This is a genomic window from Pseudomonas migulae NBRC 103157, assembly GCF_002091715.1.
Lineage (GTDB): Bacteria > Pseudomonadota > Gammaproteobacteria > Pseudomonadales > Pseudomonadaceae > Aquipseudomonas > Aquipseudomonas migulae_A.
Genome location: NZ_BDAG01000005.1, coordinates 1 through 203676 on the forward strand (window position 1 = coordinate 1; position 203676 = coordinate 203676).

The window sequence follows — 203676 nt, forward strand, 5'->3', positions numbered from 1 at the left end:
AGGCAGAACCCTCGATTGAACTGAGCCTGGACGATGTTCAACACCACGCCCCTGCCTCGAGCCAATCGGCATTCGCAGATCCCGAATCTCCTTATGCACCGCCACGGGCTACTGTTGGCGAAAACCTGCCACAGTTTGGCACGCTCAAGCCTTTTGGCGTTGAAGGTCGCATCGGCCGTTTGCGTTACCTGGCCTGGACCATGGTCCTGACGCTGGTCATGCTCGGCATCGGGTCGGTAGTGGCAATTTTCGCCATCGCCCTGATCAGCAGCGATTCGACCGCAGGCCTGATTGTCGGAGGGCTGTTGGTATTTTTCCTGTGCATTGCCATCGCGGTCGTCAGCATTCAGATCAGCGTTCAGCGCCTGCACGACATTGGCTGGTCCGGCTGGCTCTGGTTACTGAATCTCGTGCCGTTCGTGGGCAGTTTCTTTCCGTTCGTGATCATGTGCGTGCCGGGCACCAACATCGCCAATCGCTATGGCCCTCCACCACCGCCGAACACTACGGCGGTCAAAGTGCTGTCTTCGCTGTGGGTCGTGGTGATAGCCCTCGGTTTCGTTGGTCTGCTGGCGGGTGGCTTCAGTGCGATCCAGCAAGAGTACGAAAGCGCGGCCGAAACCAGCTATGACAGCGGTGCGGTAATCACGGAGGAAGTGGAAGTCGAGCCTGCTGCAGAGGCAGAAGCAGCACCCGATTCCGCAGACGAGGAAGCCGAAGAAGCCTCGGCCCCTGTAGACTCTGCGAAAGAATGAACAGCGCTCCCCGCCCGTGACACCTGCGTCGCCGGCGCGGAGCTGTTGCGATGGAGAACTGCATGACCCGTTACGCTCTGATCACTGGCGCCTCCAGTGGCATCGGCCTGGCGATGGCCGAAGCGCTGGCTCGCCGTGGCCGTAGCCTGATTCTGGTGGCCCGACAGCGTGATCAGCTGGAAAGTATTGCGATTGAACTGACCCAACGCTTTGGCGTGGAAGTATTGTTTCGCGCCTGCGACCTCGGCGAGCCACTGCGCTTGTCCGGGTTTCTGCTGGAGCTGGAAGAAGGCGACCGGCAGATCGACCTGCTGGTGAACTGCGCCGGCATCGGCACCTGCGGTCCGTTTCTGGCGCAGGACTGGATGACCGAACAAGACCTGATCGAAGTGAACATTCTGGCCCTCACTCGCCTGTGCCATGCCATCGGCAACAGCATGGCCTTGCAGGGGGGCGGGCAGATCTTGAATGTCGCCTCGGTTGCAGCGTTCCATCCCGGCCCGTGGATGAGCACTTACTACGCCAGCAAAGCCTATGTACTGCACTTTTCCGAAGGGTTGCGCGTTGAATTGAAGAAATGCGCGGTCAAGGTCTCGGTGCTGTGCCCCGGTCCGACCCGCACGGCGTTTTTCCGAACCGCACAACTGGACACCGACAAACTGGTCGACAGCAAACTGCTGATGAGTCCCGAGGAAGTCGCGCTCTATACCGTGCGGGCGCTGGATAAAAATCGCGCCATTATCATTCCGGGTCGTCTGAACCGCTGGTTCGCTTTCCTGCCACGGCTTGGCTCGCGCTGGCTGACCCGGACAATCGTGGGCATGGTCAACAAGGCCTACTGTCCGCGCTGATCAACCTTCAAGGCAAAAGGCTGGGCTCGGCGATATCCGATGAGTACACTCAGGCCAGCCAAATAACGGAGAAACAGCTGTGGATACTCTGTTCACCAAAATCATCAACCGGGAAATCCCGGCGAAGATCATTTACGAGGATGACCAGGTACTGGCCTTCCACGACATCGCCCCACAGGCACCGGTGCATTTTCTGGTGATCCCGAAGAAGCCGGTGCGCACCTTGAACGACCTCACTGAGGACGATAAGGCATTGGCCGGGCATATTCTGTTCACTGCCCAGCGCCTGGCACTGGAACTGGGTTGCGAAAAAGGTTTTCGCGTTGTCATGAACTGCAATGAGGAAGGTGGGCAGACTGTCTACCACATTCATATGCATGTGCTGGGTCAGCGTCAGATGCACTGGCCGCCGGGTTGATTCATACCCCGCCCTTGTAGGAGCCCGGCTTGCCGGCGATGGCGTCATCGAGACCGCCATCGCCGGCAAGCCGGGCTCCTACAGTTGCAGCCTGCGTCGCAATGACCCAGCGCAAACCTTCCCCGGCCGATTGGGTTAAACTGGCCGCCGAGATTCTTCCCGGAGGTCAGCATGACTACCCAACGTCACTACTCGCCAATTGACCGTCTTCTGCTGCAAGCCGATGCCGCGATGCGTACCCTGCTGCCCTTCAGTGGCCAGCCGTACCGCCCGTCCCCCGCGATCTTGCAGCCGGAAACGCAAATGAGCGACGAAGACACCCGGCACGTTGCCGGTTTGATGCGCATCAACCACACCGGCGAAGTCTGCGCCCAGGCGCTGTATCAGGGCCAGGCCCTGACCGCCAAGCTGCCGCAGGTCCGCGCGGCCATGGAACATGCTGCCGAAGAAGAAATCGACCACCTGGTCTGGTGCGAGCAACGCATCAAGCAACTGGGCAGTCACACCAGCATTCTCAATCCACTGTTCTACGGCATGTCGTTCGGGATTGGCGCAGTGGCCGGGCTGATCAGCGATAAAGTCAGCCTGGGGTTCGTGGCTGCAACCGAGCATCAAGTGTGCAAACACCTGAACGAACACCTTGAGCAGTTGCCGACCGAGGACGAAAAGTCCCGGGCGATTCTTGAGCAGATGCGGATAGATGAAGAGCACCATGCCGAAAGTGCGCTGGAGGCAGGGGGCTTTCGGTTTCCGGCGCCGGTGAAATTCGGGATGAGCTTGATGGCCAAGGTGATGACCAAGAGTACGTACCGGATCTGATTTTCTTGTATGAGCAAGCTTGCTCACGATAAACCTGAGGGCAACGCGTTTATCCAGAAAACACGCGTTATCGTTAACGTCCATCGCGAGCAAGCTTGCTCCTACGAGGGCAAGACATAAAAAAGGCGACTGCCGTGAGGTAGTCGCCTTTTCTGTGATCGAAATCTTAGGTCGGCATGTTGCGCGCGTAGAAGATTTCGAGCATTTCGTGTTTCACACGGTCGGTCACTTGAGCGCGCTGCTCAGAGGACAAGTTGTTGGTCGCATCGCCGAACAGGTAGTTATCCAGTTCGAAGTTCTTCAACAGCATTTTGGTGTGGAACAGGTTTTCCTGGTACACGTTCACGTCGGTCATCTGGTACGCGTCGCGGGTGTCGTCGGAGAGATAGTTCTGAATCGAGTTGATCTCGTGATCGATGAAGTGCTTGTTGCCTTCGACGTCACGGGTGAAACCGCGCACACGATAATCCACGGTCACGATGTCCGAATCGAACTGGTGGATCAGGAAGTTGAGCGCTTTCAGCGGTGAAATGACGCCACAGGTCGACACGTCAATGTCCACACGGAAGGTCGCAATGCCGTCGTCCGGATGGATTTCCGGGTAGGTGTGCACCGTGATGTGGCTCTTGTCGAGGTGGGCCAGGATAATCTCGGGCAACGGGCCCGGGGATTCTTCGATCTGGCTGTCGGTCGGCGTTACCGGCTCTTCAGAGATCAGAATCGTGACGCTGGCGCCCTGTGGGTCGTAGTCCTGACTGGCGATGTTCAGGATGTTGGCACCAATGATATCGACAACTTCTGTGAGGATCTGCGTCAGGCGTTTCGCGTTGTACTCTTCATTGATGTACTCGACGTAAGCCTGCTGGTCTTGCGGGGTCTCCGCGTAGCAGATGTCATAGATATTGAAGCTCAAGGTCTTTGTCAGGTTATTGAACCCGTGGAGCTTGAGTTTGCTTTTCACCGTTAAAAACTCTCTATGTATTGCGGCCCGGGCCGCGTGATCAAGCATGCCCGTCAGATGCGAACGACGCACCTGCGTAGGACGGTTAACACCTCTTCGCGATGGCGATTTTGGTTGTCTGTTCGGGCGAGCGGCTGGCTGGTTGACGGACCACTACCCTGAAAAAAGTGGCGCATTATGCAGACGTCAGCTTGGGATCGCCAGAGTCTGCACTGCTTTTATGATAGTTGAATGTCGATTCAACCGAGTTCGATGATTTCGTAGTCGTGGGTAATCGCGACGCCCGCCGCGCCGAGCATGATCGAGGCCGAGCAATACTTCTCGGCAGACAACTCGATGGCGCGCTTGACCTGGGCTTCTTTCAGCCCGCGACCCTTGACCACGAAGTGCATGTGGATCTTGGTGAAAACCTTCGGGTCCTCGGTCGCGCGCTCAGCCTCGAGGAAGGCTTCGCAGCTCTCGACGGCCTGACGGGATTTCTTGAGGATGCTGACCACATCGAAATTGCTGCAACCGCCGACACCCAGCAGGAGCATTTCCATCGGCCGGACACCCAGGTTACGACCACCGGCATCGGGCGGACCGTCCATGACCACGACATGACCGCTGCCGGATTCACCGAGGAACATGGCTTCGCCAGCCCATTGGATGCGTGCCTTCATCGCCAAGACTCCACTGTATAAAAAAAGGGTCGCCAGCTTAGCACAGGGCCCTGGATTGATAGCGTTCGCCGTCCTAGGACATAACGTTCCGGCTTGTAGGTAAAATCTCGAATATTGCGGGAAGTGTCTGTTAAGCTGGCGCCAATTCGCTGGCGCATAGCCATCTTTGAAGCAACCTCAGCGCCTCATAAAAAAACCAAACATACCGTGCAGTCTTTTTCGGGATACAACCATGGTTGCTATTGCCCCTACACCCAAAGTCAAAAACCTCGACAAGCTGTTGATGCATTGCCAGCGCCGTCGTTATGCGGCCAAGAGCAACATCATCTGCGCCGGCGACCGCTCGGAGACGTTGTTTTTCATCATCAAAGGCTCGGTCACCATCCTGATCGAGGATGACGACGGTCGGGAAATGATCATTGCCTACCTGAACTCCGGAGACTTTTTCGGTGAGCTGGGTCTGTTTGAACAGGCCGGCCTGGAACAGGAACGCAGCGCCTGGGTACGCGCCAAGATCGAGTGCGAAGTCGCGGAAATCAGCTACGCCAAATTCCGCGAGTTATCCCAGCAGGATCCAGACATTCTTTACGTACTCAGCGGACAAATCGCACAGCGCCTGCGCAACACCACCCGCAAGGTCGGTGACCTGGCGTTCTTCGACGTCACCGGCCGAGTCGCTCGTTGCTTGCTGGAACTGTGCAAACAGCCAGACGCCATGACCCACCCCGATGGCATGCAGATCAAGGTGACCCGTCAGGAAATCGGGCGGATTGTAGGGTGTTCCCGGGAGATGGTCGGTCGCGTGCTCAAGGATCTGGAGGAACGCAACCTGGTCGACGTCAAAGGCAAGACCATGGTGGTCTTCGGTACGCGCTAAACCTTGAACATGTCTGCCAGCAACTGGCGATAGAGCGCGTCGAGCCGCTCCAGTGCATCGGGCGCCGCAAACTTTTCATGCAAGGCGATGTGGCTCTCGGCGCGAACCCGCTGTTCCAGACCGCACGCCTCGTTGAAGCGATTGACTGCGGCGACCATCGATTCGCGCTCGTCATCCAGCAACAAAGCACCGTGCACCAAGCCGACCGGACGCGAACCGCCCTTGCTCTGGCGCCAGCGCTGAGCGGTGCCGACCATCTTGCGTCCATCCAGATTGACGTTGAAACGGCCGTCGCAGAAGGCGCCATCGACTTCGCCCAAGGACGAAACGCCACCCAATTCATCCAGCAACTGACAGATCGGGTCACAGAGCCTGCGATAGGCGGTTTCGATGCGATTCTGGTCGCCCTCGCTGCGGGGCGGCGCGTAGACCAGTGCGATGTTGATGGTTGATGCTGATTGCGGCACGGGTTCGCCGCCGGTTTCACGCAACAGTACCGGCCAGCCGGCGGCGGCCAATACTTCGCAGGCGGCTTCGAAGCCAGGCAGGCGATTCAAGCGGCGTGGCATGACCAATGCTTTGTCACTTGGCTGCCAGAACAGCAGACCGAATTCCGAGTCGCCGGTGCAGACTGAGGCCAGCAAATCCTGTTCGGCTTGCAGGCCCGCTTCAACGGTTAGATGTGTCGACTGGGTCATGGACTGCTCCACAAAGCATGAGTTTTTTGGGGAATTGTAGGGCCTCTTCGCGAGCAAGCCCGCTCCCACATTGGTTCGCATCCGTCCAGACAACGGCGATCCAATGTGGGAGCGGGCTTGCTCGCGAAGGCAGCACCACGGGTTCCGGCATGTCGTCAGTCGAGTGTAGAACAACTCACCGCCGTACCACGCTCCGGGAAGAACAGACGCTGCAGCTCGGTGCCCGGGCTTTCGGCGCGCATGAACGCTTCACCAACCAGGAACGCATACACGTCGCTGATTTCCATCAGCTCGACATCGGCCCGATTGAGAATGCCGCTTTCAGTGATGACTAGACGATCACGCGGAATACGCGGCAACAGATCGAGGGTAGTTTCCAGACTGACTTCGAACGTGTGCAGGTTGCGATTGTTAACGCCGACCAGCGGAGTATCGAGGGTTTTCAAGGCGCGCTCCAACTCGTCGCCATCATGGACTTCCACCAGCACATCGAGGCCGACGCCTTTGGCCACTGCCGCCAGCTCGGCCATTTTCACGTCATCCAATGCGGAGACGATCAACAGCACGCAGTCAGCGCCCAATGCACGGGCTTCGACGATCTGGTACGGGTCGATCATGAAATCCTTGCGGATCACCGGCAGTTTGGACGCCGCCCGGGCCTGTTGCAGATACGCATCGGCGCCCTGGAAGTAATCGATATCGGTGAGCACCGAGAGGCAGGTTGCGCCGCCCTTCTCGTAACTCCTGGCAATGTCCGCCGGAACGAAGTTCTCGCGAATCACGCCTTTGCTGGGTGAAGCTTTCTTGATTTCCGCAATGACCGCCGGGTGTTTCAGCTTGGCCTGTGCGATCAATGCCTTGGCAAAACCACGGGGTGCATCGGCCGCCTTGGCCAGACTTTCCAGCTCCGCCAGGCTCACACGAGCGCTACGCTCGGCGACTTCCTGGACTTTGCGCGCCAGAATATTTTCCAGAACCGTCGGTACACTCATCCCTCATTCTCCACTTTGAATACCGCGGTAAATGCACCCAACTCCTCAAGTTTTTCCCGGGCAAGGCCTGTGTGCAGCGCATCGTGCGCCAGGGCAACGCCTTCTTTCAAACTGGTCGCCAGGTCGGCGGCGTAAAGCGCAGCACCGGCATTGAGCACGATCATCTCGGCGGCTTTCTGACCGCTCTCGGTTTTGCGCTTGCCCAGGGCATCGCGAATCAGCTCGAGCGAAGCGGCCGGGCTTTCCACCGCCAGGCCGTGCAGGCTCTGGCTCTTCATGCCCAAATCCTCCGGTTCGACCCAATACTCGGTGATCTGGTCATTTTTCAGTTCCGCCACGTAAGTCGGCGCGGCCAGACTGAACTCGTCCAGACCGTCCTTCGAGTGCACCACCAGCACGTGCTTGCTGCCCAAACGCTGCAAGACTTCGGCCAACGGCCGGCAGAGCGCCTGGCTGAAAACGCCCACCACCTGATGTTTCACGCCGGCCGGATTCGTAAGCGGGCCGAGCATATTGAACAGGGTACGCAGACCAAGATCCTTGCGCGGGCCCGCGGCGTATTTCATGGCTCTGTGATGAGTCTGGGCAAACATGAAACCGATGCCGACGTTGTCGATGCAACGCGCCACCTGAACCGCAGTCAGGTTCAGGTAGATGCCCGCCGCCTCCAGCAGATCGGCGCTGCCGCTTTTACCCGAGACCGCACGGTTACCGTGTTTGGCCACGGTGCAACCGGCCGCTGCCACCACAAAGGAAGAAGCCGTCGAGACGTTGAAAATGTTCGCACCATCGCCGCCGGTTCCGACCACATCGACCACGCCGTCGAGGGTCTTCAATTCGACCTTGTCCGCCAGCTCGCGCATGACCGACACGGCGCCGACGATCTCGTCGATGCTTTCGCTCTTCATGCGCATGGCCATCATGAACGCGCCGATCTGCGCATCCGTGCATTGACCGGTCATGATTTCGCGCATTACATCGCGCATTTCATCGGTGCTGAGGTCGAGGTGGTCGACGATACGGCTCAGGGCTGTCTTGATATTCATGGGAAGTCCTTAGCGCGTGCCGCCGGTTTGTTTGAGGAAGTTGGCGAACAGCTCGTGCCCCTGTTCGGTCAGGATAGACTCGGGGTGAAATTGCACACCTTCGATGTTCAACGTCTTGTGGCGCAGGCCCATGATCTCGTCGACCGAACCGTCTTCAAGCTGAGTCCAGGCGGTCAGCTCCAGGCAGTCTGGCAAGGTTTCGCGCTTGACGATCAACGAGTGATAACGCGTGACGGTCAGCGGATGGTTCAGGCCTTCGAAGACACCTTTGTCTTCGTGGAACACCGGGCTGGTCTTGCCGTGCATCACCTGGCGAGCACGAACCACATCGCCGCCGAAGGCCTGGCCGATGGATTGATGGCCCAGGCACACGCCGAGAATCGGCAGTTTGCCGGCGAAATGCTTGATGACGTCAATCGAGACGCCCGCCTCGGTCGGCGTGCAAGGACCGGGCGACACAACGATACGCTCAGGGTTGAGGGCTTCGATTTCGGCAACGGTCAGTTCATCGTTGCGCACAACTTTGACCTGGGAGCCGAGCTCACCGAGGTATTGCACAACGTTGTAAGTAAAAGAGTCGTAGTTATCGATCATCAGCAACATGGCTTGAGAACCTCTTGAATTCACGGACTATAAAGGCTGCCTTCGAATGAGCGACCCGTAGCGCTTTGTCAGCCAAAGCTGACATGGCATACGGATCACGTTCATCGATCAGCTTTCCGGGGTTTGTTCAGCCAGGGCGACTGCGCGGAACATGGCACGACGCTTGTTCAGGGTTTCTTCCCATTCCAACGCCGGCACCGAGTCGGCAACGATGCCGCCACCGGCCTGCACGTGCAGTTCGCCGTTCTTGATCACGGCGGTGCGGATCGCAATCGCAGTGTCCATGTTGCCATTCCAGGCGAAGTAACCGACCGCGCCGCCATAGACGCCACGTTTGACCGGCTCCAGTTCGTCGATGATTTCCATCGCGCGAATCTTCGGTGCGCCGGACAAGGTGCCCGCCGGCAGGATCGCCCGCAATGCGTCCATTGCCGTCAGCCCGGCTTTCAGTTGCCCGGTGACGTTGGAAACAATGTGCATCACGTTGGAATAACGCTCGATGACCATCTTCTCTGTGAGTTTCACCGAACCGATTTCCGATACGCGACCGGTGTCGTTACGACCCAGATCGATCAGCATCAGGTGTTCGGCGATTTCCTTGTCGTCGGACAGCAGGTCTTTCTCCAGCGCCAGGTCCGCCTCTTCGTTGGCCCCACGCGGACGGGTGCCGGCAATCGGGCGGACGGTGATCAGATTGTCTTCGACCCGCACCAGCACTTCCGGTGAACTGCCGACGACGTGGAAGTCGCCGAAGTTGAAGAAGTACATATAAGGCGTTGGGTTGAAACAACGCAACGCCCGGTACAGATCAATGGGCGCCGCCTTGAAGTCGATCGACATGCGCTGGGACGGCACGACCTGCATGCAGTCACCGGCCAGGATGTATTCCTTGATGGTGTCGACGGCTTTTTCGTAATCGTCCTGGGTGAAACTGGAGCGGAACACCGGGTCAACCGATTGTTGCTTGCTGAAATCCAGACCCCGGCGCGGGGTGATTGGCTGACGGAGTTTTTCCAGCAGCTCTTGCAGGCGCGCCTGACCTTGTTCGAAGGCAGCTTCCTGCGAAGGGTCGGCCAGGACAATCGCGTGCATTTTGCCGGCGAGGTTGTCGAACACCACCACCGCATCGGACACCATCAGCAGAATATCCGGCACGCCCAGTGGATCCGGGTTCGGGCACTTGCCCAGACGCTTTTCCACATAGCGCACGCAGTCGTAACCGAAATAGCCCACCAGGCCGCCGTTGAAACGCGGCAGGCCGGGGATGGTCGGTACGTTGTAGCGGGCTTTGAAGGCTTCGACGAACGCCAGCGGGTCTTCCGCTTCATGACTTTCGATCTCGACGCCGTCATGGGTCACGCTGACGTGATGGTCATGAACCCGCAGCACGGTGCGGCACGGCAGGCCGATGATCGAGTAACGGCCCCACTTCTCCCCGCCCTGCACGGATTCGAGCAGGTAGGAATTGGGTTCGTCAGCCAGTTTCAGGTAGATCGACAACGGCGTGTCGAAGTCGGCCAGGGTTTCGCAGGCAAGCGGGATACGGTTATAGCCGGCAGCGGCCAAACGCAGGAATTCTTCGCGGATCATGGAGTAGCCTCGTGGCTTGAGGTGCTAACAGTCAGGTATGCAAACGCGCCGGTAGACCGGCCAGGAACAAGTCAGGCGCGCCAACGCCAGCGGGCCAGGGCCTTGATGACTTTCATCCAGAGTTTGCGAGTGACCACCACGATGGCGTTTCCAGAAGGGGGTTGAACAGCGTCGGCCAACGTTATCTCAGCGGCCGGATCCAGGCAACCGGGAATTAGCTTGCGCAGGTCGTCGATCACCAGCGCCGGCGACTCTTCGGCAATCGGCCGGCCATGGTTATAGCCGTAACTGAGCGCCACACATTTGACCCCCGCCGCTTTTGCCGCCAGCACATCGCTGCGCGAGTCACCGACGAACAATGACTGGGACGCCGGAATGTTGGCCATTTTCATCACGAAAAACAGCGCGGCCGGGTCGGGTTTCTTCTGCGGCAGGGTGTCGCCGCCGATGATCCATTTGAAATAGCGGCCGATCTTCATCTGATCCAGCAACGGCGCGACGAAGCGCTCCGGCTTGTTGGTGATCAGCGCCATTTCGACGCCTTGCTTGTTCAGCCACTTGAGGGTGTCACGCACGCCGGGGTAAACCACCGTCAGGTCGTGACCGTCCTCGTAAAACCCGTTAAACAATTCCAGGGCATGTTCAGCCTCGACATCATCGACACCTTCGGCGTCGATGTGATTGGCCAGGGCCCGGCGCACCAGCATGTGCACGCCGTTACCGACCCAGTCACGCACCGATTCGATGCCGACAGGCTGGCGCCCGAGTTTGAGCAGCATGTTATCCACCGCCGCGGCGAGATCAGGGACCGAATCGACCAGCGTGCCGTCCAGATCGAACATCACCAGCCGTGGCAGACGTCCCGGGAACAGCTGCTCAAAGCCGCTCATGGGCGGGCCAGCGCCAGTTCGGAACGCATCTTCTCGATGACTTCCTGGTAGTTCGGCGCATTGAAGATCGCCGAGCCGGCCACGAAGGTGTCAGCGCCAGCCGCCGCGATTTCACGAATGTTGTTCACATTGACGCCGCCGTCGATTTCCAGGCGAATGTCACGACCCGAGGCATCGATCAATGCGCGAGCTTCACGCAGTTTGTCGAGGGTGCCAGGGATGAACTTTTGCCCGCCGAAGCCCGGGTTGACGCTCATCAGCAGGATCATGTCGACCTTGTCCATCACGTACTTGAGCACGTCCAGCGGGGTCGCGGGGTTGAACACCAGGCCCGACTTGCAGCCGCCCTCGCGGATCAGTTGCAGGGAACGGTCGACGTGCTGCGTGGCTTCCGGGTGGAAAGTGATGTAAGTCGCACCGGCCTCGATGAAGTCGCCAACGATGCGGTCCACCGGGCTGACCATCAGGTGCGCATCGATCGGCGCGGTCACGCCGTACTTGCGCAGCGCGGCGCAGACCATCGGGCCGATAGTCAGGTTCGGCACGTAGTGGTTGTCCATGACATCGAAGTGCACGAAGTCGGCGCCAGCGGCCAGAACGTTGTCCACTTCCTCACCTAGGCGGGCGAAGTCGGCGGAGAGAATCGACGGAGCAATTACGAAGGGCTGCATGACGCACCTTTTCTGAGCAGAATCACGATGGCGCGCATTGTATACCTCATGCTTTGGCGCGCGCACCGTGACTGCGATGATCAGTACGCCGCGCGGTAGATCTTCTCGATATCAATCGCGCTCAATTTGCGCGGATTGTTGCGCATCAGTCGCTCGATCCCCGCGGCTTCCACGGCCATGGCCGGGATCGCATCCTCGGGAACGCCGAAACTGCGCAGGCCCGGCGGGATTTCCACGGCGGCGCACAACGCGGTCATCGCCTCGACGGCTTTGCCCGCGGCGTCATTGGCGCTCAGATGAGCGGTCTTCACCCCCATGGCTTCGGCAATATCCTGCATGCGCTCGACGCAGGCCATCTTGTTCCATGTCATGACATACGGCAGCAACAAGGCGTTGCTGACGCCGTGGGCGATGTTGAAACGACCACCCAGCGGATACGCCAGCGCATGCACCGCGCCGACGCCGGCATTGCCGAATGCCATCCCCGCCATCAGGCTGGCGGTGGCCATGTCTTCGCGCGCCTGCAGGTTGGAAGGATTGGCGTAGGCCTTGGGTAACGCGTTGGTGATCAACTTGATCGCGCCGATGGCCAGCGCGTCGGTAATCGCTGAAGCATTGAGGGACAAATAAGACTCGATAGCGTGCACCAGTGCATCAACGCCACTGGCGGCAGTGACACTGCGCGGGCACGTCAGGGTCATTTGCGGGCTGATCAGCGCCACGTCCGGCAACAGATAATCGCTGACGATGCCCTTTTTCAGTTGCGCGACCTTGTCGGAGAGGATCGCGACGTTGGTCACTTCCGAGCCGGTGCCGGCGGTGGTCGGGATGGCAATCAGCGGCGGGCCCTTGCGCGGCACTTGGTCGATACCGAACAGATCCTCCAGCGCGCCGTGATAACCGGCATAGGCGGCAACACTTTTGGCGATGTCGATCGCGCTGCCGCCGCCCAGGCCGATCAGCCCGTCATGCCCGCCTTCGCGGTAAACGCGCATGCAGTCTTCGACGATGGCGATTTCCGGGTCTGGCAGTACACGGTCAAAAATCTCGTAGCTACGGCCCCCCAACTGCGCGAGTGCCAGCTCGACCGTGCCGGACTTGACCAGCGCGGCATCGGTGACGATCAGCGGGTTGTCGATGTCCAGGCGCGTGAGTTCGGCGGCCAGTTGCTCGATGGCCCCTGCGCCGGTGATCAGTTTGTGAGCGATTTTGAAAGAGGAAAGACTCATCGTGCGCAGCCTCTTATAGATAGGGGAGCTGGGCACAATAGTAGCTGGGGATTGGGGTTTGTCTGCTATTCAGGGTGTGAATGACCCTCAATCCCGAAAAACACACAAAACAACTGTAGGAGCCGGCTTGCTGGCGAATGCGGTGTGTCATTTAACTGATACATCAGCTGACAGTTCGCTTTCGCCAGTAAGCCGGCTCCTACAGGGATCGGTGTCAGACCTGGGCAGTGCGTAATTTCTCGCTGCGCCCACGCAGCCATTCCAGGGTCAGCAGCAGAATCACCGAGAAGGCAATCAGCAGCGTTGCCGCGGCGGCAATGGTCGGGCTGAGGTTTTCGCGGATGCCGCTGAACATCTGCCGTGGCAAGGTCGCTTGCTCGGGACCGGCGAGGAACAGCGTTACCACTACTTCATCGAACGAGGTCGCGAAGGCAAACAGCGCACCGGAGATCACACCTGGCGCAATCAGCGGCAAGGTCACCCGGCGGAACGCGGTCAACGGCGAAGCACCAAGGCTGGCAGCGGCGCGCACCAGATTGTGGTTAAACCCCTGCAACGTCGCCGACACCGTGATGATCACAAACGGCACACCCAACACCGCGTGCACCACGATCAGCGAAAAGAAACTGTTGCCCAGGCCCAGAGGTGCAAAGAACAGATAACTCGCGACACCGATGATCACCACCGGCACCACCATCGGCGAAATCACCAACGCCATTACCAGCGCCTTGCCCGGGAAGTCGCCCCGAGTCAGGCCAATCGCCGCCAGCGTACCGAACACCATCGCCAGCACGGTCGCCGCCGGGGCGACGATGATGCTGTTCTTCAGTGCGCGCATCCATTCCGCCGAGGCGAAGAAGTCCTGATACCAGTGCAGCGAAAAACCTTGCAGCGGGTACACCAGGAAACTGCCCGAGTTGAACGACAACGGAATGATCACCAGCACCGGCAGAATCAGGAACAACAGAATCAAGCCACAGAGAATCCGCAAACTGTAGAACCACACCCGCTCGACGGGCGACATATAAGGACTCAGCATTTCATTCTCCCCTTAGCTCAGGCGCAGGCGACTGGCGCCCACCAGCCAGCTGTAAATCAGATAAAGCACCACGGTCGCCAACAGCAGCAGCCCACCGAGTGCGGTCGCCATGCCCCAGTTGATGCTGGTGTTGGTGTAGAACGCGACGAAGTAGCTGACCATCTGATCGTTCGGGCTGCCCAGCAACGCCGGGGTGATGTAGTAGCCGATGGCGAGGATGAACACCAACAGGCAACCGGCGCCGACACCGGCATAGGTCTGCGGGAAGTACACCCGCCAGAAGCTGGCGAACGGGTGGCAGCCGAGGGAAATCGCGGCGCGCATGTAGGTCGGCGAGATGCCTTTCATGACGCTGTAGATCGGCAGAATCATGAACGGCAGCAGGATGTGCACCATCGAGATGTAGACGCCGGTGCGGTTGAACACCAGTTCCAGCGGTTTATCGATGATGCCCATGGCCATCAGGCCACTGTTGATCAGACCGCCGGATTGCAGCAACACGATCCACGCGGCGACCCGGACCAGGATCGACGTCCAAAACGGCAGCAGCACCAGTATCATCAACAGATTGCTTTGACGCGAGGGCAAGTTCGCCAGCAGGTAGGCCAACGGATAGGCCAGCACCAGGCAAATGGCGGTGATGATCAGGCCCATCCAGAAGGTGCGGGCGAAGATGTCGAGGTAGATCGCCTGATCGGGCGTGGCCGGGGCGATTTCGCCGAGGTCGTCGATACGATGATCGACCGCCGCCAGCAAGTAGTAAGGCGTGATGTTGCTGACGTTGCGGCGCACCACTTGCCAATAGGCCGGATCACCCCAGCGTTCATCGAGCCCTTCCAGCGCTTCTTTATAAGAGGCCGGTTCGGTAGCGAACGGCAAGGCGCGGGCGGTTTTTGTCAGCAGGCTGCGGTAGCCGGCCAACTCCATGTTCAAGCGTTTGGACAGGTCGCCCAAGGTCTGATTCTTGCGCGCTTCAGCGAGGTCTTCGCTGGCCGCTTTGTACACCGGCTCAGCAGGCAGGCCGCGACCGTCCCAGCTGGCGATGGCTGCCACGGTGCGCGGCATGCCGCCGACCACTTCCGGGTTACCAACGCTTTTGTAGAGCAGCGCCACGATGGGCACCAGGAACACCAGCAACAGAAACAGCACCAGTGGCGCGATCAAGGCCTGGGCCTTCCAGCGGTTGATCCGCTCGGCGTGCTTGAGCCGCTGCTTCAAGGTGGGGTCAGTGCCCGCGTTCAGGGGAATGGCGGTGGCCATGGCGTACTCCGGAAATCTTTGATCGTTACAGAGGAGGGAATGCCACCTCGATCGTTTAGGTAGGAGCGGGCTTGCTCACGAAAGCGGAGTGTCAGTCAGCAAAGATGCTGAATGTGCTGACGTCTTCGCGAGCAAGCCCGCTCCCACAGGTGGGTAAACCCACCATTACAGGGTGATGCTTACTTCGCAGCCCAGGAATTGAAGCGCTGTTCCAGTTGCTCGCCGTTGTCAGCCCAGAAGCTGACGTCGATCTGCACCTGGTTGGCGATGTTTTCCGGGGTGGTCGGCATGTCTTTCAGGACATCCTTGGCCAGCAACGGTACGGCCTGGGTGTTGGCCGGGCCGTAGGCGATGTTTTCCGAATAGGTCTTCTGCTGCTGCGGTGCCACCGAGAACGCGATGAATTTCTTCGCCGCTTCAGCACGCGCCTTGTCGAGACCTTTTGGGATCGCCCAAGCGTCGAAGTCGTAGATACCGCCGTTCCACACGACTTTCAGGTTGCTTTCTTTCTGCACGGCAGCGATCCGGCCGTTGTAGGCCGAGCTCATGACCACGTCACCGGAAGCGAGGTACTGCGGCGGTTGCGCGCCGGCTTCCCACCACTGGATGCTTGGCTTCAGCTCATCGAGCTTCTTGAATGCGCGGTCCTGACCGTCCTTGCCGGCCAGCACTTTGTAGACGTCTTTCGGCGCAACGCCGTCGGCCATCAGTGCGAATTCCAGGGTGTACTTCGCGCCTTTACGCAGGCCGCGCTTGCCCGGGAATTTCTTGGTGTCCCAGAAATCCACCCAACTGGTCGGTGCGCTTTTCAGCTTGTCGGCGTTGTAGGCCAATACGGTCGACCACACGAAGAAACCCACGCCGCAAGGCTGAATAGCGCCTTTGACGTAGTCTTCGGTCTTGCCGAACAGCGCCGGGTCGAGTTGCTCGAACATGTCTTCGTCGCAACCACGGGACAATTCTGGCGATTCAACTTCCACCAGGTCCCAGGACACGCTCTTGGTGTCGACCATGGCTTTGACCTTGGCCATTTCACCGTTGTATTCGCCGGCGACGATCTTGCCGTTACCCGCCGCTTCCCACGGTGCGTAGAAGGCTTTGACCTGCGCAGCCTTGTTCGCACCGCCAAAGGACACCACGGTCAGGTCCGGGCCCGCCGCCATCGCGTGTGCCGCACCGATCATGCCCATGACCAGGGCGGTGAATTTCAGGGATCTCAACATTTATTGTTCTCTCCACGTGCAGGGTTGGTTGAAGCAGGGGGCGATCAGTTCGCCTCTAGAAGTGGGTCGAGCGCGCGAACGTGTTCGACCTGCCAGCCAAGCGGTACCACGTCGCCGACAGCGAGCGCGGGATCGAGCTCGGCAATCGGTTGTTTCACGAAGAAGTCGGTCTTGCCGCAGACTTCCAGGCGAACCCGGACGTGGTCGCCCAGATAGATGAATTCCGCCACCCTCCCTGAGAAGCGGTTGACGCAGGACTCGCTCGAACCGTTGAGGCTCACGCGCTCTGGACGAATCGACAGCGTGACCGGCTCGCCGGTCTTGCCGACGTTGACCGCCAGGGCTTCAACCTTTTCACCGCGACCGAGTTCGACGATGCAACGGTCGCCGGTGTGGCTGTGCAAACGGCCGTTGAGACGGTTGTTCTCGCCGATGAAGTTGGCGACGAAGGTGTTCTTCGGTTCTTCGTAGAGGCTGCGCGGCGGCGCGATCTGCTGGATTTCGCCTTGATGGAACACGGCCACGCGGTCGGACATGGTCAAGGCTTCGCCCTGATCGTGGGTCACGTAGACCACGGTCACGCCGAGGCGCTGGTGCAGGTGTTTGATTTCCATCTGCATGTGTTCACGCAGTTGTTTGTCGAGTGCACCCAGAGGCTCGTCCATCAATACCAGTTGCGGTTCGAACACCAGCGCGCGGGCCAAAGCCACACGCTGTTGCTGACCGCCGGACAGTTGCGCCGGATAGCGCTGGGCGAAAGTGTCGAGCTGAACCATGCTCAGGACACGTTTGACCCGGTCACTGACATCGCTCTTGTTCAAGCCGCGCACGGTCAGCGGAAACGCGAGGTTCTCGGCGACGGTCATGTGCGGGAACAGTGCGTAGTTCTGGAACACCATGCCGATGTCACGCTTGTGCGGCGGCACGTTGTTGATGGCACGCCCGGCCAGGAGGATTTCGCCGGCGGTTGGCGTTTCAAAACCGGCGAGCATCATCAGGCTGGTGGTCTTGCCCGAGCCGGACGGCCCGAGCAAGGTGAGGAATTCGCCTTTGCGAATGTCCAGGTTGAGGTCTTTGACGATCAGGTTCTCGCCGTCGTAGCTCTTCTGCACTCCACGAAAGCTGACCAGAATGTCGCTGGCCCCTGCGTTTGAATCAACCTGGCTCATACCCACACCTTTGTTATTGATGACTGCTGTGGGACTAAGCCTAGTGGACGCTGCTGACCACGCAAATCGGGGCGCAGGAGAGAATCGCCTCAGCCGGATGGAAGGTTGGGGGTAGGGATTGCCCTACAAGGATGGCGGGATTGGATAGGGTCAGCGGCAGGTTTCAAGCGGCAAACCACAAGAACGGGCAAAAGCGGGTTTTAAGGATGTCGCAAATGGACATGGCGTTGCGCGTTTCTGTAGGAGCCGGCTTGCTGGCGACGGCGTCATTGAGATCGCCATCGCCAGCAAGCCGGCTTCTACAGGGGGGATTCGGTGTTTTCAGAGGAGTTTATGTTCCATCGCGTACTTCACCAGTTCAGCCAGCGAAGTGATGTTGAGTTTCTGCATCAGCCGCGCCTTGTGGGTGCTGATGGTCTTGCTGCTCAGGGCCAGTTGCTGGGCGATGTCATTGACGTTGGCGCCCTGGGCCAGGCGCTCAAACACCGAGAACTCACGTTCTGACAACAGTGAATGCAGCGGCCGCGAATCGGTCAGGCCAACTTCGAAGACCATGCGGTCGGCCAGCTCCGGGTCAATGTAACGCCCGCCCGCCGCGACTTTGCGGATCGCCGTAAGCAGCAGCGCCGGGTCGCTGTCCTTGGTCGCGTAGCCTGCGGCACCGACCTTCAAGGCCCGTGCAGCCATTTGCGCTTCGTCATGCATCGACAACACCAGGATGGCGGGCGGATTGTTCAACGCGCGGATCCGCGGAATCGCTTCCAGGCCATTGACGCCGGGCATGGAGATATCCAGCAACACCACTTCGCAGGGAACATGACGCAAGGTCTCGAGTAACTGCTCGCCATTGCTCGCCTCGCCCACCACCAGCAAGTCCTTGGCCAGGCCGATCAGTTGCTTGATACCTTCGCGAACGATGGTGTGGTCTTCGGCTACCAGTACACGGATCACGTTCTTCTCCAGATTCAAGATCATTCGCGGGCAAGCCCGCTCCCACAATGGATCGGGGTTGTTTGTGCGAACTAGTGTGGGAGCGGGCTTGCTCGCGAAAGCGTCAGTAAAACCAACAAAAATTCTTCAGGCCTCATCCAACGGCACACGCACACTCAGGGTCGTGCCCTCCCCCGGCTCACTTTCAAGCGACAACTGTCCTCCCATGATCAACACCCGCTCGCGCATGCCGACAACCCCAAAGGATGTCGGCCTTCCGGTAGCGGGGACAAATCCTACGCCATCATCGCTGACCGTCAGACACAACTCGTCACCTTCAAGCGCCAACGTCAGTTCCACAGTATGCGCCTGAGCATGCCGCATGACATTGGTCAGCGCCTCCTGAAGGATCCGGAACAGGCCAATCGCCTTGGCATCACTGAGCACCGGCAAATTATCCGGCACTTGCACGAGGCACGGAATCTGCGTGCGCGCCTCGAAGCGCCGGGCCTGCCATTCGATGGCCGAGGCGATGCCGGCATCCAGAATCGGTGGGCGTAGCGCCGTGGCAACATCTCGCACCAGTTGGAACAACTGAGCGATCAAGCGCTTCATGCTGTTCAATCGTTCATTCAGACCAGGATCGAGCTGGGCGTAGGCCAATTCGCACATCGACGTCTCCAGCTTCAACACAGTCAACATCTGACCCAGCTCGTCGTGAACTTCCCGGGCGATGCGGGCCTTTTCCTCTTCCCGCACGCTCTCAAGGTGCGCCGACAACTCACGCAGTTGCTCGCGGGAGCTGGCCAGTTCCAGTTCGATACGCTTGCTCTCGCTGATGTCCCAGACGATGCCATCCCAGACATAGGCGCCGTCTTCGAGGCGTCGAGTGATGGCTTTGATCTCGGCCCAGCGCTGCTCGCCCTGACGCGTGAGAATCCGCCCCTGCCACGACCAGTCGCTGTCGGTGTCCAGCGCGTGGTCCTGCGTCCGGTGGTAGCTGGCCTTGTCGTCCGGATGCACCAGGCTGCGCAGGCCTTTGTCGCGATGGGCCAGGGTCGCCGGCGAATAACCCACCAGGCTCTCGCTGCCTTCGCTAATGTAGGCAAAGTCGATTTGCCCCGTCACCGGCGCCCGTTCCAGGCGAAAGACCAATCCCGGCACGTTGGCGGCGATCCCTTGCAGGCGCGCCTCGCTTTCCTGCAACGCGGCCAGGGCGCGACGGCGCTCGGTGACGTCATTGAGGTAGACCACCAGGTATTCGCCATCGCGGAAACGCAGGAAGCTCAATGAAACATCCGTCGGCAAAAGACTGCCATCGGCCCGCAGACAGTTGGTTTCGAAACTTTGCGGACCTTCTTCGCTGGCGCGGGCGCGTTTCCACAGGTTCAGCCAGCGGTCCATGTGCAGACCGGGCTCGAAGTCAATCAGCGGCCGGTCGATGATGCCGCCCGCCGGATAGCCGAGCATGGTTTCGGCGGCCCGGTTGGCGTAGCGCACATGGCTGTCCCAGTTGACCCAGAGAATGCCGACGGTGCTCTGGTCGATGGAAAACTGCGTGAGGCGCAATGCTTCTTCACTGGCGGCTCGCAAGGCAATGTCTTCCCGCGCGGCTAACAGACGATGCTCCAGGCTGTGTTGCTGCCGACGCTGCCAGAACACGATCGCCATGCAGCTCAGCATCAGCACCGCCAACAGCAGGCTGAGGTTCTGCCAGAAACCCGGGGACTCCGTCAGTCGCGGGTACTTGGGTTGCAGCCATTGATTGTGCAGTTGCTCCAGATCCTTGGCCGGGATCGCTCGCAGCGCACTTTCGACAATGCCGGCGAGTTCCGGCCAGTCCCGCCGCGTGGCCACGCGCAGCAACTGCGGCAGACCGATGTCGCCGACGACCACCAGCCCGGCAAACTCCGGTTCGACAGACAGACGCCCCAACTGTGCTTCGTCGACCACGGCGTAGCTGGCCTGCTGACTCAGCAACAGTTGCAAGGCCTGGCGCTCCATCGGTACGCCCTGGAGGTTCAGGTGCGAATAATTACTGCGCAGGTAATCGGCGGTGGCGCTGGGCATGCGCACGGCAACGCGGGTCTGGCTGTCGAGTTTTTCCAGCTCCACCCCGCCGGCAGCCTTCTGGTCGCTGACCACCAGCTGCGGCACCCGCATGTACGGGTCGGAAAACTGCCACAGGCGCAGGCCACCGGGGGTTTGCACCAGCCCTGGCGCGATGTCGATTTCACCTTCGCGGGCGGCGGCCTCCAGCTGCGCGAGGTCGGGAAAATTGCGCCAGCTGAGCTCGACCTTCAGCGACCTGGCCAGCCACTTCATCAACTCGACATTGACCCCGGACAGCCGCTGCAAGCGGCGATCGTATTGCGCATAGGGCACTTGCAACACCAGCCCGACGCGCAATTCATCATGCTGCGCCAGCCATTGCTGCTGGCGTGCGGACAATTGTGCGACGTGCGCGGGTGGCGCAGGCGCCGCCCACCCCATCAAGGGAAACCACAAACAGCCGATAACCCACAGGCAGCGAAAACGCTTCATCGAAGTCTCACACACTGACAAATACTGACCAACCCATTAGGCTGCCGGAATAACTTCTGGCCTGGAATATCCGATGCCCCCTGTCTACCGCCTGGCACTGCCAGCATTGTGCCTGTCGCTGATCCTGCCTTGCGCCTTTTCCGTCCAGGCCGCTGATCCCGCACCCGCTGCCGCGGAAAAACCCGCAGACGAAAAACCGGTCGAACGTCAGCCGCTGCTTGAGCGTAGCCAGGAAGAAGCGACAGCACTTGAGCGAAAAATCCCTGCTCAGGAACAGCAACAGTTGCAAGCGGGCAGCGATACCTTTCTGGCCTTGTGGAAACCGGCCAATACGGCGGACCCCAAAGGCGCGGTGATTATCATCCCAGGCGCCGGTGAAACCGTTGACTGGCCGCAAGCAATCGGCCCCCTGCGACGCAAACTGCCGGACGCCGAGTGGAGCAGCCTGAGTATCACCCTGCCCGACCTGCAAAGCGATGCCATCGCGCCACGTACCGTCGAAGTCGCGCCAACGCCCAAGGCCCCTGACGTCGGCAGCAAGGACTCGACCACCGCTGCCCCCATCGAGCAGGCGGCTGGCGGTGAAGCGGAAGTCGTCGACAAGGCCATCGCCGAAACCAGTGACGAGCAGGCCAAAGCCGACGCCGAGCGAATCTTCGCACGCATCGATGCGGCCATCGCCTACGCCGAACAGCAGAGCGCTCGCCGCATTGTGGTGCTCGGTCATGGCACCGGCGCGTACTGGGCCGCCCGTTACCTGAGTGAGAAGCAGCCTTCGCAAGTCGAGAAATTCGCGATGGTCGCCGCCCAGACGCCCGTTGCGGCGAAACCGGAACTGGCTGAATTGACACCGACCCTTAAATTGCCGACGGCCGACATCTTCTACATGGATAAGCCGCTGGACCGCAACGCGGCATTGGAACGCTTGCAGGCCAGCAAGCGTTTGAAGGCTTCGGCGTTCAGTCAGGTATCGCTCAAGGCATTGCCGGGGGATAGCAAGGCCGAGCAGGAGCAGTTGGTGCGCCGGGTGCGGGGTTGGTTGAACCCGCAGCCTGCGGACTGACAGACCGAGTTGCTCCCTTCGCGAGCAAGTCGAATCGTCGCACCGTCGCTCCCACATTTGATCTTCAGCGGACATAGAATTTGTGTCCAACCGAAATCAAATGTGGGAGCGACGATTCGACTTGCTCGCGAAGGGGGCATCACCGGCAACACAAACCTTCCCGGCTAGCGAAAATCCCGCCGCTGACGAATCAACGTATAGGCGCTATGCAATTCGCGCGTCTTTTCCGTCGCTTCACGCACCTGCAACGCCGTCGCCCCGCTGCCGGCAATCTTGTCCGGATGATGGCGACTCAGCAGGCGTCGATAAGCGCGCTTGATCTGCGCCGGCTCAGTGGTGGCGGACACGCCCAGCAGCATCATCGCTTCCTGATAAGTGACCGCACTGTTGACGACCGATGGCCTGGACGGCTCGTAGTCCGCCGCCAGCCCCTGAACCTGATACGACGTCCAGCCGAGCCATTTGCCCCATTGGACAATCAGCTCGCGCTCGGCATGACCGGCGCGGCCATCGGCCCAGACCATTCGCCAGCAGGCGCGCAACACGCCCTCCGCCGCATGGGGTTGAGCACTCAAGCGTCGCAGATAGCCGCGCAACCGGTCATGTCCCGACTTGCCGCGATTGAACGCCGCGATCGCCCGGCGCTTTGCCGACTCGCTCATTTCCAGCGCCTGCATTTCCTGACGCGCCTGTTGGATGTGGCCATCCACCACCCGCCCGTCACACTTGGCCAGCCGCCCCAGCAACACGAACAGCAGTTCATCGTTGCGCAGCACCGGACGACCTCCGAGCGCTTCACGCAAATGCCCCCAGCTCTGCAGTTTCAAGTGCCGATCCAGCGCCTGCCCCAACAACGCGCCGAGCATGGCCCCCGGGATGCTGGCGATGGCATAGCCCGCTCCGGCTCCAATCAGAGTCCCTGGCCACAGCATGTCAGCGACTCGCTTCTATCAGCGTTTCGACTTCAGCCAGACGCTCGTGAGTGCCGACATCCACCCAACGACCGTGCAAGCGCTCACCCGTCACCTGCCCGTCAGCCATGGCTTTGCGCAACAGCGGTGCAAGCTTGAAAGCGGCGGCCGAACAGCCGTCGAACAACTGTGGATGCAACACCGCGATGCCGCTGTAGGTCAGGGTCGGCGCATCAGGCTGGCCATCGTGCACTTGCCCGTCGACCAACGTGAAATCGCCCGCTGGATGGTGGTTCGGGTTATCCGCCAGCACCAGATGAGCAAGACCGTTGATGGGCTGATGCAACACGCTGAAGTCGTAGTCGGTCCAGATGTCGCCGTTGACCACCACAAACGCCTCATCGCCCAACAACGGTAACGCACGGAAAATCCCGCCACCGGTTTCCAGTGGCTCACCTTCCGGCGAGTACTGAATGCTCACGCCATAACGCGAACCATCACCCAGATAGTCTTCGATCTGCTGACCCAGCCACGCATGGTTGATCACGATCTCGGTAAACCCGGCGGCGGCCAGCGCACGCAAGTGGTACTCGATCAATGGCACGCCGCCGGCACGAACCAGCGGTTTGGGCGTCGTCAGGGTCAGCGGGCGCATGCGTTCGCCCTTGCCCGCTGCCAGAATCATTGCCTTCATGCAGTCGCTCCAGCACGCAGACTGAGGAGTAACACATCCAGCTCGGCCAGTTCAGGGCGGCGGGCGATCACGGCATCTATATAAGCAAAGAAACGCGGCACGTCGGCCAGATAACGCGGCTTGCCGTCGCGATGGCAAATGCGCGCGAAGATACCGATGACTTTCAGGTGGCGCTGTACGCCCATCAGGTCGCTGGCGCGCAGGAAGTCTTCGAAGTCCGGCTGAACCGGAATGTCCAGGGCGCCCGCTTGCTGCCAGTAATCTTCCAGCCAGCCGCGCACACGCTCCTCGGGCCAGCTCAGGAAAGCGTCCTTGAACAGGCAAGTCACGTCGTAGGTCACCGGGCCGTAGACCGCGTCCTGGAAATCCAGCACGCCGGGATTCGGCTCGCTGAGCATCAGGTTGCGCGGCATGTAGTCGCGATGCACCAGCACTTTGGGCTGCGCCAGCGCGCTGTCGATCAACAGCTCCGTCACGTTCTGCCAGAGCATTTGTTGCGCAGCGTCGAACTCGATGCCCAACTCACGTTTCACGTACCACTCAGGGAACAATTCCAGCTCGCGACGCAACAGTGCCACGTCATAACTCGGCAGCGGCGCAACCATCGGCAGCTGCTGAAAAGCGAGCAGTGCCTGTAGGGCATCCTTGAACAAATCGTCGGCATTTTTGCTGTCGATGACGTCCAGATACGTCTTGTTGCCCAGGTCATTGAGCAAAAGAAAACCGCGTTCGAGGTCCTCCGCATAAATTTTCGGAACATTTATTCCGGATTTCGCCAGCAAAAAAGCGATGTCCACGAAGGGTTTGCAGTTTTCCTGGGGCGGTGGTGCATCCATTACGACGAAACTTCTGCCTGCGCCTTCCCAGCGGAAATAGCGCCGAAAACTCGCATCACTACTGGCCGCGGTCAACGTGGCCGGGGGTACGGCGCCCCAACCTTGTTCTGCAAAGAGGGTCGCCAACTGCTCATCGAGCCAAACTTTCAGGTGTTGCAAACGTACATCTTGGTCAGGCATTGCAAGGGTCTCCGACGGCGCTAGCCGTCAAGCGGGTCATGCTTTATTATCCAGCATCTTTTTCAGACCATCGAGAGGCGTGCGGCCCACACCGCGGGCAGATGGCACGCAGGAAGCCCGGACTAATAAGATGGCATTGAAATCCCCCGCGTTTCGTAAAAAATTTCCGTTGTTGGTTACCGGCAGTCTGCTGGCCCTGCAACCTCTAGCCACTTCGTTCGTGGTCGCCGCGGAACAGTATGACTGCTCAGTCTCTGCTTCGGGTGCCTGGGACTGTGCACCAAAGACGCCGGCGGCTGCATTGCCACCGCGTCCCGTCCATGACGGCAGCGCTGTTTCCGCGACCGGTGAAGCCCCGGCCGAGAGCGCCAGCGGTGAAGACACTGGCGCCAAGACTACGCTGGTCACCGAATCCAAAGGCCGCGGTCTCAAGTCACGTAGCGAAGACTACAGTCACCTCGACTGGGTTCCGCGCGAGAAGCTCACTGCGGCGCAATTGGCCGAAACCGGTCCTTATTGCTCTGGTTCCTATATCGAACCGATTCGTCCTGGCATGAATGACAAGACGAATAAAAGTGACGCTCCGACCTTTGTCGGCGCCAAGGCCTCCCGCTATAAGCAGGATGAGCAGATCGCGACCCTGGCGGGCGACGTGGTCTTGCGTCAGGGCAGCATGCAGGCTGAAGCCGACGAAGCGAACCTCTATCAGGCCGAGAGCCGTGGCGAGCTGGACGGCAACGTGCGCATTCGCGACAACGGCGCGCTGATTGTCGGCGACCACGCCGAAGTGCAGCTGGACACCGGGGAAGCCAAGGTCGACAACGCCGAATACGTGATGCACAAATCCCGTATCCGCGGTAACGCGCTGTACGCCAAGCGCGCCGAGAACGCGATCATCCGCCTCAAGGATGGTACGTACACCACGTGCGAACCGAACAGCAATGCCTGGCAGCTCAAGGGCAACAACATCACCTTGAACCCGGCCACCGGTTTCGGTACTGCGACCAACGTGACGCTGCGGGTCAAGGACATTCCTGTCCTGTACACGCCGTATATCTATTTCCCGATCGACGACCGTCGTCAGTCCGGTTTCCTGCCGCCGACCATTGGCACCGGCAGCGATACCGGCTTCCTGCTGGTCACTCCGTATTACTTCAACCTGGCGCCGAACTACGACGCCACGTTGTACCCGCGCTATATGAGCAAGCGCGGCCTGTTGATGGAAGGCGAATTCCGTTACCTGACCAAGTCCAGCGAAGGTCAGTTCGGCGCCGCGTACCTCAACGATGACAACACCGATCGTAGCCAGCAGACCGACTACGAAAAAACCCGCTACATGTACAACTGGCAGCACAAGGGTGGTCTTGACTCTCGCGTCTTCACTCAAGTCGATTACACCAAGATCAGCGATCCGTATTACTTCCAGGATCTGCAGACCGATCAGATTGGCGTGAAAAGCAACGATTACGTCAATCAGCAGGGCTCCGTCACCTACCGTGGCGACAGCTACACCGCTCGTTTGAACGCCCAGGCCTATCAGCTCGCAACCGTTTCAAACATCACGCCGTATGATCGCCTGCCGCAACTCACCTTCAACGGTCAGTTGCCTGTGCATCCGAATGGCTTGAATTTCGACTACGAAACAGAAGTCGTTCGGTTTGAGCGGGACCTGGAAACAGGTCAGTTTTCCGATGAAAACGGCGTCCTGTCGCCTCGCCTGGACACCAACGTGACGGGCCTGGCTCGTGCCAACGGTAATCGTCTGAACCTTAAGCCAGGCGTGAGCCTGCCTTTGGATTGGACGTATGGTTTCGTGAAGCCGTCGCTCAAGTATCAATACACTCAGTACGACCTTGATCTTGATAGCACCGGCAAGAATGATCTCCTGACGAATCGCAATAGAGCTTCGGCCCTCGGCGAGTCGTTCAGCAGTTCGCAAAACCGTGGCGTCCCGATCGCAAGTATCGACAGCGGCCTGTATTTCGACCGCAACACCACCTGGTTCGGCAAGAACTATCGCCAGACCCTGGAACCACGTCTGTTCTACCTGTATGTGCCTGAAGAAGACCAGAAAGACATCCCGGTCTTCGACACTGGCGAATACACCTTCAACTATGCGTCTCTGTTCCGTGACAACCGCTTCTCGGGCTCCGACCGTGTCGGCGACGAGAACAAACTGTCGCTGGGCGTGACCAACCGCTGGATCGAAGAAGACGGCTTCGAACGTCAACGCATCAGCGTCGGCCAGGCCTTGTACTTCAAGGATCGCGAAGTCCAGTTGCCGGGTATCGATGCGAAAACCCGCGAAGATGCCCAGGCCAACGTTTCTCCGTACGCGCTGGAATACGAATACCGCTGGAACCGCGATTGGCGCACGACCGCCGATTACAACTGGGACCCGGACAGCCACAGCCCTCGCTCGGGCAGCGCGATGTTCCACTACCAGCCTGAAGACAACCCGAACAAGGTCATCAACGCCGGCTATCGCTATCGTAATGACCAGGTTCGTTACGACCAGAACACCGGTCAATGGTCGGTGGGCGGCGGTGACTACGGCACTCCGGGCACCCCGGGTTACGTGAAGGATTACTACAAGATCCAGCAGCACGACTTCTCGGTGATCTGGCCGATCGTGCCGCAATGGAACGCCATCAGCCGCTGGCAATATGACTACAACCGCAACCGTACCCTGGAAGCCTTCGGTGGTTTCGAGTACGACAACTGCTGCTGGAAACTGCGCCTGATCAACCGTTACTGGGTGTCGTATGACGAGTTCAGTCAGAACGCCCCTGAAAACGAGAAAGGCGACCATGGCATCTTCCTACAGATCGTTCTGAAAGGTCTCGGCGGCCTCACCGGCGCCAAAGTAGAGAGCTTCCTCGACAAAGGCATCCAAGGTTATCGTGAACGTGAAGACCAAGCTTTCTGATTGTCTGCGCCCGCTAGTGCTGGGCGCGCTGTTCCTGGGTACTGCGGCGAATGCCGCGGTACAGTCCATCGACAGAGTGGTGGCCATTGTCGATAACGATGTGGTCATGCAGAGCCAACTGGACCAGCGTGTTCACGAAGTTCAGCAAACCATCGCCAAACGCGGCGCTTCCGCGCCGCCGGCCAGCGTGCTGGACCAGCAGGTGCTGGAGCGCCTGATCATCGAGAACCTGCAACTGCAGATCGGCGAACGCTCCGGCATCCGCATTACCGATGAAGAGCTGAACCAGGCGGTCGGCACTATTGCCCAGCGCAATAACATGTCGATTGAACAATTCCGCGCCGCACTGACTCGCGACGGTCTGTCTTACGACGACGCCCGTGAACAGATTCGCCGCGAAATGGTCATCAGCCGTGTGCGTCAACGCCGTGTGGCCGAACGCATCCAGGTGTCCGAACAGGAAGTGAAGAACTTCCTCGCCTCCGACCTTGGCAAAATGCAGTTGTCCGAAGAATTCCGTCTGGCCAACATCCTGATTCCTACGCCGGAAAGCGCTAACTCCGACGCGATTCAGAATGCAGCCAAACAGGCAGACGCGGTTTACCAGCAGCTCAAGCAAGGCGCTGACTTCGGTCAGTTGGCAATCGCCAAATCCGCCAGCGAAACCGCACTGGAAGGCGGCGACATGGGCTGGCGTAAAGCCGCTCAATTGCCACCTCCGTTCGATCGCATGCTGAGCACCATGGCGGTTGGCGACGTTACCCAGCCAATGCGCACGCCGGGGGGCTTCATCATCCTGAAGATCCTCGACAAGCGTGGCGGCGAGACCCAGACGCGTGATGAAGTGCACGTGCGTCATATCCTGGTCAAACCTAGCCCGATCCGCGACGAAGCTAAAACCAAGGCTTTGGCTGAATCGCTCTATAGCCGCATCGAATCGGGCGAAGATTTCGGCGAACTGGCGAAAAGTTTCTCGGAAGATCCGGGTTCCGCCCTCAACGGTGGCGACCTGAACTGGATCGACCCGAATGCATTGGTGCCTGAATTCCGCGAAGTGATGGCCAAGACCCCACAAGGTCAGCTGTCCAAGCCATTCCAGACTCAATATGGCTGGCACGTTCTGGAAGTCCTTGGCCGTCGCGCCACTGACAGCACCACCCAGGCCCGTGAGCAGCAAGCCATGACCGTACTGCGTAACCGCAAATACGACGAAGAGCTGCAAACCTGGCTGCGTCAGATCCGTGACGAAGCGTACGTAGAGATCAAACTCCCTGGTGCAGACCAGGCAGCGCAGTGAAACCCAAGCGTTTCGCGCTGACACCCGGTGAACCGGCCGGCATAGGTCCTGACCTGTGCCTGCTGCTCGCCTCGCAAGCCCAGCCACACCCCCTGATTGCCATTACCAGTCGCGACCTGCTCATAGAGCGGGCCGCGCAACTGGGTGTGGTTGTCGATTTGCTGCCAGTCACGCCTGATGCCTGGCCGGATGTACCCGCGCCAGCCAACAGTCTGTATGTCTGGGATACACCGCTTAGTGCGCCGGTGATTGCCGGGCAGCTCGATAAAGCCAATGCGGCCTTCGTTCTGGAAACCCTTACCCGCGCGGGTCAGGGCTGCCTCGACGGGCATTTCGACGGGATGATTACCGCCCCTGTGCACAAGGGTGTGATCAATGAATCAGGCATCGCCTTTTCCGGTCATACGGAATTTCTCGCGGACCTGACGCATACCGCGCAAGTGGTGATGATGCTCGCGACTCGCGGATTGCGTGTGGCGCTGGTAACCACTCACCTGCCCCTTCGCGAGATTGCCGATGCAATCACGCCGGAGCGTCTGGAACGGGTCACGCGGATATTGCACGCGGACCTGCAGGAAAAATTCGGCATCGCCCGGCCACGCATCCTGGTCTGCGGGCTCAACCCGCACGCCGGTGAAGGCGGACACCTGGGCCATGAAGAAATCGACATCATTGAACCTACATTAGAGCGCCTGCGCGGCGAGGGCATGGACCTTCGCGGCCCCCTCCCCGCCGACACTCTGTTTACCCCCAAATATCTGGAGCACTGCGACGCGGTGCTGGCGATGTACCACGACCAGGGCCTGCCCGTGCTGAAATACAAAGGCTTCGGCGCGGCAGTCAACGTGACCCTCGGCTTGCCGATCATCCGCACTTCGGTCGACCACGGCACTGCCCTGGACCTGGCCGGCAGCGGCAAAATCGACACCGGCAGCCTGCAAGTCGCCCTGGAAACCGCCTACCAGATGGCCGAGACCCGTTTATGACCGAGCATTACCAACACCGTGCGCGCAAGCGTTTCGGCCAGAACTTCCTGCACGATGCCGGCGTTATCGACCGCATCCTGCGCTCCATCCATGCCAAACCCGAAGACCGCCTGCTGGAAATCGGCCCGGGCCAGGGCGCGCTGACTCAAGGCCTGCTGAACAGCGGCGCCCAGCTGGACGTGGTGGAGCTGGACAAAGACCTGATCCCGATCCTCAACCAACAGTTCGCCGGCAAGAGCAACTTCAACCTGCATCAGGGTGACGCGCTGAAGTTCGACTTCAACAGCCTGAACGCTGCGCCGAACAGCCTGCGAGTGGTCGGCAATCTGCCGTACAACATCTCTACGCCGCTGATATTTCACCTGCTGAACAACGCGGGCATCATTCGCGACATGCACTTCATGCTGCAAAAGGAAGTGGTCGAGCGTCTGGCTGCCGGCCCTGGCGGCGGCGACTGGGGTCGCCTGTCGATCATGGTTCAGTACCACTGCCGCGTGGAGCACCTGTTCAACGTTGGCCCAGGCGCGTTCAACCCACCGCCGAAAGTCGACTCGGCCATCGTGCGTCTGGTGCCACACGCCGTACTGCCGCACCCGGCCAAGGATCACCGCTTGCTGGAGCGCGTCGTGCGCGAAGCCTTCAACCAGCGCCGCAAGACCCTGCGCAACACCCTCAAACTGCTGCTGAGCAACGACGAAATCACCGCCGCCGGTGTCGACGGCAGCTTGCGTCCCGAACAGCTCGATCTGGCCGCCTTCGTGCGCCTGGCCGACAAGCTCAGCGAACAAGTCCTACAGAAGCCCGCCGCCGACTGACAGGCAACAAGCGTTATCGGGTAGGACACCAGCTCCCATGTCTGGTTTACTACCCGATACTTGGCCTAGACTGAGTTGCATCAGCTACGCCCCGCGTCCCGCTTCGTTTTTAAGGCCTCTTGCATGTCCGATCCTCGTTATCAGGTCGACGTCAGCGTCGTCACCCGCTATCTGGCAGAACAATCGCAACCCGAGCAAAACCGCTTTGCCTTCGCTTACACCATCACCGTGCACAACAATGGCGAATTACCGGCCAAACTGTTGTCGAGGCATTGGGTGATCACCGATGGCGACGGACATGTCGAAGAGGTTCGCGGTGCCGGCGTTGTTGGTCAGCAACCGTTGATCGATGTGGGCAAAAGCCACACCTACAGCAGCGGTACCGTCATGACCTCCAAGGTCGGCACCATGCAAGGCACCTATCAAATGATCGCCGATGACGGTAAGCACTTCGACGCCATCATCGCCCCATTCCGCCTGGCGGTGCCTGGAGCCCTGCACTGATGGCAACGTATGCCGTCGGTGACTTGCAAGGTTGCCTCGAACCGCTCAAATGCCTGCTCGAACAAGTCGCCTTCGACCCCGCCCGGGACAAACTGTGGCTGGTCGGCGATCTGGTCAACCGTGGCCCGCAGTCGCTGGAAACCTTGCGCTTCCTCTATAGCTTGCGCGATTCGTTGGTGTGCGTGCTGGGTAACCACGACCTGCACTTGCTGGCCGCCGGTCATAACATCGAACGCTTGAAGAAAGCCGACACCCTGCGCGAGATTCTCGAAGCACCGGATCGCGTGGAACTGCTGGAATGGGTGCGCCAGCAAAAACTCATGCATTACGACGAACAGCGCAACATTGCCCTGGTCCACGCCGGCATACCGCCACAATGGTCGCTGCGCAAAGCCTTGAAGTGCGCCGCCGAGGTCGAAGAGGCCCTGCGCGACGACAACCGTTTGGCTCCTTACCTCGACGGCATGTATGGCAACGAACCATTGAAGTGGGACAGTGGCCTCAAAGGCGTGACCCGCCTGCGTGTGATCACCAACTATTTCACCCGCATGCGTTTCTGCACCAGCGAAGGCAAGCTGGACCTCAAGGGCAAGGAAGGTGTCGACACCGCACCGCCAGGTTACGCCCCGTGGTTCAAGTACAAGGAACGCAAGACCAAGGGGGTGAAAATCATCTTCGGTCACTGGGCGGCACTTGAGGGCCAATGCAATGAGCCGGGCATCTTCGCCCTCGACACCGGATGCGTCTGGGGTGGTTCGATGACCCTGATGAACGTCGACACCTTTGAACGCCTGCAGTGCAAATGCGACGAGCATGGCCATACCCTGCCGCCAGTCGCCTCCCCTATTCCCGAACAAACGTCAGCCAGCGCCCAGCGCTAGACTGCGCTTTCAGCCGAGCCACAGGAGCCCGCCATGAGCGAATTCAAACGCATCCCCCCAGAACAGGCCCAGGCCCTGCGCGAACAAGGCGCAGTGGTGGTCGATGTTCGAGACCCTGCAACATTTGCCGCGCTGCATATCGCCGGCTCGAAGCATCTGGACAACGTGTCCATTTCGGATTTCATCCGCGCCGCCGATCTTGACGCCCCGACGGTCGTGGTCTGCTATCACGGCAATTCCAGCCAGAGTGCGGCGGCCTACCTGATCAGTCAGGGCTTCTCCGACGTCTACAGCATGGATGGCGGATTTGAGCTGTGGCGTACGACTTATCCTTCGGAAACAGCGCAAGGCTCTTCCGAATAATTTTTTTGTAACGCGCAAGCCCCCGGCTCCCGCGGGCTAGCGCGGTGGCGGACGAACGGTCAGCCATAACTAATTACGTATCCACCCTTTACCTCCCGAATTCCCAACTATCCTTAAGCGCAGGCCATCCAAAACAGGGGAGAGCCGGTACACCGGCGCGCGGATCATCGGGAGTAGCTTTCGGAGTCGTCAGTTCCGAAAGAGTTCTGGGGGGTAAACAGCGACTGCATATCCGGTTGCTGCCAGCATCGACTGAATGATCCGGCGTCGGCTCCACGTATCGAGCGAGGTGACGTCATGAGTATCTTTAGCCACTTCCAACAACGATTCGAGTCCACACGCCAGGAAGAACTCACGCTGCAAGAGTATCTTGAACTGTGCAAACAGGACCGCAGCGCCTACGCCTCCGCCGCCGAGCGCCTATTGCTGGCCATCGGAGAACCGGAGCTGCTCGACACCTCGACCAACTCGAGACTGTCGCGAATCTTCTCCAACAAGGTGATCCGCCGCTATCCGGCCTTTGAAGACTTCCACGGGATGGAAGAATGCATAGACCAGATCGTGTCGTATTTCCGCCATGCCGCTCAAGGCCTGGAAGAGAAGAAACAAATCCTTTATCTGCTCGGCCCCGTAGGTGGCGGCAAATCGTCCCTGGCCGAGAAGCTCAAGCAACTGATCGAAAAAGTGCCTTTCTACGCCATCAAGGGCTCGCCGGTATTCGAGTCGCCTCTGGGTCTGTTCAACGCCACGGAAGATGGCGCGATCCTCGAAGAAGATTTCGGCATTCCACGGCGCTACCTAAATACCATCATGTCGCCATGGGCCACCAAGCGCCTGGCCGAGTTCGGCGGTGACATCAGCCAGTTCCGCGTAGTGAAACTCTATCCGTCGATCCTCAATCAGATCGCGGTGGCCAAAACCGAACCGGGTGATGAAAACAACCAGGACATTTCGGCACTGGTGGGCAAGGTCGATATCCGCAAGCTGGAGGAATACCCACAGAACGACGCCGACGCCTACAGCTATTCGGGCGCGCTGTGCCGGGCCAACCAGGGGTTGATGGAATTCGTCGAAATGTTCAAGGCACCGATCAAGGTGCTGCACCCATTGCTGACCGCCACCCAGGAAGGTAACTACAACAGCACCGAAGGTCTCGGGGCGATTCCGTTTACCGGGATCCTGCTGGCTCACTCCAACGAATCGGAATGGCACACCTTCCGCAACAACAAGAACAACGAAGCTTTCATCGACCGGATCTACATCGTCAAAGTGCCGTACTGCCTGCGGGTCAGTGATGAGGTGAAGATCTACGACAAGCTCCTGTTCAACAGCTCCCTGGCCAAGGCCCATTGCGCGCCCGACACCCTGAAAATGCTCGCCCAGTTCACCGTGCTCTCACGCCTCAAGGAGCCGGAAAACTCCAACATCTACTCCAAGATGCGCGTGTATGACGGCGAAAACCTCAAGGACACCGATCCGAAAGCCAAGTCGATCCAGGAATACCGCGACAACGCCGGAGTAGATGAAGGCATGAACGGCCTGTCGACCCGGTTCGCGTTCAAGATCCTGTCCAAGGTCTTCAACTTCGATCCGCACGAAATCGCCGCCAACCCGGTGCACTTGCTCTATGTGCTCGAACAACAGATCGAACAGGAACAATTCCAGGCCGAAACCCGTGAACGCTATCTGCGGTTCCTCAAGGAGTACCTGGCACCCCGTTATATCGAGTTCATCGGCAAGGAAATCCAGACGGCCTACCTCGAGTCTTACAGCGAGTACGGCCAGAACATCTTCGATCGCTACGTGCTGTACGCCGACTTCTGGATCCAGGACCAGGAATACCGCGACCCGGAAACCGGCGAGATTCTCAACCGCGTAGCACTGAACGAAGAACTGGAGAAAATCGAAAAACCGGCCGGCATCAGCAATCCGAAGGATTTCCGCAACGAAATCGTCAACTTCGTGCTGCGCGCCCGGGCCAACAACAACGGCAAGAACCCGACCTGGCTCAGCTACGAAAAACTGCGGGTGGTCATCGAGAAGAAAATGTTCTCCAACACCGAGGACCTTCTGCCGGTCATCAGCTTCAACGCCAAGGCCAGCAAAGAGGACCAGCAGAAGCACAACGACTTCGTCACACGGATGGTAGAGCGGGGTTACACCGACAAACAGGTACGACTGCTCTCCGAGTGGTATCTGCGGGTCAGAAAATCACAATAACCCGCTGCCGGTCAGACCGGTTGTCGTCAGCCAGAGGCCTGTGTATGCATTTTCTGCTACACAGACCTCTGGAAGGTGTTCGAAAGTCGGTAGCGAGGTTCAATCAGCGTCAAAAGCGCTTGGGGGAGCGTGAACATCCCTTTGCACATTCGATGCTGCATAACCGCTCGCCCCTTTCAGGACAGCTTCTAAGGAGCAGTCATGAGCTATGTGATCGACCGACGTCTCAATGGCAAGAACAAGAGCACGGTGAACCGTCAGCGGTTTCTGCGGCGTTACCGTGATCACATCAAAAAGGCTGTCGAAGAGGCGGTCAGTCGGCGTTCCATTACCGATATGGAACACGGCGAACAGATCAGCATTCCCGGCCGCGACATCGACGAGCCGGTGCTTCACCACGGTCGCGGCGGCAAGCAGACCGTCGTGCATCCGGGCAACAAGGAATTCACCAGCGGCGAGCACATTGCCCGTCCGCCCGGAGGTGGCGGCGGCAGAGGTCCGGGCAAGGCCGGCAACTCGGGTGAAGGAATGGACGAATTCGTCTTCCAGATCACCCAGGAAGAATTCCTCGAGTTCATGTTCGAGGACCTTGAGCTGCCGAACCTGGTCAAGCGCAACCTGACCGGCACCGACACCTTCAAGACTGTACGTGCAGGGATCAGCAACGAAGGCAACCCGTCGCGGATCAACATCATCCGCACCTTGCGCTCCGCTCATGCACGGCGCATCGCCCTGTCCGGCAGCAGCCGGGCGAAACTGCGCGAAGCCAAAGAAGAACTGCTGCGACTCAAGCGGGATGAACCAGACAACTTCGGCGATATTCAGGAAATCGAGGCCGAAATCGAAAAACTCAGTGCGCGCATCCACCGCGTTCCGTTCCTCGACACCTTCGACCTCAAGTACAACCTGCTGATCAAACAACCCAACCCCAGCTCCAAGGCTGTGATGTTCTGCCTGATGGACGTGTCCGGTTCCATGACCCAGGCGACCAAGGACATCGCCAAGCGTTTCTTTATCCTGCTGTACCTGTTCCTCAAGCGTAACTATGAAAAGATCGACGTCGTGTTCATCCGTCACCACACCAGCGCCCGGGAAGTGGATGAGGAAGAGTTTTTCTACTCCCGCGAAACCGGTGGCACCATCGTTTCCAGCGCCTTGAAACTGATGCAGGAGATCATGGCCGAACGCTATCCAAGCAACGAGTGGAACATCTATGCCGCACAGGCCTCCGACGGCGACAACTGGAATGACGACTCGCCGATCTGCCGCGACATCCTGATCAACCAGATCATGCCGTTTGTGCAGTACTACACTTACGTTGAGATCACCCCGCGCGAACATCAGGCCTTGTGGTTCGAATATGAACGCATCGCCGAAGCCTTTTCTGACACTTTTGCCCAGCAGCAACTGGTCTCGGCCGGGGATATCTATCCGGTCTTCCGTGAACTCTTCCAGCGCAGGTTAGTGACATGACCGCCAAAGAGCAGAAGCGCCAACCCATTTCCACCGGCTCCGAATGGACATTCGAGCTGATCCAGGCCTACGACCGCGAAATCAGCCGTATCGCGGCTCGCTATGCACTCGATACCTACCCCAACCAGATCGAAGTGATCACCGCCGAGCAGATGATGGACGCCTACGCCTCTGTCGGCATGCCGCTGGGGTATCACCATTGGTCCTACGGCAAACACTTCCTCAGCACCGAAAAATCCTACTCTCGCGGCCAGATGGGGCTGGCCTACGAGATCGTGATCAATTCGGACCCCTGCATTGCCTATCTGATGGAAGAAAACACCATCTGCATGCAGGCACTGGTGGTGGCTCACGCCTGCTATGGACACAACAGCTTCTTCAAAGGCAACTACCTGTTCCGCACCTGGACTGACGCGAGTTCGATCATCGATTATCTGGTGTTCGCCAAGCAGTACATCATGCAGTGCGAAGAGCGCCACGGCATCGATGCGGTCGAGGACCTGCTGGATTCCTGCCACGCGCTGATGAACTACGGGGTCGACCGCTACAAACGCCCTTACCCGATTTCCGCGGAAGAGGAACGTCGTCGGCAAAAGGATCGGGAAGAGCATCTGCAGAAGCAGATCAACGATCTGTGGCGCACCATCCCAAAAGGCGCGGACAAGTACAGCGACAAGGACAACGCACGCTTCCCCGCCGAACCTCAGGAAAACATCCTGTATTTCATCGAAAAACATGCGCCGCTACTGGAACCGTGGCAGCGCGAGATCGTGCGCATCGTGCGCAAGATTGCGCAGTACTTCTACCCGCAACGCCAGACGCAAGTGATGAACGAAGGCTGGGCCACGTTCTGGCATTACACCCTGATGAACGACCTGTACGACGAAGGCCTGGTCACCGACGGCTTCATGATGGAATTCCTGACGTCCCACACCAGCGTGGTTTTTCAACCAGGCTTCGACAGCCCGTACTACAACGGAATCAACCCCTACACCCTGGGGTTTGCCATGTACCGGGATATCCGGCGCATGTGTGAAAGCCCCACCGAGGAGGATTACCGCTGGTTCCCGGACATCGCGGGCACCGACTGGCTGTCGACCATCAAGTTCGCCATGAGCAGCTTCAAGGATGAGAGCTTCATCCTGCAGTACCTCTCGCCGAAGGTCATCCGCGACCTGAAGTTGTTCAGCATTCTTGATGACGACCAGAAGGACGATCTGCTGGTGCCGGCCATTCACGATGAAGACGGCTACCGCACCATCCGTGAAACCCTGGCAGCCCAGTACAACCTGGGCAATCGCGAACCCAACATCCAGATCTACAGCATCGACCGCCGTGGCGACCGCTCCCTGACTCTTCGTCACCAGCAGCACGACCGCAAACCGCTGGGAGAATCCACCGAGGAAGTGCTCAAGCACTTGCACCGTCTCTGGGGCTTCGACATTCACCTGGAAACCCTGCAAGGGGACCAAGTGATGAAAACCCACCACGTTCCGCCCAGAAGCGAGCACAACGAAGGCGATTACGGGCGACTGGACCTGGCCGTCATCCATCTTTGATCCTGTTTTTGCCTCCGAAAGTTCGACGCAACGGTTATTCTGTCGAGCTAACGGAGGTTTTTATGCAGATTTATAAAGTCGGCGGCGCAGTTCGTGATCGCCTGCTGGGCAAACCTGTTACCGATATCGACTGGGTTGTGGTCGGAGCCACCACCGAAGAAATGCTCGCCAAGGGCTTTCGCCCGGTAGGTGCGGACTTCCCGGTCTTCCTTCACCCGAAAAGCGGTGAGGAATACGCCCTCGCCCGGACCGAACGCAAAAGCGGACGCGGCTATGGCGGCTTCACCTTTCACGCCAGCCCTGAAGTGACGCTCGAAGAAGACCTGATCCGTCGTGACCTGACGATCAACGCCATGGCAGAAGACGACCAGCAGAATCTGACCGACCCCTATCATGGCCAACGTGATCTCGAGGCTCGCTTGCTTCGTCACGTTTCCCCCGCGTTCGCCGAAGATCCACTCCGTGTTTTGCGTGTTGCGCGCTTTGCCGCGCGATATGCCGAGCTCGGTTTTACCGTTGCACCTGAAACGCTGGAGTTGATGCGTGAGCTCAGCGAGTCAGGAGAACTCGAAGCGCTGACGGCGGAACGCAGCTGGAAGGAAATTTCCCGCGCACTGATGGAAGATCAGCCACAAGTGTTCATCCAGGTGCTGCGCGACTGTGCCGCGCTGAAGGTATTGATGCCGGAAGTCGACGCACTGTTCGGTGTCCCGCAACCCGAAGCCCATCACCCTGAAATCGACACGGGCGCCCACACCCTGAGCGTGCTCGAACAAGCGGCACTGCACAAACAGCCGCTGACGGTGCGCTGGGCCTGCCTGCTGCATGACCTGGGCAAAGGATTGACACCGGAAGAAGAATGGCCGCGGCACATTGCCCACGAACACAAGGGGCTGAAGCTGATCAAAGCAGTCAATGAACGCTTCAAGGCGCCGAAGGACTGCCAGGAGTTGGCGCTGTTGGTGGGCCAATATCACACCCATGGTCATCGCGCTCTGGAACTGAAGCCTTCGACCTTGCTGGAGTTGCTGCAGAGCTTCGATGTCTACCGTCGGCCGCAGCGGTTTGAAGAGTTTATTGCGGCGTGTGAAATGGATGCGCGTGGACGCAAAGGGCTGGAGCAGAGAAGTTATCCACAGGCTGATTATTTGCGTGGGGCGGCGAATGCTGCGCGAAGCGTGGCGGTTCAGCCATTGCTGGAGAAGGGATTCAAGGGGCCGGAGCTGGGTGAGGCGATCAAGCGCGAGCGGCTCAAGGCTTTGAAGGCTTACAAAGAAGCGGCGTCTGCCTGAAAGCTTCGTCGGATCGCCGCCCGGAGCAAGCCCGCTCCCACAGGATTTTCACCGTACCTGTGGGAGCGGGCTTGCCCGCGATGACGTCATCCGCTTTACAACAAATTTGAAGGGGTCAACTGTTCGCCACGCCACTCAAACGCCACCGGCGCCAACACCTGGTCAATCTGCGCTTCGCGCCACAACGTCGCAAAGCTTTTGCCCACACCCGGATGCACGCGATCCGGCGCAATCAGCGACAACGGCCACAGCACAAAGGCATTTTTCAGAATCTCAGCCCTTGGCAAAATCAGGCCATCGAAGTTGCCCACCAGATCACCGAACAGCAACACGTCGATATCCAGCGGCAAACCCTTGCGGTCCGGCGCATAGCGGCCATTGTCCGCCTCAATGAATTTCAACCGGCGGTCCAACTCCATCAGCGGCAGATCGGTGTAAGCCGACACCACGAAATTGAAGAACGGCCCGCTCTTGATCCCCACAGGCTGGCTTTCGAACACCGCCGAGCAGCGTATATCCACCAGAAAACCCGCCAGGGCTTCCAGGCCAGCCTGCAAATGGGTTTCGCGCTCGATATTGCTACCGAGCCCGAGATACACCTGAGTCAGCGACATCCGCGCTCGATCTCCACGCCCACACCACCAGTGGCCGCCGGGACGGCGCCTGGCTTGGTCAGTTTGAGGCGCATCCAGGTGATATTGAATTCGCTCATCAGCACTTCCACCAGACGTTCGGCAAAAGTCTCGACCAGTTGGAACTGCGCCTGCTCGGCAAAGGCCTGGATGCGCGACGAAACGCTCGCGTAATCGAGCGCCAGGGTCAGGTCGTCACCGGCAGCGGCCGGGCGATTATCCCAGGCGAAGCTCAGATCAAGACGCAGGCATTGCCGGATGCCTCGCTCCCAGTCGTAGGCACCAATCACGGTGTCGACTTCCAGGCCCTCGATAAACACTCTGTCCAAGCACTCTTCTCCGCTGCACGACAAGGGCGCAATGCGCCGTTAGAATCAGGGCGTCCTCGCCCGGAATAGTTAGCATGTTTTGGTTACTGGCGACCTTCGCCTACCTGCTCGGCTCTCTGTCCTTCGCCATTTTGCTCAGCCGCCTGACCGGTAACCCCGATCCGCGAATGAGTGGCTCGGGCAATGCCGGCGCCACCAACATGCTGCGCCTGGCCGGCAAGAAACTCGCCATCCTGACCTTGATCGGCGACCTCTGCAAAGGCCTGCTGCCGGTGCTGATCGCAGGCATTGCGGGCCTTTCGCTGCAAGAACAAGCCTGGATCGGCGTTTGCGCCGTCATCGGTCACCTGTTCCCCCTGTACTTTCGCTTTCGCGGCGGCAAGGGTGTCGCCACTGCCGCCGGCATGTTGCTGGGCCTTTATCCGCCTGCAGCCCTGTTGGCGGTCTGCGCATGGCTGCTGACGTTCTTCCTGACCCGCACCAGCTCACTCGCCGCCCTGATCGCCACACCGCTGACCCTGCCGCTGCTGGCCTGGCAAGAACCAGCGGCGTTGCTGCCCATGAGTGCGCTCACAGGGCTGATCGTCTGGCGTCATCGCGGCAATCTACGCGACCTGTTTGCCGGGCGCGAACGGCATTTCTAAATACCGGACATGAGCGCCGCTCATCACAGCCCCGACAATTGCTCCATCGGCCAGCGCGCCTGAACGCTGATCGCCAGGCTTTCATGCTGACCGGCTTGCAAACGCTGACACCCGGCAAACGCGATCATCGCGCCATTGTCGGTACAGAACTCCGGACGGGCGTAAAACACATCGCCCTTCAGGTCGCCGAGCATTTTCTCCAAGGACGCACGTAACGCCTTGTTCGCGCTGACGCCGCCAGCGATCACCAGACGCTTCATGCCCGCCTGTTTCAGGGCACGCTTGCACTTGATGGTCAAAGTCTCTACCACGGCCTGCTGGAACGCCAGCGCGATGTCGCAACGGGCTTGCTCGCTGTCGTCCCCGGCGTTGACGCTCTGCTGCCAGGTGTTCAGGGCAAATGTCTTCAGGCCGCTGAAGCTGAACGCCAGTCCCGGGCGGTCGCACATCGGACGCGGAAAGGTAAAACGTCCTGCAACGCCCTGCTCCGCGAGACGAGCGATTTCCGGACCGCCCGGATAATTCAGTCCCATCATCTTTGCCGTCTTGTCGAACGCTTCACCGGCGGCATCGTCAAGGGTCTCGCCCAAGAGCGTGTATTGACCGATCCCGTCGACCTGAACCAGCTGCGTATGACCGCCGGACACCAACAAAGCGACGAACGGGAATTCGGGCGGTTTCGACTCCAGCATCGGCGCCAGCAAGTGGCCTTCCATATGGTGCACGCCGAGAGCTGGAATGCCCCAGGCAAAGGCCAGCGCCTGAGCGCAGGAAGCGCCCACGAGCAGCGCACCCACAAGCCCCGGACCCGCGGTGTAGGCGATGGCATCAATCTCGGTCGGCACGCAGTCAGCTTCAGCCAACACCTGACGAATCAGGGGTAGCATGCGTTTGACGTGATCGCGCGAGGCCAGCTCCGGCACCACACCGCCATAGGCGCGGTGCAGGTCGATCTGGCTGAACAACGCGTCGGCCAGCAGGCCGCGTTCACTGTCATATAATGCGACACCGGTTTCGTCGCAGGAGGTTTCTAATCCCAGTACTAGCATGGGTTTGCGCCTTGTTTAGGCTGAATTCGAAGGCGCGCATAATAGTCGCCATGCGATGCCCCGACTAGCGGTTTTCGATCAGAGGCTTTGCATTCCGAGCGATGAGGGGTTAACATCCGCAACCCTTAAAAACCGACGTCTTCAAGTGCTCTTTTGCCGCGAGGATGTTGACCCCGGTAATGAATGAAGGTAGCTCTGGATGCCAGCCGTCAAAGTAAAAGAGAACGAACCCTTCGACGTAGCTCTGCGTCGTTTCAAGCGCTCCTGCGAAAAAGCCGGTGTACTGGCTGAAGTTCGTAGCCGCGAATTTTACGAGAAGCCAACTTCTGAGCGTAAGCGCAAAGCAGCAGCCGCTGTTAAGCGTCACGCCAAGAAAGTTCAGCGCGAACAGCGCCGCGCCGTTCGTCTGTACTAATACACAGACGATCGTAGCAAGCTTCTGCCAAGCCCGGCCCTCAGCCGGGCTAATGGCATTTGCGGAAAACGCTTGATGCTTCACCGTCAAAGCCGCACACGCGACCGAGACAAACCTGCTTCACAGCGTCAGACCTGGCTCTTTTGCCAGCGGTGCACGTCTTTTCTGACGAGCCTTCCAAGGCTACTGACGAGCACACCCACTGATTCCTCTCACGACGATCAGCCCAAGGCACCTTCTTGCGTGCCCGCTTATGAGCTATCCGGGGCCATCGACTGGTCGCAGCGGATTCAGCGAAACACTTTCAAATAGTCGAATACTGATTGGTATTAACGTCAGTGGATTTTCGGCAGATACACTTCCCGACAGCGATTACGCAGACGACACTGGTCGAGCCGCACATTTTGCGCGCCTCAAACAACGACCCGCGTTCGGTCGCACTTCGTTTCGGGTCCATTTCAGCGCAGATGACGAGAACGCCATGGCCGGGCTAATTCCCCAGAGCTTCATTGACGACCTTCTGAACCGCACCGACATCGTCGATGTGGTCAGCTCGCGCCTGCAACTGAAAAAGGCCGGCAAGAATTACACCGCCTGCTGCCCGTTTCACAAAGAAAAAACCCCTTCCTTCAGCGTCAGCCCAGACAAACAGTTCTATTACTGCTTCGGCTGTGGCGCTGGCGGTAATGCCCTCGGCTTCATGATGGACCACGACAACCTGGACTTCATCCAGGCTGTCGAAGAACTGGCCAAAGCCGCCGGCATGGAAATCCCCCGCGAAGAAAGCGGCCGGCCGCACAAACCGCGGCAGCCGACCGATTCGCCGCTATACCCGCTGCTCACCGCTGCCGCCGACTTCTACCGCCAGGCGCTGAAAAGCCATCCGTCGCGCAAAGCCGCTGTGGATTACCTCAAGGGTCGCGGACTGACCGGCGAGATCGCCCGGGACTTCGGCCTCGGTTTCGCTCCGCCGGGCTGGGACAATCTGTTCAAGCATTTGAGCAGCGACACCCTGCAACAAAAAGCCATGGTCGATGCCGGCCTGCTGATCGAGAACGCTGAAACCGGCAAGCGCTATGACCGCTTCCGCGATCGCGTGATGTTTCCAATCCGCGACAGCCGCGGGCGCATCATCGCTTTCGGCGGCCGAGTACTGGGCGATGACAAACCGAAATACCTGAACTCACCGGAAACACCGGTATTCCATAAAGGCCAGGAACTCTACGGCCTTTATGAAGCACGCAAAAATAATCGCAACCTCGACGAAATCATCGTCGTCGAAGGCTACATGGACGTCATCGCCCTCGCCCAGCAAGGCCTGCGCAATGCCGTTGCCACACTGGGCACAGCCACTAGCGAAGAGCACTTGAAGCGGCTGTTTCGCGTCGTGCCCAACGTGCTGTTCTGCTTTGACGGTGACCAGGCGGGCCGTAATGCCGCATGGCGAGCGCTGGAAGCCACACTGCCCTGCCTGCAAGACGGGCGACGGGCGCGCTTCCTGTTCCTGCCGGAGGGCGAGGACCCGGATACGCTGGTCCGCTCCGAAGGCACTGACGCATTCCGCGCGCGAATCAATCAGCACGCACAGCCACTGGCAGATTATTTCTTTCAGCAGCTGACCGAAGAATCCGATCCGCGCTCGCTCGAAGGCAAGGCCCACATGGCCACCCTCGCGGCACCGCTGATCGACAAGGTCCCGGGTGCGAACCTGCGCATCCTGATGCGTAAGCGCCTGACTGAAATCACCGGACTGAGCGGTGAAGCCGTGAGCCAACTGGTGCAAAGCGCGCCTCAGGACGCGCCACCCGCCTATGATCCAGGCATCGATTACGACGCCATGCCGGACTACAGCGACTACCATCAGCCGCAGGCACAAGAGATGCATGTGCCGCAGCAGGAATGGACGCCGAAGAAACCCGGCGCCGGCGGCAAGAAATGGGACAAGAAGCCCTGGGACAAGAATGGCAAACGTGGCGGTGATCGCGATCAACCGAGCGCTCCGCGCACACCGATTGCCGTGGAAGCTCCGACACTGATTGCACTTCGCACGCTCATTCATCACCCGGAACTGGCCGGCAAGGTAGAAACCGCCGATCACTTCGCCAATGAGAGCAACACCTACGCACAACTGCTGGTGGCCCTTATCGAGGCAGTGCAAAAAAATCCTAAGCTAAACTCAATTCAGTTAATGGCCCGCTGGCACGGGACGGAACAGGGACGCCTTCTCAAAGCATTGGCGGAAAAGGAATGGCTGATTAAAGGCGATAACCTTGAACAACAGTTTTTAGACACCATTACTAGGCTATCAGCCGGTCAACACACCGATAGCCTTGAAGCACTTATCAGAAAAGCAAGGCAGCCAGGATTGACCGCAGAGGAAGCAAATCAGATCGCAAATCAGATGCGCGACCTATTAAAACGCAATATGGCCACATCAAACCCGACCTCAACTGGCGCGTGAGGTCATAGCTCAGGTATAATCCTCGGCTTGTTTTTTGCCCGCCAAGACCTTCAGTGGATAGGGTGTTATGTCCGGAAAAGCGCAACAGCAGTCTCGTATCAAAGAGTTGATCACACTTGGTCGTGAGCAGGGCTACCTGACTTACGCGGAGGTCAACGACCACCTGCCGGAGGATATTTCAGATCCGGAACAGGTGGAAGACATCATCCGCATGATCAATGACATGGGGATCAACGTATTCGAGGTTGCGCCAGATAAGGATTCCCTTATGCTGGCCGACGCCGATACCGACGAAGCCGCGGCCGAAGAGGCAGCAGCAGCGTTGGCAGCGGTCGAGACCGACATTGGTCGCACCACCGACCCAGTGCGCATGTACATGCGTGAAATGGGTACGGTAGAGCTCCTCACACGTGAAGGCGAAATCGAAATCGCCAAACGTATTGAAGAGGGCATCCGCGAAGTGATGGGCGCAATCGCGCACTTCCCTGGCACGGTTGACCATATTCTCTCCGAGTACACTCGCGTCACCACCGAAGGTGGCCGCCTGTCCGACGTCCTGAGCGGTTATATCGACCCGGACGACGGCATTGCGCCGCCTGCTGCAGAAGTGCCGCCGCCAGTCGATCCGAAAGCCGTGAAAGCGGACGACGACACCGACGACGATGATGCCGAAGCAACGGATGACGAAGAAGAAGCCGAAAGCGGTCCGGATCCGATTATCGCGGCACAGCGTTTTGGCGCTGTCTCCGATCAGATGGAAATCACCCGCAAGGCGCTGAAAAAGCACGGTCGTGGCAACAAGCTGGCAATCGCCGAACTGTTGGCCCTGGCTGAGCTGTTCATGCCGATCAAACTGGTGCCGAAGCAATTCGAAGGCCTGGTCGAGCGTGTTCGCAGTGCCCTGGATCGTCTGCGTCAGCAAGAGCGCGCGATCATGCAACTGTGCGTTCGTGATGCTCGCATGCCGCGTGCCGATTTCCTGCGCCAGTTCCCGGGCAATGAAGTCGACGAAAGCTGGACCGACGCGCTGGCCAAAGGCAAAAGCAAATACGCTGAAGCCATTGGTCGCCTGCAGCCGGACATTATTCGTTGCCAGCAGAAGCTGACCGCGCTGGAAACCGAAACCGGTTTGACGATCGCCGAGATCAAGGACATCAACCGTCGCATGTCGATCGGTGAGGCCAAGGCCCGCCGCGCGAAGAAAGAGATGGTTGAAGCGAACTTGCGTCTGGTGATCTCCATCGCCAAGAAGTACACCAACCGTGGCTTGCAATTCCTCGATCTGATCCAGGAAGGCAACATCGGCCTGATGAAAGCGGTAGACAAGTTCGAATACCGCCGCGGCTACAAATTCTCGACTTATGCCACCTGGTGGATCCGTCAGGCGATCACTCGCTCGATCGCCGACCAGGCCCGCACCATCCGTATTCCGGTGCACATGATCGAGACGATCAACAAGCTCAACCGTATTTCCCGGCAGATGTTGCAGGAAATGGGTCGCGAACCGACCCCGGAAGAGCTGGGCGAACGCATGGAAATGCCTGAGGACAAGATCCGCAAGGTATTGAAGATCGCTAAAGAGCCGATCTCCATGGAAACCCCGATCGGTGATGACGAAGACTCCCATCTGGGTGACTTCATCGAAGACTCGACGATGCAGTCGCCAATCGATGTTGCTACCGTTGAGAGCCTTAAAGAAGCGACTCGCGAAGTCCTGTCCGGCCTCACTGCCCGTGAAGCCAAGGTTCTGCGCATGCGCTTCGGTATCGACATGAATACCGACCACACCCTTGAGGAGGTTGGTAAGCAGTTCGACGTGACCCGTGAACGGATTCGTCAGATCGAAGCCAAGGCGCTGCGCAAGCTGCGCCACCCGACGAGAAGCGAGCATTTGCGCTCCTTCCTCGACGAGTGATCACAAAACCCCCGGCCCAGGCCGGGGGTTTTGCTTTGTGCAGATAAAATCCCCCGCACTTCCCCTCCCCCCGCTGAATAGCCCGTCTACACTCGAAGCATTCCCCGAGCCATAACGAGACCGTTATGCCCAGACTGCCGACCGTGGTTTTTTTGCTGTCGCTGATGACCTGGACCGCAACGGCTGGCGCGCTGACTCTGACCGACGAAGAACGTAGCTGGCTGGCGGCCCACCCGGACTTGCGCCTGGGTGTCGATGCGTCATGGCCTCCCTTCGAGTTTCGCGATGATCAGGGCCGCTATCAGGGCCTTGCCGCGGACTACATCGACCTGATCCGCCAACGCCTGGCCATCAAGCTCACGCCCATCGAACCCGTAAGCTGGACGGCTGTTCTCGAACAGGCCAAACAAGCCAAACTGGACCTGTTACCGGGCATCATGTCGACCCCGGAACGCCAGACATATCTATCATTTACGCGTCCCTACCTGGACTTTCCAATTGTCATTCTTGCCCACATCGGCGGCGCTCAACCGCGCAAACTCGAAGACCTGTACGGCCTGAAAATCGCCGTAGTGGAAAACTACGCCCCCCATGAACTGCTGCGCACCCATCACCCCGACCTGAATCTGGTGGCGTTGCCCAATGTCAGCTCAGCCTTGCAGGCACTGGCGACCGATGAAGTGGACGCGGTGGTCGGCGATCTCGCTTCCAGCGTCTGGAGCCTGCGTCAGCTCAAACTGGACGGGCTGTATGTCAGCGGTGAGACGCCCTATCGCTATCAGCTGGCCATGGGCGTGCCCCGGGACAACAAGATGCTGGTCAGCATTCTGGACAAAGTCCTGGCGGACATGACACCGGACGAAATCAACACCATCCAGGAGCATTGGGTCGGCAACGTTCTCGATCATCGAACGTTCTGGTCCGACCTGCTGGTGTACGGCTTGCCAGGTTTGTTGCTGCTGATGACGGTGCTGGCGGTAGTCATCCGGATCAACCGCCGCCTGAGCTCGGAAATCGCCCGTCGCGTCGACCTGGAACAGGAACTGCGCAGCAGTGAATACCATTACCGCGGGCTGGTGGAGAGTCTTTCGGCCATTGCCTGGGAAGCGCGGATCTCCGACTTCACCTACAGCTACGTGTCGCCCCACGCCGAAGAATTGCTTGGCTATCCCTTGGCCCATTGGCTGATACCGGGCTTCTGGCGCAACATCATCCACCCCGCCGACCTGACCCGCGCCCAGACATTCTGCGATCACGAAGTCCTCGCCGGGCGCGATCACAGCCTCGATTACCGAGTCATCACTGCCGATGGACGCTGCATATGGGTACGCGACATCGTCAGCCTGATCGAACACGGGCATGAACCGGTGATGCGTGGCCTGATGATCGACATCAGCGAAGCCAAGCGCACCGAAGAGGCGTTGCGCCTGTCGGAACAAAAGTTCGCCTCGGTATTCCAGCAATGCCCGGACATCCTGGTCATCGCGCGACTCTCCGACGGCTGCCTGCTGGAGGTGAACGAAGCGTTTGAAGAACAGATCGGCCTCAAGGCAGAAGACGTCATCGGCCAGACCGCCACTGACCTCAACATCTGGGGCATCCCCGGCGTCGGGCCGGGCTTGCTGCAGCGCCTGCAGGCCGGCAGCATCCGCAACCTGGAAATGCCCTTTCGCCGTAACAATGGCCAGGTATTTACCGGCCTGATCTCTGCCGAACCTTTCGACCTCGACACCACCCCGGCGCTGGTGGTGGTCGTCCGGGATATCAGCAAACTCAAGGAAACCCAGCAACAGCTGCAAACCTCCGAAGAAAAATTCGCCAAGGCCTTCCACGCCTCACCCGACGGTTTATTGCTGTCCCGGCAGAGCGACGGTTTGCTACTGGAGGTCAACGAGGGTTTCAGCCGCATTACCGGTTTCAACAGCGCGATGTCCGTTGATCGCTCGGCGCTGGAGTTGGGGATCTGGGTCAATCTCAACGAACGCAAACAGATGCTGGACCTGCTGCATCGGGATGGTTTCGTCCGCGACTTCAGTTGCCATATCCGCCGCAGCGACGGGAAGATCCGCCTCTGCGAAGTGTCGAGCCGTCCACTGCCGATCGGCGACGAAGATTGCATGCTGACCATCGCAAGGGACATCACCGAGCGCCACCTGATGCAGGAAAAACTGCAACAGGCCGCGACCGTGTTCGAGAGTACTGCCGAGGGCGTGTTGATCACCGACACCCAGCAGCACATCAGCGCGGTCAACCGCGCGTTTACCGAAATCACCGGCTACAGCGAAAGCGAAGCACTGGGCCACACCCCTCGCCTGCTCGCTTCGGGCCTGCATGACAGCGCTTTCTACGCGGCCATGTGGCATCAACTGACGGCCGAAGGGCATTGGCAGGGCGAGATTTCCAACCGGCGCAAGAACGGAGAACTTTATCCGAGCTGGCTGACCATCAGCGCCGTGCGCAACCGCGACAAGTTCATCACCCACTTTGTCGCCGTATTCGCGGACATTTCCAGCCTCAAGCACGCGCAGGCCAAACTCGATTACCAGGCGCATCACGACCCGCTGACGGGCTTGCCGAACCGCACGCTGTTCGAGAGCCGACTGCTGACCGCACTCAACAACCAGCAGGAAAACGGCGGCCAGGGCGCCGTGTTGTTCCTCGATCTCGACCGCTTCAAACACATCAACGACAGCCTCGGCCACCCGGTCGGCGACCTGCTGCTCAAGGGCATCGCCGTGCGCCTCAAGGAGCAGTTGCGCGACATCGATACCGTGGCGCGCCTCGGCGGTGACGAATTCATCATCCTGCTGCCCGGCCTGCAACAGTCGAGCGACGCCGACAACATTGCCACCAAACTGCTCAACTGCTTCTCTGCGCCATTCCAGGCTGGCGAGCACGAGTTCTTCATCAGTGCCAGCATTGGCACCAGCCTCTACCCCAAGGACGGCTGCGACGTCGCCACGCTGGTCAAGAACGCCGACGCGGCGATGTACCGCTCCAAGGCCAAGGGCCGCAACCGGGTCGAAAGCTATACCCGCGACCTGACCGCCCAGGCCAGCGAGCGCGTCGCACTGGAACATGAACTGCGCCGGGCCATCGAGCGTAATGAACTGTTGCTGCACTACCAGCCGAAAATCAGCCTGGACGACAATCGCCTGGTGGGGGCCGAAGCCCTCATCCGCTGGCATCACCCGACCTTCGGTGCCGTGCCGCCGGAGCACTTCATTCCCTTGGCCGAAGAGAACGGGATGATCCTGCAGATCGGCGACTGGGTGCTCGAGACCGCGTGCCGGCAGATGTACGAATGGAACCTGACTTATGAATGCCTCGGCCCATTGTCAGTCAACCTCGCCGGCGCGCAACTGCGCCAGCCCAACCTGCTCGGCCGAATTGAACAACTGCTCAAGGACAACGGTCTTCAGCCCGGATTATTGCAACTGGAAATTACCGAAAACTTCATCATGAGCCAGGCCGAGGAAGCGCTGGCGGTGCTGCATCAGCTCAAACACCTGGGCGTGCAACTGGCCATCGATGACTTCGGCACCGGCTATTCATCCCTGAGTTACCTCAAGCGCCTGCCGCTGGACATCCTCAAGATAGACCAGTCGTTCGTCCGCGGCCTGCCGGATGACCCCCATGACGCGGCCATTGTTCGCGCGATCATCGCGCTGGGCCGCAGCATGCAATTCACCGTCATTGCCGGGGGGGTCGAGACTTTTGCGCAGCAACTATTCCTCGCGGAGGAAGGCTGCGAACAGATTCAGGGCTACATCGTCAGCCTGCCCTTGCCGCCGGACGAATTCGCCGCGACGTTTCTTCGTATAGCCGTATCGGATTTTTCGGATAGCACAGCCGAGAAACCGTCGCTATAATCCGCGGCCTACTGAGGGCCTATAGCTCAGTTGGTTAGAGCAGAGGACTCATAATCCTTTGGTCCACGGTTCAAGTCCGTGTGGGCCCACCAAACAAAAAAGCCGCGCTGAATGCGCGGCTTTTTCGTGTCTGAGTGATTGGTTTTTTAGCGCTGATTTTTGAGTCGCTCAGTTTGCAAAGTTTTCGATCTTTACCTGCCCCTCAGGAAAGGTCGCGATGATCTCCAGCTCGCCACCCATTGCGCGTATGTAGTTGCGCAACGTGCTGATGTACATGTCGGTGCGTCGCTCCATCCTGGAAATCGCCGCCTGATTGACATGCAGCGTCTTGGCCAGTGTTTCCTGGCTCAGCTCCCGGGCCTTACGCAGTTCATGCAGGGGCATTTCTTTCAAGTGCTGCTGGAACAACCGCTCTGCGTTAGCGCGAGACTCTGGCGTCATACGAGCTTGAAGTTCAGCAAATTTTTTAGCCATCGTTGCGGCCCTCTTTACGCAATGTTTCCAAATGGTCGTCATACAGTTTTTCAGCATGCGGGACATGTTCGTCATACCAACGGTTTCGACCGGTTTTATCCCCTCCGATTAAAAGTTACGCGCATCGGCGTGGATCAAACGCATAAAGCACGCGAATGGGACGACCGGCATGCTGGACCCGCCACTCTCGCAGGTTGCCCAGTCGTGAGCCTTTAATGTCACTGCTATGCGGGAAACGCAGGCCCGGTCCGAGCAGCCCAAGCAGATCGACACTGGCTGACACCGAGGCCTGCTCTTTCGCGTCCAAATTCTCCCACCAGCCTTCAAATTCATCGGTGTATTCAACTTCCCAACCCAAACCAATATGCCACCCAAGGAATATGACCTCAAGGGAATAACTCTAGGCGTTAGCGGTCGCACGACCACTTGGGTTGCCAATGAGATTGTTAACGGTGGTTGCTCGCTGGAGCTGGGTGTTCGCGTCTGGCGTTTGGTTTTGTTTACTTAAGGTGGCGCAATATCGGATGACGTCCTCAGACCTTGTAGGCAAACTCCGAATCGTCCTTTTTGGGCACTTTGATGCCTTGTTGCGCTTTTCTTCGACGGGATAGTCTCCGGACGTCGCTGACCATTCAGCGATCGGGCTTGGAAACCCGTCGAGCGTATGACAACAACGTGCCCAACATGACCGCAGACGTTTACGCCTGTAATCCTGTGTCATGGCGGCTGTGCGTGGGACGTCTTCGGACGTGCCGGTTTCCTAGGCTCCCGGTTTCCAACCTGCGCACGGCCGCCACCCATTCGCTTGGAAACGAACATGGCGGCTCCTCAAGCTTAGGAGATAAACCATGAACAAATCAGATTCACCCTCAGAACTGAAAACCATCGGCCTCACCCCCTTCATCTACTGCTCAAACCAACCGCTGTTCCATGTCACTCGAGACGTTCCCCTCGGTGATGCGCTAGCCATGGCCTCAGATTTTCTATTCCTTTCCAAGGAACTGACCAGAGATGCCGCCTTTAACCGCGACACCGACCGCCATATCTGGGCTGCGCATTACCTGACGGCGATGAGCAAGGCCGTGGTCGATGATGTGGTGAAGGTGCTGGAAGGCGGGCTTGATCGAGCCGATACGAAACCAAAAAAATAGCGGCGATTGGTCGTGAGCCCCGAGTATTCGGGGCTTTCACATCATGATCGGGAGTGCCGCTTCAATGCCTTACTTTACTGCGTCCGGCGGCGAGCTACATGCAATGGAATGACCTGACGATTGGCGGACGCCACTACAGCATGGAGCACCTCCAGCCGTTCGAACTGGTATTTGAGGTCGCCGGTGAACAGCTCAATGTCAAATTCGAATTCGGATTTCATTGCTTCACTGATGACAAAGGTAATGGACAGTCGATAACGCACCGAGGCGAAAACCGATACTTCTGTGCTGAACGGCACCATTGCAGCAGCCAGATCGCGGAATACCTTCACAAACGGTTTTTCAAAGGGCTAGCTGTCCCCTTTTACGTAGGAAACAGTCAGCGCTACTTCTGCCTCGACCTGCATGACTACGCGATTTTCTTCTCGATCAGTAAACCGCCCAATACGACGAACCTGCTCAAGCTCAGAGTGATTTCAGCCTATGAGGTCGCGGAGTGGGGTCGGGCGAAGCTGCCCAAGGGCAAGCCGCACAACGTGCGTTACATTCTCGAAATGCGTAACGCTGGAAAATCTGTTTGATAGACAGCAAAAAGCCCCGATGCTTTCGCACCAGGGCTTTTTGTGAATCTCAATATCGGCCTCTCCTTTCACGGTTTCCCGCTTATCCCGCTCACTGGCTAGGAGTGGCTTGCGCCACCGAAATCAACACCCCTTGCTTCCAAGGTTCCGGTCTGTGCTGACGTGGCAATAGTATCGTCTTGATCAAATGGGAGCAACCAGCTCGTTTTTTGGCGGATAAGTGGTGTGCAAAATGGCTATTTACGCGATAACACTCAGCACTGGAATGGCCCGCACTGGCCCCAACCGCTCAAGCATTTCACGGGTAAAAACGACCTCGTATGTATCCGCCGCCCTGCCCCACTGCTCCACGATGACCATGCCCTCGACCAGCACATGTCCTAAACCAGTGATCGTATCGGCCAGTTCCTCGACGATTTCTTGAGTCCGACTCCATACACGATCAGTCATCGCTTTAAGCTCAGCCGCAATACGCTCAGATGACGCAGGGTCCGTATCGGGACAGGTAATGTTGCGCAGCAAATGCTGCAACTCTTTTACTTTGGCGTAATCCTGTTCCGCCCCCTGCGCGCCTTTGAGGATGGCTACCGCTTTCGACTTGTCGACGCGTTTCCCGGATGAAGACAATGTCTGCCCCATAGCGCCAGCCAACAGGACCATCATCCGCGCTTCCAAATGCGCTTTCATTGCTTCAATCGACGAAATCGGGCGCGCCAGGGTAATGGCGGCGCCCCCTTGATGCCGCAAGTCCATGGTCACCGACAGGGTCACGCCGCCCGTTGCAAACCCCAATGCGCGGGCCACGACGTAGTGGCCCATTTCGTGATGGGCAATCTGTATTGCGTGATTCCGCACAGCTGCAGGCATGTTCCTGGTCATTTCATCGCCTCGCACCCCCAGATTCCGCATTCGACTACGATTGACGATAGCTGTCCATCCTGTCCGCTCAGCCAAAAAAGCCGCGCATCTGCGCGGCTTTTTCGTACCTGCGATTCAGCCCTTACTCAGGCAAGGCGTATGCAATCACGTAGTCCCCACGATCTGTCGACTGACGCGCGCCACCCACCGTCAGCAGGATGTACTGCTTACCGGTTTTCGGCGAAACGTAAGTCATAGGCCCAGACTGACTGCCGACAGGCAAACGCGCCTTCCAGATCTCATTCCCGTTGCCGGTATCGAAAGCACGCAGGTAGAAATCCTGAGTACCCGCGAAGAACAACAGGCCGGACTGAGTGGCCAAAGACGCACCGAGGGTCGGCATGCCGATCGGAATCGGCAGGTGCATGCGGATGCCCAGCGGACCGGTGTCTTGCACAGTGCCGACTGGAACCTGCCACATCAGCTTGTGGGTTTTGAGGTCGATGGCGGACATTGTGCCGAACGGCGGTTTCTGGCACGGAATGCCAGCCGCCGAGAGGAAGCGTTCGCGCATCGCCCCGAACGGGGTGCCTTCCTGTGGCACGACGCCCATTTCAATCCCGCTGGCCCCGGCGGCGATCTTGTTTCGCGGGATCATGTAGTTCGCGAGGCCCAGGCGCATGTCGTTGACGAACATGTAGTTCGTGTTCGGATCAACCGAGACACTGCCCCAGTTCATACCACCCAACGAGCCCGGGAATTGCAGCGCGCGGTCCATGCCCGGTGGGGTGTAGACGCCTTCGTGGCGCATGCCTTTGAACTGGATGCGGCACATCAACTGGTCAAACGGTGTAGCGCCCCACATGTCCGCTTCGGTCAGGGTCTTGTTGCCAATGGACGGCATGTCCACCGAGAACGGCTGTGTGGGCGAATAGCGTTCGCCGGGCACATTGCCTTGCGGCACCGGGCGCTCTTCGACACGGGCGATCGGCACGCCGGTTTCACGGTTGAGCAGGAAGATCTCGCCTTGTTTGGTGACTTGCGCCAAGGCTGGCTGCAGGCCGCCCTTGTCGTCCGGCACGTCGTACAGCAGCGGTTGCGCAGGCAGGTCAAAGTCCCACAAGTCATGGTGAGTTGTCTGGAAGTGCCAGCGCACCCGACCGGTCTTCACGTCGAGGGCGACGATGGACGAGCTCCATTTGTCATCGAATGCTGTGCGCTGGCCGCCGAAGAAGTCTGGCGTGGCGTTGCCGGTTGGCAGGTAAACCAGACCGAGCCTGGCGTCGTAGGACATCGCCGACCAGACGTTAGGTGTGCCACGGGTATAGGTCTCACCGGCCGGTGGACGCTTGGTGATGTCCGGATTGCCCGGATCCCACGCCCACACCAATTCACCGCTGCGCACGTCATAGGCGCGGACCACGCCTGGCGGTTCGCCAGTGGAATAGTTGTCGGCCACACGGCCACCGACGATCACCACGTCACCTGCGACCAGTGGCGTCGAGGTTTGCTGGTAATAACCCGGTTTTACTTCGCCCATGTCGGTGGTCAAATCGACCGTGCCTTTGTTGCCGAACGCTTCACAGGGTTTGCCGGTGTCGGCATTGATCGCGATCAAACGCGCATCACCGGTCGGCAGAAACAGACGTTTCGTACAGGCTGCAGGCTGATTGCCCGAAGACGCAGGGGCTTCGGAATAACCCAGGCCACGGCAACGCTGCCAGTTCGGCGCGGTGCCTTGCGGGTCGAACTTCCAGCGCTGGGCGCCAGTGTCGGCGTCGAGGGCGAAGACTTTGCCGTAGGCGGTGCAGGTGTAGACCGTGTCGCCGATCTGCAGCGGGGTGTTCTGGTCTTCAGCGCCAGCGCCGGTGCTTTGCGGGATGTCGCCGGTGCGGAAGGTCCACGCCACCTGCAACTGGTCGATGTTGCCCTTGTTGATCTGGTCCAGCGCGGCAAAGCGGTTGCCGGCAGTGGTGTTGCCCCAGTGGGCCCAGTCTTTCTGTTCGGTGCCCGGTGCGACCGGCGTAACAGCCGGTTCGGTGCCGGCCTTAACCACATGGGTCGGCACGAACATGTAGGCCATTGTTGCAACAACGCCGACGCCCAGCATACCGGCCAGGCCATAAGCACCACGGCCCGCATTCTTGCCCGAAGCGCGCACGAGCGTCGGGTAGACAAGCGCGACGACCAGCCCGATCACGGCAAACGTCAGCACGCGCGAGACCAGCGGCCAGTATTCAAAACCGGTGTCCCACACGGCCCAAATCGCCGTAAGAATCAGCGCGACACCATACAGCCGCGCGCCTTGTGGATTACGACGAGCAATCATCAGCCCGGACACCAGCATCGCCAGGCCCATCAGCAGGAAGTACCCGCTGCCACCCAGCGAAACGAGGTAGCCACCGCCACCCGCCAGGCCAAGCCCGATCAATGCAATCAGGACACCCAGCCCGCGCAGCAACCATTTGCTGCCGCCAGCAGCCCCAGAAGTATTCATGTCGGAAAATTTCCCCATTTTTGACAAGCGCGGAATAATGTACGAACTGGTTACTTATGGCAAATTGTCGCAGACAAAAAGGGCATGAACGGTACGGCGCCAGGATCAGGCATCCACAGTGGGAGATGTGCCTGTAACATGCTGAACCATTGATCTGTATCGCTGGAGACCACCCTTGCCCGACATCCGCCCACCCGTTCTTGACGAAATCGACCGCCAATTGATCGCCGCCCTGCAGATCAATGCCCGCGAAAGCGTGGCCATGCTCGCCCGCCAACTGGGCATCGCTCGTACCACGGTGACATCGCGGCTGGCGCGGCTGGAAAAGGCCAAGGTCATCACCGGTTACGGCGTGCGATTGGGTCAACGGGTGGTGGATGGCGGTTTGCAGGCGTATGTCGGGATCACGGTGCAACCGCGCTCGGGCAAGGAAGTGTTACGGCGGTTGAGTGCAATGGCACAGGTGCAGCAGTTGTGTGCGGTCAGTGGCGAATTTGATTATGTGGCGTGGTTAAGAACCGATTCGCCGGAGCAGCTGGATCAGTTGCTGGATCAGATCGGGAGTGTGGATGGGGTGGAGAAGACGACCACGTCGATCATTCTCAGCAGCAAGATTGATCGCGGGCAGCCGGTTTAAACGCGATTCCCTGTGGGAGCGGGCTTGTTCGCGAAGGGGCCGTTTCAGCCGGCATTAGTGTTGGCTGGTCCACCGCATTCGCGAGCAAGCCCGCTCCCACATTAAGCAGTGTGCAGTCACGGATCGTCGTTTTGATCAAGTAATTAGCAAAACGACGACACATTGCGTCTTATTAACGTGTTCTACGCTCTCTAGAATGGCTGCCATCTTTTCCTATACTCAGACGCGCACCCCGCGTCCGGTCGCCAGCAAGGTCAGCCATGAACAAGAACAATCGCCATCCTGCAGACGGTAAGAAACCAGTCACCATTTTCGGCCCGGACTTTCCATTCGCCTTTGACGACTGGATCGAGCACCCGGCCGGCCTCGGCAGCATTCCTGCGCATAACCACGGCGCCGAAGTGGCGATTGTCGGCGCCGGTATCGCCGGTTTGGTCGCGGCCTACGAACTGATGAAACTGGGCCTCAAGCCCGTCGTCTACGAAGCCTCGAAGATGGGCGGCCGCCTGCGCTCCCAGGCGTTCAACGGGACCGACGGCATCGTCGCCGAACTGGGCGGCATGCGCTTCCCGGTGTCGTCCACGGCGTTTTACCACTATGTCGACAAGCTGGGTCTCGAGACCAAACCCTTCCCCAACCCGCTGACGCCTGCTTCTGGCAGCACCGTGATCGACCTGGAAGGCAAAACCCATTACGCACAGAAGCTGGCCGACCTTCCTGCATTGTTCCAGGAAGTGGCTGACGCCTGGGCCGACGCCCTGGAGGCCGGCTCGCAGTTCTCCGATATCCAGCAAGCGATCCGCGACCGTGACGTGCCGCGCCTCAAAGAGTTGTGGAACACCCTGGTTCCGCTGTGGGACGACCGCACCTTCTACGACTTTGTCGCCACCTCCGAAGCCTTCGCCAAGCTCTCGTTCCATCACCGCGAAGTATTCGGCCAGGTCGGTTTCGGCACCGGCGGCTGGGACTCGGACTTCCCGAACTCGATGCTGGAAATCTTCCGCGTCGTGATGACCAACTGCGACGATCACCAACATCTGGTCGTCGGTGGCGTCGAACAAGTGCCGCAAGGCATCTGGCGTCATGTGCCGGAACGTTGCGTGCACTGGCCCGAAGGCACCAGCCTCAAGTCGCTGCACAGAGGCGCGCCACGCTCCGGGGTCAAGAAAATCGCTCACGCCCCGGACGGCCGTTTTGCGGTCACCGATAACAACGGCGACACCCGCGAGTACGCGGCAGTGCTGACCACTTGTCAGAGCTGGCTGCTGACCACCCAGATCGAATGCGACGAAACCCTGTTCTCGCAAAAAATGTGGATGGCCCTCGACCGCACGCGCTACATGCAATCCTCGAAAACCTTCGTGATGGTCGACCGGCCGTTCTGGAAGGACAAGGACCCGGAAACCGGCCGCGACCTGATGAGCATGACCCTCACCGATCGCCTGACCCGCGGCACCTATCTGTTCGACAACGGCGACGACAAGCCAGGCGTGATTTGCCTGTCGTACTCGTGGATGAGCGATGCGTTGAAAATGCTTCCGCACCCGGTGGAAAAACGCGTCGAACTGGCGTTGAACGCGCTGAAAAAAATCTACCCGAAAGTCGACATCGCCGCGCGAATCATCGGCGATCCGATCACCGTGTCGTGGGAAGCCGACCCGCATTTCCTTGGCGCATTCAAAGGCGCATTGCCCGGTCACTACCGTTACAACCAGCGCATGTATGCGCACTTCATGCAGGCGGATATGCCGGCCGAACAACGCGGGATTTTCATCGCCGGCGACGATGTATCGTGGACCCCGGCGTGGGTCGAAGGCGCGGTGCAGACGTCGCTCAATGCGGTGTGGGGCATCATGAAACACTTCGGCGGTGAAACTCACGCCGAGAACCCGGGTCCAGGAGATGTGTTCAACGAGATCGGTCCGATCGCCCTGCCCGAGTAAAAGGAGTTCCAAATGCGCGTAGCCCTTTACCAATGTCCGCCGCTGCCCCTGGACGTCGCCGGCAATCTGCAACGCCTGCACCAACTGGCGCAGGAAGCGAAAGGTGCCGATTTGCTGGTGCTGCCGGAGATGTTCCTGACCGGCTACAACATCGGCAGCGATGCCGTCAGCGTACTGGCGGAGGTGCACAACGGTGAATCGGCGCAACAGATTGCGCGCATTGCCAAGACCGCGGGGATCGCCATTTTGTATGGTTACCCCGAGCGCACCGAGGACGGGCAGATCTACAACGCCGTGCAACTGATCGATGCCAATGGCGAACGCCTGTGCAACTACCGCAAGACTCACCTGTACGGCGACCTCGATCACTCGATGTTCAGCGCCGGGCAGGGTGATTTTCCGTTGGTGGAACTCAACGGCTGGACGCTGGGTTTCCTGATCTGCTACGACGTTGAGTTTCCGGAAAATGCGCGACGTCTGGCACTGGCCGGCGCCGAGCTGATTCTGGTGCCGACAGCGAACATGATTCCTTACGACTTCGTCGCCGACGTCACCGTCCGCGCCCGAGCCTTCGAAAACCAGTGCTACGTCGCTTATGCCAACTATTGCGGCAATGAAGGCGAAATCCATTACTGCGGCCAAAGCAGCATCGCCGCACCGGATGGCAGCCGCATTGCTCAGGCCGGCCTCGATGAAGCGCTGATTGTCGGTGAGCTGGATCGCCAGCTCATGGTCGACTCCCGCGCCGTCAATCGCTACTTCCTCGATCGCCGTCCCGAGCTTTACGGCGAGCTGAACAAGCGCTGATCACCCGTTATCCGCTAGCATTAGCGCTTCTCTGTTCTGGAAGTGCTCATGCCTGCGTTGAATCACCCTCGCCCCCACACTGAAACCCTGGCCAATGGCCTGCGGGTGACGCTGCGTCATGCCCCGAATTTGAAGCGCTGTGCGGCGGCGTTGCGGGTCGCTGCGGGCAGTCATGACGTGCCATTGGCATGGCCCGGCCTGGCGCATTTTCTTGAGCATCTGTTGTTTCTCGGTACCGAGCGTTTTCCTGCGGAACAAGGGCTGATGGCCTACGTGCAAGGTCATGGCGGGCAGGTGAATGCACGGACCAGCGAGCGCACCACGGACTTCTTTTTCGAACTGTCGCCACAGGCGTTCAACGGTGGGCTGGAACGTCTGTCAGACATGCTCGCTCATCCGCGTATGAATCCGGACGATCAGCAGCGGGAACGGGAAGTGTTGCAGGCAGAGTTTGTTGCCTGGTCGCAGGATGCGACGGCGCAACAGCGACTGGCGCTGTTCGATGGACTTTCGCCGACCCATCCGTTGCGCGGCTTTCATGCCGGCAACCGCGACAGCCTGCCGCTGCCGCAGCCAGACTTTCAGAATGCGTTGAAGGATTTCCATCAACGGTTTTATCAGACCGGGCAGATGACGCTGAGCCTGGCCGGCCCGCAAAGTATCGAAGAGCTGCAGCAAATGGCACTGAGTTTCGGCGCGGCGATCCCCATCGGCGAAAACGTCCCGCAACAGGCGCTTGTGCCGCTGATGGAATCTTCAGACGCAAGTTATCAACAGGTGAATGAGCGCAGGCTTGATCTGCTGTTTACCTTCGAATCGCTGCCCGCTTCATCGACTGAAGCATTGGCGTTTCTGTGCCATTGTTTGAACGCTGCGAAACCCGGCGGGCTGCTGGCTGATTTGCGCACGCGCGGTCTGGCTGAGCATTTGAACGCCGAGTCGCTGTACCAATTTGCCGGACAAGCCGTGCTGCACGTCGAATTTACAACGTCCGCACCGGCGAGCGTCCTGCGCGAGAAGCTGCTGGATTGGTTGGGCTTTTTTGCCGCGCAGCAAGACTGGGCCACTCTGCGAGAAGCGTACGCGGCCCTGCTTCAGCGCCAGCAACAAGTCAGCGGTGCGCTGCAACTAGCCCGACTCGACAGCGAACAGCTTGAAACCGGCTTATCCGAACAAGGCGTTGCAGCGCTCAAAGGCATCCTGAAGAAAATCGGCGCTGTGGATAACTTCAGCGGTGAATGGCAACTGCCGGCACCGAATCCGTTCTTGCACGCCGAGGCGCCGCCCCAAAACGCCGGACTGATTCGCGGGCAAACCAGCAAGCACCGCGGCCTGCGCACATTTGCCCAGGATCGTTCGCGCAGCCGTCGCGAAAATTCGCCGATGCAATTCAGCCAGACCTTGCCGGATAACACCGCTGAAGGCGCGATTTATTTGCGCTGGCGACTCGAGGCCCAGCCTCATCCCCGCCTTCAACAGCGTCTGGAAAACAGCCTGCAGCCACTGCGCGAGGATGCGCGTCAGGCGGGCGTCGACTTTTCCTTCAGCGCATCGGGCAATGAATGGCTGCTGAAGGTGACGGGACTGCAGGAGCCGATGCCGACCGTTCTCGAACATGCACTGAAAGAGCTGACAAAACCTGCCAGCGGCTTCCCACAGGAAGAACCGAAAAACACGGCGCTGATCCCGATTAAACACCTGCTCAAGGCACTGCCCGATCATTGCCTCGAGCACACTGGCGTCTCTGAAGACCTGCAGCTGCTATGGTCGAGTGCGCGCTGGGAAGGCCTGGCCACTGGCCTGTCGGCACAGACTCAAGCAGCGATGGGGCTGGCGCTGAGCCGAGTGCCCGGCGTAGCGGACACTCAAAAGTCCTCGCCGCCCTCGATCAACTCACAGCGCCTGTGGACAACGTTCGACACCGAATCCAGCGAGCACGCGTTGTTGCTGTTTTGTCCGACGGCAACCCAGGACATCTGCGACGAAGCCGCCTGGCGTTTGTTGGCGCTTGTCTGTCAGACGCCGTTGTATCAGCGCCTGCGCGTGGAACTGCAATTGGGTTACGCGGTGTTCAGCGCACTGCGTCAGATCCATGGGCAGACAGGAATCCTGCTTGGCGTTCAGTCTCCGGGCACCGCGCCATTGAAACTGCTGGAACACATGGAATGCTTCCTGAGCGACCTGCCCGGATTGGTCGAGGGGATCGACGAGGCGGCTTTCATTGCCCAGCGCCAGGCGTTGGCCGATCAATTCGACATTGCTGCCATTCCCTTGACCCAGGCTGCCGAACTGCTCTGGCAAGGCAAACTGGCTGGCCGCTCGTCGGATTACCTGACGCAGCTGACCTTGTCGATTCTGGCCGTCGATCGCAGCGCCCTGATCGCCGCCGCCCATCGACTGAACAACGCCGAAGGCGGCTGGCGTTGCCTGGCCAGCAGTTCGCAACCGCAAGCACCTTGGCAAGTGACAAAATGATCATTACCGCTGGTGCAATTAGCTTTTTCCGAGAATGCAGGCCTTTCGCTCTGTAATTTTGAGTAACATAGCCACCTAACTATCTGAACATCTCCGGCTGGAGGTGGACTATATGTATAGATCTCAACTGTCCCATCACCTGAAGGAGCGCTCCCATGTCCTGGTCCAAACCTGCTTACACCGACCTGCGTATCGGCTTTGAAGTCACCATGTACTTCGCAAGCCGCTAAGTTTGTCCTGCCGTTCAGCGCCTCGGTTTGCCGAGGCGTTTTTATTTTCAGCGTTGAAATGATGGAGCACCCATGTTTGTCCAGATTCTAGGTTCCGCCGCTGGCGGCGGTTTCCCCCAGTGGAACTGCAACTGCGTGAACTGCGCGGGTTTTCGCGACGGGAGCCTGAACGCCAAGGCGCGGACCCAGTCGTCCATCGCGATTTCCGATGACGGCGTGAACTGGGTGCTGTGCAACGCCTCGCCGGACATTCGTGCCCAACTCCAGAGTTTTGCCCCGATGCAACCGGGCCGAGCGCTGCGAGATACCGGCATCAGCGCGATCATCCTGATGGACAGCCAGATCGACCACACCACCGGCCTGCTCAGCCTGCGCGAAGGTTGCCCGCATAATGTCTGGTGCACCGACATGGTCCATGAAGACCTGAGCACCGGTTTCCCGTTGTTCACCATGCTGACTCACTGGAACGGCGGTTTGAACTGGAACCGCATCGAACTCGACCGCAGCTTCACCATCCCGACGTGCCCGAGCCTGCGCTTCACGCCGTTGCCGCTGCGCAGCGCAGCGCCGCCATACTCGCCGCACCGCTTCGACCCGCATCCGGGCGACAATATCGGACTGATCGTCGAAGACCTGAACACTGGCGGCAAGCTGTTCTACGCGCCGGGCCTGGGCAAGGTCGACGCGCCGCTGCTGGAAATCATGGCCGGCAGCGACTGCCTGCTGGTGGACGGCACGATGTGGGACGACGACGAAATGCAGCGCCGTGGTGTCGGCACCCGCACCGGTCGGGAGATGGGTCACCTGGCGCAGAATGGCCCCGGCGGTATGCTGGAAGTGCTGGAGAAGCTGCCCCGGCAGCGCAAGGTGCTTATCCACATCAACAACACCAACCCGATCCTCGATGAGGATTCGCCGGAGCGTGCCGAGCTGGTTCGGCGTGATGTTGAAGTGGCGTACGACGGCATGAGTATTGTGCTGTAGCGGATGGCCCCATCGCGGGCAAGCCACGCTCCCACAGGGTTACGCGACCACTGTGGGAGCTGGCTTGCCAGCGATGACGCCAGACCAGACACCACAGAATCCAATGGTTGTTCCCGGAGAACAGACATGACAGACACCCCGCTGTCCGCCGCCGAATTCGAAGCGGCCCTGCGCGCCAAGGGCGCCTACTACCACATCCATCACCCTTACCACGTGGCGATGTATGAAGGCCGGGCGACCCGCGAGCAGATCCAGGGCTGGGTTGCCAACCGGTTTTACTATCAGGTGAACATTCCCCTGAAGGACGCCGCCATCCTGGCTAATTGCCCGGACCGCGAGATCCGTCGCGAGTGGATTCAACGTCTGCTCGACCATGACGGCGCCCCCGGTGAAGACGGCGGCATCGAAGCCTGGCTGCGTCTGGGGCAGGCCGTCGGCCTCGATCCGGACCAACTGCGCTCCCAGGAACTGGTGCTGCCCGGCGTACGTTTCGCCGTGGACGCCTATGTCAACTTCGCCCGTCGGGCCAGTTGGCAGGAAGCCGCCAGCAGCTCGCTCACCGAGCTGTTCGCGCCGCAGATCCACCAGTCGCGCCTCGACAGCTGGCCGCAGCATTACCCGTGGATCGACCCGGCCGGTTACGAATATTTCCGCACCCGTCTGGGCCAGGCGCGCCGCGATGTCGAACACGGTCTGGCCATCACGTTGCAGCACTACACGACGCGGGAAGGCCAGGAACGCATGCTGGAAATTCTCCAGTTCAAACTGGACATTCTTTGGAGCATGCTCGATGCCATGAGCATGGCCTACGAACTGAAACGCCCGCCGTATCACAGCGTGACCGAGCAACGGGTCTGGCACAAAGGAATCACCTTATGAGTTTCGATCGCAGCAAGACCCCAACCTGGCGTCCCGGCTACCGCTTTCAGTACGAACCGGCGCAGAAAGGCCATGTGCTGCTGTACCCGGAAGGCATGATCAAACTGAATGAAAGTGCTGCGCTCATCGGCGGTTTAATCGACGGCGAGCGTGATGTCGCAGCGATCATCGCCGAACTCGATGCGCAGTTCCCCGGCGTGCCGGAGCTCGGTGATGACATCGAGCAATTCATGGAGGTCGCCCGTGCTCAGCACTGGATCGAACTTGCCTGATTCCGTGTCGGACAAGTTACCGCCCAAACCGGAAATCGGCCTGCCGCTGTGGTTGCTGGCCGAGCTGACCTATCGCTGTCCGCTGCAATGCCCGTACTGCTCCAATCCGCTGGATTTCGCCGAGCAAGGCAAAGAGTTGAGCACCGAGCAGTGGATCAAGGTGTTCCGCGAAGCGCGGGAAATGGGTGCCGCGCAACTGGGCTTTTCCGGCGGTGAACCGCTGGTGCGCCAGGACCTCGCCGAACTGATTGCCGAGGCGCGCAAGTTGGGTTTCTACACCAACCTGATCACCTCCGGCATCGGCCTCACCGAGCAGAAAATCAGCGATTTCAAGAAAGCCGGCCTGGACCACATCCAGATCAGCTTCCAGGCCAGCGACGAGCAAGTGAACAACTTGCTGGCCGGCTCGAAAAAGGCCTTCGCGCAGAAGCTGGAAATGGCTCGCGCGGTAAAGGCCCATGGCTATCCGATGGTGCTGAATTTCGTCACCCACCGGCACAACATCGACAAGATCGACCGGATCATCGAGCTGTGCATCGCCCTTGAGGCGGACTTCGTCGAGCTCGCCACGTGCCAGTTCTACGGTTGGGCGCAGCTCAATCGGGTCGGTCTGCTGCCGACCAGGGAACAGCTGGTCCGCGCCGAACGCATCACCAACGAATACCGCGCCAAACTGGAAGCTGAAGGGCATCCGTGCAAGCTGATTTTCGTCACGCCGGACTACTACGAAGAACGCCCGAAAGCCTGCATGAATGGCTGGGGCAGTATTTTTCTGACAGTGACACCGGACGGAACCGCCCTGCCCTGTCATGGTGCCCGACAGTTGCCGGTACAGTTTCCCAACGTGCGCGACCACAGCATGCAGCACATCTGGTACGACTCGTTCGGCTTCAACCGCTTTCGCGGTTACGACTGGATGCCCGAGCCGTGCCGCTCCTGCGACGAGAAAGAAAAGGATTTCGGCGGTTGCCGCTGCCAGGCGTTCATGCTCACGGGTGACGCGAGCAATGCCGACCCGGTGTGCAGCAAATCGGAACATCACGGTGTGATTCTCAAGGCCCGCGAAGAAGCCGAGCACGCAACCCAGACCATTGAGCAACTGGCCTTTCGCAATGAACGAAACTCACGACTCATCGCCAAAAGCTGAACCTTTCAGCGCTGCTAAAGCAGTCGCTGCCGGTATCGACTTTGCCGAATTACAGGTGGGCCGACATGGCCTGTTCTGGAATGAATACCGCCCCGAGGACGCCGCTTGCCGCCTCTGGCATTGGCGGGACGGCCAGGCACATTGCCTGACGCCAGCCGGTTTCAGTGTGCGCAGTCGAGTGTACGAATATGGCGGTGGAGCGTTTTGCCTGACAGATGACGGGGTGGTTTTCGTCAACGAGGCGGATCAGCAGCTGTATCGCCAATCGCTGAAGGACGAAACGCCCGAGACGCTGACATCCGGCGAATGCCGCTATGGCGACCTGCAGTTTGCGCATGGGCAGGTTTTGGCGGTTGAAGAGCATCGAGACCGTCATCGTCTGGTGACCATCGATCTGGCGGACGGCGCGCGTCACCTGCTGGTCGAAGGTGCAGACTTTTATGCCGCGCCGACGTTGAGCCCTGACGCTCAACGGTTGGCCTGGATCGAGTGGAGTCGCCCGGACCAGCCATGGACCGCGACTCGCCTGATGGTTGCCGACCGCCAGGGCGACGGCCGTTTCACTCAAGCCCGTTGTGTGGCGGGCGACGCTGTTCAGGAGTCGCTGCAGCAGCCTCGATTCGACGGCAGTGGTCGTCTGTATTGTCTGACGGACCGTGGCGGCTACTGGCAGCCGTGGGTCGAGTCTTCCTATGCTTGGCGCCCGTTGCCCAGCGCTGCGGCTGATCATGGGCCAGCGCCCTGGCAGTTGGGTGGTTGCACTTGGCTGCCCCTCAACGAAAACGCCTATCTGGCCAGCTGGACCGAGGGCGGATTCGGCCGGCTGGGACTTTGCGGTGAAAACCCTGAAGACTTCACCGGGGACTACAGCCGTTTCCGCCATCTCGCACTGGATGACCAATTCATCTACTGCATCGCTGCCTCGCCAGTCAGTTCGTCCGCCGTGATCGCCATCGACCGCAAAACCCGACAGGTCAAGGTGTTGGCCGGGGGAATGGCACCGTTGCCCGCCGAGCAAATCAGCGTCCCGCAAACCTTGCGTTACCCGAGCAGTTCAGGCGAGGCTCACGGTTTCTTCTACCCGGCGATGACGGGCGACACGAAGCCGCCGCTGGTGGTGTTCATCCACGGAGGCCCGACATCGGCGTGCTACCCGATGCTCGATCCGCGCATCCAGTACTGGGCGCAACGCGGTTTCGCCGTGGCCGACCTCAACTACCGTGGCAGCAGCGGCTATGGCCGAGCCTATCGCCAGGCGTTGCATTTGAGTTGGGGAGACGTGGATGTGGAAGATGCCTGCGCGGTGGTCACCCACCTCACCCAGCGCGGCTTGATCGATGGCGACAAGGCGTTTATTCGTGGTGGCAGCGCCGGCGGGTACACCACGCTGTGCGCGTTGGCGTTCAAAAAGGTCTTCCGCGCCGGCGCCAGCCTTTACGGTGTCAGCGATCCCGTTGCCCTCGGCCGTGCGACGCACAAGTTCGAAGGCGATTATCTGGATTGGCTGATCGGCGATCCTGTCACAGACGCCGAGCGCTACGACGCACGAACACCCCTGCTGCATGCGAGCAACATCAGCGTGCCGGTGATTTTCTTTCAGGGTGAACTCGACGCCGTGGTCGTGCCGCAGCAAACCCGCGACATGGTCGAAGCGCTGCAGAAAAACGGCATTCTGGTTGAAGCGCATTACTACGCGGACGAACGTCACGGCTTTCGCAAGGCTGGGAATCAGGCCCATGCGCTGGAGCAGGAGTGGTTGTTTTATCGGCGGGTGATGGATCAGATGGACTGAATCCTGCGCCTTGAGCAGAAATAGCGGCGCCTCATTCGCGAGCAAGCCCGCTCCCACATTTGACCGGGTTCTATCAGAGGAACGCGTTTCCATGTGGGAGCGAGCCGGCTCCGGGCGGCGTTCCGACGAAAGCGATCTAACTTGCGCCGCGAAACTCAGCGCTTGGCGATGATGTACACCGCATGCACGATCCCCGGGATGTAACCGCACAGCGTCAGCAGAATATTCAACCAGAATGCGCCGGCGAAACCGACTTGCAGAAACACACCCAGTGGCGGCAACAGAATGGCGATGATGATGCGAATGAAGTCCATGGGTCAGCTCCTGAGGTGAAGTGAACTCGTGTGAGTCACACCCAATCGACCTGCGCTGTTCGTCAGGGTTCAGTGCGGTTCTTCAGGCGAGTATCTCCAGACCGTGCTTCTGCACGATGCTCAACAACTTCAGGGCCATGCCACTGGGATGTTTGTCCCCAGCTTCCCACTGTTTGACCGTCGACGCGCTGGTGTTCAGATAACGCGCGAATACCGGCTGGCTGACGTTGTTGCGCTCACGCAGCGCTTTGATTTGCGCCGCCGGCATCGCGTCCGGAACGGTGGCAAGACAGGATTCGTCGAATTCGCGCATGGTTGCCTTGCTGATGGCACCGATGGCATACAAGGCGCTAGCGGACTCGTGAATCGACTCAAATACTTCACTTTTGTATTTCTTACTCATGGGGTATCTCCACAAACTCCTTGGTCTCCAGCAAGTACTGGATTTGCATATCTGTCATTGCGCCATAAACCTTGGCTAAAACACGCAATTCAGCCAGCTCTGCAAGGCTGATATTGCTCCGATCTTTCTTGGCAAACAGCAACTGATAGATCCAATACCGACCACCTTTTGCAAAAACAATCGAGCGGTGTCGATTGGCCTTCAGACGCTTTTTCCAGACTCCACCCCCCAGGCTTTCAGCCTGGCCATTGAGCATTTCGGTGAACGCCTCACGAAGCTCATCATCACAAATCCAGGCCTTACCAGCCTGTACCGCAAAACGCTTGGTCTTGAATAACCTGGGTAACATCGGCTTCCCTTCCGCAAAAACATACCACTCAGTGGTATAGAAATCAAAACCATCCCCACGACAACGTCGGGCACCGGCACTCCCTGCCGGCGCCCTCTAAAAGGCCATTGATCCCGCTATTGCTCAAGCCCCGATTGGCATCTGGCAAAACGCAGAGACAAAAAAACACCCCACGTTAAAAGAATCAAACGTGGGGCGATGCGTAATACCGCAAGACGGTTCGGGAATTTGCGTAGGGCGGATCTGATTACACGGCGATCCCTTTCCGGCATTGCAACTGTGCGGTGCGTACGCGGGAAAAGGCACGGGCCAGGCGCAGGAGCATTTCGTCGATGTTGGCCTTGCTCACGGTGAGCGCCGGGGTAAAGCGCAGGCAATCGGCTTGCGGGGCGTCGAGCAGCAACCCTTCGTACATCGCCGCTTTAACGACGGCGTCAGCCGAATCCTCGGACAGCGTAAGCCCCCAGAGCAGCCCTTGTCCGCGTAACTCACCGTGCCCATAGCGATGAGTCAGGCGGGCCAGGCCTTCACGCAGGTGCTGGCCGGTTTCCCGGACATGCTCGAGAACCCCCTTGTCCTGCACGTTATCGAGTACCGCAAGGCCGGCGGCGGTCATCAGTGCATTGCCATGATGGGTGCCCGTCAGCTCGCCAATATCGAAACAGCAAGCCTTGCCCCGCGCCAATAATGCTGCCAGAGGCACGCCACCGCCCAACCCTTTGCCGAGGACAACGATATCTGCACGCACGCCGTAGGATTGTTCCGCGAGCAATGTCCCGAGGCGACCGATACCGGTCTGCACTTCGTCGAAGATCAGCAGAATGCCGAGCTCACGACACAGGCGTTCGACACCTTTGAGGTAAAGCTCGGTGGCGGGGATCACCCCGGCTTCGTTCTGGATCGGTTCGAGCATGATGGCAACGGTCCGGGCATCAACCGCTGCATGCAACGCTGCAAGATCGTTGAACGGCACGTGGCTGAAACCCGGGAGCTGTGGCTCGAAGCGATTGGTCAGAGTGGAACTGTCCGACGCGGGAATCGTCCCGAGACTACGGCCATGACACCCCTTCTTGGCCACGATGATCCGCGAAGCACCGCCGCGATGCCGCTGCCCCCACTTGCGCGCCAGTTTGATCGCCGCTTCACAGGCCTCGCTGCCACTGTTGAGCAAGTATGCCTGATCACTGCCGGTGCTGACGCAGAGCCGCTCGGCGAGGTTGAGCATGCCGCGGTTATGCAGGCCGAAACCGGGGTTGATCAGCGACTGAGCCTGCGCCGTGATCGCATTGACCAGTACAGAAGGGCTATGTCCGAGGCTATTGGCCCCGCTACCCTGGGAAAAATCCAGATAGGCACGGTCGTCGCTGTCCCACAACCAGGAGCCCTGGCCGCGCACAAAAATCTGTTTCGGCCGCTCGACACTGGGCATCAGGCACTCGCTGGAAAGATTGTCACCTCTGGACGGCAGGAAATTGTCCGCAGTCAGGTCATCAAGACTGGGAGCGCTACGCCGTAAATTGAACAGATTCATCCAGAAAAACCTCGCTTGAGGTTTTTTGCCTGACCTATGTAAACAACCTCGGCGTAAACGGTATTCATCGCGCTCTATGGCCCTGTAAGCCTTGTGAATGCGGTTAGACTAGGCTCAGAGCAGGCTTCGGGCCATTTCGATTTTTCAGCATTTTCAATAAGCAAAACTTATGGATTTCAAACAACTGCGTTATTTCGTCGCGGTCTACGAAGAGGGCCATGTCGGCCGGGCCGCCGAGCGACTTTCAATCTCTCAGCCGGCACTGTCCCAACAGATCCGCCACCTCGAACAAAACCTTGATGTCAGCCTGTTCGAGCGCAGCAGCAAACGCCTGCTGCCTACCCTGGCCGCCCATACGTTGTACAACCACGCCCTGCCCTTGCTGGATGGTTTGCAACGGGCCCGTGAAGCGCTGGGCAATTTCAAGGGACAAGCGCTGCGCACGTTGGCCATTGGCGTGTTGCAGACGGTCCACACCAGTCTTGTGCCGCAAATGCTCGAGCGCGTGCGCAAGGCGCAACCGCACTTGGTGGTGCAGATCTATGAACTGACCGGGTTGGAGATCGAGCGGCGGTTGCTTAACGGTGCTCTGGACATCGGCATCAGTTACCTGCCGCCCCGACAGCCTGGGCTGCACGGCGTGATGCTGTACGAAGATGAACTGACGCTCGTCATCCCGGCGGATCACCCGTTGCGCGAATTCAAGAAAGTCTCCATGAGTCAGGCTGCCGAGTTGCCGATGTTGCTGCTGGGTGAAGAATTTCAGGTGCGGCAGATCTGGCAAACGCAACTGGCCAACCTGGGGCGGCGCCCGCAAGTGCAGGCGGAACTGAACAATATGGCGGGGATTCTCGACAGTCTGCCCCACACCCGACTGGCGACAGTGCTTCCTGGCCGCTCGCAGAAAGCGCTCGGCAACCATGAACTGCTCTGGAAACCGCTGACCGAACCACGGGTGCCGCTGAAAGTCGGGCTGGTGTGTCGGGATGTGCAGCGGCAACAAGCCTCGCTGGCCTTGTTGCGAACCTTGCTGGAAGAAGTGATGAACGCACCGGATGAACGCTCGGCAACCCTGGATGGGCTGAGCTGACTACTTTTCTGCGGGCAAAAGAAAACCCCGCCGAAGCGGGGCTTTGCAGACTGTTTCCCTGACATCCATTTCACTCCGCCGTCCTGGCAGAATCCTACGTGTCCGTGTTGTTACTTTGCGCTTCCTGCGCGACGTCCATGAGAAGTAGATTAGCTGTGGATCCAATCTCCATCTATGGGAGAAAAGCAGCACGTCATGTAAGCGAATGCTTACATGACGTTACATCCTCAGAACTGCGCTGCGTCCAGCAGGAATAGCGATTCGCTACCGGCCTTCACCGACGCGCTCAACGAGTGAATACGCGGCAGCAGGCGTGCAAAATAGAACCGCGCGGTGCCCAGTTTGCTCGCGTAGAAATCGTCCTGCGCTTCTTTGCCCAAGGCCGCCTTGGCCATGAGTGCCCACATGTAGGCGTAGGCCACATAACCGAAGGTTTGCAGATACTCGACCGAGGCCGCGCCGATTTCGTTCGGGTTGTTTTTTGCTCGGTCCAGCAACCATGCGGTCAATTCGTCGAGGGTGGTCACGGCATCGTTCAGCGGCTGGGTGAACTCGGCCAGGTCAGCGCTGGCAGTCGCGGTGAAATGACGAATCTCGTCGGCGAACAGATTGTAGAACGCTCCGCCGCTGCCGACGATCTTGCGCCCTACAAGGTCCAGCGCCTGAATGCCGTTGGTGCCTTCGTAAATCTGGGTGATGCGCACGTCGCGAACCAGTTGTTCCTGGCCCCACTCACGAATGTAACCGTGGCCGCCGAAAACCTGCTGGCCGTGAATGGTGGTTTCCAGGCCGAGGTCCGTCAGGAACGCCTTGGCTACCGGGGTCAACAACGCCACCAGGTCTTCCGCGCGCTTGCGGGTGGTCGCGTCTTCGCTGAACTTGGCGGTGTCCAGTTGCATGGCCACGTACGTCGAAAACGCACGGCCGCCTTCGTTCGAGGCTTTCATGGTCAGCAGCATGCGACGCACGTCCGGGTGGACGATGATCGGGTCAGCCACTTTGTCTTTGTTCTGCGCGCCAGTCGGCGAACGGCTTTGCAGACGGTCGCGGGCGTATTCGATGGCGTTCTGGTAAGAGCGCTCGCCAGAGGCCAGGCCCTGGATGCCGACGCCCAGACGTTCGTAGTTCATCATGGTGAACATCGCCGCCAGGCCTTTGTTCGGCTCGCCGACCAGATAGCCCACGGCTTCATCGAAGTTCATCACGCAGGTCGCGGACGCCTGAATACCCATCTTGTGTTCGATCGAACCGCAAGTCGCCGGGTTGCGCGCGCCCAGGCTGCCATCGGCATTGACCATGAACTTCGGCACCAGGAACAACGAAATGCCTTTCGGCCCCGCCGGCGCGTCCGGCAGTTTGGCCAACACCAGGTGGATGATGTTCTCGGTCAGGTCGTGTTCGCCGCCAGTGATGAAAATCTTGGTGCCGCTGACTTTGTAGGAACCGTCGGCCTGAGGTTCGGCCTTGGTGCGGATGATCCCCAGGTCTGTGCCGGCGTGCGGCTCGGTCAGGCACATCGAGCCGGCCCAGACGCCGGCGTACATGTTCGGCAGGTAGGCCGCTTTCAGCTCGTCGCTGGCGTGAGCGTTGATCGACAGGCAAGCACCGGCAGTCAACATCGGGTACAGACCGAACGACAGGCTCGCGGAGTTGACCATTTCTTCGACCTGAGCCGAAACCGCCTTGGGCATGCCCATGCCGCCGTAGGTCGGATCGCCACCAACGCCAACCCAACCGCCTTCGGCGTAAGTCTGATAAGCCTGTGGGAAACCTGCCGGCGTGGTGACAGCACCGTCCGCCCAATGGCAACCTTCTTCGTCAGCGGCACGGCTCAGAGGCGCGATGCTTTTGCTGGTGACCTTGCCGGCTTCTTCAAGAATGGCTTCAACGGTTTCCGCATCGACGGTCTCGGCCAGCGCAGGCAACTCGGCCCAGAGTTTGGCGACCTCGAATACTTCATTGAGGACGAAGCGCATATCGCGCAGGGGCGCTTTGTAGTCAGCCATGGCAAACCTCGCAGGATCTTTACAGGTGATTCGTAGGAAGAGTTTTCGTTGGGTCCGAGTGTAACCCAACAACTTTTGCGACACATAGGGTCAGGCTATGACCGTTTTGTAATTTTTGGTCATTGCATTTTTGTGTCTGCCAGAACGCCTTCGCGGGCAAGCCTCGCTCCTACAGGGTTTGCGCCATTTCGATTGGGTGCATGACCTGTAGGAGCGAGGCTTGCCCGCGAAGCTTTTAAACGTAACCGTTACAGCGCAAACAACTCAGCCGGCAGCTTCATCAGGCAATCGCTGCCCGCTTCGATGGCTGCGCGATGAGCGGCAGTGCGTGGCAGCAAGCGCTTGAAGTAAAACTCGCTGGTCGCCAGTTTGGCCCGGCAGTAATCGGCATCGCCGTTGTCCGCATCCAGTTGTGACTGAGCCACCAGCGCCATGCGCAGCCACAAGTAACCAAGGATGATGTAACCGCTGTACATCAGGTAATCCACCGACGCGGCGCCCACTTCGTCCGGATTCTTCATCGCGGCCATGCCGATCTGGGTCGTCAACTCGCCCCACTGCTGATTCAACCCATTGAGTTGCGCCACATAACTGGCGAGTTGCGGATGCCCGGCGTTCGCCGCGCAAAACTTATGAACGATTTTGGTAAAGCCGCGCAGCAGTTTTCCTTGGCTGCCAAGCACCTTGCGCCCCAGCAAATCCAGCGCCTGGATGCCGTTGGTGCCTTCGTAGATCGGTGCGATCCGGCAATCGCGAACCAGTTGCTCCATGCCCCACTCACGAATGAAACCGTGACCGCCAAACACCTGCATGCCGAGGTTGGTCACCTCCAGCCCGGTGTCGGTCATGAAGGCTTTGCAGATCGGCGTCAGGAAAGCCAACAGGTCTTCGGCGTCCTGCCGCGCGGTTTCATCCGGGCTCAGGTGCGCAGCGTCCAGCAATTGCGCGGTGAAGTATGTCAGTGCGCGATTGCCTTCGTTGAAGGCTTTCATGGTCAGCAACATCCGCCGCACATCGGGGTGAACGATGATCGGGTCGGCAACTTTTTCCGGCGCTTTCGGGCCGGTCAGCGAGCGCATCTGCAGACGGTCGTTGGCGTACTTGATTGCGCCCTGGAAGCTCGCTTCACCCAGACACAACCCCTGCATCCCGGTGCCGAGGCGCGCATGGTTCATCATGGTGAACATGCAGTTCAGGCCCTTGTTCGGCTCGCCGATCAGGAAGCCCTTGGCCTCGTCGAAGTTCAGCACACAGGTGGCCGAAGCCTTGATGCCCATCTTGTGCTCGATCGAGCCGCAGGAAACGCCGTTGCGCTCTCCTGCTTCGCCTTCTGCATTGGGCAGGAACTTGGGAACGATGAACAACGAAATGCCCTTGGTTCCTGCAGGCGCATCCGGCAGTTTCGCCAGCACCAGATGAATGATGTTGTCGCTCATGTCGTGTTCGCCGGCGGAGATGAAGATCTTGCTGCCGGAAATGGCGTAACTGCCGTCCGCCGCAGGCACTGCACGGGTCTTGATGATGCCCAGATCGGTGCCGCAATGGGCTTCGGTCAGGCACATGGTGCCGGTCCACTGACCCGCGGTGAGTTTGCTCAGGTAGGTGTTTTTCTGTTCGTCGGTGCCATGGGCGTGAATGGCCGACATCGCACCGTGGGTCAGGCCGGGGTACATGCCCCAGGAAGTGTTGCTGGAACCGACCATCTCGCTGATGACCAGCCCCAGTGAACTCGGCAAGCCTTGGCCGCCGTAAGCGGGATCAGCCGCCAGACCATGCCAGCCACCTTCCACGTATTGTGCGAAGGCTTGCTTGAAGCCTGCAGGCGTTGTCACCACGCCATTGTCGAAATGACAGCCTTCTTCATCGCCGCTGCGATTGAGCGGTGCCAGCACGTTCTCGCAGAATTTCGCACCTTCTTCGAGGATCGCATTGACCATGTCCGGGCTGGCCTCGGTGGCCCCCAGCGCCGCGTAGTTGCTGTGAAAGTCGAAGACGTGGTCGATCAGAAAGCGCATGTCGCGCAGGGGAGCTTTGTACTCGGGCATGGTCATTTCTCCGGCAGCAGATGCCTTAAACCTACTGCCGCCGACCACGCCTCACAATCACAGTCCAGACGCTGAATGCGCCGTCATCACTCAACCCGGAGCCGCCTCGCGCACAGCGCCACGACGATTCTGACCGTAAGCCACCACACAGTTTCGCCCGGCACCTTTGGCAGCGTAGAGCGCCTCATCGGCAGACTTGAGCACTTTTTCAGGATTACGTTGGTCCACCCGTTCGGCAACGCCGATGCTGACGGTGACCGAGACACTCGTGGCCGCAGAACCGGAACGACGCTGACGCCCCTGCTGGTCGTCCTGAGGACGGTTGTCCTGATTACGCAGATGGATGTTGTAGGTCGCAATGGATTCACGGATTACTTCCAGGTGCGGCATGCACTCCTCAAGCGTCTTGCCCGCGAACACCAGTGCAAACTCCTCTCCGCCATAGCGATAAGCCCTACCGCCACCGCCGATTTTCGACAGTTTGCTGGCAACCAGGCGCAGCACCTGATCGCCGACGTCGTGACCATGGGTGTCGTTGAATTTCTTGAAGTGGTCGACGTCGCTCATGGCCAATACGTAATTGCGCCCCAGGCGCTGCATGCGTTCGTTCAAGGCGCGACGCCCCGGCAGACCGGTCAGCTCGTCACGGAAGGCCATTTGATAGGCTTCATGGGCGACCGCCGCCGCAATCATCAGCATCACCTGGCTGCACATGATGTTGAGGGTAAACGGCAGGATGAAGGTTTTCGGCAGCGCCCAGAACAACCCGAGCAAACCCACCAACTGTGCGGCATGCAACGGTCTCGGATTACGCCAGTATTGCCAGCTCAGCAGCAGGAACGAAGCGATGAACACCGGATAGGACAGCTGGATCAGGCTCATCCAGGCGCCATGCAGGGCAGGCCAGCGGATTTCCGACAGCCACATCAGCAATGCCTGTGGGTAACTTTGCTCCAGCCCCAATGCCACACTCCCGACCGCCAGCAACACCGCGAAACGGGCGATCATGTCCTGGAACAGATGGGTGCGTTCCTGCCACGCTGCGAACACACCAAACATCAGCGGAAGCAGCAGACAGCACAGGTGAAACACCACAGCGGCGTCTTCGCGCACCTTGCCGTTGTCGCGGTAATAGTCGGTCTGGGTGTCGAGCAGGTAGTAGGCGATGTACACCGTGACCATCAGAAACAGCTCGCGCTGACGTCGGTAAACCGCGCAGTAAGCACCGCCGAGCAACAAAACGAGGGTGGGCAACACGTTGAACAGTGACGTGAAGAAGACGTTCAGGTCCTTGACGTAGGCAGCCGCCAGCCCCGCAATCAACAGCAGAAGTGACGGTAGGAAATGACTGAAACGTACAGCGGAAGAACGCGGCAAGGGTAAAGCTCCGACCCGGCAAACTGAGATGGCATTGTGCCCACTCATCGAACGACATGTCACATCGCCATCCTCTTTAACGGCAGCAAAGTCGTTCTTCTTAGCGTTTTAGTCAGGAATATTTACGCGCGTAAATCGCCCACAAAAAAGCCGCTGTCCCCGAAGGAAACAGCGGCTTCATGAAGCGACAGCCCGGGACTTAGTAGCCCAGTGCGAAGTCTTCTTCTTTCATGTCCATCAGGTTGTTGGCGCCCGACAGCATGGTTGCAACGTGAGTGCGAGTACGCGGCAGGATGCGCTGGAAGTAGAAGCGCGCGGTCTGCAGCTTGGCGGTGTAGAACGCCGCTTCGGTGGTGCCGGCCGCCAGTTTCTCGGCTGCCAGGCGCGCCATGTCAGCCCAGAAGTAGGCCAGGCAGGCATAACCGGAGTACATCAGGTAATCCACGGAGGCCGCGCCGACTTCTTCGCGATCTTTCATGGCGGCCATACCGACCTTCATGGTCAGCTCGCCCCATTCCTTGTTCAGTGCAGCCAGTGGCGCGACGAACTCTTGAACGGCTTCGTTGCCTTCGTTGGTCTGGCAGAACTTGTGGACGATCTTGGTGAAGCCTTTCAGAGCCTCGCCTTGGGTCATCAGCACTTTACGGCCCAGCAGGTCGAGTGCCTGGATACCGGTGGTGCCTTCGTACAGCATCGAAATGCGGCTATCGCGAACGTTCTGCTCCATGCCCCACTCGGCGATGAAGCCGTGGCCGCCGTAGATTTGCACGCCGTGGTTGGCGGATTCGAAACCGACTTCGGTCATGAAGGCTTTGGCGATTGGCGTCATGAACGCCAGCAGTGCGTCGGCTTTCTTCTTCTCTTCTTCGTCCACGCCGTACTTGACGATGTCGACTTGCTTGGCAGTGAAGTAAACCATCGCGCGGTTGCCTTCGGCGAACGCTTTCATGGTCAACAGCATGCGACGAACATCAGGGTGCACGATGATCGGGTCAGCGGCTTTTTCCGGCGCTTTCGGGCCAGTCAGGGAACGCATTTGCAGACGATCGCGAGCGTATTTCAGGCCGCCCTGGAAGCCGATCTCGGCGTGGGCCAGACCTTGCAGCGCGGTGCCCAGACGTGCGGTGTTCATGAAGGTGAACATGCAGTTCAGGCCTTTGTTCGCCGGGCCGATCAGGAAACCGGTGGCCGCGTCGAAGTTCATCACGCAGGTGGCGTTACCGTGGATGCCCATTTTGTGTTCCAGGGAACCACAGGACACGGCGTTTCGCGCACCGATCGAACCGTCTTCGTTCGGCAGGAACTTCGGAACGATGAACAGCGAGATGCCTTTGGTGCCAGCCGGTGCATCCGGCAGGCGGGCCAGCACGATGTGGACGATGTTGTCGGCCATGTCGTGTTCGCCGGCCGAGATGAAGATCTTGGTGCCGGAGACTTTGTAGGAACCGTCGGCCTGAGGTTCAGCCTTGGTGCGCAGCATGCCCAGGTCGGTGCCGCAGTGCGGTTCGGTCAGGCACATGGTGCCGGTCCATTCGCCGGACACCAGCTTGGTCAGGTAAGCCTCTTGCTGCTCAGGCGTGCCGTGCTCGGAAATGGTGTTCATCGCGCCATGGGACAAGCCTGGGTACATGCCCCACGACCAGTTGGCCTCGCCGACCATTTCGCTGACTGCCAGGCCCAGAGACTCTGGCAGGCCTTGGCCGCCGTGCTCTACGTCGTGCGCCAGGCTTGGCCAGCCGCCTTCAACGAATTGCTTGTAGGCTTCTTTGAAACCGGTCGGGGTTTTAACGCCGGACTCGCTCCAGGTGCAGCCTTCGGTGTCACCCACGCGGTTCAGCGGAGCCAGCACCTGCTCACAAAACTTGGCGCCTTCTTCGAGAATGGCGTCAACCATGTCCGGAGTTGCGTCTGCACAAGCCGGAAGGCTCTGATAGTGCGCTTCGTAGCCGAGCAGTTCGTCACGAACGAAGCGAATATCACGCAAGGGGGCCTTGTAGTCAGGCATAGCGATAAACCTCTGCTGATGTAACCGGGAATGAACGACCGTGGTGATTTGTTGTAACGGTCAAACAGTTGTTTGAAACATACGTTTACGCCCAAATCTTGTCAAGCGTCGATCTTTTGCCGTTCGTCATCGCTCGACGCAAATCCCGGACGTACGACCACACTGCGCCGTTGCCCAGGCAACACGCCGTACAAGAAAGTTTAGTTTGGGGAGAAGGACTTACACACGAAAACGCCGCGAGAGGTCGCGGCGTTGGATGTACTGATTCAGCGGATGATCAGGCGAACGTATCGATCAACGTACCAAGCATTTCATCGGAAGCCTTGGCGACTTTGACGCCTGCCTCGACCTGAAACCTGCCCTGCTCCATCTCGACCATGTTGCTGGCCAGGTCCGACTGCTGGCTACGATCGACCGAACGCAGGCGATCGACCTGAACCTCGGAAGACTGACTGGTCACCGAGCGCTCGATTGTAGTGTTGGCGATCTGCCCGGAAGCCTGATCGACACGGTTCTGCCCTGTCTGAATAGTGCTCAGACCGGCATAAAAAGCGGTACTTCCTGAGATTTCCATGGGAGAACTCGTCCTGGAAAGGATCAACAGCGGGCATTGAAACAGACGCACGCGCAAAACACCCGACAAAAACACTAATGGCACAGTGCCTTGTCATAGGTAAAACCATTGCTTGAATGATCAGTCCAGCAAATCCAGCTGAAGGTGTTCCGCCACCGCCTCCGCTGTCACCAGCTTTAGTTTCGGCACTCGCCCCAGACATGGCGCAGGAATCCGCTCGGCAAGCGTGGCAAGGTTTTCTTCAAGGCGCGCCGTCTTGGCATCGATGATGTTGGCCACCCAACCCGCCAGTTGCAAACCGTCCTGCGCAATTGCCTCGGCTGTCAGCAACGCATGGTTAATGCAACCCAACCGCACGCCGACCACCAGAATCACCGGCAGATTCAGCGCCATGGCCAGGTCCGACAGGTTGTCCTGATCCGCCAGCGGCACGCGCCAGCCACCGGCGCCTTCGATCAGGGTGAAATCCGCCTGCATCTCCAGAATCTTCTGCATCGGTGCCAACAAGGATTGCACCGTCAACGCCACGCCCGCCTCGCGTGCCGCCAGATGCGGTGCGATTGCCGGTTCGAACGCCACCGGATTGACCTGTGCATACGTCAGCGGCACCGAGCATTCCGCCAGCAACGCCAACGCATCGGCGTTGCGCAAACCCTTGGGCGTCACGTCGCAACCTGAAGCAACCGGTTTCCCCGCCGCCGTACTCAGGCCCGCCGACCGTGCGGCATGCAGCAAGCCCGCCGCCACAGTGGTCTTGCCGACATCGGTGTCAGTGCCGGTGATGAAATACGCTGCGCTCATAAGGGTTTCTCCAAAACGGCATACACCACTTGATAAGTCGCCGGCAGGCCTTCGGCCTGACGAAACTGTTCGTAAGCCTCGACCAGGCCGAGAATCCGCGCCCGGCCGGTCAAACCGCCCGGCCGTCCGGGATTCAGGTTGTGCGCACCCAGCGCCTTGAGTTCGTGAGTCAGGCTGCGCACATCCGGGTAATGCAGCACGTGAGGACGGGTTTGCAGACTTGCGACCTTCAAGCCGCTGGCCGCGCACAGCTGTTGATAAACCCCGAACTCGCGGAAGCGGTTGACGTGCACCATGCCATCCACCTGCCGCCAACTGTCACGCAGCTCAAACAGCGTGCCCACGCACAGACTAGCAAATGCAAACTTTCCGCCAGGTTTCAGCACACGATGGGCTTCACTGAGCACCGAAGCGAAGTCCGCGCACCACTGCACCGCCAGACTGGAGAAGATCAGGTCGCACGTCGAATCCTGCAAGGGCAGTCGTTCTGCATCGCCGGCGATGAAATATGTGGCCCCACCCAACGGGCGCGCGTGATTGAGCATGCCTTCGGCGATGTCCAGCGCCACGCCGTGACCGACAGGAAAACGCTCACCCAGCACACGACTGAAATGCCCGGTGCCACAGCCCAGGTCCAGCCAGCGACCCGGCACGAAATCACCCGGCAAACGGCTTAACAACTGGCTGCCGACATCACGCTGCAATTCGGCGACGCTGTCATAGCTGGCCGCCGCGCGGGAAAAGGACGCAGCCACCTGGCGCTTGTCCGGCAAGCCGCCGGACTGCTTTGGATGGGGAAGCGGGAGAGATAAGTCAGTCATCACCGCACTCATGCAAAAAGGCCTGGATCGCCCCCGCCACACCGTGAGGGTCTTCCAGAAGAAACGCGTGGCCGGCCTGTTCAATCAGGCCGATTTCGACGTCCGGCAGCAACGCCAGCAAATCCCCCGCCGCTTCGGCCGGCACCAGCCCGTCGAGACCGGCGAACAAATGCAGTTGCGGGCCGCGGAATGCTTGCAACGCCTGACGGGTATCCAGTTGCGCAAGCAGCTCCAGGCCGCTCATCAATACCGAAGCAGAGGTGTGGGGCGCGCCACCAAGCAGTAACCGAGACAACCCGCGCGGGTCTTCAGCGCCTTGAGCGCAGAGCAGCGAAAAGCGCTTCAGCGTCATGCGCGGATCGGCACTGCATCCGGCCAGAAACGCGTCGAACGTCTCGCCGGGCATCGCGCTCGGCCATTGCTCATGGGCGACAAACGAAGGATTGCTCGCCAACGTCAGCAAGCCGCAGCACCGATCGCCGCGTCGGGCCGCCAACTCGGAAGCGAGCATGCCGCCGAGGGACCAGCCGCCGAGCCAGGCGTCCTGAGGCACGGTGGAGTCGAGTTCGTCGAGCCATTCTTCAAGGTCGCCGGATTCCAGCTCCGGCAGCGGCTCGATCTCGACACGCAGGTGTTCGTCCAGCCCTTGCAATGCGGCCGCCAGAGGCTCCAGAGGCGAAATCCCGAGGCCCCAGCCAGGTAGCAGAATCAGACGATCACGCATGGCTTGGCTCCGGTCCCAGTTGTGCAAAACAATCGGCCAGTCCATTTAACAATAGCTGCACCTGCGCCTCGCTGTGCGCGGCGGTCAGGGTCACACGAAGTCGGGCGCTGCCGGCGGGCACGGTCGGTGGGCGGATCGCGGTCACCATCAATCCACGTTCGCGCAGCATTTGCGACAGGCGCACCGCACGCCCGGCATCGCCGATCATGATCGGCTGGATCGGCGTGAAGCTGTCCATCAACTCCAGGCCGATCTGCTCGGCGCCTTGCCGGAACTGACTAATCAGGATGTTCAGATGTTCACGACGCCAGTGCTCGGTGCGCAGCAGTTCCAGGCTTTTCAGCGTCGCGCAGGCCAGGGCAGGCGGTTGGCTGGTGGTGTAAATGTACGGACGAGCGAACTGGATCAAACTCTCGATCAGTTCTTCGCTGCCGGCAACAAAGGCGCCAGCAGTGCCGAAAGCTTTGCCGAGGGTGCCCACCAGCACCGGCACGTCTTCCTGGCTCAGGCCGAAATGCTCGACGATCCCGCCACCGTTGGCGCCCAGCGGACCAAAACCGTGCGCATCATCGACCATCAGCCACGCGCCTTTGGCCTTCGCTTCCCGGGCCAATGCCGGCAGGTCGGCGATGTCGCCGTCCATGCTGAACACGCCGTCGGTGACCACCAGCGTATTGCCGGTGGCCTTCTCGAGACGATTGGCCAGACTCGCCGCGTCGTTGTGCAGATAACGATTGAAACGCGCACCTGACAACAGACCGGCATCGAGCAACGAGGCGTGATTGAGGCGGTCTTCGAGCACCGTATCGCCCTGCCCCACCAACGCGGTCACCGCGCCAAGGTTGGCCATGTAACCAGTGGTAAACAGCAGCGCACGAGGGCGGCCAGTCAAGTCAGCCAACGCCTCTTCCAGCTCATGATGTGGCGTGCTGTGGCCAATGACCAAATGCGAAGCGCCGCCACCGACGCCCCAACGGGACGCTCCGGCGCGCCAGGCCTCGATCACTTGCGGATGATTGGCCAGGCCCAGGTAGTCATTGTTGCAGAACGCCAGCAACGGCTGGCCATCGACCACCACTTCCGGGCCTTGAGGGCTTTCGAGCAATGGACGTTGGCGGTAGAGATTTTCGGCACGACGGGCAGCAAGGCGTGCGGCGAGATCGAAAGACATGCAGGCCTCAAAGGTCAGATTTGTAGGAGCCGGCTTGCTGGCGATGGCATCACCGCGGTCTGTCTGAACAACCGAGGAGATGCCATCGCCAGCAAGCCGGCTCCTACAGGTGTTGATCAAACAGCAGCGTTGTAAAACTGCTCGCTGCTCTTCTGCTCCACCAGCGCCTGTTCGATAGCCGCCTGATGCACTTCATCGGCGTGCTCTTCACGCGCTTCCGGCAGGATCCCCAGGCGTGAGAACAGTTGCATGTCCTTGTCAGCCTGCGGGTTGGCGGTGGTCAGCAGTTTTTCGCCGTAGAAAATCGAGTTCGCGCCGGCAAAGAACGCCAGGGCCTGCATCTGCTCATTCATCGCTTCGCGGCCGGCGGACAGGCGCACGTGGGATTGCGGCATCAGGATGCGCGCGACGGCGAGCATGCGGATGAAATCGAACGGGTCGATGTCTTCGGCGTTTTCCAGCGGCGTACCGGCGACTTTCACCAGCATGTTGATCGGCACCGATTCCGGGTGCTCCGGCAGGTTGGCGAGCTGGATCAGCAGGTTGGCACGGTCATCGAGGGACTCGCCCATGCCGAGGATGCCGCCGGAGCAGATCTTCATCCCCGAATCACGCACGTAGGCCAGGGTCTGCAGGCGCTCGCTGTAGGTGCGGGTAGTGATGATGCTGCCGTAGAACTCGGGCGAGGTGTCGAGGTTGTGGTTGTAGTAATCGAGCCCGGCCTTGGCCAGCGCTTCGGTCTGGTCCTGATCCAGACGGCCGAGGGTCATGCAGGTTTCCAGGCCCATGGCTTTCACGCCCTTGACCATCTCCAGCACGTACGGCATGTCTTTGGCAGACGGGTGTTTCCACGCCGCGCCCATGCAGAAACGGGTCGAACCGATGGCCTTGGCGCGGGCAGCCTCTTCGAGGACCTTCTGCACTTCCATCAGTTTTTCTTTTTCCAGGCCGGTGTTGTAGTGACCGGACTGCGGACAATATTTGCAATCTTCCGGGCAGGCGCCGGTCTTGATCGAAAGCAGCGTGGAAACCTGGACGCGGTTGGCGTCGAAATGGGCGCGGTGCACGGTCTGCGCCTGGAACAGCAGGTCGTTGAATGGCTGAACGAAGAGTGCTTTGACTTCGGCCAAAGACCAGTCATGACGCAGAGTTGCAGAGGTGCTGGCGCTCATGGGTGTTTCCTTGATTATGCTTGGCAAGCGACTGGGGAATGGAATACCCACAGACGCGACACGGATGTTCGGCATATTTAAGGAAGAGCGATGCGCTGTCAACCACGATACAAAGGACCGGTTTACATCTGGTTAAAAAACAAACAATCCTGCCTGCTTTGCGACGAGATGGCGGATGAAGCGACGCCGATCTGCACGGCGTGTGAAACCGACCTGCCCTGGCTCGGCGATCACTGCCTGACCTGCGCCCTGCCCTTGCCCGCGGCGGACATGACCTGTGGCCAATGTTTGATGGCACCGCCCGCCTTCGAACACGTGATCGCCCCGTGGACCTACAGCTTTCCGGTCGACAGCCTGATCACCCGTTTCAAACACAGCGCCAAGTGGCCATTTGGCAACCTGCTTGGCGAACTTCTCGCTCATTTCCTGCAACATCGCTTCGATGAAGCGCTGGATCGGCCAGATGCGCTGGTCCCGGTTCCGCTCGCCACCAGACGTCTGCGTCAACGGGGTTTCAATCAGGCCGCAATGCTGGCTCGCTGGTTGAGCGCGAGCCTGAATATCCCCTGCGACGAACAGCTACTCAAGAGAATTCAAGACACCAGTGCGCAACAAGACCTGAAGGCCGAAGCCCGCAAAAAGAACCTGCGCAACGCCTTCGCCCTGATGCCTGATGCGGTGATCAAGGGGCGTCACCTGGCACTGGTCGACGACGTGCTGACCACCGGCGCAACCGCCCAGGCTCTGGCGCGCCTGTTGATCGAGGCGGGCGCCTCGCGGGTCGATGTCTATTGCCTGGCGCGCACGCCCAAACCCGGCGACATCGCCTGACTTGAGCCAGACACAAAACCTGTGGGAGCGGGCTTGCTCGCGATGGCGGTTTATCAGCCACATCAATGTTGAATGTGGCGACCTCATCGCGAGCAAGCCCGCTCCCACAGAGATTGCACCTGACTTGACTCCCGCAGCCCGAGCCGCCAACGTCCTCACCATCGTCACCAGCCAAAGCGCCTGCCATGTCATTGCCCACATTGTTGTCCCAACACATTGTCCGTCGCCCGCAGCGCATCGCATTGCTGCAACACATCGCCGAACAGGGCTCGATCACCCGCGCCGCGAAAAGTGCGGGGCTGAGTTACAAAGCCGCGTGGGATGCCATCGACGAGTTGAACAACCTGGCGCAGAAACCGCTGGTGGAGCGCAGTGTCGGCGGCAAGGGCGGTGGGGGCGCGAAGCTGTCCAGCGAGGGCGAACGCGTATTGCGCCTGTATCAAAAACTGCAAACGCTGCAGGCTCAGGTGCTGGAAGCGGCCGAAGACGCCAGCGACCTGGACCTGCTCGGCCGCCTGATGCTCAGAACCAGCGCGCGCAATCAATTGCACGGCAAGGTCGTGGCGATTGAAGCTCAGGGGCGCAATGACCTGATTCGCCTTGAACTGGCCGAAGGCCTGGCCCTCGATGCACAGATCACCCACGACAGCACCTTGCGCCTGGATCTGGAGCCCGGCACCGAAGTCGTCGCCCTCATCAAGGCGGGTTGGCTCGAGCTGCTGGCCATCGAAGACACTGCAACACCCGGACACAATGACCTGACCGGCATCATCGAAGAAATCCTCGACGCCGAAGACGGTCCCAGCGAAGTGCGCATCGGCCTGCCCAATGGCCAGACGTTGTGCGCACTGGCCGAGCCGCTGCACCTGAAAACCCTCGGCCTCGCCACCCATAAACCGGTACGGGTGCAATTTGCGCCATCAAACGTTTTGCTCGGTACACCGCTCTGAAACACAAGCGTCATTAACGCTCTTTAAGGTGACTGCAAAAACCCGCAGGGAGCCTGATGTGAGCCTATTAGAAGACAACCAAAACACCGACCTCGAAAACATGGTCGGCCTCAGCCGTCGTGGCTTCATCAGCGCGGGCGCCCTGTGCGGTGCAGCCATGTTCCTGGGCGGCAACCTGCTGAGCCGCAGCGTGCTCGCGGCCAGTGTCAGCGCAGGCACCAGCAAACTGCTGGGCTTTGACAGCATCCCCGCCGCTACCAGCGACGCCATTACCCTGCCGCCTGGCTACAAGTCTTCGGTGCTGATCAGCTGGGGCCAGCCGTTGCAAAAGAACGGTCCGGCGTTCGACCCTAGCGGTAACGGCAGCGCAGAACAGCAGGAAGTGCAGTTCGGCGACAACAATGACGGCATGAGCCTGTTCGAGTTTCCGGGTGAGAAAGACCGGGCGCTGATGGCGATCAACAACGAATACACTAACTACCGCTACCTCTACCCACACGGCGGCATGCCGCAATCGAAGGAAGAAGTGCGCAAGGCGCTGGCCTGCGAAGGTGTGTCGGTCATCGAAGTGCAGCGCAAGAACGGCCAATGGCAATTCGTTCAAGGTTCGCGCTACAACCGCCGCATTCACGGTAACGCGCCGATCAGCCTCAGCGGCCCTGCTGCCGGCCATGACCTGTTGAAAACCAGCGCCGACCCGCATGGCAAGAACGTGCTCGGCACCTTCCAGAACTGCGCCAACGGCAAGACGCCGTGGGGCACTTACCTGACGTGCGAAGAGAACTTCACCGACTGCTTCGGCAGCAGCAATGCCGAGCAGAAGTTCGACGCCGCGCAGAAACGCTACGGCGTAGTGGCCGCCAGCAAAGAGATCAACTGGCACCCGCATGACGAGCGTTTCGACCTGGCAAAAAACCCCAACGAACTCAACCGTCACGGCTGGGTGGTGGAAATCGACCCGTTCGATCCGCAGTCGACCCCCGTCAAGCGCACCGCACTGGGCCGCTTCAAACATGAAAACGCTGCCCTGGCCGAAACCCATGACGGCCACGCCGTGGTGTACATGGGCGACGATGAGCGCGGAGAGTTCATCTACAAGTTCGTCAGCCGCGACAAGATCAACCACAAAAACCCGAAGGCCAATCGTGACCTGCTGGACCACGGCACCTTGTACGTGGCGCGCTTCGATGCGGGCGACGGCAATGCCGATCACCCGAAAGGCAAGGGCGAGTGGATCGAACTGACCCACGGCAAAAACGGTATCGACGCCAGCAGCGGTTTTGCCAATCAGGCCGAAGTGCTGATTCACGCGCGCCTCGCAGCTACCGTGGTGAAAGCCACGCGCATGGACCGTCCGGAGTGGATCGTTGTCAGCCCCAAGGATGGCCAGGTCTATTGCACGCTGACCAACAACGCCAAGCGCGGTGAAGACGGTCAACCGGTGGGCGGGCCCAATCCGCGCGAGAAGAACGTTTACGGGCAGATTCTGCGCTGGCGCACCGACCGTGATGATCACGGTTCGAAAAGCTTTGCCTGGGATCTGTTTGTGGTCGCTGGCAACCCTGGCGTCCACGCTGGCACGCCGAAAGGCGGTTCGTCGAACATCACGCCACAGAATATGTTCAACAGCCCGGATGGCCTGGGTTTCGACAAGGCTGGGCGCTTGTGGATCCTGACCGATGGCGACTCGAGCAACGCCGGTGATTTTGCCGGCATGGGCAATAACCAGATGCTCTGCGCCGACCCGGTCACCGGGGAGATCCGCCGCTTCATGGTCGGGCCGATTGGCTGCGAGGTGACGGGGATCAGCTTCTCGCCGGATCAGAAGACGCTGTTTGTCGGGATTCAGCATCCGGGGGAAAACGGTGGATCGACGTTCCCTGAGCATTTGCCGAATGGCAAGCCGCGGTCTTCGGTGATGGCGATTTCCCGTGAGGATGGCGGGATCGTCGGCGCCTGATTAGCCGCCTTCGCGAGCAAGCCCGCTCCCACATTGACCGACATTGCCCAGAAGAATGCGGTCAAATGTGAGAGCGGGCTTGCTCGCGAAAGCGTCAGCCCGAACAACACTCATCTCAACCTCAAACACTAAAGACAGCCCGTCTGCGCTACCATGCTTGGCCGGACGCGGCAGCCTGCTGCGCGCAGGAGTCAGCATGGCCCACCCGTTTGCAACCCTCACCCCAGACCTCGTGCTCGATGCCGTCGAAAGCATCGGCTTTCTCAGTGACGCGCGCATTCTGGCGCTCAACAGCTACGAGAACCGCGTCTATCAGGTCGGCATCGAAGACTCCGAGCCACTGATCGCCAAGTTCTACCGCCCGCAGCGCTGGACCAACGAAGCGATTCTCGAAGAGCACCAGTTCACCTTCGAACTCGCCGAGTGCGACGTGCCGGTGGTGGCGCCGATGATTCACAACGGTGCCAGCCTGCACGAACACAAAGGTTTCCGTTTCACCCTGTTCCCCCGCCGTGGCGGGCGCGCTCCGGAGCCGGGCAATCTCGATCAGTTGTATCGCCTGGGCCAATTGCTCGGCCGCCTGCATGCCGTGGGCTCGACAAAACCCTTTGCTCACCGCGAGGCGCTGGGCGTGAAGAACTTCGGTCACGATTCGCTGACGACGCTGCTCGAAGGCAATTTCATCCCCAAAAGCCTGCTGCCGGCTTACGAGTCCGTGGCCCGCGACCTGCTCAAGCGTGTCGAAGAGGTCTACAACACCACGCCACACCAGAACATCCGCATGCACGGCGATTGCCACCCCGGCAACATGATGTGCCGCGACGAGATGTTCCACATCGTCGACCTCGACGATTGCCGCATGGGCCCGGCGGTGCAGGACATCTGGATGATGCTCGCCGGCGACCGTCAGGAATGCCTGGGTCAGTTGTCGGAACTGATGGACGGCTACAACGAATTTCACGACTTCGACCCGCGGGAACTGGCGCTGATCGAACCGCTGCGCGCGTTGCGCCTGATGCACTACAGCGCGTGGCTGGCGCGTCGTTGGGATGATCCGGCGTTCCCGCACAGTTTTCCGTGGTTCGGGACCGAGCGGTATTGGGGTGATCAGGTGTTGGCATTGCGCGAGCAATTGGCTGCGCTCAACGAAGAACCCCTCAAACTCTTCTGACCTCTGTAGGAGCCGGCTTGCTGGCGATAGCCTCTCCTCGGTATTGCTGACAAACCGAGGCGCCTGCATCGCCAGCAAGCCGGCTCCTACAAAACTCCTGACACATCTATACAATCCCTCCTTTGTTAGCTGCCTAAGCAAGGATTCTGCATGCAAGCCGCCAACCCGCGTCGCGGGTACATTCTGGGCCTGAGTGCCTACATCATCTGGGGCCTGTTCCCGATCTACTTCAAAGCCATCGCCAACGTGCCCGCCGTGGAGATCATCATCCACCGCGTGCTCTGGTCCGCGCTGTTCGGTGCCTTGCTACTGATGGTGTGGAAGCATCCTGGCTGGTGGCGCGAGCTGCGTGACAACCCGAAACGACTGGCGATCCTCGCGCTGAGCGGCACGCTGATCGCGGCCAACTGGCTGACGTACGTCTGGTCGGTGAACAACGGGCGCATGCTCGAAGCCAGCCTCGGTTACTACATCAACCCGCTGGTGAACGTGCTGTTGGGGATGTTGATCCTCGGCGAACGGCTGCGGCGCATGCAGTGGATCGCGGTGGGTCTGGCCGCGATCGGCGTGGCGCAACAGGTATGGCAGGTCGGCAGTCTGCCGTGGGTGTCGCTGGTGCTGGCGCTGACGTTTGGCTTCTACGGTTTGATCCGCAAGCAGGCGCCGGTCAAAGCCCTGCCCGGCCTGGTGGTGGAAACCTGGATGCTGGTCCCGATTGCCTTGGCCTGGCTGCTATTCAATCAGACGGCCATGAGCGCTCAGCCCGAGTTCTGGACGACGACCGAAGCCTGGTGGCTGGTTGCCGCCGGGCCGGTAACCCTCGTGCCGCTGGTGTGTTTCAACGCCGCCGCACGGCATTTGCCCTACACCACGCTGGGATTCCTCCAGTACCTGGCACCGACATTGGTGCTGCTGCAAGCCGTGCTGCTGTTTGGCGAACATTTGTCGTCAAGCACACTGGTGGCGTTTATCTTTATCTGGGCCGGGCTGGCGGTTTACAGCGTCGATGCGTGGATAAGTTTGCGCCGACGCAGCTGATCAAAAATCGTACGAACCTCTGCAGGCCACATATTTCGTGGCCTGCATCGATCCTTCCCAAGGTTATCCACAGCGTGATCCCCGGCGTTTGTGCGCAACTTGTTGAAACTGATGGTTTTTTGATCAGATGTTGAAGAAGCCCGGCCGGCTTGGGCTGGCGGGCTGTCTCTACAGGTTATCCACAGGCAGGTGCACGTATAACTTGGATAACCCTGTCAGGGTTCGCTGCGCAGGACCAATTCCACCATCAAATCGTCCGCCAGGGTTTCCAGGCGCGACTGCAACACATCCAGTGAAAGCGTCAGTGGCACGGCGAGAATCGCTTCGGCGTGGAACAGCGGCTCGCTGCTCATCGGCGCCGGGCGCACTTCAGTCACCAGTCGTTCCAGGTTGACCCCCTGCTCACTCAACAGTCGCGTGATGTCGCGCACGATCCCCGGACGATCGTTGCCTACCAATTCCATGGCAATGGGTTTCCAGGTGCAAGATTGCTCGATGCCGCTTTCGGCAATCAACACGCGAATGCCATGGGCCGACAACGCCTGCAGGGCATCGACCAATTCGTCGTAGGCTTCGGCCGGCACGCCCACCCGAAGAATCCCGGCAAACTGCCCGGCCATGCGTGACATGCGGCTTTCAAGCCAGTTGCCGCCGTGCTCGGCAATGCACTGGGCGATGCGCTCGACCTGCCCAGGTTTGTCCGGTGCGAAAACAGTGAGTACGAGGTGGTCCATGGCGCAGCCCTCTTTTGTTGTAGAAAGAGAAGTATAGGCAAGGGGCGATCCTGTGTTGATTCGTCTGGCGCCATCGCTGGCAAGCCAGCTCCAGGGTCTTGCGCAAACCTTGTAGGAGCTGGCTTGCCAGCGATCCGGAGCACCGCCAATCTGAAGCGGACAACAAATCGTGTACAACTTCTTATATTTAACTGGAACAATCTCATACTTTTTTGAGAACATCCCCATCCCCGACGTGACTGCAATGCGTCACGGGGTCGCAGAACGACGTAATTAGTCTAATTTTCACAACCGCAATTCATCATGTAGTATGCCGCAGCGCGCACTACATAACGTTGGATCGATGTCTGCCACAGGCGCGGTCGCAGCCCTGAAAGCCCTATCAGCAAGGCCTCAACGCCGTTGATCGGTTCCATCCCAGCCGCCCGAAATGGCATGTACTGGTGGAAGGGGTTTGTGGTTTAAATAGCCAGAGGCTTCATTGTTAATTTGAAGAGCTGAAAAGCGAAATAGCTGAGCAGAGTGAGGCAAGCAATGACTGAACACGTTCAAGTCGGTGGCCTGCAGGTCGCCAAAGTCCTGTTCGACTTCGTGAACAACGAAGCCATTCCCGGAACCGGCCTCACCGCCGATAAATTCTGGGCCGGTGCCGACAAGGTCATTCACGACCTGGCACCGAAGAACAAAGCCCTACTCGCCAAACGCGATGATTTCCAGGCTCGTATCGACGGCTGGCACCAAGCGCGTGCCGGTCAGGCGCACGACGCCGTGGCTTATAAAGCCTTCCTGCAAGACATCGGTTATCTGCTGCCAGAAGCGGCCGATTTCCAGGCAACGACGCAAAACGTCGATGACGAAATCGCCCGCATGGCCGGCCCGCAGCTCGTGGTGCCGGTGATGAACGCCCGCTTCGCGCTCAACGCCTCGAACGCCCGCTGGGGCTCGCTGTACGACGCGCTCTACGGCACCGACGCGATCAGCGAAGCTGACGGCGCGGAAAAAGGCAAAGGCTACAACAAGGTTCGCGGCGACAAGGTGATTGCCTTCGCCCGCGCCTTCCTCGACGAAGCCGCGCCATTGGCCGCCGGCTCCCACGTCGATTCCACCGGCTACAAGATCGTTGACGGCAAACTGGTGGTCGCCCTCAAAGGCGGCAGCAACAGCGGCTTGCGCAACGACGCTCAGTTGATCGGTTTCCACGGCGATGCAGCGGCACCCACCGCAATCCTGCTGAAAAACAACGGCCTGCACTTCGAAATCCAGGTCGACGCCAGCACCCCGGTCGGCCAGACCGACGCTGCCGGCGTCAAAGACATCCTGATGGAGGCCGCGCTGACCACCATCATGGACTGCGAAGACTCCGTCGCTGCCGTCGATGCCGATGACAAAGTGGTGATCTACCGCAACTGGCTCGGCCTGATGAAGGGCGACCTGTCGGAAGAAGTCTCCAAGGGCGGTCAGACTTTTACCCGCACCATGAACGCCGACCGCACCTACACCGGCGTTGATGGCAAGGAATTCAGCCTGCACGGTCGTTCGTTGTTGTTCGTGCGCAACGTCGGTCACCTGATGACCATCGACGCGATCCTCGATAAAGACGGCAACGAAGTGCCGGAAGGCATTCTCGACGGTCTGGTGACGAGCCTTGCGGCGATCCACAGCCTCAACGGCAACAGTTCGCGCAAGAACAGCCGCACCGGTTCGGTCTACATCGTGAAGCCGAAAATGCACGGCCCGGATGAAGCCGCGTTCACCAACGAGCTGTTCGGTCGCATCGAAGATGCACTGGGCTTGCCGCGCAACACCTTGAAAGTCGGGATCATGGACGAGGAACGCCGCACCACGGTCAACCTCAAGGCGTGCATCAAGGCGGCCAGCGAGCGCGTGGTGTTCATCAACACCGGTTTCCTCGACCGCACGGGCGATGAAATCCACACCTCCATGGAAGCCGGCCCGATGGTGCGCAAGGCGGACATGAAGGCTGAGAAGTGGATCGGCGCTTATGAGAACTGGAACGTCGATATCGGTTTGAGCACCGGCCTGCAAGGTCGCGCGCAGATCGGTAAAGGCATGTGGGCCATGCCCGACCTGATGGCGGCGATGCTCGAACAGAAAATCGCTCACCCGCTGGCGGGTGCCAACACCGCGTGGGTTCCTTCGCCAACGGCGGCTGCGCTGCATGCGCTGCATTACCACAAGGTCGATGTGTTCGCCCGCCAGGCCGAACTGGCCAAACGTGCGCGCGCCTCGGTGGATGACATCCTGACCATCCCGCTGGCGGTAAACCCGCAGTGGACCGCGGAACAGATCAAGAACGAACTGGACAACAACGCCCAGGGCATTCTCGGTTACGTGGTGCGCTGGATCGACCAGGGTGTTGGCTGCTCGAAAGTGCCGGACATCAACGACGTCGGCCTGATGGAAGACCGCGCCACGCTGCGGATTTCCAGCCAGCACATCGCCAACTGGCTGCGTCACGGTATCGTCACCGAAGAGCAAGTGATGGAAAGCCTCAAGCGCATGGCGCCGGTGGTTGACCGTCAGAACGCCAACGACGCGCTGTACCGCCCGCTGGCACCGGATTTCGACAGCAATATCGCCTTCCAGGCGGCGGTCGAACTGGTGGTTGAGGGCACCAAACAGCCAAACGGCTACACCGAGCCGGTGCTGCATCGTCGTCGTCGCGAGTTCAAGGCTGCAAATGGCCTGTAACTGAGCGGTGATGCCGGACATGAAAAAGCCCTGATCTTCCGATCAGGGCTTTTTTTTTAAAGCGAAGTCAAAAGATCGCAGCCTTCGGCAGCTCCTACTTGGGATTGCGTACATCTGTAGGAGCTGCCGAAGGCTGCGATCTTTTGATCCTTTAACAATTCACACATCCATCCCCAACTCATGCTTGACCAGTTCCAGCAGTTTGGCGGTATCAATCGGCTTGAGCAGGAAATCCACCACGCTCAAATGCATTGCAGCAATCGCGTCCTTCACGTCGGCATCGCCTGAAACGATGATGATGGGCATGGCTGCGCGTACTGACTCTCGAACCTGACGGACCAACTCCAGACCATCGACATGGCCCATCCGCAGATCAGTGATCACCAGGCCGATCGAAGGTTTCTCGCTCAACATCTTGAGTGCGGTTTCACCGCTGGCCGCGGTCATGCAACGAATGCCATCCAGACCCAGGATTTCCGACAGCAGCTCACGCGCATCTTTATCGTCATCGACGATCAGTACCCGTTGTGGCGGCAGGTCGGGCTCCAGCATGACGGCACTCAGCGCCTCGCGCTCGGCGTCACTCAAAATATCGTGGTCGGACATAGCGTTCTCTAAATAATCAATTTCATTCCCTAGCACAGTGCTGAGACATCGCTAAGCAGACCTTGAATGTGCACTTCGTCGGATTTATTTCCTATAGGGGAAAGGATAGATTCTTCCTACGATTGCGTAAGGAATTTCCGAAATTTCATCACCGGAAGGCCCGACCTAGACTTACGTCCAATGGGCACCCTGCGTTCCTGGGCCGACCATGGCTGAGTCATCCGACAACAACAATTCGAAAAAAGACTGCGGTAATGGTTATGAGTAAAGCGGACGCCTTCACACAGGCAGGGAAAACCGCGGTGTTGCAAAACATCCAGGGCACTTTGCAATTCCTTCAGCGCTTCCCGCCCTTCAATCAAATGGAACACGCTCACCTGGCGTACCTGGTGGAACAATGTCAGCTGCGTTTTTATGCGCCCGGCGAAAGCATCATCAAGCCCGCCGATGGCCCGGTTGAACATTTCTACATCGTCAAACAGGGCCGCGTCGTGGGTGAACGCCCCCACACGGCCAAGGGCGGCACCGAAACCACCTTCGAAATCGCCACCGGCGAGTGCTTTCCCCTCGCCGCGCTGCTGGGTGAGCGTGCGACGCGCACCGAACATCTGGCAGCCGAAGACACTTTTTGCCTACAACTGAACAAGCTGGCGTTCATCAAACTGTTCGCACTTTCCAACGCGTTTCGCGACTTTGCCCTACGCGGCGTCAGCAGTTTGCTGGATCAGGTCAACCAGCAAGTCCAGCAAAAAGCCGTGGAAACCCTCGGCACTCAGTATTCGCTGAACACGCGTCTTGGCGAATTGGCCATGCGCCATCCGGTGACATGCAGCCCGGCAACGCCTTTGCGCGAAGCCGTGACCCTGATGCACGAGCAGCAGGTCGGCAGCATTGTGGTGGTGGATGAACACAAAGCGCCGCTGGGGATTTTCACCCTGCGCGACCTGCGCCACGTGGTGGCCGAAGGTACCAACGACTTCAACGAAGCCATCGAATTGCACATGACCCGTGCGCCGTTTTTCCTGACGCCGGACCACAGTGCCTTCGATGCGGCGATTGCGATGACCGAGCGGCATATCGCCCACGTTTGCCTGGTCAAGGATCATCGCCTGTGCGGCGTGGTCTCGGAACGTGACCTGTTTTCCCTGCAACGGGTGGATCTGGTGCACCTGGCGCGCACCATCCGAAGCGCACAGCGCGTGGAAAACCTGGTGGCGATGCGCGGCGAAATCGGCCAACTGGTCGAGCGCATGCTGGCCCACGGCGCGTCCTCGACCCAGATCACCCACATCATCACCCTGCTCAACGACCACACCGTATGCCGGGTGATCGAACTGACCCTCGCCGAGAAAGGCGACCCCGGTGTGCCCTTCAGCTGGTTGTGTTTCGGCAGCGAAGGCCGCCGTGAGCAAACGCTGCACACCGATCAGGACAACGGCATTCTGTTCGAAGCGCGGGACGCGGCGCACGCCGCCGAGATACGCGGCAAGTTGCTGCCCATCGCTCAACACATCAACCAGAGCCTGGCGCTGTGCGGTTTCACTCTGTGCAAGGGCAACATCATGGCTGGCAATCCCGAGCTGTGTTTGTCCCGGGCCGAATGGGCGCGGCGTTTTGCGGCGTTTATTCGTGAAGCGACGCCGGAAAACCTGCTGGGTTCGAGCATCTATTTCGACCTGCGCGTGGTCTGGGGCGACGAGCAAAGCTGCGAGCAGTTGCGTCGCGGGATTCTCGACCAGGTCGCCGACAACCGGCTGTTCCAGCGGATGATGGCCGAAAACGCCCTGCGCAACCGCCCGCCTGTAGGCCGTTTCCGCGAGTTCGTGCTGGCGCGCAAGAATGGCGAGAAAGCCACGCTGGACCTGAAAGTCCAGGGCTTGACGCCCTTTGTCGATGGCGCCCGATTGCTCGCATTGGCCCACGGCATCGAAACCAACAATACGCTGGAGCGCTTTCGCCAACTGGTCGAAAAAGAGGTTATCGAACGGCTGGACGGTGCGGCGTACGAAGAGGCGTATCACTTCATCCAGCAAACCCGCATGCAGCAACATCAGCTACAGACCCGGGAGAATTTGCCCTACTCCAACCGGGTAGATCCCGACAGCCTCAATCATCTGGACCGACGCATCCTGCGCGAATCCCTGCGCCAGGCCCAACGCCTGCAAAGCAGCCTGACGCTGCGGTATCAGCTATGAGCCTGTTTTCGTGGTTGCGCCCGGCAGGTCCGATGCTGTCCGGCGACTTGCAGCAACGTCTGAAAGACTTGCCGACGGCAGCCGAGCTGAGCGAATGCAGCCTGCGCGAACAGCGCTGGGTGGTACTGGACCTGGAAACCACCGGGTTGAATATGAACAAGGATCGGGTGCTGTCCATTGGCGCGGTGGTGATCGAGGACGGCGCTATAGACTTCAGCCAGCAGTTCGAACGCACCCTGCAATGCACGGATATGAAAGTGGCGCCCAGCGTATTGATTCACGGCTTGGGGCCGAGTGCGATTGCTGCTGGCACTGATCCGGCGCAGGCCTTGCTCGAGTTCATGGAGTTTGTGGGTGACAGCCCGGTGCTGGCGTTTCATGCGCCGTTTGATCAGCACATGCTTGGGCGCGCGTTGAAGGATCATCTGGGTTACAAGCTGCAGCATACGTTTCTTGATGTGGCGGACATCGCGCCGATGCTGTGCCCGCAGGCGCATATCCGCGAGGCGGGGCTGGATGAATGGATCGACTGGTTCAAGCTCGAAGTGTTCGAGCGCCACAACGCCAGTGCCGATGCGCTGGCGACTGCGGAACTGGCGTTGATCCTGTTCAGCCGGGCGCGGCAGCAGCAGATTCATAGCCCGTTGAATTTGCAGCAGCGGGTGAATCAGTGGAAGCGCAGACAGCGCGTGCCTTCCTTCTAAATCTTTAGTGCCTGTTCTGACGCCTTCGCGGGCAAACCCTGTAGGAGCATGGCTTGCCCGCGAAGAACGATAACGCGGTCCACCTGCCCTCAATCCACCTGACCAGTGGCCAATTGCTTACCTCCCCCGCCTCTGCCACAATCGCGAATAATTCTCGTTAGTTAACACTTCCCAATCGGTGATACTGCGTGTCGTCAGTCCAAAGCCCCCACAATGAGCTCGTCGGTGCGTTGTATCGCGACCACCGCAGCTGGCTTTTGGCCTGGCTTCGACGCAATGTCGCCTGCCCGCAACGGGCCGAAGACCTCAGTCAGGACACCTTCGTGCGGTTGCTGGGCCGTGATCAACTGAATGAACCACGCGAGCCGCGTGCGTTTCTGGTGGCGATCGCAAAGGGCTTGCTGTTCGACTATTTCCGGCGTGCCGCGCTGGAACAGGCTTACCTCACCGAGCTGATGCTGATCCCCGAAGGCGAGCAACCGTCGGTGGAGGAACAGCAACTGATCCTCGAAGACCTGAAAAACATCGATCGCCTGCTCGGCACACTCTCCAGCAAAGCCCGGGCAGCGTTTCTCTACAACCGTCTCGACGGCCTCGGCCACATGGAAATCGCCCAGCGCCTGGGGGTTTCAGTGCCGCGAGTGCGTCAATACCTGGCTCAGGGCATTCGTCAGTGCTACATCGCGCTGTACGGTGAGCCGGTATGAGCGCGGTCAGTTCCAAACCGGTCTCGGCGCAGGTGCTGGATGCGGCGATTGCCTGGCAATTGTCGCTGGACTCCGGCAACCCGGTGGAACGCGAAGAGTTCGCCAAATGGCACGCCGCCCACGAAGAACACGCCCGCGCCTGGCGTCAGTTGGGCATGCTCGACCAGCGTTTCAGCGTGGCCAGCGGCCCGGCCCGCACCGCGTTGCTGCAATCGCGTGAAAGCATTCGCCGACGTGTGCGCAAGCTGGGCAGCGGCGTGGCGAGCATCGTGGCGGTGATCGGTTTGGCACTGTTCGCCGGTGAACGTTATTTGCCGGTCGACTATTGGCTGGCCGATCAGCGCACCGCCACTGGCGAGCAACGCACCTTGCGCCTGAGCGACGGCACCGTGATCAACCTCAACACCCACAGTGCCGTGGACGTGCGCTTTGATGAGAAGCAGCGCCGGGTAATTCTTCAGGACGGGGAAATCCTCGTCGAAACCGGCCACGGCGATGCCCGGCCGTTTATCGTCGAAACCCGTGAAGGCAGCATGCGCGCACTCGGCACGCGGTTCCTGGTCAAGCGCGAAGAAGAAGGCACGCGCCTGAGCGTGCTGCAGTCCGCCGTGGCAGCCCATCCAGAGTCGAGCGTTGAAGAACGGATTCTGCGCGAAGGCCAGCAAGTGTTGATGCGCAACAATGGCCTGGGCCCGATCATCGCGCTCAACCTCGGTGCCGATGCCTGGACCCGCGGCATGCTGGTGGTGGATAACGCACGCCTGGAGGATCTGGTCCATGAACTCGGGCGCTATCGCCGCGGGCATCTGGGTGTTGCGCCAGAGGTTGCCGACCTGCGGATCACCGGCAGTTTCCCGTTGCACGATACCGATCTGGCGTTGAGCGCCCTGTTGCCGACCTTACCGGTGCAGATCGAGCAGCACACACAATGGTGGGTGACGGTGGCGAAGGCGGATGCCAAGCCCTGAGCACGATGTCGTCTGAACGGGCACCTTCGCGGGCAAGCCTCACCACAATTGCTGAATCGAAATTATTTTCATCCAGCCCTATCACTTTTGGTTTTTCGTTCGGCACCTAGGCAATTGAGAAGTATTCCCTTTCAGGAGCCGCCGTATGTCCCGTTCGCTAGACACCTTGTTGCGCCCCAGTTTGCTGGCGGTCGCCATTGCCTTTTGCACCCCTCTGGCCAGCAGCCAACTGATCGCAGCTGAACAGGCGTCCAGCGTTCGCGCCTACAACCTGCCGGCCGCGCCATTGGCCAGCACGTTGAACCAGATCGCCAGCCAGTCCGGCCTCGCGTTGTCGCTGAATCCGGCGTTGGCGGCGGGCAAGACGTCGGCACCGGTCAATGGCCAATATGATGCCGCGGGTGCCTTGCGCGCCGCGCTGCCCGGCACCGGTCTGCAACTGGAACAGAGCAGCACTGGCACCTACAGCCTGGTCGCTGCACCTGAGGGCATGATGGCGTTGCCGGAAACGGCCATCATCGGCGTTGAAAACACTGAAAGCGCCTGGGGCCCGGTGGCAGGTTACCTGGCCAAGCGTACCGCCGCCGGCACCAAGACCGACACCGCGCTGGTTGAGGCGCCGCGTTCGATTTCGATCGCCACCCGCGAACAAATGGACGACCGCAGTGTGCACAGCCTCGATGACGCTGTGCGTTACATGCCGGGCATCACCGCCAGCAGTTTCGGCAGCGACACCCGCGCCGACTGGCTGCGGGTACGCGGCTTTGAACCGACCCAGTTCCTCGACGGCTTGCCGCTGCCCAAAGGCGTGTACGCCAACCCGAAACCGGAAACCTGGAACCTCGACCGCCTCGCGCTGCTGCGCGGACCGGCTTCATCCGTGTACGGCCAGACCCCGCCAGGCGGTTTGCTGGACATGGTCAGCCGTCGTCCCAGCGCCGAGTCGAGCAATGAAATCCAGGTGCAATACGGCAGTGACAATCATCGCCAGATCAACTTCGCCAGCACCGGCAAAATCGACGACGAAGGCCAGTTCCTCTATGGCGTCAGCGGCGTGGTTCGCGACAGCGGCACGCAGATCGACCACATCGACAACAAGCGCTACAACATCGCGCCGAGCCTGACCTGGAACATCGACGACGACACCAAATTCACCCTGCTCACGCAATTCACCCGTGACGATACCGGCATCACCAGCCAGTTCCACTCGATCCAGGGCACCAAAATCGACATGCCGTTCGGCGATATTTCCCACCACAAGAACCTGGGAGATCCGAACTACGAGTACTACGACCGCACTTACTACGCGCTGGGCTACGCCTTCGAACATCGCCTGAACGATGTCTGGCAGTTCCGTCAGAACCTGCGCTACACCAAGTCCGACCTGTCGTTCCAGGCCATTACCGTCAACGCCTACAACCCGGCGTTTGCCGCGTTCGGTTTTGTCGTCGACGATCAGGGCAACACGGGGCGCGGCACGACAAATGTCGAGGAAGACATCAGCCAGTTCGCGGTGGACAACAACTTCCAGGGCGATTTTTCCACCGGTGATGTCCGTCACACCTTGCTGATCGGGCTGGACCACCAGCGCAACAACACCAACTACCTGTCGATCTTCGGGACCGCGCCGGGCATCAACGTCAACACCCCGCAATATGGTTTGCCGATCACTCGCCCGGCACGGTCCGATGCCTTCTATGACCAGGATCAGAAGACCCATCAGACCGGTTTGTACGTCCAGGACCAGATGGCCCTCGACCAATGGCGCCTGACGCTGGGCGGCCGTGAGGACTGGGTCCACACCGGCACCAAGTTCTTCAAGGAAGATGCCACCAACACCGAGCGCGACAAGAAATTCAGCGGTAACGCGGCGATCAGCTATGTATTCGACAACGGCATCGTGCCTTACCTGTCTTACGCCGAGTCGTTCCAGCCCACCAGCAATGCCACCGCATCGTCCACTCAATCATTCAAGCCGACCGAAGGCCAGCAGTGGGAGCTGGGCATCAAGTACCAGCCGCCGGGCAGCAACACGTTGCTGAGCGCTGCGGTGTACGACCTGACCCAAAAAAACGTCTCCGTCACCACCACCGTCGGCAACGTGCCGATCACCAGCCAGACCGGTGAAGTGAAAGTCAAAGGCCTGGAGTTGGAAGCGGTCTCCGACGTCACCGACAACCTGAAAATCATCGCCGCCTACACCCTGGCGAAGTCCGAAGTGCAAAAAGGCGACTTCAAAGGCAACCGTCTGCAACTGATGCCCAACCAGCAGGCTTCGCTGTGGACCGATTACACCTGGCACAACGGCGTGCTGGATGGCTTCGGCATTGGTGCCGGCGCGCGTTACACCGGCAATACCTACGGCGACCAGGGCAACACCACGCTGGGCAAGGCGGATGCCTATACCGTGTTCGACGCGGCGGTTCATTACGACCTGGGTCGCCTGGATAACAGCTTGAAAGGTGCCTCGCTGGCCGTGAACGCGACCAACCTGCTCAACAAGGATTACATCTCTACCTGTGACGGCTTTTACTGCTATTACGGCGACCTGCGCAGTGTCGTCGCCAGTGCCACGTACAAGTGGTAAACGCTTGATTGGATACGCGCTGTAATCAGGCCGTCCTTCGTGGACGGCTTTGGTATTTCTGAAGGCTGAGAAATGAAAAGCAAAACAATTCGTCGCTGGTCCTTCGTCCACACCTGGACCAGCCTGATCTGCACGGTCTTCCTGCTGATGCTGGCGCTGACCGGCTTGCCCCTGATCTTCCATCACGAGATCGACCACCTGCTGGGCGATGCCGCCGAGCTGAAAGCAATGCCGGCCGACACCCCGAAGCTGAATTTGCAGCAGTTGGTGCAGGCCGCGGAAAAACATCGTCCCGGTGAAGTCATGCAGTATTTCGGCTTCGACGAAGACGAACCCGACGCCGCGATCACGATCATGGCCGCCACCGCCGGTACCGAACCGAATTCGTCCCACACCTTCATGCTCGACGCCCGCACCGGCGAAGCGCTGGAGATGCCGTCGGCCAACGGCGGCTTCATGATGGTCATGCTGCGCTTGCACGTGGACATGTTTGCCGGCCTGCCGGGCAAGCTGTTGCTGGCGTTCATGGGACTGATGTTTGTCGTGGCCATTATTTCCGGATCGGTGCTGTACCTGCCGTTCATGCGCCGCTTGAAATTCGCCACCGTGCGCCAGGACAAATCCACTCGCCTGCGCTGGCTCGACCTGCACAACCTGATCGGTGTGGTCACCCTGACCTGGGCGCTGGTGGTTGGCGTGACCGGCGTCATCAGTGCTTGCGCCGACCTGCTGATCGCCGCGTGGCGCAACGACAGCCTGAGTGCGATGGTCGCGCCGTACCGCGACGCCCCCGCCCTGACACAACTGGCGCCGGCCACCCGCTTGCTCGACATCGCCAAGGAAGTCGCGCCCGGCATGCAGCCGGACTTTATTGCCTTCCCCGGCACGCGGTTTTCCAGCGAACACCATTACGCGGTGTTCATGAAGGGCAGCACGCACCTGACATCGCACTTGCTGACACCGGTGCTGATCGACGCCAGTACATTGCAAGTCACCGCCGTGGCTGAACGGCCTTGGTACATGGACGCCATGGGCATGTCGCAGCCGCTGCACTTCGGCGATTACGGCGGCATGCCGATGAAAATCCTCTGGGCGACGCTGGATGTACTGACCATCATCGTGCTCGGCAGCGGGGTTTACCTGTGGATGGTACGGCGCAAGGCGGCAAAACCCGTACTGGAGAAAGCGGAGAGCGTGGCATGACACCCCGACAGTCAAACTTCTGGAAGGTCTTCGCAACGCCCGTCGTCATCGCCTTGCTCAGCGCGGCGGGGTTGTTTGCCGCGTTGCTGGGGGATGGCGTTTGGGATGCCCTGAGCTGGCTGGGCCTGGGTGTTCCCGCAATCCTCGCCCTGCGCGGCCTGCTGCAACGCCGCTGACAACACCCAACCTGTAGGAGCCGGCTTGCTGGCGATGGCATCACCCCGGTGCATCTGAAAAACCGAGTCGATGCCATCGCCAGCAAGCCGGCTCCTACAAGTTGCGTGATCCACGCGCTATGCTCCCGACACTGTCCACCGACCGAGACACTGCCATGTCCGCCCCGAGCATGACCCTCTACCACAATCCGCTGTCACCTTTCGTTCGCAAAGTCATGGTGCTGCTGCACGAAACCGGTCAGCAAGACCGCGTCGCCCTGCAAAACTGTGTGCTGACCCCGGTCGCCCCGGACCTGCCGCTTACCCATGACAACCCGCTGAGCAAAATCCCGGCCCTGCGCCTGGCTGACGGCAACGTCATTCACGACAGCCGGGTGATCCTCGATTACCTCGACCACCAGCACGTCGGCAACCCGCTGATCCCCCGTGAAGGCTCGGCCCGCTGGCGGCGCCTGACCCTGGCCTCCCTGGCCGACGGGATCATGGACGCTGCGGTGTTGGTTCGTTATGAAGTCGCCCTGCGCGCCCCGGAAAAACACTGGGACGAATGGCTCGATGGCCAGCGCGACAAGATTCGCCGCGCCTTGGCGCTGCTGGAAAAAGACGCGATTGCCGAGCTGACCAGCCATTTCGATGTCGCGGCGATCAGCGTGGCGTGTGCGCTGGGTTACCTCGACCTGCGCCATCCGGATCTGGAATGGCGCGAGTCGAATCCGCAATTAGCCGCGTGGTATTTCGAGGTGAGTCAGCGGCCTTCGATGGTGGTGACGATGCCTAAGGTCTAGATTTGCACTGACTGGACCGGCCTCTTCGCGAGCAAGTCGAATCGTCGCACCGCCGCTCCCACATGTTGATCTGTGGTGAACATACATTTTGTGTTCACTAGAGAGCCCTTGTGGGAGCGGACTTGCTCGCGAATGCACCACACCGGATCTACCGGAAACAAGCCACATACCAGCGTCGCCAACACCTCCCCCTCCTGCTGATCCTCACGCAACCCCAACGACCGGCTCATTCCACCACCCCGATATCAAATTCCAGCGGCTTGGCTGCTTTCTGCCCGATCCCGTACCAATCCAGTTTGCGGGTCAGCACCATGAACACACCCAGCAAGCCGAACAGCAGCAACGAGCCCATCAGCAACGCGTAATCCTCGGCACTCAACAAGCCATAGAGCAGACCATACAACGCCGCCAATCCCGCCGAAAAACTCAAGCCATGGCGCACGCTGCGCAGCACGTGGCAGACATAAAAGCCGATCAACAACACACATCCGCTCGCCGACAATAGATACGCCAGTGCAAAGCCGATGTGTTCGGACAATGACAGCAACAACAGGTAGAAGAACGCCAGCGCCACGCCGACCAACGCGTATTGCACCGGGTGCACCGCCAGGTTTTTCAGGACTTCGAAGAGGAAGAAACCGGCGAAAGTCAGAACGATGAACAGCAGTGCATATTTGATGGCCCGATCGCTTTTCAAATACTGGTCCACCGGATCGATGAAGCTCACACCAAAGCTGCGGCCGTTGAACGCGTCACAGTCGTTGCCGGCTACGCAACTGCTCAGGGCTTCTTGCAGGTTGGTGGAGAAGAACGTTGTCTGCCAGTTGGCCGTGAAGCCCTGATCAGAGACTTCGCGCTGGGCCGGCAGATAGTTGCCGATGAAGCTCGGATGCGGCCAGTTGGCGGCCAGCGAGACTTTGCTGGTCTTGCCCACCGGGAGAATTTGCAGTTGACCGGTGCCTTGCAAACGCAGGTCGAAACCGAAGGCCAGCTCCGTGGCTTGCCTGGTGTTCAGCGCCGGCAACGTCACATGCACGCCCTCACCCAGCCAGCCCACCTGGCTGCCCGGTACGAAATCCAGGCGCAGGTCATTGAGCTCCAGTTTCAGCGCATTCTCGATGCCACGAATGTCGCTGATCCCGACCGCGAGGAACGGCTGATCGAACTGGTAGTCGGCGAAGTCTTCCTTGATGCCCAGTTGTGCCGGAACCGAAAAGTGCCCGCTGATGCGGTTGTCGGCGTGAAACAGCCGCGCCTCGTAAATGCCCCGGGAACGCAGTTCGGTCTGCACCTGCCCGTCGAGCTCGAAACGCTCCGGCAGGAAATACAAACGACCGCGTTCTTCGCCGACTTCCTGGTAACGCTCGTTGGTTTTCTCGTTGAGCTTCCAGGTGCGCACCACTTTGCGATACGGCACCACCATCAACGGTCCGCTCAGACGCTGGCTGTAGCTGGAACTGCGCGCGATGTCTTCGAGCACGCCGTCACGCAGTTGCTGACGGTCCTGGATCACGCCGTTGATCATCAGCAACGGGATCAGCAACAACAGAATCAGCAGGGCAATGGCCCCGAGTTTTATGGTCAGATTTCGGTTCATGGGACTCTCCCTGTTTGGATGGGGAGAGTCTGGTAACGGTGTGTGGAGGGTTTGTGGGGGGAATATGGAGTTTATGTGGAGACTGGGCCGGCCTCTTCGCGAGCAAGTCGAATCGTCGCACCGCCGCTCCCACATTTAATCTCGGCCGTACACAAAATCCATATTCGCTGAAGATCGAATGTGGGAGCGGCGGTGCGACGATTCGACTTGCTCGCGAAGAGGCCGCGACTCGGTCCTAAGCCAGGCGCAAAGTCACTTCAACCCCGCCCTCGACATTACCGACGTGCAACGTCCCACCATGCAACTTCACCACTTCCTCAACAAAGTTAAGCCCCAACCCGGTGCTCTTGCGCCCGCTGTCCGGACGCGGCAAGGAATAGAAGCGCTCACTCAATCGCGGCAATGCGTAGTCGGGGATGGCCTCGGCCTGGTTGAACAGTGTGAATTCAATCTGCTCCCCAACCGGCTTCGCGCTGAATCGCAGCACGCCATTCGCCGGCGTGAAATCCAGCGCATTGTCCAGCAGGTTGCCCAGCGCCTGACGCAACAGAAACGGCTCGCCAGTGATCGTCAGATCCGCTGGAATCGCCTGTTCCACGCGCAGCTGTTTGCCTTCGATGCGCGCAGCCTGCGCATTCAGCAACTCATCGACCAGACTCGCCAACGGCACGGCCACTCGCTCTTCCAGCCCTTGGCGCTGCTCAACCTGAGCCAGGTTCAGCAGACGCTCGATCAACTGCTGCATCCGCACGCTTTCGCTGTCGATGTTGCTGACGAAACGCTGCCGTTGAGCCAACGGCATCTCACCCTGTAGCAACTCCGCCGCGCCGCGAATCGCCGCCAGCGGGCTTTTCAGTTCATGGGTCAGCGTGTGCACGTAGCGCTCGACGTAGGCTTTGCCTTCGAGCTGCGTGCGCATCTGCTCCACAGCGGTCGCCAGTTGCTCCATTTCGCCGCCGCGATAATGCGGAACCTCGACCCGCCGGCCTTCACTCACGGCTTTCGCATAAGCGGTCAAGCGCCGCAGCGCTGCGCTCAGCCACCACGAGAGCAGCGCGCCGAACAGCAGACCGAGGCCGATCAGCCCGGCGCCATAGGCGAGCAATCGACGCTCGGTGCGATCGACGTAAGGCTGCAACGAGCTGTTGGGTTTGGCGACGGTGACCACGCCGATGATCCGGCCGTTATCGCGGATCGGCGCGCCAACGTGCATCACCGAAGAGCTGGCATCGTTCGGATCGCTGCGACTGGAGCGGGCGCCGTATTCGCCGCGCAGGGTCAGCAGAACGTCGTTCCAGCGCGAGTAATCCTGGCCCACCGCCACGCCGCTGGAATCCAGGACCACAATGCCCTTGGCGTCAGTAACGTAGATACGGTGGTTGACCTGATTCTTCGGCAGCCCCCAGATATTGGCTTTTGGCTGCCGCTCGCCATAGGCCCTGAGCAATTCCGGCCAGCGGTTCTGGTTAAGCGTGCCGGCCTTGAAGTCGTCGCGCAGGATTTCGGCCATCAGGTTGGCGGTGTCGACCAGGGTTTCTTCTGTGGACTGACGCACGCCGGGGCGGATTTCTTCCATCACGGTGCTGAGCACGAAGTAACCCGTCAGGCCGATGAACAGCACATAGACCAGGAAAATCCGGATCCCCAATGGCATCAGCTGTGTCCCGGGCTGTAACTGTAGCCGAGGCCGCGATGGGTCTGGATCGGCTCGGCGTCGGCCTTCACCTGGCGCAATTTGGCGCGCACGCTCTTGATGTGGCTATCGATGCTGCGCTCGTACCCGGCATCGGCGGCGACGCCCAGCGCATCGAGCAGTTGCTCGCGGCTGAAGACGCGTTCAGGTTGTTCGAGCAGGCATTGCAGCAGACGGAATTCGTGGCGCGTCAGGGTCAGCAACTGGCCGCGATAGCTGATCTGCACTCGCTCGCTGTCGATGCGAAAGAGTGTCGATGCAACCTCGACCACCGCACGCGGCGCCATGCGTTTGAGGATGGCCCGCACGCGCGCTGCCACTTCCCGTGGGCTGAACGGCTTGACCACGTAATCGTCGGCGCCGATTTCCAGACCCACGACGCGATCGATTTCCGCATCACGGGCACTGAGAAAAATCACCGGCACGTCACTAAAACGCCGCAGTTGCTTGCAGGTTTCGAAGCCACTGATATCGGGCAGACCGATGTCGAGAATGATCAGATCCGCTGGCGTCTGCCGCTGAAGCTCCAGCGCGGCGGCGCCGAGGCTCAGCCACGTCGTGGTGAACCCTTCGCCCTGCAAGGCGAAAATCAGGGTGTCGGCAATCGCCGCTTCGTCTTCGACAATCAGGATATGAGGCATGGCGTCCGAGCCCGGCAGTTGGGTGGGCGAACGGTGCCCCAAGCCTCACCTCACGTCAATGAGACCACTTGAAATCAGCAGTCGGGTTTGTCGGCGGTGAAACGTCGCGCCGGGTTCACCGCAGCGCCGAATTCACGCAGGGCTTTGGCGCCGATCAGCAGCGGGTAGTTGAAGCTGCTGCGGTCGGTCAGGTTGACCTCGACCGTGCGCTTGACGTTGCCCAGGCACAGTTCCAGATCGACTACCGGACGTTTGGTGGGCGCCGCGGCATCTTCATCCTCGTCTTCTTCGGAGCGGGTCTTGATCTTGCTGATCCGCGCGACTTTGTGCTCGTAGACCTTGTTGCTCGCATCTTTGGTCGCGAGGCGGAAGCGCACCCACTCATCGCCATCGCGGGTGAAGGTTTCGATGTCTTTGGCTGACAGCGACGCGGTCAGGGCGCCGGTGTCCATTTTCGCCTTGAGGACTTCGCCGCCGATTTCCGGCAGCGCAATGTATTCGTAGCGCCCGTACAGGGTCGGCTCGGCGGCCAGGACCGGCAGGGCCACGAGGGACAGCAATGCGAGGAGGGATTTCACGTGATGGATGTCCTTGGCAGATGGGCAGCGCAATTTTAGACCGTCAGTGGGCAATTCGTTCGTTCTTGAGATCGCTTTGCGGGCAAGCCCGCTCCCACAGGGTTTTGTGTCGTTCAAAAAACTTGCGTACACCCCAATCCACTGTGGGAGCGGGCTTGTCCGCGAAGAGGCCGGAACAGTCACTGGAGCAATTTGATCTGAATGGCATCGAAATATACCGAGACAAAGGTGAAACATTCGTCACCACCGATTTGGCCTGTCGCCCGAAGCTGCTTATCATGGCGCGCCCAAACGCTTCCAAGAGTTACTTATGCGCCGCCTGCTCACCGGCTGTTTCGTTACCCTGCTGCTGTTGCTCAACACCCTCGTCCTGTTCGGACCGCTGATGGTGTTTGCCCTGCTCAAACTGGTCCTGCCCGGCCGCTGGCGTGATTATGCATCCACGGCGGTGATGTGGATCGCCGAGACCTGGGCCGAGATCGACAAGCTGATCTTCCGTCTGTGCATCCCCACACAATGGGACATTCGCGGCGGCGCGGACCTGCGGGTCGACACGTCGTATCTGGTGATCAGCAACCATCAATCCTGGGTCGATATCCCGGCGCTGATCCAGGCACTCAACCGGCGCACGCCGTTTTTCAAATTCTTCCTCAAGAAAGAACTGATCTGGGTACCGTTCCTGGGCCTGGCCTGGTGGGCGCTGGATTACCCGTTCATGAAGCGCTACACCAAGGCGTTTCTGGCAAAGAACCCGCAGTTGGCCGGCAAGGACCTGGAGATCACCAAAGCGGCGTGCGATCTGTATAAACGTCAGCCGGTGACGGTGGTCAATTACCTAGAAGGCACCCGGTTCACGGCGGCGAAAAGCACTCAGCAGCAGTCGCCGTTCACCCATCTGCTCAAGCCCAAGGCCGGCGGCGTGGCGTTTGTGCTGGCGGCAATGGGTGAACAGCTGGACGCCATTCTCGATGTGACGGTGGTGTATCCGCAGCAGAAGATTCCGGGGTTCTGGGATTTGATCAGCGGTAACGTGCCGAGGGTGATCATCGACATCAACACCCGCGAACTCGACCCCGCGCTGTGGCAGGGTGATTACGAGAACGATCCGGCGTTTCGCGAGACGGTCCAGAACTGGGTCAACCAGCTCTGGATCGAGAAGGACCGGCGCATCGACGCCTTGCGCGCCGAGCGCCGCTGAATCAGATGCCGGCGCCCCAGATTCCGCCCAGGCTCTGCAGCAGTGAACCGCCCACGCCCTGTTGACCGAAGTATTGCAGAATCAGCGGGGCAAACTGGCCGATCATGCCGCTGTCCATGCCCAATGCGCTGAACGCGTTGTTCAGGTCGTTGGTGTCCTTGACGTTGCCCAGCGCGTTATCCAGGCCGGCCGCCTTACCGGACGAACCGAGCAACCCGGCGAGGACACCCAGTTCACCACCGCCGGACAACATGTCGATGCCCGGTACGTTTTTGGCCAGTTCCGAATAGTCGGTCGAACTCAATTGATTCTTGGCCAGACCGAGCATCGCTCCGGTGCCGCCAACGACTTGCTGTGGTGTCAGGTTCAACTGGCTGAGCGCACCCAGCAGACCTGCCGTTTCAGAGGTCGGCGCTGCCGCTGTGGCAGCGTTATCGCCATTCATGCCGGAAATGGCATTGGCCGCATCGCTCAGGCTGAACTGAGCAAAGACCGGGCTGGCCGCCAGGGTCATGAGCGATGCCAGTACAAAACCACGTGAAAACTTCATCCAGACATCCTCTTGTGCCATGAAAACCGCCGGTAACAGGCGGAAAAGCTGCCGTTTTGACCGGTCTTCCGTCGGCATGTTCCTCAGCGCTACATCCATTTTCAGCCCGCTCGTCTGCGGATTGATGCATGGCTCAAACAAAAACGGCGACCCGAAGGTCGCCGTTCTGTATTGCGTGAAGCCTTATGCCGCGCTGAACAGCTTGTGCGGATCGATCACAAACTTCTTCGGCACGCCCGCATCGAACTCGCCATAGCCTTGCGGTGCCTGATCCAGGCTGATCACCTGAACGCCCACCACTTCGGCGATGTTGATGCGATCCCACATGATCGCCTGCATCAACTGGCGGTTGTACTTCATCACCGGGGTCTGGCCGGTGTGGAAGCTGTGGGATTTGGCCCAGCCCAGACCGAAGCGAATGCTCAGGCTGCCCATTTTCGCGGCAGCATCCACAGCACCCGGATCTTCGGTCACGTACAGGCCCGGGATACCGATTTTGCCGGCAACCCGAACCACGCCCATCAACGAGTTGAGGACGGTGGCCGGAGCCTCGTGTTTGACGCCGTCATGGCCGTGACCGCGCGCTTCGAAGCCCACGGCGTCGACGGCGCAATCCACTTCCGGCTCACCCAGCAGCGCAGCGATCTGTTCGTGCAGTGGGGTGTCCAGGGACAGGTCGGCAATTTCGAAACCTTGCGCCTTGGCGTGGGCCAGGCGGACGGTGTTGACGTCGCCGATGATCACCACCGCAGCGCCCAACAGGCGAGCGGAAGCGGCTGCAGCCAGACCGACCGGGCCGGCGCCAGCGATGTACACGGTGCTGCCCGGGCCAACGCCGGCCGTCACTGCACCGTGGTAACCGGTTGGCAGGATGTCGGAGAGGCAGGTCAGGTCGCGGATTTTTTCCATCGCGCGATCGCGATCAGGCAGTTTCAGCAGGTTGAAGTCAGCGTACGGCACCATCGCGTATTCAGCCTGGCCGCCGGTCCAGTCGCCCATGTCGACGTAACCGTAAGCACCGCCCGGACGCGCCGGGTTCACGCTGAGGCAGACGCCGGTGTGCATTTCCTTGCAGGAACGGCAGCGCCCGCAAGCCACGTTGAACGGAACGGACACCAGGTCGCCGATCTGCAGGTTCTCGACGTCGCTGCCCTTCTCGATCACTTCGCCAGTGATTTCGTGGCCCAGCACCAGACCGGTCTGAGCGGTGGTACGGCCGCGCACCATGTGCTGGTCAGAACCACAGATGTTGGTGGAAACCACGCGCAGGATGACAGCGTGATTGATCTTCCTGCCACGCGGGTCCTGCATTTTCGGATAGTCGATTTTCTGTACTTCGACCTTGCCAGCGCCGAGATACACCACACCACGATTGCCAGACATGCTTTCACCTCGCTGTTGTTTTTATGTAGCGGTCGCGTCGCCATGGATCGGCGGCGCGTTGATTGCTCGGGTTATTGCCTGTGTGTGTCTTGTGTTGTCTGTTATGGCCTCATCGCTGGCAAGCCAGCTCCCACAGTGATTGGGGTGTTCACAGAATTTGTGAACGATACAAAACCTGTGGGAGCTGGCTTGCCAGCGATGGCGATCTAAAGAACGACGGTTCTGTTCGCGTTCAAAAACACCCTTCTTTCGATGTGATACCCAACCGCCCTGGCCAATGTCAGCCCTTCGATATCGCGCCCCTTGGCGATCAAATCTTCCGGGTAATGACTGTGATCCACCACCTCCACGCCCTGGGCGATGATCGGCCCCTCGTCCAGATCGTTGTTGATGTAGTGCGCTGTGGCACCGACCAGTTTCACGCCCTTGTTGTAGGCCTGGTGATAAGGCTTGGCGCCCTTGAAACCCGGCAGCAGGGAGTGATGGATGTTGATCGCCTTGCCGTCGAGTTTGCGGCACAGCTCCGGTGACAGAACCTGCATGTACCGCGCAAGGATCACCAGTTCGGCGCCGGAATCCTCGATCACCTGCCACACCTGACGCTCTTGCGCCGGCTTGTCGTTGGGGTCGAGCGGGAAGTGGTAATACGGGATCTGGTGCCAGTCGGCCAACGGCTTGAGGTCCGGGTGGTTGGAGACCACGGCGGCGACGTCCATCGACAGCTGGCCGATGCGTTGGCGGTAAAGCAAATCGTTGAGGCAGTGATCGGCCTTAGAGACCATGATCACCACTTTGGGCCGATGGTGCGGCGGGGTCAGCTCGAAGATCATGCCGAAGGACTGACCACGTTCTTCGAGGCCTGCGCGAAAGGCTTGTTCGTCAAAGCCGTCGGGCTGACGGAACTCCACGCGAATGAAGAACCGGCCCGAAAGCCGATCATCGAAGGAATGGTGCTCAGTGACGTAGCAGCCCTGCTCGAACAGAAAGCGGGTCACCGCGTCCACGGTGCCGAGAACGCTTGGGCAGTCGGCGGTCAGAATCCATGTGTCTGGGGCGCGGCTCATAGTGCGGTGACTCCTGTTGTTATGGGCAACCGCTGCGCGGTTGATCGCCAGCAAGCCGGCTCCTACAGTTTTCTGTCGTTCACAAATGATGTGTAGGACACGGGCCTGCAGGAGCCGGCTTGCTGGCGATAAAATCTCAAGCCTGGACGCTAAGCCCGTACTCAGCCGACGCATCCTGCAACCACAACCACCAGTAATCCGAGAAGCTGCGGCGGATCAGCAGTTCCCAAGTGTCTTCGGCGGTGTGGCGGATCACCAGTTGCGACTTGGCGAACACGGTGCCCACTGCCTTGCCGACCGGGAAGCTGTTCGGGTGCACGTCGTAGCTGGTGGATTTCATCAGCACCTGGCGTACGTTCGGGCCGCTCAGTTCGAGGATCTGCTGACCGCCGCTGACGTTGACGATCTGGATGTGCAGGTCGCCCAGCGCTTCACGCAGTTTCTGCTCGGCGGCGAATTCTTCGCCGGTTGGCACGATCAGCAGCCATTCATCCGGCCCCATCCATTGCAGGCTGGTTTCGCCTTTGACGATGACACTCAGTGCGCCTGGCAATTCGATGCCGAGGGCCTTGTGCACGCCTGCGGCAAACGCGGCATCGTGGCCATCACCACGGAGGGTCAGGTGGCCGAGGAGTTTTTTCTCACGCACGATCACGCCGGCGTTTTTGCGGCCCTTGCCGACCAGGCTGGCGAGGTCGGCATGATGCAGCGACGACTCGGCCTTGGCCCCGGTGGTTGGGCGTTGTTGGTAAACATTGGCTGCGGTCATAAAGCACCTGTTCCTGAATTCTGTTGATGGTGCGGTTGCCTCCTGTAGGAGCCGGCTTGGTGGCGATCCGGACGACGCGGTGTATCAGGTGCACCGCGTTATCGTTCATCGCCAGCAAGCCGGCTCCTACAGTCATAATCACATCCGGCAATCACACGTTCTGGCGATCACCCTTTGGATCGAAGAACACCGAAGAAACGATTTCCGCCTCGATCACGCTGCCATCGGCCAGCGGTGCGAACACACGCTCACCGATGCGCTTCAGGCCGCCTTTGACCACGCCCATGGCAAACGAATAGCCCAGGGAGTTGTGCAGGTAGCTGGAGGTGACGTGACCGACCATCGTCATCGGGATCGTCTGCTTGGTGTTGAACACCAGTTGCGCACCTTCCGGCAGCCATTTGGTCGGATCGATCGGCTTCAGGCCCACCAGCTGTTTACGTTGATCACGCACGCAGTCTTCGCGGTTCATGCCACGCCAGCCGATCCACGAGAACGGTTTGGTGCGACCGACACACCAGCCCATGTTCAGGTCATCCGGAGTCATCGAGCCGTCGGTGTCCTGACCGACGATGATGAAGCCTTTCTCGGCCCGCAGGATGTGCATGGTTTCGGTGCCGTACGGCGTCAGGTTGTACTTTTTGCCGGCCTCGACGATTTTCTCGAGCACGCCCATGGCGTAGTCGGCCTGTACGTTGACTTCGTACGACAGCTCACCGGTAAACGAGATCCGGAACACCCGCGCTGGCACACCGCCGACCAGGCCTTCTTTCCAGGTCATGAACGGGAAAGCTTCGTTGCTCAGATCGATGTCGGTCACTTCGCTGAGCAGCTTGCGGCTGTTCGGCCCGGACAGGGTCATGGTTGCCCAGTGATCCGTCACGGAAGTGAAGTACACCTTCAGGTCTGGCCATTCGGTCTGTTGGTAGATTTCCAGCCATTGCAGCACGCGTGCAGCGCCGCCGGTGGTGGTGGTCATCACGAAATGGTTGTCGGCCAGGCAGGCAGTCACGCCGTCGTCGAAAACCATGCCGTCTTCTTTGCACATCAGGCCGTAACGGGCCTTGCCCACGTCGAGCTTGGTCCAGGCGTTGGTGTAGATGCGGTTGAGGAACTCACGCGCATCCGGGCCTTGAATGTCGATCTTGCCGAGGGTCGACGCATCCAGCAGGCCGACGCTGTCGCGAACGGCTTTGCATTCGCGTTTCACCGCGGCATGAATGTCTTCACCGTTTTTCGGGAAGTACCAAGGACGCTTCCATTGACCGACGTCTTCGAACTCGGCGCCGTTCTTCACGTGCCAGTGATGCAGCGCGGTGAAGCGGACAGGTTCAAAGATGTGCCCACAGTGACGGCCGGCCACGGCGCCGAAGGTGACCGGCGTGTAGTTCGGACGGAACATGGTGGTGCCCATCTGCGGGATGGTCACGTTCAGCGAACGGGCGGCGATGGCCAGGCCGTTGACGTTGCCGAGCTTGCCCTGGTCAGTACCGAAGCCCAGTGCGGTGTAGCGTTTGACGTGCTCAACCGACTCGAAGCCTTCGCGGGTCGCCAGTTCGATGGCGGCGGCGGTGACGTCGTTTTGCAGGTCGACGAATTGCTTCGGCGCACGTGCGGTGCTCTTTTCGTGCGGCACCTGGAACAGCGCCAGGGTTGGCTCTTCCAGACGGCTCAGGGCTTTCGGCAAGGTGCCTTCGACCACGCTGAAACCGGCTTCGCTGGCTGCGCGAGCGCCGCCTTCGAAACCATCGGCCAGGGAATCGCCGAGGCCATAGACGCCGTTGATGCCACCGACGCACACGCGTTTCTGCGGTGCTTCGCCCGGTACGAAACCGAGGATATCTTCACGCCAGATCGGCTTGCCGCCCAAATGCGACGCCAGGTGAACCACCGGGCTGTAACCGCCGGAACTGGCGATCAGGTCGCAATCAAGCCATTCGCCAGGACTGGTCACGGCGTGTGCTTTCACATCGATCGCGGCAACGCGAGCGGCGGTCACGTGTTTGCTGCCACGGGCCTCGATCACGGCACTGCCGGTCAGGATGCGAATGCCTTTGGCACGGGCTTCTTCCACCAGCGCACCACGCGGGTTGCTGCGGGCATCAGCGATGGCCACGACTTGCAGGCTGGCGTCGAGCCAATCCAGCGCAACGCGGTAGGCGTGATCGTTGTTGGTCGACAGCACCAGCTTCTTGCCCGGTGCCACGCCGTAACGGCGCACGTAAGTCGAGACTGCACCGGCAAGCATGTTGCCCGGCACGTCGTTGTTGCCGTAAACCAGCGGACGCTCGTGAGCGCCGGTCGCCAGGACCACGCGCTTGGCGCGAACCCGGTGAATGCGCTGACGCACCTGGCCAATCGGGGCGCGGTCGCCGAGGTGATCGGTCAGGCGCTCGTGAATGGTCAGGAAGTTATGGTCGTGGTAACCGTTGACGGTGGCGCGCGGCAACAGCAGCACGTCCGGGGTGTCTTTCAGTTCGGCAATGACGCTGGCGACCCACTCGGTGGCTGGCTTGCCGTCGAGGCTTTCGCGGGAATCGAGCAGGCTGCCGCCGAACTCTTCCTGTTCATCAGCCAGGATCACGCGGGCACCGCTGCGCGCAGCGGCCAGTGCAGCGGCCAGGCCAGCAGGGCCGGCGCCGACGATCAGCACGTCGCAGTGCTGGTTCATGTAGTCGTAGGTGTCCGGATCGTTCTCGGTCGGCGAGCGGCCAAGACCGGCGGCCTTACGAATGTACTTCTCGTAAGTCATCCAGAACGATTGCGGGTACATGAAGGTTTTGTAGTAGAAGCCCGGCGGCATCAGCTTGCCACCGACCTTGCCGAGAATTCCCATCATGTCGTTGTTCACGCTCGGCCAGCCGTTGGTGCTGGTGGCGACCAGGCCTTGGTACAGCGCTTGTTGCGTGGCGCGTACGTTCGGGATCTGCGTGGCTTCGGTCGCGCCGATCTGCAGCACGGCATTCGGCTCTTCGGCGCCGGCGGCGAAGATGCCGCGCGGACGGGAATACTTGAAGCTGCGGCCGATGATGTCGACACCGTTGGCCAACAGGGCAGCGGCCAGGGAGTCGCCTTCAAAGCCTTTGTAGACCTGGCCGTTGAAGGTGAAGCTCAGCACCTTGTTGCGGTCGATCCGTCCGCCGTTGGACAGGCGATTGATCTGGCTCATACCTTCTCTCCCAGAGCCGTGGTGGCCGCTTTCGGGCTATCGGTCTTGTCGGTGAATTGTGGCTTGGTGCCGATCTTGTAGGTCTCGAGAATCTCGTAGGTCACGGTGTCGCGGGTGGCGTTGAAGTACTGACGGCAACCGGCGGCGTGAATCCACAGTTCGTGGTGCAGACCGCGAGGGTTATCGCGGAAGAACATGTAGTCGCCCCACTCCTCGTCGGTGCAGCTGTTCGGATCCAGTGGACGCGGGATGTGCGCCTGGCCGGATGCGTGGAATTCCTCTTCGGAGCGCAGCTCGCCGCAGTGAGGACAGAAGATATGCAACATGGGGATTTCTCCTGTTAGTGGGCAACCGCAGCAGCGCCGTGTTCATCGATCAACGCACCGTTGTGGAAACGGTCGATGGAGAAAGGTGCGGCCAATGGGTGCATTTCACCCTTGGCCAGGCTTGCGGCAAATACGTTGCCCGAGCCAGGTGTAGCCTTGAAGCCGCCGGTGCCCCAACCGCAGTTGAAGAACATGTTCGGGACCGGGGTTTTCGAAATGATCGGGCACGCGTCCGGCGTGGTGTCGACGATGCCGCCCCACTGACGGTTCATGCGTACGCGCGACAGCACCGGGAACATCTCGACGATGGCCTGGATGGTGTGTTCGATCACCGGGTACGAACCACGCTGGCCGTAGCCGTTGTAGCCGTCGATACCGGCGCCGATCACCAGGTCGCCCTTGTCGGACTGGCTGATGTAGCCGTGTACGGCGTTGGACATGATCACGCTGTCGATAATCGGCTTGATCGGCTCGGATACCAGCGCTTGCAGCGGATGGGATTCGATCGGCAGACGGAAACCGGCGAGCTTGGCCATGTGCCCGGAGTTACCGGCCGTGACCACACCGACGCGCTTGGCACCGATGAAGCCCTTGTTGGTTTCAACACCGATGCACACACCGTTTTCCTTGCGGAAACCGATCACTTCGGTCTGCTGGATCAGGTCCACGCCGAGTGCGTCAGCGGCACGGGCAAAGCCCCACGCCACGGCATCGTGACGGGCCACGCCGCCGCGACGCTGGACGGTAGCGCCCATCACCGGGTAGCGCGTGTTTTTCGAGCAGTCGAGGTACGGAATCTCGTCAGCCACTTGCTTGGCATCGAGCAGCTCACCGTCCACGCCGTTGAGGCGGTTGGCGCTGACCCGACGCTCGGAATCACGGATGTCCTGCAGGGTGTGGCACAGGTTGTAAACGCCGCGCTGGGAGAACATCACGTTGTAGTTCAGGTCCTGGGACAGGCCTTCCCACAATTTCATCGCGTGTTCGTACAGGTGCGCCGACTCGTCCCACAGGTAGTTGGAGCGAACGATGGTGGTGTTGCGCGCGGTGTTACCGCCGCCCAGCCAGCCTTTTTCGACCACGGCCACGTTGGTGATGCCGTGTTCCTTGGCCAGGTAGTAAGCCGTGGCGAGACCATGCCCGCCACCGCCGACGATGACCACGTCATAGACCTTTTTAGGGGTCGGCGTGCGCCACATTTTCTGCCAGTTTTCGTGATGGCTGAGGGAGTGTTTGAAGAGGCCGAAGCCCGAGTAGCGTTGCATAGTCATTTACTCCAAAACCGCGCTCAGCGATAAACCGGGAAATCTGCGCACAGGGCCGACACTTGCTGCGCGACATTGGCCTCGACATCGGCGTCGCCGAGGTTGTCGAGGATGTCGCAGATCCAGCCGGCCAGCGTGACGCACTGGGTCACCTTGAAGCCGCGCGTGGTCACCGCCGGGGTGCCGATGCGCAGGCCGGAAGTGACGAACGGCGACTGTGGATCATTCGGGACAGCGTTCTTGTTCACAGTGATGTGGGCGCGACCGAGTGCTGCATCCGCCTCTTTGCCGGTGAGGCCCTGACGGATCAGGCTGACCAGGAACAGGTGGTTGTCGGTGCCGCCGGACACTACATCGTAGCCGCGTTTGATAAATACGCCGGCCATGGCCTGGGCGTTATCGATCACTTGTTGTTGGTAAGCCTTGAAACCTGGCTCCAGCGCTTCCTTGAAGCACACGGCCTTACCCGCGATCACGTGCATCAGCGGGCCGCCCTGGGCACCCGGGAAGACTGCTGCGTTGAGCTTCTTCTCGATTTCTTCGTTGGCCTTGCACAGGATCAGGCCGCCACGTGGACCGCGCAGGGTCTTGTGGGTGGTGGTAGTGACCACGTCGGCATACGGCAGCGGGTTCGGGTACAGACCGGCAGCGACCAGACCGGCGACGTGAGCCATGTCGACGAACAGCAGCGCACCGACTTTGTCAGCGATCTGACGGAAACGTGGGAAATCGAGGGTCTTGGAGTAAGCCGAGAAGCCGGCAACGATCATCTTCGGCTTGCATTCGACGGCCAGGCGCTCGACTTCGTCGTAGTCGATCAGGCCGGTCTTGGTGTCGATGCCGTACTGCACGGCGTTGTACAGCTTGCCCGAGGACGACACTTTGGCGCCGTGGGTCAGGTGACCGCCATGGGCCAGGCTCATGCCCAGAATGGTGTCGCCGGCTTGCAGCAGGGCCAGGTACACGGCGCTGTTGGCCGAGGAACCGGAGTGAGGCTGCACGTTGGCGTAATCGGCGCCGAACAGTTGCTTGGCGCGTTCGATGGCCAGGGCTTCAACCTTGTCCACGTGCTCGCAGCCACCGTAGTAGCGCTTGCCCGGATAGCCTTCGGCGTATTTGTTGGTCAGGCCACTGCCTTGCGCTTCCATGACGCGTTTGCTGGTGTAGTTCTCTGACGCGATCAGCTCGATGTGATCTTCCTGGCGTTGCTCCTCGGCATTCATCGCCGCCAGCAGTGCATCGTCGTAACCCTTGATCTGGTCTTGCTTGCTGAACATCGCGTCTCTCCCAGCGGCGGCGGTGCGCCATTCGTCTCGGTGAGGCACGTACCTGTCGGCAGTGCCCTTTGATGCGATGGTATGACCGGCGCAGACAGGTCAAATGCCTACGGACGCCACGCAAAGGTGCGTTTACGACATGGACTGAAATGGCCGCACCTGACTCGATCGCAAGATCAACATAGATCCCTGTGGGAGCGGGCTTGCTCGCGATGGCGGCGGGTCAGCCGACATCCATGCCGGATGTGACGCCGCCATCGCGAGCAAGCCCGCTCCCACAAGGGTTATGCGGCGATCTGGCGGACGAGCAATAGCAGTAGAAAGTGCAGCGGATAGAGTGCATACGCCCAACGCCGCATCGGCGGTGGCTTGAAATGCCCGGCATGTCGCAACAAGAACAAACCGAGCAATGGCGCGATCAGACAAATGGCTATGCCGAACAGGGCGGCGCTGCTGCCGAACCGGGCCGAGGCAAACAACACCTGCCATTGATTGGCAGCCATGCACACCCATCCCGGCAACAGACTGAAATACCAGGGGCGCCTGATCACCAGCAGCATCGCCAGCGGCAGCAGAACGCCAAAGAAACCGAACATCAGGCGTTCCGAGAACACCGCCGCCAGGACCAGCGCGCCAGCCGCGAGCAGTCGCGATTGCAGCGTTTCCTGCTGCCAGCCACGTGCGACCAACAATCCAAGCGTCAGCGTAGGCAACACGTTCAACGTATCGGGATCGGGAATAAACATCCTGTAAGGGATTTCGCTGACGGCACTGAACAGCAACAACCAGCCCAGATACCGCCACTGATGTGTGACTTCCCGTGCCCGCGAAACATTCGCCGCCATCGCCAGACAAAACCACGGAAACGCCAACCGGCCGGGAGCATAAAGAATATCGACGGAGTAACCGACATATCGCAGGTGATCGAGCACCATGCTCAGCAGCGCCAGCCACTTCAGCAGATCCAGTGCCCCATCCCTTTGTGTCATGTGCATAATTGCCCGTCGTCTCGGTATTTTTCTGTCAGACGCATCCTGTGTGCTCCCCGGATGATCTTCGGTAAAGTGCGCACCATCATTGACCACGAGGCGCTTCACCATAAGCGCCCCGACCACGGAAAGCAGGGCTATGACCGATAAGAGCCAACAATTCGCCAGCGACAACTATTCCGGTATCTGCCCTGAAGCCTGGGCGGCGATGGAACTGGCCAACCACGGCCACCAGCGCGCCTACGGCGACGATGAATGGACCGCCCGCGCGTCCGATCAATTCCGCAAATTGTTCGAAACCGACTGTGAAGTGTTCTTCGCCTTCAACGGCACCGCCGCCAACTCACTGGCCCTGTCGTCGCTGTGCCAGAGTTACCACAGCGTAATCTGCTCGGAAACCGCCCACGTCGAAACCGACGAATGCGGCGCGCCGGAATTCTTCTCCAACGGCTCCAAACTGCTGGTCGCCCGCACCGAAAACGGCAAGCTGACCCCGGAATCGATCCGCGAAGTGGCCCTCAAGCGCCAGGACATCCACTACCCGAAACCGCGCGTCGTGACCCTGACCCAAGCCACCGAAGTCGGCAGCGTCTATACCCCGGAAGAAATCCGCGCCATCAGTGCCACGTGCAAAGAACTGGGCCTGAACCTGCACATGGACGGCGCACGCTTCTCCAACGCCTGCGCATTTCTTGGTTGCTCGCCAGCGGACCTGACCTGGAAGGCCGGGGTCGATGTCCTGTGCTTCGGCGGCACGAAAAACGGCATGGCCGTGGGTGAAGCGATTCTGTTCTTCAACCACAAACTGGCCGAAGACTTCGACTACCGCTGCAAGCAGGCCGGTCAGCTGGCGTCCAAGATGCGCTTCCTCTCGGCGCCGTGGGTCGGGATTCTGGAAAACGACGCCTGGCTCAAATACGCCCGCCACGCCAACCATTGCGCGCAGTTGCTGGCCGAGCTGGTCAGCGACATTCCCGGCGTGGAACTGATGTTCCCGGTGCAGGCCAACGGCGTGTTCCTGCAACTTTCGGAACCGGCCATCGCCGCACTGACCGCCAAAGGCTGGCGCTTCTACACCTTCATCGGCAACGGTGGCGCACGCTTCATGTGCTCGTGGGACACCGAGGAAGAGCGCGTTCGCGAACTGGCGGCGGATATCCGCGAAGTCATGTCGAGATAAGCCATCTGACACACGACAACTTGTAGGGGCCGGCTTGCTGGCGATGGCGGTGTGTCAGACATGCCGCATTGCAGCGTTCGCCAGCAAGCCGGCTTCTACAGGTGACCACGCCTTGGTCTACATTAAGTCGCTCACATAACAATAATCAGGAGCGCACGCATGTCATTACAAGGCAAAACCCTGTTCATTACTGGCGCCAGTCGCGGGATTGGCCGTGAGATCGCACTGCGGGCTGCGCGGGATGGGGCCAACATTGTGATTGCGGCCAAAAGTGCCGAACCGCATCCGAAGCTGCCGGGCACGATTTTCAGCGTCGCGAAGGAAGTCGAAGCGGCGGGAGGCAAGGCACTGGCCTTGCAGGTGGATGTGCGCGATGAAGTAGCGGTGCGTGAAGCCTTGGCCCGGGCCAACGAACATTTCGGCGGTATTGATGCGCTGATCAACAACGCCGGCGCAATCAAGCTGACCGGCGTTCAGCACATCGAACTCAAGCGCTTTGACCTGATGCACCAGATCAACACCCGCGCCGTGTTGCTGTGCAGTCAGGCCGCCCTGCCCTATTTGAAGAAGAGCAGCGGCCATATCCTCAATCTGTCACCGCCACTCAACCTGGCCACCAAATGGTTCGCCCAATACAGCCCGTACACCGTAACCAAATACGGCATGAGCATGCTCACGCTGGGCATGAGCGAGGAATTCAGGAATTACGGCATCAGCGTCAACTCGCTGTGGCCGCAAACCATGATCGCCACCGCCGCCATCGAGTTTCAGCTGGGTTCTCGCGAGTCCTTCAAACATGCGCGCACGCCGGCGATCATGGCGGACGCCGCCCATGTGATTCTGGACAGCGGCGGTCGCAGCATTACCGGGCGGTTGCTGATTGATGAGGAGATTCTGCGGGAAAACGGGGTGACGGATTTTGAAGGGTATCGGTTTGAGCCGGGCTCCACCGACAACCTGATGCCAGACCTGTTTGTCGACTGAAATACCACCCCTGTGGGAGCGGGCTTGCTCGCGAAAGCGCCGGATCAGTCAACATCAGTGTTGACTGTCAGTACGCCTTCGCGAGCAAGCCCGCTCCCACATTTGGTTTTGCGGTGTGCGTTAAAACTCGATGCGCACATCACCCTTCGGCACGCTGCAGCACGAAAGAATGTATCCCTCGGCTTCGTCTTCCTCGGTGATCCCGCCGTTGTGGTCCATCTCGACCTCGCCTCCCAGCTTCATCACCTTGCACGTCCCGCAGATCCCCATCCCGCAGGCCTTTGGAATCAACAGACCCAGCTTGGCAGCAGCGGCGTGGACCGTTTCCCCCGGTGCAACGCGAATGCTCTTGCCGGACGCGGTGAATTCCACCTGGTGCAGATCCGCCACGTCGATGTCCGGTGCATCTGCGGCAATTTCGGCTTGCTCCACCGCATCGGCACGGGCTTCCGGTGGCGTGGCACCGAAGGACTCCTCGTGATACCGCTTCATGTCGAAACCGACGGCTTCGAGCATGCGTTTCACCGCGTTCATGTACGGCGTCGGCCCGCAGCAGAACACTTCGCGCTCCATGAAGTCCGGTGCCATCAGTTCAAGCATCTTGTGGTTCAGGTAACCGCGATAACCGGCCCACGGCTCGCCCAGACCATGCTTCTCGCAGATCAGGTGCAGGCTGAAGTTGTCGATTCGCGACGCCATGTGTTCCAGCTCGCGGTGATAAATGATGTCTTTGGGCGAACGGGCGCTGTGGATAAACACCATGTCGACGTTGCCGTTGGTGTCGTAGAACCAGCGCGCCATGGACATGACAGGTGTGATGCCGACGCCGCCGCTGAGGTACAGGACCTTGGGCGCGGGAAAATCCATGGCGTTGAACAGCCCGACCGGCCCGTGCACTGCCAGTTCCTGGCCCTCATGCAGGGTGTCGTGCAGCCAGTTGGAGACCTTGCCGCCCGGCACGCGCTTGATCGTTACCGAAAAGCTGTACGGCACCGACGGCGAGCTGGAAATGGTATAGGAGCGCATGATCGGCACGCCTTCGATTTCCAGCTCCAGGGTGACGAACTGCCCGGGCTTGAAGAAGAACAGGATCGGCTGGTCAGCCATAAAACAGAAGGTGCGCACATCCCAGGTTTCCTGGATGACTTTGACGCAACGGACGATGTGTCGGCCATTGGCCCAGGTCTGGGTGGTTACCGGATTCAGGAAGCTGTTGGACATGCTGTTCTCCACCGCCGATGGTCGGCCTTATGTTGGCGATTCTGCGTATAGCGCAGAACACCCATTTACCTATCTGCGACATTCACATACTTATCGCGACCAGCCCGCATATACCGGGGGTTGCGCGTCGGGAACAGATTGGGCCATGTCGCCCATGGATAAGGTTCTGGCCAGCGCCGGCCCCACACTCGCTCCATACCAAGACACAACCTTTACACCTTGCGTAGCAAACCTGATCAGCCACTTTCGCGGCCACGCAGATGGCCTTGAGGAAACACACGATGGACGTCACCACTACCCTGAGCCTGGGCGATCCACTGGAACCCGCACGCAAGGCCACCGCGCAGATGCTGCAAGAGCGCGAACGTACTTTCTCGCTGCCGCAGCCGTTTTACTCTGACGAGCGGCTGTTTGATATCGACATGCAGGAGATCTTCCAGAAAGAGTGGTTGATCGCCGGCATGACCTGCGAAATCCCGACCAAGGGCAACTACCTGACCCTGCAGGTCGGCAAGAACCCGATCATCGTGATTCGCGGTGCCGAGGGCGTGGTGCATGCGTTCCACAACGTCTGCCGCCACCGCGGTTCGCGGCTGTGCACCAGTGAAAAAGGCAAGGTTGCCAAGCTGGTCTGCCACTACCACCAGTGGACATACGAACTGGACGGTCGCCTGCTGTTCGCCGGCACTGAAATGGGCGCCGACTTCGACATGAAGCAGTACGGCCTCAAGCCGGTGAACGTGAAGACTGCCGGTGGCTACATCTTCATCAGCCTGTCGGAGAACCCGCCGGCCATTGATGACTTCCTGTCGACGCTCAACCATTACATGGAACCGTACGACATGGAAAACACCAAGGTGGCGGTGCAAACCACCTTGATGGAAAAGGCCAACTGGAAGCTGGTGCTGGAAAACAACCGCGAGTGCTACCACTGCAACGCGTCGCACCCGGAATTGCTGAAAACCCTGCTGGAATGGGACGACGTCACCGACCCGCGCGCCGATCAGGCGTTCAAGGATCACGTCGCAGCCTCCGCCGCTGCCTGGGAAGCCGAGAAGATCCCTTACGCCCACGCCAGTTTCGGCCTGCGTAACCGCATCGTGCGCATGCCGCTGCTCAAGGGCACCGTGTCGATGACCATGGACGGCAAACAGGGCTGCGCCAAACTCATGGGCCGCATCAAGAACCCGGACCTGGGCTCGATGCGCATCCTGCACCTGCCGCACTCGTGGAACCACTGCATGGGTGACCACATCATTGTGTTCACCGTATGGCCGATCAGCGCGCAGGAAACCATGGTCACCACCAAGTGGATCGTGCACAAGGACGCGGTCGAAGGCGTGGACTACGACGTGGAGCGCATGCGCCAGGTCTGGGATGCCACCAACGATCAGGACCGTCGCCTGGCCGAAGAGAACCAGCGCGGGATCAACTCCACTGCTTATCAGCCAGGGCCTTATTCCAAGACCTATGAGTTTGGTGTGGTGAACTTTGTGGACTGGTACAGCGAGCGTCTGTTGAACAACCTTGGTGCTGAGCCTGCGCCGTACCTCAAAGGGGTTCCGGTTCAAGGCTAAGAGCAAAAGCTTCGCGAGCAAGTCGAATCGTCGCACCGCCGCTCCCACATTGGATCTACGTTGTGCACAAATCTTGTGGTCAACACGGTCAAGTGTGGGAGCGGCGGTGCGACGATTCGACTTGCTCGCGAAGGCACCCTAATGGTCACCGCCTTTCTTTCTCCATACCCTCCCCTCCATAGATCTGTACGAAATATGATCTATTCCGTTCAGCGCTATGCCGTTCGTGGCGTCCAGCCTTCAGCAAACAAGTTATCCACACCTCCACCCACAGCTAATGGGGACAAGTGTGTGACGACCCATAATTTTCTCCACAGAAACCGAAGAAAATCCGTGACTTATGCAGAAGCAGGGTTTTGAGCGGCGATTGGCTGTTTTTTGACCTGACGCCTGAAAGCCACGAAACACGTGGCCTGCGGAGGATGGCGAACACCTTATCCACAGAAGCGCCAACAGACTTTGGGGGCAACTTTGGCGAATCTGTGGAAAACCGCCGGAAGCCGCGATAAATCGGGGTTTGCGAGAGGTTTATCAGCGTAAAACTGTGATTTGGTTGTTTTTTAATCATCCACCTGAAAGCCCCGTTTTATAAGGCCTGCAGCCGACAGCGAACATCTTATCCACAGAAGCGCCAACAGAGATTGGGGGCAAGTATTGTTGCCCGCCTAAACTTATCCTCGGGAAAAAGCCCGTAAAAACCGTAAGTTAGGCTGGTTGTTTTTTGTACGAAGGCTTGCAGGGCTTGAATACCGTGGCGTGCAGCGAGGGGTGAACATGTTATCCACAGAAACGCTAACAGGGATTGTGGGTAACCGTCATCAAACCCTGTTGAAACATGACAGCCCCGAGGCGATATCCAGATTCAGCTCATAGTCATTGAACGCCCCCCAGCCGAGCAGGATCGAAGGCACGTACTGCCCGAGCAGCATGGACGGCGGAATTGTGTAGTCCGGGTAGTATTTGTAGGTGATCGACCGGATGCGTCCGGCCAGGCTCAACTCGCCCCTGTAGGTCCGGTGACTCGGCGTGACGTTGTCCGGTGAATGGCCGGGCGAGGACGAGGTCAGGTAATCCACATTGCCTGTGTCGATAATCGCCAGCGTTGCCCGACGATCCAGCCGCGCGGCAATGGTCAGTCGTTGATTGAAGTCCATGCGCGCGTAGGTGATGGGCGAATCACATCGCGTGGGCGGTGCCGCGTTAATCTCCAGGGTCTTTTTCGTGACCTTCAAACGCCCTGACTTACCGATCAGATCAAGCCCCAACAAGTTATCCCGGTCACTGACAAACACCAGGACATTCCTGAATTCGCGTGCACCTATCTTCAGGGACTCCAGGATTCCCAGTTGGGCTGCCAGGTCTCGCTCACCGTAGAACGTGCTGTAGCCGTAATGGGAGTCGGTCAATAACCTGATGCCCATCAACTTCGCAGTTTCAGTGTTGACCCGTGTTTGAGGGGCTCCCGTATCAAGAATGAAGCGCGCCGAAACCCCATTGGCCGCTTTGACGTCGATGTAGGGCAACACTTCGTCGGTCGATTGGCCGTCACTGGGGTAAGGATGGATCGGCAGTACTTCGTGGTGCTTTGTTTGGGTCACCGAGAAATCGGCGACCTGACGCAAGGTCGCGAGCGATTCGCTGCCGAACATGGAAAACAACGGTTTGAGCTCAGGGTCATTCGCGATGGCCCCGGCGTGACGGCGCTTGATCGCCAGGTAGTAATCGGGAAGCTGGTTGGCGGCCTTGTCCTCGAACATTCTGGCGAGAACGGACACTGAACACTTCAGGTTTTTTTCAGGATCGCGTACGTCGTCGCACTGCTGCTTCATCTGCGCCAGGGAAGCGCTGCGCCCCGGTTCAGACTCGATCCATGTATAGAAATCCGGCGCTTCCCTATCAGCCGTCGAATTCGTGGAGACACAGAGAAAAACCATCAGGGCACAGATCAGACATGGCACACGCCGATTGACCGCGCTCATGATCGACCCATGCCTGAAACCGCGTTGTTTGAATTAGCGCTGCTGCCAGTTCGGGCAGCTCATAGAGAAATGTAGTTCACTAGGGCCACTGCATGAGGTAGGCCTCACCGGTCACCCGAATCATCGGGTGAGGGGTGATCAGGCAGGTATCGACGATTCGAAAGCCATGGCGCTCGTAAAACCGACGGGCACCGGTGTTGACGGCGTAGTCGATCAGGCTCAACCCCTTGAGGCCCAACTGGCTGGCGCGCTCGTGAGCGTGCGCGAGGAACTGTTTGCCCAGGCCCTGATTTCGCCAGCCTTCGTGCAGCGCCAGGCTGGAGATGTAGAGCGTGTCGGGGATTTCCATGTCGGCATATGGCGCCAGCACCGGGTCGGTGGTGGGTTCGGCCAGGGGATCGTGACGCATTGTGTAGCTGTGCATCATGCCGACGACCTGCCCGTCTGCTTCGGCAATCAGGCAGTTCTGCCAGGAGAAATCCACATCGTCGCGGGCGTAACGACTGGCCCCCACTTCCAACAGATCCTGGCCCGGCTCTGCCAGTTGGCTCCAGATGTAATCCGAAGCCCCCTCTGACGAAATCTGGAACAGACGAGCAATCTCCCGCGCATCCGCGCGCTGGGCCGAACGAAATTTTACGGTCATGGTTTTCCCTTGTGGGAGCGGGCTTGCTCGCGAACGCGGTGTGTCAGGCAATTTTACTGTCGATTGAAACTCCGCGTTCGCGAGCAAGCCCGTTCCCACATTTTGATGTGTGGTGATTGTGAGTCAGCGAACCACGCCTTCTTCGATCAACAACTTGAGAATCGCCTCGGCACCCGCTTGTGCGGTCACGCCTTTGAGCACTTGTCCGCCGCCGCCACTGGCCTTTGCCGTCGCGGCTTTCATCCGGTCTGCGCCGCTTTTGGCTTTGATCACTTTCAAGCGTTTAGGCCGCGGTTTGGCAGGTTGCAATGTAGCGACCGCCAGCAGTTCATCGTCGATCACTTCGACTTCATCCGCCTGCAACACACCGCGCCGGGCCGGGCCGTAGGCGCTCTGCCGAGGCTTCGGCGCCGCGTTATCCACTGTCGCGAGAAACGGCAGCCGTACCTTCAAACGACGACGCTGGCCACGGGGCAAGGCTTGCAGCACCAGGGCCGAATTGCCGTCGATGGACTCGACCTGCGCCAGCCCGACCACCAGCGGCCAGCCGAGGCTTTCCGCCAGCAGAAACGGCAGCATGCCCGAGCCTTCACCGGTTTCAGCCTGGCTGCCGGTCAGCACGACTTGCGCACCCGCGTCGCGCAGATAGGCGGTCAACGCCGGCAATGCATCGGCGCCCTGCGGTTGTTCCAGCACATGCAGCTGTTCCAGGCCCATGCCCAGGTAAGCGCGCAACGCCGGTTCCGCGACGTCGCCGGCATGCAGCACTTGCAGGTTATCCCCAGCCAGTTGCAGACCCAGTTCCACGGCCCGCGCATCCTGCTCCGCGCGACGTGGCCGGCCGGAAGTCGGGTGGGCGCCGATGGACACCAGGCTGATGATTTTCGTGCTCATAACCCTTTCCTTCCCTTAAGCCGCATCGCGCTTGGCTTCGTTGCGGTAAGCCTCTACCGCCGCGATCAAGGCTTGAAGTATCTCGGCGCTCTCGCCGATCACCGATAGGTCGGCCCGTTTGATCATGTCGCAGCCAGGGTCGAGGTTGATCGCCACCACCTTGTCGCAGGCACCGATGCCTTGCAGGTGTTGGATCGCCCCGGAAATCCCCACCGCCACGTAAACGCGCGCGGTGACCCAGGTGCCGGACGCGCCGACCTGACGGTCGCGCGCCATGAAACCATCGTCCACTGCCACGCGTGACGCGCCTTCGGTGGCGCCGAGGGCTTGGGCGGTTCTGTGGAAAAGTCCCCAATCCTTGACCCCGTTGCCGCCGGAGAAGATGAACTCGGCTTCGGCCATCGGAATCGCCGCCGGGTCCACGGCCACAGCGCCCAGATCCTCGATCCGCGACAGGCTGCGGGCCACGGTTGTGGATAACTCCACCGGCAAGGCTTCGTGTCGGGTTTCGCTGACGGGTTCGGCACATTCGACGGCAGCCAGGATCAAGCGTGCAACCGGGCGCGCAAGGTCTTGCAAGCCAGCACCGGCGCGGCCGATGCATTCCTGATCCTTGACCTGCCAGACCCGCGTGGCCGGGCGTTCGCCCAGTGCAGCGGCAAAGCGTCGACCGAGTTCGCCGCCACCGCTGCGGCTGTCCGGCAGCAGCCAATGGCGCGGGCTGAACTGGTTATCCACAGCCCGCAGGCCCTGGACCCGTTGTTCCGGTGCATAACCGCTGAATTCCTCGCCTTCGAGTACCAACAAGCGATCGACGCCTGCGGTGGCGAAGGCGCTCTCCTTGTGTTCGCCGAAGACCACGGCCAATACCGCGCCATCTTTGCCGGCCAATTGATGCGCCAGTCCGAGCAAATCGCGGTCGTGGCTGCTCAAGCGGCCGCCGACCATGTCCGGCACCACGCTGATGTAAAACGCAGGTGCAGGCACTTGATGCAGCGGCAATTGCACTTCAACAGCGGCCGAGCGTTTGGTCGCCCCGCCCTGCTGAGCGCCACTGCGGTCGATCCGTTTAATGCCGTTCGGGCCGATGAAACCGATGCCATGGGGATTTTTGCGGATGACGCCATTCGGCCCCATCCAGCTGTGTTGCGCCGGTTGCATGGCCGCATGCAGCGGGTGCAGGCGGTTACGGGCAATCCATTCGGCGCGGGGGTCGCGGCGGATAATGTCGCTCATCAGTGGGCCTCCGCAGGTTCACGTTGGGCCGGTGTGGTCGGTTTGCTTGGGGCTGCGTCTTCAAGCAGCGCGTCCGCCACCAGCTCGGCGATGTCCTTGATCAGCGGACGCGGTTCGACCACGCCTTCGAGCATCGCGGTGCACTGTGGGCAGCCCACGGCCACCAGCTCGGCACCGGTTTCGCGGATGTCTTCCATGCGCATGTCGGGGATACGTTGCTTGCCCGGAATGTCGGTGATCGGCGCACCGCCACCACCGCCGCAGCAGCGCGAGCGGAAACCGGAGCGTTGCATTTCCTTGACCTCGATCCCCAGCGCACGCAGTACCTCACGCGGCGCCTCGTATTCGCCGTTGTAGCGACCGAGGTAGCACGGGTCGTGATAGGTCACGCTGTTGCCTTTGTGCTGGCCGAGATTGAGTGCGCCAGCGCTGATGATTTCCGCCATGTAGGTGCTGTGGTGCTGCACGACGTAGTTGCCGTCGAAGGCGCCGTACTCGTTTTTCAGCACGTGGAAGCTGTGCGGGTCGCAGGTGACGATGCGGTTGAAGCTGTACTTGGCCAGGGTCTGGATGTTGCGTTTGGCCAACAACTGGAAGGTGGCTTCGTCGCCCAGACGCCGGGCCACGTCACCGCTGTCGCGCTCTTCAAGACCTAGCACCGCGAAGTCGACCTTGGCCGCTTTCAGCACTTTGACGAAGGCGCGCAAGGTGCGCTGGTTGCGCATGTCGAAGGCACCGTCGCCGACCCAGAACAGCACGTCGACCGACTTCTTCTCGCTCATCAGATTGAGGTTCAAGTCCGCCGCCCAGTTCATCCGCCCGCCCGGCGCGAAACCGCCCGGGTTGTCGGTGGCGATCAGGTTTTCCAGAACTTCGGCACCCTTGTTCGGGGTCGCGCCTTTTTCCAGGGTCAGGTGGCGGCGCATGTCGACGATGGCATCGACGTGCTCGATCATCATCGGGCATTCCTCGACGCAGGCACGGCAAGTGGTGCAGGACCACAAGGTTTCAGCGTCCACCAGACCGTTGACGATCGGTTGATGCGGATTGCCGGCGTGTTCGCCGATCGCTTTGCCCGGATACGGGCTCCCGGCAAACTTGGCGTCGGTGCCACCGGCGAGGCCAACGACCATGTCTTGAATCAGCTTTTTCGGGTTCAGCGGCTGACCGGCGGCGAATGCCGGGCACGCGGCTTCGCACTTGCCGCACTGCACGCAGGCGTCAAAACCGAGCAGTTGGTTCCAGGTGAAATCCTTGGGCGTTTCCACGCCCAGCGGTGCGCTTGGATCGTTGAGGTCCAGCGGCTTCAAACCGGTGGAACGACCACCGCCAAAACGTTCGGCGCGGCGGTGCCAGGCCAGGTGCAGCGCACCGGCGAAGGCGTGCTTCATCGGCCCGCCCCAGGTCATGCCGAAGAACAATTCCGAGACGCCCCAGAGCACGCCGAGCCCGAGGATCACGACCAGGATCCAGCCACCGAAGTTTTCCGGCAGGATGCCTGCCACTGGCAGGGTCACCAGGAAGAACGACGCCGAAAATGCCAGCAAGCTTTTCGGCAAACGCATCCACGGGCCTTTGGACAAACGGGCCGGTGGGTTGCGCCGGCGCAGGTACACGAAGATCGCACCGACGAACATCACGGCCGTCATCAGCAACAGCGCGTAACCGAGGAAGCGGTTATGCAGGCCGAACCCGTGCACCAGAATCGCCAGCACAGCGGATGCCACCGCACCACCGGCCGTGGCGACGTGGGTGTTGGCGATGTATTTGTCCCGCGCGACGACGTGGTGCAAGTCGACCATGTAGCGCTTGGGCATGGCGAACAGGCCACCGATCAGGTCGACTTTCGAAGCCCGGCCCCGGCGCCACATAGCCACCCGCCGCAACGCGCCCAGAACCGCAAGGCCCAGGGCAACGAACAACAGGATTGGAAGAAGGGTGTTCAACATGGTGAAGCTCCCAAAGACCTCGGGGTTTTGCATGGGCCTTGTAGGAGCCGGCTTGCTGGCGATTCAAACGCCGCGGTGAATCAGGCAGTCCGCGTTATCGTTCATCGCCAGCAAGCCGGCTCCAACAGGAGATTGGCTTAGAAATCCTTGCACAACCGCAGCGCGTCGTAGATCGCCGCGTGGGTGTTGCGCTGTGCCACGCAGTCGCCGATGCGGAACAGCAAGTAGCCGTCGCCCGCCTGGCTCAACGAAGGTTGTGGCTTGATCGCGAACAGGGCTTCGATGTCCATCTGGCCTTTATTGCGCGAGCCTTCCTTCATGGCGTAGTAGATTTCTTCGTCCGGACGCACGCCGTTTTCGACGACGACCTGGTCCACCACCCGCTCCTCTTTGGCGCCGGTGTATTCGTTTTCCAGCACCGCCACCAGCTTGTCGCCTTCGCGGTAGACCTTCTCCAGCATCATGTCCCCGGTCATGATCACTTCTTTCGGGTACATGCTGCGGTAGTACGTCGGGAACGAGGTGCCGCCAATCGCTACGCCTGGCTTGATGTCGTCGGTGACGATCTCGACCTGGCAGCCCTTGTCGGCGAGGAAGTCGGCGGTCGACATCCCGGTGAACTCGCAAATGGTGTCGTAGACCAGCACGTTCTTGCCGGGTGCAACCTTGCCGTCGAGGATGTCCCAGCTGCTGACCACCAGGCCTTCAGCCGCGCCCCAATGTTCGTTCTGCTCCAGGAACGGGTGACCGCCAACGGCGAGCACCACCACGTCCGGACGCAGGTCGAGAATGGTTGCCGCATCGGCGGCCACGCCCAGGCGCAGGTCGACTTTCAGACGCGCCAGTTCCAGCTGGAACCAACGGGTGATCCCGGCAATCTGGTCCCGTTGCGGGGCTTTCGACGCGGTCGTGATCTGCCCGCCGATGAATTCTTTCTTCTCGAACAGGGTCACGTCGTGGCCACGTTCGGCGGATACACGAGCGGCTTCCATCCCGGCAGGGCCGGCACCGACCACCACGACTTTGCGTTTCGGCCCGGTGGATTTCTCGATGATGTGCGGCACCCCCATGTATTCACGGGAGGTCGCGGCGTTCTGGATGCACAACACGTCCAGACCTTGATACTGACGGTCGATGCAATAGTTGGCGCCGACGCATTGTTTGATCTGGTCGACCTGGCCCATCTTGATCTTGGCGATCAGGTGCGGGTCAGCGATGTGGGCGCGGGTCATGCCGACCATGTCCACGTAGCCGCCTTCCAGAATACGGGTCGCCTGGTTCGGGTCCTTGATGTTCTGCGCATGCAGAACCGGCGCCTTCACCACTTCCTTGATACCGGCGGCCAAATGCAGGAACGGCTCCGGTGGATAACTCATGTTCGGGATAACGTTGGCCAGGGTGTTGTGGGTGTCGCAACCCGAGCCGACCACGCCGATGAAGTCGATCATGCCGGTGTCGTCGTAGTACTTGGCGATCTGCTTCATGTCCTCGTGGGACAAGCCGTCCGGGTGGAACTCATCACCGCACAGACGGATGCCGACGCAGAAATCCGGGCCGACTTCAGCCCGCACAGCCTTGATCACTTCCAGGCCGAAACGCATGCGGTTCTCGAAGCTGCCGCCCCATTCGTCGGTACGCTTGTTGACCCGCGGGCTCCAGAACTGGTCGATCATGTGCTGGTGCACGGCGGACAGTTCGACGCCGTCGAGGCCACCGGCCTTGGCACGTGCCGCAGCGCTGGCGTAGTTGCCGATCACGCGCCAGATTTCTTCCGGCTCGATGGTTTTGCAGGTCGCGCGGTGCACCGGTTCACGGATGCCCGACGGCGACAGCAAGGTTGGCCAGTGCTCGCCGTCCCAGCGGGAACGACGGCCCATGTGAGTAATCTGGATCATGATCTTGGCGCCATGCTTGTGCATGGCATCAGCCAGGTTCTGGAAGTGCGGAATGATCCGGTCGTCGGCCAGGTTGACCGACTTCCACCAGCCTTGCGGGCTGTCGATGGCCACACTGGAAGAACCGCCACAAATCGCCAGGCCGATCCCGCCCTTGGCTTTCTCTTCGTAATACTTGACGTACCGGTCGGTGGTCATGCCGCCGTCGGTCGCGTAGACCTCGGCGTGCGCGGTGCTGAGCACGCGGTTGCGGATGGTCAGTTTGCCGATCTGGATCGGCTGGAACATTGCTTCGAAAGCCATGGCGGGGTCCTCGACTTACAACGGCTTGACGGTGAACAAACCGTCGTCGTGGCCTTCTTCGGAGCCACCGTAGACTTGCTCGGCAACCGTACGAATCTTGCTGCCGCGGGCCTGCAGGATCTGGTCCATGGCACCGGCAAACCAGCCAGTGAACATGTAGTCGACCTTGCGCCCGACCTTGCCGTAGACGTAGACGAACGCCGAGTGTTCGAGCTTGACGCTGGCGGTGCCTTTGTCGAGGTCGATGTCCTGGATCTTGAACAGGCCCCAGCCGCGTTGCGACAGGCGTTTCATGTAGTGCTCGAACACCGCGACGCCTTCCAGGCCGTGGCATTCAGCTTCTTTTTCACACCAGTGCCAGGCGGATTTGTAGCCAGCCTTGTAAAGGATTTCGGCGTAGGCTTCGGCGCCCAGCACTTCCTCGATACCCATGTGGTTGTTGACGAAGAAGTGACGCGGTACGTACAGCATCGGCAGGGCGTCGGAGGTCCAGACACCGGTTTCGCTGTCGACTTCGATTGGCAATTGCGGGGCGATCTTGGCCATGGAAACTTAACTCCAGAAAAATTTTGCTGTTGCCCCCGGCACGCAAGGCCAGGGGAAAGGATTCAGAGGTGCGGCGGCTTACTCGCCCCAGACGTCCTTGAGGACGTTGACCCAGTTCTCGCCCATGATCTTGCGGACCACGCGCTCGGAATGGCCGCGCTTGAGCAGGGTTTCGGTCAGGTTCGGGAACTCGCCGACGGTGCGGATGCCCAGCGGGTTGATGATCTTGCCGAAGCTGGTCAGACGGCGGGCATAGCCCTTGTCATGCGTCAGGTATTCGAAGAAGTCCTGGCCATGGCCCTGGGTGAAGTCGGTGCCGATGCCGATGGCGTCTTCGCCGACGATGTTCATGGTGTATTCGATGGCTTCGGCGTAGTCGTCGATGGTCGAGTCGATGCCCTTGGCCAGGAACGGCGCGAACATGGTCACGCCGACGAAACCGCCGTGATCGGCGATGAACTTCAGTTCTTCATCGGATTTGTTGCGCGGGTGAATTTTCAGACCCGACGGCAGGCAGTGGGAGTAGCAGACCGGCTTCTTGGATTCGAGGATGACTTCTTCGGACGTTTTCGAACCGACGTGGGACAGGTCGCACATGACGCCAACGCGGTTCATCTCGGCAACGATTTCACGACCGAAGCCCGACAGACCGCCATCGCGCTCATAGCAACCGGTACCGACCAGGTTCTGGGTGTTGTAGCACATCTGCACGATACCGACGCCGAGCTGCTTGAACACCTCGACATAGCCGATCTGGTCTTCAAACGCGTGCGCATTCTGGAAGCCGAAGAGGATGCCGGTCTTGCCCTGCTCCTTGGCTTTACGGATGTCGGCCGTGGTGCGCACCGGAATCACCAGGTCGCTGTTCTCGCGAATCAGCTTCTGGCTGGCGGCGATGTTGTTGACGGTGGCCTGAAAGCCCTCCCACACCGACACGGTGCAGTTGGCCGCGGTCAGACCGCCCTTGCGCATGTCTTCAAACAGCTCGCGGTTCCACTTGGCAATAATCAGCCCGTCGATAACGATGCTGTCGGCGTGCAATTCGGCTGGGCTCATCAGGCTGTCCCCTATTAGCGATTCATGCGCCGAATCGTGTGCCGGCGCTTTGGGGCCAGCATATGCCTGAGGACCGGTGCAGCCGGGTGCAAAAACGACAGAGGGTTTGCCGAAAGCGTCAATCCGCGACAAAGGGTCGTCGTTGAACGTCACAGGCCACCTGTTCAAGGGCTTACGCATGGGCCAGAATTCGCGGCATTACGGAATTTGGGCCAAAAAAAGGGCTGAGACGCAATGAAATCGATCTTACTGGCAATGGCACTGATAGCGACCGGCGTACAGGCGGCTGAAGAGTCCGACACCAACCCCTGCGACGCGGTCGAAAACGACGTCCAGACCCTGGAATGCTCGATCTACAGCCGAACCACCGCCGAAGACCTGCTCAAGGACAACTACCAAAGCCTGACCGAGCGCATGCAAACGCTCTACGGCAAGAGCCCGACGCAACTGGCCGACATCACCGCCAAAATCAAGGCAGCCCAGCAACAATGGCTGAAAACCCGGGACGCGGATTGCGCGGTTGAAGCGTTTCCGGCGACCAGTGGCAGCAAGGCGTTTACGATTGCGCAGAATGACTGCGTAGCGCGAATGAGTGATGAGCGGTCGGAATTTTTGGAGTCGATTGGGCAGGAGTGACCCCGAACTTCCGTCGGAAAGCTGGCAACTTCGCCAGCTTTCGGCCCTCAAGAAATGCTGTTTCCTACAAACCTCGCTGACCAAGCCTACAGCGCTCCCAACACCTCGCAACAGACCCTGACAGTGGGGCAATATCCCGACATGCTTCGTTAATTGGCCAAGAGAGAAATATAAGTAACGATTGGAAAATCTTATAAAAGACTTATATTCTCTAATGAACAGCATTCACTGGACTCGAAAGGCCGTTAAGCAGCTTCTGAAATTGCATTCCGCTCACCAGATCCAGGTCCGTGATGCCGTCGCGGTGCGGACTGACATGCCTGACATCGTCAATGTCAAAGCACTGGTCGGTCATGACTACGCCTATCGACTTCCAGTGGGTAATTATCGAGTCATGTTCGACTGGGATGGCGCAATCAAAGTGGTCAGTATTCAAGAGGTCAAAAAACGCGATGAACGCACCTGCTGACGTTCAAATCATCAACGACGCGGAGGGCAACCCTGCTTTCGTGGTCATTCCCTACGCGCAATATGTGGCGCAGAAGATTGAACCCGATCTGATTCCCCACGAAGTCGTCAGCCGTATCGTCGATGGCGCAACACCGATTCGCGCCTGGCGCGAACACCTGAACCTTACCCAGGATGAAGTAGCCAAACGCATGGGTATTTCCCAGCCGGCCTTCGCCCAGCAAGAGACGGTTGCAAAACCGCGCAAAGCCACCCGCGAGAAAATTGCCGCGGCGTTTGGCATCACGGCCAGTCAACTTGAGCTGTAGGCTGCACACAACCATTTGTGAAAGGGATCGACATGAAATTCTGCGGCATCGAAATCAAAGGCAGCGAAGCGATCATCGCCGTGGCGTCCCTCGACGATCAGGTGCTGAGCCACGTCGCGCTCAATACCAAGAAAATCGCCCTCGACGATGACGACGAGGCCGCCAACGTCAAGGTGTTTGCCGCTCAGGTCGCGTCGTTTGTCCGTGAGAACTCCATCGACCGGATCGCGATCAAGAAACGCAGTAAGAAAGGCGAATTCGCGGGTGGCCCGACGACGTTCAAGATCGAGGGTATTTTTCAGTTGCTGGAGAGTTGCGAGGTGACGTTGCTGTCGCCGCAGACGATCAATGCACAGAACAAGAAGTTTGATTTTGAGCTGCCGGGGACACTGAACAAGTATCAGCATGAGGCATTCAAAGCGGCCTGTTCTGCCCTAATGAAAAAGTAAACGCCCCGCCCCCTGCAGGAGCCGGCTTGCTGGCGATGGGGCCCTAAAAATCTACGCAGATCTTGAGACCGCTATCGCCAGCAAGCCGGCTCCTGCAAGGGCCCGCGTCAGGCCTTCTGTGTTTGTCGCCGGTCCTCGCGCGGACACCGCTCAAACCGCGCCCGATAACTGCGGGTGAAATACGACGGCGACTCAAACCCGCACGCAATGCTCACTTCCAGCACGCTCATGTCCGTCTGCCGCAACAACTGCCGTGCCTTTTCCAGCCTTAGCCGCAGGTAGAAATTGCTCGGCGTGTCGTTCAAATGCAGCCTGAACAAACGTTCCAGCTGCCGCCGCGTCACTTTGATCGATTCCGCAAGCTCCAGCGTGGTCAGCGGCGGTTCGCTGTGCTGTTCCATCTCGCCGATCACATGCACGAGCTTCTTGTTGCTGATGCCGTACCGCGTGGCGACTTCCATGCGCTGGTGGTCTTTGCGCGGGCGGATGCGGCCGAGTACGAATTGTTCACTGACCTGGATTGCCAGTTCCGGGCCGTGGGCCTGAGCGATGAGGTCGAGCATCAGGTCGATGGACGCCGTGCCGCCGGCGGAGGTGATGCGCCGACGATCGATCTCGAACAGTTCCTGGGTGACGCTGAGCTGTGGATAAGATTCCTTGAAGGCGTCGATGGCTTCCCAGTGCAGGGTCAGGCGATGGCCGTCGAGCAGGCCGGCTTCGGCGAGGACGAAGCTGCCAGTGTCGATGGCGCCAAGGGTCACGCCTTCGTTATCGAGCCGGCGCAGCCAGTGTTCCAGCGCCGGGGTGGCGAATTTCAGCGGCTCGAAACCCGCGACCACCAATAACGTCGCGCCTTTCTTCAGCGGCTCCAGTGCCGCGTCGGCATTGACCGACATGCCGTTACTGGCCAGCACCGCCCCGCCGTCCGCGCTCAGTACATGCCAGCGATACAGCTCGCCGCGAAAACGATTGGCGACCCGCAACGGCTCGATGGCCGAGATAAAACCGATGGCCGAAAAACCCGGCATCAACATGAAGTAGAAATCCTGGGACATGGAGCGCACTCGATTCGCGGGTAACGAGAGGGAGGGGAGCGTGTGCTGTTGATACGCCACTTGCACGCGGCATTCAAGAGGTCAGGTCGCTGCAGTGCAAGAGCTGGTCGCCGCAGTGCGTTTTAACGGGGGCGTTGGTGCGTAACTTGGTCATCACCGGCGCACGAAGATGCCGGGCCCCACAATAACGAACTGCCGAGGAAACCTGAGATGAAACGACTGATCAGCAGCTGTGTTCTTGCACTCAGCGGTACCGCTTTCCTGAGCGCCAGTGTCATGGCGGCCGAACCTGCTTCATGCCAGAACGTGCGCATGGGCGTCGTGAACTGGACCGATGTAATCGCCACCAGCGCCATGACCCAGGTCCTGCTCGACGGCCTCGGCTACAACACCAAACAAACCAGCGCGTCCCAGCAAATCATTTTCGCCGGGATCCGCGACCAGCGCCTGGACCTGTTCCTGGGCTACTGGAACCCGCTGATGACCCAGACCATCACGCCGTTCGTCGACGCCAATCAGGTCAAGGTCCTTGAAGCGCCAAGCCTGAAAGACGCTCGCGCCACCCTCGCCGTACCGACCTACCTTGCCGACAAGGGCCTTAAAACCTTTGCCGACATCGCCAAGTTCGAGAAAGAACTGGGCGGCAAGATTTACGGTATCGAGCCTGGCTCGGGCGCCAACACCCAGATCAAGGCGATGATCGCCAAGAACCAGTTTGGCCTCGGCAAGTTCCAGTTGGTCGAGTCCAGCGAGGCCGGCATGCTCGCGGCAGTGGATCGCGCCGTACGCCGCAAGGAAGCCGTGGTGTTCTTCGGCTGGGCTCCGCACCCGATGAACGTCAACGTGCAGATGACTTACCTCACCGGCAGCGACGACGCGCTGGGCCCGAATGAAGGGATGGCCACGGTCTGGACCGTCACCGCGCCGAACTACGCACAGCAGTGCCCGAACATCGGCAAATTGCTCAGTAACCTGACCTACACCGCCGAAGACGAGAGCCGGATGATGCAGCCGCTGCTGGATCACAAGGACGCGCTCGAATCGGCCAAACAATGGCTGAAAGATCACCCGCAAGACAAACAGCGCTGGCTCGAAGGTGTAACCACTTTCGATGGCAAACCGGCCGCTGAGAATTTGAAACTGACCAGCAAATAAACCCCGATTGAACCACCGACTCGCAGCCCTACGGGGCTGCGAACGGAATCATCACGCCTGCAAGGAACCCGCCTCATGAACCACGACGTCATCATCACCTGCGCACTTACCGGTGCTGGCGACACGACCAGCAAAAGCCCACACGTGCCGGTCACCCCGAAACAGATCGCCGCTGCCGCAGTAGAAGCAGCAAAAGCAGGCGCCACGGTCGTCCACTGCCACGTGCGCAACCCGGAAACCGGCAAGTTCAGCCGTGACGTGGCGCTGTACCGCGAAGTGATGGAGCGCATCCGCGAGGCCGACGTCGACATCATCGTCAACCTCACCGCCGGCATGGGCGGCGACCTGGAAATCGGCGCCGGCGAGAACCCGATGGAGTTCGGCCCGAACACCGACCTGGTCGGCCCGCTGACCCGACTGGCGCACGTAGAAGAACTGCTGCCGGAAATCTGCACCCTCGATTGCGGCACCCTGAACTTCGGCGACGGCGACACCATTTACGTGTCCACCCCGGCGCAGCTGCGTGCTGGCGCCAAACGCATTCAAGAGCTGGGCGTGAAGGCCGAGCTGGAAATCTTCGACACCGGTCACCTGTGGTTCGCCAAACAGTTGATCAAGGAAGGCCTGCTAGACGACCCGCTGTTCCAGCTGTGCCTGGGCATCCCTTGGGGTGCGCCGGCTGATACCACCACCATGAAAGCCATGGTCGACAACCTGCCCGCCAACGCCGTGTGGGCTGGTTTCGGCATCGGTCGCATGCAGATGCCGATGGCGGCACAAGCGGTGCTGCTCGGCGGCAACGTGCGGGTCGGCCTGGAAGACAACATCTGGCTGGACAAGGGTGTGCTGGCAACCAACGGCCAACTGGTCGAGCGTGCCTCGGAAATCCTCAGCCGCCTCGGCGCCCGGGTTCTGACACCGGCCGAAGGCCGGGCAAAAATGGGCCTGACCAAGCGCGGCTGAGCCAGACACATAACCCTGTAGGAGCCGGCTTGCTGGCGATGACGCAGGTACATCCTTCACATTTTTGTGGCAGGAGCGCCGCCATCGCCAGCAAGCCGGCGCCTACAGAGGATCACCGAATTCTTTCAGGAAGTTGCCATGACTTTTATTACCGAAATCAAAACCTTCGCCGCCCTGGGCAGCGGTGTCATCGGCAGCGGCTGGGTCTCCCGCGCCCTCGCCCACGGTCTCGATGTGGTGGCCTGGGACCCGGCGCCCGGCGCCGAAGCCGCCCTGCGCAAACGTGTCGCCAATGCTTGGGGTGCGCTGGAGAAGCAAGGCCTGGCACCCGGCGCTTCGCAGGATCGCCTGCGCTTTGTCGCGACCATTGAAGAGTGCGTTCGCGATGCCGATTTCATTCAGGAAAGTGCCCCGGAACGCCTCGATCTGAAACTGGAACTGCACAGCAAAATCAGCGCAGCGGCCAAGCCTGATGCACTGATCGGCTCCAGCACTTCGGGCCTGTTGCCGAGCGAGTTCTACGAGAGCTCGACCCACCCCGAACGCTGCGTGGTTGGCCACCCGTTCAACCCGGTTTATCTGTTGCCGCTGGTGGAAGTGGTTGGCGGAAAAAATACCGCACCGGAAGCCGTTCAAGCGGCCATGAAAGTCTACGAATCCTTGGGCATGCGTCCGCTGCATGTGCGCAAGGAAGTGCCAGGCTTTATCGCCGACCGTTTGCTCGAAGCACTGTGGCGCGAGGCGTTGCACCTGGTGAACGACGGTGTGGCGACGACCGGTGAAATCGACGATGCGATCCGTTTTGGCGCGGGTCTGCGCTGGTCGTTCATGGGCACCTTTTTGACTTACACCCTGGCCGGTGGCGATGCCGGCATGCGGCACTTCATGGCTCAGTTCGGTCCGGCGCTGCAATTGCCGTGGACCTATCTGCCGGCACCGGAGCTGACCGACAAATTGATTGATGATGTGGTGGATGGCACCAGCGACCAGCTGGGCAAACACAGCATTTCGGCGCTGGAGCGCTATCGTGATGATTGCCTGCTGGCGGTGCTGGAAGCGGTGAAAAACACCAAAGAGAAGCATGGGATGGCGTTCGCCGACTAACCACCGCTCCCTGTAGGAGCCGGCTTGCTGGCGATGAGGTCAACGCGGTTTGACAGGAACACCGCGCCGCCGCCATCGCCAGCAAGCCGGCTCCTACAGGTTCTCATTACTTCAGGAACTGATCGCATGCCCGCGCTTACGACTTACAGCACCACCATCATCCCCGACTGGGTCGACTACAACGGCCACCTGCGCGACGCGTTTTACCTGCTGATTTTCAGCTACGCCACCGATGCACTGATGGACCGTCTGGGCATGGACAGCAACAACCGCGAAGCCAGCGGCAACTCGTTGTTCACCCTCGAACTGCACCTCAACTACCTGCACGAAGTGAAGCTCGACGCCGACGTTGAAGTGCACACCCAGATCATTGCTCACGACAGCAAACGCCTGCACCTCTATCACAGCCTGCATCTGGTCGGCGATGACAAGGAACTGGCGGGCAACGAACAAATGCTGCTGCACGTCGACCTCGCCGGGCCGCGATCTGCGCCGTTCAGCGAAGCAACGCTGGGCAAGCTGCAAGCCATCGTTGCCGAACAGACCGACCTGCCTGCCCCCGACTACATTGGCCGAGTGATCGCTCTACCCGCAAAAAAATAACAAGGAGATCGCCATGAACACCGCCGCTGCGTTTGCCGACTTTCGTACTTATCCGTTGATCAGCGCGCTGAGTGGCGTGCAGGCCTTGGCGGATCGCATTCTCGTGACATGGGCGGATACCCGTGTCAGCCCCTTTCATCATCAATGGCTGCGGGACAACTGCCCGTGCCCGCAATGTGTCTACACCGTAACCCGTGAGCAGGTGCTGGAAATCGTCGATGTGGCTGAGAACCTGATACCCGCACAGACGAGTGTCGACGCCGAAGGCTGCCTCTGCGTCCAGTGGCAGGACGGCCACCTCAGCCGTTTTGATCCGGGCTGGCTGCGGGCTCATGCCTATGACGACGACTCCCGCGCCGAACGCCGGGCCGGCAAGCCCAAATCCACGCTTTGGAGAAGCGATTTGCCGCTGCCGGTGTTTGACTATCAGGCGTTGATGAATGACAACGACGCCTTGCTGCAGTGGCTGCTGGCCGTGCGTGATATCGGCCTCACCCAGGTCCGCGGCGTGCCCACCGAGCCCGGTTCGCTGAAGCTGATTGCCCAGCGGATTTCCTTCATCCGCGAGAGCAATTTCGGCGTGCTGTTCAACGTGCAATCCAAGGCCGATGCCGACAGCAATGCCTACACCGCTTTCAACCTGCCGTTGCACAGCGATCTGCCGACCCGAGAGCTGCAACCGGGCCTGCAATTCCTGCATTGCCTGGTCAATGACGCGGACGGCGGCGAGAGTATTTTTGTCGACGGTTTCGCGATTGCCCAAGCGTTGCGCGAGGAAGATCCCGAGTCGTTCAAAGCCTTGTGTGAAATCCCCGTGGAATTTCGCAACAAGGACCGTCACAGCGACTATCGCTGCCTCGCACCGATCATTGCGCTGGATGCGTTGGGGCAGGTGTCGGAAATCCGCATGGCGAACTTTCTGCGCGGGCCGTTCGATGCGTCGGTGGAGCAGATGCCCAGGTTATATCGTGCGTATCGCCGGTTTATCGCCATGACCCGCGAGGCGCGATTCCGGGTGATGACGCGGCTTAATCCGGGTGAGATGTGGTGCTTTGATAACCGCCGCACGCTCCATGCGCGCAATGCGTTCGATCCCGCCACGGGCGCCCGGCATTTCCAGGGATGCTATGTCGACCGGGATGAGCTGTTGTCACGGATTCTCGTGTTGCAACGCTAGACCGCGTCATCGTTCATCGCGAGCAAGTCGAATCGTCGCACCGCCGCTCCCACATTCGACCGAGTTCCCTCAGAAGGAATGCGATTGAATGTGGGAGCGGCTTGCTCGCGATGGCGTCAGCCCAAACACCACATCCCTGCCTGACTCACAGGCAAAAAAAGCCCCGATCAAGCCGTGACAGGATCGGGGCAGAAGGTACTGTTGAGGAGCCGTTGCGCGAGGGTGACCAAACCTTCGTGAAGCCAGCTGAATCCAGTGTGCCCACTCTCCCCTCTCGCAAGTTAGCCGAAAACGACCTGTTCATAGGTATTGCGGCCATTGCGACAAATCGTCCTTGCCGACGCCAACGGCCCCTACGAGAATCGAACCACGACACCGTTCCCTGAAGAAGGATTGCGTCATGATGCACGCCGATTTGATTGACCAGGAAGACCTGTTGGGCCAGCTGAAATCGTTGGGGTTTCAAGTACCGAACGGCTCCACCGCCGAGCAGGCATGCGAGTGCGCGGTGCGGGGCTTGAACGATGAAAAGGCGATGACGCTGCGGACCATGGTCAAGCAGATGTACACCAGCAGCGCGACCATCCTGCCGGCCGTGCGCCAGGCCATTGATAAGCAATTGTTGCCGGCATTGGCGGAGTACCAGCAAAGCCGTAGCGCCTGATAAAAGATCAAAAGATCGCAGCCTTCGGCAGTTCCTACAACGATCTTTGTAGGAGCTGCCGAAGGCTGCGATCTTTTTCTAAAGGAGCCTCGGCTTAGAGCCTTACGCTGGCGAACGTCGATTCGTTGCGCGCCTGACTCAACGCCGACAACGGCCCGGACAACGGCGACAGCACCAATGCTTGCGGCAGCGGCATCATCGCCACTTGCTGCGTGGTGTTGGACCCCACGCGTTCGTCACGCGGCGGAATGCCGAAGTATTCGCGGTAGCACTTGGAGAAGTGCGGCGTGGACACAAAGCCGCACACCGATGCCACTTCGATGATCGACATCGGCGTTTGCTTGAGCAGCTGCCGGGCGCGGATCAGGCGCAGTTTCAGGTAGTAACGCGACGGCGAGCAGTGCAGGTATTTCTGGAACAACCGCTCGAGCTGGCGACGGGACACGGCGACGTACACCGCCAGTTCGTCGAGGTCGATCGGCTCTTCGAGGTTGGCTTCCATCAGCGCGACGATTTCCTGCAGCTTCGGCTGGTTGGTGCCGAGCATGTGCTTGAGCGGCACGCGCTGGTGATCCTGTTCATTACGGATGCGCTCGTAGACGAACATTTCCGAGATCGCGGCCGACAGTTCACGACCGTGATCGCGGCTGATCAGGTGCAGCATCATGTCCAGCGGCGCCGTGCCGCCTGAACTGGTGAAACGGTTACGGTCGAGGGTGAACAACCGTGTGCTCATCGCCACACGCGGAAATGCTTCCTGCATAGCGGCCAGGCATTCCCAGTGCACGCTGCAATCGAAACCGTCCAGCAGGCCGGCGCAGGCCAGGGCCCAGCTGCCGGTGCAGACGGCACCGAGGCGCTTGGATTGACGCGCCTGGCTTTGCAGCCATGAGACGTGTTCGCGAGTAACAGTGCGCTGAATGCCGATACCGCCGCAGACAATGATGGTGTCCATGGACGGTGCTTTGTGCATGGAGGCGTCGGGGGTGATCTGCAGACCGTCACTGGCCCAGACCTGACCGCCGTCGACGGTGAGCGTGGTCCAGCGATACAGCTCGCGGCCGGACAATTGGTTGGCCATACGCAGGGGTTCTACGGCGGAGGCCAGAGAAATCAGCGTGAAATTGTCCAGCAGCAGAAAGCCGATGGATTGAGGCGCACGGTTCTGGGGTTGAGCCCCTGAGTTGAACGTCGTCATCGCGGTATCTCCTCACACAAAGCGGGTGATGGCCTCAGGCGGAGGCTCTTGTTATTGCCATCGTTCTCGCATGGGAGACGGGCTTTGTAATGACAGAGCAATTGCCATGCCTAAAATTGAATGCGCGTTCAATAACTCCTGAAAACGACGTCGCAGCGTGTCTATATAAGCCGCGTCGCGAGTAGGGGTTATCAGTGGCAGGAAGGGCTGCAAGCGCTCTGCTCCGTTGCGTGTGAGCAAATCGGTAGCACTTGTGGGAACAGGCTTGCGACGCCTCAGGACAGAGTGTCACCGCAAGCACAGGGGACGGACGGTCAGGGCCGATTTGGATCCCAGAGTTGATACAAGTGGCTTATCTGTAAGCGACGCGCCAAAACGTGGCGCGTTCCAATTTCTGTGTTCACTTAGCGCGCAGTTTTGACTGGTCTGGTGGTTTTTTGAAGGAGCCGGCTTGCTGGCGATCGGACCGACGCGGTTTTCAGAGTGACCGCGTTATCGTTCATCGCCAGCAAGCCGGCTCCTACAGAGATGGGTCAGCTCAACACTCCACCGCACTCACCGCCAACCCACCCCGCGAAGTCTCTTTATATTTGTCATGCATATCCGCCCCGGTATCACGCATGGTCCGGATCACCCGATCCAGCGAGATAAAGTGCTGCCCATCACCGCGCAATGCCATCTGCGCCGCGTTGATCGCCTTCACCGCGGCAATCGCGTTGCGCTCGATGCACGGCACTTGAACCAGTCCGCCGACCGGATCGCAGGTCAGGCCGAGGTTGTGCTCCAGGCCGATTTCCGCCGCGTTACATAATTGCTCCGGCGTGGCGCCGAGGATCTCCGCCAACCCCGCCGCCGCCATGGCGCAAGCCGAGCCGACTTCGCCCTGGCAACCGACTTCCGCACCGGAAATGGAGGCGTTCTTCTTGCACAGAATCCCCACCGCTGCGGCACTGAGGAAATAGTCGACCACGTAGGCGTCGGTCACCGCCTCGCTGAATTTCATGAAGTAGTGCAACACCGCCGGAATGATCCCCGCAGCGCCGTTAGTCGGCGCCGTGACCATGCGCCCGCCGGCGGCGTTTTCTTCGTTGACCGCCAGGGCGAACAGGTTGACCCATTCCATCGCGCTCAGCGTCGAGCCGATCACGTTGGGCTTGTTCAACTCCTGCAGGCTACGGTGCAATTTGGCCGCGCGACGGCGCACGTTCAGGCCGCCGGGCAGGATGCCTTCGTGCTTGAGGCCTTGCTCGACGCAATCCTGCATCGCCCGCCAGAGTTTCATCAGCCCGGCGCGGATTTCTTCTTCGCTGCGCCAGACCTTCTCGTTGGCCATCATCAGTTCGGCGACGCGCAGGTTGTGCTGCTTGCAGAGGCTGAGCAGTTCGACGGCGCTGGAGAAATCGTACGGCAACACCGTGCGATCCAGATCCACCACACCGCTGGAAGCTTGTGCTTCATCGACGACAAATCCACCGCCGATGGAATAGTAGGTGTCGCGATGCAGCTCGCCGTCATCGCCTTCGGCGATCAGGGTCATGGCGTTGGGGTGGAACGGCAGGTTTTCGTCGATCAGGCGCATGTCCCGGGCCCAGATGAACGGCACCGATAAACGCCCATCAAGCAGCAGCGTGTGGGTTTCGCGCAGGGTTTCAATGCGGATGCCGATTTGCGACGGATCGATCGCGTCCGGCCACTCCCCCATCAGTCCCATGATCACCGCGTTGTCGCTGCCGTGACCGATGCCGGTGGCCGACAATGAACCGTAGAGCTGAACTTCGACACGCCGCACTTGTTCCAAAAGACCCTGCTCACGCAAACCTTGCACGAACAGCGCCGCGGCGCGCATCGGCCCCACGGTGTGCGAACTGGAAGGGCCGATGCCGATTTTGAACAGGTCGAAAACGCTGATAGCCATTACTGCCGAACTCCTGGATGTGCCAACTCCAGGCGCAGAAGCGCCCGGTGACGGAGCTGCTACGCTCAAGCTGCAATCCGCCGAGATGGCCGCATCATCAGGCTTTTGCGGTGTCGTTCGACGTCTCACACCGACGTACTCATGCTCACCAACGCCGTGTGCGTTTTACGCCATGTTTTCGCCATTTTTTTGCGATGCAGAGGGGGAAAATGGGCTGAAAAAATCTGTAAACGACGTCACCGACACTGGATGCGACCATCCCTGTACTGGTTACGACGCACCCTGTAGGCGTCAGATTTTCACTGGTACATGATCATATCGACTCGATTGCAAGGCGCCGTGGTAGAGCTGTCTCCAAAACGCCATCCAACCGCAACCTATAAGTGCGGTGGTCCAGTCGGAACACTGCCAAAAAAAACACCAAGGAGTCCATCCATGAAAGGTTCCCCGTCGTTGTTGTTGGCCGCCATGCTGAGTCTGCCGTTACTGGCTCAAGCCGCAGAACCCGCTCAGTGCAGCACCGTAAACTTCTCCGATGTCGGCTGGACCGACATTACCGCGACAACCGCCACCACTAGCGTCGTGCTCGATGCCCTGGGCTACAAGACCAAAACCACCATGATTTCCGTGCCGGTGACCTACAAGTCCCTGGCTGACGGCAAGAACATGGACGTCTTCCTGGGTAACTGGATGCCGACCATGGAAAACGACATCAAGGCCTACCGCGATGCCGGCACCGTGGATGTCGTGCGCACCAACCTCACCGGTGCCAAGTACACCCTCGCTGTGCCGCAGGCGCTGTATGACAAAGGGCTGCATGACTTCGCCGACATCGCCAAGTTCAAGAAAGAACTCGACGGCAAGATCTACGGCATCGAACCGGGTAACGACGGCAACCGTCTGATCCAGAGTATGATCGACAAGAACGCCTTCGGCTTGAAGGACGCCGGTTTCAAGATGGTCGAATCCAGCGAAGCCGGCATGCTGTCGCAAGTCGACCGCGCCCAGAAACGCGACACCGCCGTCGTATTCCTCGGCTGGGCGCCGCATCCAATGAACAAGCGTTTCAAGATTCAATACCTGACCGGTGGTGACGACTTCTTCGGCCCGGACTTCGGCGCCGCCACCGTGGCAACCAATACCCGCAAGGGGTACGTCCAGGAATGCAGCAACGTTGGTCAGCTGCTGAAAAACCTGGAATTCACCGTCGACATGGAAAGCTCACTGATGGGCAACATCCTGGACGACAAAATGAAGCCTGAAGCGGCCGCCAAGGCCTGGCTGAAAAAGAATCCACAGGTCCTCGATACCTGGCTCGCTGGCGTGACCACCATTGACGGTAAACCAGGCCTGGAGGCCGTGAAAGCCAAGCTCGCGCAGTAATCGCTTACGCCGGGCGGGTTCGCTCGCCCGGGCTGTTTATTTCCTTGCATGCGGACGTTCACTACCATGCTGATTGATCAGAAAATACCTCTAGGCCAGTACATCGCGGGCTTCGTTGAATGGTTGACGCAACACGGCGCCAACACCTTCGACGCAATCGCCGTGTCACTGGAAACGATGATCCACGGCGTGACTTTTGCGCTGACCTGGTTCAACCCGCTGGCATTGATCGGCCTCATCGCGCTACTGGCACACTTCATTCAACGAAAGTGGGGGCTGACCGTTTTCGTCATTGCCTCCTTTCTGCTGATCCTCAATCTGGGGTACTGGCAGGAAACCATGGAAACCCTCGCCCAGGTGCTGTTCGCCACCCTGGTCTGCGTGGTCATCGGTGTGCCGCTGGGCATTGTTGCCGCGCACAAACCGATGTTCTACACCGTGATGCGTCCGGTACTCGATCTGATGCAGACCGTACCGACCTTCGTTTACCTCATTCCTACCCTGACCCTCTTCGGTCTGGGTGTGGTCCCGGGCCTGATCTCCACGGTGGTGTTCGCGATTGCCGCGCCTATCCGCCTGACTTACCTGGGCATTCGCGATGTACCCGCAGAATTGATGGACGCCGGCAAAGCCTTCGGCTGCTCGCGTCGCCAACTGCTCACAAGGATCGAACTGCCCCACGCCATGCCGAGCATCGCGGCCGGCATCACCCAGTGCATCATGCTGTCGCTGTCGATGGTGGTGATCGCCGCACTGGTGGGCGCCGACGGACTGGGCAAACCGGTGGTCAACGCACTGAACACTGCTGATATCGCCCTGGGCTTCGAAGCGGGCCTGGCGATCGTACTGCTGGCGATCATGCTCGACCGTATCTGCAAACAACCCGACGCTAAAGTAGGGGGTGACGCATGAGCATTATTCGCTTCGAAGACGTCGATGTGATTTTCACTAAAGATCCGCGCGAGGCCTTGAAACTTCTTGATCAAGGCTTGACCCGCAGCGAGATCCTGAAAAAGACCGGGCAGATCGTTGGCGTTGAAAAGGCCAGCCTGGACATCGAAAAAGGTGAAATCTGCGTGCTGATGGGCCTGTCCGGCTCCGGCAAATCCAGCCTGCTGCGTTGCATCAACGGCCTCAACACCGTCAGCCGTGGCAAGCTGTTCGTCGAGCACGAAGGCAAGCAAATCAACATTGCCGCCTGCAGTGCCGCCGAACTGAAAATGATGCGCACCAAGCGCATCGCGATGGTGTTCCAGAAGTTCGCCCTGATGCCTTGGCTGACGGTGCGCGAGAACATCAGCTTCGGTCTGGAAATGCAGGGCCGCCCCGAGAAAGAACGCCGCAAGCTGGTGGACGAAAAGCTTGAGCTGGTGGGCCTGACCCAGTGGCGCAACAAGAAGCCCGACGAACTCTCCGGCGGCATGCAGCAGCGTGTCGGCCTGGCCCGCGCGCTGGCGATGGATGCCGATATTCTGCTGATGGACGAACCGTTCTCGGCACTCGACCCGTTGATTCGCCAAGGCCTGCAAGACGAACTGCTGGAACTGCAACGCAAGCTCAGCAAAACCATCGTGTTCGTGAGCCACGACCTCGATGAAGCCTTGAAGCTCGGCAGCCGCATCGCGATCATGAAAGACGGTCGGATCATTCAGTACAGCAAGCCGGAAGAAATCGTGTTGAACCCGGCGGACGACTACGTGCGGACCTTCGTTGCGCACACCAACCCGCTGAACGTGTTGTGCGGTCGCAGCCTGATGCGCACCCTCGACAACTGCAAACGCATCAACGGTTCGGTCTGCCTCGATCCGGGCGGCGATTCGTGGCTGGACCTGGCCGAAGGCAACACCATCAAGGGCGCACGCCAGAATGGTTCGGCCCTGGACTTGCAGAACTGGGTGCCAGGTCAGGCCGTGGAAGGCCTGGGTCGTCGACCTACCCTGGTGGATTCGAACATCGGCATGCGCGATGCGCTGCAGATTCGTTATCAGACCGGCAACAAGCTGGTACTGCATGACAACAACAAGGTGGTCGGGATTCTCGGCGACAGCGAGCTGTATCACGCGCTGCTCGGCAAGAACCTGGGCTAAGGCAGCAGACACAAAAACGCCGCGAGAGTATCGCGGCGTTTTTGTTTATGGGATATCGGGTCAATCAGCTTTGCGGCTGATGGCCCCTTCGCGAGCAAGCCCGCTCCCACATCAGGTCTGCAGTGAACACAGAATGGGTGACCACTAGAGATCAAGTGTGGGAGCGGGCTTGCCCGCGAAGAATGCGACGCAGTGCTTCAGACCGAAACACCGCGCCCTTGATTACTCAACTATAGACCCGGCCAAGCAGCTGCCGATGGCTTTCAAACTGATCGAGCACGTCACGGGTGATCTGATCCTGAGTGAAGCCCATCAAGTCGTAGTCCTGGCTGCCGTTGTGCAGGTACACCTCGGCGCGGTAGTAACGTGCGCGCGGCTCATCGGCACTTTCAGCCGACACCGTGTCGCTCGCCGCCGCCAGGTAGCCATCCAGGCTCACTTCGTAGACAAAAGGGTTGCCCTCTTCCATCTCGATCCGCAGGCCCATGCAACGCTTGGCCTTGCCCAGCAACGTTTGCACGTCCAGACCTTTGCCACGCAATTGCACCACGGCCTCTTCCAGCGCCGGGCTGACTTGCTTGTCCATGAAGCGCTGAACGATCGACTGGTTCGGCTGCAAATCCAGTTGAGTCAGACGCTCGCTGAAGCCACGACGACCGCGTGCAGCCAGTTCCGCTTGCTCCTGTTCGATCTGCACGTCCTGGCGCATGGCCTTGTGCAAGCCGAACATGAAGAACACCAGCACCACCGAGAACGGCAGGCCGGCCAGCACCACCATGGTTTGCATGGCTTCGAAGTTACCGGCGAACAGCAGGCCGATGGTCACCAGGGTGATCACGACAGACCAGAAGATCCGCAGCCAGTGCGGCGCATCTTCGTCAACATTGCCGCCCTTGCACGAAAGGTTGGCCATCATCACCGCGCCGGAATCCGCCGGGGTCAGGAACAGCACGAAACCGACAAAGATCGACACGCCGATCACCACTTTCGACGCCGGGTAATGCTCCAGCAACTGGTAGATTGCCATCGACGGTTGTTCCAGCGCCGTCTTCCCGAGCTCCACCGCCCCATGGTTCATCACCAGGTCCAGGGCCGAGTTACCGAAGATCGACAGCCACGCCAGGGTGAAGCCCAGCGGGATCAGCAGCACGCCAGCCACCAGTTCACGCACCGTGCGACCACGGGAAATACGCGCGATGAACATGCCTACGAATGGCGCCCAGGAAATCCACCAGGCCCAGTAGAACAGGGTCCACAGGCCCAACCAGCGGTCGGACTTCTCACTGTCGCCTTCGTACACATAGAGGTCGAAGGTCTTCAGCACCACGCCGTTCAGGTAGTCGCCGATGTTCTGCACGAAGCCGTTGAGCAGATGCAGGGTCGGGCCGAACAGCAGCACGAAAATCAGCAGGCCGCTGAACAGCACGATATTCAGGTTGGACAGACGACGAATGCCGTTTTCCACGCCGGACACGGCAGCGATGGTCGCCACGGTGCTCATCACGATGATCACGATCAGCAGGTTGGTATTGCTGTGTTCCATGCCGAACAGGTTTTCAAGGCCCGAAGACACTTGCAGCGAACCAATCCCCAGGTTCGTCACCAGCCCCAACAGGGTCACGAACATGCCGAAGCCGTCCACCGCGTGACCGGCCGCGCCTTTGACCCAACGCTCACCGACCAGCGGATACAGCGCCGAACGCAACGCCAGCGGCTGGTTGTGACGGTAGGCAAAGTAAGCAACGGCCAGGCCGACCAGTGCGTAGATCGCCCAGCCATGCAGGCCCCAGTGCAGGAAAGTCAGTTGCACCGCCTGGCGCGCGGCCATGTTGCTGGCCGAAACGCCTTCCGGTGGGTTGAAATAGTGGTCCAGCGGCTCGGAAGCACCGAAGTACAGCAGCGAGATGCCGATACCCGAGGAGAACAGCATCCCCGCCCAGGCGCCATAACTGAAGTCCGGGGTGTCGTCCTTGCTGCCCAGTTTGAGCTTGCCGTAGGACGAAAATGCCAGGCCGACCACAAAAACCAGGTAAGCGGCGATCACCACCATGTAGTACCAGCCGAAGCTGCGGGACAACCAGGCCTGAGCCACTCCGAGCATTCTGCCGGCCTCTTGCGGGGCGATGATCAGAATGGCGGTCAACAGCAGGATCAGCGCGGTAGAGGTGTAGAACACCCAACCGTTGACCGTCACCTTCTCGGGTGGGGTCTTTATTAGAGAGGCAGAACTCATGGCACAGATGCTCCGGCAGTGCGAGAGAAGAACACAAGGCAACGCGATACCCGACCAATCGATTAGTTGGCAGCCGACCGGCGGGTGATATAAAGACACCCCGAAAAAAGCCCGAAGCCTGTAGACGCCGTTGCGTATAGGTTTCGAGCCGTTTTGGATGTCGGTTTATCGCCATTTACACGTAGGAAAAATCTGTAAGCAGCGACGATTTGTCGCAGATCTTATTCTTTGTTGATTGAACGTTCAATCAAAACAAAATAGACTGGCCCTCAATCCGATAGGCGTTTTGCGTCTGCGGAAGGCCTAAGGAGATGTGCAAGATGCCCAAGGTCGGTATGCAACCCATCCGCCGCCAGCAATTGATCGAAGCCACATTGCAGGCCGTCGATCAGGTCGGGATGGGGGATGCCAGCATTGCGCTGATCGCCCGTTTGGCCGGTGTCTCGAATGGCATCATCAGTCATTACTTTCAGGACAAGAACGGCCTGATCGCTGCCACGGCGCAGTACCTGATGAGTGTCCTGAGCGAGAACGTCACCGCGCGCCGTCAGGCGCTGACAGATGCCAGCCCGCGGGCGCATCTGCAGGTGATCATCGAAGGCAACTTCGACGCCAGCCAGGTCAATGGCCCGGCAATGAAAACCTGGCTGGCCTTCTGGGCCACCAGCATGCACCACCCGTCTTTGCACAGGTTGCAGCGGATCAACGATCACCGTCTGTATTCCAACCTGTGCTGCCAGTTCCGCCGCGTATTGCCGCTCGATGATGCGCGCAGTGCAGCCCGGGGCCTGGCAGCCCTCATTGACGGTTTGTGGTTGCGCGGCGCGCTGTCGGGAGATGCTTTCGACACCGAGCAGGCGCACCGGATCGCTTACGAATACATGGATTTCCAACTGGCCAAGCAGGTGAGTTAGAGCACACATAGAACGCTCAACCCCTGAACGCTACCGATGGCGATGCCAACTGCTCCACGGCACACCCCGGTGGTTAACGCCAACCACTTATGCACTTGCGAGGACTTTATGGCCCGTTTCGAACTGCAAAAACTCTACATCGATGGCGGTTACTCCGACGCCAGCAGCGACGCCACTTTCGAAGCCATCAACCCGGCTAACGGTGAAGTCCTCGCAAACGTACAGCGTGCGACCAAGGAAGACGTCGAGCGCGCTGTGGTCAGCGCCGAAAAGGGCCAGAAAATCTGGGCCGCGATGACCGCCATGGAGCGTTCGCGCATCCTGCGCCGTGCCGTGGACATCCTGCGCGAGCGCAACGATGAACTGGCGGCCCTGGAAACCCTGGACACCGGCAAGTCGTTCTCCGAAACCAAGTATGTCGACATCGTCACCGGCGCTGACGTGCTGGAATACTACGCAGGCCTGGTTCCTGCCATCGAAGGCGAGCAGATTCCACTGCGCACGACTTCGTTCGTCTACACCCGTCGCGAGCCGCTGGGCGTTGTCGCCGGTATCGGCGCGTGGAACTACCCGATCCAGATCGCTCTGTGGAAGTCCGCTCCTGCCCTGGCGGCCGGTAACGCGATGATCTTCAAGCCAAGCGAAGTCACTTCCCTGACCACCCTGAAACTGGCCGAGATCTACACCGAAGCAGGCGTTCCGGCTGGCGTGTTCAACGTCCTGACCGGCAGCGGCCGTGAAGTCGGCACCTGGCTGACCGAGCACCCGCGCATCGAAAAAGTCTCGTTCACCGGCGGCACCGACACCGGCAAGAAGGTAATGGCCAGCGCTTCCAGCTCTTCGCTGAAAGACGTGACCATGGAACTGGGCGGCAAGTCCCCGCTGATCATATTCGACGACGCCGACCTCGATCGCGCCGCCGACACCGCGATGATGGCCAACTTCTACAGCTCCGGCCAGGTCTGCACCAACGGTACCCGCGTGTTCGTACCGACTCACCTGAAAGCGGCGTTCGAAGCCAAGATCGCCGAGCGCGTTGCACGCATTCGCATCGGCGACCCGCAAGACGAAAACACCAACTTCGGTCCGCTGGTCAGCTTTGCCCACATGGAAAGCGTGCTGGGCTACATCGCCAAAGGTAAGGAAGAAGGCGCTCGCGTGCTGTGCGGTGGCAGCCGTCTGACCGAAGGTGACTTCGCCAAAGGCGCATTCGTGGCACCGACCGTGTTCACCGACTGCACCGACGAGATGACCATCGTGCGCGAAGAAATCTTCGGCCCGGTGATGGCGATCCTGACCTACGAAACCGAAGAAGAAGTGATCCGTCGTGCCAACGACACCGACTTCGGCCTGGCCGCCGGTATCGTCACCAAGGACCTGAACCGCGCTCACCGCGTGATTCATCAACTGGAAGCCGGTATCTGCTGGATCAACGCCTGGGGCGAGTCCGACGCGAAGATGCCGGTCGGCGGCTACAAGCAGTCGGGTGTTGGCCGTGAGAACGGCATCAGCTCGCTGAACAACTTCACACGCATCAAATCGGTACAGGTCGAACTGGGCGATTACGCCTCGGTTTTCTAAGGCGACATCTGCTTCGCCTGCGAGGCCGCTATCGCCAGCAAGCCGGCTCCTACGGGTTTTTGCGTCGTGCACAAAAGCCACGGCGCCCCCGATCCTGTAGGAGCCGGCTTGCTGGCGATCGAGTGCGCAGCACTCGCCAGACCTGACCATATCTAAAGAGGGTGCATTCAATGTCCCAAGAATTCGATTACATCATCATCGGTGCCGGCTCGGCCGGTAACACCCTGGCGACCCGTCTGACTGAAGACGAAGGCGTCACCGTCCTGCTGCTCGAAGCGGGCGGCCCGGATTACCGCATGGATTTCCGCACGCAAATGCCGGCCGCCCTGGCGTTCCCGCTGCAAGGTCGTCGCTACAACTGGGCCTACGAAACCGATCCAGAGCCACACATGGACGGTCGCCGGATGGAATGCGGTCGCGGCAAGGGCCTGGGCGGTTCTTCGCTGATCAACGGCATGTGCTACATCCGCGGTAACGCGATGGACTACGACAACTGGTCGAAACTGCCAGGCCTGGAAGACTGGACGTACCTCGACTGCCTGCCGTATTTCCGCAAGGCTGAAACCCGTGACATCGGCCCGAACGACTACCACGGTGGCGACGGTCCGGTCAGCGTGACCACGCCGAAAGCCGGCAATAACCCGCTGTTCAGCGCGATGGTTGAAGCCGGTGTGCAAGCCGGTTACCCGCGCACCGAAGATTTGAACGGTTACCAGCAAGAAGGCTTCGGCCCGATGGACCGTACCGTGACGCCGAACGGCCGTCGCGCCAGCACCGCCCGCGGCTACCTGGACATCGCCAAGAAGCGCTCGACCCTGACCATCGTCACTCACGCCCTGACCGACAAGATTCTGTTCGAAGGCAAGCGTGCCGTTGGCGTGCGTTACCTGATCGGCGCCGCTGAAGAGCGCGTTGAAGTCCGCGCCCGCAAAGAAGTGTTGCTGTGTTCCGGCGCCATCGCTTCGCCGCAGATTCTGCAACGCTCCGGCGTCGGCCCGGCCGAACTGCTGAAAAAACTCGACATCCCGGTGGTCCACGACCTGCCAGGCGTCGGCGAAAACCTGCAGGATCACCTCGAGCTGTACCTGCAATACGCTTGCACCCAACCGGTCTCGCTGTACCCGTCGCTGCTCTGGTACAACCAGCCGGCCATCGGTGCCGAATGGCTGTTCAACGGCACCGGCATTGGCGCCAGCAACCAGTTCGAAGCCGGCGGTTTCATTCGCACCCGTCCGGAATTCGATTGGCCGAACATCCAGTACCACTTCCTGCCTGTTGCCATTAACTACAACGGCAGCAACGGCGTGAAAGAGCACGGCTTCCAGGCGCACATGGGTTCCATGCGTTCGCCAAGCCGCGGTCGCATCCAGGCCAAGTCCAAGGACCCTCGCGAGTACCCGAGCATCCTGTTCAACTACATGGCCACCGAGCAGGACTGGCAGGAATTCCGCGACGGCATCCGCCTGACCCGTGAAATCATGCAACAGCCTGCGCTGGACGCCTTCCGTGGCCGCGAAATCAGCCCGGGCATCGACGTGCAAACCGATGAGCAGCTCGACAAGTTCATCCGCGAGCACGCCGAAACCGCGTTCCACCCATCCTGCTCGTGCAAGATGGGCACCGACGAAATGGCCGTGGTCGATGGCGAAGGTCGTGTGCATGGCATGCAAGCCCTGCGCGTGGTCGATGCCTCGATCATGCCGATCATCACCACCGGCAACCTGAATGCGCCAACGATCATGATCGCCGAGAAAATCGCCGACAAGATCCGTGGTCGCAAGCCATTGCCGCGCAGCACCGCCGATTACTACGTGGCCGGTGATGCACCGGTGCGTGGCAAGCCGTTGCGGGATGTGAGTCCTACTGCTCAGTAATACCGTTACACCGCGGTGCTGCCTTCGCGAGCAAGCCCGCTCCCACATTGGTTTTGTGAACGCCACAGATCCAATGTGGGAGCGGGCTTGCTCGCGAAGGGGCCCGAACAAACACTGCACAACCCTCTGACACACCCCGGTAATCCCTTCCTACACCGCTTCGCCCTTGATCCTACCCCCCGCGCAAGCCTAATCTAGCGCCACGCAAACGTTTCACCCCCCTCGCAACACCGATACATCGCAACCCCATACCAAGGAGGTTCCCGAATGTTCGATTTCCACCCCCAGCTCAAGCAGCGCTTCGCTGCCTTGCGCACGGGCGCTGAATTCTTTTCGCTGCGTTATGTGCGCGAGTCCGGCCAGTACCTGTCGGTGCGCAAGAACGTCGCCGAACCTCCGAGCCTGAGGCGTGACGAAGGCGCGATGCTGACCGTGCGCGTCAACGGCGTCGAAGCCTACGCCGCGACCAACGACCTGTCGCAATCCGGCCTGCAGGCCGCGCTGGAAAAAGCCGAGCAACAAGCCCGCCGACTCAAGCCCCACGCCCTGCTCGACCTGCGTGATCAAGCCGTCTCCAGCGACCGCGCCGATTACTTCTCGCCGAACTTCGACCAGCCTTTCCCGTCCCTGAGCGATTGCTATCAACTGCTCGGCGCCGAATCCGCGTCCGTGCCCAAGGACGAACGACTGGTGAACTGGCAGGTAAGCATCGGCATCACCAACGTCGAACAGATCTACCTCAGCAGCGCCGGCGCGGAATTGCGCCAGGCCCAACGCTTCATCTACCCGAGCCTGGAAGTCACCGCCTACGACGGCAGCGACAGCCAGACCCGCACCCTCGGCCGCGAAAACTTCGGCCAACAGGGCGGTTTTGATGTGATCAGTCGCTGCGGCCTGGTGGGTGCAGGTCCGAAAATTGCCGATCAGGCGCTGCAATTGCTACTGGCACCGAACACCCCGCAAGGCCCACGCGACCTGCTGTTGATGCCCGACCAGATGATGCTGCAGATCCACGAATCCATCGGTCACCCGCTGGAGCTGGACCGCATCCTCGGTGACGAGCGCAATTACGCCGGCACCAGTTTCGTCAAGGCAGAAGACTTCGGCCATCTGCAATACGGTTCGAAACTGCTCAACGTGACTTTCGACCCGGACATTCCCGAGCAACTCGCCAGCTACGGCCATGACGACGACGGCACCGCTGCCAGCAAGCAGTTTCTGATCAAGGAAGGTTTGCTGCTGCGTCCATTGGGCGGTGCGCTGTCGCAATTCCGTGCCGGCATGGACGGTGTTGCCAACAGCCGCGCCTGCGGCTGGAATCGCCCGCCGATCGACCGCATGGCCAACCTCAACATCGAGCCTGGCGACCAGCCGCTTGAGCAACTGATCGGCAACATCGAGCACGGCATTTTGATGAGCACCAACCGCTCGTGGTCGATCGACGATGCGCGCAACAAATTCCAGTTCGGTTGCGAATGGGCGCAGTTGATCGAAAACGGCGAGCTCAAAGGCGTGGTGAAAAACCCGAACTACCGTGCGATTTCCGCGCAGTTCTGGAAAAACCTCAGCGCCGTCGGCGACGCCGGCACCTTCAAGGTCCTTGGTACTCCGAACTGCGGCAAGGGCGAGCCGAATCAGGTGATCCGTGTCGGCCATGCGTCGCCGGCCTGTGTGTTCAGCAATGTGGATGTGTTTGGGGGAGACGCCTGATGAGTACGTCAAACAATCAGGCCGACGGGTTCAAGGCCTTGGTCAACTGGCTGCGCGATGCGATTCGCGAGCCGGAGCAGTTCACCCTCAGCTACGCCGCCGAGTCGTCGGCCTTCGTGCGTTTCAACCATGCCAAGGTGCGTCAGGCCGGACAGGTGCAACAGGCGAGCGTCGGCTTCAAACTGATCAACGAGGGCCGGCATGCCGACCTCGACATCACGCTGTCGGGCGATGCTGAAGTCGATCTCCAGCGTTTGGCCGAAGGGCTGCAACAGTTGCGCGAGACCTTGCCGCTGTTGCCCAAAGATCCGTATCTGCTGCTCAACCACAACGGTTGGCAGAGCAAGAACGTGCAGGCGCATCCGCTGCCGGACACTGAGCAAGTGGTCGCCGAAATCGCCCAGGCTGCCGAAGGGCTGGACCTGGTGGGCTTCTATGCGGCCGGGCCGATCAGTCGTGGTTTCGCCAGTTCCTCGGGCGCGTTTGGCTGGCACCAGGCCAACAGCTTCAACTTTGATTTCAGCCTGTTTCATGACAACGGTCAGGCAGTGAAAGCCAGCTACGCCGGGCACGACTGGAACAGCGAAGGGTTTGCCAAACGCTTTGCCCAGGCACGCGAGCAGTTGGCGTTTCTCGGCAGGCCGCAGCGCACCCTGCCACCGGGTCAGTACCGCGCCTATCTGGCACCGGCAGCCATGGGCGAAATCATGGACATGCTGGGCTGGGGTGGATTTTCAGCGCAGTCGATTGCCAGCAAAAACAGCCCGCTGCAGAAGTTTTACGCAGGCAACAGCTCGTTCAGCCCGCTCGTGTCCGTCGATGAAAAAGTCAGCGGTTCGTTGAGCCCGGCGTTTTCCGGCGAGGGTTACCCACGCAGCGATCTTCAGTTGATCGTCGACGGCAAGGCCGGCGCGCAAATGGTCAGCTCGCGCAGTGCGGCCGAATACGGCCTGACCGCCAACGGCGCCAGCGGCGGTGAAATGCCGAGCGCCTTGAACATGGCGGCCGGGACATTGCCTGATGCGGAGATTCTCAAGCAGCTGGGCACGGGGCTGTACATCAGCAACCTGTGGTACTTGAACTACTCGGACCAACCGGCGGCGCGCCTGACCGGCATGACGCGGTTTGCGACGTTCTGGGTCGAGAACGGTGAGATTCAGGTGCCGGTGAGCACCATGCGCTTTGATGACAGCGCCTACAGCTTGCTGGGTTCGCAGTTGGAGGCGTTGACCGAAGAGCGCGAGTTGTTGCTGTCGGCGAGCACTTACAGCCAGCGGGCCACGGCCTCGGCGTTACTGCCGGGTGCGCTCGTCAGCAGGCTGACCTTGACCCTGTAAACACAAAACCCCCAGTACACAGGGGATCCTGCGGTGAGGGGGCTTGCCCCCCGTTCGGCTGCGAAGCAGTCGTAAATCCGGCTAATGCGGTCTGTCTGTCAGACCGCGTTAGCCAGGCAAGCCCCCTCGCCACAGGGGCCGAGCACTACCTGACTAAGAGGTCCCATGCCCAACCGCCCACCTCTCGACGCCGTCACCGCCCGCTGGTTGCCGTGGGTCGTCGCCATTGCCTTCTTCATGCAGTCCCTCGACGGGACCATCCTCAACACCGCCCTGCCGGCCATGGCCCGGGACCTGGCGGAAGATCCGCTGCGCATGCAGGGCGTGATCATCGCCTACATGCTTACCGTCGCCCTGCTGATCCCCGCCTCCGGCTGGATCGCCGATCGCTTTGGCACCAAGAAAATCTTCTTCGGCGCGATCCTGTTGTTCAGCATCGGCTCGTTGCTCTGCGCCCTCTCCAGCAGCCTGAGCATGCTGATCGGCGCCCGAGTGATTCAGGGTCTGGGCGGTGCGCTGATGTTGCCGGTCGGGCGGCTCGTGGTGCTGCGCGCCTACCCGCGCTCGGAGCTGGTGCGGATCATGGGTTTCATCACCATTCCCGGCCTGCTCGGCCCGTTGATCGGCCCGACCATGGGCGGCTGGATGGTGGAATACCTGACCTGGCACTGGATCTTCCTGATCAACCTGCCGGTCGGCGCTGTCGGTTGCTACGCGGTGTGGAGATTCATCCCCGACCTGCGCGGCACCGAGCGCACGCGCTTCGACAGCCTCGGCTTCTTGCTGTTTGGCGCGGCGATGGTGCTGATCACCGTCGCCATGGAGGGTCTCGGCGAACTGCACCTGCCGCACTTGCGCGTGATGTTGCTGCTGTTCGGCGGCATGGCCTGTCTGGCGGCGTACTGGCTGCGAGCCGGGCATATCGAGAATCCGCTGTTCGCGCCGTCGCTGTTCAAGACCCGGACGTTTGCCGTGGGTATCCTCGGCAACCTGTTCGCCCGTCTGGGCAGCGGCGCGCTGCCGTTCCTCGTCCCGTTGCTGCTGCAAGTGGCACTGGGTTACTCGCCGTCCCAGGCCGGGATGAGCATGCTGCCGCTGGCAGCGGCGGCGATGGTTGCCAAGTCGGTGGCGCGGCCGCTGATCGAACGGCTCGGCTATCGCATCGTGCTGACCGGCAACACGTTGGCGCTGGGGTTGATGCTGGCGAGCATGGGCCTGGTCAGCGAGCAGACGCCGTATTGGTTGTTGCTGGGCATGCTGGCGATCCTTGGCGCGATCAACTCCTTGCAGTTCACCGCAATGAACACCGTGACCCTGATCGACCTCGACGACGCCAGCGCCAGCAGCGGCAACAGCCTGCTGTCGGTGGTCGCGCAATTGTCCCTGAGCCTGGGCGTTGCCTGTGCCGGCGCGCTGCTCGGCGGGTTCACGGCAGAAGTCGGCAATGATGGCGTGAACACAGTGCTAGGCGCGTTCCAACTCACGTTTGTGACCGTTGGAATCATGGCGATGCTGGCCGCGACGATCTTCTCGCAGCTCTCGCGGGAAGACGGACGGCGCGTCAGAAGTCCCGAACAGCACATCGAACATTGAGCCGGGCACATCACAGGTTTTGCGTTCGTCCAGAACTTTCGAGGTAAGTGGCCAGAGGCTGGTACACTGCGCGACATTTTGTTTTGCAGGCCAGTCTCGTGACCACCATCGCCACCGCTTTTAATACTTTGCCGCTGTCCGCCGCCATGCTGGCTAACCTCGACTCCCTCGGTTATGCCCAGATGACGCCGATCCAGGCGCAAAGCTTGCCGGTGATCCTGAAAGGGATGGACCTGATCGCCCAGGCCAAGACCGGCAGCGGCAAGACCGCCGCCTTCGGTATCGGCCTGCTGAACCCGATCAATCCGCGCTTCTTCGGTTGCCAGGCGCTGGTCATTTGCCCGACGCGCGAGCTGGCTGACCAGGTCGCCAAGGAAATCCGTCGCCTGGCCCGCTCCGAAGACAACATCAAGGTCCTGACCCTGTGCGGCGGCGTGGCGTTCGGTCCGCAGATCGGCTCGCTGGAGCATGGCGCGCACATCATCGTCGGCACTCCGGGTCGCATTCAGCAGCACTTGCGCAAGGGTTCGCTGGTGCTCCACGGCCTGAACACGCTGATCCTCGACGAAGCCGACCGCATGCTCGACATGGGTTTCTACGATTCCATCGAAGAAATCATTGCCCAATGCCCGGAGCGTCGCCAGACCCTGCTGTTCTCCGCCACGTACCCGGTGGGCATCAAGCAGCTGGCATCGAAATTCATGCGCAATCCGCAGCAAGTGAAGGCCGAGGCGTTCCACGACGACACGCAAATCGAGCAGCGCTTCTACGAGATTTCCCCGGAAGAGCGCATGGATGCCGTGGTCAAAGTCCTCGCGCATCACCGTCCGGCGTCCTGCGTAGCCTTCTGCTTCACCAAGCAGCAGGTTCAGGAAACCGTTGACCACCTGACCGCCAAAGGCATCTCCGCCGTCGGCCTGCACGGCGATCTGGAACAGCGTGATCGTGACCAGGTGCTGGCGATGTTCGCCAACCGCAGCACTTCGGTGCTGGTTGCCACCGACGTCGCCGCGCGCGGTCTGGACATCGATGCGCTGGACATGGTGATCAACGTCGAATTGGCCCGTGATTCGGAAATCCACATTCACCGCGTCGGCCGTACTGGCCGTGCGGGCGAAAAAGGTATCGCAATCAGCCTGGTCGCCCCGTCCGAAGCGCACCGCGCCCAGGCCATCGAGCAATTGCAGAAGTCGCCGTTGAGCTGGGATCAGCTGGACAACCTCAAATCCCAGGGCGGTGGACCGTTACTGCCGGTGATGAGCACGCTGGTCATCGGCGCGGGCCGTAAAGACAAGGTTCGCCCGGGTGACATTCTCGGCGCACTGACCGGCGATGCCGGGATTCCAGGCGCCCAGGTCGGCAAGATCGCGATTTTCGACTTCCAGGCCTACGTGGCCGTGGAACGCGGGATCGCCAAGCAAGCCTTGCAGCGCCTGAATGACGGCAAGATCAAAGGTCGTTCGCTGCGCGTGCGTATTTTGTAAGAGATCTTCTGCCTGACAGGGATCGAATGTGGGAGCGGGCTTGCTCGCGATAACGGTGTATCAGATGGCATTTATGTTGACTGACACACCGTTATCGCGAGCAAGCCCGCTCCCACATTGGTCTCCCGGTGAATTTAAAATTTGTGTGAGGACACCGTTTTGCGCTCTACCGAAGTCGTGATCATTGGCGCTGGCGCCGCAGGGTTGATGTGTGCACTGACCGCCGCCGGGCGCGGGCGCAAGGTGATGTTGCTCGACCACGCGAACAAGGCCGGCAAGAAAATCCTGATGTCTGGCGGTGGCCGCTGCAATTTCACCAACATGTACACCGAACCGGGCAATTTCCTCTCGCAGAACGAACACTTCTGCAAATCCGCGCTGGCGCGCTATACCCAGTGGGATTTCATCGGGATGGTCGCCAAACACGGCGTGCCGTACCACGAGAAAAAGCTCGGCCAGCTGTTCTGCGATAACAAATCCAGCGACATCCTCGAGATGCTCCTCAATGAGTGCGATCAGGTCGGCGTCAGCCTGCACCTGGACACCTCGATCCAGACCATCGAGAAGCTGGAAAGCGGTTACTTGCTGGACACCACGCTGGGCCAGATCACCTGTGAATCCTTGGTGATCGCCACCGGCGGCCTGTCGATCCCGACCCTGGGCGCCACCGGCTTCGGTTATCAGGTTGCGAAGCAGTTTGGCCACGAACTGTTGCCGACCCGTGCCGGCCTGGTGCCGTTCACCATCACCGATCAGCTCAAGGAGCTTTGCACCGAGCTGTCCGGTACGTCGGTCGATTGCCTGGTCAGCTGCAACGACCAGAGTTTCCGCGAGAACATTCTGTTCACCCACCGCGGCCTCAGCGGCCCGGCGATTTTGCAGATTTCCTCGTTCTGGGAATCCGGCGACTCGGTAGAGATCAACCTGATGCCGGACCACGACGTGCCGGGCTGGCTGCAACAACAGCAAGCCGAACGTCCGAACAGCGAGTTGAAAACCCTGCTTGGCGAGATCTTCACCAAGAAGATGGCCAACCTGCTGGCGGACAACTGGTTCGTCTCCAAACCGATGAAGCAGTACACCCACGCGGAAATCGCTGACATCGCCGAGAAACTGGCGAGCTGGAAAGTGGTGCCGGCCGGCACCGAGGGTTATCGCACGGCTGAGGTGACGCTGGGTGGCGTCGATACCAATGAGGTGTCGTCCAAGACCATGGAATCGCTGAAAAGCCCTGGTTTGTATTTCATCGGTGAAGTGCTGGACGTGACCGGGCATCTGGGCGGTTTCAACTTCCAGTGGGCCTGGGCTTCGGGTTACGCGGCTGCGCAGTACGTCTGATACACCGCGTTATCGTTCTTCGCCAGCAAGCCGGCTCCTACAGGTTTTGTATTCGCTACAAAATCCGGGCATGACGCAAACCCTGTAAGAGCCGGCTTGCTGGCGAGGGCGTCCTGCCCGTCGACAGGGAACTTAAGGAACAGATTTTGCTGTCAGATGTAATCGGCGCCATTGCGTCGGCGTCATTACTGGCTCAATTTAGCGTCATTGCCTCGGAAGGCCCTCGCACTTCATGCCATCGACCCCTTTTCGTCAGTCACTGCGTCGCCTCTGGGCGCTGGATAAATTCAGTTATAGCGTACGGGTGTTCATCGCCCTGACCGGCAGCATGGCGCTGTGTTGGTATCTGGATGAAATGGGGCTGCTGATCCCGCTGTTCCTGGGAATCATTGCCAGCGCCCTGGCCGAGACCGACGACAGTTGGCAGGGCCGCCTCAACTCTCTGGCCGTGACGCTGGTGTGCTTCAGCATCGCTGCCCTCTCCGTCGAATTGCTTTTTCCCTACCCCATCGTCTTCGTCATCGCCCTCGCGCTGGCCAGTTTCGGCCTGACCATGCTCGGCGCCCTCGGCGAACGCTATGGCGCGATTGCCTCGGCGACGTTGATCCTGTCGGTCTACACCATGATCGGCGTGGACCAGCGCGGCGGTGCGGTGACCGATTTCTGGCACGAGCCGGTCCTTCTGGTGGCCGGCGCGGCGTGGTACGGCTTGCTCTCAGTGTTGTGGCAGGCGATGTTTTCCAATCAGCCGGTGCAGCAGAGCCTCGCGCGATTATTCCGAGAGCTGGGCTTTTACCTGAAGCTCAAATCGTCGCTGTTCGAGCCGATCCGGCAGTTGGACGTGGAAGCGCGTCGTCTGGAACTGGCCCAACAGAACGGCCGGGTCGTAGCGGCTTTGAACGCCGCCAAGGAAATCATTTTGCACCGGGTCGGCAATGGTCGACCGGGCTCCAAAGTCAGCCGCTACCTGAAACTCTACTTCCTCGCCCAGGACATCCACGAACGCGCCAGTTCCTCGCACTATCCGTATAACGCGCTGGCCGACGCCTTCTTCCACAGCGACGTGCTGTTCCGCTGCCAGCGCCTGCTGCGCCAGCAGGGCAAGGCTTGCCGGGCGCTGGCGGAATCGATCCAGATGCGCCAGCCGTTCACTTATGACGCCAGCTTCGCCGAGGCCCTGAGCGACCTGCACGCCTCCCTCGAACACCTGCGCATCCAGAGCAACCCAGCCTGGCGCGGACTGCTGCGATCCTTGCGCGCACTGGCGGCCAACCTCGGCACCCTCGACCATCTGCTCAGTGACGCGAGCAACCCCGACGCGCTCGCCGACGCTACCGACAGCAGTCTGCTCGACCGTTCGCCACGCAGCCTCAAGGATGTGTGGATGCGCTTGCGTACGCAGCTGACGCCCACTTCGCTGCTGTTCCGCCACGCCCTTCGATTGCCCCTCGCGTTGAGCATCGGCTACGGCATGGTGCATTTGATTCACCCCTCGCAAGGTTACTGGATCATCCTCACCACGCTCTTTGTCTGCCAACCGAACTACGGCGCGACCCGGCGCAAGCTCGGCCAGCGGATCATCGGCACCGCCATCGGCCTGACCCTGGCCTGGGCGCTGTTTGATCTGTTCCCGAACCCGCTGATCCAGTCGTGCTTCGCGATTGCCGCCGGGGTGGTGTTCTTCACCAACCGCACCACGCGCTACACCCTGGCGACGGCGGCGATCACCTTGATGGTGCTGTTCTGCTTCAACCAGGTCGGCGACGGTTATGGCCTGCTCCTGCCGCGGCTTTTCGATACCTTGCTCGGCAGCCTGATCGCCGGGCTTGCGGTGTTCCTGTTCCTGCCGGACTGGCAGGGCCGACGCCTGAACAAAGTGCTGGCCAATACCCTGACCTGCAACAGCATTTACCTGCGTCAGATCATGCAGCAATACGCCGCCGGCAAAAGCGACGACCTGGCTTATCGCCTGGCCCGACGCAACGCGCATAACGCGGATGCGGCGCTGTCGACGACGCTGGCCAACATGTTGATGGAGCCGGGGCATTTCCGTAAGGAAGCGGATGTCGGGTTCCGTTTCCTGGTGTTGTCGCACACGTTGCTCAGCTATTTGTCAGGGCTGGGCGCACACCGTGAAACCCAGCTGCCGGCCGACGTGCGCGAGCATTTGATCGAAGGTGCCGGCGTGAAACTGGCGGCGAGCATTGATGAGATCGCTCAAGGCCTGGCGAGCAAACTGCCGATTGCGATTCAAAGCGATGAGGAAGAGGCGCTGGCCAATGAGCTGGAGCAGATGCCGGACGAGATCGATGAAGGGCAGCGGTTGGTGCAGACGCAGTTGGCGCTGATTTGCCGGCAGTTGGGGCCGTTGCGGACGTTGGCGGCGCATCTCATCAAGGATACGAGCGAGGATTGAGATCTGTGGTGGCTGGGCGGGCCTCTTCGCGGGCAAGCCCGCTCCCACATGGGATTTGTGGTGAACAGAAAATCCAGGTACACCGCTGAACCTGTGGGCGCGGGCTTGCTCGCGAAGAGGCCATCAGCCACACCACAAATCTCGAAGGGACCTTACATCCCATGCTCCTTCATCAACCGCTCATAACTCCCATCCGCCTTCATCTCGGCAATCTCCCGATCAAAACCCGCCACGATCTGTGCATGCTGCGGATTTTTCAGGCTGACCAGAATATGCAGGCTGTTCTCGCTCAACGGTTTGGGCAGGAATTCCACGGCATTGCGCACCTTGGCTGATTCCCGGGACAGGTAATAACGCGCGACGTATTCATCCTCCAGGGTCAGCTTGACCCGATCGGCGGCGAGCATGCGCACGGCCATGGCGAAGCTGTGCACCGGGATTTTCTGTAGCGAGTCGTCTTCATCGAACGCCGTTGAATAGGCATAACCGCGCACTACCGCAATCGGGTACGTGTGCAATTGCTGCAGATTATTGAATTCGATCGGCGCGTCCTTGCGCTTGAGAAAGCGCACGCGGTTGAGCAGGTACTCGCCAGAAAACTGGCCGAGCCTGGTCCGTTCATCGGTGTACCAGGCGTTCACCAGCACGTCGTAACGCCCCTCGCCTATACCCAGCAGCGCTCGCGCCCACGGCACCTGTTCAAAATCGCTGGCATAGCCGGCGCGGGCCAGCGCGGTGCTGACGATGTCGGTGGCCAGCCCGCCGTTGACCAGCGTGGCGTCGGTAAAGGGCGGCCATGAATCGGCGACCAACCGCAGTTTTTCCGCTGCGGCGCTCTGAGTCAGCGACAGCAATCCGATCAAGGCCAAAGCTCGATGCAATCGCGGCATGCTCGAAAATCCTTAGCGGGCGGCTGCCCGACGTTTTCAGCCAAAACTCCAAGGCCCCGTACCGGCGAAACCCAGGTACTAACATTAGCTCATCGAAGCCACTGCACAGCGCTTCATCCCAGATTACACAAAGAAGACAACGCCGCGCGAAATGAATGATGGCATTTTGGCCTATGTCACAGATTTCTCCGCCATCAAGACATCTTTCGTCCGGACGCTTAGTATCGGAGGGACGTTGCTCAAGGAATGTGAAGATGACAATCGATTGGATCTGCAAACACCACAGCGATCTGGGCAAGGAGCAGCTCTACGCCGCTCTGCAGCTGCGCGCCGAAGTGTTCGTTGTGGAGCAGAAATGTGTTTATCAAGACATCGATGGCCAGGATCTGGAAGGTGACACCTGCCACCTGATGGCCTGGGATGGGAATCGACTGGTGGCGTACCTGCGTTTGCTCGATCCTGAATTACAAGGCGGTGATGTGGTAATCGGACGGGTGATTACCGCACCGGATTACCGCGGCAAGGGCCTGGGCCATGAGCTGATCGCCCAGGCGTTGAAGCAGGCGGAAAAGCGCTGGCCTGACGTGCCGGTTTATCTGTCGGCCCAGGCGCATTTGCAGGGGTATTACGGGCGGTACGGGTTTGTCGTGGCGGGCGAGGAATACCTGGAGGACGGGATTCCGCATATCGGGATGCGTCGCCCTTAAGGGCCTCTTCGCGGGCAAGTCGAAGGCGTCAGACCAGCCACCGCAAAACTCAGGGATACTCCAACACCGCCTTGATCTGCCGCAGATTACGCTCGATCCAGCCCCGATCAATCGCCCCCCACTCGCGAATCCGATAACGCCCGGCATGGTTGCGCGCGCCCTCTTCCTGCTCGAACTCGCAAATGATGTCCAGATCCGCCAACGCCGCAATGGTGTCCTGGGCCGTGCGCCGGGGCATGCCGGTCACCTCGGTCAGTGCCGGGACGCTGCTGGCCAGCCCGCTGTCGATCAGGTACGCCACGTACAAGCGGCGATAGAAGCTGCTCTTGGTCTTGCTCACGTCCGCTCCTTGTTATTAGAAGATCAAAAGATTGCAGCCTTCGGCAGCTCCTGCAGGGTGTGCGCCTTCCCTTGTAGGAGCTGCCGAAGGCTGAGATCTTTTACTGCATTTCCCGCCACGTCAGGTACACCCGCAAATCGAACTCGATCTGGTGATACCCCGGCAACATGTGTTCGCACAGCTTGTAGAACGCCTTGTTGTGATCCGACTCCTTGAAGTGCGCCAGCTCGTGCACCACGATCATTTTCAGGAACTCGGCGGGGGCTTCCTTGAACAATGAAGCCACGCGGATTTCTTTCTTGGCCTTGAGCTTGCCGCCCTGCACCCGCGAGATCGTGGTGTGCAGGCCAAGGGCGCGGTGGGTCAGGTCCAGACGGTTGTCGAACAACACCTTGTCGATGGCCGGGGCGTTACGCAGGTATTCATGCTTCAGGTCCAGCGCATAGGTGTACAACGCCTTGTCGCTCTGCACGTCGTGCATTTGCGGGTAACGCTGGCTCAGGTAATCGCCCAGCCGACCTTCGGTGATCAGCCGGCGCACCTGGTCCTGCAATGCATCGGGATAGGCCTGGAGGAATTTCAAGGCAGTCATCGGGGCGGCAACATCAGTTACGAAAAGGTCGCCAGTGTAGCGAATTCAGTCCGTCAGCGCGCTCCAGTCGAACGGCTGCGCAAAGTCGCCGACCTCTTCAGCCACCATCGGGTGCGCCACCAGGAAGCCTTGTACGTACTCGCAACCATTGGCTTGCAGCCATTCATATTGCGCGACGGTTTCCACCCCTTCGGCGATCACCAGCATTGCGTATTGTTTGCACAGGTCGATCACATTGCGCACCAGCGCCGCATCCCGTGAGGACGCTGGCAAGCGAGCGATCAGATGGCGATCGAGCTTGAGCGTGTCCAGCTCCAGATCGCGCAGATGAGCCAGCGAGCACGGCCCGGATCCGAAGTCATCCAGCGCCACCCGTACGCCCAGGTTACGCAGCAGGCGCAGCTGTTTACGGGTTTCCTCGGGGTTGTGCATCAAGGCCTCTTCAGTGACCTCGACTTCCAGATGACGCGCCTGCAAGCCATGACGCTCCAGCACCTGGCGCAACTCGGTGACCAGGTTGGGCATGCCAAATTGCGTGCTGCTCAAACTGACCCCCAGCACCAGGTCCTCGGCAAACAGGGTTTCCCAGGCTTTGCGCTGCCCGGCGCCACAATGATAGATCCAGCTGCCCAGGCGACTGATCAACCGCGCTTCTTCCAGCAACGGTAAAAACAGTCCGGGCGGCACGTCGCCGACACTCGGGTGCTGCCAGCGCAATAGCGCTTCGAACCCGCGAATCTGTCCACCGTCGATGGCCACCTGCGGTTGATACACCAGATTGAAATCACGGTTTTCAATGGCGGTGCGCACACTTTCTTCGAGCATCAGCCGTGAGCGCGCCCGACCATTCATGTCATGGTCATAGAAGCGATACTGCTGACGGCCGGCACGCTTGGCCTCGTACATGGCGATGTCCGAAGCCCGCATCAGACCATCGAGATTGGCCCCGCAATCCGGGTACGTGGCGATGCCGATGCTGGCGCCCAGCGCAATATCCAGACCATCGATCTGCTGACAGATCGACACCCGCTCGATGAGCTTTTCGGCAATCTTCGCCGCTTGTTCGGGGAACTCCAGATCCAGCAGCGCCGTGAACTCATCGCCGCCCATGCGCGCCAGAATGTCGAACGGCCGCAAGCACGCCTTCAACTGCTCGGAGACCCAGCGCAACACGCGGTCGCCGGCATCGTGGCCAAGGGAATCGTTGACCCGCTTGAACCCGTCGAGATCGAGATAGAGCAGCACCCACGAGCTGTCGGAGCGCTCGCCACGCAGCAGCAGGTTTTCCACCGTCTGATAGAAACCTCGGCGATTGAGCAGCCCGGTCAACGGGTCGGTCACCGCCTGGAATTCCAGCTGCTGATGCAGGTGGCGCACCACCGACATGTCCAGCACCGTCACCACCATCGCGTGCTGTTCGGTGGGCAATGGTGCGCAAGACAGCGCCACGGGCACCTGCTGGCCGGGGGCCGTACGCAACAGCGCGTCATGCAGGCGCAAGGTTTCGCCGCGTTTATAACCGGCGAGCAATTCGGAGTCGGCCCAGATCGGAATGTGCGGTTTTTGCAGGTAATCCAGAAACTCTTTGCCTTGCAGGTCTTGCAGCTTGGCATTCAGCAGCCGCGACATCGCCGGGTTGGCAAAGCGGATCAGACCGTCTTCGCCGACCACCAGAATGCCTTCGGCGGCGTTGTCCAGCACCGAGGCATTAAAGGCGCGCGCGACCTCCAGATCGTGGCTCAGGCGCTGCAACGCCCGGCGATTGCGCTGATGCTCGAGCAGTGCCTGGACTTTGGGCTTGAGGATCTGCGGATCGAACGGTTTGAACAGGTAATCCACCGCACCGCTGGCATAGCCCTTGATCACGGCGTCCTGGGACTGTTCGTTGGCGGTGAGGAAAATGATCGGTGTGAGACGGGTTCGCTGGCTGCCGCGCATCAGGCGTGCGACTTCAAAGCCGTCCATGCCCGGCATCTGCACATCCAGCAGCACCAGGTCGATATCGTGTTCGAGTAAAAGACTGAGGGCTTCAAATCCGGACGCAGCCGTCATGACCTGCCAATCCTGGCGCTGCAACAACGCGCGCATGCTGATCAGGTTTTCAGGGTAATCATCGACGATTAAAAGGGTTGAGCTGCCTTCGGCTGGCGTGGGTTGCGCGCATTCCATGCTGCTTCTCTTGTTGGGGCGTCAGGCCGGTTTCTCGTGAAAACCGGACAAAAACAAGCCTTCACTCTAGACCGGGATTCGCGAAAGCAGAAGATATCAGTAAGCCATCATTTAACTAAAGGGTTCATTTGCCGACTAACGGTCACCGCTACAGGCCGCTAAAACCGGGAAAGATGGCCTTTTAACAGGATTTTGACGTCATCCATCTGTCAGACAGCCGTTAACAAATTGAACTTTCACGCTTATAAAGAACGCCCTCCAAGGCGCGTGCTAGAGCTTCTGGTACGTCCGTGCTGCAAAATTTGTGGAAGCTTTGTCTATGATCGATCTCGCATCCTGGAACCTCAGTGTTCCCGTCGGCAACCCGCCGTACACCGTTGAAACAGCCAAACTGGTGAACGGCTTCAAGGATCAATACTTCCACTCCGACACCGGCACCCTGTTTTTCTGGTCGCCGGTGACTGGCACGAGAACGGAAAATGCGAAATATCCGCGCACCGAACTGCGGGAAACCTACAGCAACGGCACCCTGAAAAACTGGTACTACCCGGACGCCGACAATTCCCTGCGCGCCACCCTGGCGGTGAACCAGGTGCCGAGCTCGGGCAAGATCGTCATCGGCCAGATCCACGCCTATCAAAGCCAAAAGCCCATGGTCAAGGTCGAGTACCAATACAAGACCACCACGAAAACCGGCAACATCGTCGCCAAAGTGCGCATGCACCCTGATGATGGCGAAGGCCGGGTAATCACCATCGCCACTGGCGTGAAGCTGGATCAGGAGTTCTCCTACATGATCCACCTCAGCCCTGGCGGGGCGCTGGGCGTCAGTGCCGCGGGTTATCAATGGGACACCAACATCAGCGCCACGTGGCGGGTTAAACCGCTGTACTTCAAGGCCGGGGTGTATGTGCAGGACAACACCGGGTACACCAGTGAAGGCGGTAAAGTGACATTTAGCAAACTGGATATTGATCACGATAAGTGATGTGAATCACAGCTGAACTGTGGGAGCGGGCTTGCTCGCGAAAGCGTAGTGTCAGACGACATCAATGCTGAATGACACACCGCTTTCGCGAGCAAGCCCGCTCCCATAGGGGATCGCATTGACCATTAATCATCGCCCACAAAAAACCCGCCTCTCGGCGGGTTTTTTGTGCGGCTCAAACGCGGAAGGCTTAGTTGACCTTGGCGTTCAACTCACCTTTCAGGTAACGCTGGTACATCGCTTCCAGCGAGATCGGCTTGATCTTCGAAGCGTTGCCGGCAGTGCCGAAAGCTTCGTAGCGAGCGATACATACATCACGCATCGCAGTAACGGTCGCGCCGAAGAATTTACGTGGGTCGAATTCGCTCGGGTTGGTGGCCATCAGGCGACGCATCGCACCGGTGGACGCCAGGCGCAGGTCAGTGTCGATGTTGACCTTGCGCACGCCGTGCTTGATGCCTTCAACGATTTCTTCAACCGGCACGCCGTAGGTTTCTTTGATGTCGCCGCCGTACTGGTTGATGATCGCCAGCCACTCTTGCGGAACCGAAGACGAACCGTGCATCACCAGGTGGGTGTTGGGGATACGTTTGTGGATTTCCTTGATGCGGTCGATGGCCAGCACGTCGCCGGTAGGCGGCTTGGTGAACTTGTACGCGCCGTGGCTGGTGCCGATGGCGATGGCCAGGGCGTCGACCTGGGTGCGCTTGACGAAGTCAGCGGCTTCTTCCGGGTCGGTCAGCATCTGGCTGTGATCCAGAACGCCTTCGGCACCGATGCCGTCTTCTTCACCGGCCATGCCGGTTTCCAGCGAACCCAGGCAGCCCAGCTCGCCTTCTACCGAAACGCCGCAGGCGTGAGCCATGGCCACGGTTTGTTGGGTGACGCGCACGTTGTAGTCGTAGTCGGTCGGGGTCTTGCCGTCTTCGCCGAGGGAGCCGTCCATCATCACCGAGCTGAAGCCCAGTTGGATGGAGCGCTGGCAGACGTCTGGGCTGGTGCCGTGGTCCTGGTGCATGCACACCGGGATGTGCGGGAATTCTTCGATTGCCGCCAGGATCAGGTGACGCAGGAACGGTGCGCCGGCGTATTTGCGAGCACCGGCCGAAGCCTGGACGATCACCGGGGAGTCAGTCTTGTCAGCGGCTTCCATGATGGCGCGCATCTGCTCAAGGTTGTTGACGTTGAAGGCTGGAACGCCGTAGCCGAACTCGGCTGCGTGGTCCAGCATCTGGCGCATGCTGATAAGTGCCATTGTGTGTGTCTCTCCCGGTTTGGGTCGTTAATCGTGCCAGCCTGCCGGAGCGGCGGCGGCTATTCAAGTTATTGCAGATCGGAGGGTTTGGCCCGGTCCGCTAATTCGGTACTACAAAAATCTTCAGTACTGCACAGAACCCCGTGGGAGCGGGCTTGCTCGCGAATGCGGTTTCACATTCAACATTGATGTCGACTGACCCACCGCTTTCGCGAGCAAGCCCGCTCCCGCATTTGGATCTGCTTCCACATTGGATCTGTGGTGTATCAATTTTGTGTCTTACTGCGCTTTACAACCGCGGCCAATCAAATCGTTGGTGGCGACCCAGTACACCAGGCCTTCCTCACCTTTTACGTGAAACGCCAGCATGTCGTTGCTGTACAGCGAACCTTCCGCACCCGGTTCAAGCTTCAGGCGATAGACCTGATCGGCCCCGCCGAGGCGCACGTCGACAGCCTTGCGGCTGTCATCAGTGTACCGCCAGAGCACTTTGGCCTGGCTGTCGCAGGTCCAGGTGGTCCAGTTATCCGTCGATTCGGCAGGCTTGAACAGGTTGAAATTCGAGCAACCCGCCAGCAGTGCCAGCACCGTAATGGCGATAAAACCTTTCATCCGTGTTCCTCGACTGACGGCGCACGCCGCCAGCCCTGAGTAAGGAGTCAGACCCGTCAAGGGCAACCATGTTCCTTGGCGGGTGTCTGTGTTTCGTATTTGTCCAGGCCATCAGGACCGGAACGCTTGTTGATCACCGGGTTGGTTTCCGCTTGCCAGTCAGCCTGGTAGCAGCCTTTTTCAACCGATTGCGGCGCAGGGTCCGGCTTGGCTTTGGGGTTACTCCCGCAAGCCGCCAGCGAACCTGCAACGATCAACAGCGCTAGCGCCTTGACCATCTGAACACTCCCTTTCCTGGTCAAATCAGCGACCTCAGGCCTTGGCCCGACTTTCCAGGACTTCTACGGCTGGCAACACTTTGCCTTCGACGAATTCGAGGAATGCGCCGCCGCCGGTAGAAATGTAGGAGATCTGATCCGCTACGCCATATTTGTCGATGGCCGCCAGGGTGTCGCCGCCGCCCGCGATGGAGAACGCCGAGCTTTCTGCGATGGCCTGAGCCAGCACTTTGGTGCCGTTACCGAACTGGTCGAATTCGAACACGCCGACCGGGCCGTTCCACAGGATGGTCTTGGACGACTTCAACAGCTCGGCGAAATTCGCCGCGGTCTGTGGGCCGATGTCCAGGATCATGTCGTCTGCCGCTACGTCGGCGATCAGCTTGACGGTTGCGGTAGCGCTTTCAGCGAATTCCTTGGCAACCACAACGTCTACCGGCAGCGGCACGCTGACTTTCGCGGCGATCTCGCGAGCGGTGTCCAGCAGGTCCGGCTCGTACAGGGATTTGCCGACCGGATGACCGGCAGCCGCCAGGAACGTGTTGGCAATGCCGCCGCCAACGATCAACTGGTTGCAGATCTGGCTCAGGCTGTTCAGCACGTCGAGTTTGGTCGAGACCTTGGAACCGGCAACGATGGCCGCCATTGGCTGGGCCGGGGCGCCGAGGGCTTTGCCCAGTGCGTCGAGCTCAGCGGCCAGCAGCGGGCCAGCGGCAGCGACTTTGGCGAACTTGGCCACGCCATGGGTCGAACCCTCGGCGCGGTGAGCGGTGCCGAAGGCGTCCATCACGAACACGTCGCACAGGGCGGCGTATTGTCGGGCCAGTTCGTCAGCGTTCTTTTTCTCGCCTTTGTTGAAGCGCACGTTTTCGAACAGCACGATGTCGCCGGCCTTGACGTCAACGCCGCCCAGGTAATCGGCAACCAGCGGCACTTCGCGGCCCAGGGCCTTGCTCAGGTAGTCGGCGACAGGCTTGAGGCTGTTCTCGGCCGAGAACTCGCCTTCGGTCGGACGGCCAAGGTGCGAGCAGACCATCACGGCCGCGCCTTTTTCCAGGGCCAGCTTGATGGTCGGCAGCGAAGCCAGGATTCGCGCATCGCTGGTGACTACACCGTCCTTGACTGGGACGTTGAGGTCTTCGCGGATCAATACGCGCTTACCTTGCAGATCGAGGTCGGACATCTTCAACACGGTCATGGGTCGCACTTCCTACAGTTTTTTTGAAGTCGCTGTTTGCAGATAGTGTTCTGCAACGTCCAGCATTCGGTTGGCAAAACCCCATTCGTTGTCGAACCAGGCCAGGATGTTCACCAGCCGTGGGCCGGAAACTCGAGTCTGACTGGCATCGACGATGGCCGAATGTGGGTCATGGTTGAAATCACAGCTTGCATGGGGAAGCTCGGTGTAGGCCAGCAGGCCTTTGAGCGGGCCGCTGGTGGCAGCCTCGCGCAGGATCCGGTTGACCTCAGTGGCATCGGTGTCGCTCACGGTCTGCATCGTAATGTCGAGGCAAGACACGTTTACCGTTGGCACTCGCACGGCTTTGGCCTGAATTCGCCCGGCAAGTTCCGGCAACAGGCGCTCGATGCCACGCGCCAGACCAGTGGACACCGGAATCACCGACTGAAACGCCGAACGGGTGCGGCGCAGGTCTTCGTGATGATAGGCGTCTATGACGGGCTGATCGTTCATCGCCGAGTGGATGGTGGTGATCGACACGTATTCCAGACCAATGGCCTGATCCAGCAGGCGCAACAGCGGCACGCCGCAGTTGGTGGTGCAGGACGCGTTGGACACCAGCAGCTCGTCGCCGGTCAGGCAATCCTGGTTCACGCCGTAGACGATGGTGGCGTCGACATCCGCCTCGCTGGCCATCGGCTGGGAAAACAGCACACGCGGGGCGCCGGCCTCGAGGAAACGCTGGCCATCTTCGCGGGTGTGGTAAGCGCCGGAGCACTCCAGCACCAGATCGACGTCGAGAGACGCCCAATCGATGCCTTCGGGGGTAGCACTGCGCAGGACCTTCACGCAGTCGCCATTAATATGCAGACAATCGCCGTCGACCTTCACTTCGCCGGGAAAACGCCCGTGCGTGGAGTCGAAGCGTGTCAGGTATTCGATGCTGGCCATGTCGGCCAGATCGTTGATCGCGACAATCTCAAACCCGGCCTTCTCGCCTCGCTCGAACAACGCACGCAAGACGCAACGACCAATCCGGCCGTAGCCGTTGAGTGCAACTTTGTAGGGACGCGGTTGAGGCATGGGGTTCTCGATTACCGTGGTGAATCCGTTATTGCAACGTTGACCGAACCACCGTCTTCGCGAGCAAGCCCGCTCCCACAAGGGAATGCATTCCAATGTGGGAGCGGGCTTGCTCGCGAAGGCGGCAGTCCGGACGACGCAACTTCTGGATCAGTCTTCCAGCAGCTCTTCAGCCTGACCCAGAATGTTTTCCAGGGTGAAGCCGAACTCTTCGAACAAGGCTGGCGCAGGCGCCGACTCACCGTAGGTGGTCATGCCGATGACGCGGCCTTCCAGGCCCACGTACTTGTACCAGTAGTCCGCATGGGCGGCTTCGATGGCGATACGGGCGCTGACCTGCAACGGCAGGACCGATTGCTTGTAGCCGGCATCCTGGGCATCGAACACGCTGGTGCAAGGCATCGAGACAACGCGCACCTTGCGACCTTGCTCGGTCAGCTTGTCGTAAGCCTGAACCGCCAGACCCACTTCCGAACCGGTGGCGATCAGAATCAGCTCAGGCTCGCCTGCGCAGTCCTTCAGTACGTAACCGCCACGGGAGATCTCTTCGATCTGAATCGCGTTGCGGGTTTGGTGCTGCAGGTTCTGACGCGAGAAGATCAAGGCCGAAGGACCGTCGTTACGCTCCAGGGCGAACTTCCAGGCCACTGCCGATTCAACGGCATCGGCTGGACGCCAGGTGTCGAGGTTCGGTGTGCTGCGCAGGCTGGTCAGTTGCTCGATCGGCTGGTGAGTCGGGCCGTCTTCGCCCAGACCGATAGAGTCGTGGGTGTAGACGAACAGCACGCGCTTCTTCATCAGCGAGGCCATGCGCACGGCGTTGCGGGCGTATTCCATGAACATCAGGAAGGTCGCGCCATAAGGCACCAGACCGCCGTGCAAAGCCACGCCGTTCATGATCGCGCTCATGCCGAACTCGCGAACGCCGTAGTACACGTAGTTGCCGCTGGCGTCTTCGGCGGTGACGCCTTTGCAACCTTTCCACAGGGTCAGGTTGGAACCGGCCAGGTCAGCGGAGCCGCCGAGGAATTCCGGCAGCATCGGGCCGTAGGCATTCAGGGCGTTCTGGCTGGCTTTACGGCTGGCGATGGTTTCGCCCTTGGCCGCGACTTCAGCAATATAGGCAGACGCTTTTTCAGCGAAGTCAGCCGGCAGTTCGCCGCTCAGACGACGGACCAGTTCGTTGGCCAGCTCAGGAAAAGCCGCGGAATAGGCAGCAAAACGCTGATCCCACTCGGCTTCGACCGCAAGGCCGGCTTCCTTGGCGTCCCACTCGGCATAAATGTCGGCCGGGATTTCGAACGGACCGTGGTTCCACTTCAATGCGGTGCGGGTCAGAGCAATTTCCGCGTCACCCAACGGGGCGCCGTGGCAGTCTTCTTTACCTTGCTTGTTCGGCGAACCGAAACCGATGGTGGTCTTGCAGCAGATCAGGGTTGGCTGCGCGCTTTTGCGTGCAGTGTCGATGGCGATCTTGATCTCTTCCGGATCATGACCGTCGACGTTGCGGATCACCTGCCAGTTGTAGGCTTCGAAACGCTTAGGGGTGTCATCGGTGAACCAGCCTTCGACTTCGCCGTCGATGGAGATACCGTTGTCATCGTAGAAGGCGATCAGCTTGCCCAGTCCCAACGTACCGGCCAGGGAGCCGACTTCGTGGGAAATGCCTTCCATCATGCAGCCATCACCCAGGAACACGTAGGTGTGGTGGTCGACAACGTTGTGGCCCGGACGGTTGAACTGCGCCGCCAGGACTTTTTCTGCCAGGGCGAAACCCACGGCGTTGGCCAGACCCTGGCCCAGTGGCCCGGTGGTGGTCTCGACGCCAGGGGTGTAGCCGAATTCCGGGTGGCCCGGGGTGCGGCTGTGCAGTTGGCGGAAGTTTTTCAGGTCATCGATCGACAGGTCGTAGCCGGTCAGGTGCAGCAGCGAGTAGATCAGCATCGAACCGTGACCGTTGGACAGCACGAAGCGGTCACGGTCGGCGAACGATGGATTGCTCGGGTTGTGCTTCAGGTAGTCACGCCAAAGTACTTCGGCGATATCCGCCATACCCATAGGGGCACCGGGATGGCCGCTGTTGGCTTTTTGCACGGCATCCATGCTGAGGGCACGAATGGCGTTGGCACGCTCACGACGGCTGGGCATCGCTGTTCTCCTGCGGATATTGAATCGAGAGTGAATAAAACGAAACGGAAAAAAGGCGAGCATTTTCCCTCACCGACCCGCCTCGGGGCAATGACAGATACTCATCTGAAGGCGTTTTTCCGGTGGATAAAGTCGCATTCGCCTGGTGAAACCTTTCCGCTGACGATTTGTAGAGTGACCGTTTCCCCGAGAAGTGCCATCTATCGACCAATATCAAAACTTTTTGATATTGGTCTTGCAGGGATTTCTGACCATCACTAGACTGCTGGCCCTATGAATTTACGCGTGCCTTCCATTCAACATGACGAGTGCGATGAGCTGGCGGCCCTGTGCAAGGCCGGCGGCGATCCTCTGCGGCTGAATGTATTGCGCGCGCTGGCCAACGATTCGTTTGGCGTACTGGAACTGGCGCAGATCTTCGGCATCGGCCAGTCGGGCATGAGTCATCACCTCAAGGTGCTGGCCCAGGCCGACCTGGTGGCAACCCGCCGTGAAGGCAATGCGATTTTCTACCGTCGCGCCCTGCCCCACACCGATCTGCTGGGCGGCAAGTTGCACGCTGCACTGCTCGAAGAAGTGGACAACCTGACCCTGCCTGCTGAAGTGCAGTCGCGGATCGGTCAGGTCCACGGGCAACGGGCGGCGGCCAGCCAGGACTTTTTCTCACGGGTCGCGGAGAAGTTTCGTGCCCAGCAGGACTTGATTGCCGGCCTGCCGCAGTACCGCGAAAGCGTGGTGGCCTTGCTCGACAAACTAAGCTTCAGTGAAGGGGCCACGGCCATTGAAGTCGGCCCTGGCGACGGCGCTTTTCTGCCGGAACTGGCGCGCCGCTTCACGCACGTCACGGCGCTGGACAACAGCACGGCGATGCTCGAACTGGCACGCCAGGTCTGCGAACGCGAAACGCTGGCTAACGTCAGCCTGCAACTGGCCGATGCATTGAATGGTGTCAGCCTCAAGGCCGATTGCGTTGTACTGAACATGGTGCTGCACCATTTTGCCGCGCCGGCCGATGCGCTCAAGCACATGGCCAATTTGCTGCAACCGGGCGGTAGCCTGCTCGTGACAGAGTTATGTAGCCACAACCAGAGTTGGGCCAGGGAGGCCTGCGGTGATCTCTGGTTGGGGTTTGAACAGGACGATCTGGCCCGTTGGGCCACCGCTGCGGGACTCGTTCCCGGGGAAAGCCTCTATGTAGGCTTACGTAATGGTTTCCAGATTCAGGTCCGCCACTTTCAGCGGCCGACTGGCGACACTCACCATCGGTAAATTCAGGAAAAAATCGAGATGAGCGAATACTCCCTCTTCACCTCCGAGTCCGTGTCCGAAGGGCATCCGGACAAAATCGCCGACCAGATTTCCGATGCGGTGCTGGACGCCATCATTGCTGAAGACAAGTTCGCCCGTGTGGCGTGCGAGACGCTGGTGAAAACCGGCGTGGCAATCATTGCAGGTGAAGTCACCACGTCGGCCTGGGTCGACCTGGAAGAAATCGTGCGTAACGTGATTCTCGACATCGGCTACAACAGCTCCGATGTCGGCTTCGACGGCGCCACTTGCGGTGTGATGAACATCATCGGCAAGCAGTCCCCTGACATCAACCAGGGTGTCGACCGTGCCAAGCCTGAAGATCAGGGCGCCGGCGACCAGGGCCTGATGTTCGGCTACGCCAGCAACGAAACCGACGTGCTGATGCCAGCGCCGATCACCTTTTCGCACCAACTGGTTCAGCGCCAGGCCGAAGCCCGTAAATCCGGCCTGCTGCCTTGGCTGCGTCCGGACGCCAAGTCGCAAGTGACTTGCCGTTACGAAGGCGGCAAGGTTGTCGGTATCGACGCCGTTGTTCTGTCGACCCAGCACAACCCTGAAGTGTCGTACAAAGACCTGCGCGAAGGCGTGATGGAGCTGATCGTCAAGCACGTGCTGCCTGCCGAACTGCTGACCAAAGACACCCAGTTCCACATCAACCCGACCGGCCAGTTCATCATCGGTGGCCCGGTAGGTGACTGCGGCCTGACCGGTCGCAAGATCATCGTCGACAGCTACGGCGGCATGGCCCGTCACGGTGGCGGCGCGTTCTCCGGTAAAGATCCATCGAAGGTTGACCGTTCGGCTGCCTATGCCGGTCGTTACGTAGCCAAGAACATCGTCGCTGCCGGCCTGGCCGAGCGTTGCGAGATTCAGGTTTCCTACGCGATCGGTGTTGCTCAACCGACTTCGATCTCGTTGAACACCTTCGGCACCGGCAAAATCAGCGACGACAAAATCGTCAAACTGGTTCGCGAAGTGTTCGACCTGCGTCCATACGCAATCACCACCATGCTCGACCTGCTGCACCCGATGTACCAGGAAACCGCTGCGTACGGCCACTTCGGTCGCACTCCGGCTACCAAGACTGTGGGCGATGACACTTTCACCACATTCACTTGGGAAAAAACCGACCGCGCCGACGACCTCCGTTCGGCTGCCGGTCTGTAAGACTTCCCCAGCGGTACCAAAAGCCCTGCACGGTTCGCCGTGCGGGGCTTTTTATTGCCAGAAATCCTTTTGATCTTCCTGTGTCGAAACACACCGAAAAACATCCTCGCTGCCAAAGCCAGAAAGCTGACTAACCTTGAAAGCATCCCCCTGAGCAAGGACGCTCACCATGCTTCTGCGCCTGTTTTCGATTTTCTTCCTGACCCTGGTCTGCTCAATCTCAAACGCTGCCGATTGCCCCGACTGGCCACCCGCCAGGGCTCTGAACGAAATCACTGCCCTGCAAAAACAGATCGACCTTTGGGACGACAGCTACCACCGCCACGGACGCTCATTGATCGCCGACGAACTCTACGATCAGTCTCGTGCACAGCTGACCGAATGGCGTAAGTGCTTTAACGCGGGCCAGGCGCCCGAACCATTGCGCACAGCGGGCGGCAAGATTCCCCACCCCATCGCCCACACGGGCCTGGAAAAACTCCGGGATGCTCATGCGGTCGAGGCCTGGCTAAGCGATCGCAAAGACATCTGGATACAACCCAAGGTCGACGGCGTGGCCGTGACGCTGATCTATCGCAACGGCGTGCTGCATCAGGCGATCAGTCGCGGTGACGGCCTGCACGGACAGGACTGGACGGCCTCAGCGCGACTGATCCCCGCTATTCCCCGACAACTGGCGCAACCCGTGGATTTGCTCGTGCAAGGCGAACTCTACTGGCGCCTGATCGACCATGTACAAGCCAAGGCCGGCAGCCTCAATGCCCGTTCCACGGTAGCCGGCCTGATGGCCCGCAAGGAACTCGCCCCTGAGCAAGCCGCTGGCATCGGGCTGTTTGCCTGGGATTGGCCGCAAGGCCCGGCCAGCCTGCCCGCCCGTATCGAGGCACTGGATGAACTGGGGCTGCCGGGCACGGTGCCTTACAGCCAGCCGATCCAGACATTCGCCGATGCCGAACGCTGGCGCGATCGCTGGTACCGCTCGCCACTCCCCTTTGCCAGCGACGGTGTCGTCCTGCGCCAGAGTCGGCGCCCCTCAGCCGAGCGCTGGCAGGTAAAAACACCTTACTGGGCCATCGCCTGGAAATACCCCTTCGCCCAGGCGCTGGCCGAAGTGCGAAAAGTCGAATTCAAGATCGGTCGTACCGGACGGATCACACCGGTGCTGGAGCTGAAACCGGTAACGCTCGATGACCGGCAGATCAAACGCGTGAGCGTCAGCTCCCTGCGACGCTGGGAGGAACTGGATATACGGCCCGGCGATCAGGTGTCCATCAGCCTGGCGGGGCTGACCATTCCCAGGCTCGACGGTGTGGTTCTGCGCGCCGACGAACGCGCCGAATTAAACATACCGTTGGCAGCAGACTTTCATCCGTTGAGCTGCTGGCAGCCGACGCCCGGTTGCGAAAGCCAATTCCTCGCGCGACTGGCCTGGCTCAGTGGCAAGCAAGGGCTGGCCTTGACTCATGTAGGTCCCGGCACCTGGGAGAAACTTCTCGAAACAGGCCGTTTGAACGGCCTGCTGGATTGGTTGACCCTCGATGCTCAAGAGCTTGCTAACATTGACGGTTTCGGCGAGCGCAGCACGACTCGTCTTTTAAACAGTTTCAACAGCGCCCGCCAACGCCCTTTTGCTCGCTGGCTCAAAGCCCTGGGATTACCGCCGATCGGCCAGGCGCAGCTTGCCGATTCATGGCAGGCACTGGCACAACGAAACACCGAACAATGGCAGGCCGAGGCCGGTATCGGCCCGGGACGCGCAGCGCAATTGAGCGCATTTTTCCGCGATCCGCAGGTCCTGGCCTTGAGTGACACATTACGTGCGGCGGGAATCGACGGGTTTTAGCGACCGCAGGTGCTCGCCCACCCGGGAACCCAAAGGTGCCGATGGGCTCAAACGCCCATCGCCATACCGATCCGATTTGCACTTTGTACATGGAGCTTTTATGAAATTCCTTTCACCGCTCGCCCTGCTGACTCTTTGCGGTGTGATGGCCGCTCCGCTGATGGCCGCCGAAGAGGCCCCGGGCCTGACCGGTTGCGCCGCCAAGAAACAGAGCATCATCAATCAGATCGAACTGGCCAAATCCCACGGCAACGCCGATCAGCAGGCGGGCCTGGAAACCGCTTTGAGCGAAGTCACCGCTCATTGCACTGACGCCTCGCTGAAAAAGGAACGGGAGAACAAGGTTCTCGACGCCAAACATGAAGTCAGCCAACGTCAGGCAGACCTGGACAAAGCCATGAAGAAAGGCGATCCCGAGAAGATCAACAAGCGTAAAGACAAACTCGCCGAATCCCGCAAGGAATTGCAGGATGCGCTGGATGAGCTGGATAAATAAAAGCAGCGACCTTTCCCGGATCTTTAGTGCTCTGGCTGATGCCTTCGCGAGCAAGCCCGCTCCCACAGGGCATGCATTTCAAATGTGGGAGCGGGCTTGCTCGCGAAAGCGTCAGACAAAGCGCTGCAAATCAATGATCCCGAAACTCTTTATGACAGGCACTGCAGGCATCTTCGACTTTCTGCACCGCCGGCCCGAGGTTACTGGCCTTGTAAGGCTGGACCTTGCTGGCAATCACCAATTCACCGGTGCTGGCTTCAAGGGTGCGGGCCATTTCCTGAAAGCGTGCCTGTTTCTGCCAGACATCGCTTTTGGCACTGGTGTGATCATCTTCGCGCACCTGAGGAAAATGCTTCCACGGCTCATGGGACAGCGCATCGAGCTTCACCGCGCCGTCAGCGAACTTCGGACCGTCGAATGGAATGCGGCCGCGCAACATGCCGCCCAGGTCTTCGCCGGTCTTGAGCATTTGCTTGAAGATCGCCTTGCGCTGGCCCAGTGGCGAGTTCGGGTCGACACCGCCACACGCAGACAACGTCAGGCAGGCCAGCAATACAACGGAAAGTCTTTTAAATGTCATGGTGGCTTCAGGTCACGGGAAACGGCGGCCAGTATCCTCGCGTCACCGACAAACACCAATAGCCCTATTATCAATACGGGTTGTTCGAGTGCAGGGAGCACTCGCGCAACCGGCAAAGGAATTACTCCATGAACAGCCGTTTCAAGGCATGGCGCCCTCGCCTCGCCTGGACCCTCCCGATAGTGGCCGTGCTTGCAGGCTGCACCGGTGGTGACAACAACAAACCGAAAACCCACGCACTGGCGACGTATTCCAGCGCCACCTGGGAAGCCCTGCCCGCAGTGTCCGATAACGACCTGGTTGCCGGTTTCGGTTCGTGGCGTAGCGCCTGCACCCGACTCAAGGCCGATCCGGTCTGGGGCCCGACCTGCGCCGCTGCCGCCAATGTGCCGCAAACCGCCACCGATATTCGCGGCTTCCTCAAACAGAACCTCGACGTCTACGGCCTGCGTGCCGCCAACGACAACCCCAACGGGTTGATCACCGGTTACTACGAACCGGTCTACCCCGGCAGCCTGACCCAGACCGCTGTGGCGAATATCCCGGTGTATGGCGTGCCCGAAGACATGATCATTGTCTCCCTGGACAGCATTTACCCGGAGCTTAAAGGCAAACGCCTGCGCGGACGGCTCGAAGGCCGCGTGCTCAAGCCTTACGACGATGCGGCAACGATCGAAACCAAAGGGGTCAAGGCGCCGGTGGTGGCGTGGCTGACCGATCCGATGAACCTGCAATTCCTGCAAATCCAGGGCTCGGGTCGCATCCAGCTCAATGACGGCCGCCAGTTGCGCATCGCGTACGCCGACCAGAATGGCCATCCCTATCGACCGATCGGCCGCTGGCTGGTGGAACAAGGCGAACTGAAAAAAGAAGACGTGACCATGGGTGCGATCAGCAACTGGGCCAAGGCCAACCCGACGCGCATTCCGGAACTGCTCGGCAGCAACCCCAGCTATGTGTTCTTCACTCGCAACCCGGACAGCAACGAAGGCCCTCGCGGCTCGCTGAATGTTCCGTTGACCGCAGGTTATAGCGCCGCAGTCGACCGCAAAGTGATTCCACTGGGCAGTCTGATGTGGTTATCCACAACGCGGCCGGACGGCACGGCGCTGGTTCGTCCAGTGGCGGCCCAGGACACCGGCGGTGCGATTGCCGGTGAAGTTCGGGCGGATCTGTTCTGGGGCACCGGGGAAGCGGCCGGGCAATTGGCTGGCGACATGAAACAGCAGGGGCAGATCTGGATGCTGTGGCCCAAAGGGGCAGCATTGCCGCAAGTGCCGCAGGTGGCCGACAAGCTCTAAAGTCAAAAGATCGCAGGCTTCGCCAGCGCCTACATTGATCGGGTTCGCCGCAGACGCATCGATCGTTGTAGGCGCTGGCGAAGCCTGCGATCTTTTGATGTGGCTCTTAAGCAGAAACCACAAAGAGACTGACAATCAGCCCCAGCCCCACAAACCACACCAACGACCGCAAAATATGCCAGTCCGCCAGGTAGCAAATGATGTACAGCAACCGGCTGGTGATAAACAAAACCGACAACACATTGATGGTCACCAGTTCGGCATTGCCCGCCAGATGCGCCACGATCACCGCCGCAGCGAACGCCGGGAAGATTTCAAAACTGTTCAGTTGCGCCGCATTCGCGCGCCTGCCCAAACCTTCCAGCGAATCAAGAAAATCCCGGGGGTCATGGTTGTCTCTCAACCGGTAACCGCCACTGATCTTGGCCACGCCCGTGCACAGGAAAGGCAGGAAAATCGCGATCAAAATGCACCACAAAGCAACCGTCATAAAGTCATCCCTTCTTCAAGTTTCATGTGTCGAGCGTTCGTCGACAGTGAGCCAGTCAAAACTTCATCACCAACATACCGATCAACACCAGCCCACAAGCAAGGAGCCGAGGCCGGCCGAAAGGTTCTTTCAGGTAGCGCATGCCAAACAGCACCACCAGAATCACGCTGATTTCGCGCAAGGCCGCGGCCTCGGCAATCGAACCCAGCAGCATCGCCCACAGCACCAGAGCGTAGCTGAACAACACGCAAAACCCGACCGCCAACCCCAGTCGCCACTGTTCACGCCAGAACAGTATGAACGCCGGGCGTTTGCGCACCAGTGCCAGCAACGGAAACGGCCAGGCGCTGAGTAAGGTCACCCAGACCAGGTAATCCAGCGGATGCGCCCAGCGCCGCAACGCCTGACCGTCGATAAAGGTGTAGCAGCCGATGCACAGACCGATCAGTGCGACCACCGGCAGCATCGACCACGGCAGACGTGTGCCGCCACCGCCCTGCCACAGCAAGCACAGCATGCCGAACGGAATCAGCAGGATTCCGAAGATCTGCTGAGGGGTCAGCACTTCTCCGGCAAAGATCAGCGTCAGCGCCAGCACCACCAGCGGCGACAGCCCACGCATCAATGGATAGACCAGCCCCAGATCGCCGACCCGATAGGCCTGAATCAGCAAATAGCGATAGAGCAATTCGAACGCCGCCGACGCCAGGATCCACGGCCAGATTTCAATCGGCGGCAACGCCACGAAAGGCAGCATCAGGGCGACAAACAACATCGCCACGCTGTCCATGCAGGCCACGACCAACAACCGTTCCGCGCTGAATTTAATCAGCGTATTCCACGCCGCGTGCAACAGCGCCGCCACCAACACCAAAGCCGTCGCAAGCACGGCACGCTCCTTTTGTAACCGCCGCGATTCCTTGTAGGAGCGAGCATACTCGCGAAGAACGTCGAGACACCGCGTTTAAACAGAAAGCACGCGTTATCGTTGACGACCATCGCGAGCAAGCTCGCTCCTACAGTGATCGGGGAGAATTGATTCGCCATATGTCAGCAGCTGTTTATACTGCAAGCGACCACGCCGCACTCAGTTGCGCTCAGACTAATTCCAATAATTTCTGCCTCAGCCCGCTCTCCTCGAGAACGGTCGTCGGCATGCGTATGCCTGATCACAGCGTCAAGACTACCGACAGAGACCGTGCGCATGCCACTCGCTTTGCTTGCCCTCGCTGTTGCCGCGTTCGGCATCGGCACCACTGAATTCGTCATCATGGGCCTGCTGCCCGACGTCGCTCGCGACCTTGCCGTGAGCATTCCCGACGCCGGCCTGCTGATCACCGGTTACGCCCTGGGCGTGGTGTTCGGCGCGCCGATCCTCGCGGTCGGCACCGCCAACATGCCGCGCAAAGCCACGCTGCTGGGCATGACGCTGATGTTTATCTTCGGCAACATCCTGTGTGCACTGGCGCCGAACTACGCCACGCTGATGGCCGCGCGCGTGATTACTGCACTGTGCCATGGCGCATTTTTTGGCATCGGTTCGGTGGTCGCCGCCGGCCTGGTGGCACCGAACAAACGGGCCCAGGCGATTGCCATGATGTTCACCGGCCTCACGCTGGCCAACGTGCTCGGCGTGCCGTTGGGTACCGCACTCGGGCAATACGCCGGTTGGCGTTCGACGTTCTGGGCGGTGTCGGTGATCGGGGTGATTGCCGCGATCGCGCAATGGGTCTGGCTGCCGAAGAACATCGCCATGGACAAGGCCAACCTGGCCAGCGAGTTCAAAGTGCTGGGCAAGGTCAATGTGCTGCTGGCACTGGGCATGAGCGTATTGGCATCGACCAGTCTGTTCAGCGTGTTCACTTACATCGCGCCGATCCTGCAGGACATCACCGGCGTCAGCCCCCATGGCGTGACCATCATGCTGCTGTTGTTTGGCGTGGGTCTGACGGCGGGCAGCATGCTCGGCGGTCGATTGGCCGACAGTCGCCTGCTGCCATCGCTGGTGGGCATGGCACTGGCGGTGGTGCTTGTGCTTGCAGCGTTCACGCAGACCAGCCATTCGGTGATCCCGGCGGCGATTACACTGGTGCTGTGGGGGATCTTTGCCTTCGCGCTGTGCCCGATCCTGCAACTGCTGATTATTGATCAGGCTCATGAAGCGCCGAACCTGGGTTCGACGTTGAATCAGAGTGCATTCAATCTGGGCAACGCAGCCGGGGCCTGGATCGGCGGGCTGGTGGTCGCCAGTGGTGCCGATCTGGCGGACTTGCCGTGGACCGGCGCGCTGGTCAGCGGGCTGACGATGCTGACCGCGCTGCTGTTCATTTACCTGCAGCGTCACGGTGTGGCTGCGGTCAATGTGTCCGACTGACTGGCCGGGCGAGCGTTGATACCTCGCCCGCCCTCGTTACCTGGCGTCTTCGTCAGCGGTCAGCCTGGCTTCGCTACCCTTCTTTTTAGGCGCACCGGACTCACTGCGAATTTGCGCATGGCTGATCAACGCAAAAATAAAGCTGCCTCCGATGATGTTGCCCACCAGCGTCGGACCGGCGAACACCAGCCAGAAATCCTTCCACGGCAGCTCCCCGGCAAACACCAGATACGAAACCTCGGCCGACCCGACCACGATGTGGGTGAAATCCCCCAGCGCCATGAAGTAGGTGATGAGGATGATGATCCACATCTTGGCGCTCTCCATGGACGGGATCATCCAGACCATGGTGGCGATCATCCAGCCCGAAACGATGCCCTTGGCGAACATCTGGCCGGCATCGTTTTCCATGACCTTGCGGCCGATGTCGAGGAAGGCCAGGTCGGTCTTGCTGTCGAAAATCGGCAGATGCAGCATCACATACGCGACCAGCAAGGTGCCGCAGAGGTTGCCCACCAGCACCACCGACCACAATCGCAGTAACCGGCCGAAGTTACCCAGTGTCGGCTTGCTCATGATCGGCAGCACGGCCGTCAGGGTGTTTTCGGTGAACAGTTGCTGGCGGGCGAGGATCACCGCGAGAAAACCGGCACAGTAGCCGAAACTGGCGATGACCTTGAAACCTTCGGCGTCCGGCAGACGGGAATTGAGCAACCCCATGGCCATCAGCGAAAGCCCCATGGTCAGGCCGGCGGCCAACGCCGACCACCAGAGCGCGGCGATGCTGCGTTCAAGTTCCTGATCGCCCTGTGTCCGGATGATTTCGTGCAGCACCGCCGCGCGCGGAGGCTGGCTCTTGTCGACCTCATGCTGCTCTTTCGCCGAGAGGTCCGGGGTCTTGCCGTCTTTTTGCGTGTCCATTGAAGCTCCTGAACCTGTGGCGTGTCATGTAGGTACGACACGTGGGGTTCGTCGCTGTTCACTGCACACCCAAACGAAACAGTCTCCTGTAGGAGCCGGCTTGCTGGCGATCGCTGCGACTCGGTTTTCTTTGGTGATGCTGATGGCGCCTTCGCCTGCTGGGGGCCGGCTCGGTTTAAGCGGTGTCGCTGATGACGCCATCGCCAGCAAGCCGGCTCCTACAGGGCTCGCATTACTCGCGGATACCATCATCCTGAAACTGATCCTTGACGTACTTGATCTCGGTTCGGCCATGCGGTGCGGGCAAGCCGTCTTCACCGAGGTTGACGAAGACCATCTTCTCCACCGTCAGGATGCTTTTGCGGGTGATCTTGTTGCGCACTTCGCAGGTCAGGGTGATCGACGTACGGCCGAACTCGGTGGCGGTGATGCCCAGTTCGATGATGTCGCCCTGGCGCGACGCGCTGACGAAGTTGATTTCGGAAATGTACTTGGTGACCACGCGCTGATTGCCCAGCTGGACGATGGCGTAGATCGCCGCTTCTTCGTCGATCCAGCGCAACAGGCTGCCGCCGAACAGCGTGCCGTTGGGGTTGAGGTCTTCGGGTTTTACCCATTTGCGGGTGTGGAAATTCATATTCACTCCTGACCGTCTTGCCGATTGATGCCGGCCATCATGGCAGAGCCCGGACTAGAGCTCTATTAACCATCGACTATGGTCTCGATTACCGTTCGGACATTGACCTGCAGAAAGGCTTTGGAAGATCAGCATAGCCCGCTATAATCGCCCCCGTTTCAAAACGGTAACGTTCCATTGATACCGTTTTCCCGCCACCTGTCCGAGGGGCGCTGCAGCAGGTTCGACCTGTCAGGCTCGGATGGGGCGTTGCCTGGCCACGGCCAGACACTAAACGCACAACGGCGCCCATTCGCATACATTACGAATGGAGGCTCATCATGAGCGCTGTTATCACGCCTGCAGATTTTAACGATTACAAAGTCGCCGACATGTCCCTGGCTGCCTGGGGCCGTCGCGAAACCATCATCGCCGAATCCGAAATGCCAGCCCTGATGGGTCTGCGCCGCAAGTACTCCGCCGAGCAACCGCTCAAAGGCGCGAAAATCCTCGGTTGCATCCACATGACCATTCAGACTGCCGTGCTGATCGAAACCCTGGTTGCCCTGGGTGCCGAAGTGCGTTGGTCGTCCTGCAACATTTTCTCGACTCAGGACCAGGCCGCTGCCGCCATCGCTGCTGCCGGTATCCCGGTTTTCGCCTGGAAAGGCGAAACTGAAGAAGAGTACGAGTGGTGCCTGGAGCAAACCATCCTGAAGGATGGCGCGCCTTGGGATGCCAACATGATCCTCGACGACGGCGGCGACCTGACCGAGCTGCTGCACAAGAAATACCCGGCGATCCTGGACCGCGTCCACGGCGTGACCGAAGAAACCACCACCGGCGTTCACCGCCTGCTGGACATGCTGGCCAAGGGCGAGCTGAAAATCCCGGCCATCAACGTCAATGACTCGGTGACCAAGAGCAAGAACGACAACAAGTACGGCTGCCGTCACAGCCTGAACGACGCGATCAAGCGCGGCACCGACCACCTGCTGTCCGGCAAGCAAGCGCTGGTCATCGGTTACGGTGACGTGGGCAAGGGCTCCGCTCAATCCCTGCGTCAGGAAGGCATGATCGTTAAAGTGTCCGAAGTCGACCCGATCTGCGCCATGCAAGCCTGCATGGACGGTTACGAACTGGTTTCGCCGTTCATCGACGGCATCAACAACGGTACTGAAGCAAGCATCGACAAGGCACTGCTGGGCAAGATCGACCTGATCGTGACCACCACCGGCAACGTCAACGTTTGCGACGCGAACATGCTCAAAGCCCTGAAGAAGCGCGCTGTCGTCTGCAACATCGGTCACTTCGACAACGAAATCGACACCGCTTTCATGCGCAAGAACTGGGCATGGGAAGAAGTGAAGCCACAGGTTCACAAGATCCACCGTACCGGTCCTGGCGCATTCGATGCCCAGAACGACGACTACCTGATCCTGCTGGCCGAAGGCCGTCTGGTTAACCTGGGTAACGCAACCGGTCACCCAAGCCGCATCATGGACGGCTCGTTCGCCAACCAGGTTCTGGCCCAGATCTTCCTGTTCGGCCAGAAGTACGCCGACCTGTCGCCAGCCCAGAAAGCCGAGCGCCTGACCGTTGAAGTACTGCCGAAGAAACTCGACGAAGAAGTGGCCCTGGAAATGGTCCGCGGTTTCGGCGGCGTCGTGACTCAACTGACCAAGACCCAGGCCGACTACATCGGCGTGACTGTCGAAGGTCCGTTCAAGCCGCACGCTTACCGCTACTGATTCGCTGGCCGGCTGCGCGGTGTTCTGATGCACCGCGTCGCCTGCATCGCCAGCAAGCCGGCTCCTACAGGGGAGCGGTCGTACGTGAGTACGATACAAACCCTGCAGGAGCCGGCTTGCTGGCGATCGCGGACAAACCAGCCCCACAGGCTTACGCGTTTCCAAGGATATGACCATGTCCCAAGACCGTCGCTACAGTTTCGAATTCTTCCCTACGAAGACCGACGCTGGGCATGAAAAGCTGCTAGCCACTGCTCGTCAGCTGGCTACGTACAATCCCGATTTCTTCTCCTGCACCTACGGCGCCGGCGGTTCGACCCGTGATCGAACCCTCAACACCGTGTTGCAGCTCGAAAGCGAAGTCAAAGTCCCTGCCGCACCGCATCTGTCTTGCGTGGGCGACAGCAAGGACGACTTGCGCGGCCTGCTGGCGCAATACAAGGCAGCCGGCATCAAACGCATTGTTGCCCTGCGCGGTGACCTGCCTTCAGGCATGGGCATGGCCAGCGGTGAAATGCGCCACGCCAATGACCTGGTTGAATTCATTCGTGAAGAGACCGGCGATCATTTCCACATCGAAGTCGCCGCTTACCCGGAAATGCATCCGCAAGCGCGCAATTTCGAGGACGATCTGAACAACTTCGTGCGCAAGGCCAACGCCGGCGCCGACAGTGCGATCACCCAGTACTTCTTCAACGCCGACAGCTACTTCTACTTCGTCGAGCGTGTACGGGCGAAAGGCGTGAACATCCCGATCGTTCCGGGGATCATGCCGATCACCAACTACAGCAAGCTCGCGCGCTTCTCCGATGCCTGCGGTGCGGAAATTCCGCGCTGGATCCGCAAACAACTGGAAGCCTACGGCGACGACACCCAGAGCATTCAAGGCTTTGGTGAACAAGTCATCACCGAGATGTGCGAACGCCTGCTGCAAGGTGGCGCTCCGGGGCTGCACTTCTACACACTGAACCAGGCTGAAGCGAGTCTGGCGGTGTGGAACAACCTGAAGCTGCCGCGCTAAATATCGTTACAGGCAAGATCAAAATATCGCAGCCTGCGCCAGCTCCTACAGGGGGATGTTTAATCTCTGTAGGAGCTGGCGCAGGCTGCGATATTTTGCATTCAACGCACTTTTATTGTGATGCAACACACGGAGATAGAGCATCTGCAGGCGGTTTCTGGCTCTTTCCCGCTTCTCGTCGTAATCTCAAGCCCATGCCATTGATCCCGCAGTTAATCGCCGTGCTGGTTTTCACTTGCCTGAGCTTCGCCGCTCGGGGCGAGAAATTGCGCATTGTCACCGAACCGTGGGCGCCTTACGTCTACGAGGAAAACGGCAAATCGCTGGGCCTGGACTACGAAACCACAGCCATTGTCTTCAAGCGCCTGGGGATTGAAGTCGAGTGGCAGTTCCTGCCATGGAAGCGCTGTCTGTCGATGCTCGAAACCGGCCAGGCCGATGGCGCGCTGGATATTTTTCATAGCGAAGAGCGTGAAGCCACCCTGCTCTACCCCAGCGAACCGCTCTCGGAAGTTCAGTTCGTGATGTTTTACGCCAACGAGCGACCTCATCCGTTTCGCACCCTCGAGGACCTGAAAGGCCTGACAATCGGCACGTCTCCGGGTTATCTGTACAGCCCGGACTTTCGCGAATCGACCCTGTTCACTCGCGAACCGGCGCCCACCCATGAAGCCAACTTCGGCAAACTGGTGCGCGGGCGAATCGACCTGCTGATCACCGATCGCCGGGTCGGCCAGCATTTACTCGACGAGTTGAACATCCGCGACCAGATCAGCGAAAACCCGATCGTCATCAGCCAACAGAGCCAGTTCCTGGCGGTGCGCCGCAATGCGGGCATGGACTTGCTGGTGCAACGCTTCGGCGCCGAACTCAAGCGGTTCAAGCGCGAGCCCGCCTACGCTGAACTGAGTGCCCGTTATGGCGCCGACCCGACGGCCAGCACGACAGCCGCGGGTGCCACCGCTGCCCGCGGAAAAACCGTTGAGCAGCAGGAAAGCGGCGCGCAGTGATTGCTCTGTTATACTCCGGCCTTCCCGCCAGGCTCACGCCCGGACGCTCGGACTTGTTCAAGGCATCTCGACCCCGCTACAGCGCAGCTTTTCAGCCCGCGCGAGCGCTTCAGACGAGCTTTCAAGCCCCAGCAGGACCGGACGGGATTGCGTTCTTCTTAAACGCCATTCGCGCCAGGCAAGACTCCCATTGGGCCAAGCCCTAACTAAAACAGGATTACTCATGTCCTTTGCTTCCCTCGGTCTCTCCGAGGCTTTAGTCCGCGCCATCGAGGCAGCGGGCTATACCGAGCCTACTCCGGTGCAACAGCGGGCCATTCCCGCCGTGTTGCAAGGTCGCGACCTGATGGTTGCGGCTCAGACAGGTACTGGTAAAACCGGCGGCTTCGCCCTTCCGATTCTGGAGCGGTTGTTCCCCAACGGTCACCCGGACAAATCCCAGCGTCACGGCCCGCGCCAACCACGCGTGCTGGTCCTGACCCCAACCCGCGAACTCGCGGCTCAAGTCCACGAGAGCTTCAAGGTCTATGCCCGTGACCTGAAGTTCGTCAGCGCCTGCATCTTCGGCGGCGTCGGCATGAACCCGCAGGTTCAAGCCATGTCCCGTGGTGTTGACGTGCTGGTGGCCTGCCCTGGCCGCCTGCTCGACCTCGCCGGCCAAGGCAGCGTCGATCTGTCCCACGTGGAAATCCTCGTGCTGGACGAAGCCGACCGCATGCTCGACATGGGCTTTGTCCATGACGTGAAGAAGGTCCTGGCTCGTCTGCCGAGCAAACGCCAGAACCTGCTGTTCTCGGCGACGTTCTCCAAGGACATCACCGACCTCGCCGGCAAGCTGCTGCACAACCCGGAACGCATTGAAGTCACGCCGCCGAACACTACGGTCGAGCGCATCGAACAACGCGTGTTCCGTCTGCCGGCCAACCACAAGCGTTCGCTGCTGGCGCACTTGATCACCGCGGGCGCCTGGGAACAGGTTCTGGTGTTCACCCGCACCAAGCACGGCGCCAACCGCCTGGCCGAGTACCTGGACAAACACGGCCTCACCGCCGTCGCGATCCACGGCAACAAGAGCCAGAACGCGCGCACCAAAGCCCTGGCCGACTTCAAGGCTGGCGAAGTGCGCATCCTGGTTGCCACCGACATCGCCGCACGCGGCCTCGACATCGATCAGTTGCCACACGTGGTCAACTTCGAACTGCCGAACGTCGACGAAGATTACGTACACCGCATCGGCCGTACCGGCCGTGCCGGTCGTTCGGGCGAGGCGATCTCGCTGGTGGCTCCGGACGAAGAAAAGCTGCTGAAAAGCATCGAACGCATGACCAAGCAGAAAATCGCCGATGGCGACCTGATGGGCTTCGATTCCAGCGCCGTAGAAGCCGAAAAACCGGAAGTCCGCGAGCGTCCGGATGTGCGTAACCCGCGCAACCCACGTGGCCCGCGCGGCGACGGTCCGAACGGCAGCGGCGGTGGCGGCGGTCGTAAAGACAAAGGCAAGGACAAGGGCGGCAAGGAAAAACCGGCGGCCAGCGGCCGTGGCGAGCGCCCGGCACGTGAGCAGAAACCACGCGAAGGCACCCCGGCTCGCGAGCAACAGCGTCCGGCGCCACGCGCTGCCGCTGATCGCGCTCCGGACGAGTTCCTGGACGACGATATCGATAACTTCGGTAACCGCGTCGACTACGTGCCTCAAGCCAAACCGGCTCAGGGCCGTGGCCGCCGTCCAGGTGCTCCGGCACAAGGTTCGGCCGCTGGCGCTGGTGCTCCGCGCACCGGCGGCAAGCCTCAGGGTCGCCAAAGCGGTCCGCGCAGCAGCGACGGCGCCACCACCGGCACGCCGCCGGCCAAGCGCAGCGGTCCACGCAACGGCGCTCCACGTGACGGTCAGGCCCGTCGCGAAGAAGGCCGCAACCGTCGCCCGGCGCGTGACGATCAGCCGCGCTCGGAACCCGCCGTGCAAAACCCGCGCGGTCCGGCACCGAAGATCATTCACAAGGAGTCGAAAACCGATCGTTTCCCGACTCCCGAGCAACTTGATCAACTGCCAGGCCGTCCGCGTGGTGAAAAACCGGCGTTGCTGACTCGCAACCGCTGATTTAACGCCGCAATAAAAAAATGCCCCGGTTCTCGCGATCCGGGGCATTTTTTTATGCCGGACAAAAAACATTCTGCGCCGGACAATTTCCCCTGTAGGAGCCGGCTTGCTGGCGATGACGGTGTGTCAGCCTCGTGGATGTCGGCGGAGACTCCGCTATCGCCAGCAAGCCGGCTCCTACAGGGGATTTGTGGTGGTAATGAAAATGTTGGCAGGCAATAAAAAACGCCCCCGATCGTGAGATCGGGGGCGTTTTTGTGTCAGGTGCGAAAGTTACTTCGCTTTTACGCCTTCAAACGAAACGTACAGCTCGACCGCATCGGACCCTGGGCCCAGGTCTTTCTGCTTGCCGAAGTCGGAACGCTTGATGCTGGTGGTGCCTTCGAAGCCGGCACGGTAGCCGCCCCATGGATCCTTGCCTTCACCCAGGAACGTAGCCTTGACCACGACTGGCTTGGTCACGCCAGCGATGGTCAGATCACCCGCTACATCGGCAGTGTCTTTGCCAGCGGCGTTTTTGCCAGTGGATTTGACGCTGGTGGAAACGAAGGTGGCCTTGGCGAATTTGGCCGCATTCAGGAAATCACCGCTGGCGATGTGCTTATCGCGTTCGGCATGGTTGGTGAATACGCTGGCGGTATTCACATTGAACTCGATCTTGCTGGCTTCAGGTTTGGCGGCGTCGAAGCTGAACTTGCCGTCGATATCCTTGAAGGTACCGGTGATGTAGCTGTAGCCCAGGTGGCTGATCTTGAAGTCAACGAAGGCGTGCTGGCCTTCTTTGTCGACGACGTAGTCAGCGGCCATTACGTGACCGGCGGACAGCAGAGCGGAACCGATTGCCAGAGCGGCGAGGGTCTTTTTCAACATGCTTTCTATTCCTTTGGAGTCGAGGTTGAACTTCAGGCTTTGCGGCCCAGCATACGAGTGAGGGTCGCATCACGATCGATAAAGTGGTGCTTCAATGCTGCCAACGCATGGAGACCGGAAAAAATTACCAGTGCCCACGCCAGATACAGATGAATCACACCGGCGGTGTCTGCCTGGTCCGGTAGTCCGGACACCAGTGCAGGAACTTCAAACAGGCCAAACACCGGAATCCCGACACCGTCTGCGGTGGAAATCAGGTAACCGGCAATCATCACAGCAAACAGGCCGAGGTACAGGAACGAATGGCCGAACTTCGCGCCCATGCGCGTCAGGCGGCTATAGCTTTCCAGTGTGGGCGGCGGCGGGCTGATGAAGCGCCAGATCACCCGAAGAATCATCACTGCCAACAACACCAGGCCAATGCTCTTGTGCAGGTCCGGCGCGTCTTTGCGCCAGGTGCTGTAGTAGTCGAGACCGACCATCCACAACCCCAACGCGAACAGACCGAAGACCGCCAGCGCCACGCCCCAATGCATGAAGATGCTGACCCAACCGTAGCGGGAAGAAGAGTTACGTAGCTGCATGCCCAGATCCTGTGAGAATTGCGACCAAGACTATCGAGTTATCTATCGATTTAAAGCGGAAAATTTCGCTTTGAAATATCGAGAAATACGATAAAGAGTCTGAAATGGGTGAGTTAAGGAAAGATTAAAGACCAATGTGTGAAAAGAAATGACGTCCAAATGAAGAACACCTCCGCCATGAGGTTTATTCGGTTCTGTTCTTCAAGGCATAAAAAAACGCGGCATTTCTGCCGCGTTTCCTTAATCCAAAAGCTTACTGCGCTTGGGTGTCCGTTGCCGCGGTCGAAGCGGGTTTGGTCGCTGGTTTCTTCGCCAGTTCGGCTTTCTTCACAGGCGCCTTGGCTGGCGCTTTTTTGGCTTCGGTCTTGGCCGCAGGCTTTTTCGCCGGTGCCTTGGCCGGAGCCTTCTTGGCGGGCTCGGCTTTCACCGGTGCTGCAGGTTTCGGTGCTTCCACGGGCGCTGGTGCCGGGGTGGCCACTGGCGCGGGCGCCGGTGCTGGCGGTGTGACCGGTTCGGGTGCCTTGACCGGCTCCGGCTTCTTCTCGTCATCCGAGCCACCAAACAGATTGCTGAAGAAGTTGCCTTTCTTCGCCGCCACTGCGCCGGCCGCCGCAGCGGTCGCTGCCGGAACAACCTTCGCCGGCTCGAACGACTTGCCTGCCGCCAGGTCTTCAACCTGACCTGCCGCCCGCTGACCCGTGCGCAATGCGCCTTCCAGCGTGCCTGGGTACAACGTGTCAGTGTGTTCGCCAGCGAACGCTACGCGCTGCAGCGGACGTTCCCACAGGCGCCAGTACTTGCTGATCTGGCCCGGACCGAAGGCCAGGTAAGCGCCGCCCATCGACGGGTCGGTGCTGTAGCGGCGGATTTCATAACCGGTGAACGAACCGCGCGCCTGTGGATAAAAGGCATGCAGGCGAATCAGTACCTGATCGGCCATCTGCTTGTCGCCGAAGGCCTGCATCACCCGCGCGTTGTCGCCGGACAGGTTGATCACCACGTTGGCACCGCCCTTCAGGGCTGGCTCTACCCACAACATGCCCAGCCCGGTGTTGCTGTAGATCTCGCCGGACATGCGCGCCTTGCTTTCCCATACCGGCGTCTTGAACTTCAGCATGATCTGGTCGCGCCAACCGTAGTTGGTGCCTTTGATGGCGCCCATGTGCTGGGCGTCCAGCGCCGGGGTCATCTGGATCTTGTTCAGGGCGCGCAATGGCACGGCGACCACGACGTAGTCAGCCTGATAGCCAACGCTGCCGACTTTGACGGTCACGCCATCCTTGTCCTGGGTAATGGACGAGACCGGGGAGTTGGTCTTGATGGTTTTCAGCTGTTTGACGAAGGCTTGTGCCAACACCGGGCTGCCCCCGAGCAGGCGCGAAGCGCGCAAGTCACGGTCGGACACACCGCGATAAACCCGGCTCTGTTGTGCGTAGTACAGCAGCGACAGGCGCGAAGGTTCGTCATAGCGGGTACGAATTTGCTGATTGATCAATTGACGGGCCGTGGCTGGCAGCGTCAAACGGTCGAGCCAGTTGGAGACGTTGATCTGATCCAGGGCATGCAACGTGCTGTTCGCCGCCGGGTTCTGCGGGTCTTCGATCGAGCGCGCCAGATCGTCCAGGGTCTTTTCGTAGCGCTTGAGCGCATCGGCGGTTGCCGGCTCCTTGGTAGCCAGATCGGCTGCGGTGTAATACACACCGTCGATCAGGTAGCTCGGCGTGCGCACGAATTCTGGTGCCGGCGTGGTGCTCAGCTTGAACGTCGAGACGTACTTGTTCAGCACCGGCTGGGTCTTGTCGTTGCCGATCCATTCACTGGTGGCCATGCCGGAACGGCCACCGAGGCTCGGCTTGGCTTCCAGCAGGGTGACCTGCCAGCCCTTGTTCTGCAGTTCATAAGCAGCAGTGAGGCCCGAAAGCCCACCGCCAATCACGATCGCCGTTTTATCCTTGGCCAGCGCAGACACGCTGAACAGCCCCAACATCACCAGCGCACAGGCGCGCAGCCAACCAGCAGACATTCAGCGAACTCCGGAAATACACGAGGAAAAAGCAGTTTTACGAGTCAGACGACTCAAAGAACCGCGAAGAATACGTTAGCCATCAATAGGCCGCCAGCAACGTCTGTCACCCCATACAAAGTAGCTCAATCGACACAATGGGTTGTTCCCGCGCGACGCATTGCATAGGCTTGCGCGATTGTATGTCCGCGCCTGCCGCGGACCGCCTCGAGGAGACTGAACATGGGCCTGAATAATCAGTGGATGCAACGCGATCTCGCGGTGTTGTGGCATCCCTGCACCCAGATGAAAGACCACGAACAGTTGCCGCTGATCCCGATCAAGCGCGGTGAAGGCGTGTGGCTGGAAGATTTCGAAGGTAAACGCTACCTCGACGCGGTCAGCTCCTGGTGGGTCAACGTGTTCGGCCACGCCAACCCGCGCATCAACCAGCGCATCAAGGACCAGGTCGATCAGCTGGAGCACGTAATCCTCGCCGGCTTCAGCCATCAGCCGGTCATCGAGCTGTCCGAGCGACTGGTGAAGATGACGCCGGAAGGCCTGACCCGGTGCTTCTACGCCGATAACGGATCGTCCTGCATCGAAGTCGCGCTGAAAATGAGTTTTCACTACTGGCTCAACCGCGGCGCGCCTGCCAAGAAGCGCTTCGTTACCCTGACCAACAGCTACCATGGCGAGACCATGGCGGCGATGTCGGTGGGCGACGTGCCGCTGTTCACCGAGACTTACAAGGCGCTGCTGCTGGACACCATCAAGGTGCCAAGCCCCGATTGCTACCTGCGCCCGGAAGGCATGAGTTGGGAAGAACATTCCCGGAACATGTTTGCCGCGATGGAGCAGACGCTGGCCGAGAACCACGACACCGTCGCGGCGGTGATCGTCGAGCCGCTGATCCAGGGCGCTGGCGGCATGCGCATGTATCACCCGGTTTATTTGAAGCTGCTGCGTGAAGCTTGCGACCGTTATGGCGTGCACCTGATCCACGACGAAATCGCCGTCGGCTTCGGCCGCACCGGGACGATGTTCGCCTGTGAACAGGCCGGCATCCGCCCGGACTTCCTTTGCCTGTCCAAGGCCCTGACTGGCGGTTACCTGCCGTTGGCGGCCTGCGTGACGACCGAAGACGTCTACAGCGCGTTCTACGACGACTATCCGACCCTGCGCGCCTTCCTGCATTCCCACAGCTACACCGGCAACCCGCTGGCGTGCGCGGCGGCATTGGCGACGCTGGACATCTTCGAAGAAGACAACGTCATCGAAAACAACAAGGCGTTGGCACAGCACATGGCCTCGTCTACCGCACATCTGGCCGATCACCCGAACGTCTCGGAAGTGCGCCAGACCGGCATGGTGCTGGCCATCGAGATGGTCAAGGACAAGGCGACCAAGGAAGCTTACCCGTGGCAAGAGCGTCGCGGCTTGAAGGTGTTCCAGCATGCACTGGAGCGAGGTGCTTTACTTCGACCGTTGGGCAGCGTGGTGTATTTCCTGCCGCCTTACGTGATCACGCCGGAGCAGATCGACTTTCTGGCGGAAGTGGCCAGTGAAGGGATCGACATCGCGACTCGCGACAGCGTCAGCGTGTCGGTGCCGAAAGACTTCCACCCCGGCTTCCGCGATCCGGGCTAAAGACCAACGCAGTTCCTGTGGTGAGTGGATTTATCTGTGGCGAGGGGGCTTGCCCCCGTTGGGTTGCGAAGCAGCCCAAAAACCGACAACCGCGTCTGTCCAGCTAAAACGCATCGCCAGAATTACGACTGTTTCGCAGCCGAACGGGGGCAAGCCCCCTCGCCACAAAAGCCAATTTTCAGAGACCCAGCATGAGACTGTCCCGCTTCTTTATCGACGCCCCCCTGAGCACCGGCGAGCACGAGTTGCCCGAGGCCCAGGCCCATTACATCAGCCGCGTGCTGCGCATGGCCGAGGGCGATGCGTTGCAATTGTTCGACGGCTCGGGCCATGAGTTTCGCGCCACGCTGGTGGAGGTCGGCAAGAAGCGCGTCGTGGTGCAGATCGATGAAAGCTTCGCCGGTCAGGTCGAATCACCGTTGCAGATCCATCTCGGCCAGGGCTTGTCCCGTGGCGAGCGAATGGATTGGGCGATTCAGAAAGCCACGGAACTGGGCGTCACCGAAATCACCCCGATCTTCAGCGACCGCTGCGAAGTCCGTCTGAAGGACGAACGCGCCGACAAACGCCTGCTGCATTGGCGTCAGGTGGCGATCAGCGCGTGCGAGCAATGCGGGCGTTCACGGGTGCCGGTGATTCATCCGCCGCTGTTGTTGGCAGACTGGTTGAAGCAGACCGAGGCTGAATTGAAACTGGTCCTGCATCCAGTGGCTGAGCCGTTGGTGAGTCATGCCAAGCCGGCAACGCTGGCGTTCTTGATCGGGCCGGAGGGTGGGTTGTCGGATGCGGAGGTTGATCAGGCCAAGGGCGCTGGTTTCCATGCTGCTCGCCTTGGACCTCGGGTGTTGCGCACAGAGACCGCGCCGGTCGTGGCGTTGGCGGTGGCCCAGCAGCTTTGGGGCGACTTCTAGTACGACTTCGCCAGCAAGCCGACTCCTACAAGGCATCGTGGTTGCCGCACATATCACGGGCAACACATGACCTGCAGGAGCCGGCTTGATGGCGATGGCCACAATGCGGTCTACAGGACGTACACCAGAATCGCCACGAAGTGCAGCAAACTCCCCGCGATCACGAACAAATGCCAGATCCCGTGCGCATGCCGCAACCGATGATCCAGGGCAAAGAAAACAATCCCCACGGTGTACAAAATCCCGCCCGACGCCAGCCAGGCGAACCCGGCCGTGCCCAGCGCCGCCAGCAACGGCTTGACCGCCACCAGCACGATCCAGCCCATCACCGCGTAAATCACGATCGACAGGATCCGCGCTTCCGAACGCGGTTTGATCTCTTGCAGGATGCCGATCAACGCCAGCCCCCAGACAATCCCGAACAACGTCCAGCCCCACGGCCCGCGCAAGGTCACCAGGCAAAACGGCGTGTAGCTGCCGGCAATCAACAGGTAGATCGAAAAGTGATCGACCTTCTGCATGATCGCTTTCTTGCGCCCGCGCACACTGTGGTAAACGGTCGATGCGCTGTAGAGCACCATCAACGTGAAACCGTAAATCGCCACGCTGACAATCTTCCACGGGCTGCCGTCCATGCCGGCGATCACCAGCATCCACACCACCCCAACCGTTGCCGCCACCGCCCCGACCAGATGCGTCCAGGCGTTCAATCTTTCCCCGTGATACATGTGTTGCTCACCTCGACATTCGTTACAGCATTGCGCAAGGCTCAGGCTTCAAGCGTAAAAGCGCAATGTTTCAAAGCATACCTCCCTACAGGAGCAGGCTTGCTGGCGATGGCGGCCTCAAGATCAACGTAAATTTGAGGGCCAATCGCCAGCAAACGGAACGCCACCCGGCCGCTCCTACAAAGACCTGCGTCACTTTCAGTAATTGGGCACAATCGAGCCATTCGACCAAGAGTCATGCCCATGCTGATCGACGAAGAGTTGACCCTGAAAAAACTCGAGGTGTTCCTGGCCTTCATGCGAACCGGCAACCTGGCCCGGGCGGCCGCCGAGTTGCAGACCAGCAACGTCAGCGTACACCGCGCCATTCATTCCCTGGAAAGCGCGCTGCGCTGCCCGCTGTTCAAACATGAAGGCCGCAACCTGACGCCGCTGGAAAGCGCGTATGTGCTGGAAGAACGGGCGCAGAAGCTGATCCAGGACGTGGTTGAAACCGTGCGCCTGACCCGCGAAGCCGCCGGTTTCTCCGCGGAGCGCTTCAAGCTGGGCTCGTTGTATTCGCTGACGGTGAAGACCGTGCCGCAACTGATCATGGGCCTGAAACTCCGCCGCAGCGAACTCAACATCGACTTGATCCTCGGTTCGAATTTCGACCTGTTGTACAAGCTCAAGAACATGGAAGTCGACGCGATCCTGGTCTCGCTGGACGACAGCGTCAACGACCCGGACTGCGAGCAGATTCCGCTGTTTTCCGATGACATCTTTTTGGCCACCCCGGCGGATTCGAAGTTTGCCCAACGGGCGGAAGTCGACCTAGCCGAGGTGCGCGACGAAACCTTCATCACCCTGACCCAAGGCTTCGCCACGCACCAGGACGGCAATCGGGTGTTCAGGCAGGCGGGCTTCGAGCCGAAGGTAGCGATGCAGGTCAACGACATCTTCACCCTGCTGAGCATGGTCAGTTCGGGGGTGGGTTATGCGTTGTTGCCGGGTCGGATTGCAGCGGTGTATGAGAACCGCGTGAAGCTGATTCCGCTGCAGGAAAAGTACCGATTGCAGCAGCACATTGGGGTGGTGTTTTTGAAAGCCAAGGAGCGTGACCCGAATTTGCTGGCG

The 203676-nt window shown here is 59.9% G+C and carries 176 protein-coding genes, 1 tRNA gene, 1 pseudogene and 1 riboswitch; of the genes and pseudogenes, 91 read left to right on the forward strand and 87 right to left on the reverse strand.

Annotated elements, in window-relative coordinates; translation table 11 throughout:
* The 4 genes from PMI01S_RS05605 to coq7 form a co-directional block, all read left to right on the forward strand.
* On the forward strand, positions 1-755 hold a 755-nt coding region (locus tag PMI01S_RS05605; protein ID WP_139811114.1), incomplete at its 5' end, for a DUF805 domain-containing protein.
* Positions 756-817: 62 nt separating this feature from the next.
* Positions 818-1606, forward strand: a complete 789-nt coding sequence (locus tag PMI01S_RS05610; RefSeq protein WP_084318369.1) for an SDR family NAD(P)-dependent oxidoreductase — start codon at positions 818-820, stop codon at positions 1604-1606.
* 79 nt (positions 1607-1685) lie between these two features.
* Positions 1686-2024 carry a histidine triad nucleotide-binding protein gene (locus PMI01S_RS05615; RefSeq protein ID WP_008027110.1) on the forward strand — a complete coding sequence of 113 codons (339 nt, stop codon included), beginning with the start codon at positions 1686-1688 and terminating at the stop codon, positions 2022-2024.
* Between the two features lie 171 nt (positions 2025-2195).
* The gene (gene coq7, locus PMI01S_RS05620) at positions 2196-2843 is read left to right on the forward strand and encodes a 2-polyprenyl-3-methyl-6-methoxy-1,4-benzoquinone monooxygenase (RefSeq protein WP_084318370.1); all 648 of its coding nucleotides are present in this window, start codon (positions 2196-2198) and stop codon (positions 2841-2843) included.
* A gap of 166 nt (positions 2844-3009) precedes the next feature.
* On the opposite strand, the gene speD is transcribed toward coq7, so the two are convergent.
* Together speD and PMI01S_RS05630 are read right to left on the reverse strand one after the other, a co-directional pair.
* Positions 3010-3804: an adenosylmethionine decarboxylase gene (gene speD / locus PMI01S_RS05625; RefSeq protein ID WP_084318371.1), complete on the reverse strand. Its 795-nt coding sequence runs from the start codon at positions 3802-3804 to the stop codon at positions 3010-3012.
* 239 nt (positions 3805-4043) lie between these two features.
* A complete protein-coding gene (locus PMI01S_RS05630) occupies positions 4044-4466 on the reverse strand; it encodes an OsmC family protein (RefSeq protein ID WP_007941657.1) in 423 nt (140 codons plus the stop codon).
* A 232-nt stretch (positions 4467-4698) separates the two neighbouring features.
* Here PMI01S_RS05630 and crp point away from each other — a divergent pair, with 232 nt between their 5' ends.
* Entirely contained in the window at positions 4699-5343 is a 645-nt protein-coding gene (gene crp, locus PMI01S_RS05635) for a cAMP-activated global transcriptional regulator CRP (protein ID WP_084318372.1), read from the forward strand.
* Here the strand turns inward: crp and PMI01S_RS05640 are convergent.
* The 14 genes from PMI01S_RS05640 to PMI01S_RS05705 all read right to left on the reverse strand — a co-directional run bounded on the left by PMI01S_RS05640 (position 5340) and on the right by PMI01S_RS05705 (position 21227).
* Positions 5340-6041 (reverse strand): lipoate--protein ligase family protein, encoded by a 702-nt coding sequence (locus tag PMI01S_RS05640; RefSeq protein ID WP_084318373.1) that lies wholly within the window; start codon positions 6039-6041, stop codon positions 5340-5342. The genes crp and PMI01S_RS05640 overlap by 4 nt on opposite strands.
* Positions 6042-6196: 155 nt before the next feature.
* Positions 6197-7033 (reverse strand): indole-3-glycerol phosphate synthase TrpC, encoded by an 837-nt coding sequence (gene trpC / locus PMI01S_RS05645; RefSeq protein WP_084318374.1) that lies wholly within the window; start codon positions 7031-7033, stop codon positions 6197-6199.
* Positions 7030-8079: an anthranilate phosphoribosyltransferase gene (trpD, locus tag PMI01S_RS05650; protein WP_084318375.1), complete on the reverse strand. Its 1050-nt coding sequence runs from the start codon at positions 8077-8079 to the stop codon at positions 7030-7032. Before trpD ends, trpC begins: the two co-directional genes overlap by 4 nt.
* Positions 8080-8088: 9 nt before the next feature.
* Positions 8089-8682 carry an aminodeoxychorismate/anthranilate synthase component II gene (locus tag PMI01S_RS05655; protein WP_008027095.1) on the reverse strand — a complete coding sequence of 198 codons (594 nt, stop codon included), beginning with the start codon at positions 8680-8682 and terminating at the stop codon, positions 8089-8091.
* 108 nt (positions 8683-8790) lie between these two features.
* Positions 8791-10272, reverse strand: coding sequence for an anthranilate synthase component I (gene trpE / locus PMI01S_RS05660; protein WP_084318376.1), 1482 nt, complete (start codon positions 10270-10272; stop codon positions 8791-8793).
* 71 nt (positions 10273-10343) lie between these two features.
* On the reverse strand, positions 10344-11162 hold the full coding sequence (locus PMI01S_RS05665; protein ID WP_084318377.1) for a phosphoglycolate phosphatase: 819 nt from the start codon (positions 11160-11162) through the stop codon (positions 10344-10346).
* A complete protein-coding gene (gene rpe, locus PMI01S_RS05670; RefSeq protein WP_008035979.1) occupies positions 11159-11833 on the reverse strand; it encodes a ribulose-phosphate 3-epimerase in 675 nt (224 codons plus the stop codon). Before rpe ends, PMI01S_RS05665 begins: the two co-directional genes overlap by 4 nt.
* An 80-nt stretch (positions 11834-11913) precedes the next feature.
* Positions 11914-13062, reverse strand: a complete 1149-nt coding sequence (locus tag PMI01S_RS05675; RefSeq protein WP_084318378.1) for an iron-containing alcohol dehydrogenase — start codon at positions 13060-13062, stop codon at positions 11914-11916.
* Between the two features lie 214 nt (positions 13063-13276).
* Positions 13277-14101 (reverse strand): ABC transporter permease, encoded by an 825-nt coding sequence (locus PMI01S_RS05680; protein WP_027926741.1) that lies wholly within the window; start codon positions 14099-14101, stop codon positions 13277-13279.
* A 12-nt stretch (positions 14102-14113) separates the two neighbouring features.
* A complete protein-coding gene (locus tag PMI01S_RS05685) occupies positions 14114-15361 on the reverse strand; it encodes an ABC transporter permease (protein WP_084318379.1) in 1248 nt (415 codons plus the stop codon).
* 179 nt (positions 15362-15540) lie between these two features.
* The gene (locus PMI01S_RS05690) at positions 15541-16584 is read right to left on the reverse strand and encodes an ABC transporter substrate-binding protein (protein ID WP_084318380.1); all 1044 of its coding nucleotides are present in this window, start codon (positions 16582-16584) and stop codon (positions 15541-15543) included.
* 44 nt (positions 16585-16628) lie between these two features.
* Complete coding sequence (locus PMI01S_RS05695) at positions 16629-17753, reverse strand: ABC transporter ATP-binding protein (RefSeq protein ID WP_084318381.1); 1125 nt, start codon at positions 17751-17753, stop codon at positions 16629-16631.
* A 321-nt stretch (positions 17754-18074) separates the two neighbouring features.
* Positions 18075-18728 carry a response regulator gene (locus tag PMI01S_RS05700; RefSeq protein ID WP_174602650.1) on the reverse strand — a complete coding sequence of 218 codons (654 nt, stop codon included), beginning with the start codon at positions 18726-18728 and terminating at the stop codon, positions 18075-18077.
* A 102-nt stretch (positions 18729-18830) separates the two neighbouring features.
* A complete protein-coding gene (locus PMI01S_RS05705; protein ID WP_084318382.1) occupies positions 18831-21227 on the reverse strand; it encodes a PAS domain-containing sensor histidine kinase in 2397 nt (798 codons plus the stop codon).
* A gap of 73 nt (positions 21228-21300) precedes the next feature.
* Here PMI01S_RS05705 and PMI01S_RS05710 point away from each other — a divergent pair, with 73 nt between their 5' ends.
* Positions 21301-22290, forward strand: coding sequence for an alpha/beta hydrolase family protein (locus tag PMI01S_RS05710; RefSeq protein WP_084318383.1), 990 nt, complete (start codon positions 21301-21303; stop codon positions 22288-22290).
* A gap of 164 nt (positions 22291-22454) precedes the next feature.
* Here the strand turns inward: PMI01S_RS05710 and PMI01S_RS05715 are convergent, their stop codons facing one another.
* Genes PMI01S_RS05715 through PMI01S_RS05725 form a run of 3 tightly spaced genes read right to left on the reverse strand, consistent with a single transcriptional unit; the run spans position 22455 to position 24911 of the window.
* The gene (locus tag PMI01S_RS05715) at positions 22455-23222 is read right to left on the reverse strand and encodes a TerB family tellurite resistance protein (RefSeq protein WP_084318384.1); all 768 of its coding nucleotides are present in this window, start codon (positions 23220-23222) and stop codon (positions 22455-22457) included.
* A gap of 1 nt (position 23223) precedes the next feature.
* Positions 23224-23895 (reverse strand): N-acetylmuramate alpha-1-phosphate uridylyltransferase MurU, encoded by a 672-nt coding sequence (gene murU / locus PMI01S_RS05720; protein ID WP_084318385.1) that lies wholly within the window; start codon positions 23893-23895, stop codon positions 23224-23226.
* Positions 23892-24911, reverse strand: a complete 1020-nt coding sequence (locus PMI01S_RS05725) for an aminoglycoside phosphotransferase family protein (RefSeq protein ID WP_084318386.1) — start codon at positions 24909-24911, stop codon at positions 23892-23894. The genes murU and PMI01S_RS05725 overlap by 4 nt, the downstream gene beginning before the upstream one ends.
* Positions 24912-25041: 130 nt before the next feature.
* Here PMI01S_RS05725 and PMI01S_RS05730 point away from each other — a divergent pair, with 130 nt between their 5' ends.
* The 11 genes from PMI01S_RS05730 (at position 25042) to PMI01S_RS05780 (ending at position 39230) form a co-directional block, all read left to right on the forward strand.
* Complete coding sequence (locus PMI01S_RS05730; protein ID WP_084318387.1) at positions 25042-27840, forward strand: LPS-assembly protein LptD; 2799 nt, start codon at positions 25042-25044, stop codon at positions 27838-27840.
* Positions 27821-29137 carry a peptidylprolyl isomerase SurA gene (gene surA / locus PMI01S_RS05735; protein WP_084318559.1) on the forward strand — a complete coding sequence of 439 codons (1317 nt, stop codon included), beginning with the start codon at positions 27821-27823 and terminating at the stop codon, positions 29135-29137. Before PMI01S_RS05730 ends, surA begins: the two co-directional genes overlap by 20 nt.
* Positions 29134-30123 carry a 4-hydroxythreonine-4-phosphate dehydrogenase PdxA gene (gene pdxA, locus PMI01S_RS05740; RefSeq protein WP_084318388.1) on the forward strand — a complete coding sequence of 330 codons (990 nt, stop codon included), beginning with the start codon at positions 29134-29136 and terminating at the stop codon, positions 30121-30123. The genes surA and pdxA overlap by 4 nt, the downstream gene beginning before the upstream one ends.
* Positions 30120-30938, forward strand: a complete 819-nt coding sequence (rsmA, locus tag PMI01S_RS05745) for a 16S rRNA (adenine(1518)-N(6)/adenine(1519)-N(6))-dimethyltransferase RsmA (RefSeq protein ID WP_017341115.1) — start codon at positions 30120-30122, stop codon at positions 30936-30938. Before pdxA ends, rsmA begins: the two co-directional genes overlap by 4 nt.
* A gap of 123 nt (positions 30939-31061) precedes the next feature.
* On the forward strand, positions 31062-31442 hold the full coding sequence (gene apaG, locus PMI01S_RS05750; protein WP_084318389.1) for a Co2+/Mg2+ efflux facilitator ApaG/CorD: 381 nt from the start codon (positions 31062-31064) through the stop codon (positions 31440-31442).
* Positions 31442-32323: a symmetrical bis(5'-nucleosyl)-tetraphosphatase gene (locus PMI01S_RS05755; protein WP_084318390.1), complete on the forward strand. Its 882-nt coding sequence runs from the start codon at positions 31442-31444 to the stop codon at positions 32321-32323. The genes apaG and PMI01S_RS05755 overlap by 1 nt, the downstream gene beginning before the upstream one ends.
* Before the next feature lie 33 nt (positions 32324-32356).
* A complete protein-coding gene (gene glpE / locus PMI01S_RS05760) occupies positions 32357-32686 on the forward strand; it encodes a thiosulfate sulfurtransferase GlpE (protein ID WP_084318391.1) in 330 nt (109 codons plus the stop codon).
* A gap of 297 nt (positions 32687-32983) precedes the next feature.
* Positions 32984-34906 (forward strand): PrkA family serine protein kinase, encoded by a 1923-nt coding sequence (locus PMI01S_RS05765; protein WP_084318392.1) that lies wholly within the window; start codon positions 32984-32986, stop codon positions 34904-34906.
* Positions 34907-35107: 201 nt separating this feature from the next.
* Positions 35108-36379 carry a YeaH/YhbH family protein gene (locus PMI01S_RS05770; protein WP_084318393.1) on the forward strand — a complete coding sequence of 424 codons (1272 nt, stop codon included), beginning with the start codon at positions 35108-35110 and terminating at the stop codon, positions 36377-36379.
* Positions 36376-37938 carry a SpoVR family protein gene (locus PMI01S_RS05775; RefSeq protein ID WP_084318394.1) on the forward strand — a complete coding sequence of 521 codons (1563 nt, stop codon included), beginning with the start codon at positions 36376-36378 and terminating at the stop codon, positions 37936-37938. Before PMI01S_RS05770 ends, PMI01S_RS05775 begins: the two co-directional genes overlap by 4 nt.
* 62 nt (positions 37939-38000) lie before the next feature.
* Complete coding sequence (locus PMI01S_RS05780) at positions 38001-39230, forward strand: multifunctional CCA addition/repair protein (RefSeq protein ID WP_084318395.1); 1230 nt, start codon at positions 38001-38003, stop codon at positions 39228-39230.
* Between the two features lie 95 nt (positions 39231-39325).
* Here the strand turns inward: PMI01S_RS05780 and folK are convergent, their stop codons facing one another.
* Positions 39326-39844, reverse strand: a complete 519-nt coding sequence (gene folK / locus PMI01S_RS05785) for a 2-amino-4-hydroxy-6-hydroxymethyldihydropteridine diphosphokinase (protein WP_010467156.1) — start codon at positions 39842-39844, stop codon at positions 39326-39328.
* The gene (folB, locus tag PMI01S_RS05790) at positions 39835-40191 is read right to left on the reverse strand and encodes a dihydroneopterin aldolase (RefSeq protein ID WP_008027044.1); all 357 of its coding nucleotides are present in this window, start codon (positions 40189-40191) and stop codon (positions 39835-39837) included. The genes folK and folB overlap by 10 nt, the downstream gene beginning before the upstream one ends.
* 74 nt (positions 40192-40265) lie before the next feature.
* On the opposite strand from folB, the gene plsY reads away from it, so the two are divergent.
* Positions 40266-40835, forward strand: a complete 570-nt coding sequence (gene plsY / locus PMI01S_RS05795; protein WP_017341125.1) for a glycerol-3-phosphate 1-O-acyltransferase PlsY — start codon at positions 40266-40268, stop codon at positions 40833-40835.
* A 23-nt stretch (positions 40836-40858) separates the two neighbouring features.
* Here plsY and tsaD read toward each other — a convergent pair whose 3' ends face one another.
* Positions 40859-41884, reverse strand: coding sequence for a tRNA (adenosine(37)-N6)-threonylcarbamoyltransferase complex transferase subunit TsaD (gene tsaD / locus PMI01S_RS05800; protein WP_084318396.1), 1026 nt, complete (start codon positions 41882-41884; stop codon positions 40859-40861).
* 199 nt (positions 41885-42083) lie between these two features.
* Between tsaD and rpsU the strand changes: the two genes are divergently transcribed.
* The 5 genes from rpsU to PMI01S_RS05825 all read left to right on the forward strand — a co-directional run bounded on the left by rpsU (position 42084) and on the right by PMI01S_RS05825 (position 50639).
* On the forward strand, positions 42084-42299 hold the full coding sequence (rpsU, locus tag PMI01S_RS05805) for a 30S ribosomal protein S21 (RefSeq protein ID WP_002551877.1): 216 nt from the start codon (positions 42084-42086) through the stop codon (positions 42297-42299).
* 481 nt (positions 42300-42780) lie between these two features.
* Entirely contained in the window at positions 42781-44760 is a 1980-nt protein-coding gene (gene dnaG / locus PMI01S_RS05810; protein ID WP_084318397.1) for a DNA primase, read from the forward strand.
* 67 nt (positions 44761-44827) lie between these two features.
* The gene (rpoD, locus tag PMI01S_RS05815; RefSeq protein ID WP_084318398.1) at positions 44828-46675 is read left to right on the forward strand and encodes an RNA polymerase sigma factor RpoD; all 1848 of its coding nucleotides are present in this window, start codon (positions 44828-44830) and stop codon (positions 46673-46675) included.
* A 125-nt stretch (positions 46676-46800) separates the two neighbouring features.
* The gene (locus PMI01S_RS05820) at positions 46801-50547 is read left to right on the forward strand and encodes a bifunctional diguanylate cyclase/phosphodiesterase (protein WP_084318399.1); all 3747 of its coding nucleotides are present in this window, start codon (positions 46801-46803) and stop codon (positions 50545-50547) included.
* Between the two features lie 15 nt (positions 50548-50562).
* Positions 50563-50639 (forward strand) — tRNA-Ile (locus PMI01S_RS05825).
* Positions 50640-50715: 76 nt separating this feature from the next.
* Here the strand turns inward: PMI01S_RS05825 and PMI01S_RS05830 are convergent.
* Both PMI01S_RS05830 and PMI01S_RS05835 read right to left on the reverse strand, forming a co-directional pair.
* The gene (locus PMI01S_RS05830) at positions 50716-51021 is read right to left on the reverse strand and encodes a helix-turn-helix domain-containing protein (RefSeq protein WP_084318400.1); all 306 of its coding nucleotides are present in this window, start codon (positions 51019-51021) and stop codon (positions 50716-50718) included.
* Positions 51014-51379: pseudogene (locus PMI01S_RS05835) on the reverse strand (type II toxin-antitoxin system RelE/ParE family toxin). The gene PMI01S_RS05830 and the pseudogene PMI01S_RS05835 overlap by 8 nt, the downstream one beginning before the upstream one ends.
* A gap of 490 nt (positions 51380-51869) precedes the next feature.
* Between PMI01S_RS05835 and PMI01S_RS05840 the strand changes: the two are divergent.
* Entirely contained in the window at positions 51870-52172 is a 303-nt protein-coding gene (locus PMI01S_RS05840) for a DUF3077 domain-containing protein (protein ID WP_084318401.1), read from the forward strand.
* Between the two features lie 98 nt (positions 52173-52270).
* On the forward strand, positions 52271-52753 hold the full coding sequence (locus tag PMI01S_RS05845; RefSeq protein WP_235864449.1) for a YjaZ family protein: 483 nt from the start codon (positions 52271-52273) through the stop codon (positions 52751-52753).
* Positions 52754-52993: 240 nt separating this feature from the next.
* Here the strand turns inward: PMI01S_RS05845 and PMI01S_RS05850 are convergent, their stop codons facing one another.
* Positions 52994-53632 carry a zinc metalloprotease gene (locus PMI01S_RS05850; RefSeq protein ID WP_084318563.1) on the reverse strand — a complete coding sequence of 213 codons (639 nt, stop codon included), beginning with the start codon at positions 53630-53632 and terminating at the stop codon, positions 52994-52996.
* A gap of 121 nt (positions 53633-53753) precedes the next feature.
* Complete coding sequence (locus tag PMI01S_RS05855; protein WP_084318402.1) at positions 53754-56108, reverse strand: glucose/quinate/shikimate family membrane-bound PQQ-dependent dehydrogenase; 2355 nt, start codon at positions 56106-56108, stop codon at positions 53754-53756.
* 175 nt (positions 56109-56283) lie between these two features.
* Here PMI01S_RS05855 and PMI01S_RS05860 point away from each other — a divergent pair, with 175 nt between their 5' ends.
* From PMI01S_RS05860 to PMI01S_RS05905, 10 genes are all read left to right on the forward strand, one after another.
* On the forward strand, positions 56284-56745 hold the full coding sequence (locus PMI01S_RS05860; RefSeq protein WP_046029956.1) for an Lrp/AsnC family transcriptional regulator: 462 nt from the start codon (positions 56284-56286) through the stop codon (positions 56743-56745).
* Positions 56746-57005: 260 nt separating this feature from the next.
* The gene (locus tag PMI01S_RS05865; protein ID WP_084318403.1) at positions 57006-58688 is read left to right on the forward strand and encodes a flavin monoamine oxidase family protein; all 1683 of its coding nucleotides are present in this window, start codon (positions 57006-57008) and stop codon (positions 58686-58688) included.
* Between the two features lie 12 nt (positions 58689-58700).
* Positions 58701-59495, forward strand: coding sequence for a carbon-nitrogen hydrolase family protein (locus PMI01S_RS05870; RefSeq protein ID WP_084318404.1), 795 nt, complete (start codon positions 58701-58703; stop codon positions 59493-59495).
* Positions 59496-59543: 48 nt separating this feature from the next.
* Positions 59544-61970, forward strand: a complete 2427-nt coding sequence (gene pqqF, locus PMI01S_RS05875; RefSeq protein WP_084318405.1) for a pyrroloquinoline quinone biosynthesis protein PqqF — start codon at positions 59544-59546, stop codon at positions 61968-61970.
* Positions 61971-62125: 155 nt separating this feature from the next.
* A complete protein-coding gene (gene pqqA / locus PMI01S_RS05880) occupies positions 62126-62200 on the forward strand; it encodes a pyrroloquinoline quinone precursor peptide PqqA (protein ID WP_009045898.1) in 75 nt (24 codons plus the stop codon).
* A gap of 72 nt (positions 62201-62272) precedes the next feature.
* The gene (gene pqqB / locus PMI01S_RS05885; RefSeq protein WP_084318406.1) at positions 62273-63184 is read left to right on the forward strand and encodes a pyrroloquinoline quinone biosynthesis protein PqqB; all 912 of its coding nucleotides are present in this window, start codon (positions 62273-62275) and stop codon (positions 63182-63184) included.
* Between the two features lie 126 nt (positions 63185-63310).
* Positions 63311-64063, forward strand: coding sequence for a pyrroloquinoline-quinone synthase PqqC (gene pqqC, locus PMI01S_RS05890; protein WP_084318407.1), 753 nt, complete (start codon positions 63311-63313; stop codon positions 64061-64063).
* Positions 64060-64335, forward strand: coding sequence for a pyrroloquinoline quinone biosynthesis peptide chaperone PqqD (pqqD, locus tag PMI01S_RS05895; protein ID WP_008024193.1), 276 nt, complete (start codon positions 64060-64062; stop codon positions 64333-64335). The genes pqqC and pqqD overlap by 4 nt, the downstream gene beginning before the upstream one ends.
* Entirely contained in the window at positions 64307-65482 is a 1176-nt protein-coding gene (pqqE, locus tag PMI01S_RS05900) for a pyrroloquinoline quinone biosynthesis protein PqqE (protein WP_084318408.1), read from the forward strand. Before pqqD ends, pqqE begins: the two co-directional genes overlap by 29 nt.
* Complete coding sequence (locus PMI01S_RS05905; RefSeq protein WP_084318409.1) at positions 65448-67274, forward strand: S9 family peptidase; 1827 nt, start codon at positions 65448-65450, stop codon at positions 67272-67274. The genes pqqE and PMI01S_RS05905 overlap by 35 nt, the downstream gene beginning before the upstream one ends.
* 155 nt (positions 67275-67429) lie before the next feature.
* On the opposite strand, the gene PMI01S_RS05910 is transcribed toward PMI01S_RS05905, so the two are convergent.
* The 4 genes from PMI01S_RS05910 to PMI01S_RS05925 form a co-directional block, all read right to left on the reverse strand.
* On the reverse strand, positions 67430-67588 hold the full coding sequence (locus tag PMI01S_RS05910) for a YqaE/Pmp3 family membrane protein (RefSeq protein WP_007904205.1): 159 nt from the start codon (positions 67586-67588) through the stop codon (positions 67430-67432).
* A gap of 82 nt (positions 67589-67670) precedes the next feature.
* A complete protein-coding gene (locus PMI01S_RS05915; RefSeq protein WP_084318410.1) occupies positions 67671-67991 on the reverse strand; it encodes a helix-turn-helix domain-containing protein in 321 nt (106 codons plus the stop codon).
* Complete coding sequence (locus tag PMI01S_RS05920) at positions 67984-68340, reverse strand: type II toxin-antitoxin system RelE/ParE family toxin (RefSeq protein ID WP_084318411.1); 357 nt, start codon at positions 68338-68340, stop codon at positions 67984-67986. The genes PMI01S_RS05915 and PMI01S_RS05920 overlap by 8 nt, the downstream gene beginning before the upstream one ends.
* A gap of 247 nt (positions 68341-68587) precedes the next feature.
* The gene (locus PMI01S_RS05925; protein ID WP_084318412.1) at positions 68588-69871 is read right to left on the reverse strand and encodes an aspartate aminotransferase family protein; all 1284 of its coding nucleotides are present in this window, start codon (positions 69869-69871) and stop codon (positions 68588-68590) included.
* Positions 69872-70040: 169 nt separating this feature from the next.
* Between PMI01S_RS05925 and PMI01S_RS05930 the strand changes: the two genes are divergently transcribed.
* Positions 70041-70961, forward strand: a complete 921-nt coding sequence (locus PMI01S_RS05930) for a LysR family transcriptional regulator (RefSeq protein WP_084318413.1) — start codon at positions 70041-70043, stop codon at positions 70959-70961.
* A gap of 227 nt (positions 70962-71188) precedes the next feature.
* On the opposite strand, the gene PMI01S_RS05935 is transcribed toward PMI01S_RS05930, so the two are convergent.
* From PMI01S_RS05935 to bioB, 10 genes are all read right to left on the reverse strand, one after another.
* Positions 71189-72967, reverse strand: a complete 1779-nt coding sequence (locus PMI01S_RS05935; protein ID WP_084318414.1) for an acyl-CoA dehydrogenase C-terminal domain-containing protein — start codon at positions 72965-72967, stop codon at positions 71189-71191.
* A 248-nt stretch (positions 72968-73215) separates the two neighbouring features.
* Complete coding sequence (locus tag PMI01S_RS05940; RefSeq protein ID WP_084318415.1) at positions 73216-75012, reverse strand: acyl-CoA dehydrogenase C-terminal domain-containing protein; 1797 nt, start codon at positions 75010-75012, stop codon at positions 73216-73218.
* Between the two features lie 90 nt (positions 75013-75102).
* Positions 75103-76389 carry a GGDEF domain-containing protein gene (locus PMI01S_RS05945; protein ID WP_084318416.1) on the reverse strand — a complete coding sequence of 429 codons (1287 nt, stop codon included), beginning with the start codon at positions 76387-76389 and terminating at the stop codon, positions 75103-75105.
* Between the two features lie 199 nt (positions 76390-76588).
* Positions 76589-78394 (reverse strand): phenylacyl-CoA dehydrogenase, encoded by a 1806-nt coding sequence (locus PMI01S_RS05950; protein WP_084318417.1) that lies wholly within the window; start codon positions 78392-78394, stop codon positions 76589-76591.
* A gap of 277 nt (positions 78395-78671) precedes the next feature.
* Positions 78672-78968, reverse strand: a complete 297-nt coding sequence (locus tag PMI01S_RS05955; protein ID WP_084318418.1) for a pyrroloquinoline quinone biosynthesis protein PqqE — start codon at positions 78966-78968, stop codon at positions 78672-78674.
* A 120-nt stretch (positions 78969-79088) separates the two neighbouring features.
* Positions 79089-79769: a dethiobiotin synthase gene (bioD, locus tag PMI01S_RS05960; RefSeq protein ID WP_084318419.1), complete on the reverse strand. Its 681-nt coding sequence runs from the start codon at positions 79767-79769 to the stop codon at positions 79089-79091.
* Positions 79766-80590, reverse strand: a complete 825-nt coding sequence (gene bioC / locus PMI01S_RS05965) for a malonyl-ACP O-methyltransferase BioC (RefSeq protein WP_084318420.1) — start codon at positions 80588-80590, stop codon at positions 79766-79768. Before bioC ends, bioD begins: the two co-directional genes overlap by 4 nt.
* A complete protein-coding gene (locus PMI01S_RS05970; protein WP_084318421.1) occupies positions 80583-81314 on the reverse strand; it encodes an alpha/beta fold hydrolase in 732 nt (243 codons plus the stop codon). Before PMI01S_RS05970 ends, bioC begins: the two co-directional genes overlap by 8 nt.
* Positions 81307-82485 (reverse strand): 8-amino-7-oxononanoate synthase, encoded by a 1179-nt coding sequence (bioF, locus tag PMI01S_RS05975; RefSeq protein WP_084318422.1) that lies wholly within the window; start codon positions 82483-82485, stop codon positions 81307-81309. The genes PMI01S_RS05970 and bioF overlap by 8 nt, the downstream gene beginning before the upstream one ends.
* Before the next feature lie 116 nt (positions 82486-82601).
* The gene (gene bioB, locus PMI01S_RS05980) at positions 82602-83657 is read right to left on the reverse strand and encodes a biotin synthase BioB (RefSeq protein WP_084318423.1); all 1056 of its coding nucleotides are present in this window, start codon (positions 83655-83657) and stop codon (positions 82602-82604) included.
* Positions 83658-83747: 90 nt separating this feature from the next.
* Here bioB and PMI01S_RS05985 point away from each other — a divergent pair, with 90 nt between their 5' ends.
* The 5 genes from PMI01S_RS05985 to rarD all read left to right on the forward strand — a co-directional run bounded on the left by PMI01S_RS05985 (position 83748) and on the right by rarD (position 89607).
* Positions 83748-84488 (forward strand): ComF family protein, encoded by a 741-nt coding sequence (locus tag PMI01S_RS05985; RefSeq protein WP_084318424.1) that lies wholly within the window; start codon positions 83748-83750, stop codon positions 84486-84488.
* Positions 84489-84673: 185 nt separating this feature from the next.
* Positions 84674-85438, forward strand: a complete 765-nt coding sequence (locus tag PMI01S_RS05990; RefSeq protein ID WP_084318425.1) for a TOBE domain-containing protein — start codon at positions 84674-84676, stop codon at positions 85436-85438.
* A gap of 58 nt (positions 85439-85496) precedes the next feature.
* On the forward strand, positions 85497-87398 hold the full coding sequence (locus tag PMI01S_RS05995; protein WP_084318426.1) for a PhoX family protein: 1902 nt from the start codon (positions 85497-85499) through the stop codon (positions 87396-87398).
* 196 nt (positions 87399-87594) lie between these two features.
* Entirely contained in the window at positions 87595-88569 is a 975-nt protein-coding gene (locus tag PMI01S_RS06005; RefSeq protein WP_084318428.1) for a serine/threonine protein kinase, read from the forward strand.
* Between the two features lie 150 nt (positions 88570-88719).
* Positions 88720-89607, forward strand: coding sequence for an EamA family transporter RarD (gene rarD / locus PMI01S_RS06010; RefSeq protein ID WP_084318429.1), 888 nt, complete (start codon positions 88720-88722; stop codon positions 89605-89607).
* Between the two features lie 215 nt (positions 89608-89822).
* Here rarD and PMI01S_RS06015 read toward each other — a convergent pair whose 3' ends face one another.
* Entirely contained in the window at positions 89823-90341 is a 519-nt protein-coding gene (locus PMI01S_RS06015; protein WP_007947710.1) for a glycine cleavage system transcriptional repressor, read from the reverse strand.
* Between the two features lie 534 nt (positions 90342-90875).
* On the opposite strand from PMI01S_RS06015, the gene PMI01S_RS06020 reads away from it, so the two are divergent.
* On the forward strand, positions 90876-93053 hold the full coding sequence (locus PMI01S_RS06020) for a malate synthase G (protein WP_084318430.1): 2178 nt from the start codon (positions 90876-90878) through the stop codon (positions 93051-93053).
* Positions 93054-93212: 159 nt separating this feature from the next.
* Here the strand turns inward: PMI01S_RS06020 and PMI01S_RS06025 are convergent, their stop codons facing one another.
* A complete protein-coding gene (locus PMI01S_RS06025; protein ID WP_084318431.1) occupies positions 93213-93659 on the reverse strand; it encodes a response regulator in 447 nt (148 codons plus the stop codon).
* Positions 93660-93913: 254 nt separating this feature from the next.
* Between PMI01S_RS06025 and PMI01S_RS06030 the strand changes: the two genes are divergently transcribed.
* From PMI01S_RS06030 to PMI01S_RS06065, 8 genes are all read left to right on the forward strand, one after another.
* A complete protein-coding gene (locus PMI01S_RS06030) occupies positions 93914-95854 on the forward strand; it encodes a putative nucleotidyltransferase substrate binding domain-containing protein (RefSeq protein ID WP_084318432.1) in 1941 nt (646 codons plus the stop codon).
* Positions 95851-96558: a 3'-5' exonuclease gene (locus tag PMI01S_RS06035; protein WP_084318433.1), complete on the forward strand. Its 708-nt coding sequence runs from the start codon at positions 95851-95853 to the stop codon at positions 96556-96558. Before PMI01S_RS06030 ends, PMI01S_RS06035 begins: the two co-directional genes overlap by 4 nt.
* Before the next feature lie 188 nt (positions 96559-96746).
* Positions 96747-97265: an RNA polymerase sigma factor gene (locus PMI01S_RS06040; protein WP_084318434.1), complete on the forward strand. Its 519-nt coding sequence runs from the start codon at positions 96747-96749 to the stop codon at positions 97263-97265.
* A complete protein-coding gene (locus PMI01S_RS06045; protein ID WP_084318435.1) occupies positions 97262-98233 on the forward strand; it encodes a FecR domain-containing protein in 972 nt (323 codons plus the stop codon). Before PMI01S_RS06040 ends, PMI01S_RS06045 begins: the two co-directional genes overlap by 4 nt.
* Before the next feature lie 145 nt (positions 98234-98378).
* Positions 98379-100820: a TonB-dependent siderophore receptor gene (locus tag PMI01S_RS06050; RefSeq protein WP_084318436.1), complete on the forward strand. Its 2442-nt coding sequence runs from the start codon at positions 98379-98381 to the stop codon at positions 100818-100820.
* 72 nt (positions 100821-100892) lie between these two features.
* Positions 100893-102023, forward strand: coding sequence for a PepSY-associated TM helix domain-containing protein (locus PMI01S_RS06055; RefSeq protein WP_084318437.1), 1131 nt, complete (start codon positions 100893-100895; stop codon positions 102021-102023).
* Positions 102020-102199, forward strand: coding sequence for a hypothetical protein (locus PMI01S_RS06060; RefSeq protein WP_084318438.1), 180 nt, complete (start codon positions 102020-102022; stop codon positions 102197-102199). Before PMI01S_RS06055 ends, PMI01S_RS06060 begins: the two co-directional genes overlap by 4 nt.
* A 155-nt stretch (positions 102200-102354) precedes the next feature.
* Positions 102355-102984 carry a glutathione S-transferase family protein gene (locus tag PMI01S_RS06065; protein ID WP_084318439.1) on the forward strand — a complete coding sequence of 210 codons (630 nt, stop codon included), beginning with the start codon at positions 102355-102357 and terminating at the stop codon, positions 102982-102984.
* Between the two features lie 226 nt (positions 102985-103210).
* Here PMI01S_RS06065 and creD read toward each other — a convergent pair whose 3' ends face one another.
* From creD to rloA2, 4 genes are all read right to left on the reverse strand, one after another.
* Complete coding sequence (gene creD, locus PMI01S_RS06075; protein WP_084318441.1) at positions 103211-104581, reverse strand: cell envelope integrity protein CreD; 1371 nt, start codon at positions 104579-104581, stop codon at positions 103211-103213.
* A gap of 235 nt (positions 104582-104816) precedes the next feature.
* The gene (gene creC, locus PMI01S_RS06080) at positions 104817-106235 is read right to left on the reverse strand and encodes a two-component system sensor histidine kinase CreC (RefSeq protein WP_084318442.1); all 1419 of its coding nucleotides are present in this window, start codon (positions 106233-106235) and stop codon (positions 104817-104819) included.
* Positions 106235-106915 carry a two-component system response regulator CreB gene (gene creB / locus PMI01S_RS06085; protein WP_084318565.1) on the reverse strand — a complete coding sequence of 227 codons (681 nt, stop codon included), beginning with the start codon at positions 106913-106915 and terminating at the stop codon, positions 106235-106237. The genes creC and creB overlap by 1 nt, the downstream gene beginning before the upstream one ends.
* Before the next feature lie 74 nt (positions 106916-106989).
* Positions 106990-107493, reverse strand: coding sequence for a retropepsin-like aspartic peptidase RloA2 (gene rloA2, locus PMI01S_RS06090; protein WP_017341175.1), 504 nt, complete (start codon positions 107491-107493; stop codon positions 106990-106992).
* Positions 107494-107803: 310 nt separating this feature from the next.
* On the opposite strand from rloA2, the gene yihG reads away from it, so the two are divergent.
* Positions 107804-108691, forward strand: coding sequence for a 1-acylglycerol-3-phosphate O-acyltransferase, YihG family (gene yihG, locus PMI01S_RS06095; protein ID WP_084318443.1), 888 nt, complete (start codon positions 107804-107806; stop codon positions 108689-108691).
* A gap of 1 nt (position 108692) precedes the next feature.
* On the opposite strand, the gene PMI01S_RS06100 is transcribed toward yihG, so the two are convergent.
* From PMI01S_RS06100 to PMI01S_RS06140, 9 genes are all read right to left on the reverse strand, one after another.
* Positions 108693-109241 (reverse strand): DUF2780 domain-containing protein, encoded by a 549-nt coding sequence (locus PMI01S_RS06100; protein ID WP_084318444.1) that lies wholly within the window; start codon positions 109239-109241, stop codon positions 108693-108695.
* 183 nt (positions 109242-109424) lie between these two features.
* Positions 109425-110624, reverse strand: coding sequence for a formaldehyde dehydrogenase, glutathione-independent (gene fdhA / locus PMI01S_RS06105; protein WP_017341178.1), 1200 nt, complete (start codon positions 110622-110624; stop codon positions 109425-109427).
* 206 nt (positions 110625-110830) lie between these two features.
* Positions 110831-111688, reverse strand: a complete 858-nt coding sequence (gene purU, locus PMI01S_RS06110) for a formyltetrahydrofolate deformylase (RefSeq protein WP_084318445.1) — start codon at positions 111686-111688, stop codon at positions 110831-110833.
* Between the two features lie 136 nt (positions 111689-111824).
* On the reverse strand, positions 111825-112457 hold the full coding sequence (locus PMI01S_RS06115) for a sarcosine oxidase subunit gamma (RefSeq protein ID WP_084318446.1): 633 nt from the start codon (positions 112455-112457) through the stop codon (positions 111825-111827).
* A gap of 151 nt (positions 112458-112608) precedes the next feature.
* Entirely contained in the window at positions 112609-115626 is a 3018-nt protein-coding gene (locus PMI01S_RS06120; protein WP_084318447.1) for a sarcosine oxidase subunit alpha, read from the reverse strand.
* On the reverse strand, positions 115623-115952 hold the full coding sequence (locus PMI01S_RS06125; RefSeq protein WP_034147448.1) for a sarcosine oxidase subunit delta: 330 nt from the start codon (positions 115950-115952) through the stop codon (positions 115623-115625). Before PMI01S_RS06125 ends, PMI01S_RS06120 begins: the two co-directional genes overlap by 4 nt.
* A 14-nt stretch (positions 115953-115966) precedes the next feature.
* Positions 115967-117217 carry a sarcosine oxidase subunit beta gene (locus PMI01S_RS06130; RefSeq protein ID WP_007947735.1) on the reverse strand — a complete coding sequence of 417 codons (1251 nt, stop codon included), beginning with the start codon at positions 117215-117217 and terminating at the stop codon, positions 115967-115969.
* Between the two features lie 23 nt (positions 117218-117240).
* Positions 117241-118494 (reverse strand): serine hydroxymethyltransferase, encoded by a 1254-nt coding sequence (glyA, locus tag PMI01S_RS06135; RefSeq protein ID WP_084318448.1) that lies wholly within the window; start codon positions 118492-118494, stop codon positions 117241-117243.
* 284 nt (positions 118495-118778) lie between these two features.
* The gene (locus tag PMI01S_RS06140) at positions 118779-119489 is read right to left on the reverse strand and encodes a TraX family protein (RefSeq protein WP_084318449.1); all 711 of its coding nucleotides are present in this window, start codon (positions 119487-119489) and stop codon (positions 118779-118781) included.
* 133 nt (positions 119490-119622) lie between these two features.
* On the opposite strand from PMI01S_RS06140, the gene PMI01S_RS06145 reads away from it, so the two are divergent.
* Entirely contained in the window at positions 119623-120663 is a 1041-nt protein-coding gene (locus PMI01S_RS06145) for a threonine aldolase family protein (protein WP_084318450.1), read from the forward strand.
* Between the two features lie 159 nt (positions 120664-120822).
* Positions 120823-121647 carry an SDR family oxidoreductase gene (locus PMI01S_RS06150; protein ID WP_084318451.1) on the forward strand — a complete coding sequence of 275 codons (825 nt, stop codon included), beginning with the start codon at positions 120823-120825 and terminating at the stop codon, positions 121645-121647.
* Between the two features lie 120 nt (positions 121648-121767).
* On the opposite strand, the gene gbcB is transcribed toward PMI01S_RS06150, so the two are convergent.
* Positions 121768-122868: a glycine betaine monooxygenase reductase subunit gene (gene gbcB, locus PMI01S_RS06155; protein WP_084318452.1), complete on the reverse strand. Its 1101-nt coding sequence runs from the start codon at positions 122866-122868 to the stop codon at positions 121768-121770.
* Between the two features lie 281 nt (positions 122869-123149).
* Here gbcB and gbca point away from each other — a divergent pair, with 281 nt between their 5' ends.
* On the forward strand, positions 123150-124445 hold the full coding sequence (gbca, locus tag PMI01S_RS06165; RefSeq protein WP_031319164.1) for a glycine betaine monooxygenase oxygenase subunit: 1296 nt from the start codon (positions 123150-123152) through the stop codon (positions 124443-124445).
* 818 nt (positions 124446-125263) lie between these two features.
* Here gbca and PMI01S_RS06170 read toward each other — a convergent pair.
* From PMI01S_RS06170 to PMI01S_RS06205, 8 genes are all read right to left on the reverse strand, one after another.
* A complete protein-coding gene (locus PMI01S_RS06170) occupies positions 125264-126424 on the reverse strand; it encodes a retropepsin-like aspartic protease (RefSeq protein WP_084318453.1) in 1161 nt (386 codons plus the stop codon).
* 79 nt (positions 126425-126503) lie between these two features.
* On the reverse strand, positions 126504-127070 hold the full coding sequence (locus PMI01S_RS06175) for a GNAT family N-acetyltransferase (RefSeq protein WP_084318454.1): 567 nt from the start codon (positions 127068-127070) through the stop codon (positions 126504-126506).
* Between the two features lie 123 nt (positions 127071-127193).
* Positions 127194-127964 (reverse strand): electron transfer flavoprotein subunit beta, encoded by a 771-nt coding sequence (etfB, locus tag PMI01S_RS06180; protein ID WP_084318455.1) that lies wholly within the window; start codon positions 127962-127964, stop codon positions 127194-127196.
* Between the two features lie 15 nt (positions 127965-127979).
* Complete coding sequence (gene etfA, locus PMI01S_RS06185) at positions 127980-129200, reverse strand: electron transfer flavoprotein subunit alpha (RefSeq protein ID WP_084318456.1); 1221 nt, start codon at positions 129198-129200, stop codon at positions 127980-127982.
* Positions 129200-131149, reverse strand: a complete 1950-nt coding sequence (gene dgcB / locus PMI01S_RS06190; protein ID WP_084318457.1) for a dimethylglycine demethylation protein DgcB — start codon at positions 131147-131149, stop codon at positions 129200-129202. Before dgcB ends, etfA begins: the two co-directional genes overlap by 1 nt.
* Before the next feature lie 137 nt (positions 131150-131286).
* Complete coding sequence (gene dgcA / locus PMI01S_RS06195; protein ID WP_084318458.1) at positions 131287-133347, reverse strand: dimethylglycine demethylation protein DgcA; 2061 nt, start codon at positions 133345-133347, stop codon at positions 131287-131289.
* Positions 133348-133362: 15 nt separating this feature from the next.
* Positions 133363-133893, reverse strand: coding sequence for a DUF5943 domain-containing protein (locus tag PMI01S_RS06200; protein ID WP_007947752.1), 531 nt, complete (start codon positions 133891-133893; stop codon positions 133363-133365).
* 78 nt (positions 133894-133971) lie between these two features.
* Positions 133972-134949 carry a dipeptidase gene (locus PMI01S_RS06205; RefSeq protein ID WP_008033250.1) on the reverse strand — a complete coding sequence of 326 codons (978 nt, stop codon included), beginning with the start codon at positions 134947-134949 and terminating at the stop codon, positions 133972-133974.
* A 234-nt stretch (positions 134950-135183) separates the two neighbouring features.
* On the opposite strand from PMI01S_RS06205, the gene PMI01S_RS06215 reads away from it, so the two are divergent.
* The 4 genes from PMI01S_RS06215 to PMI01S_RS06230 all read left to right on the forward strand — a co-directional run bounded on the left by PMI01S_RS06215 (position 135184) and on the right by PMI01S_RS06230 (position 136810).
* Positions 135184-135585 carry a lysozyme inhibitor LprI family protein gene (locus PMI01S_RS06215; protein WP_084318460.1) on the forward strand — a complete coding sequence of 134 codons (402 nt, stop codon included), beginning with the start codon at positions 135184-135186 and terminating at the stop codon, positions 135583-135585.
* Positions 135586-135799: 214 nt separating this feature from the next.
* On the forward strand, positions 135800-136054 hold the full coding sequence (locus PMI01S_RS06220; RefSeq protein WP_084318461.1) for a type II toxin-antitoxin system RelE family toxin: 255 nt from the start codon (positions 135800-135802) through the stop codon (positions 136052-136054).
* Positions 136038-136361, forward strand: a complete 324-nt coding sequence (locus PMI01S_RS06225) for a helix-turn-helix domain-containing protein (protein WP_084318462.1) — start codon at positions 136038-136040, stop codon at positions 136359-136361. The genes PMI01S_RS06220 and PMI01S_RS06225 overlap by 17 nt, the downstream gene beginning before the upstream one ends.
* Before the next feature lie 32 nt (positions 136362-136393).
* Complete coding sequence (locus PMI01S_RS06230; RefSeq protein ID WP_084318463.1) at positions 136394-136810, forward strand: DUF3010 family protein; 417 nt, start codon at positions 136394-136396, stop codon at positions 136808-136810.
* A gap of 107 nt (positions 136811-136917) precedes the next feature.
* Here PMI01S_RS06230 and PMI01S_RS06235 read toward each other — a convergent pair whose 3' ends face one another.
* A complete protein-coding gene (locus PMI01S_RS06235) occupies positions 136918-137865 on the reverse strand; it encodes a GlxA family transcriptional regulator (RefSeq protein ID WP_084318464.1) in 948 nt (315 codons plus the stop codon).
* A 210-nt stretch (positions 137866-138075) separates the two neighbouring features.
* Between PMI01S_RS06235 and PMI01S_RS06240 the strand changes: the two genes are divergently transcribed.
* The 6 genes from PMI01S_RS06240 to PMI01S_RS06270 all read left to right on the forward strand — a co-directional run bounded on the left by PMI01S_RS06240 (position 138076) and on the right by PMI01S_RS06270 (position 143531).
* Positions 138076-139020, forward strand: coding sequence for a choline ABC transporter substrate-binding protein (locus PMI01S_RS06240; protein WP_084318465.1), 945 nt, complete (start codon positions 138076-138078; stop codon positions 139018-139020).
* A 75-nt stretch (positions 139021-139095) separates the two neighbouring features.
* Positions 139096-139983 carry a 3-dehydrocarnitine:acetyl-CoA trimethylamine transferase CdhC gene (cdhC, locus tag PMI01S_RS06245; protein ID WP_017341199.1) on the forward strand — a complete coding sequence of 296 codons (888 nt, stop codon included), beginning with the start codon at positions 139096-139098 and terminating at the stop codon, positions 139981-139983.
* Between the two features lie 138 nt (positions 139984-140121).
* Entirely contained in the window at positions 140122-141087 is a 966-nt protein-coding gene (locus PMI01S_RS06250) for an L-carnitine dehydrogenase (protein WP_084318466.1), read from the forward strand.
* A gap of 126 nt (positions 141088-141213) precedes the next feature.
* Entirely contained in the window at positions 141214-141690 is a 477-nt protein-coding gene (locus PMI01S_RS06255) for a thioesterase family protein (RefSeq protein WP_084318467.1), read from the forward strand.
* Positions 141691-141703: 13 nt separating this feature from the next.
* Complete coding sequence (locus PMI01S_RS06260; protein ID WP_084318468.1) at positions 141704-142867, forward strand: gamma-butyrobetaine dioxygenase; 1164 nt, start codon at positions 141704-141706, stop codon at positions 142865-142867.
* Positions 142868-143267: 400 nt separating this feature from the next.
* Positions 143268-143531 carry a hypothetical protein gene (locus PMI01S_RS06270; protein WP_084318470.1) on the forward strand — a complete coding sequence of 88 codons (264 nt, stop codon included), beginning with the start codon at positions 143268-143270 and terminating at the stop codon, positions 143529-143531.
* A 94-nt stretch (positions 143532-143625) separates the two neighbouring features.
* Here the strand turns inward: PMI01S_RS06270 and gbdR are convergent, their stop codons facing one another.
* Together gbdR and PMI01S_RS06280 are read right to left on the reverse strand one after the other, a co-directional pair.
* The gene (gbdR, locus tag PMI01S_RS06275; RefSeq protein WP_017341204.1) at positions 143626-144729 is read right to left on the reverse strand and encodes a choline metabolism transcriptional regulator GbdR; all 1104 of its coding nucleotides are present in this window, start codon (positions 144727-144729) and stop codon (positions 143626-143628) included.
* Between the two features lie 538 nt (positions 144730-145267).
* Positions 145268-146644, reverse strand: a complete 1377-nt coding sequence (locus PMI01S_RS06280) for an L-serine ammonia-lyase (RefSeq protein WP_084318471.1) — start codon at positions 146642-146644, stop codon at positions 145268-145270.
* Positions 146645-147079: 435 nt separating this feature from the next.
* On the opposite strand from PMI01S_RS06280, the gene PMI01S_RS06285 reads away from it, so the two are divergent.
* From PMI01S_RS06285 to choV, 3 genes are all read left to right on the forward strand, one after another.
* A complete protein-coding gene (locus PMI01S_RS06285) occupies positions 147080-148027 on the forward strand; it encodes a choline ABC transporter substrate-binding protein (protein WP_084318472.1) in 948 nt (315 codons plus the stop codon).
* A gap of 66 nt (positions 148028-148093) precedes the next feature.
* The gene (choW, locus tag PMI01S_RS06290) at positions 148094-148939 is read left to right on the forward strand and encodes a choline ABC transporter permease subunit (protein WP_084318473.1); all 846 of its coding nucleotides are present in this window, start codon (positions 148094-148096) and stop codon (positions 148937-148939) included.
* Positions 148936-150114: a choline ABC transporter ATP-binding protein gene (gene choV, locus PMI01S_RS06295; protein ID WP_084318474.1), complete on the forward strand. Its 1179-nt coding sequence runs from the start codon at positions 148936-148938 to the stop codon at positions 150112-150114. Before choW ends, choV begins: the two co-directional genes overlap by 4 nt.
* A 226-nt stretch (positions 150115-150340) precedes the next feature.
* On the opposite strand, the gene PMI01S_RS06305 is transcribed toward choV, so the two are convergent.
* Entirely contained in the window at positions 150341-152290 is a 1950-nt protein-coding gene (locus tag PMI01S_RS06305; protein WP_235864486.1) for a BCCT family transporter, read from the reverse strand.
* Positions 152291-152667: 377 nt separating this feature from the next.
* On the opposite strand from PMI01S_RS06305, the gene betI reads away from it, so the two are divergent.
* From betI to yccS, 9 genes are all read left to right on the forward strand, one after another.
* A complete protein-coding gene (gene betI / locus PMI01S_RS06310) occupies positions 152668-153261 on the forward strand; it encodes a transcriptional regulator BetI (protein ID WP_084318476.1) in 594 nt (197 codons plus the stop codon).
* Between the two features lie 108 nt (positions 153262-153369).
* Positions 153370-154842: a betaine-aldehyde dehydrogenase gene (gene betB, locus PMI01S_RS06315; protein WP_084318477.1), complete on the forward strand. Its 1473-nt coding sequence runs from the start codon at positions 153370-153372 to the stop codon at positions 154840-154842.
* A 170-nt stretch (positions 154843-155012) separates the two neighbouring features.
* The gene (gene betA / locus PMI01S_RS06320; RefSeq protein WP_084318478.1) at positions 155013-156716 is read left to right on the forward strand and encodes a choline dehydrogenase; all 1704 of its coding nucleotides are present in this window, start codon (positions 155013-155015) and stop codon (positions 156714-156716) included.
* 267 nt (positions 156717-156983) lie between these two features.
* Entirely contained in the window at positions 156984-158426 is a 1443-nt protein-coding gene (locus PMI01S_RS06325; protein WP_084318479.1) for a TldD/PmbA family protein, read from the forward strand.
* A complete protein-coding gene (locus PMI01S_RS06330; protein ID WP_084318480.1) occupies positions 158426-159763 on the forward strand; it encodes a TldD/PmbA family protein in 1338 nt (445 codons plus the stop codon). Before PMI01S_RS06325 ends, PMI01S_RS06330 begins: the two co-directional genes overlap by 1 nt.
* 165 nt (positions 159764-159928) lie before the next feature.
* A complete protein-coding gene (mdtD, locus tag PMI01S_RS06335; protein ID WP_084318481.1) occupies positions 159929-161356 on the forward strand; it encodes a multidrug transporter subunit MdtD in 1428 nt (475 codons plus the stop codon).
* 146 nt (positions 161357-161502) lie between these two features.
* The gene (gene dbpA, locus PMI01S_RS06340; protein WP_235864487.1) at positions 161503-162840 is read left to right on the forward strand and encodes an ATP-dependent RNA helicase DbpA; all 1338 of its coding nucleotides are present in this window, start codon (positions 161503-161505) and stop codon (positions 162838-162840) included.
* 159 nt (positions 162841-162999) lie between these two features.
* Entirely contained in the window at positions 163000-164178 is a 1179-nt protein-coding gene (locus PMI01S_RS06345; protein WP_084318482.1) for a BaiN/RdsA family NAD(P)/FAD-dependent oxidoreductase, read from the forward strand.
* A gap of 232 nt (positions 164179-164410) precedes the next feature.
* A complete protein-coding gene (yccS, locus tag PMI01S_RS06350) occupies positions 164411-166594 on the forward strand; it encodes a YccS family putative transporter (RefSeq protein WP_084318484.1) in 2184 nt (727 codons plus the stop codon).
* Positions 166595-166746: 152 nt separating this feature from the next.
* Here the strand turns inward: yccS and PMI01S_RS06355 are convergent, their stop codons facing one another.
* Positions 166747-167484, reverse strand: a complete 738-nt coding sequence (locus PMI01S_RS06355; RefSeq protein ID WP_084318486.1) for a substrate-binding periplasmic protein — start codon at positions 167482-167484, stop codon at positions 166747-166749.
* A gap of 254 nt (positions 167485-167738) precedes the next feature.
* Here PMI01S_RS06355 and PMI01S_RS06360 point away from each other — a divergent pair, with 254 nt between their 5' ends.
* Positions 167739-168191 carry a GNAT family N-acetyltransferase gene (locus tag PMI01S_RS06360; protein WP_084318488.1) on the forward strand — a complete coding sequence of 151 codons (453 nt, stop codon included), beginning with the start codon at positions 167739-167741 and terminating at the stop codon, positions 168189-168191.
* Between the two features lie 49 nt (positions 168192-168240).
* Here PMI01S_RS06360 and PMI01S_RS06365 read toward each other — a convergent pair whose 3' ends face one another.
* The 3 genes from PMI01S_RS06365 to PMI01S_RS06375 all read right to left on the reverse strand — a co-directional run bounded on the left by PMI01S_RS06365 (position 168241) and on the right by PMI01S_RS06375 (position 171292).
* The gene (locus PMI01S_RS06365) at positions 168241-168531 is read right to left on the reverse strand and encodes a winged helix-turn-helix domain-containing protein (protein WP_084318490.1); all 291 of its coding nucleotides are present in this window, start codon (positions 168529-168531) and stop codon (positions 168241-168243) included.
* Between the two features lie 100 nt (positions 168532-168631).
* A complete protein-coding gene (locus PMI01S_RS06370) occupies positions 168632-169123 on the reverse strand; it encodes a M48 metallopeptidase family protein (protein WP_084318492.1) in 492 nt (163 codons plus the stop codon).
* 45 nt (positions 169124-169168) lie between these two features.
* Positions 169169-171292, reverse strand: a complete 2124-nt coding sequence (locus PMI01S_RS06375; RefSeq protein WP_084318493.1) for a putative bifunctional diguanylate cyclase/phosphodiesterase — start codon at positions 171290-171292, stop codon at positions 169169-169171.
* 319 nt (positions 171293-171611) lie between these two features.
* On the opposite strand from PMI01S_RS06375, the gene PMI01S_RS06380 reads away from it, so the two are divergent.
* Positions 171612-172280: a polysaccharide lyase family 7 protein gene (locus tag PMI01S_RS06380; RefSeq protein WP_084318495.1), complete on the forward strand. Its 669-nt coding sequence runs from the start codon at positions 171612-171614 to the stop codon at positions 172278-172280.
* A gap of 190 nt (positions 172281-172470) precedes the next feature.
* Here the strand turns inward: PMI01S_RS06380 and fba are convergent, their stop codons facing one another.
* The 6 genes from fba to tkt all read right to left on the reverse strand — a co-directional run bounded on the left by fba (position 172471) and on the right by tkt (position 178836).
* Complete coding sequence (fba, locus tag PMI01S_RS06385) at positions 172471-173535, reverse strand: class II fructose-bisphosphate aldolase (RefSeq protein ID WP_008081027.1); 1065 nt, start codon at positions 173533-173535, stop codon at positions 172471-172473.
* Between the two features lie 279 nt (positions 173536-173814).
* Positions 173815-174147, reverse strand: coding sequence for an MliC family protein (locus PMI01S_RS06390; RefSeq protein ID WP_084318497.1), 333 nt, complete (start codon positions 174145-174147; stop codon positions 173815-173817).
* 56 nt (positions 174148-174203) lie between these two features.
* Entirely contained in the window at positions 174204-174425 is a 222-nt protein-coding gene (locus tag PMI01S_RS06395) for a hypothetical protein (RefSeq protein WP_084318499.1), read from the reverse strand.
* 34 nt (positions 174426-174459) lie between these two features.
* Positions 174460-175623 (reverse strand): phosphoglycerate kinase, encoded by a 1164-nt coding sequence (locus PMI01S_RS06400; protein ID WP_084318501.1) that lies wholly within the window; start codon positions 175621-175623, stop codon positions 174460-174462.
* 12 nt (positions 175624-175635) lie between these two features.
* Positions 175636-176688 (reverse strand): erythrose-4-phosphate dehydrogenase, encoded by a 1053-nt coding sequence (gene epd, locus PMI01S_RS06405; protein WP_084318503.1) that lies wholly within the window; start codon positions 176686-176688, stop codon positions 175636-175638.
* A 150-nt stretch (positions 176689-176838) separates the two neighbouring features.
* Positions 176839-178836: a transketolase gene (gene tkt / locus PMI01S_RS06410; protein ID WP_084318505.1), complete on the reverse strand. Its 1998-nt coding sequence runs from the start codon at positions 178834-178836 to the stop codon at positions 176839-176841.
* A 273-nt stretch (positions 178837-179109) separates the two neighbouring features.
* Here tkt and PMI01S_RS06415 point away from each other — a divergent pair, with 273 nt between their 5' ends.
* The 4 genes from PMI01S_RS06415 (at position 179110) to PMI01S_RS06430 (ending at position 183653) form a co-directional block, all read left to right on the forward strand.
* Entirely contained in the window at positions 179110-180105 is a 996-nt protein-coding gene (locus tag PMI01S_RS06415) for an ArsR/SmtB family transcription factor (RefSeq protein ID WP_084318507.1), read from the forward strand.
* 18 nt (positions 180106-180123) lie between these two features.
* Positions 180124-181314: a methionine adenosyltransferase gene (gene metK / locus PMI01S_RS06420; protein ID WP_084318509.1), complete on the forward strand. Its 1191-nt coding sequence runs from the start codon at positions 180124-180126 to the stop codon at positions 181312-181314.
* Positions 181315-181483: 169 nt separating this feature from the next.
* Positions 181484-183157 (forward strand): NAD-dependent DNA ligase LigB, encoded by a 1674-nt coding sequence (gene ligB, locus PMI01S_RS06425; RefSeq protein WP_084318510.1) that lies wholly within the window; start codon positions 181484-181486, stop codon positions 183155-183157.
* 100 nt (positions 183158-183257) lie between these two features.
* Positions 183258-183653 (forward strand): DUF1090 domain-containing protein, encoded by a 396-nt coding sequence (locus tag PMI01S_RS06430; protein WP_084318512.1) that lies wholly within the window; start codon positions 183258-183260, stop codon positions 183651-183653.
* 130 nt (positions 183654-183783) lie between these two features.
* Here the strand turns inward: PMI01S_RS06430 and PMI01S_RS06435 are convergent, their stop codons facing one another.
* Positions 183784-184233 carry a c-type cytochrome gene (locus PMI01S_RS06435; protein WP_084318514.1) on the reverse strand — a complete coding sequence of 150 codons (450 nt, stop codon included), beginning with the start codon at positions 184231-184233 and terminating at the stop codon, positions 183784-183786.
* A 128-nt stretch (positions 184234-184361) separates the two neighbouring features.
* On the opposite strand from PMI01S_RS06435, the gene mltA reads away from it, so the two are divergent.
* Positions 184362-185534, forward strand: coding sequence for a murein transglycosylase A (gene mltA, locus PMI01S_RS06440; RefSeq protein WP_084318517.1), 1173 nt, complete (start codon positions 184362-184364; stop codon positions 185532-185534).
* 106 nt (positions 185535-185640) lie between these two features.
* On the opposite strand, the gene PMI01S_RS06445 is transcribed toward mltA, so the two are convergent.
* Together PMI01S_RS06445 and PMI01S_RS06450 are read right to left on the reverse strand one after the other, a co-directional pair.
* Positions 185641-186024 carry an MAPEG family protein gene (locus PMI01S_RS06445; RefSeq protein ID WP_084318519.1) on the reverse strand — a complete coding sequence of 128 codons (384 nt, stop codon included), beginning with the start codon at positions 186022-186024 and terminating at the stop codon, positions 185641-185643.
* Between the two features lie 55 nt (positions 186025-186079).
* Positions 186080-186913, reverse strand: coding sequence for an EamA family transporter (locus PMI01S_RS06450; protein WP_084318522.1), 834 nt, complete (start codon positions 186911-186913; stop codon positions 186080-186082).
* A gap of 315 nt (positions 186914-187228) precedes the next feature.
* Here PMI01S_RS06450 and PMI01S_RS06455 point away from each other — a divergent pair, with 315 nt between their 5' ends.
* Complete coding sequence (locus PMI01S_RS06455) at positions 187229-188398, forward strand: MFS transporter (protein WP_084318524.1); 1170 nt, start codon at positions 187229-187231, stop codon at positions 188396-188398.
* Positions 188399-188434: 36 nt separating this feature from the next.
* Here the strand turns inward: PMI01S_RS06455 and PMI01S_RS06460 are convergent, their stop codons facing one another.
* A complete protein-coding gene (locus tag PMI01S_RS06460; RefSeq protein ID WP_084318527.1) occupies positions 188435-189319 on the reverse strand; it encodes a formate/nitrite transporter family protein in 885 nt (294 codons plus the stop codon).
* A gap of 232 nt (positions 189320-189551) precedes the next feature.
* A complete protein-coding gene (locus PMI01S_RS06465; protein WP_065938148.1) occupies positions 189552-189956 on the reverse strand; it encodes an acyl-CoA thioesterase in 405 nt (134 codons plus the stop codon).
* A gap of 198 nt (positions 189957-190154) precedes the next feature.
* Positions 190155-190253, forward strand: a riboswitch (S-adenosyl-L-homocysteine riboswitch).
* Positions 190254-190276: 23 nt separating this feature from the next.
* On the opposite strand from PMI01S_RS06465, the gene ahcY reads away from it, so the two are divergent.
* From ahcY to rhlE2, 4 genes are all read left to right on the forward strand, one after another.
* Positions 190277-191686, forward strand: coding sequence for an adenosylhomocysteinase (gene ahcY / locus PMI01S_RS06470; protein WP_017341239.1), 1410 nt, complete (start codon positions 190277-190279; stop codon positions 191684-191686).
* Positions 191687-191861: 175 nt separating this feature from the next.
* Positions 191862-192707: a methylenetetrahydrofolate reductase [NAD(P)H] gene (gene metF, locus PMI01S_RS06475; protein ID WP_084318530.1), complete on the forward strand. Its 846-nt coding sequence runs from the start codon at positions 191862-191864 to the stop codon at positions 192705-192707.
* A 194-nt stretch (positions 192708-192901) separates the two neighbouring features.
* The gene (locus tag PMI01S_RS06480; protein ID WP_084318532.1) at positions 192902-193717 is read left to right on the forward strand and encodes a substrate-binding periplasmic protein; all 816 of its coding nucleotides are present in this window, start codon (positions 192902-192904) and stop codon (positions 193715-193717) included.
* A 223-nt stretch (positions 193718-193940) separates the two neighbouring features.
* Positions 193941-195815 carry an RNA helicase RhlE2 gene (gene rhlE2, locus PMI01S_RS06485; RefSeq protein ID WP_084318535.1) on the forward strand — a complete coding sequence of 625 codons (1875 nt, stop codon included), beginning with the start codon at positions 193941-193943 and terminating at the stop codon, positions 195813-195815.
* Between the two features lie 273 nt (positions 195816-196088).
* Here rhlE2 and PMI01S_RS06490 read toward each other — a convergent pair whose 3' ends face one another.
* From PMI01S_RS06490 to PMI01S_RS06500, 3 genes are all read right to left on the reverse strand, one after another.
* Positions 196089-196685: a YceI family protein gene (locus PMI01S_RS06490; RefSeq protein WP_084318538.1), complete on the reverse strand. Its 597-nt coding sequence runs from the start codon at positions 196683-196685 to the stop codon at positions 196089-196091.
* 32 nt (positions 196686-196717) lie between these two features.
* Entirely contained in the window at positions 196718-197269 is a 552-nt protein-coding gene (locus PMI01S_RS06495; RefSeq protein ID WP_084318541.1) for a cytochrome b, read from the reverse strand.
* A gap of 253 nt (positions 197270-197522) precedes the next feature.
* Positions 197523-199292, reverse strand: coding sequence for a flavin monoamine oxidase family protein (locus PMI01S_RS06500; protein WP_084318544.1), 1770 nt, complete (start codon positions 199290-199292; stop codon positions 197523-197525).
* A gap of 222 nt (positions 199293-199514) precedes the next feature.
* On the opposite strand from PMI01S_RS06500, the gene PMI01S_RS06505 reads away from it, so the two are divergent.
* Entirely contained in the window at positions 199515-200921 is a 1407-nt protein-coding gene (locus PMI01S_RS06505) for an adenosylmethionine--8-amino-7-oxononanoate transaminase (protein ID WP_084318547.1), read from the forward strand.
* A gap of 191 nt (positions 200922-201112) precedes the next feature.
* Positions 201113-201832, forward strand: a complete 720-nt coding sequence (locus PMI01S_RS06510) for a 16S rRNA (uracil(1498)-N(3))-methyltransferase (RefSeq protein WP_084318550.1) — start codon at positions 201113-201115, stop codon at positions 201830-201832.
* Between the two features lie 110 nt (positions 201833-201942).
* Here PMI01S_RS06510 and trhA read toward each other — a convergent pair whose 3' ends face one another.
* Positions 201943-202560 (reverse strand): PAQR family membrane homeostasis protein TrhA, encoded by a 618-nt coding sequence (gene trhA / locus PMI01S_RS06515; protein WP_084318553.1) that lies wholly within the window; start codon positions 202558-202560, stop codon positions 201943-201945.
* 243 nt (positions 202561-202803) lie between these two features.
* Between trhA and PMI01S_RS06520 the strand changes: the two genes are divergently transcribed.
* Positions 202804-203676, forward strand: an 873-nt coding sequence (locus PMI01S_RS06520; RefSeq protein ID WP_084318554.1) for a LysR family transcriptional regulator, incomplete at its 3' end; no start/stop codon positions are given.

What these genes read in the sequence shown, in the direction of transcription:
- yihG (WP_084318443.1), top strand. Translation starts at nt 107,804, where the DNA reads ATGCGCCGCCTGCTCACCGGCTGTTTCGTTACCCTGCTGCTGTTGCTC.
- pqqB (WP_084318406.1), top strand. Translation starts at nt 62,273, where the DNA reads ATGTTTGTCCAGATTCTAGGTTCCGCCGCTGGCGGCGGTTTCCCCCAG.
- PMI01S_RS05915 (WP_084318410.1), bottom strand. Translation starts at nt 67,991, where the DNA reads ATGAGTAAGAAATACAAAAGTGAAGTATTTGAGTCGATTCACGAGTCC.
- mltA (WP_084318517.1), top strand. Translation starts at nt 184,362, where the DNA reads ATGAACAGCCGTTTCAAGGCATGGCGCCCTCGCCTCGCCTGGACCCTC.
- PMI01S_RS05730 (WP_084318387.1), top strand. Translation starts at nt 25,042, where the DNA reads ATGGCATTGAAATCCCCCGCGTTTCGTAAAAAATTTCCGTTGTTGGTT.
- PMI01S_RS06270 (WP_084318470.1), top strand. Translation starts at nt 143,268, where the DNA reads ATGATGCACGCCGATTTGATTGACCAGGAAGACCTGTTGGGCCAGCTG.
- mdtD (WP_084318481.1), top strand. Translation starts at nt 159,929, where the DNA reads ATGCCCAACCGCCCACCTCTCGACGCCGTCACCGCCCGCTGGTTGCCG.
- PMI01S_RS05830 (WP_084318400.1), bottom strand. Translation starts at nt 51,021, where the DNA reads ATGGCTAAAAAATTTGCTGAACTTCAAGCTCGTATGACGCCAGAGTCT.
- glpE (WP_084318391.1), top strand. Translation starts at nt 32,357, where the DNA reads ATGAGCGAATTCAAACGCATCCCCCCAGAACAGGCCCAGGCCCTGCGC.
- plsY (WP_017341125.1), top strand. Translation starts at nt 40,266, where the DNA reads ATGTTTTGGTTACTGGCGACCTTCGCCTACCTGCTCGGCTCTCTGTCC.
- PMI01S_RS05865 (WP_084318403.1), top strand. Translation starts at nt 57,006, where the DNA reads ATGAACAAGAACAATCGCCATCCTGCAGACGGTAAGAAACCAGTCACC.
- PMI01S_RS05970 (WP_084318421.1), bottom strand. Translation starts at nt 81,314, where the DNA reads ATGCGTGATCGTCTGATTCTGCTACCTGGCTGGGGCCTCGGGATTTCG.
- PMI01S_RS05725 (WP_084318386.1), bottom strand. Translation starts at nt 24,911, where the DNA reads ATGCCTGACCAAGATGTACGTTTGCAACACCTGAAAGTTTGGCTCGAT.
- creB (WP_084318565.1), bottom strand. Translation starts at nt 106,915, where the DNA reads ATGCCTCATATCCTGATTGTCGAAGACGAAGCGGCGATTGCCGACACC.
- PMI01S_RS05775 (WP_084318394.1), top strand. Translation starts at nt 36,376, where the DNA reads ATGACCGCCAAAGAGCAGAAGCGCCAACCCATTTCCACCGGCTCCGAA.
- PMI01S_RS05955 (WP_084318418.1), bottom strand. Translation starts at nt 78,968, where the DNA reads ATGGAAATCTCAGGAAGTACCGCTTTTTATGCCGGTCTGAGCACTATT.
- PMI01S_RS05905 (WP_084318409.1), top strand. Translation starts at nt 65,448, where the DNA reads ATGAACGAAACTCACGACTCATCGCCAAAAGCTGAACCTTTCAGCGCT.
- rarD (WP_084318429.1), top strand. Translation starts at nt 88,720, where the DNA reads ATGCAAGCCGCCAACCCGCGTCGCGGGTACATTCTGGGCCTGAGTGCC.
- rhlE2 (WP_084318535.1), top strand. Translation starts at nt 193,941, where the DNA reads ATGTCCTTTGCTTCCCTCGGTCTCTCCGAGGCTTTAGTCCGCGCCATC.
- PMI01S_RS05705 (WP_084318382.1), bottom strand. Translation starts at nt 21,227, where the DNA reads ATGAAGCGTTTTCGCTGCCTGTGGGTTATCGGCTGTTTGTGGTTTCCC.
- metF (WP_084318530.1), top strand. Translation starts at nt 191,862, where the DNA reads ATGTCCCAAGACCGTCGCTACAGTTTCGAATTCTTCCCTACGAAGACC.
- epd (WP_084318503.1), bottom strand. Translation starts at nt 176,688, where the DNA reads ATGCCTCAACCGCGTCCCTACAAAGTTGCACTCAACGGCTACGGCCGG.
- PMI01S_RS06375 (WP_084318493.1), bottom strand. Translation starts at nt 171,292, where the DNA reads ATGGAATGCGCGCAACCCACGCCAGCCGAAGGCAGCTCAACCCTTTTA.
- PMI01S_RS06145 (WP_084318450.1), top strand. Translation starts at nt 119,623, where the DNA reads ATGACCGATAAGAGCCAACAATTCGCCAGCGACAACTATTCCGGTATC.
- PMI01S_RS05840 (WP_084318401.1), top strand. Translation starts at nt 51,870, where the DNA reads ATGAACAAATCAGATTCACCCTCAGAACTGAAAACCATCGGCCTCACC.
- folK (WP_010467156.1), bottom strand. Translation starts at nt 39,844, where the DNA reads ATGTCGCTGACTCAGGTGTATCTCGGGCTCGGTAGCAATATCGAGCGC.
- PMI01S_RS05770 (WP_084318393.1), top strand. Translation starts at nt 35,108, where the DNA reads ATGAGCTATGTGATCGACCGACGTCTCAATGGCAAGAACAAGAGCACG.
- ahcY (WP_017341239.1), top strand. Translation starts at nt 190,277, where the DNA reads ATGAGCGCTGTTATCACGCCTGCAGATTTTAACGATTACAAAGTCGCC.
- trhA (WP_084318553.1), bottom strand. Translation starts at nt 202,560, where the DNA reads ATGTATCACGGGGAAAGATTGAACGCCTGGACGCATCTGGTCGGGGCG.
- tkt (WP_084318505.1), bottom strand. Translation starts at nt 178,836, where the DNA reads ATGCCCAGCCGTCGTGAGCGTGCCAACGCCATTCGTGCCCTCAGCATG.
- PMI01S_RS05990 (WP_084318425.1), top strand. Translation starts at nt 84,674, where the DNA reads ATGTCATTGCCCACATTGTTGTCCCAACACATTGTCCGTCGCCCGCAG.
- PMI01S_RS05925 (WP_084318412.1), bottom strand. Translation starts at nt 69,871, where the DNA reads ATGAATCTGTTCAATTTACGGCGTAGCGCTCCCAGTCTTGATGACCTG.
- PMI01S_RS05655 (WP_008027095.1), bottom strand. Translation starts at nt 8,682, where the DNA reads ATGTTGCTGATGATCGATAACTACGACTCTTTTACTTACAACGTTGTG.
- PMI01S_RS06355 (WP_084318486.1), bottom strand. Translation starts at nt 167,484, where the DNA reads ATGCCGCGATTGCATCGAGCTTTGGCCTTGATCGGATTGCTGTCGCTG.
- PMI01S_RS06250 (WP_084318466.1), top strand. Translation starts at nt 140,122, where the DNA reads ATGACTTTTATTACCGAAATCAAAACCTTCGCCGCCCTGGGCAGCGGT.
- pqqD (WP_008024193.1), top strand. Translation starts at nt 64,060, where the DNA reads ATGAGTTTCGATCGCAGCAAGACCCCAACCTGGCGTCCCGGCTACCGC.
- dgcB (WP_084318457.1), bottom strand. Translation starts at nt 131,149, where the DNA reads ATGTTGAACACCCTTCTTCCAATCCTGTTGTTCGTTGCCCTGGGCCTT.
- PMI01S_RS05870 (WP_084318404.1), top strand. Translation starts at nt 58,701, where the DNA reads ATGCGCGTAGCCCTTTACCAATGTCCGCCGCTGCCCCTGGACGTCGCC.
- PMI01S_RS05950 (WP_084318417.1), bottom strand. Translation starts at nt 78,394, where the DNA reads ATGCCTGACTACAAGGCCCCCTTGCGTGATATTCGCTTCGTTCGTGAC.
- choW (WP_084318473.1), top strand. Translation starts at nt 148,094, where the DNA reads ATGCTGATTGATCAGAAAATACCTCTAGGCCAGTACATCGCGGGCTTC.
- PMI01S_RS05930 (WP_084318413.1), top strand. Translation starts at nt 70,041, where the DNA reads ATGGATTTCAAACAACTGCGTTATTTCGTCGCGGTCTACGAAGAGGGC.
- PMI01S_RS05610 (WP_084318369.1), top strand. Translation starts at nt 818, where the DNA reads ATGACCCGTTACGCTCTGATCACTGGCGCCTCCAGTGGCATCGGCCTG.
- gbdR (WP_017341204.1), bottom strand. Translation starts at nt 144,729, where the DNA reads ATGACGACGTTCAACTCAGGGGCTCAACCCCAGAACCGTGCGCCTCAA.
- PMI01S_RS06415 (WP_084318507.1), top strand. Translation starts at nt 179,110, where the DNA reads ATGAATTTACGCGTGCCTTCCATTCAACATGACGAGTGCGATGAGCTG.
- etfB (WP_084318455.1), bottom strand. Translation starts at nt 127,964, where the DNA reads ATGAGCACGAAAATCATCAGCCTGGTGTCCATCGGCGCCCACCCGACT.
- PMI01S_RS06370 (WP_084318492.1), bottom strand. Translation starts at nt 169,123, where the DNA reads ATGACTGCCTTGAAATTCCTCCAGGCCTATCCCGATGCATTGCAGGAC.
- PMI01S_RS06055 (WP_084318437.1), top strand. Translation starts at nt 100,893, where the DNA reads ATGAAAAGCAAAACAATTCGTCGCTGGTCCTTCGTCCACACCTGGACC.
- dnaG (WP_084318397.1), top strand. Translation starts at nt 42,781, where the DNA reads ATGGCCGGGCTAATTCCCCAGAGCTTCATTGACGACCTTCTGAACCGC.
- PMI01S_RS06015 (WP_007947710.1), bottom strand. Translation starts at nt 90,341, where the DNA reads ATGGACCACCTCGTACTCACTGTTTTCGCACCGGACAAACCTGGGCAG.
- PMI01S_RS06255 (WP_084318467.1), top strand. Translation starts at nt 141,214, where the DNA reads ATGCCCGCGCTTACGACTTACAGCACCACCATCATCCCCGACTGGGTC.
- PMI01S_RS06235 (WP_084318464.1), bottom strand. Translation starts at nt 137,865, where the DNA reads ATGTCCCAGGATTTCTACTTCATGTTGATGCCGGGTTTTTCGGCCATC.
- trpE (WP_084318376.1), bottom strand. Translation starts at nt 10,272, where the DNA reads ATGATCCGCGAAGAATTCCTGCGTTTGGCCGCTGCCGGCTATAACCGT.
- crp (WP_084318372.1), top strand. Translation starts at nt 4,699, where the DNA reads ATGGTTGCTATTGCCCCTACACCCAAAGTCAAAAACCTCGACAAGCTG.
- PMI01S_RS06480 (WP_084318532.1), top strand. Translation starts at nt 192,902, where the DNA reads ATGCCATTGATCCCGCAGTTAATCGCCGTGCTGGTTTTCACTTGCCTG.
- apaG (WP_084318389.1), top strand. Translation starts at nt 31,062, where the DNA reads ATGTCCGATCCTCGTTATCAGGTCGACGTCAGCGTCGTCACCCGCTAT.
- creC (WP_084318442.1), bottom strand. Translation starts at nt 106,235, where the DNA reads ATGCCATTGGGGATCCGGATTTTCCTGGTCTATGTGCTGTTCATCGGC.
- pqqF (WP_084318405.1), top strand. Translation starts at nt 59,544, where the DNA reads ATGCCTGCGTTGAATCACCCTCGCCCCCACACTGAAACCCTGGCCAAT.
- PMI01S_RS06035 (WP_084318433.1), top strand. Translation starts at nt 95,851, where the DNA reads ATGAGCCTGTTTTCGTGGTTGCGCCCGGCAGGTCCGATGCTGTCCGGC.
- PMI01S_RS05665 (WP_084318377.1), bottom strand. Translation starts at nt 11,162, where the DNA reads ATGAGCGGCTTTGAGCAGCTGTTCCCGGGACGTCTGCCACGGCTGGTG.
- PMI01S_RS06220 (WP_084318461.1), top strand. Translation starts at nt 135,800, where the DNA reads ATGAACAGCATTCACTGGACTCGAAAGGCCGTTAAGCAGCTTCTGAAA.
- PMI01S_RS06045 (WP_084318435.1), top strand. Translation starts at nt 97,262, where the DNA reads ATGAGCGCGGTCAGTTCCAAACCGGTCTCGGCGCAGGTGCTGGATGCG.
- cdhC (WP_017341199.1), top strand. Translation starts at nt 139,096, where the DNA reads ATGAACCACGACGTCATCATCACCTGCGCACTTACCGGTGCTGGCGAC.
- PMI01S_RS06455 (WP_084318524.1), top strand. Translation starts at nt 187,229, where the DNA reads ATGCCACTCGCTTTGCTTGCCCTCGCTGTTGCCGCGTTCGGCATCGGC.
- bioB (WP_084318423.1), bottom strand. Translation starts at nt 83,657, where the DNA reads ATGAGCGCCAGCACCTCTGCAACTCTGCGTCATGACTGGTCTTTGGCC.
- PMI01S_RS05985 (WP_084318424.1), top strand. Translation starts at nt 83,748, where the DNA reads ATGCGCTGTCAACCACGATACAAAGGACCGGTTTACATCTGGTTAAAA.
- PMI01S_RS05910 (WP_007904205.1), bottom strand. Translation starts at nt 67,588, where the DNA reads ATGGACTTCATTCGCATCATCATCGCCATTCTGTTGCCGCCACTGGGT.
- PMI01S_RS06140 (WP_084318449.1), bottom strand. Translation starts at nt 119,489, where the DNA reads ATGCACATGACACAAAGGGATGGGGCACTGGATCTGCTGAAGTGGCTG.
- PMI01S_RS05715 (WP_084318384.1), bottom strand. Translation starts at nt 23,222, where the DNA reads ATGCTGTGGCCAGGGACTCTGATTGGAGCCGGAGCGGGCTATGCCATC.
- PMI01S_RS05780 (WP_084318395.1), top strand. Translation starts at nt 38,001, where the DNA reads ATGCAGATTTATAAAGTCGGCGGCGCAGTTCGTGATCGCCTGCTGGGC.
- PMI01S_RS05695 (WP_084318381.1), bottom strand. Translation starts at nt 17,753, where the DNA reads ATGAGCCAGGTTGATTCAAACGCAGGGGCCAGCGACATTCTGGTCAGC.
- rsmA (WP_017341115.1), top strand. Translation starts at nt 30,120, where the DNA reads ATGACCGAGCATTACCAACACCGTGCGCGCAAGCGTTTCGGCCAGAAC.
- PMI01S_RS06285 (WP_084318472.1), top strand. Translation starts at nt 147,080, where the DNA reads ATGAAAGGTTCCCCGTCGTTGTTGTTGGCCGCCATGCTGAGTCTGCCG.
- PMI01S_RS06500 (WP_084318544.1), bottom strand. Translation starts at nt 199,292, where the DNA reads ATGTCTGCTGGTTGGCTGCGCGCCTGTGCGCTGGTGATGTTGGGGCTG.
- dgcA (WP_084318458.1), bottom strand. Translation starts at nt 133,347, where the DNA reads ATGGCTTTCGAAGCAATGTTCCAGCCGATCCAGATCGGCAAACTGACC.
- PMI01S_RS06490 (WP_084318538.1), bottom strand. Translation starts at nt 196,685, where the DNA reads ATGTTGAAAAAGACCCTCGCCGCTCTGGCAATCGGTTCCGCTCTGCTG.
- rpoD (WP_084318398.1), top strand. Translation starts at nt 44,828, where the DNA reads ATGTCCGGAAAAGCGCAACAGCAGTCTCGTATCAAAGAGTTGATCACA.
- PMI01S_RS05850 (WP_084318563.1), bottom strand. Translation starts at nt 53,632, where the DNA reads ATGACCAGGAACATGCCTGCAGCTGTGCGGAATCACGCAATACAGATT.
- ligB (WP_084318510.1), top strand. Translation starts at nt 181,484, where the DNA reads ATGCTTCTGCGCCTGTTTTCGATTTTCTTCCTGACCCTGGTCTGCTCA.
- fdhA (WP_017341178.1), bottom strand. Translation starts at nt 110,624, where the DNA reads ATGTCTGGCAATCGTGGTGTGGTGTATCTCGGCGCTGGCAAGGTCGAA.
- murU (WP_084318385.1), bottom strand. Translation starts at nt 23,895, where the DNA reads ATGAAGGCAATGATTCTGGCAGCGGGCAAGGGCGAACGCATGCGCCCG.
- PMI01S_RS06395 (WP_084318499.1), bottom strand. Translation starts at nt 174,425, where the DNA reads ATGGTCAAGGCGCTAGCGCTGTTGATCGTTGCAGGTTCGCTGGCGGCT.
- PMI01S_RS05940 (WP_084318415.1), bottom strand. Translation starts at nt 75,012, where the DNA reads ATGCCCGAGTACAAAGCTCCCCTGCGCGACATGCGCTTTCTGATCGAC.
- PMI01S_RS06200 (WP_007947752.1), bottom strand. Translation starts at nt 133,893, where the DNA reads ATGGCCAAGATCGCCCCGCAATTGCCAATCGAAGTCGACAGCGAAACC.
- glyA (WP_084318448.1), bottom strand. Translation starts at nt 118,494, where the DNA reads ATGTTCAGCAAGCAAGACCAGATCAAGGGTTACGACGATGCACTGCTG.
- betB (WP_084318477.1), top strand. Translation starts at nt 153,370, where the DNA reads ATGGCCCGTTTCGAACTGCAAAAACTCTACATCGATGGCGGTTACTCC.
- PMI01S_RS05755 (WP_084318390.1), top strand. Translation starts at nt 31,442, where the DNA reads ATGGCAACGTATGCCGTCGGTGACTTGCAAGGTTGCCTCGAACCGCTC.
- PMI01S_RS06115 (WP_084318446.1), bottom strand. Translation starts at nt 112,457, where the DNA reads ATGACCGCAGCCAATGTTTACCAACAACGCCCAACCACCGGGGCCAAG.
- PMI01S_RS06175 (WP_084318454.1), bottom strand. Translation starts at nt 127,070, where the DNA reads ATGACCGTAAAATTTCGTTCGGCCCAGCGCGCGGATGCGCGGGAGATT.
- PMI01S_RS06120 (WP_084318447.1), bottom strand. Translation starts at nt 115,626, where the DNA reads ATGAGCCAGATCAATCGCCTGTCCAACGGCGGACGGATCGACCGCAAC.
- PMI01S_RS06025 (WP_084318431.1), bottom strand. Translation starts at nt 93,659, where the DNA reads ATGTCCGACCACGATATTTTGAGTGACGCCGAGCGCGAGGCGCTGAGT.
- trpC (WP_084318374.1), bottom strand. Translation starts at nt 7,033, where the DNA reads ATGAGTGTACCGACGGTTCTGGAAAATATTCTGGCGCGCAAAGTCCAG.
- betA (WP_084318478.1), top strand. Translation starts at nt 155,013, where the DNA reads ATGTCCCAAGAATTCGATTACATCATCATCGGTGCCGGCTCGGCCGGT.
- pqqC (WP_084318407.1), top strand. Translation starts at nt 63,311, where the DNA reads ATGACAGACACCCCGCTGTCCGCCGCCGAATTCGAAGCGGCCCTGCGC.
- PMI01S_RS06460 (WP_084318527.1), bottom strand. Translation starts at nt 189,319, where the DNA reads ATGGACACGCAAAAAGACGGCAAGACCCCGGACCTCTCGGCGAAAGAG.
- coq7 (WP_084318370.1), top strand. Translation starts at nt 2,196, where the DNA reads ATGACTACCCAACGTCACTACTCGCCAATTGACCGTCTTCTGCTGCAA.
- PMI01S_RS06130 (WP_007947735.1), bottom strand. Translation starts at nt 117,217, where the DNA reads ATGCAACGCTACTCGGGCTTCGGCCTCTTCAAACACTCCCTCAGCCAT.
- bioC (WP_084318420.1), bottom strand. Translation starts at nt 80,590, where the DNA reads ATGACTGACTTATCTCTCCCGCTTCCCCATCCAAAGCAGTCCGGCGGC.
- PMI01S_RS05685 (WP_084318379.1), bottom strand. Translation starts at nt 15,361, where the DNA reads ATGGCCACCGCCATTCCCCTGAACGCGGGCACTGACCCCACCTTGAAG.
- PMI01S_RS06125 (WP_034147448.1), bottom strand. Translation starts at nt 115,952, where the DNA reads ATGTTGCATATCTTCTGTCCTCACTGCGGCGAGCTGCGCTCCGAAGAG.
- PMI01S_RS06330 (WP_084318480.1), top strand. Translation starts at nt 158,426, where the DNA reads ATGAGTACGTCAAACAATCAGGCCGACGGGTTCAAGGCCTTGGTCAAC.
- PMI01S_RS06325 (WP_084318479.1), top strand. Translation starts at nt 156,984, where the DNA reads ATGTTCGATTTCCACCCCCAGCTCAAGCAGCGCTTCGCTGCCTTGCGC.
- PMI01S_RS06050 (WP_084318436.1), top strand. Translation starts at nt 98,379, where the DNA reads ATGTCCCGTTCGCTAGACACCTTGTTGCGCCCCAGTTTGCTGGCGGTC.
- metK (WP_084318509.1), top strand. Translation starts at nt 180,124, where the DNA reads ATGAGCGAATACTCCCTCTTCACCTCCGAGTCCGTGTCCGAAGGGCAT.
- PMI01S_RS06400 (WP_084318501.1), bottom strand. Translation starts at nt 175,623, where the DNA reads ATGACCGTGTTGAAGATGTCCGACCTCGATCTGCAAGGTAAGCGCGTA.
- gbca (WP_031319164.1), top strand. Translation starts at nt 123,150, where the DNA reads ATGGACGTCACCACTACCCTGAGCCTGGGCGATCCACTGGAACCCGCA.
- PMI01S_RS06435 (WP_084318514.1), bottom strand. Translation starts at nt 184,233, where the DNA reads ATGACATTTAAAAGACTTTCCGTTGTATTGCTGGCCTGCCTGACGTTG.
- PMI01S_RS06060 (WP_084318438.1), top strand. Translation starts at nt 102,020, where the DNA reads ATGACACCCCGACAGTCAAACTTCTGGAAGGTCTTCGCAACGCCCGTC.
- PMI01S_RS06510 (WP_084318550.1), top strand. Translation starts at nt 201,113, where the DNA reads ATGAGACTGTCCCGCTTCTTTATCGACGCCCCCCTGAGCACCGGCGAG.
- PMI01S_RS06360 (WP_084318488.1), top strand. Translation starts at nt 167,739, where the DNA reads ATGACAATCGATTGGATCTGCAAACACCACAGCGATCTGGGCAAGGAG.
- PMI01S_RS06495 (WP_084318541.1), bottom strand. Translation starts at nt 197,269, where the DNA reads ATGCAGCTACGTAACTCTTCTTCCCGCTACGGTTGGGTCAGCATCTTC.
- rpe (WP_008035979.1), bottom strand. Translation starts at nt 11,833, where the DNA reads ATGCAGCCCTTCGTAATTGCTCCGTCGATTCTCTCCGCCGACTTCGCC.
- dbpA (WP_235864487.1), top strand. Translation starts at nt 161,503, where the DNA reads ATGCTGGCTAACCTCGACTCCCTCGGTTATGCCCAGATGACGCCGATC.
- etfA (WP_084318456.1), bottom strand. Translation starts at nt 129,200, where the DNA reads ATGAGCGACATTATCCGCCGCGACCCCCGCGCCGAATGGATTGCCCGT.
- betI (WP_084318476.1), top strand. Translation starts at nt 152,668, where the DNA reads ATGCCCAAGGTCGGTATGCAACCCATCCGCCGCCAGCAATTGATCGAA.
- trpD (WP_084318375.1), bottom strand. Translation starts at nt 8,079, where the DNA reads ATGAATATCAAGACAGCCCTGAGCCGTATCGTCGACCACCTCGACCTC.
- PMI01S_RS06505 (WP_084318547.1), top strand. Translation starts at nt 199,515, where the DNA reads ATGGGCCTGAATAATCAGTGGATGCAACGCGATCTCGCGGTGTTGTGG.
- PMI01S_RS06020 (WP_084318430.1), top strand. Translation starts at nt 90,876, where the DNA reads ATGACTGAACACGTTCAAGTCGGTGGCCTGCAGGTCGCCAAAGTCCTG.
- PMI01S_RS06030 (WP_084318432.1), top strand. Translation starts at nt 93,914, where the DNA reads ATGGTTATGAGTAAAGCGGACGCCTTCACACAGGCAGGGAAAACCGCG.
- PMI01S_RS05700 (WP_174602650.1), bottom strand. Translation starts at nt 18,728, where the DNA reads ATGATCTTGAATCTGGAGAAGAACGTGATCCGTGTACTGGTAGCCGAA.
- PMI01S_RS05765 (WP_084318392.1), top strand. Translation starts at nt 32,984, where the DNA reads ATGAGTATCTTTAGCCACTTCCAACAACGATTCGAGTCCACACGCCAG.
- PMI01S_RS06215 (WP_084318460.1), top strand. Translation starts at nt 135,184, where the DNA reads ATGAAATCGATCTTACTGGCAATGGCACTGATAGCGACCGGCGTACAG.
- PMI01S_RS06280 (WP_084318471.1), bottom strand. Translation starts at nt 146,644, where the DNA reads ATGGCTATCAGCGTTTTCGACCTGTTCAAAATCGGCATCGGCCCTTCC.
- PMI01S_RS06465 (WP_065938148.1), bottom strand. Translation starts at nt 189,956, where the DNA reads ATGAATTTCCACACCCGCAAATGGGTAAAACCCGAAGACCTCAACCCC.
- PMI01S_RS05845 (WP_235864449.1), top strand. Translation starts at nt 52,271, where the DNA reads ATGCAATGGAATGACCTGACGATTGGCGGACGCCACTACAGCATGGAG.
- PMI01S_RS06150 (WP_084318451.1), top strand. Translation starts at nt 120,823, where the DNA reads ATGTCATTACAAGGCAAAACCCTGTTCATTACTGGCGCCAGTCGCGGG.
- PMI01S_RS06100 (WP_084318444.1), bottom strand. Translation starts at nt 109,241, where the DNA reads ATGAAGTTTTCACGTGGTTTTGTACTGGCATCGCTCATGACCCTGGCG.
- PMI01S_RS06205 (WP_008033250.1), bottom strand. Translation starts at nt 134,949, where the DNA reads ATGAGCCCAGCCGAATTGCACGCCGACAGCATCGTTATCGACGGGCTG.
- fba (WP_008081027.1), bottom strand. Translation starts at nt 173,535, where the DNA reads ATGGCACTTATCAGCATGCGCCAGATGCTGGACCACGCAGCCGAGTTC.
- PMI01S_RS06225 (WP_084318462.1), top strand. Translation starts at nt 136,038, where the DNA reads ATGAACGCACCTGCTGACGTTCAAATCATCAACGACGCGGAGGGCAAC.
- PMI01S_RS05690 (WP_084318380.1), bottom strand. Translation starts at nt 16,584, where the DNA reads ATGTTGAGATCCCTGAAATTCACCGCCCTGGTCATGGGCATGATCGGT.
- PMI01S_RS05820 (WP_084318399.1), top strand. Translation starts at nt 46,801, where the DNA reads ATGCCCAGACTGCCGACCGTGGTTTTTTTGCTGTCGCTGATGACCTGG.
- PMI01S_RS06230 (WP_084318463.1), top strand. Translation starts at nt 136,394, where the DNA reads ATGAAATTCTGCGGCATCGAAATCAAAGGCAGCGAAGCGATCATCGCC.
- PMI01S_RS06390 (WP_084318497.1), bottom strand. Translation starts at nt 174,147, where the DNA reads ATGAAAGGTTTTATCGCCATTACGGTGCTGGCACTGCTGGCGGGTTGC.
- PMI01S_RS06240 (WP_084318465.1), top strand. Translation starts at nt 138,076, where the DNA reads ATGAAACGACTGATCAGCAGCTGTGTTCTTGCACTCAGCGGTACCGCT.
- PMI01S_RS05935 (WP_084318414.1), bottom strand. Translation starts at nt 72,967, where the DNA reads ATGGCTGACTACAAAGCGCCCCTGCGCGATATGCGCTTCGTCCTCAAT.
- PMI01S_RS05640 (WP_084318373.1), bottom strand. Translation starts at nt 6,041, where the DNA reads ATGACCCAGTCGACACATCTAACCGTTGAAGCGGGCCTGCAAGCCGAA.
- creD (WP_084318441.1), bottom strand. Translation starts at nt 104,581, where the DNA reads ATGAACCGAAATCTGACCATAAAACTCGGGGCCATTGCCCTGCTGATT.
- PMI01S_RS06380 (WP_084318495.1), top strand. Translation starts at nt 171,612, where the DNA reads ATGATCGATCTCGCATCCTGGAACCTCAGTGTTCCCGTCGGCAACCCG.
- PMI01S_RS05675 (WP_084318378.1), bottom strand. Translation starts at nt 13,062, where the DNA reads ATGAGTCTTTCCTCTTTCAAAATCGCTCACAAACTGATCACCGGCGCA.
- purU (WP_084318445.1), bottom strand. Translation starts at nt 111,688, where the DNA reads ATGAGCCGCGCCCCAGACACATGGATTCTGACCGCCGACTGCCCAAGC.
- PMI01S_RS06445 (WP_084318519.1), bottom strand. Translation starts at nt 186,024, where the DNA reads ATGACGGTTGCTTTGTGGTGCATTTTGATCGCGATTTTCCTGCCTTTC.
- PMI01S_RS05630 (WP_007941657.1), bottom strand. Translation starts at nt 4,466, where the DNA reads ATGAAGGCACGCATCCAATGGGCTGGCGAAGCCATGTTCCTCGGTGAA.
- yccS (WP_084318484.1), top strand. Translation starts at nt 164,411, where the DNA reads ATGCCATCGACCCCTTTTCGTCAGTCACTGCGTCGCCTCTGGGCGCTG.
- rpsU (WP_002551877.1), top strand. Translation starts at nt 42,084, where the DNA reads ATGCCAGCCGTCAAAGTAAAAGAGAACGAACCCTTCGACGTAGCTCTG.
- bioD (WP_084318419.1), bottom strand. Translation starts at nt 79,769, where the DNA reads ATGAGCGCAGCGTATTTCATCACCGGCACTGACACCGATGTCGGCAAG.
- PMI01S_RS06260 (WP_084318468.1), top strand. Translation starts at nt 141,704, where the DNA reads ATGAACACCGCCGCTGCGTTTGCCGACTTTCGTACTTATCCGTTGATC.
- PMI01S_RS05680 (WP_027926741.1), bottom strand. Translation starts at nt 14,101, where the DNA reads ATGCTGAGTCCTTATATGTCGCCCGTCGAGCGGGTGTGGTTCTACAGT.
- gbcB (WP_084318452.1), bottom strand. Translation starts at nt 122,868, where the DNA reads ATGTCCAACAGCTTCCTGAATCCGGTAACCACCCAGACCTGGGCCAAT.
- PMI01S_RS06065 (WP_084318439.1), top strand. Translation starts at nt 102,355, where the DNA reads ATGTCCGCCCCGAGCATGACCCTCTACCACAATCCGCTGTCACCTTTC.
- PMI01S_RS06170 (WP_084318453.1), bottom strand. Translation starts at nt 126,424, where the DNA reads ATGAGCGCGGTCAATCGGCGTGTGCCATGTCTGATCTGTGCCCTGATG.
- PMI01S_RS05855 (WP_084318402.1), bottom strand. Translation starts at nt 56,108, where the DNA reads ATGAATACTTCTGGGGCTGCTGGCGGCAGCAAATGGTTGCTGCGCGGG.
- PMI01S_RS06430 (WP_084318512.1), top strand. Translation starts at nt 183,258, where the DNA reads ATGAAATTCCTTTCACCGCTCGCCCTGCTGACTCTTTGCGGTGTGATG.
- tsaD (WP_084318396.1), bottom strand. Translation starts at nt 41,884, where the DNA reads ATGCTAGTACTGGGATTAGAAACCTCCTGCGACGAAACCGGTGTCGCA.
- PMI01S_RS06005 (WP_084318428.1), top strand. Translation starts at nt 87,595, where the DNA reads ATGGCCCACCCGTTTGCAACCCTCACCCCAGACCTCGTGCTCGATGCC.
- bioF (WP_084318422.1), bottom strand. Translation starts at nt 82,485, where the DNA reads ATGTCTTTCGATCTCGCCGCACGCCTTGCTGCCCGTCGTGCCGAAAAT.
- choV (WP_084318474.1), top strand. Translation starts at nt 148,936, where the DNA reads ATGAGCATTATTCGCTTCGAAGACGTCGATGTGATTTTCACTAAAGAT.
- PMI01S_RS05920 (WP_084318411.1), bottom strand. Translation starts at nt 68,340, where the DNA reads ATGTTACCCAGGTTATTCAAGACCAAGCGTTTTGCGGTACAGGCTGGT.
- PMI01S_RS05710 (WP_084318383.1), top strand. Translation starts at nt 21,301, where the DNA reads ATGCCCCCTGTCTACCGCCTGGCACTGCCAGCATTGTGCCTGTCGCTG.